The 230,686-nt window shown below is 68.3% G+C and carries 150 protein-coding genes and 1 pseudogene (1 of these 151 cut by a window edge); 76 read left to right on the top strand and 75 right to left on the bottom strand.

Going from position 1 to position 230,686, the window contains the following annotated elements; all coding sequences use genetic code 11:
* From D892_RS0120060 to D892_RS0120030, 7 genes and pseudogenes are all read right to left on the bottom strand, one after another.
* Positions 1 to 497: the 5' portion of an SGNH/GDSL hydrolase family protein gene (locus D892_RS0120060; RefSeq protein ID WP_024802966.1), read on the bottom strand. 202 nt of this gene lie to the left of the window's left edge; the window shows 497 of its 699 coding nt (coding positions 1-497); its start codon is at positions 495 to 497; its stop codon lies off the left edge, out of view.
* An 8-nt stretch (positions 498 to 505) separates the two neighbouring features.
* Positions 506 to 2,002, bottom strand: a complete 1,497-nt coding sequence (locus D892_RS0120055) for a cytochrome P450 (RefSeq protein WP_024802965.1) — start codon at positions 2,000 to 2,002, stop codon at positions 506 to 508.
* Between the two features lie 32 nt (positions 2,003 to 2,034).
* A complete protein-coding gene (locus D892_RS0120050; protein ID WP_232236357.1) occupies positions 2,035 to 3,393 on the bottom strand; it encodes an MFS transporter in 1,359 nt (452 codons plus the stop codon).
* A 368-nt stretch (positions 3,394 to 3,761) separates the two neighbouring features.
* A pseudogene (locus D892_RS0120045) lies at positions 3,762 to 14,843 on the bottom strand (SDR family NAD(P)-dependent oxidoreductase); the annotation flags it as partial.
* Between the two features lie 25 nt (positions 14,844 to 14,868).
* Positions 14,869 to 26,520 carry a type I polyketide synthase gene (locus tag D892_RS47790; RefSeq protein ID WP_198036943.1) on the bottom strand — a complete coding sequence of 3,884 codons (11,652 nt, stop codon included), beginning with the start codon at positions 26,518 to 26,520 and terminating at the stop codon, positions 14,869 to 14,871.
* Between the two features lie 14 nt (positions 26,521 to 26,534).
* Complete coding sequence (locus D892_RS0120035) at positions 26,535 to 37,292, bottom strand: type I polyketide synthase (RefSeq protein WP_024802961.1); 10,758 nt, start codon at positions 37,290 to 37,292, stop codon at positions 26,535 to 26,537.
* Positions 37,289 to 43,762: a type I polyketide synthase gene (locus tag D892_RS0120030; RefSeq protein WP_024802960.1), complete on the bottom strand. Its 6,474-nt coding sequence runs from the start codon at positions 43,760 to 43,762 to the stop codon at positions 37,289 to 37,291. The genes D892_RS0120035 and D892_RS0120030 overlap by 4 nt, the downstream gene beginning before the upstream one ends.
* A gap of 176 nt (positions 43,763 to 43,938) precedes the next feature.
* On the opposite strand from D892_RS0120030, the gene D892_RS0120025 reads away from it, so the two are divergent.
* A complete protein-coding gene (locus D892_RS0120025) occupies positions 43,939 to 44,712 on the top strand; it encodes a thioesterase II family protein (protein ID WP_024802959.1) in 774 nt (257 codons plus the stop codon).
* Positions 44,713 to 44,827: 115 nt separating this feature from the next.
* Here D892_RS0120025 and D892_RS0120020 read toward each other — a convergent pair whose 3' ends face one another.
* The 9 genes from D892_RS0120020 to D892_RS0119980 form a co-directional block, all read right to left on the bottom strand.
* A complete protein-coding gene (locus tag D892_RS0120020) occupies positions 44,828 to 45,895 on the bottom strand; it encodes a sensor histidine kinase (RefSeq protein WP_198036942.1) in 1,068 nt (355 codons plus the stop codon).
* Between the two features lie 265 nt (positions 45,896 to 46,160).
* Entirely contained in the window at positions 46,161 to 46,442 is a 282-nt protein-coding gene (locus tag D892_RS49645) for a hypothetical protein (RefSeq protein WP_024802957.1), read from the bottom strand.
* Between the two features lie 180 nt (positions 46,443 to 46,622).
* Positions 46,623 to 47,393: an SDR family oxidoreductase gene (locus D892_RS0120010; RefSeq protein ID WP_024802956.1), complete on the bottom strand. Its 771-nt coding sequence runs from the start codon at positions 47,391 to 47,393 to the stop codon at positions 46,623 to 46,625.
* Between the two features lie 73 nt (positions 47,394 to 47,466).
* Entirely contained in the window at positions 47,467 to 48,228 is a 762-nt protein-coding gene (locus D892_RS0120005) for a crotonase/enoyl-CoA hydratase family protein (protein ID WP_024802955.1), read from the bottom strand.
* A 1-nt stretch (position 48,229) separates the two neighbouring features.
* Entirely contained in the window at positions 48,230 to 49,402 is a 1,173-nt protein-coding gene (locus D892_RS0120000) for a thiolase family protein (protein WP_024802954.1), read from the bottom strand.
* Positions 49,403 to 49,514: 112 nt separating this feature from the next.
* Positions 49,515 to 50,807 (bottom strand): NAD(P)/FAD-dependent oxidoreductase, encoded by a 1,293-nt coding sequence (locus D892_RS0119995; protein WP_024802953.1) that lies wholly within the window; start codon positions 50,805 to 50,807, stop codon positions 49,515 to 49,517.
* Complete coding sequence (locus D892_RS0119990) at positions 50,804 to 50,995, bottom strand: rubredoxin (protein WP_024802952.1); 192 nt, start codon at positions 50,993 to 50,995, stop codon at positions 50,804 to 50,806. Before D892_RS0119990 ends, D892_RS0119995 begins: the two co-directional genes overlap by 4 nt.
* Before the next feature lie 7 nt (positions 50,996 to 51,002).
* Positions 51,003 to 51,851 (bottom strand): mycofactocin-coupled SDR family oxidoreductase, encoded by an 849-nt coding sequence (locus D892_RS0119985; protein WP_024802951.1) that lies wholly within the window; start codon positions 51,849 to 51,851, stop codon positions 51,003 to 51,005.
* Positions 51,852 to 51,891: 40 nt separating this feature from the next.
* A complete protein-coding gene (locus D892_RS0119980; protein WP_198037157.1) occupies positions 51,892 to 53,355 on the bottom strand; it encodes an aldehyde dehydrogenase family protein in 1,464 nt (487 codons plus the stop codon).
* A gap of 286 nt (positions 53,356 to 53,641) precedes the next feature.
* Here D892_RS0119980 and D892_RS0119975 point away from each other — a divergent pair, with 286 nt between their 5' ends.
* From D892_RS0119975 to D892_RS0119965, 3 genes are all read left to right on the top strand, one after another.
* Positions 53,642 to 54,862 (top strand): CaiB/BaiF CoA-transferase family protein, encoded by a 1,221-nt coding sequence (locus D892_RS0119975; protein ID WP_024802949.1) that lies wholly within the window; start codon positions 53,642 to 53,644, stop codon positions 54,860 to 54,862.
* A 137-nt stretch (positions 54,863 to 54,999) separates the two neighbouring features.
* Entirely contained in the window at positions 55,000 to 56,517 is a 1,518-nt protein-coding gene (locus D892_RS0119970) for a class I adenylate-forming enzyme family protein (RefSeq protein WP_024802948.1), read from the top strand.
* Positions 56,514 to 56,816 carry a hypothetical protein gene (locus D892_RS0119965; RefSeq protein WP_024802947.1) on the top strand — a complete coding sequence of 101 codons (303 nt, stop codon included), beginning with the start codon at positions 56,514 to 56,516 and terminating at the stop codon, positions 56,814 to 56,816. The genes D892_RS0119970 and D892_RS0119965 overlap by 4 nt, the downstream gene beginning before the upstream one ends.
* A 201-nt stretch (positions 56,817 to 57,017) precedes the next feature.
* On the opposite strand, the gene D892_RS49640 is transcribed toward D892_RS0119965, so the two are convergent.
* Positions 57,018 to 57,128, bottom strand: coding sequence for a DUF397 domain-containing protein (locus tag D892_RS49640; RefSeq protein ID WP_084161139.1), 111 nt, complete (start codon positions 57,126 to 57,128; stop codon positions 57,018 to 57,020).
* A gap of 222 nt (positions 57,129 to 57,350) precedes the next feature.
* On the opposite strand from D892_RS49640, the gene D892_RS0119955 reads away from it, so the two are divergent.
* From D892_RS0119955 to D892_RS0119945, 3 genes are all read left to right on the top strand, one after another.
* Positions 57,351 to 57,674: a transposase gene (locus D892_RS0119955; RefSeq protein WP_024802946.1), complete on the top strand. Its 324-nt coding sequence runs from the start codon at positions 57,351 to 57,353 to the stop codon at positions 57,672 to 57,674.
* Positions 57,674 to 58,591: an IS3 family transposase gene (locus D892_RS0119950; protein WP_024802945.1), complete on the top strand. Its 918-nt coding sequence runs from the start codon at positions 57,674 to 57,676 to the stop codon at positions 58,589 to 58,591. Before D892_RS0119955 ends, D892_RS0119950 begins: the two co-directional genes overlap by 1 nt.
* Positions 58,592 to 58,815: 224 nt before the next feature.
* On the top strand, positions 58,816 to 59,034 hold the full coding sequence (locus tag D892_RS0119945) for a hypothetical protein (protein ID WP_024802944.1): 219 nt from the start codon (positions 58,816 to 58,818) through the stop codon (positions 59,032 to 59,034).
* A 149-nt stretch (positions 59,035 to 59,183) separates the two neighbouring features.
* Here the strand turns inward: D892_RS0119945 and metG are convergent, their stop codons facing one another.
* The 4 genes from metG to D892_RS0119925 all read right to left on the bottom strand — a co-directional run bounded on the left by metG (position 59,184) and on the right by D892_RS0119925 (position 62,950).
* Entirely contained in the window at positions 59,184 to 60,713 is a 1,530-nt protein-coding gene (gene metG, locus D892_RS0119940) for a methionine--tRNA ligase (protein ID WP_024802943.1), read from the bottom strand.
* A 144-nt stretch (positions 60,714 to 60,857) separates the two neighbouring features.
* Positions 60,858 to 60,998, bottom strand: coding sequence for a hypothetical protein (locus D892_RS46825; protein ID WP_156959589.1), 141 nt, complete (start codon positions 60,996 to 60,998; stop codon positions 60,858 to 60,860).
* Positions 60,999 to 61,130: 132 nt separating this feature from the next.
* Complete coding sequence (locus D892_RS0119930) at positions 61,131 to 62,432, bottom strand: amidohydrolase family protein (RefSeq protein WP_024802942.1); 1,302 nt, start codon at positions 62,430 to 62,432, stop codon at positions 61,131 to 61,133.
* Positions 62,433 to 62,557: 125 nt separating this feature from the next.
* A complete protein-coding gene (locus D892_RS0119925; protein WP_024802941.1) occupies positions 62,558 to 62,950 on the bottom strand; it encodes a pyridoxamine 5'-phosphate oxidase family protein in 393 nt (130 codons plus the stop codon).
* A 79-nt stretch (positions 62,951 to 63,029) separates the two neighbouring features.
* On the opposite strand from D892_RS0119925, the gene D892_RS0119920 reads away from it, so the two are divergent.
* The 3 genes from D892_RS0119920 to D892_RS0119910 are packed head-to-tail and all read left to right on the top strand — an operon-like array spanning position 63,030 to position 65,475.
* Entirely contained in the window at positions 63,030 to 63,446 is a 417-nt protein-coding gene (locus D892_RS0119920) for a Zn-ribbon domain-containing OB-fold protein (RefSeq protein WP_024802940.1), read from the top strand.
* A 15-nt stretch (positions 63,447 to 63,461) separates the two neighbouring features.
* The gene (locus D892_RS0119915; RefSeq protein ID WP_024802939.1) at positions 63,462 to 64,610 is read left to right on the top strand and encodes a thiolase family protein; all 1,149 of its coding nucleotides are present in this window, start codon (positions 63,462 to 63,464) and stop codon (positions 64,608 to 64,610) included.
* 43 nt (positions 64,611 to 64,653) lie between these two features.
* A complete protein-coding gene (locus D892_RS0119910) occupies positions 64,654 to 65,475 on the top strand; it encodes an enoyl-CoA hydratase/isomerase family protein (RefSeq protein ID WP_024802938.1) in 822 nt (273 codons plus the stop codon).
* A gap of 209 nt (positions 65,476 to 65,684) precedes the next feature.
* Here the strand turns inward: D892_RS0119910 and D892_RS0119905 are convergent, their stop codons facing one another.
* The 10 genes from D892_RS0119905 to D892_RS0119860 all read right to left on the bottom strand — a co-directional run bounded on the left by D892_RS0119905 (position 65,685) and on the right by D892_RS0119860 (position 76,817).
* Positions 65,685 to 66,320, bottom strand: a complete 636-nt coding sequence (locus tag D892_RS0119905; RefSeq protein ID WP_024802937.1) for a cysteine hydrolase — start codon at positions 66,318 to 66,320, stop codon at positions 65,685 to 65,687.
* Between the two features lie 191 nt (positions 66,321 to 66,511).
* The gene (locus tag D892_RS0119900; RefSeq protein ID WP_024802936.1) at positions 66,512 to 67,525 is read right to left on the bottom strand and encodes an aromatic ring-hydroxylating dioxygenase subunit alpha; all 1,014 of its coding nucleotides are present in this window, start codon (positions 67,523 to 67,525) and stop codon (positions 66,512 to 66,514) included.
* A 95-nt stretch (positions 67,526 to 67,620) separates the two neighbouring features.
* Entirely contained in the window at positions 67,621 to 68,535 is a 915-nt protein-coding gene (locus D892_RS0119895) for a TIGR03619 family F420-dependent LLM class oxidoreductase (RefSeq protein ID WP_024802935.1), read from the bottom strand.
* Complete coding sequence (locus D892_RS0119890) at positions 68,532 to 69,449, bottom strand: alpha/beta hydrolase (RefSeq protein WP_024802934.1); 918 nt, start codon at positions 69,447 to 69,449, stop codon at positions 68,532 to 68,534. Before D892_RS0119890 ends, D892_RS0119895 begins: the two co-directional genes overlap by 4 nt.
* Before the next feature lie 82 nt (positions 69,450 to 69,531).
* Entirely contained in the window at positions 69,532 to 70,731 is a 1,200-nt protein-coding gene (locus D892_RS0119885) for an amidohydrolase family protein (protein ID WP_024802933.1), read from the bottom strand.
* 15 nt (positions 70,732 to 70,746) lie between these two features.
* Positions 70,747 to 71,940, bottom strand: a complete 1,194-nt coding sequence (locus D892_RS0119880) for an acyl-CoA dehydrogenase family protein (RefSeq protein ID WP_024802932.1) — start codon at positions 71,938 to 71,940, stop codon at positions 70,747 to 70,749.
* Between the two features lie 13 nt (positions 71,941 to 71,953).
* Complete coding sequence (locus D892_RS0119875; protein WP_024802931.1) at positions 71,954 to 73,000, bottom strand: acyl-CoA dehydrogenase family protein; 1,047 nt, start codon at positions 72,998 to 73,000, stop codon at positions 71,954 to 71,956.
* Positions 73,001 to 73,005: 5 nt separating this feature from the next.
* The gene (locus D892_RS0119870) at positions 73,006 to 73,869 is read right to left on the bottom strand and encodes an amidohydrolase family protein (protein WP_024802930.1); all 864 of its coding nucleotides are present in this window, start codon (positions 73,867 to 73,869) and stop codon (positions 73,006 to 73,008) included.
* A complete protein-coding gene (locus tag D892_RS0119865; RefSeq protein ID WP_024802929.1) occupies positions 73,866 to 75,509 on the bottom strand; it encodes an acyl-CoA synthetase in 1,644 nt (547 codons plus the stop codon). Before D892_RS0119865 ends, D892_RS0119870 begins: the two co-directional genes overlap by 4 nt.
* A 102-nt stretch (positions 75,510 to 75,611) precedes the next feature.
* Positions 75,612 to 76,817, bottom strand: a complete 1,206-nt coding sequence (locus D892_RS0119860; RefSeq protein ID WP_024802928.1) for an amidohydrolase family protein — start codon at positions 76,815 to 76,817, stop codon at positions 75,612 to 75,614.
* Positions 76,818 to 77,273: 456 nt separating this feature from the next.
* Between D892_RS0119860 and D892_RS0119855 the strand changes: the two genes are divergently transcribed.
* Positions 77,274 to 78,122 carry a type IV toxin-antitoxin system AbiEi family antitoxin domain-containing protein gene (locus D892_RS0119855; RefSeq protein ID WP_024802927.1) on the top strand — a complete coding sequence of 283 codons (849 nt, stop codon included), beginning with the start codon at positions 77,274 to 77,276 and terminating at the stop codon, positions 78,120 to 78,122.
* Between the two features lie 32 nt (positions 78,123 to 78,154).
* A complete protein-coding gene (locus D892_RS0119850; RefSeq protein ID WP_024802926.1) occupies positions 78,155 to 79,045 on the top strand; it encodes a nucleotidyl transferase AbiEii/AbiGii toxin family protein in 891 nt (296 codons plus the stop codon).
* A gap of 43 nt (positions 79,046 to 79,088) precedes the next feature.
* Here the strand turns inward: D892_RS0119850 and D892_RS0119845 are convergent, their stop codons facing one another.
* Both D892_RS0119845 and D892_RS0119840 read right to left on the bottom strand, forming a co-directional pair.
* Positions 79,089 to 80,600 (bottom strand): acyl-CoA carboxylase subunit beta, encoded by a 1,512-nt coding sequence (locus tag D892_RS0119845; RefSeq protein WP_024802925.1) that lies wholly within the window; start codon positions 80,598 to 80,600, stop codon positions 79,089 to 79,091.
* Between the two features lie 14 nt (positions 80,601 to 80,614).
* Positions 80,615 to 81,850 carry a cytochrome P450 gene (locus D892_RS0119840; RefSeq protein ID WP_024802924.1) on the bottom strand — a complete coding sequence of 412 codons (1,236 nt, stop codon included), beginning with the start codon at positions 81,848 to 81,850 and terminating at the stop codon, positions 80,615 to 80,617.
* 135 nt (positions 81,851 to 81,985) lie between these two features.
* On the opposite strand from D892_RS0119840, the gene D892_RS0119835 reads away from it, so the two are divergent.
* The 7 genes from D892_RS0119835 to D892_RS41570 all read left to right on the top strand — a co-directional run bounded on the left by D892_RS0119835 (position 81,986) and on the right by D892_RS41570 (position 87,987).
* Positions 81,986 to 82,771, top strand: a complete 786-nt coding sequence (locus tag D892_RS0119835) for an SDR family oxidoreductase (RefSeq protein ID WP_024802923.1) — start codon at positions 81,986 to 81,988, stop codon at positions 82,769 to 82,771.
* Positions 82,772 to 82,899: 128 nt separating this feature from the next.
* Positions 82,900 to 84,111: a cytochrome P450 gene (locus D892_RS0119830; protein ID WP_024802922.1), complete on the top strand. Its 1,212-nt coding sequence runs from the start codon at positions 82,900 to 82,902 to the stop codon at positions 84,109 to 84,111.
* Between the two features lie 98 nt (positions 84,112 to 84,209).
* A complete protein-coding gene (locus tag D892_RS46820; protein ID WP_156959588.1) occupies positions 84,210 to 84,368 on the top strand; it encodes a hypothetical protein in 159 nt (52 codons plus the stop codon).
* A gap of 83 nt (positions 84,369 to 84,451) precedes the next feature.
* Positions 84,452 to 85,258, top strand: coding sequence for an enoyl-CoA hydratase/isomerase family protein (locus D892_RS41585; protein WP_036569222.1), 807 nt, complete (start codon positions 84,452 to 84,454; stop codon positions 85,256 to 85,258).
* A 2-nt stretch (positions 85,259 to 85,260) separates the two neighbouring features.
* On the top strand, positions 85,261 to 86,034 hold the full coding sequence (locus tag D892_RS41580; protein ID WP_036567269.1) for a TetR/AcrR family transcriptional regulator: 774 nt from the start codon (positions 85,261 to 85,263) through the stop codon (positions 86,032 to 86,034).
* A gap of 94 nt (positions 86,035 to 86,128) precedes the next feature.
* Entirely contained in the window at positions 86,129 to 86,479 is a 351-nt protein-coding gene (locus tag D892_RS41575) for an enoyl-CoA hydratase/isomerase family protein (protein WP_036567267.1), read from the top strand.
* The gene (locus D892_RS41570) at positions 86,464 to 87,987 is read left to right on the top strand and encodes a class I adenylate-forming enzyme family protein (RefSeq protein WP_232236124.1); all 1,524 of its coding nucleotides are present in this window, start codon (positions 86,464 to 86,466) and stop codon (positions 87,985 to 87,987) included. The genes D892_RS41575 and D892_RS41570 overlap by 16 nt, the downstream gene beginning before the upstream one ends.
* Before the next feature lie 51 nt (positions 87,988 to 88,038).
* Here D892_RS41570 and D892_RS0119805 read toward each other — a convergent pair whose 3' ends face one another.
* A complete protein-coding gene (locus tag D892_RS0119805) occupies positions 88,039 to 88,527 on the bottom strand; it encodes a pyridoxamine 5'-phosphate oxidase family protein (protein WP_232236123.1) in 489 nt (162 codons plus the stop codon).
* Between the two features lie 182 nt (positions 88,528 to 88,709).
* Here D892_RS0119805 and D892_RS0119800 point away from each other — a divergent pair, with 182 nt between their 5' ends.
* The 3 genes from D892_RS0119800 to D892_RS0119790 all read left to right on the top strand — a co-directional run bounded on the left by D892_RS0119800 (position 88,710) and on the right by D892_RS0119790 (position 91,812).
* Complete coding sequence (locus D892_RS0119800; RefSeq protein WP_024802920.1) at positions 88,710 to 89,309, top strand: hypothetical protein; 600 nt, start codon at positions 88,710 to 88,712, stop codon at positions 89,307 to 89,309.
* A 58-nt stretch (positions 89,310 to 89,367) separates the two neighbouring features.
* Positions 89,368 to 90,411 (top strand): helix-turn-helix domain-containing protein, encoded by a 1,044-nt coding sequence (locus D892_RS0119795; RefSeq protein WP_198036940.1) that lies wholly within the window; start codon positions 89,368 to 89,370, stop codon positions 90,409 to 90,411.
* Positions 90,412 to 90,624: 213 nt separating this feature from the next.
* Complete coding sequence (locus tag D892_RS0119790) at positions 90,625 to 91,812, top strand: acyl-CoA dehydrogenase family protein (RefSeq protein ID WP_024802918.1); 1,188 nt, start codon at positions 90,625 to 90,627, stop codon at positions 91,810 to 91,812.
* Positions 91,813 to 91,976: 164 nt separating this feature from the next.
* Here D892_RS0119790 and D892_RS0119785 read toward each other — a convergent pair whose 3' ends face one another.
* The 4 genes from D892_RS0119785 to D892_RS0119765 all read right to left on the bottom strand — a co-directional run bounded on the left by D892_RS0119785 (position 91,977) and on the right by D892_RS0119765 (position 97,195).
* Entirely contained in the window at positions 91,977 to 93,155 is a 1,179-nt protein-coding gene (locus tag D892_RS0119785) for an acyl-CoA dehydrogenase family protein (protein ID WP_024802917.1), read from the bottom strand.
* An 85-nt stretch (positions 93,156 to 93,240) separates the two neighbouring features.
* Positions 93,241 to 94,911: an acyl-CoA synthetase gene (locus D892_RS0119780; RefSeq protein ID WP_024802916.1), complete on the bottom strand. Its 1,671-nt coding sequence runs from the start codon at positions 94,909 to 94,911 to the stop codon at positions 93,241 to 93,243.
* A gap of 228 nt (positions 94,912 to 95,139) precedes the next feature.
* Entirely contained in the window at positions 95,140 to 96,285 is a 1,146-nt protein-coding gene (locus D892_RS0119770; RefSeq protein ID WP_024802915.1) for a Fic family protein, read from the bottom strand.
* A 100-nt stretch (positions 96,286 to 96,385) separates the two neighbouring features.
* On the bottom strand, positions 96,386 to 97,195 hold the full coding sequence (locus tag D892_RS0119765) for an NAD(P)-dependent oxidoreductase (RefSeq protein ID WP_024802914.1): 810 nt from the start codon (positions 97,193 to 97,195) through the stop codon (positions 96,386 to 96,388).
* A gap of 323 nt (positions 97,196 to 97,518) precedes the next feature.
* On the opposite strand from D892_RS0119765, the gene D892_RS0119760 reads away from it, so the two are divergent.
* The 7 genes from D892_RS0119760 (at position 97,519) to D892_RS0119730 (ending at position 106,028) form a co-directional block, all read left to right on the top strand.
* Positions 97,519 to 98,340, top strand: a complete 822-nt coding sequence (locus D892_RS0119760) for a mycofactocin-coupled SDR family oxidoreductase (RefSeq protein WP_024802913.1) — start codon at positions 97,519 to 97,521, stop codon at positions 98,338 to 98,340.
* A 154-nt stretch (positions 98,341 to 98,494) separates the two neighbouring features.
* Entirely contained in the window at positions 98,495 to 99,706 is a 1,212-nt protein-coding gene (locus tag D892_RS0119755; RefSeq protein WP_024802912.1) for an acetyl-CoA C-acetyltransferase, read from the top strand.
* Between the two features lie 215 nt (positions 99,707 to 99,921).
* A complete protein-coding gene (locus D892_RS0119750; protein WP_024802911.1) occupies positions 99,922 to 100,764 on the top strand; it encodes a TetR/AcrR family transcriptional regulator in 843 nt (280 codons plus the stop codon).
* A 310-nt stretch (positions 100,765 to 101,074) separates the two neighbouring features.
* Entirely contained in the window at positions 101,075 to 101,905 is an 831-nt protein-coding gene (locus tag D892_RS0119745; RefSeq protein WP_051499115.1) for an enoyl-CoA hydratase/isomerase family protein, read from the top strand.
* 43 nt (positions 101,906 to 101,948) lie between these two features.
* Complete coding sequence (locus D892_RS0119740; protein WP_024802909.1) at positions 101,949 to 102,779, top strand: enoyl-CoA hydratase/isomerase family protein; 831 nt, start codon at positions 101,949 to 101,951, stop codon at positions 102,777 to 102,779.
* Entirely contained in the window at positions 102,779 to 104,404 is a 1,626-nt protein-coding gene (locus D892_RS0119735; protein ID WP_051499114.1) for a class I adenylate-forming enzyme family protein, read from the top strand. The genes D892_RS0119740 and D892_RS0119735 overlap by 1 nt, the downstream gene beginning before the upstream one ends.
* Before the next feature lie 4 nt (positions 104,405 to 104,408).
* On the top strand, positions 104,409 to 106,028 hold the full coding sequence (locus D892_RS0119730; RefSeq protein WP_024802907.1) for a class I adenylate-forming enzyme family protein: 1,620 nt from the start codon (positions 104,409 to 104,411) through the stop codon (positions 106,026 to 106,028).
* On the opposite strand, the gene D892_RS0119725 is transcribed toward D892_RS0119730, so the two are convergent.
* Together D892_RS0119725 and D892_RS0119720 are read right to left on the bottom strand one after the other, a co-directional pair.
* On the bottom strand, positions 105,977 to 106,327 hold the full coding sequence (locus D892_RS0119725; RefSeq protein ID WP_156959587.1) for a hypothetical protein: 351 nt from the start codon (positions 106,325 to 106,327) through the stop codon (positions 105,977 to 105,979). The genes D892_RS0119730 and D892_RS0119725 overlap by 52 nt on opposite strands.
* A gap of 19 nt (positions 106,328 to 106,346) precedes the next feature.
* A complete protein-coding gene (locus D892_RS0119720; RefSeq protein WP_156959586.1) occupies positions 106,347 to 106,565 on the bottom strand; it encodes a hypothetical protein in 219 nt (72 codons plus the stop codon).
* 229 nt (positions 106,566 to 106,794) lie between these two features.
* Between D892_RS0119720 and D892_RS0119715 the strand changes: the two genes are divergently transcribed.
* The 12 genes from D892_RS0119715 to D892_RS0119660 all read left to right on the top strand — a co-directional run bounded on the left by D892_RS0119715 (position 106,795) and on the right by D892_RS0119660 (position 119,356).
* Complete coding sequence (locus D892_RS0119715) at positions 106,795 to 108,279, top strand: helix-turn-helix transcriptional regulator (protein ID WP_024802904.1); 1,485 nt, start codon at positions 106,795 to 106,797, stop codon at positions 108,277 to 108,279.
* Complete coding sequence (locus D892_RS0119710) at positions 108,237 to 109,193, top strand: NAD-dependent epimerase/dehydratase family protein (RefSeq protein WP_084161137.1); 957 nt, start codon at positions 108,237 to 108,239, stop codon at positions 109,191 to 109,193. Before D892_RS0119715 ends, D892_RS0119710 begins: the two co-directional genes overlap by 43 nt.
* A gap of 171 nt (positions 109,194 to 109,364) precedes the next feature.
* Positions 109,365 to 110,132 (top strand): ABC transporter permease, encoded by a 768-nt coding sequence (locus D892_RS0119705; protein WP_024802902.1) that lies wholly within the window; start codon positions 109,365 to 109,367, stop codon positions 110,130 to 110,132.
* A gap of 5 nt (positions 110,133 to 110,137) precedes the next feature.
* Entirely contained in the window at positions 110,138 to 110,989 is an 852-nt protein-coding gene (locus D892_RS0119700) for an ABC transporter permease (protein WP_024802901.1), read from the top strand.
* A 10-nt stretch (positions 110,990 to 110,999) separates the two neighbouring features.
* Positions 111,000 to 112,160, top strand: coding sequence for an MCE family protein (locus D892_RS0119695; RefSeq protein ID WP_024802900.1), 1,161 nt, complete (start codon positions 111,000 to 111,002; stop codon positions 112,158 to 112,160).
* Positions 112,157 to 113,176, top strand: coding sequence for an MCE family protein (locus D892_RS0119690; protein WP_024802899.1), 1,020 nt, complete (start codon positions 112,157 to 112,159; stop codon positions 113,174 to 113,176). Before D892_RS0119695 ends, D892_RS0119690 begins: the two co-directional genes overlap by 4 nt.
* Positions 113,173 to 114,198, top strand: a complete 1,026-nt coding sequence (locus tag D892_RS0119685; RefSeq protein ID WP_024802898.1) for an MCE family protein — start codon at positions 113,173 to 113,175, stop codon at positions 114,196 to 114,198. The genes D892_RS0119690 and D892_RS0119685 overlap by 4 nt, the downstream gene beginning before the upstream one ends.
* Positions 114,195 to 115,418: an MCE family protein gene (locus D892_RS0119680; protein WP_024802897.1), complete on the top strand. Its 1,224-nt coding sequence runs from the start codon at positions 114,195 to 114,197 to the stop codon at positions 115,416 to 115,418. The genes D892_RS0119685 and D892_RS0119680 overlap by 4 nt, the downstream gene beginning before the upstream one ends.
* A gap of 5 nt (positions 115,419 to 115,423) precedes the next feature.
* Positions 115,424 to 116,470 (top strand): MCE family protein, encoded by a 1,047-nt coding sequence (locus D892_RS0119675; protein ID WP_198036939.1) that lies wholly within the window; start codon positions 115,424 to 115,426, stop codon positions 116,468 to 116,470.
* Positions 116,467 to 118,122 carry an MCE family protein gene (locus tag D892_RS41565; protein ID WP_024802895.1) on the top strand — a complete coding sequence of 552 codons (1,656 nt, stop codon included), beginning with the start codon at positions 116,467 to 116,469 and terminating at the stop codon, positions 118,120 to 118,122. Before D892_RS0119675 ends, D892_RS41565 begins: the two co-directional genes overlap by 4 nt.
* Entirely contained in the window at positions 118,089 to 118,844 is a 756-nt protein-coding gene (locus tag D892_RS0119665) for a hypothetical protein (protein ID WP_024802894.1), read from the top strand. Before D892_RS41565 ends, D892_RS0119665 begins: the two co-directional genes overlap by 34 nt.
* A gap of 77 nt (positions 118,845 to 118,921) precedes the next feature.
* On the top strand, positions 118,922 to 119,356 hold the full coding sequence (locus tag D892_RS0119660) for a hypothetical protein (RefSeq protein ID WP_156959585.1): 435 nt from the start codon (positions 118,922 to 118,924) through the stop codon (positions 119,354 to 119,356).
* Between the two features lie 107 nt (positions 119,357 to 119,463).
* Here the strand turns inward: D892_RS0119660 and D892_RS0119655 are convergent, their stop codons facing one another.
* The 3 genes from D892_RS0119655 to D892_RS0119645 form a co-directional block, all read right to left on the bottom strand.
* Complete coding sequence (locus D892_RS0119655; RefSeq protein ID WP_156959584.1) at positions 119,464 to 120,054, bottom strand: hypothetical protein; 591 nt, start codon at positions 120,052 to 120,054, stop codon at positions 119,464 to 119,466.
* A gap of 193 nt (positions 120,055 to 120,247) precedes the next feature.
* A complete protein-coding gene (locus tag D892_RS0119650; RefSeq protein ID WP_024802891.1) occupies positions 120,248 to 120,502 on the bottom strand; it encodes a hypothetical protein in 255 nt (84 codons plus the stop codon).
* A gap of 2 nt (positions 120,503 to 120,504) precedes the next feature.
* Entirely contained in the window at positions 120,505 to 121,167 is a 663-nt protein-coding gene (locus tag D892_RS0119645) for a hypothetical protein (protein ID WP_024802890.1), read from the bottom strand.
* Positions 121,168 to 121,457: 290 nt separating this feature from the next.
* Between D892_RS0119645 and D892_RS0119640 the strand changes: the two genes are divergently transcribed.
* A complete protein-coding gene (locus D892_RS0119640) occupies positions 121,458 to 122,156 on the top strand; it encodes a hypothetical protein (RefSeq protein ID WP_036567259.1) in 699 nt (232 codons plus the stop codon).
* A gap of 219 nt (positions 122,157 to 122,375) precedes the next feature.
* Here the strand turns inward: D892_RS0119640 and D892_RS0119635 are convergent, their stop codons facing one another.
* Both D892_RS0119635 and D892_RS0119630 read right to left on the bottom strand, forming a co-directional pair.
* A complete protein-coding gene (locus D892_RS0119635; protein ID WP_024802888.1) occupies positions 122,376 to 123,212 on the bottom strand; it encodes an alpha/beta hydrolase in 837 nt (278 codons plus the stop codon).
* Between the two features lie 99 nt (positions 123,213 to 123,311).
* Positions 123,312 to 123,590 carry a hypothetical protein gene (locus tag D892_RS0119630; protein ID WP_024802887.1) on the bottom strand — a complete coding sequence of 93 codons (279 nt, stop codon included), beginning with the start codon at positions 123,588 to 123,590 and terminating at the stop codon, positions 123,312 to 123,314.
* Between the two features lie 368 nt (positions 123,591 to 123,958).
* On the opposite strand from D892_RS0119630, the gene D892_RS48635 reads away from it, so the two are divergent.
* The 3 genes from D892_RS48635 to D892_RS0119615 are packed head-to-tail and all read left to right on the top strand — an operon-like array spanning position 123,959 to position 125,543.
* Positions 123,959 to 124,159, top strand: coding sequence for a hypothetical protein (locus D892_RS48635; RefSeq protein ID WP_232236122.1), 201 nt, complete (start codon positions 123,959 to 123,961; stop codon positions 124,157 to 124,159).
* On the top strand, positions 124,156 to 124,695 hold the full coding sequence (locus tag D892_RS0119620) for a DUF6879 family protein (RefSeq protein WP_024802885.1): 540 nt from the start codon (positions 124,156 to 124,158) through the stop codon (positions 124,693 to 124,695). The genes D892_RS48635 and D892_RS0119620 overlap by 4 nt, the downstream gene beginning before the upstream one ends.
* On the top strand, positions 124,692 to 125,543 hold the full coding sequence (locus D892_RS0119615; RefSeq protein WP_024802884.1) for a helix-turn-helix transcriptional regulator: 852 nt from the start codon (positions 124,692 to 124,694) through the stop codon (positions 125,541 to 125,543). The genes D892_RS0119620 and D892_RS0119615 overlap by 4 nt, the downstream gene beginning before the upstream one ends.
* Before the next feature lie 27 nt (positions 125,544 to 125,570).
* Here D892_RS0119615 and D892_RS0119610 read toward each other — a convergent pair whose 3' ends face one another.
* Positions 125,571 to 126,788, bottom strand: a complete 1,218-nt coding sequence (locus D892_RS0119610; protein WP_198036938.1) for a helix-turn-helix domain-containing protein — start codon at positions 126,786 to 126,788, stop codon at positions 125,571 to 125,573.
* Between the two features lie 519 nt (positions 126,789 to 127,307).
* Between D892_RS0119610 and D892_RS0119605 the strand changes: the two genes are divergently transcribed.
* The 3 genes from D892_RS0119605 to D892_RS45380 all read left to right on the top strand — a co-directional run bounded on the left by D892_RS0119605 (position 127,308) and on the right by D892_RS45380 (position 128,314).
* A complete protein-coding gene (locus tag D892_RS0119605; protein WP_024802882.1) occupies positions 127,308 to 127,520 on the top strand; it encodes a hypothetical protein in 213 nt (70 codons plus the stop codon).
* Between the two features lie 53 nt (positions 127,521 to 127,573).
* Positions 127,574 to 127,918, top strand: coding sequence for a hypothetical protein (locus D892_RS46815; RefSeq protein WP_156959582.1), 345 nt, complete (start codon positions 127,574 to 127,576; stop codon positions 127,916 to 127,918).
* Between the two features lie 213 nt (positions 127,919 to 128,131).
* Positions 128,132 to 128,314 (top strand): hypothetical protein, encoded by a 183-nt coding sequence (locus D892_RS45380; protein WP_232236121.1) that lies wholly within the window; start codon positions 128,132 to 128,134, stop codon positions 128,312 to 128,314.
* Positions 128,315 to 128,361: 47 nt separating this feature from the next.
* On the opposite strand, the gene D892_RS0119595 is transcribed toward D892_RS45380, so the two are convergent.
* On the bottom strand, positions 128,362 to 129,159 hold the full coding sequence (locus tag D892_RS0119595; RefSeq protein ID WP_024802881.1) for an alpha/beta hydrolase: 798 nt from the start codon (positions 129,157 to 129,159) through the stop codon (positions 128,362 to 128,364).
* A 448-nt stretch (positions 129,160 to 129,607) separates the two neighbouring features.
* Positions 129,608 to 130,318, bottom strand: coding sequence for a TetR/AcrR family transcriptional regulator (locus tag D892_RS0119585; RefSeq protein WP_024802880.1), 711 nt, complete (start codon positions 130,316 to 130,318; stop codon positions 129,608 to 129,610).
* 111 nt (positions 130,319 to 130,429) lie between these two features.
* Between D892_RS0119585 and D892_RS0119580 the strand changes: the two genes are divergently transcribed.
* Both D892_RS0119580 and D892_RS0119575 read left to right on the top strand, forming a co-directional pair.
* A complete protein-coding gene (locus D892_RS0119580) occupies positions 130,430 to 131,896 on the top strand; it encodes an APC family permease (protein ID WP_198036937.1) in 1,467 nt (488 codons plus the stop codon).
* On the top strand, positions 131,889 to 132,509 hold the full coding sequence (locus D892_RS0119575; RefSeq protein WP_024802878.1) for a cysteine hydrolase family protein: 621 nt from the start codon (positions 131,889 to 131,891) through the stop codon (positions 132,507 to 132,509). Before D892_RS0119580 ends, D892_RS0119575 begins: the two co-directional genes overlap by 8 nt.
* 62 nt (positions 132,510 to 132,571) lie before the next feature.
* Here the strand turns inward: D892_RS0119575 and D892_RS0119570 are convergent, their stop codons facing one another.
* Genes D892_RS0119570 through D892_RS0119560 form a run of 3 tightly spaced genes read right to left on the bottom strand, consistent with a single transcriptional unit; the run spans position 132,572 to position 134,496 of the window.
* Positions 132,572 to 133,309: a tyrosine-type recombinase/integrase gene (locus D892_RS0119570; RefSeq protein WP_084161132.1), complete on the bottom strand. Its 738-nt coding sequence runs from the start codon at positions 133,307 to 133,309 to the stop codon at positions 132,572 to 132,574.
* Positions 133,310 to 133,321: 12 nt separating this feature from the next.
* The gene (locus tag D892_RS45370) at positions 133,322 to 133,747 is read right to left on the bottom strand and encodes a hypothetical protein (RefSeq protein ID WP_084161131.1); all 426 of its coding nucleotides are present in this window, start codon (positions 133,745 to 133,747) and stop codon (positions 133,322 to 133,324) included.
* A gap of 8 nt (positions 133,748 to 133,755) precedes the next feature.
* Positions 133,756 to 134,496: a class I SAM-dependent methyltransferase gene (locus tag D892_RS0119560; RefSeq protein WP_024802875.1), complete on the bottom strand. Its 741-nt coding sequence runs from the start codon at positions 134,494 to 134,496 to the stop codon at positions 133,756 to 133,758.
* 871 nt (positions 134,497 to 135,367) lie between these two features.
* On the opposite strand from D892_RS0119560, the gene D892_RS0119555 reads away from it, so the two are divergent.
* Positions 135,368 to 136,792 (top strand): MFS transporter, encoded by a 1,425-nt coding sequence (locus D892_RS0119555; protein WP_024802874.1) that lies wholly within the window; start codon positions 135,368 to 135,370, stop codon positions 136,790 to 136,792.
* Positions 136,793 to 136,829: 37 nt separating this feature from the next.
* The gene (locus D892_RS43810) at positions 136,830 to 137,744 is read left to right on the top strand and encodes a LysR family transcriptional regulator (protein WP_024802873.1); all 915 of its coding nucleotides are present in this window, start codon (positions 136,830 to 136,832) and stop codon (positions 137,742 to 137,744) included.
* Here the strand turns inward: D892_RS43810 and D892_RS47785 are convergent.
* From D892_RS47785 to D892_RS0119515, 6 genes are all read right to left on the bottom strand, one after another.
* Complete coding sequence (locus tag D892_RS47785) at positions 137,708 to 138,967, bottom strand: alpha/beta fold hydrolase (protein ID WP_024802872.1); 1,260 nt, start codon at positions 138,965 to 138,967, stop codon at positions 137,708 to 137,710. The two genes, D892_RS43810 and D892_RS47785, sit on opposite strands and share 37 nt — an antisense overlap.
* Before the next feature lie 354 nt (positions 138,968 to 139,321).
* Positions 139,322 to 140,011, bottom strand: a complete 690-nt coding sequence (locus D892_RS41550) for a histidine phosphatase family protein (protein WP_024802871.1) — start codon at positions 140,009 to 140,011, stop codon at positions 139,322 to 139,324.
* A gap of 359 nt (positions 140,012 to 140,370) precedes the next feature.
* Complete coding sequence (gene fahA / locus D892_RS0119530) at positions 140,371 to 141,582, bottom strand: fumarylacetoacetase (protein ID WP_024802870.1); 1,212 nt, start codon at positions 141,580 to 141,582, stop codon at positions 140,371 to 140,373.
* On the bottom strand, positions 141,579 to 142,238 hold the full coding sequence (locus D892_RS0119525) for a 3-oxoacid CoA-transferase subunit B (protein WP_024802869.1): 660 nt from the start codon (positions 142,236 to 142,238) through the stop codon (positions 141,579 to 141,581). Before D892_RS0119525 ends, fahA begins: the two co-directional genes overlap by 4 nt.
* A complete protein-coding gene (locus tag D892_RS0119520; protein WP_024802868.1) occupies positions 142,238 to 143,011 on the bottom strand; it encodes a CoA transferase subunit A in 774 nt (257 codons plus the stop codon). Before D892_RS0119520 ends, D892_RS0119525 begins: the two co-directional genes overlap by 1 nt.
* Positions 143,012 to 143,013: 2 nt before the next feature.
* The gene (locus tag D892_RS0119515; protein ID WP_024802867.1) at positions 143,014 to 144,213 is read right to left on the bottom strand and encodes a homogentisate 1,2-dioxygenase; all 1,200 of its coding nucleotides are present in this window, start codon (positions 144,211 to 144,213) and stop codon (positions 143,014 to 143,016) included.
* A gap of 107 nt (positions 144,214 to 144,320) precedes the next feature.
* On the opposite strand from D892_RS0119515, the gene D892_RS0119510 reads away from it, so the two are divergent.
* Both D892_RS0119510 and D892_RS0119505 read left to right on the top strand, forming a co-directional pair.
* Entirely contained in the window at positions 144,321 to 145,148 is an 828-nt protein-coding gene (locus D892_RS0119510) for a hypothetical protein (protein WP_024802866.1), read from the top strand.
* Positions 145,149 to 145,264: 116 nt separating this feature from the next.
* The gene (locus D892_RS0119505; RefSeq protein WP_198036936.1) at positions 145,265 to 145,972 is read left to right on the top strand and encodes an IclR family transcriptional regulator; all 708 of its coding nucleotides are present in this window, start codon (positions 145,265 to 145,267) and stop codon (positions 145,970 to 145,972) included.
* Between the two features lie 319 nt (positions 145,973 to 146,291).
* Here the strand turns inward: D892_RS0119505 and D892_RS0119500 are convergent, their stop codons facing one another.
* The 5 genes from D892_RS0119500 to D892_RS0119480 are packed head-to-tail and all read right to left on the bottom strand — an operon-like array spanning position 146,292 to position 151,231.
* Complete coding sequence (locus D892_RS0119500; RefSeq protein WP_024802864.1) at positions 146,292 to 147,635, bottom strand: MFS transporter; 1,344 nt, start codon at positions 147,633 to 147,635, stop codon at positions 146,292 to 146,294.
* Positions 147,636 to 147,678: 43 nt separating this feature from the next.
* Positions 147,679 to 149,133, bottom strand: a complete 1,455-nt coding sequence (locus tag D892_RS0119495; protein ID WP_024802863.1) for an FAD-dependent oxidoreductase — start codon at positions 149,131 to 149,133, stop codon at positions 147,679 to 147,681.
* Entirely contained in the window at positions 149,130 to 149,924 is a 795-nt protein-coding gene (locus tag D892_RS0119490; RefSeq protein WP_024802862.1) for an SDR family NAD(P)-dependent oxidoreductase, read from the bottom strand. The genes D892_RS0119495 and D892_RS0119490 overlap by 4 nt, the downstream gene beginning before the upstream one ends.
* The gene (locus tag D892_RS0119485; protein ID WP_024802861.1) at positions 149,917 to 150,750 is read right to left on the bottom strand and encodes an SDR family NAD(P)-dependent oxidoreductase; all 834 of its coding nucleotides are present in this window, start codon (positions 150,748 to 150,750) and stop codon (positions 149,917 to 149,919) included. Before D892_RS0119485 ends, D892_RS0119490 begins: the two co-directional genes overlap by 8 nt.
* Before the next feature lie 40 nt (positions 150,751 to 150,790).
* Positions 150,791 to 151,231: a nuclear transport factor 2 family protein gene (locus D892_RS0119480; RefSeq protein ID WP_024802860.1), complete on the bottom strand. Its 441-nt coding sequence runs from the start codon at positions 151,229 to 151,231 to the stop codon at positions 150,791 to 150,793.
* Positions 151,232 to 151,330: 99 nt separating this feature from the next.
* On the opposite strand from D892_RS0119480, the gene D892_RS0119475 reads away from it, so the two are divergent.
* Both D892_RS0119475 and D892_RS0119470 read left to right on the top strand, forming a co-directional pair.
* Complete coding sequence (locus tag D892_RS0119475; RefSeq protein ID WP_036567250.1) at positions 151,331 to 152,062, top strand: IclR family transcriptional regulator; 732 nt, start codon at positions 151,331 to 151,333, stop codon at positions 152,060 to 152,062.
* A gap of 139 nt (positions 152,063 to 152,201) precedes the next feature.
* A complete protein-coding gene (locus tag D892_RS0119470; RefSeq protein ID WP_024802858.1) occupies positions 152,202 to 153,731 on the top strand; it encodes an acyl-CoA synthetase in 1,530 nt (509 codons plus the stop codon).
* A 236-nt stretch (positions 153,732 to 153,967) separates the two neighbouring features.
* On the opposite strand, the gene D892_RS0119465 is transcribed toward D892_RS0119470, so the two are convergent.
* Together D892_RS0119465 and D892_RS0119460 are read right to left on the bottom strand one after the other, a co-directional pair.
* Entirely contained in the window at positions 153,968 to 174,760 is a 20,793-nt protein-coding gene (locus D892_RS0119465) for a non-ribosomal peptide synthase/polyketide synthase (RefSeq protein WP_024802857.1), read from the bottom strand.
* A complete protein-coding gene (locus D892_RS0119460; protein WP_024802856.1) occupies positions 174,757 to 189,945 on the bottom strand; it encodes a non-ribosomal peptide synthetase in 15,189 nt (5,062 codons plus the stop codon). The genes D892_RS0119465 and D892_RS0119460 overlap by 4 nt, the downstream gene beginning before the upstream one ends.
* Positions 189,946 to 190,405: 460 nt before the next feature.
* On the opposite strand from D892_RS0119460, the gene D892_RS0119450 reads away from it, so the two are divergent.
* The 11 genes from D892_RS0119450 to D892_RS0119390 all read left to right on the top strand — a co-directional run bounded on the left by D892_RS0119450 (position 190,406) and on the right by D892_RS0119390 (position 208,191).
* A complete protein-coding gene (locus tag D892_RS0119450) occupies positions 190,406 to 192,364 on the top strand; it encodes an AfsR/SARP family transcriptional regulator (RefSeq protein ID WP_024802855.1) in 1,959 nt (652 codons plus the stop codon).
* A gap of 340 nt (positions 192,365 to 192,704) precedes the next feature.
* Positions 192,705 to 194,504 (top strand): hypothetical protein, encoded by a 1,800-nt coding sequence (locus tag D892_RS0119445; protein WP_156959581.1) that lies wholly within the window; start codon positions 192,705 to 192,707, stop codon positions 194,502 to 194,504.
* Entirely contained in the window at positions 194,498 to 197,323 is a 2,826-nt protein-coding gene (locus D892_RS0119440) for an ATP-binding protein (RefSeq protein ID WP_024802853.1), read from the top strand. The genes D892_RS0119445 and D892_RS0119440 overlap by 7 nt, the downstream gene beginning before the upstream one ends.
* A gap of 740 nt (positions 197,324 to 198,063) precedes the next feature.
* On the top strand, positions 198,064 to 199,512 hold the full coding sequence (locus tag D892_RS0119430; protein ID WP_024802851.1) for a hypothetical protein: 1,449 nt from the start codon (positions 198,064 to 198,066) through the stop codon (positions 199,510 to 199,512).
* The gene (locus tag D892_RS0119425) at positions 199,505 to 200,503 is read left to right on the top strand and encodes a nucleoside hydrolase (RefSeq protein WP_024802850.1); all 999 of its coding nucleotides are present in this window, start codon (positions 199,505 to 199,507) and stop codon (positions 200,501 to 200,503) included. The genes D892_RS0119430 and D892_RS0119425 overlap by 8 nt, the downstream gene beginning before the upstream one ends.
* A gap of 347 nt (positions 200,504 to 200,850) precedes the next feature.
* Complete coding sequence (locus tag D892_RS0119415) at positions 200,851 to 201,822, top strand: hypothetical protein (protein ID WP_156959580.1); 972 nt, start codon at positions 200,851 to 200,853, stop codon at positions 201,820 to 201,822.
* A 542-nt stretch (positions 201,823 to 202,364) separates the two neighbouring features.
* The gene (locus D892_RS0119410) at positions 202,365 to 203,486 is read left to right on the top strand and encodes a DUF475 domain-containing protein (RefSeq protein ID WP_024802848.1); all 1,122 of its coding nucleotides are present in this window, start codon (positions 202,365 to 202,367) and stop codon (positions 203,484 to 203,486) included.
* A gap of 117 nt (positions 203,487 to 203,603) precedes the next feature.
* Positions 203,604 to 203,963: a PepSY domain-containing protein gene (locus D892_RS0119405; protein WP_084161130.1), complete on the top strand. Its 360-nt coding sequence runs from the start codon at positions 203,604 to 203,606 to the stop codon at positions 203,961 to 203,963.
* 189 nt (positions 203,964 to 204,152) lie between these two features.
* Complete coding sequence (locus D892_RS41545; RefSeq protein ID WP_024802846.1) at positions 204,153 to 205,190, top strand: hypothetical protein; 1,038 nt, start codon at positions 204,153 to 204,155, stop codon at positions 205,188 to 205,190.
* Between the two features lie 90 nt (positions 205,191 to 205,280).
* A complete protein-coding gene (locus tag D892_RS0119395) occupies positions 205,281 to 206,495 on the top strand; it encodes a helix-turn-helix domain-containing protein (RefSeq protein ID WP_156959579.1) in 1,215 nt (404 codons plus the stop codon).
* A gap of 214 nt (positions 206,496 to 206,709) precedes the next feature.
* Positions 206,710 to 208,191 carry an HNH endonuclease signature motif containing protein gene (locus D892_RS0119390; protein WP_024802844.1) on the top strand — a complete coding sequence of 494 codons (1,482 nt, stop codon included), beginning with the start codon at positions 206,710 to 206,712 and terminating at the stop codon, positions 208,189 to 208,191.
* 344 nt (positions 208,192 to 208,535) lie between these two features.
* On the opposite strand, the gene D892_RS0119385 is transcribed toward D892_RS0119390, so the two are convergent.
* Positions 208,536 to 209,264, bottom strand: coding sequence for a class I SAM-dependent methyltransferase (locus D892_RS0119385; protein ID WP_024802843.1), 729 nt, complete (start codon positions 209,262 to 209,264; stop codon positions 208,536 to 208,538).
* A 407-nt stretch (positions 209,265 to 209,671) separates the two neighbouring features.
* Between D892_RS0119385 and D892_RS0119380 the strand changes: the two genes are divergently transcribed.
* The 3 genes from D892_RS0119380 (at position 209,672) to D892_RS41540 (ending at position 211,647) form a co-directional block, all read left to right on the top strand.
* Positions 209,672 to 210,571, top strand: a complete 900-nt coding sequence (locus D892_RS0119380; RefSeq protein WP_198036934.1) for an erythromycin esterase family protein — start codon at positions 209,672 to 209,674, stop codon at positions 210,569 to 210,571.
* A 175-nt stretch (positions 210,572 to 210,746) separates the two neighbouring features.
* Positions 210,747 to 211,100 carry an FAD-dependent monooxygenase gene (locus D892_RS49405; RefSeq protein WP_198037154.1) on the top strand — a complete coding sequence of 118 codons (354 nt, stop codon included), beginning with the start codon at positions 210,747 to 210,749 and terminating at the stop codon, positions 211,098 to 211,100.
* Complete coding sequence (locus tag D892_RS41540; protein WP_232236120.1) at positions 211,003 to 211,647, top strand: trans-aconitate 2-methyltransferase; 645 nt, start codon at positions 211,003 to 211,005, stop codon at positions 211,645 to 211,647. Before D892_RS49405 ends, D892_RS41540 begins: the two co-directional genes overlap by 98 nt.
* On the opposite strand, the gene D892_RS0119370 is transcribed toward D892_RS41540, so the two are convergent.
* From D892_RS0119370 to D892_RS48620, 4 genes are all read right to left on the bottom strand, one after another.
* The gene (locus D892_RS0119370) at positions 211,638 to 212,186 is read right to left on the bottom strand and encodes a gluconokinase (RefSeq protein WP_024802841.1); all 549 of its coding nucleotides are present in this window, start codon (positions 212,184 to 212,186) and stop codon (positions 211,638 to 211,640) included. The two genes, D892_RS41540 and D892_RS0119370, sit on opposite strands and share 10 nt — an antisense overlap.
* A gap of 174 nt (positions 212,187 to 212,360) precedes the next feature.
* The gene (locus tag D892_RS0119365; protein WP_024802840.1) at positions 212,361 to 213,122 is read right to left on the bottom strand and encodes a GntR family transcriptional regulator; all 762 of its coding nucleotides are present in this window, start codon (positions 213,120 to 213,122) and stop codon (positions 212,361 to 212,363) included.
* Between the two features lie 372 nt (positions 213,123 to 213,494).
* Complete coding sequence (locus D892_RS48625) at positions 213,495 to 214,163, bottom strand: DAK2 domain-containing protein (RefSeq protein ID WP_024802839.1); 669 nt, start codon at positions 214,161 to 214,163, stop codon at positions 213,495 to 213,497.
* A gap of 11 nt (positions 214,164 to 214,174) precedes the next feature.
* Positions 214,175 to 215,170: a dihydroxyacetone kinase subunit DhaK gene (locus tag D892_RS48620; RefSeq protein ID WP_024802838.1), complete on the bottom strand. Its 996-nt coding sequence runs from the start codon at positions 215,168 to 215,170 to the stop codon at positions 214,175 to 214,177.
* 144 nt (positions 215,171 to 215,314) lie between these two features.
* On the opposite strand from D892_RS48620, the gene D892_RS0119345 reads away from it, so the two are divergent.
* The 3 genes from D892_RS0119345 to D892_RS0119335 are packed head-to-tail and all read left to right on the top strand — an operon-like array spanning position 215,315 to position 218,768.
* A complete protein-coding gene (locus tag D892_RS0119345; RefSeq protein WP_198036933.1) occupies positions 215,315 to 216,079 on the top strand; it encodes a class I fructose-bisphosphate aldolase in 765 nt (254 codons plus the stop codon).
* Between the two features lie 24 nt (positions 216,080 to 216,103).
* The gene (locus D892_RS0119340) at positions 216,104 to 217,432 is read left to right on the top strand and encodes an FGGY family carbohydrate kinase (RefSeq protein WP_198036932.1); all 1,329 of its coding nucleotides are present in this window, start codon (positions 216,104 to 216,106) and stop codon (positions 217,430 to 217,432) included.
* A gap of 49 nt (positions 217,433 to 217,481) precedes the next feature.
* Positions 217,482 to 218,768: an MFS transporter gene (locus tag D892_RS0119335; RefSeq protein ID WP_024802835.1), complete on the top strand. Its 1,287-nt coding sequence runs from the start codon at positions 217,482 to 217,484 to the stop codon at positions 218,766 to 218,768.
* A 3-nt stretch (positions 218,769 to 218,771) separates the two neighbouring features.
* Here the strand turns inward: D892_RS0119335 and D892_RS46805 are convergent, their stop codons facing one another.
* Together D892_RS46805 and D892_RS0119325 are read right to left on the bottom strand one after the other, a co-directional pair.
* Positions 218,772 to 218,930, bottom strand: a complete 159-nt coding sequence (locus D892_RS46805) for a hypothetical protein (protein WP_156959578.1) — start codon at positions 218,928 to 218,930, stop codon at positions 218,772 to 218,774.
* Positions 218,931 to 219,102: 172 nt separating this feature from the next.
* On the bottom strand, positions 219,103 to 222,882 hold the full coding sequence (locus D892_RS0119325) for a hypothetical protein (RefSeq protein WP_024802834.1): 3,780 nt from the start codon (positions 222,880 to 222,882) through the stop codon (positions 219,103 to 219,105).
* 161 nt (positions 222,883 to 223,043) lie between these two features.
* On the opposite strand from D892_RS0119325, the gene D892_RS0119320 reads away from it, so the two are divergent.
* Both D892_RS0119320 and D892_RS0119315 read left to right on the top strand, forming a co-directional pair.
* Positions 223,044 to 224,480: a phenylacetate--CoA ligase family protein gene (locus tag D892_RS0119320; RefSeq protein WP_024802833.1), complete on the top strand. Its 1,437-nt coding sequence runs from the start codon at positions 223,044 to 223,046 to the stop codon at positions 224,478 to 224,480.
* The gene (locus D892_RS0119315) at positions 224,477 to 225,550 is read left to right on the top strand and encodes a ThiF family adenylyltransferase (protein ID WP_024802832.1); all 1,074 of its coding nucleotides are present in this window, start codon (positions 224,477 to 224,479) and stop codon (positions 225,548 to 225,550) included. Before D892_RS0119320 ends, D892_RS0119315 begins: the two co-directional genes overlap by 4 nt.
* A gap of 37 nt (positions 225,551 to 225,587) precedes the next feature.
* On the opposite strand, the gene D892_RS0119310 is transcribed toward D892_RS0119315, so the two are convergent.
* The 4 genes from D892_RS0119310 to D892_RS0119290 all read right to left on the bottom strand — a co-directional run bounded on the left by D892_RS0119310 (position 225,588) and on the right by D892_RS0119290 (position 230,174).
* Positions 225,588 to 226,319: a hypothetical protein gene (locus tag D892_RS0119310; protein WP_024802831.1), complete on the bottom strand. Its 732-nt coding sequence runs from the start codon at positions 226,317 to 226,319 to the stop codon at positions 225,588 to 225,590.
* A 460-nt stretch (positions 226,320 to 226,779) separates the two neighbouring features.
* Entirely contained in the window at positions 226,780 to 228,342 is a 1,563-nt protein-coding gene (locus D892_RS0119305; RefSeq protein ID WP_232236119.1) for a cell wall metabolism sensor histidine kinase WalK, read from the bottom strand.
* 28 nt (positions 228,343 to 228,370) lie between these two features.
* The gene (locus D892_RS0119300) at positions 228,371 to 229,048 is read right to left on the bottom strand and encodes a response regulator transcription factor (RefSeq protein WP_024802829.1); all 678 of its coding nucleotides are present in this window, start codon (positions 229,046 to 229,048) and stop codon (positions 228,371 to 228,373) included.
* A 514-nt stretch (positions 229,049 to 229,562) separates the two neighbouring features.
* Positions 229,563 to 230,174, bottom strand: a complete 612-nt coding sequence (locus D892_RS0119290; RefSeq protein ID WP_024802827.1) for a class I SAM-dependent methyltransferase — start codon at positions 230,172 to 230,174, stop codon at positions 229,563 to 229,565.
* Positions 230,175 to 230,250: 76 nt separating this feature from the next.
* On the opposite strand from D892_RS0119290, the gene D892_RS0119285 reads away from it, so the two are divergent.
* Positions 230,251 to 230,673: a MerR family transcriptional regulator gene (locus D892_RS0119285; protein WP_024802826.1), complete on the top strand. Its 423-nt coding sequence runs from the start codon at positions 230,251 to 230,253 to the stop codon at positions 230,671 to 230,673.
* Positions 230,674 to 230,686 lie beyond the last annotated feature (13 nt).

Here is a 230,686-nt window from a genome sequence, read left to right as displayed (position 1 = left end):
CGTGCCAATGTCTTCGGGAGCACCGGGAATTCGGCGAACGGCGGTAGTCCGCTGACCGCCACGTGCGCGGCGCGCTCGGTCAGGTCGTCGACGATGGCCGCGAGATCCTCGCCCCACTGTTTCGGGCTGCGGCCCCCCAGGACGTCGTTCACGCCCGCGAGGAGGACGGCGAGGTCCAGGCGGGCGTCGAGTCGTGGCAGCAACCGGTAGCGGATTCGGCGGGATGTCGCTCCCAGGCGGCCGACCGCCGTCCAATGAACTGACCGACCGGTTTGTTCGACGAGTGTGCGCGCCAGGCATCCTGCGAACCCGTCGGCATGCGTATCCACACCGTGCCCGGCCGCCGTCGAGTCGCCCACGACGCAGAGCCGCAGCGGCTCGACAGCCTCGTCCCCCACCACTCCGGTGGTCGGGCCTGCGGCCGGCGGCGCCGGGTCGAGTGTGGCGCGCACCCGGCGCCCTTGCACGGCGACGAGCGGCATGCGCAGGAAGTTCACGGGATCGCTCAGCTACTCGAACCGACCGGCATCTTCCGCTTCGGCCGCAACATCAACCGCGCGGCCTGATCCGGGATGATGACGACCGTGCGGCTGCGCGGCCGCGCCGACTTCGTATCGGCCGCCGACAGCTCATAGGTCGACAGGACCGCCCGCAGCACCGCCTTCATCTCGGTGATCGCGATGCGGTCACCGAGGCAGCGGGTATGCCCGCCGCCGAACGGAATCCAGGTGTGCGCACCGGGTTTGACGTTCACGAAGCGCTCGGGACGGAACTCGTCCGGCTCGGGGTAGCGGACCGGATCACGATTGAGCAGATAACCACTGGCCCACAACAGCGTTCCCGGCTCGTAGCGCACCCCGCCGATCTCGATCGGTTTCACCACCTCGCGCGGGACGATCTGCGGCGTCGGCGGGCGCAGCCGCAGCACCTCGTGCACGACGGCGGTCAGGAACGTGTCGTCGGAACCCTCTTCGATCTCGGCGACGAGCCGTGCCAAGTCGGCAGGTGAGCGGCTGAGGTGCTCGAGCGCCCAGCACACCGCCGCCGCGGTCGTCTCGGTGCCCGCGAGGAAGACGGTCATCATCTCGTCCCGGAATTCCTTCGCGCTCAGCGGCGAGCCGTCGTCGTGGGTGATACCGAGCAGCACGGAAAGCATGTCGTCGCCCAGGTCGCCCCGGTTCATGCGTTCCTCGACCGCTTCGGCGATCAGTGCCTCGGCGCGCTCGCGATCCTTCAGGAACTTGTCGAGGCCGAGCGGGCGGATCGCCCGCAGGATCCGCAGTGTGCGGGGCGACAACCTGTGAATCATGATCACCGATGCGGTGCGCTGATTGTAGTTCAGGCATTCCAGCAGCACCTTCGACATTTCGTTCCACCGCGACGGGACGACCCGACCGAAGATCACCTCACGGATCACCTCCATCGTGAACCGATGCACGTACGGATGCAGCGCGGCGGGTTTGTTCCGCGGCCAGGTCGCTACGTGGTCCTCGGCCATGGTGCGCACCGACTCTCCGATGCGCTCGAGCGCGTCGCCCTTGAAACTCCGCATGAGCAGCTTGCGGCGGGCCTTGTGCTCGTCCTCATCGAGCCAGGCCAGTCCACTCTGGCCGGTGAACTTCTCGATCGGCTGATTGCTGCGGCCGGTGTGCAGCACGTCGCGCGGGGCGAGGAATATCGCCTTGATGTCCTCGGGATCGGAAAGCAGGAAGACCGGCGGTCCCGGGCGGAACTTCACCCTGACCCGGCTGCCGTACAGCCTGCGACACCGTGTCACGAACAGTCCCGGGCGCTGGAAGAGCAGAAGCAACTGCAGTGTCATGGGCATCCGCGATACCGGCAGCGACGTTGCGGGTACCGCCGTGCTCGGCGCCGGCTGTTCGGTTGCGGCGCTGGAGTTTCGCGGCGAGCCACCATGATCGACCGGGCATCCGTTGTCCGGTGCGGCGGCGTCGACCGGGCACTTGTCGGTCTTGCCGGTGGTTGTCTCGGAAGAATCCATCTTCGATGTCCTTTTCTGAAGGGTCCGCAATCTCATGCGGCTTGTTGTGTTGCTGCCGGCGATCGCACCGCGGCCGTGTTCCCACGGGGCACGCGCACGATCGCGCACAACGCGAATCCGCTGGCCAGCCCGAAAGCCGCCATGATCAGAAACGCGGAGCGATAGGCGTCGACGCCCGGATCACCGTCGAGCACCGCCGTCACCATCGCGACCCCGAGCGCGATCCCGACCTGACGGCACATCGACGTCATGGCCGCGCCGGTGGCGAAACGCTCGGGTGGCAGGGACAGGGTCGCCGCCGCCGACAGGCACGGCAGAATCAGGCCGAATCCTGTTCCGCCGATGAAAGATCCGGGTAGGAATGCGGCGTAGTCCGGGGTTGCGCCCGGCACGACGGCCCACCAGACGCCGCCCGCCGCGAACAGCACACCGCCCACCAACCCGACCATCCGCACGCCGTGCCGGGCCGCGAGCACACCGCTCGGCACGGCGACCGCCATGGCCATCACCGGCCCCGGGAGGACCTCCAGCGCGGACCGCAGGACCGAGTGATGCCACACCTTGGTCAGGAACAGGGTCGAGCCGATCAGGAGCGCACCGACACCGCCGAAGAACAGCAGTGTCGCGAGATTGCCGAACGCGACGGCCGGAATGCGCAGAATGGCCGGCTCGATGACCGGCGCGGGATGGCGCACCGCACGTCGCGCGGTGAAGGCGACGCCCAGAACACCGAGGAGGATCAATCCGAGAATCCGCGGGCTGCCCCAGCCCCAGACATGGCCCTGCACGATCGCGGCGACCACTGCGGCGACAGTCGCGGCGAACACGACGATACCGAGCACATCCGTGGCGGCACGGGCCTTTTCGCGGAATTCGGGCAGGAGTCGCCACCCGGCCGCCACCGCCACGATGCCGGTGGGGATGTTGACGAAGAAGACCCATCGCCAATCGGCCTGAACGAGTAATCCGCCGAGTGGCAGCGCCACCCCGGCGCCCGCGCCGCCGATCGCCGTCCACAGTCCGATCGCCGCGCCCCGCCGACTTGGTGGAAACAGGCCGAGCAACAGGCCGAGCGAGCTGGGCGTCAGCAAGGCCCCGCCGACGCCCTGCAATGCCCTGGCCCCGATGAGCATGCCGAGCGAGGACGCCACGGCACAGCCCGCCGAGGCGACGGTGAATACGGCGACACCCGACAGGAACGCGCGCTTGCGTCCGAACCGATCGGCCCATCGGCCGGCGGGCATCAGCAGCGCGGCGAAGGTGATCGCGTAGGCGCTCAGCACCCAGGACAGCTCACTCAGTCGCGCGGACGAGAAGGACCGCTCGAAGCCGGGAAAGGCGATGTTCACGATGAGGACGTCCAGCGCCGCGACGAATACGCCGACGAGCACGATCGTCAAGGCGGCAATGCGACGAATTCCGGTGGGGTTCACGGCCGTATCCACCTCTCGACCGCCTCGGCCGTCGCCGTGACCGCCGTATCGATCAGGGCGAAATGATCGGCGGCGATCTCGACCTGATCGTCGTGGACGCCCCACACCGGCCAGTCCGGTGGCGATTCACCGCCGTCGAGCGCGACGGTCGCCCGGATCAGGAGCGCGGGCGCCCCGATTCGGGTCGACGGCCGCTCGGCGATCAGGCCCAGATACGCACCCATGGTCAGCCAGCTGGAGTCGTCGACGGCCGTGCCGAGGCCACCGCGCCCCAGGATTTCCGCCATCACCGTGGCGAAGACCTGGTTGGTCGTTTCCACTCCGCCCTCGGGCGTGGGGGTGTCGATCATGACGAGACCCACCGGTGCGTCACCCGCCTGCTCGAAGCGCGCGGCCAGCGAATGCGCGATGACACCACCGATCGAATGGCCGATCAGTACGAACGGCGCGGCACCGACGGCGCGGCGGACCGATTGCTCGAGCACCTCGATCGCGGTGTTCCACGACCCCGGCGTCGGCTCGGTTCCGCGATATCCCGGTAGGGAGCAGACCAGCACATCGTGTTCGCCGTCGAAATGGTCGGCGAAACGCATGAACTGGTGTGCGCCCGAGCCGACCACGAAGGACGGCACGCAGACCAGCTTCGGTCGCCGCGTCCCCGACGCGAGTTGTACGACGAATCCGTCTGTTTCGCCCAATTCGGCGGCCGACGCGAACGTGGGACGGAATTTCGATGCGGAGACCAGCCACGGCAAGGTCTCGCCGATCGATCCCGAGGTATAGGCGTGCTGTAGCAGCGTGCCCACTGTCCCCTGGCCATTCGGCTGGACGGGCACGTCGCCGGCCGGTGCCGGTACCGCACCGTCGAGATCCTCGAGCAAGGACCGCGCCATGTCCGCTGCCGTCGGGTGATCGAAGACCAGCGTTGCGGGCAACCGCATCCCGGTCGCCTGGCCGAGCCGGTTGCGCAACTCGACCGCACCGAGCGAATCGATCCCGACATCCTTGAACGGTCGTTCCGGATCGATGGCCTCGGTGGAGGTATATCCCAGCACGGCCGCGACCTGTGTTCGCACCGCCTCCAGGACGATCTGCTCGCGCTCGGCCGGATCAACCCCCGCCAACCGCTGCGCCAGCGATCCGGCGCCGGACTCGCGGCGCACCGGTGTCCGCACCAGCCCACGGAACAACGCGGGCAACAGCCCCCCGCGCGCCTGGGCACGCAACGCGGCCAGGTCCAGGTGGACCGGAACTCGCAGTGCGGCAGACGATTCCAGTGCACGGTCGAACAGTCCGAGTCCCAGTTCGGCGGACACCGGCGTGACGCCCGTGCGCGACAACCGCTCCACGTCGGCCGCCGCGAGCCCGCCCGACATACCGTCCGCCACATCCCACAGGCCCCAGGCGAGCGAGGTCGCGGGCAACCCGGCGGCCCGGCGGTACTGCGCGAGCGCGTCGAGGAAGGAGTTCGCCGCCGCGTAGTTCGCCTGACCGGGGCTACCGATCAAGGCGGCCACCGACGAGAACACGACGAATGCCGAAAGATTCATGCCCGCGGTCGATTCGTGCAGTTGCCAGGCGGCGTCGACCTTCGGCCGCAGCACCCGCTCCATGCGTTCCGGAGTCAGCGATTCGACGAGACCGTCGTCGAGCACACCGGCCGCGTGGATGACCGCGGTCAGCGGACGATCCAGCGAAGCCACCAGCGCGGCCAACTGCTCGCGGTCGGCGACATCACACGCCTCGATCCGCACCGACGCGCCCAGCCCGGCGAGATCGGCCGCCAACGCCGCGGCCCCGTCTGCGTCCGGGCCGCGCCGACTGACCAGGATCAGATGTTCGACGCCGTGCTCGCGCACCAGATGCCGCGCGAACAGTGCGCCCAAACCGCCGGTGCCGCCGGTGATCAGAACCGCTTCCTCCGGCCGCAGCGCCGTGCTGTCCGAGAGCCCCGGCTCGGCGCGGGCCAGCCGCGGCGCGAGCACCCGGCTTCCGCGCACCGCCAGCTGCGGTTCGTCCAGCTCGGCCAGGGTGCCCAAGTCCGGCTCGACGCCATCTGGATCGTCGTCGCCGATATCGACCAGGGCGAATCGGCCCGGATGCTCGGACTGTGCACTGCGCAGCACCCCCCACACCGCGGACCGGGCGAGATCCGGGGCCTCGTCACCCACCGCAACGGCGTTGCGGGTCACCACGATCAGCCGTGTGTCGGCGAGTCGCTCGCTCGCCAGCCACCGCTGGACCAGTTGCAGCGCGTCCGTCCCCGCGGCTCGCGTCGCCGCGGCGACATCATCGCCGACGGCACCCGCTACCGCCACGATTACCGTGTCCGGCGGCTCGACGCCCTCGGTCAGCGTCTGCTCCAGCGCGTCTATTTCCTCGAAATATCTTGTAAAACAGTCGAATTCACCCAGAACCGCGACACTTGCCCGCGCACCGGCACCAGTCGCCACCGGCACCCAGTCGATCTGGAACAGGGATTGCGACGCCCTCTGCCGCCCCCGTTCCAGTTGGGCCTGCTCCACCGGACGGAACCCGAGCCGCTCCATGGTGAGTACGGGAGAGCCGTCCGCGCCGGCGATATCGACCCGGAAGGCGGATTCGCCGAGTGGAACGACGCGCGAACGCACCCCGGAGAACCCCGGCGCGTGCAGCTGGACACCCGACCACGAGAACGGCAGGGTCACCGGCGCACCCGGCACTCGTTCCAGCAGGCCACGGTGTAGCGCGGCGTCGAATACCGCCGGGTGCAGTCCGAAGGCTTCGCCGCCGGTGCCACCGGGCAGCGCCACCTCGGCGTAGAGCTCGCTGCCGACCCGCCACGCCCCGCGCACCGCCTGGAACGCCGGGCCGTAGTCATAGCCGAGATCGGCGGCGTCGGCGTAGAAGTCGTCCAGGGCGACTGGTTCCGCGCCCGCCGGCGGCCATTCGGTCGGCAGCCATGGTGACTCGGCCGAATTCGCCTTCTGCACAAGCCATCCGCGCGCGTGACAGATCGACTCCGGGAGTCGATCCGCGGCGGTCTCCTGCCGCGTGTAGATCGCGATCTCGCGGCGGTCGTCACTCGGCTGACCGATCGTGACCTGAATCTGCCTGGCCACACCCTCTTCCAGGATGAGCGGCGCCGCCAGCACCAGCTCCTCCAGCACCGGGCAGTCGACTCGCTCACCGGCGGACAGCGCCAGTTCGACCAGCGCGGTGCCCGGCACGATGGTCACACCCAGCACCACGTGATCCTGTGTCCACGAATGGGTTTCGGTGGACACACTGCCCGTGAACAGCCACTCGTCACGATCACCCACCGGAACAATGCCTGTCAGCATCGGGTGTTCGATCCGGCCGAGCCCGGCCGCGCCGACGTCACCTGAGGTGCCAGGGGTCAGCCAGTACCGCTGTCGTTGGAACGCGTAGGTGGGCAAGGAAATCCGCTGCGCACCCGAACCCGCATAAAACGCCGGCCAATCCACCCCCACACCAGCCACATGCAACCGGCCCAGAACGCTTGCGAACGCTTCCTGCTCGGACTGGCGTGACCGCAACACCGGCACCACCACAACGTCGTCACGATCCTCCAGCGACTGACCCGCCATCGCCGTCAACACCGCATCCGGACCCACCTCCACAAACCGCCGCACACCCAGCTCATACAGTGCCTCGATACCGTCACCGAACCGGACCGCCCGCCGCGCGTGCTGCACCCAATACCCGGGATCGGTCAGCTGTTGTCCCGCCGGCCGGCCGGACACGTTCGACACCACGGGTATCTGCGGCGCGTTCAGCCGCAAACGCTGTACCACCCGCTCGAACTCGGCGAGCATCGGCTCCATCAAATACGAATGAAACGCATGACTGACCCGCAACCGCGACGTCTTCCGGCCCTGCCACAACGGCAGCCACTCCTCCATCGCTTCCCCGTCGCCCGAGACGACCACCGCCCGAGGGCCATTCACCGCCGCCACATCCAACCGGCCGCCGAACCGTGCCAGCGATTCCACCACCTCACTCTCACCGGCCTCCACAGCCACCATCGCGCCCGTCGCCGGCAACGCCCCCATCAACCGGCCCCGCGCCACCACCAACTCACACGCATCCGACAGCGACAGAACACCGGCGACATGTGCCGCCACGATCTCGCCCACCGAATGCCCCATGACATAGTCCGGCCGGATACCCACCGATTCCAATAACCGGGACAACGCCACCTCGACCGCGAACACCACCACCTGCGTGAACTCGGTCTTGTCCAGCAACGCAGCCGCTGCCGAATTCGGCTCCGCCGACAGCAACTCCCGCACCGAACGACCCATCCGGATGTCCAGGTGTTGACACACCTCATCCAGCGAGGATGAAAAGACCGGGAACGCTTGCGCCAGTTCGGCACCCATCCCGGCACGTTGGGCGCCCTGACCGGTGAACAACAACGCCGTCTTCCCTGCCACCGGGGCGCCCTCGAACACGCTCGGCGCCGGTTCGCCGCCCGCCACCGCGGCCAGCCCCGCCAGCAGTTCCGCACGTCCGGACGCCACCACCGCGGCGCGGTATTCCAGCTGTGCTCGTGTGGACACTTCCGACCAGCCCACATCCAGCGGCGAAACCTCCGGCCGTGCCACCAGATAGGACCGCAACCGCGCCGCCTGCCCCCGCAAACCCGCCACCGACCGACCCGACACCACCACCGGCATCACCTGCTCGTCCTGTTGGTCGCGCAGGACGGACATTTCCACCGGCGCAGAGCCCGCCGCCGACACCGCCGCCTCGGCCGAAGCCTCCTCCAGGACGACATGCGCATTCGTCCCACTCACGCCGAACGACGACACCGCCGCCCGCCGCGGCCGACCATTACGCACCCACTCCCGCGGCTCGGTCAACAACTCGACCTCCCCCGAACCCCAATCCACATGCGGCGACGGCGAATCCACATGCAATGTCGCCGGCAACACCCCATGCCGCAACGCCTGCACCATCTTGATCACACCGGCGATCCCCGACGCTGCCTGTGAATGTCCGATGTTCGACTTGATCGACCCCAACCACAACGGACCATCGACCCGGTCCCGGCCATACGTCGCCAGCAACGCCTGCGCCTCGATCGGATCACCGAGCTTCGTCCCGGTCCCGTGCCCCTCGACCGCATCCACATCGGCGGCGCTCAGTCCCGCATTCGCCAGCGCCCCCCGGATCACCCGCTCCTGCGACGGACCATTCGGCGCCGTCAAACCATTACTCGCACCATCCTGATTCACCGCACTCCCACGCACCACCGCAAGCACCCGATGACCATGACGCCGAGCATCCGAAAGACGCTCCAACACAACAAGACCCACACCATCCGAAAACCCGGTGCCGTCCGCGGCCTCCGCGTACGCCTTACACCGGCCGTCCGGTGACAGACCACGCTGCCTACTGAACTCCGTCAGCACGAACGGTCCGGTCATCAGGGTCGCGCCGCCCGCCAGTGCCATCGAGCACTCGCCGGACCGCAGCGCCTGCACGGCCAGGTGCAACGCCACCGCCGACGACGAGCACGCGGTATCCACCGAGACCGCCGGACCTTCCAACCCGAAACTGTAGGCAAGGCGGCCGGAGGCGACGCTGGTGCTGACGCCGGTGAGGCGGAAACCCTCCACCTGGGCCAGATCACTGGTGGCCGTGGTTCCGTAGTCCGACGCGCCGACACCGCAGAAAACTCCTGTGTCGGTGCCGCGCAACGAGGTCGGATCGATCCCGGCGTCTTCGAACGCCTCCCACGCCGTCTCCAGCAGTAACCGTTGCTGCGGATCCATGCCCAATGCCTCACGCGGGCTGATCCCGAAGAACTCGGCATCGAAATCGGCGACGCCCTCGACGAACCCGGCACCGCGCGTGTAGAAGGTACCGGTCCTAGCCGGGTCCGGGTCGTAGAGTCGCTCGATATCCCAGCCGCGATCGGTAGGCAACCCCGACACCGCATCACGCCCGCCGGCGACCAGATCCCACAACTCGTCCGGCGACGTGATCCCACCCGGATATCGGCACCCCATCCCGACGATCGCCAACGGCTCGGTGGCCGCGGCCCGCCGCTGCCGCGGTTCCGGGCGCGACACGTCCACGGCGCCGGTGATTTCGGTGAGTAGCAGACGAGCGAGCGCCGTCGGCGTCGGATGGTCGAAGACCAAGGTCGCGGGCAGTCTGAGCCCGGCGAGGTTGGTGAGCCGGTTTCGCAATTCGACCGCGCTCAACGAGTCCAGTCCCAGGTCCTGGAAGGCGCGTTCCGGGTCGACCGACGCCGCCGACGCATGCCCGAGCACGGCCGCGACCTGCTCCCGCACCAGTTCGACAACCACCTGCTCACGATCGGACTCCGGCACGTCGGCCAACCGCCGTGCCAGCGAACCGCCGGTCCGCCCGCGCCGGGTGGGCGTCCGGACCAGGCCGCGAAGCAAGGGCGGCAGCATGCCCGTTCGGGAATGGGTCCGCAGGACGGCGAGGTCGAGATCCACCGGGGCCAGCAGCGCCGGCTCGGCACCGACGGCCCGGTCGAACAGTTCGCGCCCGGACTCGGTCGAGAGCGCCCGGACGCCCATCCGCTCGAGCCGTGCCAGCTCCGTCTCGCCGAGGCGGCCCGCGATGCCGCGGGTGTGGTCCCACAGGCCCCAGGCCAGCGAACCGGCCACCCGGCCCTCGGCACGCCGCTTCGCCGCCAACGCGTCCAATCCGGCATTGGCGGCCGCATAAGCCCCTTGTCCCGCACTGCCGATCAACGCCGCCACCGAGGAAAACAACACGAATGCCGACAGCTCGAGATCGGCGGTGAGTTCGTGCAGGTGCAGTGCCGCATCAAGTTTCGGGCCGGCCACCCGCTGCAGTTGCCGCGCGGTCAGTGATTCGATCACACCGTCCTCGAGTACGCCCGCCGCGTGCACCACGGCCGTCAGCGGCCGGTCCATCGAGTTCAGCAGCGTCGCAAGCTGTTCCCGGTCCGACACGTCACAGGCCACGACTTGCGCCGTCGCGCCCGACGATTCGAGCGCCGCGACCAGCTCGTCCACCCCTTCCGCTTCCGGACCGCGACGACTCACGAGGAGCAGATGTCGTGCGCCGTGGTGTTCGGCCAGGTGTTCGGCGAACAGCGCGCCCAAACCACCTGTCCCGCCGGTGATCAGGACGGTTCCTTCCGGGTCCAACGGTGTCGCGGCAGGCTGGGCCGGTGCGCGGACGAGCCGTGGTGCGAGCACCCGGCCCTCTCGCACCGCCAGCTGCGGCTCGTCGAGCTCGAGCAGTGCGCCCCAGTCCGGCGTGCTGTCACTGTCGACATCGGCGAGCAGGACTCGGCCGGGATGTTCGGATTGCGCGCTGCGCACCAATCCCCAGATCGGTGCCTGGACGAGATCCGGCCGTTCGTCGTGCACGGCCACCGCGGCACGAGTCGCGACGACAAGCCTCGTCTCGGCGGGCCATTCACCGGTCAACCAGCTCTGGAGCAGTTCGAGCGTCTGCTCGGTCACGGTGTGGGACATCGCGACGGTGTCGGCGTCCTCGGGTGAAACAACCTCGGCAACAACGATATCCGGAGTTTCCCCGTCGTCGGCGAGCCCCTGTCGCAGCGCGTCGAGGCCGGCCGCCGTGGCCGCGTCCAGGTGCGTGACGCGCATCTGCCGCTGCTCGGCGGCGGTCACCTCGGTCCACTCGACCCGGAACAGCGCATGCTGCCCGCCGGCTCGTTGCGCGGCCCCGAGTTGCGCCGAATCGATCGGGCGCATATCGAGCCTGGTCACCGCGGCAACCGGCTCGCCGAGTTCGGTCACGATATCGGCGCGCACGGCCGAGTCCCCGGCGGCGACGATCCGCACGCGTACCCGGGATCGGCCCGGATTCACGAGTCGCACACCGGACCACGAGAACGGCAGCAGTGCGGACGTTTCGGTGTCCTGTCCGAGCAGACCGCCGTGGATGGCGGCGTCGAAGAGGGCCGGGTGCAGACCGAAGGGTTCACCGCCGGTGTCATCGGGCAGCGCGACCTCGGCGTAGAGCTCATCGCCTGCTCGCCACGCCGCTCGAATACCCTGGAATGTCGGACCGTAGTCGTAGCCGAGATCGGCAGTGCGCGAATAGAAATCGTCCACGGCGACCGATTCCGCATCGGCGGGCGGCCATTCGGTGGGCTCCCACCAGGTCACGGTCGAATCCACCTCGGGAGCAAGCCAACCGCGCCCGTGGCAAATGGATTCCGAGGGGGAATCGGCATCGCGCGCCTCCGGGCGGGTGTACACGGCAATCTCCCGACGGCCGTCGGCCTCGGCCTGGCCGACCGTGATCTGCACGTGGCGGGTCGCGCCCGCATCGAGGATGAGCGGCGCCTCGAGCACCAACTCGTCCAGCACCGGGGTGTCCACCTCGCGTCCGGCGGCCAACGCCAGCTCGACCAGCGCGGTACCCGGCACGATGGTCACACCCAGCACCACATGATCCTGTGTCCACGACTGGGTTTCGGTAGACAGACTGCCGGTGTACAACCACTCGTCACGATCACCGACCGGTGCCGAGGCGGCCAGAATCGGGTGTTCCACATGACCGAGCCCGACACCGGCGGCGGTACCCATCGGTGCGACGGCATCCAGCCAATACCGTTGTCGTTGGAATGCATACGTAGGCAAAGAGATCCGCCGCGCACCCGTATCCGCGTAGAACGCCGGCCACTCCACCCCCACACCCGCAACATGTAACCGGCCCAGAACGCTTGCGAACGCTTCCTGCTCGGACTGGCGTGACCGCAACACCGGCACCACCACAACGTCGTCACGATCCTCCAGCGACTGACCCGCCATCGCCGTCAACACCGCATCCGGACCCACCTCCACAAACCGCCGCACACCCAGCTCATACAGTGCCTCGATACCGTCACCGAACCGGACCGCCCGCCGCGCGTGCTGCACCCAGTACCCCGGATCACACATCTCTTCGCCGGCCGGTCGGCCCGACCCGTTCGACACCACCGGCATCCGCGGCGTACCGAACTCCACACCCCGCACCACCGCCTCGAACTCCTCGAGCATCGGCTCCATCAGATGGGAGTGGAACGCATGACTCACCCGCAACCGCGACGTCTTCCGGCCCTCCCACCGCGGCAGCCACTCCTCGATCGCGTCCGCATCACCCGACACGACCACCGCCCGAGGACCATTCACCGCCGCGATATCCAACCGGCCACCGAACCGGGTAAGAGACTCCACAACCTCACCCTCACCGGCTTCCACCGCCACCATCGCACCCGTCGCGGGCAACGCCCCCATCAACCGGCCCCGCGCCACCACCAACTCACACGCATCCGAGAGTGACAACACCCCCGCCACATACGCCGCCACAATCTCCCCCACCGAATGACCCACCACACAATCCGGCCGCACACCCACCCACTCCAGCAACCGCACCAACGCCACCTCAACAGCGAACAACACCACCTGCGTGAACTCCGTCGCGTCCAACAGGGCAGCCTCCGCCGAACCTTCCTCCGCCGACATCAACTCCCGCACCGAACGACCCACCCGTGGGTCCAGGTGCCCGCACACCTCATCCAACGCGGACGCGAACACCGGGAACGCCCCCGCCAACTCCACACCCATCCCGGCCCGCTGCGCACCCTGACCGGTAAACAGAAACGCCGTCTTCCCCGGAACAGGAGCCCCCTCGAACACACCCGCCCCAGGCTCACCCTCCGCAAGCGCGGCCAACCCCGCCAGCAACTCCGCACGCCCAGGCGCCACCACCCCAGCGCGATACTCCAACTGCGCCCGCGTCGACACCCCCGACCAGCCCACATCCAACACCGAAACCTCAGGCCGCCCAACCAGAAACGACCGCAACCGCGCCGCCTGCCCCCGCAAACCCGCCGCCGACCGACCCGACACCACCACCGGCACAGGCCCCTCAACCACCGGAGCCGCCTGCACCGGCACCACCGACCGCGACACCGGCGCACCGCCCCCCACCACTGAACTACCTTCGACGGGCACAACCGCCTCGGCCGCGCCGATCCCCTCCGTCAGAGCAGCCGCCTCCTCCACAATCACGTGCGCATTCGTGCCACTCACCCCGAACGACGAAATACCGGCGCGGCGCGGATGGCCGTTCGACGACCACTCCCGCGCCTCGGTCAACAACTCGACCTCCCCCGAACCCCAATCCACATGCGGCGACGGCGAATCCACATGCAACGTCGCCGGCAACACCCCATGCCGCAACGCCTGCACCATCTTGATCACACCCGCCACACCGGCCGCCGTCGACGTATGCCCGATATTCGACTTGATCGACCCCAACCACAGCGGCCCCGCAGTACGCTCACGCCCATACGTCGCCAGCAACGCCTTCGCCTCGATCGGGTCACCCAGCCTCGTCCCCGTCCCGTGACCCTCCACCGCATCCACATCACCCGGACCCAGCCCCGCATTCGCCAGCGCGGCACGGATCACCCGCTCCTGCGACGGACCATTCGGCGCCGTCAACCCATTACTCGCACCATCCTGATTCACCGCACTCCCACGCACCACCGCAAGCACCTGATGACCATTACGCCGAGCATCCGAAAGACGCTCCAACACAACAAGACCCACACCATCGGAGAACCCGGTCCCATCCGCGGCCGCCGCATACGACTTACACCGGCCGTCGGGCGACAGACCACGCTGCCTACTGAACTCGGTCAGCAGGAACGGACTCGACATCACTGTCACACCGCCGGCCAACGCCATCGAGCATTCGCCCGAACGCAGCGCCTGCGCCGCCATGTGCAACGCCACCAGCGATGACGAGCACGCGGTGTCCACCGAGACCGTCGGCCCCTCGAATCCGAAGGTGTAGCTCAGCCGTCCCGACACCACCGCCGTCGCGGCTCCCGTCAGGCGGAAGCCCTCCACGTGAGGCCGGCTACCGCCGGTCACCGTCGCGTAGTCGGTGGCTCCGACACCACAGAAGACTCCGGTATCGCTGCCGCGCAACGAGATCGGATCAATGCCCGCGACCTCCAGCGCCTCCCACGCCACCTCGAGCAGCAGCCGCTGCTGCGGATCCATCGCCAGCGCCTCACGCGGACTGATCCCGAAGAACTCGGCATCGAAATCACCCGGCCGCTCCAGGAAACCACCACCACGCGTGTACACCGTCCCCGCATGATCCGGATCCGGATCGTAGAGCCGCTCCACATCCCAGCCACGATCGGTCGGCAACCCCGACACCGCATCACGCCCGCCCGCAACCAGATTCCACAACTCGTCCGGCGAGGAAACCCCGCCCGGGTACCGGCACCCCATACCTACAATCGCCAACGGCTCGGTGGCCGCTGCGAGCAACCGCCGGTTCTGCTGCCGGAGCCGATCGGTCTCCTTGAGCGAGCTGCGCAGCGCCTCGACGAGGTCGTTCTTCTCGGTGGCCATGCCTATTCCTCGTTGTCGCAGGTACTCATGCCATGTCTTCCTGTGCCATTCGGATCAGGGCGTCGGCGTCCATGTCATCGATCGACTCGGCGTCCCCGTTCTCCGACGAGTCCTCGTCGGGATCCGCGTTCGCGAGGTCACGCAGCGTCTCCAGCAGCCCGGCCCGGCGCAGGCGGTCGATCGGCACGGCGGCGAGCAGGGCGCGAATCTCGTCGTCCGCCGACCGCGTCCGGATCTCGGGAACGGCGTTCGGCTCCACCTCGGTGAGCAGCAACCGCACGATCGCCGCCGGCGTCGGATGGTCGAAGACCAGCGTCGCGGGCAATCGGACCCCGGTGTTCTTGCCGAGCCGGTTGCGCAGTTCGACCGCGGCGAGCGAGTCGAAGCCGATCTCCTGGAAGGCTCGCTGCGGGTCGATCGCGGCTGCCGACGCATGCCCCAACACGGCAGCCACCTCTCCACGCACCAGGTCCAGCACGACCTGCTCGCGGTCGGCCTCGGCGACGCCCGCCAGCCGATGTGCCAATGATCCCGTGGAATCGGCGCGCCGGGCCCGGCCCAATCCGCGCAGCAGGGCGGGCAGCATGCCCGCGCGTGCCTGCGCCTGGAGCGCCGCCTGGTCGAGCCGCACCGGCGCCAGCAACGGAACGTCCAGCCCGAGGGCCAGGTCGAACAATTCGAGCCCGAGTTCGGCGTCCATCGCGCCGATACCGGTGCGCTTCAGCCGGGCGAGTTCGGCCGCACCGAATTCGCCTGCCATGCCGCCCGTTTCAGCCCAGACACCCCAGGCCAGCGCGGTCGCAGCCGACCCTTCGGCGCGGCGCACGGCCGCAAGGGCGTCGAGGGTCGCGTTGGCGGCGGCGTAGTTCGCCTGACCCGGGTTGCCCAGGAGCGCGGCCGTGGAGGAGAACAACACGAAGGCCGACAACTCCAGCCCGGCGGTCAATTCGTGTAGATGCAGTGCCGCATCGACTTTCGGGCGCAGCACGCGGTCCAGCCGTTCGGGTGTCAGCGATTCGACAAGGCCGTCGTCGAGGACGCCAGCCGCGTGGACGACCGCCGTCAGTGGTTGCTCCAGTGTGCCGAGCAGTCGCTCGAGCTGGTCGCGGTCCGCGACATCGCACGCCGCGACCCGCGCCTCGGCGCCCAGCAGCGCCAGGTCGGCGACCAGCGCGTCGGCGCCGTCTGCCGCCGGGCCCCGCCGGCTCACCAACAACAGATTCTTGGCGCCGTATCGCTGCGCCAGATGCCTGGCGAACAGCGCACCGAGACCGCCGGTACCACCGGTGATCAACACCGTGCCACTCGGATCCATCGGGGCCGCAACAGGTTCGGCCGTTACTCGGGCCAGCCGCGGTGCCAGCACCCGTCCCGCTCGCACCGCCAGCTGCGGTTCGTCGGCGCCGAGGATCGCGGCCCAGTCGACGGCCGTGTCGACATCGGCGTCGACCAGCAGGAACCGGCCCGGATGTTCCGATTGGACGCTGCGCAGCAATCCGGGAACCGGCGCCATCGCCACGCTCGGCGCCTCGCCACCCACGGCCATCGCACGCCGCGTGACCACGACAAGCCTTGTGTCGGTGAGCCATTCGCTGGTCAGCCAGCGCTGTACCAGCTCGAGTGCCCGGCCGGTGGTCAACCGCACGGCCGCGGCGAGATCGGTGCCCTGAAGCACGTCGTCGAACGCGAGGAGCACCGCGTCCGGTGCCTGCCCGCCCTCGGCCAGCGCCCGCTCCAGCGCATCCAGATCGGCGAACCGCTCGCCTTCGGCTGCGAGTTCGCCGAGGACCACGATCCGTACCGGCGCGGCGGCGCCCGTCACAGGACTCCAATCGAGCCCGAACAGCGAATTCCGGGTCGCGCGACGACCGTTCGTGAGCTGCGACGGTTCCACCGGACGCATGTCGAGTCGATCCATCCGCAATACCGGCTCGCCCTGCTCGCTCGTGATGTCGACGCGCAGCGCGGTGCCGTCCGCCGGGCTGATCCGCGCGCGGACCCGGGAAAGCCCGGGTGTGCCCAGGCGTACGCCCGACCACGAGAACGGCAGCACCGCCGCGACTTCGGAGCCCTGCTGCAACAGTCCGCCGTGCATGGCGGCATCGAACAGTGCCGGATGGATACCCCATCCGGCTCCGCCGGCGTCGTCGGGCAGCGCTACTTCGGCATAGACGTCGTCGCCGGCGCGCCACACCGCGTGCACGCCCTGGAACATCGGGCCGTAGTCGTATCCGAGATCGGCCATCCCCGCGTAGAGCACATCCGGCGACGCGGGCTCGGCTCCGGCGGGCGGCCATTCGGTGTCTCGGGCACGTAGCGGTTCGTGATCCGGTGCCAGTACGCCGCGCGCATGGCAGGTCATCTCCGCAGGTTCGGTATCCGCCCCGGCCTCGGGTCGGGTATAGATCGCGACCTCACGGCGATCGTCGCCATCGGCCTGGCCGACGGTGACCTGCACCTGGCGGGTGGCTCCGGCATCGAGCAGCAGCGGTGCCTCGAGCACCAGTTCCTCGACGACCGGACTTGCGACCTCGCGTCCGGCGGCCAACGCCAGCTCGACCAGCGCGGTACCCGGCACGATGGTCACACCCAGCACCACGTGATCCTGTGTCCACGACTGGGTTTCGGTAGACAGGCTGCCGGTGAACAACCACTCGTCACGATCACCCACCGGAACAATGCCTGTCAGCATCGGGTGTTCGATCCGGCCGAGCCCGGCCGCGCCGACGTCACTCGTGCCTACGCCCGGAGCCAGCCAGAAACGTTCGCGCTGGAATGCGTAGGTGGGCAACGAGATCCGCTGAGCACCCGAACCCGCATAAAACGCCGGCCAATCCACCCCCACACCAGCCACATGCAACCGGCCCAGAACGCTTGCGAACGCTTCCTGCTCCGACTGGCGTGACCGCAGTACAGGCACCACCACAACATCCGTCCGCTCCTCCAGCGACTGCCCCGCCATCGCCGTCAACACCGCATCCGGACCCACCTCCACAAACCGGCGCACACCGAGCTCATACAGGGTGGCCACACCGTCGCCGAACCGCACCGCCCGGCGCACATGCTCCACCCAATACCCCGGGTCGCTCATCTCCTCACCCACCGGCTCACCCGACACGTTCGACACCACCGGAATACGCGGCACACCCAACCGCAAACGCTGTACCACCCGCTCGAACTCGGCGAGCATCGGCTCCATCAAATACGAATGAAACGCATGACTCACCCGCAACCGCGACGTCCTGCGGCCCTCCCACACCGGCAGCCACTCCTCGATGGCTTCCGCATCACCCGAGACGACCACCGCCCGAGGACCATTCACCGCCGCCACATCCAACCGGCCCACAAACCCAGCAAGAGACTCCACAACCTCACCCTCACCGGCCTCCACCGCCACCATCGCACCCGTCGCGGGCAACGCCCCCATCAACCGGCCCCGCGCCACCACCAACTCACACGCATCCGAGAGTGACAACACCCCCGCCACATACGCCGCCACAATCTCCCCCACCGAATGACCCACCACACAATCCGGCCGCACACCCACCGACTCCAGCAACCGGAACAACGCCACCTCGACCGCGAACAACACCACCTGCGTGTATTCCGTCTCGTCCAGCAGACCCGCTTCCGCGGAGTCCGGTGCCGCCGACATCAATTCCCGCACCGAACGACCCACACGGGCATCCAAGTGCTCGCACACCTCATCCAACGCCGAAGCAAACACCGGGAACGCCCCAGCCAGCTCCACACCCATCCCGGCCCGCTGCGCACCCTGACCGGTAAACAGAAACGCCGTCTTCCCCGGAACAGGAGCCCCCTCGAACACACCCGCCCCAGGCTCACCCTCCGCAAGCGCGGCCAACCCCGCCAGCAACTCCGCACGCCCGGACGCCACCACCGCAGCGCGATACTCCAACTGCGCCCGCGTCGACACCTCCGACCAGCCCACATCCAACAGCGAAACCTCCGGCCTCGCAACAAGATACGACCGCAACCGCGCCGCCTGACCCCGCAACCCCGCCACCGACCGACCCGACACCACCACCGGCACCATCAGCTCGTCCCGCCCATCCGACGCCACCTGCACCGGCCCCTCGGCCAGGGCTCCCGCTACCACGGGTCCCGCTACCGGCGCCTCCTCCACAATCACGTGCGCATTCGTGCCACTCACCCCGAACGACGAAATACCGGCGCGGCGCGGATGGCCGTTCGACGACCACTCCCGCGCCTCGGTCAACAACTCGACCTCCCCCGAACCCCAATCCACATGCGGCGACGGCGAATCCACATGCAACGTCGCCGGCAACACCCCATGCCGCAACGCCTGCACCATCTTGATCACACCCGCCACACCGGCCGCCGTCGACGTATGCCCGATATTCGACTTGATCGACCCCAACCACAGCGGCCCCGCAGTACGCTCACGCCCATACGTCGCCAGCAACGCCTTCGCCTCGATCGGGTCACCCAGCCTCGTCCCCGTCCCGTGACCCTCCACCGCATCCACATCACCCGGACCCAGCCCCGCATTCGCCAGCGCGGCACGGATCACCCGCTCCTGCGACGGACCATTCGGCGCCGTCAACCCATTACTCGCACCATCCTGATTCACCGCACTCCCACGCACCACCGCAAGCACCTGATGACCATTACGCCGAGCATCCGAAAGACGCTCCAACACAACAAGACCCACACCATCGGAGAACCCGGTCCCATCCGCGGCCGCCGCATACGACTTACACCGGCCGTCCGGCGACAGACCACGCTGCCTACTGAAGTCGATCAGCAGCGAGGGCTCGGTCAGCAGCGACACACCACCGACCAACGCCAGCGAGCACTCACCGGCGCGTAACGACTGCGCGGCCAGGTGCAACGCCACCAGCGACGACGAGCAGGCGGTGTCGATCGACAGTGCCGGGCCCTCCAGTCCGAGGCTGTAGGCGATCCGGCCGGCGACGACGCTGGTGGTCGCGCCGGTCAGGTAATAGCCCTCCAGCTCCGGCGGCATCGACCCGCCGTAGCCCGCGGGGGCCACACCGGCAAAGATTCCGGTGTCGGTGCCGCGCAACGAGATCGGATCGATCCCGGCGTTCTCGAGCGCCTCCCACGCCGACTCGAGCAGCAGCCGTTGCTGCGGATCCATGCCCAGCGCCTCGCGCGGGCTGATGCCGAAGAACGCCGCGTCGAAGTCGGCGACGCCGTCGACGAACCCGCCGCCCTCGGTGTAGTAGGTGCCCTGGTGATCCGGGTCCGGGTCGTAGAGACGTTCGAGATCCCAGCCGCGATCTGTCGGCAGCGGCGATACCGCGTCACGTCCCTCGGCGACCAGGTCCCACAGCTCGTCCGGGGAGCCGACTCCACCGGGATAGCGGCAGCCCATACCGACGATCACCACCGGGTCACCGGTCTCCGTGCGCCGTGGCGCGGCCGGCCGCGGGGCCTCGGCGACACCGCCGATCTCGCTGAGCAGCAACCGCGCCACCGCATTCGGGGTGGGGTGGTCGAAGACCAGCGTCGCGGGCAGTCGCAGACCGGTGAGCTGGGTCAGCCTGTTGCGCAACTCGACCGCGCTCAGCGAGTCGAAGCCGATCTCCTTGAAGGCCCGGTCCGCGGCGATCGCGTCGGCCGATGCGTATCCGAGTACCGAGGCCACCTGCGTCCGGACGAGTTCCAGCGCGACCCGCACCCGGTCGGCCTCGCTCACTCCGGCCAGGCGCGCCGTCAGCGAGCCGCCCGCGGCTTCGCCGCGTCGCGCGGGGGCACGGACCAGACCGCGCAGCAGCGCCGGGAGCATGCCTGCCCGCGCCTGGGTGCGCAGCGAGAGGAGATCGAGGTGCACCGGGGCCAGCAGCGCGTCCGCCGAATCCAGTGTCCGGTCGAAGAGTTCGAGCCCTGATTCGGCGGACAGCGGCCGCACGCCCGTTCGCTCCAGCCGGGTCATCTCCGCGGCGTCGAGCGCACCGGTCATGCCGGTCGCGTCGGCCCACAGGCCCCAGGCCAGTGAGAGGCCCGCCCGCCCTTGGGCCCGTCGCTGGGCCGCCAGCGCATCCAGGCCCGCGTTCGCCGCCGCGTAGCCACCCTGGCCGGCACTGCCGATCAACGCGGCGACCGAGGAGAACAGCACGAACGCCGACAGATCCAGATCCGCGGTCAACTCGTCGAGGTGCAGTGCCGCCCGGAGCTTCGGCTCCAGCACGCGGTGCAATCGTTCGGGGGTCAGCGACTCGATCACCCCGTCGTCGAGCACACCGGCGGCGTGCACGACAGCCGTCAACGGGCGATCGATCGAATCCAACAGCGCGGCAAGCTGTTTCCGGTCCGACACGTCACATGCCACGACCCGCGCCGCGGTCCCCGCCGACTCCAGTTCGGCGATCAACTCGGTCGCACCCGCCGCCGCGGGACCGCGACGGCTCGCCAGCACGAGCTCCCCCACCTCATGGCGCTCGGCCAGGTGCCTGGCGACCAGCGCGCCCAAGCCGCCGGTCCCGCCCGTGATCAGCACGGCGCCGTGCGGATCGAGCGGTGCGGGCACGGTCAGAACGAGTTTGCCGACATTGGCGCCCTCCCGCAGGAACCGCAGTGCCGCGGCACCGTCGCGCACGTCCCAGGCCCGAATCGCCGGATGCCTGAGCACACCGCGCTCGAACAACTCGACAATCTCGCCGAGCAACCGCTGCACACGCTCTACACCGGCCGCGTCGAAGGTGTCGAACGCCCGGTACCGCACGCCCGGATGTGTCTCGGCGACAACCCCGGGATCGCGGACGTCGGCCTTACCCATGTCGATGAACCGCCCACCGCGCGAGAGCAGATCCAGCGTCGCGTCGATGAACGGACCGGCGAGCGCGTTGAGTACCACGTCGACTCCCGCGCCACCGGTCTGCTCCAGGAAGGCGTCACGGAAGCCGTGGTCCCGCGACGAGCCGAGATGGTCATCGGGAATACCGAAGGCGCGCAACGTATCCCATTTCTCCGGGCTCGCCGTCGCGAATACGTCCGCACCCAGGTGGCGAGCGATCTGCACCGCCGCCGATCCGACGCCGCCCGCGCCGGCGTGCACCAGCACCCGTTCCCCGGCCCGTACTTCCGCCAGTTCGACGAGCCCGATGTATGCGGTCAGATATGCCACGGGCACCGCGGCGGCCTGGGCGAAGGTCCAGCCCGCCGGGATCGGCCGGAGCAGGCGCCGATCGGTGACCGCCAGCGGACCGAACGATTCCAGCGCCAGGCCGAATACCCGGTCTCCCGGCGCGAGATCGCTTACCTCGGAACCGACTTCGAGCACGACCCCCGCGGCCTCACTGCCCAGCGGCGCGTCATCCGGATAGGTGCCGAGCGCGATCAGCACGTCACGGAAGTTCACGCCCGCGGCCCGCACCCCGATCCGGACCTCCCCCGGAGTCAGCGCCCTGTCACCGTCCGACGGCACGATCGCCAGATTCTCCAGCGACCCGTGCTGCCCGATCGACAACCGCCATGCCAGGCCCTGTGGCCCGGTGGGCACCCGGCCGAGCCGGGGTGCGAGCACGGCGCCGCCGCGCATCGCGAGCTGGGGTTCGTCGAGAGAGAGAAGCGCGCCCCACTCCGGCTCGTCGCCGTCGTCGAGATCGACCAGCACGAACCGCCCCGGATGCTCGGACTGGGCGCTGTGCACCAGACCCCACGCCGCGGCCTGCGCGGTGTCCGGAACATCGCCGCCGACCGGGACCGCGCCGTGCGTGACGACGAGAAGCTGTGCGTCGGTGAGCCATTCGCTGGACAACCACCGCTGCACCAGGGCGAGGGTCGCGGTGGCGACCGCCTGCGCGTCCGCGGAGCCCACCGGATTCTGCACCGCGGCGAGAACCGCGTCGGGCACCGCGGCACCGTCCGCGAGTGCCTGCTCGAGCGCATCGAGATCCGCGAATCGCGCACCCGCGCCGGTGAAGTCACCGAGGGCCGACACCCGCGCCGTCGAGGTTCCGGCGGTCACCGTGGTCCAGTCGACCCGCCAGAGCGAATTTCCCCGATCGCCGTCGGCACGGTCGAGCTGTCCCGGTTCCACCTCACGGAAGACGAGCTTGGCGATGCTGCCCACCGGCTCACCGTGCTCCCCGACGATGTCCACGTGCAGCGCGGCGTCGCCCGCCGGGGTGATCCGCACGCGCGCCCCGGTCGGCCCGGTCGCGCCGAGCCGAACGCCCGACCACGAGAACGGCAGCACCACCGCATTGCCCGGTACCTTCTCGAGCAGTCCCCCGTGCAGCGCGGCATCGAACAGACCCGGGTGGAGGGCGAAGCCGGCGTCGTCGGTGCCGTCCGGCAGCGCGATATCGGCGTAGACCTCGCTGCCGCGCCGCCACACCGCACGCACGCCCCGGAACGTCGGGCCGTAGTCGTACCCCAGGTCGGACATGCCCGTGTACAGCGCGTCCACCGATTGCGGCTCGGCGCCCTCCGGCGGCCATGCCTGCGGCCACGGGGCGACCGGCTCGGATTCGATGCCGAGCCAGCCACTACCGTGCCTGGTCGGCTCGGCGTCCTCGACGCCACCGCCTTCCTCGACGCCACCGCCTTCGGGCCACGAGTAGACCGCGAATTCCCGTCGGCCGTCGGCCCCGGGCCTCCCCACGGTGATCTGCAGTTGCCGGACGGCGTCATCGTCCAATACCAGCGGCGCCTCCAGCACCAGTTCGTCGAGCACCGCACAGCCCGTCGCGCGACCGGCCGCCAGGATCGCCTCGACGAAGGCCACCCCGGGCACGACGACAGTGCCGAGCACCACGTGATCCCGGGTCCAGGGCTGTGCGTCCTGCGAAATCCGACCGGTGTACACCCACTCGTCCCGGTCACCGACCCGCATCACGGCCGTGAGCATCGGATGCTCGACCGGGCTCAGCCCCGGGGCGCTCACCTCCCCGAAGCCCGCACTCGGCGCGAGCCAGAACCGTTGCCGCTGAAACGCATACGTCGGCAGGGCGACCCGCTCGGCCCCGCGGTTCGCGAAGTACGCAGACCAGTCCACCGCGACTCCACCGGCGTGCGCCTCGGCCACCGACAGCACGAAGCGCCGGAGACCGCCTTCGTCGCGGCGGAGCGAACCGACCACCGCCGCCCGGCCCGGTCCGGCGTGCGCCTCAATCGTCGCGTCGACGGCCATCGCCAGCACCGGGTGTGGGGAGATCTCCACGAAACAGCTCGCGCCGTGGTCCACCAACGCTCGAACCGCCGGTTCGAAACCCACGCGGCCGCGCAGGTTGCGGTACCAGTACCCGGCATCCAGCGTCGCGGTGTCGACGAAGTCGCCGACCACGGTGGAGTAGAACGGGATTCGACCGGATACCGGAGCAACCGTGTCCAGTAGTCCGCGCAACTCGTCCTCGATGGTCGCGACCTGGGCCGAATGCGAGGCGTAGTCCACCGCGATCCGCCGCGCCCGGATGTCCGCGCCCTCGCACGCGGCCACCAGTTCGTCCAGCGCCGCCGGTTCCCCGGAAACCACCACGGCCGCCGGACCGTTCACCGCTGCCACAGCCGCCCGGCCGGCATACGGTTCGAGCAGTTTCTCGACCCGCTCTACCGGCAGCGCGATCGACACCATGCCACCGCCACCGGCCAGCCGCGACCCGATCAACCGCGACCGCAAGGCGACGATCCTGGCGGCGTCCCGCAGCGAAAGCCCACCGGCAATGTAGGCCGCGGCGATCTCTCCCTGCGAATGCCCTACCACCGCAATCGGTTCCACACCGTAGGAGCTCCAGAGCCGAGCCAGCCCGGCCATCACCGCGAACAGCACCGGCTGTACGACGTCGACCCGCTCCAGCGACGGAGCATCCGGTTCGCCTCGCAACACGTCCCGCAGCGGCCAATCCACGAACTCCGACAACGCCTCTGCACAGGCGGCGATCTCGTCGGCGAACACGGGTGCGGATGCCAACAGCTCCACCGCCATTCCCGCCCACTGCGCGCCCTGGCCGGGGAACACGAAGACCGCCTTGCCGCCGACCACCTGCCCCGCAACGACATTCGCCGCCGGCTCGGATGAACTCAATGCCTCGAGTCCCGCGAGCAACTCGGCACGGTCCGAGGCCACCACCACGCCGCGGCACTCCAGCTGTGCCCGCGTCGAAACCTCCGAGAACCCGACATCGAGCAGCGAAACCTCGGGCCGCTCGAGCAGAGACGCCCGCAAACGTGCCGCCTGCGCACGCAGCGCGGCCTCGGTCCGTGCCGACACCGGCACGGGCACCACCGACAACGGTTCGCCGGCGCTCTCGGTCGTCCGCTCCGTGGCGGGTGCCTCCTCCACGATCAAGTGCGCGTTCGTGCCGCCCACCCCGAACGACGAAATACCTGCCCGTCGCGGGCGCTCGTTCCTCGGCCAATCCCGCGCCTCGGTCAGCAGTTCGACCCGCCCGGAACCCCAATCCACATGTGGTGACGGCGAATCCACGTGCAGGGTCGGCGGCAGCACCTCGTGACGCAGCGCCTGGACCATCTTGATCACGCCGGCCACCCCGGCCGCGGTGGAGCTGTGCCCGATATTCGATTTGATCGAGCCGAGCCACAGCGGGCCGTTCGGCCGGTCCTTGCCGTACGTCGCGAGCAACGCCTGCGCCTCGATCGGATCGCCGAGCTTGGTCCCGGTGCCGTGCCCCTCCACGACGTCGACATCCGCGGCGTTCAGGGCGGCATTCGTCAGCGCCTGGCGGATCACCCGCTCCTGCGAGGGACCGTTCGGCGCGGTCAGCCCGTTGCTCGCGCCGTCCTGATTCACCGCGCTGCCGCGCACCACCGCCAACACCTGATGACCCTTGCGCTGGGCATCCGAGAGCCGTTCCAGCACAACCAGGCCCAGGCCGTCGGAGAATCCGGTCCCATCCGCGGCGGCCGCGTACGGCTTGCACCGGCCATCCGGTGCGAGTGCCCGCTGCCTGCTGAACTCCAGGAACAAGAACGGCCCCGACAGCACGGTCACGCCGCCGACCAACGCCAGTGCACACTCCCGTGCCCGCAGTGCTTGCGAGGCCAGGTGCAGCGCCACCAGCGAGGAGGAGCAGGCGGTGTCCACCGATACCGAGGGGCCTTCCAGCCCGAGGGTGTAGGAGATGCGCCCCGACACGACGCTGGTCGTCGACCCGGTCAGCCGGAAGCCCTCCAGATGTGGCAGCGCGCCCGCGGGTACCGACGCGTAGTCGGAGGCGCCCACACCGCAGAACACTCCGGTATCGGTGCCGCGCAATGACATCGGGTCGATACCCGCGTCCTCGAACGCCTCCCACGCCGACTCCAGCAGCAATCGTTGCTGCGGGTCCATCGCCAGCGCTTCGCGGGGGCTGATGCCGAAGAACTCGGCGTCGAAATCGCTGACGCCGTCGACGAATCCGCCCACTCGCGTGTAGGCGGTTCCCGCCCGGTCGGGATCCGGATCGTAGAGCCGCTCCAGGTCCCAGCCCCGGTCGGTCGGCAGTGCCGACATGCCGTCCCGGCCGTCCGCAACCAGCTCCCACAGCTCCTGCGGCGAGTCGACCCCGCCCGGGTACCGGCAGCTCATGCCGACGATCGCCAGCGGTTCGCTCGCACGATCCTCGTACTCGCGCAGTCTCGCTCTGGCGTCGCTGAGATCGACGGCGACCTTCTTCAGGTACCGAACGAGCTTCTCGTGCTGGGGATCCGTGCTGTCTTCGCTCATGCTCTCGTTCCTCGTCATGCCTCGCCGAACTCAGCATCGATCAGCTGGAAAACCTCATCCGCCGTGCCGGCCGCCTCGATCCGGGCGCTGGTGTGCTCGCCGCCCGCGGTCGTCGTGGCGAGCAGCGCGCGCAGGCGGGCGGCCACGCGTTCCTTCTCGACGTCGGTGCTCGCGGCCAGCAGGTCCTCGAGCTTGGTCAATTCCCGGTCGATCGGTGGTTCCGCGGCGCCGCCGCCGATCTCGGCAAGAAGTAGCCGGGCGACGGCCTCCGGTGTCGGGTGGTCGAAAATGAGTGTCGCGGGCAACCGCACCCCACACAGGCGGCCGAGCCGGTTGCGCAGTTCGACCGCGCCGAGTGAGTCGAATCCGATCGCCTGGAAGGCCCGATCCGGATCGATGTCCGCGGCGGAGCCGTGCCCGAGCACACCCGCCACCTGCGTCCGCACGAGGTCGAGCACGACCTTCGGCCGATCCGCCTCGGCGACGCCGGCCAGGTGCCGCGCCAGAGATCCGCCGCCGGACTCGGTGTCCTGCACCGAGACTCGCACCAGACCGCGCAACAAGGCGGGCAGCATGCCGGCCCGTGCCTGAGCTCGCAATGCGGCCGTGTCCAGCCGCACCGGGGCTTGTATCGCCGTGTCGAGCCGGAGGGCTTGGTCGAACAGCTCGAGTCCGAGCTCGGTCGGCAGCGCGCTCGCTCCCCTCCGTTCGAGCCGGGCGAGCTCCGGCGTGTCCAGCTCACCGGTCATCCCCGTGGCGTCGGCCCACAGTCCCCAGGCCAGCGACGTCGCGGGGAGCCCGGTGGCGCGGCGCCGGGCCGCGAGGGCGTCCAGCGCGGCGTTGGCGGCCGCGTAGTTGCCCTGGCCGGGGCTGCCGAGCAGCGCCGCGACCGACGAGAACAGCACGAATGCCGACAGCTCCAGCTCCGCGGTGAGCTCGTGCAGGTGCAGCGCCGCATCGAGTTTCGGTCGCAGCACCCCCGCCAGCCGATCGGGGGTCAATGATTCGATCAGACCGTCGTCGAGCACACCCGCCGCGTGGATCACCGCGGTGAGTGGGTGTTCGAGCGTTTCCAGCAGCCGCGCGAGCTGATCGCGGTCAGCGACATCGCAGGCGGCGACCCTGGTTCGGGCGCCGAGCGCGGCCAGCTCGGCGACCAGCTCGCCGGCACCCGCCGCGTCCGGACCACGACGGCTCACCAGCACCAGATCCCGCACGCCGTACCGCGCGACGAGGTGCTTGGCGAACAACGCGCCCAAACCGCCCGTTCCGCCGGTGATCAACACCGTCCCGTCGGGATTCAGCGCGGCCGCACCGGGTTCCGCCGACGCGCGGGCGAGCCGCGGAGCCAGCACCCGCCCCTCCCGCACCGCCAGCCGGGGTTCGTCCAGATCGACCAGCGCGCCCCAGTCCGGGGCGGTGTCGGCACCGTCGACGTCGACGAGCCGGAAGCGGCCCGGATGTTCCGACTGGGCACTGTGCACCAGACCCCACACCGTGGCCTGCGCGACGTCGGGGGCTTCCGCGCCGACCGCCGCCGCGCGCTCGGTGACGATGAACACCTTTGTGTCGGTGAGCCATTCGCTGGACATACAGCGCTGCATCAGTGCCAGCGCCCGCGTGGCGACCGCCCGTGCGGCCGCGGCTCCGTCATCGGCACCGACCGGCGTCTCGATGCCGACGACGACCGCTTCCGGGGCGGCCCTTCTGTCACCGAGCGACCGCTCCAGCTCTTCGATATCCGCGAAATGCGGTCCCACACCGGTGAGTTCGCCCAGGATCGCCACCGGAGCCTGCCGCTGCGACGGCGCGACCGCGACCCAGTCCACCTGGAACAGCGCACGCTGTCCGCTGCGTCGCGCGGCCTCGAGCTGTGCCTGATCCACGGGACGAACATCGAGGCGCTGCACGCTCGCGACCGGCAGACCGTCCTCGGTGGCGATGTCGAGGCGCAGCGAGGTGTCGCCGGCCAGCCCGATTCGTACCCGGATCCGGGTGTGGCCGATGCGCTCCAAGTGCACCCCGGACCACGCGAACGGCAGTCCGCCCGGCCCAGATTCGCCCTGGTAGAGCTTGCCGAGACCACCATGCAGCGCCGCATCGAACAGTGCCGGATGCAGGCCGAACCCTGATGCGGCACCGGCCGATTCCGGCAGCTCGAGTTCGGTGAAGACGGTATCGCCGAGCGACCAGGCCGCGCGCACGCCTCGGAACGCGGGCCCGTAATCGAAATCCGGATCGGTCAGGTGCGCGTAGGCACCCAGCCTGGCGTAGACCGAGTCGACGGTGATCTCTTCGGCCCCGGCCGGTGGCCATTGCGCGGGGAACGGCTCCGCCGGTGCCGTCGTCGCGGCCAGCCGGCCGCGCCCGTGACACGTCGCCTCCCCCGGCTCCTCGCCGGCGGACTCGGGACGCGAGAAGAGCGCGACCTCACGACGTCCGTCGGCGTCGGCCGCGCCCAGCGTGACCTGGATCTGCCGGACCGCGTCCTCCTCGAGGACCAGCGGTGCTTCGATCACCAACTCGTCCACGACCGGGCAGCCCGCCTCCCGACCGGCCGCCGATGCCAGCTCGACCAGCGCGACACCCGGTACGAGCACGAGCCCGAACACCATGTGATCGCGGGTCCACGGCTGCGCGGCGATCGATATCCGTCCGGTGAACAGCCACTCGTCGCGATCGCCGACCTGCACCGCGGCCGCGAGGATCGGGTGTTCGACCCGGCCGAGTCCGGCCGCGGTGGCATCGCCGGGCCCGGCGACCGGGGAGAGCCAGAACCGTTGCCGCTGAAACGCATACGTCGGCAGCGGGATCTTCCGTGCGCCGCTGCCCGCGTACAACGCCGGCCACTCCACGGGTATGCCGACGGTGTGCGCCTCGGCCAGTGAGAGCGCGAAGCGTGCGAGGCCGCCCTCGCCGCGGCGCAGCGAGGCGAGCACGGCAGTCCGTTCGGCGGCGCCACAGGCGTCGGCCGTCTCTTCGACGGCCATGGTCAGCACCGGATGCGGGGAGATTTCCACGAAGCAGGTCGCGCCCTGGTCGAGCAGCGCTCGCACGGCCGGCTCGAATCCGACTCGGCCACGGAGGTTGCGGTACCAGTACCCGGCATCCAGCGTCGCGGTGTCGACGAATCCGCCGACGACGGTCGAGTAGAACGGAATTCGACTCGACATCGGTGCGACCGGGCCCAGGTCGTCGAGCAGTTCGTGCTCGATGGTCTCTACCTGGGCCGAATGCGAGGCGTAATCCACCGCGACCCGCCGAGCCCGGATCTCCGCCTGCTCGCAGCCGCGCAGCAGATCGTCCATCGCGTCCGGGTCACCCGAGACCACCACGGCCGCGGGGCCGTTCACCGCGGCGACCGACACCCGGCCGGCATAGGCTCCGAGCAATTCCTCGACGCGCTCGACCGGCAGCGCGAGGGAGGCCATCCCACCCGAGCCCGCGAGCCGCCGGGCGATCGCGCGCGATCGCAGCGCCACCACCCGCGCGGCGTCTGCCCGGGACAGCGCGCCCGAGACACAGGCCGCCGCGATCTCACCCTGCGAATGGCCGACCACCGCAACCGGTTCCACACCGAGGGAGCGCCACAACCGGGCCAGGGCGACCATTACCGCGAACAGAGCGGGCTGCACCACGTCCACGCGCTCCAGCGAGGGAGCGTCGGGGGCGCCGCGCAACACGTCTCGCAGCCGCCACTCCACGAACTCCGACAACGCCTCCTCGCACGCCGCGATCTCGTCGGCGAAGACCGGGGCGGAATCGAGCAACTCCACCGCCATACCGGTCCACTGCGCGCCCTGACCGGGGAACACGAAAATCGCACGGCTGCCGAGGGTTCGGGCCTCGACCGCGTTCGCCGCGGGCTCTCCGGCCGCGACGGCCGCCAATCCGGCCAGCAGGTCGTCCCGATCGGCCGCGACCACCGCCGCGCGATGCTCCAGCTGGGCCCGCGTCGCCACGCTGGAGAGACCGAGATCCGGCAACGAAATATCGGGCCGGGCAAGCACATACGACCGCAGTCGCGCCGCCTGCGCCCGCAACGCCTGTTCGCCGCGCGCCGATACCAACACCGGTACGACCGAAGGGACCTCACCCGCGACCCGCGTGGTCGGCTCCTGTTCCGGCGCCTCCTCCAGGATCAGATGCGCGTTGGTGCCGCTGACCCCGAACGACGAGATCCCCGCACGACGCGGCCGCTCGTTCCGCGACCACTTCTGCGGCTCGGTAAGCAGCGCCACCGCTCCGGAATCCCAATCGACGTGCGGCGACGGCGAATCCACATGCAGGGTCTGCGGCAGCATGCCGTGCCGCAGTGCGAGCACCATCTTGATGACACCGGCCACGCCGGCCGCCGCCGAGGTGTGCCCGATATTCGACTTGATCGAGCCGAGCCGCAACGGGCCGCTGTCGCGTTCCTGACCGTAGGTGGCCAGCAGCGCCTGCGCCTCGATCGGATCGCCGAGCTTGGTTCCCGTCCCGTGTCCCTCGACGGCATCGACGTCCGCGGCGCCCAGGCCCGCGTTGGCGAGGGCCTGGCGGATCACCCGCTCCTGCGACGGGCCGCTCGGCGCGGTCAAACCGTTGCTCGCACCGTCCTGGTTCACCGCGCTCCCGCGCACGACCGCCAGCACGTCATGCCCGTTGCGCCGCGCATCCGAAAGACGCTCCAGCACAACCATACCCACACCGTCGGAGAATCCGGTCCCGTCCGCGCCGGCCGCGTATGACCTGCATCGGCCGTCGGGCGACACCGCCCGCTGCCGGCTGAACTCCGTCAGCAGATACGGCCCCGCCATCAACGTCACGCCGCCGGCCAGGGCCAGCGAGCACTCACCCGACCGCAGCGACCCCGCCGCCAGATGCAGCGCGACCAGTGACGAGGAGCAGGCCGTGTCCACCGACAACGTGGGCCCCTCCAGCCCGAAGGTGTAGGCGATCCGGCCCGACGCGACGCTCGTCGTGGTGCCGGTCAGCCGGTACCCTTCCAGCTCCGCCGAGCCCGGCCCACCGTAGTCCGTGGTCACGACGCCGGTGAAGACGCCGGTCTCGGTGGAGCGCAACGAGTTCGGGTCGATGCCGGCATCCTCGAGCGCCTCCCAGGACGCCTCGAGCAGCAGCCGCTGCTGCGGATCCATCGCCAGCGCCTCACGCGGACTGATCCCGAAGAACTCGGCATCGAAATCACCCGGCCGCTCCAGGAAACCACCACCACGCGTGTACACCGTCCCCGCATGATCCGGATCCGGATCGTAGAGCCGCTCCACATCCCAGCCACGGTCCTCGGGAAGTCCGCTCACCGCGTCGCGGCCCGCGGCGACCAGTTCCCACAGCTGTTCGGGCGAGTCCGCGCCACCCGGGTAGCGGCAGCTCATGCCGACGATCGCCAACGGCTCGTCCGCCGCTGTTCGTCCGTGCCGAGTGATCTTCGGCGACCGGGTCACCGCGCCGCCGACTTCGGCGAGGATCAGCCGTGCGACCGCCGCCGGCGTCGGGTGGTCGAAGACCAGCGTGGCGGGCAGCCGCACACCGGTGGACTGGGCCAGCCGATTGCGCAGCTCGACGGCACCGAGGGAATCGAAGCCGAGATCCTTGAACGCGCGAGCGGTATCGACGGTACTCGCGACGGCATATCCGAGCACGACGGCAACCTGTGCCCGCACCAGATCGAGGACGACACGTTCCCGATCGGCCTCCGGAACCTCCGAAAGCCGCTGCGCCAGTGACCCGCTCGCATCGGCGCGGCGGGCGGGTACCCGGACGAGCCCACGCAGCGGGGCCGGCAGCAGACCGCTCCGCGCCTGGGTACGCAGTGCGGCCGCCTCCAGGTGCACCGGCACCAGCGCTGCCGACCCCGAGCGCAGTGCCTGGTCGAACAGCGCGAGCCCCAGCTCGGTCGACAGGGCACCGACGCCGGCGCGTTCGAGCCGTGCCAGATCGGCCTCGTCGAGGGCGCCCGTCATGCCGCCCGTCTCGGCCCACCGCCCCCACGCCAGCGAGGTTGCCGGCAGCCCGGCGCTATGGCGTTGTGCGGCAAGGGCATCCAGGGCGGCATTGGCAGCGGCGTAGTTGCCCTGCCCGGGGCCGCCGAGCAGCGCCGCGACGGAGGAGAACAGCACGAATGCCGACAGCTCCAGGTCGGCGGTGAGCTCGTGTAGGTGCAGCGCCGCATCGAGTTTCGGGCGCAGTACCCGGTCGAGCTGGGCGGGGGTCAGCGATTCGACGAGGCCGTCGTCGAGCAGCCCCGCCGCGTGCACGATCGCGGTGAGCGGCCGGTCCAGCGAGCCGAGCAGCGCCGCCAGCTGGTCTCGATCGGCGACATCGCAGGCGGCGACACGGATCCGGGCACCCAGCGTCGTCAACTCGGCGATCAACTGGTCGACACCCTCGGCTTCGGTACCGCGACGGCTGACCAGCAGGAGCCGCCGCGCCCCGTGGGCCTGCACGAGATGCCGGGCGAACACCGCAGCCAAACCTCCGGCGCCACCGGTGATCAGCACGGTGCCGTCGGGGTCGAGCGGGAACGGCGCGGTCACCGTCGAGTCGGCCCGCTCGAGGCGGGGTGCCAGCACCCGTCCCGCCCGCACCGCAAGTTGTGGCTCGTCAGCACCGATCAGCGCGGCCCAGCCGGGTTCCTGCTCGTCCACGTCGACGAGCAGGAACCTGCCCGGGTGTTCGGACTGGGCACTACGCACCAGTCCCGACACCGCGGCCTGGGCGATATCCGGGATCTCACCGTCGAGGGCGACCGCTCGCCGAGTTGCCACCACGAGCGGAGTATCGGCGGGCCACGAACCGGCCAGCCAGCGCTGTAGCAGCTCCAGGACACCGGCCGTGACCGTCCGAGTCCGGTCGGCGGTACCGGCGGCCGCCGGCGTCTCGACGACGGCGACGACGGCCTCGGGCGCCGCGGCCCCGTCCGCCATCGCACGTTCGAGCGCATCGAGATCGGCGTAGCGGTCACCGGTAGCGATCTGCGCCCCGAGCACCGCGATCCGTTTCGGATCGCCCCCGGCAACGACCTCGGACCACCCGACGACATACAGGGGGCGCAGATTACGCTGCGCCCCTTCAATTTTTGCCTGTTCGACGGGCCGGACCGCGATCGACCGCAGCGAGACCACCGGTTGCCCGGCCTCATCGACAGCATCGAGTCGGAGCGCGGAATCGCCGGTCGCCACGGCGCGCACGCGTAGCCGGGACACACCCCGGCGGTCGAGCTGTACACCGGTCCAGCTGAAGGGCATTCGGTGTTCGTCGCCGCGATCGGTGAGGAGGATGACGCCGCTCTGCAGCGCGGCATCGAAAAGCGCGGGGTGGATACCGAATCCACCGCCGGTGTCGTCGGGAAGGGCCACCTCGGCATAGGTCTGGTCACCGTCACGCCACGCGGCCCGCACCCCTTGGAAGAGGGGGCCGTAGTCGTAGCCGATCTCGCCGAGGCGCTCGTAGAGCGCGTCGACGGCGAGCGGTTCCGCCTCGGCGGGTGGCCATTCCGTCGGCCAGGCCAGGGCCGGGTCCGGGTCGACGCCGAGGATGCCACGCGCATGACAGGTCACGTCGTGCTCGTCACCTTCCCCCGGGCGTGAGTAGACGGCTACCTCGCGGCGGCCGTCCTCGCCGGCCGCGCCGACGGTGACCTGTACCTGCCGTACCGAACTGTCGTCCAGCAGGAGTGGTGCCTCGAGGATCAATTCGTCCAGTACCGGGCATCCGACCTGCCGGCCCGCAGCCAATGCCAGCTCCACCAGACCCGTGCCAGGCATAACGATCGTGCCCAGGAGCAGATGTTCGGCGATCCACGGTTGCGTTTCGGTGGACAGGCGGCCGGTGAACACCCATTCGTCACGATCCCCGATGGTGATCGCGGCGGCCAGCAGCGGATGCTCGAATCGGCCGATACCCGCGGCCGTGGCGTCGCCGGAGCCACTGTTCGGCGCGAGCCAGTACCGTTGTCGTTGGAATGCGTAGGTGGGCAACGAGATCCGCTGCGCACCCGAACCCGCATAAAACCCGGGCCAATCCACACCCACACCAGCCACATGCAACCGACCCAGAACACCCGCGAACGCCTCCTGCTCGGACTGCCGCGCCCGCAACACCGGCACCACCAACACATCCTCACGACCCTCCAGCGACTGCCCCGCCATCGCCGTCAACACCGCATCCGGACCCACCTCCACAAACCGGCGCACACCCAACCCATACAGCGTGTCCACACCGTCACCGAACCGCACCGCCCGCCGCACATGCCCCACCCAATACCCCGGATCAGCCATCTCCTCACCCGCCAACCCACCAGACACGTTCGACACCACCGCAACCCGCGCCACACCGAACTCCACACCCCGCACCACCCGCTCGAACTCCTCGAGCATCGGCTCCATCAAATACGAATGAAACGCATGACTCACCCGCAACCGCGACGTCCTCCGGCCCTCCCACAAGGGCAGCCACTCCTCGATCGCGTTCGCATCACCCGACACCACCACCGCGCGGGGACCGTTCACCGCCGCCACATCCAACCGGCCCGCAAACCTCGCCAGCGACTCCACAACCTCACCCTCGGTCGCCTCCACCGCCACCATCGCACCCCCCACCGGCAACGCACCCATCAACCGGCCACGCGCCACCACCAACTCACACGCATCAGACAACGACAAAACACCCGCCACATGCGCGGCGGCGATCTCTCCCACCGAATGACCCATCATGTAATCCGGCCGCACACCCACCGACTCCAGCAACCGGAACAACGCCACCTCGACCGCGAACAACACCACCTGCGTGTATCCCGTCTTGTCCAGCAGACCCGCTTCGACCGAATCCGGTTCCGCCGACATCAATTCCCGCACCGAACGACCCACCCGCGGATCCAGGTGCTCACACACCTCATCCAACGCGGACGCAAACACCGGAAATGCCTGCGCCAGTTCGACACCCATCCCGGCCCGCTGGGCTCCTTGACCGGTGAACAGAAACGCTGTCTTCCCCGGCACCGGGCCGCCCTCGGACACACCCGAAACCGGCTCACCCTCCGCGAGCGCGGCCAGCCCCGCCAGCAACTCCGCACGACCGGACGCCACCACCACGGCGCGATACTCCAACTGAGCCCGCGTGGATACCGCCGACCACCCCACATCCAGCACCGAAACCTCCGGCCGCCCAACCAGAAACGACCGCAACCGCGCCGCCTGTCCCCGCAACCCCGCCACCGACCGACCCGACACCACCACCGGCACAGACCCCTCAACCACCGGAGCCGCCTGCACCGGCACAGTCCCCTCCACCGGCACCACCGACCGCGACACCGGCAGGCCGACCTCCTCGACCGGAGCATTCACCAACGCAGCCGCTTCGGTCGGCCCAGATCCCTCCAGAGACCCCGTCACCGGAGCCTCCTCCAAGATCACATGCGCATTCGTGCCACTGATCCCGAACGACGACACCGCCGCCCGCCGCGGCCGCCCGTTCGACGGCCACACCTGCGGCTCGGTCAACAACTCGACCTGCCCGGAATCCCAATCCACGTGCGGCGACGGCACATTCGCGTGCAGCGTCGCGGGCAACACCTCGTGCCGCAACGCCTGCACCATCTTGATCACCCCGGCTATACCCGCAGCCGCGGAGGTGTGGCCGATATTGGACTTGATCGACCCCAACCGCAACGGCCCGGCGGTACGCTCACGCCCGTACGTCGCCAGCAACGCACGCGCCTCGATCGGATCACCGAGCTGGGTGCCCGTGCCATGCCCCTCCACCGCGTCGACCTCGGCGGCACTCAGTCCCGCGTTGGCCAGCGCGGCACGGATCACCCGCTCCTGCGACGGACCATTCGGCGCGGTAAGACCATTACTCGCACCATCCTGATTCACCGCACTCCCACGCACCACCGCAAGCACCTGATGACCATTACGCCGAGCATCCGAAAGACGCTCCAACACAACAAGACCCACACCATCGGAGAACCCGGTCCCATCCGCGGCCGCCGCGTACGCCTTGCACCGGCCGTCGGGCGCGAGACCACGCTGCCTACTGAACTCGACGAACAGAAACGGCCCGGCGAGCACGGTGACGCCGCCGACCAGTGCCAGCGAGCACTCCCCCGAGCGCAGCGCCTGCGATGCCAGGTGCAGCGCCGTCAGCGACGAGGAGCACGCGGTGTCCACGGTGACGGCCGGCCCCTCCAGTCCGAGGCTGTAGGCGATCCGGCCCGACACCACGCTGCCCTGGGTGCCGGTCAAGCGGTATCCCTCCAACTCCGGCGGCATCGCCCCGCCGTAGTCGGAGGTCACCGCCCCGATGAAGGCACCGGTATCGCTGCCGCGCAACGTGATCGGATCGATCCCCGCGTCCTCCAGCGCTTCCCACGCGGTCTCCAGCAGCAACCGCTGGGCGGGGTCGACGGCCAGCGCCTCACGCGGGCTGATCCCGAAGAACTCCGCGTCGAAATCGCCTACCCCGTCGATGAATCCACCGCGTTGCGCGGTCAGCGTGCCCAGTTGCTCGGGATCGGGATCGTAGAGCCGTTCGAGATCCCAGCCGCGATCGGTCGGCAGCGGCGACATCGCGTCGCGTCCCGCCGCTACCAGCTCCCACAGTTGCTCCGGCGAATCGGCGCCGCCCGGGTACCGGCAGCTCATCCCGACGATCGCCAACGGCTCGGCGGCGTTGTCCTCCAGTTCGCGCACCCTGCGGTTGGCCGTGCGCAGCTCGGCGGTCACCCGCCGCAGGTAAGTGCGGAGTTTCTGCTCGTCCGTGTGTTCGGTCATGCCGATCCGAGCTCCCTGTCGATCAATGCGTACATCTCGTTGTCCGACGCCACGTCGAGATCGTCGGCATCGTCGTCGGTGTCGATGCCATAACCGTTGGTCCCGTTCAGCAGCGAGCGCAGCCGATTACCCAGCACGCGCAGCCGGGGCTCGAGCTCGACCAACTGCTGTTCGTCGCTCGCCACCGCGCCCAGCGCGGTCTCCAGGTGCCGCAGTGCGTCGTCGAGCGGCGAAGAAACGGGTTCCGCGACACCACCGCCGTGCTCGGCGAGCAAGAGCCGCGCCACCGCCGTCGGAGTCGGGTAGTCGAAGATCAAGGTCGCAGGCAACCGGGTACCCGTGGCCTGGGTGAGACGGTTGCGCAGTTCGACCGCGGCCAGTGAGTCGAACCCGAGGTTCTTGAACGCGCGCTCGGCATCGATCGCCGATCCGGATGCGTGCCCGAGCACGGCCGCGACCTGCGTCTGCACGATCTCGAGCACGACCTGCTCGCGATCGTCCGCCGCAACTCCAGCCAGCCGCTGCGCCAGCGACCCGCCACCGGACTGCGTGCGCCGAGGCCGGTCACGCACCAACCCGCGCAGCAGCGCGGGTAACAACCCGGACCGTGCCTGCGACCGCAGCGCGGCCGGATCCAGCCGGACCGGGGCCAGCAGGGCCGCCTCGGTGCCGACCGATCGGTCGAACAGCTCGAGTCCGAGTTCGGCCGGCAGCGCACCGACACCGGTGCGCTCCATGCGCGCCAGATCCGCCTCGGTGAGCTCGCCCGTCATCCCGGTGGCGTCGGCCCACAGGCCCCAGGCCAGCGAGAGGGCGGGCAGGCCCGCGGCCTGCCTGCGTTCCGCGAGCGCGTCGACGGCGGAGTTGGCCGCGGCATAGTTGGCCTGACCCGGGTTGCCGAGCAGCGCGGCGGCCGAGGAGAACAGCACGAACGCCGAGAGGTCCAGCTCCGCGGTGAGCTCGTGCAAGTGCAGTGCCGCATCGAGTTTCGGGCGCAGCACTCGTTCGAGCTGGGCGGGGGTCATCGACTCGACCAGGCTGTCGTCGAGCACGCCCGCGGTGTGGATCACCGCGGTCAGCGGCCGCGTCACCGATCGCAGCAGTGCGGCGAGCTGATCTCGATCGGAGACGTCGCAGGCTTCCACCCGCACCCTCGCGCCGAGTTCCGCGAGTTCGGTGACCAACTCGTCGACCCCCTCGGCCGCCGCACCGCGACGACTGACCAGCAGCAACTCCCGAGCACCGTGACGGGCGACCAGATGCTTGGCGAACAGTGCGCCCAAACCTCCGGTGCCGCCGGTGATCAGGACGGTTCCGGCCGGATCCGGTGGCGCGGGAACGGTCAGCACCACCTTGCCGACGTTGCGGCCCTCACGCAGGTAGCGGAACGCCTCGTGGCCGCGTCGCACGTCCCAGGCCTGGATCGGCGACGGCGTGAGCACGCCCTGTTCGAACAACCCGACTATCTCGGTCAGCATCCGCTGGATCCGCTCCGGACCCGCCTCGATCAGGTCGTAGGACCGGTACCGCACGTCGGCATGGTCGCGGGCGACCACCTCCGGATCGCGGATATCGGTCTTGCCCATCTCGATGAACCGGCCGCCCCGGGGCAGCAGTTCCAGGGTGGCATCGACGAATCGGCCTGCCAGCGAGTTGAGTATCACGTCGACACCGGCGCCGTCGGTCGCCCGCAGCACGGCATCACGAAAGTCCAGGTCTCGCGACGAGAAGATCCGCTCATCGGCAATCCCCAAGGCGCGCACCGCATCCCGCTTGGGCGTGCTCGCCGTGGCGAACACCTCGGCGCCGAAGTGCTGGGCCAGTTGCACCGCCGCCATGCCGACGCCACCGGCGGCGGCGTGCACCAGCAGTCGCTCGCCCGCCCGCAGACCGGCGAGATCGACGAGACCGTAGTAAGCGGTCAGATACACCACGGGAACCGCCGCCGCCTCGGTGAAGGAAAAGCACCGCGGCACCGGCACGATCGTGCGCCGGTCGGCCACCGCGATCGGGGCGAATGCGTCGGGGATCAAGCCGAATACGCGGTCACCCGGGGCGAGATCGCCGACACCGGAACCGACTTCGAGCACCACACCCGCGGCCTCGCTGCCGAGCGGCGCATCACCGGGGTACATGCCGAGTGCGATGAGAACGTCACGAAAGTTCAGTCCCGCCGCACGGATACCGATCCGAACCTCGTCGGCGCCCAGGGGCCGTCCGCCGTCGGCGGGCACGATCGCCAGATTCTCCAGCGACCCCTTGCCCGTGGTCGACAACCGCCACGGCGCCTCGGTTTCCGCCAGGCCGGCTCTGGCGAGCCGGGGCGCGAGTAACGCGCCGTCACGGACAGCGAGCTGCGGTTCGTCCAGTTCGAGAAGGGCACTCCAGTCCGGTTCGTCGCCGTCGTCGAGGTCCACGAGCAACAACCGGTCCGGGTGCTCGGATTGCGCACTGTGTACCAGTCCCCAGATCGCGGACTGGGTGATGTCCGGCATCCGTGCGCCGGCCGCGACCGCGTTGCGTGTCACCACGACGAGTCTGATGCCGGCGAGCCGTTCGCTCGCCAGCAGACGCTGCGTCAGCTCGAGCATATGCGTGGTGCCGGTGTGCGCGCGGACCACCGCGGAACCGTCGTCGTTCGCCGGTACCGACACGAGGACCGCGTCCGGCGTTGCCGCCCCCTCCGCGATGCTCCGCTCCAGACTGTCCGGATCGGTGAACCGCGCACCCGCGCACGCACATTCGCCCAATACCACGATCTCCGCCGGCGGCGATGCCGGTGCGGTCACCGTGACCCAGTCGAGCTGGAACAAGGAGTCCTGCTCACCGTTCGCCGCGCGGCCGAGCTGATCGGCGTGCGTCGCGCGAAGGGTGAGGGCATCGACCGCCAGCACCGGAGCCCCGGTGGCATCGACGATATCGACGCGTACCGCGGATTCGCCTGCGGCACTGATCCTTACCCACACTCGGTCGGCGCCGGACTGCCCGAGTCGCACTCCCGACCACGAGAACGGCAACTCCGGCGCCGAGTTCGCGTCCTTGTCCACCATCGCGCAATGCAATGCCGCGTCGAACAGCGCAGGATGGATGCCGAAGCCACCGCCTCCGGCGTCTTCGGGCAACGACACCTCGGCGTAGACCTCGTTACCGCTGCGCCAGGCCGCTCCGACGCCTTGGAACAGGGGTCCGTAGTCCAGCCCGATATCGGCGAGCCGCGCGTAGAAAGCCGCCACGGCAACAGGTTCCGCGCCGAGCGGCGGCCACTGCCGCGGGAAGGGCTCGGGCGGCGGCGCATCCGTGGCCAACCAGCCGCGCGCGTGCCTGGTCACCTCCGGCGCCTCCGCTTCCGCAAGCTCGGGGTGAGAATAGATCGCGACCTCACGACGTCCGTCCGCGTCTGCCGGGCCGATGGTGATCTGGATGCGCTGGGCAGTCTCGTCGCCGAGGACCAGGGGCGCCTCGAGCACCAGTTCGTCCAACACCGGGCAGCCCACCTCCGCGGCGGCCGTCAGGGTCGACTCGACCAGCGCGGCGCCGGGCACGAGCACCGTCCCGAACACCGCGTGATCGCGCGTCCACGGATGGGTCTGCTGCGAGATACGGCCGGTGAACACCCATTCGTCCCGATCGCCGACCCGTACCGCGGCGACGAGAATCGGATGCTCGACCCGGCCGAGCCCCGCCGCGCCGACGTCGCCCGCCGCCGCACCGGGCAGCAGCCAGAATCGGCTCCGCTGAAACGCGTACGTCGGCAGAGCGACCCGTGCCGCGCCGGTCTCGGCGAAGTACCCCGGCCAGTCCACCGCGATACCGGCGGTATGCACCTCGGACAACGAGAGCGCGAAGCGCTCGGGACCGCCCTCGTCGCGACGCAACGACCCGACCACCGCGATCCGGCCCGCACTGCCCGTGGTCTGCACCGTTTCGTCGACGGCCATCGTCAGCACCGGATGCGGGGAGATCTCGACGAAGCAATTCGTCCGGTTGTCCGCCAAGGCACGGATCGCCGGTTCGAAACCGACGCGACCGCGCAGATTCCGGTACCAGTACCCGGCATCCAGCGTCGCGGTGTCGATGAACTCACCGACCACGGTGGAGTAGAACGGGATTCGACCCGTTGCCGGTTCCACCGTGGCCAGCAGTTCGATCAGCTCCTGTTCGATGGACTCGACCTGAGCCGAATGCGAGGCATAGTCCACAGCCACCCGGCGAGCCCGGACCTCGGTGCGGTCACAGGTGGCAAGCAGCTCATCCAATGCCTGGGTCTCCCCCGAAACAACCACGGCGGCAGGGCCGTTCACCGCAGCGACGGACACTCGACCGCCGTAGGGCTCGATCAATTCCTCGACCCGTTCGACCGCGAGCGCGATCGACGCCATCCCACCCGCGCCCGCCAGCTGCTCCCCGATCAACCGCGAGCGCAGCGCCACCACCCGGGCGGCATCGTCCAGCGACAACGCGCCCGCAACATAGGCCGCCGCGATCTCACCCTGCGAATGCCCCACCACCGCAACCGGTTCCACGCCCTGCGAGCGCCACAGCCGGGCAAGCGCGACCATCACCGAGAACAGGGCGGGCTGAACGACATCGACCCGGTCCAGCGACGGTGCGCCGGGCATACCGCGCAGCACGTCGCCGAGCCGCCAATCGACATGGCGCGACAGCGCCGCTTCGCATGCGGCGATCTCCTCGGCGAACACCGGAGCCGACGCCAGTAGTTCCACCGCCATACCCACCCACTGCGCACCCTGCCCCGGAAATACGAAAACAGCTTTGCCACCGGCCGCCTGTCCCATGACCACGTTCGACGCAGGGTCACCGCTGGACAGCGCGCGCAGTCCGCTCAGCAACGATCCGCGATCGGTGGCCACCACCGCGGCCCGACGGTCGAGCTGAGCACGTGTCGTGACCTGCGAGAATCCGACGTCCAGCAACGACACCTCCGGTCGGGCGATCAGGTACGCCCGCAGCCGATCCGCCTGCGCCCGCAGCGCCGCCTCCCCGCGCGCCGAGATCAGCACCGGAACCACGCTCAACGGTCGTTCGCCCGGCGTCGCGGCCGGCGCACCGAGTTCCGGCGGCGCCTCCTCCAAAATCAGGTGCGCGTTCGTGCCGCCGATCCCGAACGACGAAACACCCGCCCGTCGCACCCGGCCGTTCCGCGACCACTTGCGCGCTTCGGTCAGCAACTCGATCTCGCCCGCGTCCCACTCCACATGCGGCGACGGCGAATCCACGTGCAGGGTCGGCGGCAACGTCTCGTGCCGCATGGCCATGACCATCTTGATCATGCTCGCGACGCCTGCCGCGGCCTGCGTATGCCCGATATTCGACTTGACCGAACCGAGCCGCAGCGGACCGTTCGACCGCTCCCGGCCGTAGGTCGCCAGCAGTGCCTCCACCTCGATCGGATCGCCCAGCGTGGTGCCGGTGCCGTGTCCGTCCACCGCATCGATGTCGGCGGCACGCAGCCCGGAATTGGCCAGTGCCCGGCGGATCACCCGCTCCTGCGAGGGGCCGTTCGGCGCGGTCAGCCCGTTGCTCGCACCGTCCTGGTTCACCGCGCTGCCGCGGACCACCGCAAGCACCCGGTGCCCATGTCGTCGGGCATCCGAAAGACGCTCCAGCACGAGCAGGCCCGCCCCTTCGCCCCACCCGACACCATCGGCGGCGGCGGCGTAGGACTTACACCGGCCGTCCGGTGAGATCCCGCGCTGCCGACTGAACTCCACGAAAATGTTCGGCCGGGCCAGAACGGTCACGCCACCGGCGACGGCCAGCGAGCAATCCCCGGCCCGCAACGCTGTACACGCCTGATCGATCGCCACCAGCGAGGCCGAGCACGCCGTGTCCACGCTGACGGCAGGTCCCTCGAAGCCGAAGGTGTAACTGATCCGACCCGCGGCCACGCTGGCCGCGGAGGCGATCATCAGGTAGCCCTCGATCTCCGGCCGCCGGTCGCTGAGCCCCGCACCGAACTGGTAGTCCGCGTACATGAGACCGCAGAAAACGCCGGTATCGGTACCGGACAACGACATCGGGTCGATGCCCGCATCCTCGAGCGCCTCCCAGGTGCCCTCCAGCAGCAGCCGCTGCTGCGGGTCCATGACCAGCGCCTCGCGGGGGCTCACCCCGAAGAAGTCCGCATCGAAATCCCCTGCCCCGTCGACGAATCCGCCCTCGCGGGTGTACGCGGTTCCGGGGTGGTCCGGATCCGGGTGGTACAGCCGCTCCAGATCCCAGCCGCGATCGCCGGGAAACGGGGACAGTGCGTCGCGGCCACCGGCGACGAGCTCCCACAGCTCCTCCGGTGAGCCGACCCCGCCCGGGAATCGGCAGCTCATGCCGACGATCGCCAACGGCTCACTCGCCCGGTCCAGCAACTGCTGGTTCTGCCGCCGCAGCCGCTCGGTCTCCCTGATCGACCTCCGGAGGGCTCCGACGATGTCGTTGTTCTGATCGGCGGCCATGGCCCCACTCCTCCAACGTTCCGGCCCGACGCATGTACAGACCCGTCACGGGCACCGCCGGATACACCCGTCCCGCGTGGCGCACCACATAGTTCGTCGACGAGGCACGGTGTATCCGGACGCGCCCCGAGCGGATCTGCACAGCAAGGGTCGAACAACGAGCAAGAGGTAGCGACATGGATCCGACCGACACCATCGACTCCGCGCTGTGGTTGCGGAGCTTCCACTCGGCGCCCGGCGCGCCCGTGCGGCTGGTCTGCTTCCCGCACGCCGGCGGGTCGGCCAGCTACTTCTGGCCGTTCTCCGCCGTGCTGGCCTCCGCCGTAGAGGTACAGGCGGTGCAGTATCCGGGTAGACAGGATCGGCACAACGAACCGCTGGTCGACAATCTCGACGAACTCGCCGACGTGGTGACCCGAGCGCTGGATGAATACGACGACATGCCGACCGCCTTCTTCGGACACAGCATGGGCGCGACCCTCGCTTACGAGGTGGCGCGCCGGTGGTCGCTACGCGGCCGGGCCCCGGTGTGCCTGTTCGCCTCCGGCCGGCGTGCCCCTTCGCTGCGCCCGCCCGTCCCGGTGCCGATGATGTCCGACAACGATGCGCTGGCGGAGCTGAAACGGCTCAACGGCACCGACTCCCGGCTGATGGACGACCAGGAAATGCTGCGGCTGGTTCTCCCCGTGATCCGCAACGACTTTCGCGCCGCCGAGTCGTATCGGTTCGTGCCGGGCACCGATCTGAGCTGCCCGATCATCACGCTGCGCGGGGCCGACGATCCACGCGTCTTCGCCGCGGACGCCGACCACTGGCGCTACCACACCACGGGCCCCTTCTCGTCGTATACGTTCGACGGCGGGCACTTCTACACCGATACGCGGTACAAGGAGGTCGCACAACTCGTCGAGGGCGAACTCGCCCGCCTCTTGCAGGTGGCGGGCGAATGACCCCGGTCGTTCTCGTCGTGTACCTCCGCGGCCTCGCGTACCCCCGAAGTCACAGCCGTTCCGGGAACACCCAGCCGTTCCGGGAACCGCCCGGCCGGGGCCGGGCGGTACCGGATCACGACGAGCGGGCCGGAACATTCCCGATCGGGACCCACAGTTTCACGTGCGTACCACGATCCGGTACCGACTCCACCGCCACCGATCCCGACAGCAACTCCGCACGCTCGGCCATCGACTGTAAACCGTTGCCGCGCTCCACTGTCGCCTCGTCGAACCCGACACCGTCGTCGGCGACCACGGCGACGATCTCGTGCGGAGCGATGTCGACGGTGACCAACGCCCGCCGCGCGCCGGCGTGGGCGAAGACGTTGCGCAGGGCTTCCCGCAGGATCAGGAAGACCTCGTCCAACGTCTCGCGATCCACCCAATGCTCCACGCCGCTGATATCGATCTCGACGTCCGGCTCGGCCGAACGCATAGCCATGACGAAGGCGTGGAGGGCTCTGTTCAGGCTTTCCCCGTCGTCCTTCAACCGCAGATCGGTGATCACGTCGGACACCTGACGAATGGCCTCGGCCAGAGTTTCGATCGCCGCGTGTATTTCCGGTGTGCCCATGTAACCGTCGGCGGCAGATATTTCCAGTTGCCGCATGGACGTGCTGAGGATGCTGCCGAGCCGATCATGGAGGTCACGCGCTAACCTGCGGCGTCCCGAATCATTGAGCGTGCCGATTCGATTCGACAGGTAGGCGTCGTATCCGTTGGCGCCTGCTTCGAGCCTGGCGAACAGTCCGCGCCCGAGGGTGATCATGGCGACGTCCATGTTCTCGGCGCAGTCCGGCCACAAACGCGCCGCATCGTGGAGTTCGTCGACCATCAACTCGAACAGGAACATCGCGGAGCGGACCGAGCTGTCCGGGTGGATCCCCCGCTTCGCGCGCTGCTCGGCCATGGAGGTGACCACGTCCAGATTGTCACGCCCCAGCACCGGGCGACCGGTCACCAGCGACTCCGCGCAATCCGCCACCACCTCCCTGGCCCGTGCCGCACACTCGGCCCACAGCTCCTCATCGGCGACCAATGGGCTACTGGCAGCTTCCAGTCCCTCGCGGTACCGAAGGATGATCGCCTCTCGCCGGCTTGCGAAACCTTCGGCGACCGCCGGGTGGGCTGCCTCTACCACGGCATGGACTCCCGTCCGTGACATCGACGGCAGCTGGCAGCAACACTGCGGCACATTGCGCCGCATACCGTAACGAAACTACGCATGACCACTGTGGCCTCCCCGGTCCCCGTGAACCTCCCTACCCGCATAGTACTGAAGCGCCACACCTCTCGCGACTGGGATTTATTCGGGTTCCCAATTCCTCATATCGTATACAAGAAATGGCGACTGCCCAGTTTCCAAATATGCTGCCTGAACTGTAAATACAAGGGCTGCCGGTTCACTACCGTGTCGCCAACCCCTCGACGACGAGGCGCAAAAGGCGATCGAGATCGGCGGTGGCGTACCGGCTTGCGGTGCCCGCCCCGCAGGCCAGAGCAAACACCTCGGCGGGAGAGATATCAGGCCGGATGACTCCGGCCTTTTGCGCTTCGACCAGGAGCACGCCGGCGGCGGCGCGCATGCTCTCAACGCTGGCATTCAGGTCTGACCCCTCGACCGCGGCGGCCAGGATCGATTCCGCGAGGCCCCGGTAGGCCGACGGCCGACCGTGTGGTCGACGCATTGGTAGCGGGAGGCGGGCACAAGGCACTCGACGCCATCGCCGAGCGAGTGCAAGCCCATTTCGACGCAGGCGCCGATCACGTCTGCCTGCAGGTTCTCACCACCCGGCCGGCCACCGCGCCGATAGCCGAATGGCGCGAACTGGCCGGGCCCAACACCTCGTCACCCGGTCGGACCTGGCTCAGCGCGGCTGGAAGCGTTGCCCGCCGTCGATGCGCACGACTTCGCCGTTGATATAAGGGTTTTCCAGCAGGTGCTGGGCCAGCGAGGCGTACTCGTCCGGTGCGCCCAGCCGCTTCGGGAAGGGCACCGAGGAGGCGAAGTTCGCGAGCTTCTCCTCGCCGAGGAAATCCATGATCGGCGTGTGCATGGTGCCCGGGGCGATGCTGTTGAGCCGGATGCCGACCGAGCTGAGGTCGCGGGCGCCGGCCAGGGTCAGGCCGATCACGCCGCCCTTGGCCGCGGCGTAGGCGGACTGGCCGATCTGGCCCTCGTAGCCGGCGATGGAACTGGTCATCACGATGGCGCCGCGTTCACCGTTCTCCTTGGGGTCGAGCTTCGCGATCGTCGCGGCGGTGAGACGCAGAACGTTGTAGGTGCCACTGAGATACAGCCCGATGGTGTCGGTGAAACCCTTGAACGTGTGCGGACTGCCGTCCTTGTTCACGACCTTCTCCAGCACGCCGAAACCACCGTGCGCGATGACGGCGTAGCGCAGCACGCCCAGCTCCCCCGCCTTCGCGATCGCGGCCTCGACCGTCTCGTCGTCGAGCACGTCGGTGCGCACGTAGGCCACCTTGTTGCCGAGCTCGTCGGCCAGCGCGGTGGCCTTCTCGTCGTTGACGTCGGCGATCACGACGGCGGCTCCGGCACCGTGCAGCCGGCGCACGCTCGCCGCACCCAGACCGCCGGCACCGCCGGTCACCAGCACTACTTCACCTTCGAAAGACACTGTGTCTCCTTAACTCTGCTTCACGACAACGGTTGCCGAGCGCCCGAAACCGGCACTGACGAGACGAAAGCCCTTACGCGCCCGTCCATTTCGGCGGGCGCTTCTCGGCGAATGCGAGCGCGCCCTCCTGGGCGTCCTTCGACTGGAATACCGGAATGACGAGCTCCAGTTGCTTCTGCCACATCTCGTCGGAGGTCCAGTCCCCCGACTTGGCAATGATCTCCTTGGTCTTCGCGACGGCCAGCGGCCCGTTCACGGTGATCCGGCCGGCGAGGGCCAACGCCTCGTCGAGCGCCTTCCCCGGCTCGGTGAGCGCGTTCACGAACCCGTACTCCGCGGCCTCCTCGGCGGTGAAGTTGTCACCGGTCAGCACCAATTCGAGGGCCTTCTGATACGGGATGCGGTGCTGCAGCCGCAGCAGCGCGCCGGCCCCGGCGACCAGGCCCCGCTTGACCTCCGGCACACCGAATTGCGCGGTCTTCGAGGCAACGATCAGATCGGTCGCCAGCACCACCTCCGTGCCACCCGCCAGCGCGTACCCCTCGACCGCGGCGATGATCGGCTTGGCCGGAGGCTTCTCGGTGAAGCCGAGCCCCCGCCCGGGCACGATCACGATCTCGCCCGCCGAGAACGCCTTGAGATCCATTCCCGCGGAGAAGTTTCCGCCGGCGCCGGTCACCACGCCGACCGACAGCTCCGGGCTGTCGTCGAGTTCGTCGATCGCGTCGGCCAGCCCCTGGCTGACCGCGGTGTTGATGGCGTTGCGCACCTGCGGCCGGTTGATCGTGATCACCAGCGTGCGCCCGCGGCGCTCGCGCAGAACGACGTCGGACATGTCAGACCTCCACCACGAGAGCGCCACCCTGGCCGCCGCCGGCGCACATCGCCGCGACGCCGATCCCCCCGCCGCGCCGCCGCAGCTCGTACAGCAGGGTGGTCACCATGCGGGCGCCCGACGCCGAAATCGGATGTCCCAGACTGCATCCGCTGCCGGAGAAGTTCACCAGCTCCTCGTCCAGCCCGTGCTCGCGGCAGGCGGCGATCGGCACCGACGCGAACGCCTCGTTGATCTCCCACAACGCCACATCCGACGGCTTCAAACCGGTGCGATCCAGGATCTTGCCGATCACCTTCCCCGCCGCGAGACCGTTGTCGGCCGGAGTCACCGCGGTATTGGCCCACGCCCGCACCGTCCCCAGCACCTCCAGGCCCTCGGCCGCGGCGTAGTCGTCGCCGACCAGCGCCACGGCCGCGGCGGCATCGTTGATCCCGCTGCTGTTGCCCGCCGTGATCGAGAACCCCTCGATCTCGGGATGCAGCACCGGAAGCGACGCCAGCCGCTCCAAAGTCGTGTCCCGGCGCGGGAATTCGTCGACGGCGAAATCGGTCACCGAACCGTCGGGCTGCTGCACCTTCAGGGGCACGATCTCGTCGGCGAATTTCCCCGCGTCGATCGCGGCGATCGCCCGCTGATGCGACCGCAACGCCCAGGCGTCCATATCCTCCCGGCTGATGCCCGCCTTCTTCGCGGTGTTCCAGCCGACCGTGATCGCCATGTCGAGGGTCGGCGCGTCCGGGGTCTCGGGATGCGACGGCGGCATCCACGGCTCCACGAACTCGGCCGTGCCCGGCACCCGCCACTTCATCACCGGCGCGGACGACAGCGACTGCACGCCGCCGGCCACGATCACCCGCTCCATCCCCGAGACGATGTGCGCGGCGCCGTTGCCGATCGCCGTGAGGCTGCCCGTGCAGTGCCGGTTCACCGCCTGCCCCGGAACGCTTTCCATCCCTACGGCGACCGCCGCATGCCGCGCCAGATCACCGCCGCCGTAATTGAGTTCGGCGAGGATGACGTCGTCCACCGCCGACGGATCGATGCCCGCGCGGCGCACCACCTCGGGCAGGATCGTGATCGCGAGCTGTTCCGAGGGCACATTCGCGAGCGCCCCCTTGAAGGATCGCCCGATCGCGGTGCGCGCCGCGCTGACGATGACGGGTTTGGCCATGATTCTCAACCTCTGACCTGTCGAGCCGCACCCTCGGGCGCAGCGAACTCGAATGTTTTTACAACATACAGTGTGTCATACAGTACAGTCTCCGAAATGCTCACCTCGGCTACTACGTGACGGCGTTCCGGTGTGACTCCGCTATCGGTCGTGCACCGAATCGCTCTGGTGTGGCGGCCATCTCGACAAGGTCGACGTCGTCGCGGCGAAGCAGTTCGCGCGGTACGAACGGCCCGTCCCCGATCAGCGACCGCGCCGCCCGCACCTCGCGCGGACGACCGGCACCGAGGGCTCCGACCAGGCGATCGTCCGTCAGGCACAGCGCCAGGAAGTCGCCGTCGCCGGGATCGCCGTGCACGATCACCTCGGCCCCCGCCCCCGGCCAGCCGGATATCTGCAAGGTCCGGCCGAACTGGGTGGTCCAGCACCACGGCACCTCCTCGTACGGCGTCGCCGCCCCGAGCACACTGCGCGCCGCCGCCGCACCGTGCGCCTGGGCGTGGTTCCAGTGCTCGACGCGTTCGGTGCCGCCGAGGATCCGGTTCGGGAAACGCGCGACGTCACCCGCGGCGTAGACGCCGGATGCCGACGTGGCGCAGAACTCGTCGACGACGATGCCGTCGGCGACCGCCAGACCGGCCCGTTCGGCCGATTCGTCGTTGGGCGTCATCCCCACCGCGACGACGACGGCGTCGGCGATCCACTCGCGACCGTCGGTGACCCGCACCCGGGTCCGGCCGGCCGCATCGTCCGCGCCGGCCAACCGCACCCCGGTGTGCACCGCGACGCCGCGGTCACGGTGCAGTCGCTCGTAGGCGGCGGAGACCGGTTCCGGCAGTACGCGTTCGAGAATGCGCTCGCCCGCCTCGAGGACCGTGACGTCCGCACCCAGCGCGCGGGCCGACGCCGCCACCTCCATACCCACCAGTCCCCCGCCGACGATCACCAGCGACGCCGCGCCGCCGGCCGCGCCCCGCTCGAGCGCGGTGCGCAGCGGGGCGACATCGTGCATGTGGCGCAGGCAGTGCCCGTCGGCGAACAGCGCGTCCAGCCGGCGCGGCCGGCCGCCGGTCGCCAGGATCAGCGCGTCGTACGGCAGCTCGGTGCCGTCGCCGCACTCCACCCGGGCCGCGGCCACATCGATCGCGCGCACGGACGTCCCGGCGCGGAGATCGATGTCGCGCCCGGACCAGAAATCCGCGGGACGCAGCAACGCCTTGTCCGCGGCCGCCGCGCCGGACAGCAGTTCCTTCGACACCATCGGTCGCCGATACGGCAGCGAGGGGTCGTCGCCGACCACGACGACCGATCCCGTGAACCCCTCCTTGCGCAGGGTTTCCGCCGCCGTGGCCCCGGCGATCCCGGTGCCGGCGATGACGACGCGGCCGTCGGGCAGGACCGTCACCGGTTCACCTCCACCATCTCGAAGTCGGACTTCTCGGCGCCGCAGTCCGGGCACGTCCAGTCGTCCGGGATGTCGTCCCAGCGGGTGCCGGGCGCGATGCCGTCGTCGGGCCAGCCCAGCTCCTCGTCGTATTCGAATCCACAGATCACGCAGCGATACAACTTGTAGGTGGTCGTGGTCTCGTTCATCGTTCTCCTATTTGCCCCAGGGCACGGCCTTGACGAAACCGCCCGCGTCCACGCGGACCTGGCTGCCGGTGATGTAGCGCGCCGCGTCACTGGCCAGGAAGACCACGAGTTCGGAGACGTCCTGCGGCTCGATGTACGGGACCGGCATCGCCTGCATCGCCGGGAACGCCACCTCGGCCTCCTCGCGCGTCGGCGACTCCTTGTCCGGGCGGAACACCTTGTACATGCCCTCGTTGTGCAGCATGGCGGTGTTCACGTTGGTCGGATGGACGGCGTTGACCCGGATCGACTGCTTCGCCAGTTGGATCGACAGATCGTTGACGTAGTGTGCGACAACCTGTTTCGCGAAGCTGTACGCCGAGCCACCGGGACCCTGCTTGGTCGAACTACCCAATTGGGCCGCCAGCGACCCGGTCGCGATGATGGACGCCCCGGCGTCGAGATACGGCAGACTGGCCTGCACGACGTTGAACACGCCCACCAGATCGGTATCGATGGTGTCCGACCACGACCGCAGCGTCTGCCCCTTCCCCATCGCGGAGATTCCGGCGTTCGCCACCACGACGTCGAGCCGGCCCAGCGCCTCGACCCCCTCGGCCACGGCGCTCCGGACCGCGCTGCGTTCCCCCACGTCGACGATCACGGGATGCGCGCGGACGCCTTCCTTCTCGACCAGCCGCGCGGTCTCCTCCAGGTCCTCCGGGCGGGCCAGCGGATAGGTGTTGCCCTCGAGGTCGGCGCAGATGTCCAGGGCGATGATGCTCGCGCCCTCGGCAGCGAGATTGATCGCGTGCGACCGCCCCTGCCCGCGCGCGGCGCCCGATACCACCGCGACCTTGTTGTCCAATTTACCCACTGGAGGCATCCTCTCGTTCTAGCGGTCGGCCGCGAATCGGTCAGCGCTGCCGGGGAATTCGGCAGCCGATGGTCTTGGTCTCCAGGTACTGCCGGAAACCCTCGAGGCCGCACTGGCGGCCCACGCCACTGTTCTTGTAGCCGCCGAACGGAGCGTCCGCGCCGTAGAACATGCCGCCGTTGACGCCGATCGCACCGGTCCGGATGCGGCGCGCGACGGCCATGCCCCGGTCGGTCGACGCCGACAGCACCGCACCGGCCAGGCCGTAGGCGCTGTCGTTGGCGATCCGCACGGCGTCGTCGTCCTCGTCGAACGGGATCATCACCAGCACCGGCCCGAAGATCTCCTCCTGGGCGATCGGCAGGCCGGGATCGTCACATACGAACACCGTCGGCTCGACGTAGTGCCCGCCCGCCAGCTCGGGCGGCAATGTCCGCACCGCGCCGCCACCGGTGACCAGACGGGCGCCGTCCGCGGTGGCGCGGGTGCACGCGTCGAGGACACGCTTGCGCTGCGCGGCGCTGATCACCGGGCCCACCAGGGTCTCCGGCAGCGCCGGATCACCCACCGGCACGGCCTCGAACGCCGACGCGACGCCGGCGACCATGTCGTCGAACGTCGACCGGTGCACCAGCATCCGGGTGGTGGCGGCGCACGCCTGGCCCGCGTGCGCGCAAACACCGGCCGCGCTGCGTATCGCGGCCGCCGGGTCGGCGTCGTCCAGGACGATCAGCGCCGACTTCCCGCCCAGTTCGAGGAAGGTCCGCTTCATGGTGTCGGCACCCAGCCGCATGAGCGTGCGGCCGACCGCCGTCGACCCCGTGAAGGAGACCATATCGACCCGGGGATCGGTGCCCAGCAACCCGGCGACCTCGTTCGACGGTGTGGGAACGACATTGACGACGCCCGGCGGAATGTCGGTGAACTCGGCGATGATCCGGCCGAGCCGGGTGGCGTTCCACGGCGTGTTCGGATCCGGCTTGAGCACCACGGTATTTCCCGCCGCCAGCGCCGGGCCCAGCTTGTTGAGCACCACCTCGATCGGATAGTTCGACGGGCAGATCGCCGCCACCACCCCGACCGGCTCCTGCACCACCGTGCGCACGTTGCGGTCGCCGAACAGGCCGCCACCGTCGAGCGTCCGTTCCCAGTCGAACTCGTCGATCAGCCGCGACGGGTAGCGCAGCGCGTCCGCCAGCGGCCAGTCCAGCTGGGCGTTGCCCAGCGTCATGACCGGGCAGCCGACCTCGGCGACGAGTTCCTCGCCGAGTTCCTGTTTCTCCGACTCCAGGGCCTGCTGCAGCTGATCCAGGCACCGCCGCCGCAGCGCACGGTTCGTCGGCCAGTCGGTCTCGTCGAACGCGCGGCGTGCCGCGGCGATCGCCCGCAGCATGTCCTCCGTGACCGCCGCGGCCGTGCTGCCGAGCACCGCGCCGGTCGCGGGGCTGGCGTTGTCGAAGGTGGCACCGGCGACCGATCCGGTCAACTCTCCGTCCACGAGCATGCGGGACTCGGCTCGCTCGGCGACCCGGCGCCCCAAAACCGTACTGGGAGCCGGGCTTTGCCCGACGATGTCGTTCACATCTCCTCCTGATCACCCGGCCGCGGTTGTCGGGCCGGGCCACCGGCCGCGCGGCGGGTGGGTCGCCTCCGGGCCGCGGGGAGCGGCATCGATCCCCGTCGGACGACGCTGTCCAAGGCCCACCCGGGACTCCATCCTGGATGACTAACTGTAATCATTACCGTATAGTTCTTCAAGGTAGGTGGCAATCGCAGGAAAGGGAGCACCTATGTCGGGTCTGCTCAACGGCATCCGGATCGTCGAACTCGCGTCGTGGACATACGTCCCCAGCGGCGGCGCCGCGCTGGCGGATTGGGGCGCGGACGTTGTCAAGATCGAGGACACCCAGGGCGGCGATCCGTGCCGCGCCCTGGTCGTCGGCGGGCTCGATCCCGCGCAGTCGCCGGTGCGGGCCAATTTCATGATGGAGCTCGGCAACCACGGCAAGCGCAGCATCGGCGTGGATCTCAAGTCCGAGCGGGGGCGCGAGATCGTCGGCAAGCTGATCGCGAATGCCGATGTCTTCCTGACCAACTGGCTGCCGGGCCCGCTCGAGCGCGCCGGGCTGACGGTCGAGCGGATCCGGGAGTTCAACCCGAACGTGATCATCGCGCGCGGCAGCGGTCACGGCAGCCGGGGGCCCGAGCGGGACCGGGGCGGGTTCGATGCCGCCAGCTACCTCGCCCGCGCCGGCGTGGCGTACGCCCTGACTCCGCCGGACGTCGAGTTCCCGGTCACCCAGGGACCGGCGTTCGGCGATCTCCAGGGCGGCATCACCCTCGCCGGCGGCATCGCGGCCGCGCTGTTCCATCGCGAGCGCACCGGACACGCGCCCCTCGTGGACAGTTCGCTACTGGCCCAAGGGATGTGGGCCGTGGCGCCCGATATCGCGGCCGCCGACTACTACGACATCGACCGCATTCCGGCCGGTCCCGCCGGAACCTCCCTGAATCCGGCGGTCAACCGCTACAAGACCCGCGACGGGCGCTGGGTGCAGCTGATGCTGCTCCAGGCCGACCGCTTCTGGAAGGGCTTCTGCGAGCGCATCGGCAAGCCCGACCTGGCCACCGACGAACGGTTCACCCCGCTGGCCAATCTGGTCGTCAACCAGGAGGCAGCCACCGCAGAACTGCGCAGGACCTTCGCCGAACGGGATCTCGCCGAGTGGCAGAAGGTGCTGGCCGACGAGCCCGCGGTCTGGGCCACCCTGGCCAGCCCGCAGGAGGTCCTCGACGACCCGCAGGTGGCCGCCAACGGCTACCTCATGACGGTCACCGACGACACCGGCAAGACCTTCCGAACCGTCAGCGCGCCGGTGCAATTCGACGAGCAGCCGGCGCCGCCGAGCCGCGCACCCCAGTACGGCGAGCACACCGAGACCATCCTGCTCGAACTGGGCATGGACTGGGACGAGATCACCGCCGCCAAGGACGCAGGCGCCATCCTCTAGCGCGGGCCCCTGAGCCGTCACGCGTTCCCTGTTGCGGCACGCGGCCGTTCCACCGCACCCGGGCGAGACGGCCGCACTTCCCCTTTCGTGAACATCACCATTGCGGGTGCGGTGAACAGCCCTGGCGAGGTGAGGATTTGAGCATTACGTTGTTGCTCGACATGGTCGAGACGAGCGACCCCGACCGGGTCGCGGTGGTCTCCGACGGCGTGCGGGTCACCGCGGCGGAACTGGGCGATATGACCCGAGGCGCGGCGAGCCTGATCGGTTCGCCGGACGTCGGCCACGTCGCGTATGTCGGCACCGGCGGCATCATGGTGCCCCTGCTGGCGTTCGGGGCCGCCCGGGCGGGGCGGGCGTTCACCCCGCTGAACTACCGCCTCAGCGCCCCGGCCCTGCGCGAGCTGATCGACCGGCTGCCCGCTCCCCTGGTGGTGGTCGATGCCGAATACGCCGGCGCGGTCGAGGGCGCGGACACACGGATCATCGACTCCGACCGGTTTCTCGCCGCTACCCGGGCCGGAGCGACGGCGACGGAAACCGCCGAGCCCGCCCCCGAGGACATCGCGGTCGTGCTGTTCACCTCGGGCACGACGGCACGCCCCAAGGCGGTGCAACTGACGCACGCCAACCTGACCGGCTACGTCATGGGCACCGTCGACTTCGGCTCGGCCGATCCCAGTGACGCCGCACTGATCTGCGTGCCGCCCTATCACATCGCGGGCGTCGGGGCGGCGCTGTCCACTCTGTACGCCGGCCGGAAGATGGTGTACCTCAGGCACTTCGACCCGCACCGCTGGATCGGCCTGGTGAACGACGAGAAGATCACCAACGCCACCGTGGTGCCCACCATGCTCGACCGGATCGTCACCGCGCTGGACAGCACACCGACGGCGCTGCCGACCCTGCGCACCCTCGCCTACGGCGGTTCGAAGGCCCCGCTGCCGCTCGTGCGCAGAACGCTCGAGCTGCTCCCCGGCGTCGGGCTGGTGAATGCCTACGGCCTCACCGAGACCAGTTCGACCATCACCGTGCTCACCCCCGACGACCACCGCATCGCCTATGACGCCGACGACCCGGCCGTCGCGAGACGGCTGGCATCGGTCGGCCGGGCGGTTCCCGGCATCGAGCTGGACATCCGTGGCGCGGACGGCGCGGCGGCCGCCCCCGGCGAGACCGGTGAACTGTTCGTCCGGGGCCCTCAGGTGTCGGGTTTCTACGCCGGAATCGGCTCCGTGCTCGATGCCGACGGCTGGTTCCCCACCAAGGATCTCGCCGCCCTCGACGAGGACGGCTACCTGTTCCTCGCCGGCCGTAGCGACGACACCATCATCCGCGGTGGCGAGAACATCGCACCGGCCGAACTCGAGGACGTCCTCGTCGAGCACCCGCAGGTCCGTGAGGCGGCGGTGGTCGGTATCGCGGACCCGCAGTGGGGCCAGAGCATCGTCGCCGTCGTCGTCCCGGCACCCGACGCCACCCCCGAACCGGACACCCTGCGCGACTACGTGCGCGCCAGCCTCCGCGGCTCCCGTACACCCGATCGCGTCGTCTTCCGCACGCAACTACCCACCACACCGACGGGAAAAGTGTTGCGGCGCAGCCTCGTCGACGAACTCACCCCGACCGAACCGACCATCGAGGAAACCTCATGATCAACAGCGGCGCCCGCCTGGAGAGCCAGGTCTGCGAAACCCAGGTCATCGTCATCCGAACCACCACCGCCCTCGACGACCTGCGCTGCGGCGGGACGCCGATGGTGCCGATCGGCGAGAAGAACGGCGCCACTGCCGACCTCGACCCCCGCTTCGCCGGCGGCACCGCCCTCGGGAAACGGTACGTCCACGATTCCGGGGCGGAACTGCTCGTCACCCGACCGGGTACCGGCACCCTCACCGTCGGCGACACCCCCTTGGAGATCAAGCAGGCCAAAGCCCTGCCCTCCAGCGACTGATTCCGAGCCACCCGGGCCGGTCGGATACCCTGTCCCGCAACGGTATCGGAGCATCCTGCGGACCTCCGTCGCGCACCGGCCGTGGTCGCCGGGTGCGACGGGGATCGCGGGTGGTCCGGTACCGGCCGTCGTGGGGAACGGCCGATTTCGGAGGTATCAATCCCCGTCGCCGGATAACTCACCGGTCGTACCACGTCCGCATCAGCGAATCGCGCTCCAAGCGCTCGAGGACGTCCCGGCACCCTTGATGCCCGTAGTGAAGGCGTCCCACTCGGCGGGGGTGAAGACGAGCGCTGGCCCGGTCGGGTTCATGGGAGTCTCGAGCCGATTGCGTCACCTGCCGATTTCTTGGGCGATCAGCCTTGAAAGCGGCTCGTGTGAGTCGCGGCTCAGGTGTACTCCGTCGTCTCCCGGGTGTGCAACGGTAGCCGCGTCTACGAACAACGCATTGCGTTTGTCAGCGACGCTGAGGTTCACCCCGGGTTATGGACACCGAGTTGACAGGATCACCGATCCTGTTGAAAGGATGTCTGCATGCCTCCTCGTAAGCGTCGGTCGTTCACGGCCGAGTACAAGGTCGAGGCTGCGCATCGTGTGATCGATTCGGGTCGCACGGTCGCTGAAGTCGCCCGGGAACTGGGTATTCACGAGAGTTTGCTGGGGACGTGGGTCAAAGACGAGCGGCGCAGGATCGCCGCCGCCGAGGTCCACGGGGAAAAGCCTTTGGATGCCGCCGAGCGGGCCGAGCTGGCGCGACTGCGAAGGCAGGTCGCCGAGCAGGACAAAGACATCGCGTTCCTGAAAAAAGCGTCGGCGTACTTTGCCGCGATGCAGACGAACCGGCCCGGTTCGGCCTGATGGTGAAGTACGCCGGCCCCGACGATGTCACCGGTGTTGCCGGTACCGGTCAGCCTGCGGGGCAACGGTTTTCGGTTCGCCGCATGGCACGACTGTTGCAGGTATCGGCCTCGGGCTACTACGCGTATGTGAAACGCAGGGCGGCAACGGTTCTCACCGACCGCCAGCAGCGGCGCGCGGATCTGGAAACGAAAATCGCCACGGTTCATCGCGAATCGCACGGCACCTACGGATCACCGCGGATCACCGGCGAGTTACGTGATCAGGGTGAGCGGGTCTCGGCCGAGACCGTCGCCGAGATCATGACCCGTATCGGGCTGGAAGGCATCAGCCCTCGCACGTTCAAAGTGAAGACCACCGTGGCCGATCCGGCGGCGTCGTTCCCACCGGACCTGGTGGAACGCCGCTTCGATCAGGGTCGTCCCGACGCCGTCTGGACGACCGATATCACCTATCTGACCTGCGGTCAGGGCGATATGTTCCTCTGCGCGGTCCGTGACGGCCACACCCGCAAGGTGCTCGGCTACAGCCTGGCCGATCACATCGGCGCCGGCATGGTCACCACAGCGATCGATGCCGCGGTCGCGGTGCGCGGCGGCCGGGTCCAGGGCACGATCTTGCACTCGGACCGCGGTGGCGAGTTCACCGCGCATCTCACCGCCCAGGCCTGCTGGCGCCACAAACTGCGGCGGTCGATGGGCGCGACCGGAATATGCTGGGACAACAGCCCTTCCGAATCACTGTGGTCGAGTTTCAAGCACGAACACTACTACCGCCACACCTACGCCACGAAAACCGAACTCGTTGCCTCGGTTGACAAGTGGATGAACTTCTACAACACTACCCGGCGGCATTTCGCGATCGGGAACCAAAGCCCCGACAACTACGAGCGTTCACTTCGAACCGCCGCCGCCTGAAATCTGTAAACCCCCTGTCCATCATTCGGGGTGAACCTCAATGCCCCGGGACTCGACCGACAGCTTCGGCGTGCACTACATACCCACGGCTGGCCATCGCAGGACGGTGCTGTCGGCCGATCTCACAGTCATGACACTGGAGGCCAGCGCGCGGGCTCTACCGGAACTGTGGCGACGGCACGGCCCCGGTGCCGCACACACGGAACGGAATTGAAGGGTCGTTGATGCCGATCACCGATTACATGTGGCCGGATGATCCGGATCGTGACCGTGCCTTGCTGATCGAGAAGCGCGCGGCGAGAGCGGGATTCGGGATGGATCGCAAGATCGCGGAACCGGGCGCGACGGGACCCGACGGATTCCGGCTGTACGACCCCGCAACGGGATACGAGTTCGTTCGCTCCCGGTATCTCGAAGATCTCGAGAAGTATCTGACCGGCTAGCAGCGGACATCCCGCGGGACATCCGTCGGCAAGTTCTCGTCAGCGCGGCTGGGGTTGGCAGGACGGCTGCTACTACCACCTGCCGGAACAGCACATCGAACCGCTCCGTCCCGGCTGAGCAGCAGACGTCGAGTGAAGCCGCGCTCGGCTTATGCCGACGCGGCTTCCTCCTCTTCGACCTCGATCCGGGGGAACAACGGTCGCGGTTCGCTGAGCTGATTGCCGCCGGAACCCAGCTGGACGGCGACTCGTTCGGCTGCGTCCGGCAAGAACGGCGTCAGTTCGTCGGCCGCGACCCGGGCAGCGTGAATCAGCACAGCGAGCACGTCATCGAGTTCGCGGCCGGCCGCGCTGTCGCCACCCTTCTCGGCCTTCGCCAAACCCCACGGTTTCGCTTCGGCGACAAAACGATTAGCTTCATCGACAACCGTCCAGACCGCTGCCGTTGCCTGCCGGAAATCGAACCGATCCAATGCAGCATCCACCCGCGCCGTGACTGTAGCGATTGCTGAAGTCAGCGCCAGCTCAGGCAAAGGATCCGGCAATGCCGGAACAATGCCACTCCGGTATTTGTGGACCATGCTCACGGTCCGATTGACCAGGTTCCCGAGCCCGTTCGCCAAGTCTTCGTGATACCGGTCGAGAAGCCGACTGGTCGTAAAGTCGGCATCACCGACGCGCGGAACATCGCGCACCAGCCACCACCGCAAGGCATCGACCCCGAACTTGCCGAGCAGCACATCAGGATCAATAGCGTTGCCGAGGCTCTTGCCGAGCTTCCGGCCGTCCACTGTCAGGTAGTCGTGAACGAAGATCGTCTTTGGTATCGGCCGTCCGGCGCTCATGAGCATCGCGGGCCAATAGACGGCATGGAAACGAACGATGCCTTTGCCGATGACATGGGTTCGTTCGTCTGCGTCAACCCACCACCGTTGGTAGTTCTCCCCGTCGGTGCCGTAGTCCAGAGCCGTGATGTAGTTGGCGAGCGCGTCATACCAGACGTAAACTACCTGGCCGTCGTCGCCGGGAACTTTCAGGCCCCAGCCGCGGGCCCGCTCGGTCGATCGGGAAACCGAGAAATCCTGTAGACCGGTGTTGATGAAGCCGAGCACTTCATTGCGTCGCGACTCCGGCTCGATCTTCAATTCGCCCGACTCGATCAGACGTCGCAGCCGGTCCTCATAGCGGGACAGCTTGAAGAACCAGTTTTCTTCGCTCACCACCTGCGGCCGGGTCACATGCTCCGGGCACAATCCATCGATCAGTTCGCTCTCGGCATAGAACTGCTCGCACCCGACGCAGTACAGGCCCTCGTAATGCTTGCGGTAGAGATCACCCACCTCGTCGGCCGCACGCCACAGACGATCCACGCCGGGCTCGTGCCGCGGATCGCTGGATGTGCGAATGAAATCATCGAAACTGATCTGAAGGGGACCCCGCAATTCGTAGAACGCGGAGGCGTAGCGGTCGACCAATTCACTTGTCGGCACCCCTTCGGATTCGGCGGCGATGGCGTTCTTCAGGCTGTTGTCATCCGTGCCTGACAAGAACCGCACGTCATGCCCGCGATGACGCCAGTGCCGGGCAATCACGTCGGTCTGCACCAGCTCCATCATGTGACCAAGATGCGGACGACCGTTCACGTATGGAATCGCCGTCGTGATGTACCGACGCGACATCAGGAAGCCTCCCCAACTCGAACAATGATCGAGTCATAAGACTACGCCGCGGTGTGCATATACCTGCGCCGTCTTGTCTATACACCCTGCACCTGCCTGGACGCTGGCGGTCGCTGTCAAGCTCGGCGCTGATACCCGGGGTTATCAGCGGAAGATCCTGCGGCCGTCGGCTCGCGCACGTTCGGCCTGCCACTCCGCCAGCAGTGCCAGGGCGCCGCCGTCCGGACCGAGGAACTCCCGTGCCCAGTCGCTGAGGTTCGGCGGGTACTCACCGGCTGGCGCCATTGCGGTCCCACACGTCCAGAATCCGGCGCTCAGGAGAAAACGGGGCGGGCCCCCGGGCCGCCCCGTCTCGGGTGCCGGTGGTTCAGTCCGGCGTGAGCTTGCGGTGGATCGCTCGGCCTACGGCCGGCGCTCTCACTTGCCGGCGATATGGGCGGTGGCCGCGTCGATCTGGGTCCGGAACGCTGCCAGCTTCTCGTCGGACGTGCTCTGGTGATGGCTCAGGGCCTTGATGCTGACGTCGTGACCGGCCGCCGCCGCCCGCAGCGCGCCGACGGTGGCCTTCTCGCGCGGAACATGTGCGAAGGGGTCGAACGAGTACCACTTCAGCGCGTTGCGGTGAGTCATCTTGTCGATCTCGGCATCGGTCACGTCGTTCGAGGTGAACACAGACTCGAGTTCTTCGGGCGCGCCCGGCCACATCGAGTCGCTGTGCGGATAGTCCATTTCCCAGGCGATATTGTCGATGCCGATATCGTGGCGCAGCCGGACGCCGACGGGGTCGCTGATGAAGCAGGTCAGGAAGTGCTCGCGGAACACCTCACTGGGCAGCTTGCCCCCGAAATCCTGCATCGTCCACGTCGAATGCATCTCGAAGGTTCGGTCGACGCGCTCGAGGAAGTACGGGATCCAGCCGGTGCCGCCCTCCGACAGCCCGATCCTGAGATCCTTGTACTCCTTCACCGGGCGCGACCAGAGCAGGTCGGCGGCCGCCGAGACGATGTTCATCGGCTGCAGCGTGATCATCACGTCCGGCGGGGAATCCTGCGCGGGGATGGACAGCGTGCCCGAGGAACCGATGTGGACGTTCAGCACGGTGTCGGTGTCCACCAGGGCCTTCCACATCGGGTTCCAGTACTCGTCGTGGAAGCTCGGATAGCCCAGGGCCGCAGGATTTTCGGTGAAGGTCAGTGAGTGCACCCCCTTCTTCGATACCCGGCGGATCTCCTGCGCGCACAGTTCGGCGTCCCAGATCACCGGGAGCGCCATGGGGATGAAGCGCCCCGGGTAGGCACCGCACCACTCGTCGATGTGCCAGTCGTTGTATGCCCGCACCAGGGCCAGGGAGAAGTCGGGGTCCTCGGTGGCGAACAGGCGTGCGGCGAATCCGGGGAACGAGGGGAAGTTCATCTGGGCCAGTACGCCGCCCGCGTTCATGTCCTTCACCCGCTCGTCGACGTCGTAACAGCCGGGGCGGATCTCGTCGAGCCCTTCGGGCTCGAGCCCGTACTCCTCCTTCGGGCGTCCGGCCACGGCGTTGAGCGCCACGTTCGGGATGACACGGTCGCGGAATTTCCACATGTCCGCGCCGTTGTCCATGTGCACCAACCGCGGCGCGTCGGCGGCGTACTCGGCCGGTAGATGGTGGGCGAACATATCGGGCGGTTCGATGATGTGGTCGTCGACGCTGACGAGGATCATATCGTTCTTGTCCACGGAGGCACTCCCTTCCGAGCACTCTACTGTAAGGCCAACTATAGCTCGGCCGAACCACGACTCCGCACGGATCGGGTGAACCCCTGCGGTGCTTTCCCGGCGGGCCCGAATACCGGCCCGACGGGCTATCGGGCGACGAACGCGGTCGCGTCGAGGATCAGGACGACCCGGTCCTCCACATCGGCGGGCAGTTCGATGCCGATGTCTCCGTAGCGCTCGCTCAGCTCCGAGTAGAACTTCCCGTCCTGGTCACCCCCCACAGTGACCAGCCAGCCCCGCACCTCGAGGCATCTCGACGGAGCGTCCGGGTCGGTGACGAGGAAGGAGTAGTTCGGATTCGCCTGCAGGCTGGTGAATTTCCGCCGGGGAATGGTATGACTCATCCGCAGATGCGCACCGTCCCAGGTGAACCGCATCGGCCACTGGTCGGGGGATCCGTTCGGCGTCACCGTGGCGAGGACTCCGACGAGCGGCCGGCGCAGGAGATCCTCGAGTCCGGTGGGAATTTTCGAGTTCATGGCTCCACCTAGAAGCTTTTACCGTTGACCTTACCGTAAGTTATCATCCTAATGCGGCGACGGAGTGGAGGAGCACACGATGCAGAGAATGATCGCACCAGAGATCTCCAACTGGCCGGAGCGGGATCTCCGGCTGGTCGGCGGGGCCTGCGGCGACTGTGGCGCAACCGTTTTCCCGATTCAGGATCTCTGCCCGCGGTGCAGCCTGCCCGCGGTCGAGAGGATCGAGCTGCCACCGGCCGGCACCCTGGTGGCCTGGACGACCCAGGGGTTCCTGCCCGGACCGCCCTACCTGGGGGACGAGACGGCGAAGACCTTCGTGCCGTTCGGGGTCGGGCTGGTCCAGCTCGGCGAGGTGATCCGGGTCGAAGGCCGGCTCACCGAGAACGATCCGGACAAACTGGCGTTCGGCATGGAGGTCGCCCTGACGACGGTGCCGCTGGGCACCGACGGCGACGGCAACGACGTGCTCACCTTCGCCTTCCGGCCGCTGTGACCAACAGGAGTTCATATGACCAACGATGTGGCGATCATCGGCATCGGGATGCACCCGTTCGGCCGGTTCGAGGGCAAGACGGCCATGCAGATGGGGGCCGACGCGATTCGCGCCGCGCTCGCCGATGCCCGGCTCGAATGGCGGGATATCCAGTTCGCGGTGGGCGGCAGCTGGGAGGTGGCGAACCCGGACGCCATCGTGGGCCTGATGGGACTCACCGGTATCCCGTTCACCAATGTCTTCAATGCCTGTGCCACCTCCGCGAGCGCCACCGAGGCCTGCGCCGATGCCATCCGGCTCGGCAAGTACGACATCGGGATCGCGATCGGTATGGACAAACATCCCCGGGGCGCGTTCACCGTCGACCCGACCCTGGTGGGGATGCCGAAGTGGTACGGCGAGAACGGTCAATACCTGACCACGCAGTTCTTCGGGATGAAGGCCAATCGCTATCTGCACGAGCACGGAATCTCGCAGCAGACCCTGGCCAAGGTGGCCGCGAAGAACTACCGCAACGGCGGATTGAATCCGAACGCCTTCCGCCGCAAGCCGATTCCCGAGGCGGAGATCCTGGCCGCACCCGTGCTCAATTATCCGCTGACGCACTACATGTTCTGCGCACCCGATGAGGGCGCCGCCGCGGTGATCATGTGCCGCGCCGATATCGCGCATCGCTTCGCGGCCAAGCCCGTGTACGTGCGCGCGGTCGAGATTCGCACCCGCAGGTACGGCGCCTACGAGGTGAACACGACCTACGCGCCGGTGCAGGAGGACGACGCCCCCTCGGTCTATGCCGCGCGCGCGGCATTCGAGTCCGCGGGGATATCGCCGACGGACATCGATGTCGCCCAGCTCCAGGACACCGACGCGGGAGCCGAGGTCATCCACATGGCCGAGGCCGGCCTGTGCGGCCACGGCGACCAGGAGAAGCTGATCGCGGAGGGGGCCACCGAGATCACGGGATCGATGCCGGTGAACACCGACGGCGGGCTCATCGCGAACGGCGAGCCGATCGGCGCGTCGGGGATGCGCCAGCTGCACGAGCTCGTGCTGCAACTGCGCGGCACCGCCGGCGACCGCCAGGTCGCGGGTGATCCCCGGACGGGTTTCGCCCTGCTCTACGGCGCTCCCGGCACGGCCGGGGCGACGATCGTCACGACCTGACCCGACACCGCGCGAGCAACCGGCACCGACGGAGGAGGATGGAATGGGTAGCGAGGCAACGCTATCCGAACCACCGCTGCGGCAGTCCCAGAGCGGCGGGGTGCGCACGCTCACCCTGAACCGGCCGCATCGCCGCAACGCCCTCACCCTCGAACTGTGGGGCGCGCTGCACGACGCGCTGCGCGCGGCGGCGCACGACCCGGCGGTGCGGGCGCTGGTTCTCACCGGCGCCGGTGGGGCGTTCTGTTCCGGCGCCGACGTCGTCGACAGCGATCCGTACGCGGCGCCGTTTCCCAAGCTCCGGGCAGTCACCGAGGTCGCCCAGCAGCTGCACGAACTGTCCGTGCCGACGGTCGCCAAGGTCCGCGGCGTCGCCGTGGGCGCCGGCTGGAACCTCGCGTTGGGGTGCGATCTCGTCGTCGCGACGCCCGACGCGACGTTCTCCGAGATCTTCTCCCGCCGTGGCCTGTCGCTCGACTGCGGCGGTTCCTGGCTGCTGCCGAAACTCGTCGGCGTCCAGCAGGCCAAGCGACTCGCTCTGCTGGGCGAGACGATCGATGCCGCGCAAGCCCACGCGCTCGGCCTGGTCACCTGGATCGAATCGGCGGAGGAGATCGACGGGTTCGTCGACGAGATCGCCGCGCGGCTGGCCGCCGGACCTCCGATCGCCCTGGCTCAGATCAAGGCGCTGATCAACGAGGGCGCCGACCGGACGATGCGCGAGGCGCTGGCCGGAGAGTCGCGGGCGCAAGCCGTCGCCTTCGCCACCGCCGACGTTCCGGAGGCCTACGCGGCCTTCGGGCAGAAACGGCCGCCGTCGTTCACCGGGGAGTGGAACGTGCGGCGTCCCGACTCCCGGACCTGAGGAGGCAGGGTCCGTCGCCGCGGCGCGAACCCGAACCGCCGCAACGGAGTTCGCCGCCGATTGATGCCAGACTCACTCCGCACTGCAACGGCACCTCCGTCATTCCGGCGCGCTTTTGGCCGGAATCCACTGGTGCCAGCGAGGCATCCCGGCCAAAAGCATGCCGGGATGACGGGTACTGGTAACGAGTGCCGTTGCAGTACTCGGGATCAGCGAGCGTCGCCGCTCCCCCAGGCCGCCAGCAGGTCTTCGGTCGTGGTGACCGTCGCCAACAGCGACAAGGTGTTGTCGATGACCGCCGACCCGTACTCGCGCGGTACGCCCGCGACGGCGTCACGGGGCAGGACCACCTGGTAGGCGGCGTTGACCGCATCCATGACGAGATTCGGGACGGCGACGTTGAGCGAGACACCGACCGCGACGATGGTCGAGACACCGAGGTTGCGGAGTACCGGGTCCAGGTCGGTGCCGCCCATCGGGCCGAGGCCGTGGCGGCGGGAGAGCACCAGATCGCTCGGCTCGGGCCCGAACTCCGGCAGTACCGCGGCGCCGGCGGTACCGGGAGTCGCCGCGACGCCGCGGCGGCCGAGGGCGAACAGCTTGGCGTTGTGATTGGAGCCCTGGCCGTCGTCCCGCCGCCACACGACGCAGTGCACCACCCGGACTCCGGCCGCCCGCGCCACCGGCAGGAGCTTGCCGATATTGGGCAGCGCCTCCCGCCGAGCCTCCTCCGCGAGCGCGGGCAGGCCTGCGCTCGCCCCGACCACCGCACCCTGACACTCCTGCGTGACGATCGCCGTGTGCTCGGGCGCCACCAGGTCCGCCAGTGCCTTCCGGCCGCTCATGCTGTTCCTTCCGGTATGAGCGGAGCCCTGCGCGGTTGGCTCCGCTCCTTGCAGATGTAGCACGGGCGGGGCCCCGTGTCAGCGCTGGAGCCGTCACCGCCACTGCGCCCGACGACGGCCCGTACAGGGCCCTGCGTGATTACGCGCGCTGCAAACTCCGGGCCCGTCGCTCACGCCGTATGCCCGACTGCTCACACCGGAGCGCCCGCGGTGTCCACCGGCGGCACCTCGTAGAACTGCTTGGCCCACTTGCGTAGCGACAGATAGGGTTTCGCGTCCCTCGGGGACAACGGCGGATGCTCGACGTACTCCTGGTGGCGCCAGATGCTGAGGTCCTCCCAGACCGTGACCAGGAACTGCTTCTCGACGCGCTCGCGCACCTCCGGGGGCGGGACGTCGGAGTCGTCGCCCGGGTTCCGCGGCCACCAGATCGAGTAGAACAGGTCCGAGCATTCGTCGTCGACGGGCGTCGTGGCGAAGATGAGCCGGTGTTTCGACGAGCCCTCGAAGGCGCTGATGGAACCGCCGAGACCGAACATCTGCGCGTGGATCCGCAACGCCATCTTGTCCGGGTCGTCGCTGCGCGCGTCGGGCCAGCCGGTGAGGAAGTTCCAGGTGTGGTCGATCTCGCTCCAGTCCAGCATCCGCGGGGTCACGGTGGCGCCGTGCACATACTCGAAATGCAAACTGTCCGGGCCGTTTTCGAGCACGACCTGGGGATGCACGGGCTCGCGCTCGGTCTTGCGGGAGAACTCCGGGTACGGGCGATAGTAGCCCGTCGGCGAGGTTCCGACCTCCGGGAACAGCCCGAGAATGTCGGGCATGGCCCACTGCGGCTCCTTGCCCTCCGGCTGGTGCCACATGAATACGCAGCCGTTCCGCTCGACTACCGGATAGACCCGCAACCGCAGGCCGCGGTTCGTCCGGTCCTCGCCCGGAATCCTGCGATTGCGGCCGTCGGGCCCCCATCGCCACCCGTGGAACGGGCATTCGACACAGTCGCCCACCACCTTTCCGCCGTAGCCGATGTGTGCACCGAGATGCCGGCAGTGGCCGGTCAGGATGTGCAGTTCATCGGATTCGTCGCGGTAGGCGACCAGATCCTCACCGAAGTAGCGCAGCGGGCGGACCTCGCCGTGCGGGAACTCGGCCGACCACCCCACCATGAACCACCCGGTGACCTTCCAGGTGAAGGGAACCTTCACGTGACACCTCCAGCCCTCCGAGGACGAGACAGCCTTACTGATACATTTACAGTAATACATATGGCGGCGGCCTGGCCAGCCGCCGGACAGTCACCTCACCGCGCGGTGATGACGACCTCGCCGAACCGCCGCACGAAACGCACCGCGGCCTCGGGGCTCGAACCGTCGACATGCACCACGGCCCAAGTGGCACCGCGTTTTTCGAGATCGTCCAGGTACGCCTCCGCCGCACGGACGGTATCCGCGTCGCCGAAGTCGAGATGCGGGCACACGACCTGCACGTCGACCGAGTCGGGATCCCGGTCGGCCGCGGCCAGCTTCCGCCGCAGCGTGGTGACCCCGGCACCGAACTGCTCAGGGGTTTCGATGGCACTGGTGCGCATCGCGGCGGCCATGGCCGCATCGGCGATGATCGGCATCCAGCCGTCGCCGTGCCGCACCACGCGCCGCAACGCGGGCGGGCCGTTGCCGCCGAGCCAGATCGGCGGGTGCGGCCGCTGCGCGGGCCGCTGCAACCACAGCGGCCCGGGTGCCGCGAAATCACCTCCCCGGACGGGAGTTTCGGGATCGGTCCAGATCTGCCGGAGCGCGGCCAGGGACTCGTCGAGCAGCGCCGCGCGGCGCTCGTGCTCGACTCCCAGCGCCGCGAACTCGGCGCGCAGATAGCCCGCCCCCACCCCCGCGATCAGCCGTCCCCCCGAGACCAGGTCCAGGCTGCCCAGCGCCTTCGCCGACAGGTACGGATTGCGGAACGGAAGGACATACAGGTTGGTGAGCAACCGAATTCGTGCGGTGACCCCCGCCATGAAACTCAGCGCCGCGATCGGGTCGAGAGTGTTGTGCCCGCCGTTGCGCCGCCATTTCACCGACGGCGCCGGATGCTCGCTCAACGCCACCGCGGAGAATCCGGCCGCCTCGGCCGCCGCGACGACCTCGCGCATCACGTCCGGCCGCAGGAACGCCTCGGACGCCGCCGGCAGTTCGCTCGGGTACTCGAGCACGTATTTCATTGCGGCAGACTCCTTGTCGAATCGAGCACGGCCGAGCGCAGCACGCACTCCTCGACGAACGACAGCACGCCGAGGTGATAGGCCGCCGCCGCGACCCCCACGCTGAGGTTGTGCCCGCTGCCGCGCTGGGCGTGGGGCACGAATCGGGGTGCGGCACGGAACAATCCCCGGATCTCCGCGAGCGCCTCCGGATCCGAGCGCCAGAATCGTTCGTACTCGGCGTGACTGAACCGCACGGGCACCGTGACGCGGCCCGCGAGGTTCCGGAAGTCGGCGGGCCAGTCGCGAACCACCGCGGCCTCGTACCGGGGGCTCGGGAAGCTGATCGACCGGCCCCCGACGATCTCCGGCGGATACAGGTGATCGGGATGCCAGAGCAGTGCGCCGACGGCCGCGGCGCTGCGAGTGTGGCGCATCTGCTGGATGAGACGTTCCGCGTCCGCGTGCTTCCGCAGGCCGGTGCCGGCCAGTTCCACGCCGAGCAGGCCGGCGCCCCGAGCGTCGGCGGCCATCCGCACACCCAGATCGCACCCGGCGGAATGGGACAGCAGGAATATCCCGGCTCCCCGCGGGCGCGACTCCAGCAGCGCATCGATCGCGCGATAGCAGGCATCCACGCGCCGGGCCGGTGGGTCGAAGACCTGGCCGTGCGGTGCGGACGCGCCGTAGCCGGGCCGGTCCACGGCCAGCACGGTGAAGCCGAGCCGGGCACCGAGGCGCAACAGCGACAACCACGGCCGGCCCGGAAAGTCGAAATATCGCGAGGTCGTCGCGCCCCCGTGCACGGCCACCAGCACGGCGCGAGGCTCGCCCACCGCGGCGCACAGTGCCGACATCGGAATGCCGTCGACGTCGACGACCCGTGTCGTCACCGTCTCGAAGCCGGCATCGTCGGCGAGTAGTTCCGCGGTCACCGGCGCACGATCCTTTCGGCAGGGACGGGGTGGCAGCGAGTGCCCGGGGTCATCGGTCCGCTCGCAGCAGCAGGACACCCGGTCAGTCGGCAGCGATCTTGGATTCCAGGCCCAGCAGTCGCACCATGTTGCCGCCCATGATCTTCCGGACGTCCTCGTCGGAGATCCCGCCGAAGTAGTCGAGCAGGCTCAGCGGATCCTGGAGGCCCTCGGGGTGCGGCCAGTCGGAGCCGAAAATGACGTGATCGGCACCCAGCAACTCGACGACCTCGGCATAGTTGTCCTCCCAGAAGGGATTCACGTAGACGCACCGCTTGAACGCCTCGATCGGGTCCTCCGGGAACAGGTGCGGCAGCTTGGCGTAGGCGTGCTCCAGATTGCGGAACAGCGTCGGCAGCCAGTCGGCGCCGTTCTCGATCAGCACCACCTTCAGGTCCGGCACCCGCGACAGCGCGCCGTGGCAGGTGAGCGCCGCCATGGCGTCCTCGATCGCGCGGCTGCCCAGGGCGGCGGTGCGGAATGCGGTGGGAATGAACGGCTTGTACTCCGCGGCCGGCTCCCAGACGTTCAGCACGTCCGAGTAGCCGCTGTCCGAGGCGTGCATCGAGACCGGAATCCCCGCCCGCACACAGGCTTTCCAGAACGGATCGAACTCCTCCAGGCCGAACGACCGGCTGCCCTCGAATCCGGGCACCGGCGCGGGACGTACCAGCACGGTGCGGGCGCCGCGCTCGAGACACCACTCCAACTCCTCCAGCGCCCGGTCCACGATCGGCAGCGTGACCACCGGCACCGCGAAGATGCGGCCCTCGTAGTCGAAGGTCCACTGCTCGTACATCCACTGGTTGAGCGCGTGGATGACATCGTGGGTCAGCCGCGGATCGTCCTTGAGCCGCTCCTCCACCAGGCTGGCCAGGGTGGGGAACATCAGGGCGTAGTCGATGCCGAGTTCGTCCATCTTCGCCAGCCGGGCCGCCGGCTCGCGGAACGCCGGGATCGACTTCATCGGCTCGCCCATGATCTCCCGGGCGGACTTCCCCTCCGGGTTCCCGTGCCGGAAATAGTCTTCCTGCGCACCGGGTTTCGCCACCACGGAGAAGGTGGGGTTCGGGATGAACTCGCTGATCATATTGCGCACCACGATCTTCGTGCGCCCGTCCATATCGACGTAGCGGATCGTGTTCCTGGCCCGGTCGGGCAGGAACTTGGTCAGCGCATCCCGCGTCTCGTACATGTGATTGTCGGCGTCGAACACCGGAAATCCGACCTGTCGTGACGGCATGGCCGCACGCTCCTCTCAGCTCGTTTTCGCCTTGGGCGGTGAGTAGTTGGGACGTCCGAGGCCGAGCACGTGCTGCGCGATCATGTTGCGGAACACCTCGAGGGTGCCGCCGTAGATGCCGCACAGCGGCGCCCAGCGGTACAGGTATTCGGCACCGCCGTCGTCGGCGGCGCCGTCGGTCTCGATCGGCAGCGCCGCCGCGGCCCCCAGAATGTCCATCAGGTCCGGCGAGACGTCGCGCATCGCCTGCGCGATCGCGACCCGCCCGAACATGTTCGGCGTCGCCAGCGCCGCCTCCACCCGGGCGAGACTGCGGCCCAGCCGATATCCGACCGATCCGTCGTCGAGCAGCCGGCGGCCGTCCGGTCCCCGACGGCCCGCTGCCGCCGCGACCCGGTCGGCCGAGACGGCCATGACCGTGCCCTGGTGCACCAGGACCGAGACGTCCTGCAGGCCGTCCGCGTCCGCGTCGACCACGCCGTGCTCGACGCTCAGCGGTTCCATGAGCACCCGCCAGCCGTCGTTCACCTCGCCCAGCCGGTACTTGTCGGCAACGCGCACATCGCCGTAGTAGACGATGTTGGTGCGATCCCCGTCCACCGTCCGGATGCCCTGGATCTCGATGCCCGGGGTGTCCAGCGGCACCAGGAACATGGTGAGGCTCTTGTGCTTTCGCGCCTGCGGGTCGGTGTTCGTGATCAGGAAGACGTATTGGCAGTTGTGCGCGCCGGTGGTGAACATCTTGGCGCCGTTGACGATCCAGCCGTCCCCGTCGCGCACCGCGCGGGTCTTGCACGTCGCGACATCGGACCCGCCGTCGGGCTCGGTGTAGCCCAGGCACAACCGGACCTCGCCGGTGGGCACCCGCGGCAGCACCTCCGCCCGCAACTCGGGTGATCCGAACTGCCGCACGGATTGCGCCACGATGATCGTGGTGCCCCAGGTGACCCACGGGACGTGCACGCGCCGCTTCTCCAGATCCCAGATCCGTCGCTGCACCCGGGTCATCCCGCCGTCGGCGCCGGTGTTCATCTCGGCCGACAGCCACCCGTCGGCGCCCATCGCCAGGTGCACACCTTCGTCGAAGTTGTCACCGGTTTCGCGATCGCGCCGCCGGACGTCGTCGGTGACGTGGGTGTCGAGAAACTGCCGTACGCGATCGTGGAATGCCGCGTCGTCCGCGGAGAGTTCGACTCGGGAAAAGTCCATCGGTAACTCCTTGCTACGTGCGCGCGGCGAGTTCGGCGACACGGACCGCGCTGGCGCCCGGGTCGCCCGCCGCCAGCGGCCATCCCCTGGCGCGCAACAGATATGCCGACGCGGCCGACTCCGTCGCGACGCCCAGTCCGCCCTGCACGTGCACCGCCATGGTCGCCGCCCGGGCCGCCTCCTCGGCCAGATACACGAAGGCGGCCGACGCGAGTTCGGGCTGCACATCCGGTTCGTATTCGAGGAACCAGGCCGCCCGCCGGACCAGGTTGCGGCCGCCCTGGACGACGATCGCGATATTGGCCAGCGGATGGGAGATGCCCTGCAACGTCGAGATCGGCACACCCATGGTGTAGCGGTTCTTCGCGAATTCGACTGCCACGCGCAGGGTTTCGTCGACGAGACCGACCAGCGCGGCCGCGGTGAGCACCCGCCATTCGTCGAGGGCCCGCTCGTAGTCCGCCGGCGCCGCGGACCCGGTCGCCAGCACGGTCCGCTGATCGACCGCGGCCGGGTCGACCCACGCCATCGGCATGCGGCCGATGTTGTCGACCTGCGCCGGCCGGGTGGCAGGGCTCAGCCGGACGATGTCGTCGCCGTCGCGCAGCACGATGTGATCGGCGACCGATCCCGACGCGATGAGCCGGCGCCCCGCGGTGGAATCCAGGCGCGGATCCAGCGCGACCACCTGCCTGCCCTCGGCCACCTCGGCCGCACCGTCGGTGCCGGGCGGCAGTGCCCCCAGCCGCGCGAGCAGCCGGACCGCGCAGACATGGTCGATCCACGGCACCGGCGCGAGGACGCGGCCGAGTTCCTCCGCGACCAGGGCGAGGTCGACCAGTGTCGCGCCGTCACCGCCCGCCGTTTCCGGCAGTGCCATCGTGGTCGCTCCGGTCGCGCACAGCTGCTCCCACAGATTCTTGTCGAAGCCCGTCGGCTCCGCCGCGCGCACCACCTCCAGCGGGCACCGCGACTTGAAGAATTTCGCGTACACCGCCTGAAGTTCCGTCTGGTCCTCGGACAGGCTGTAATCCTGCCTGCGCAATTCGTAGCGATCCATCGTCCTCACTCCTCGTTCCGGCGCGCGCCCTGGTCGCCGACGGATCGGCCGGCGAAGAAGAATTCCTCGGCGTTGTTGTAGAGATAGTTGTCCAGCACGTCCTCGGGAAGGTCGAGCGCCAGCGCCTCGGGCACCACGCGGCGCATGGCCAGCACCGGCCAATCCGATCCGAAGATCACCTTCTGCTTGCCCCTGGTCCGCATGAAGTGCAACAGACTCTCCGGCAGCCGCTTGGGCGACCACGCCGACGTCATCATGCGCAGGTTCTCGTATTTCAACAGCAGCCGGATCGCGGTGTCCCACCACGGATCGGCGCCGTGGATCATGCACAACCGGAGTTCCGGGAACCGGTAGCACACCCGGTCCAGGTAGATCGGATTCTGTACCTCACCCGGAATCGGCGGTCCCGGAATTCCGGTGTTCATGCACAGCGGCAGGCCCAGCTCCGCGCATTTGTAGTACAGCGGATAGTAGACGGCGTCGGTCGGCGGATATTGTCCGTCGCCCCAGAAACTCGGCCCCGCCGCCGTATAGGTCACCGGAAGGTCACGCACCAGGGCGTCGAGTTCGCGCAGGGAGGCGACCGGATGCAGCAGGTCGACCCCGTTGATCGCCAGCGAGAAGCGGTCCGGCCGCGCCTCGGCGAATTTCAGCGCGGTATTCGACGGTTTCGCCATCGAATACATCAGAACGGCCTTCTCGACACCCTGCTCGTCCATCTCCTCCAGCAACTCGGCGAGATCCACCTGGGCGTACAGCGAGGCGGGGCCCTTGAAATAGTCGTCGCGCACCTTCTGCATCCAGGACGGCTGCTCGCGCTCGCCGAAATGAACGTTCACCAGGCCGTCGATCACTTTGCGCACAGTCATGCCCCTACTTCCTCCGAACCGACACTCTCCGAACCGATCTCCTGCGAGGCGCGCCGCGCGGCCCATCGATAGTCGGGCTTGCCGTTGCCGAGGCGCCGGATCTCCGCCACGAACACGAACTCCTTCGGCACCTTGAATCCGGCGAGCTCGCGCTTGCACGCCTCCCGCAGCGCCCGGTCGGTGACGTCCTCGCCCGGCAGGCGGCACACCAGCGCCACGACCTCCTGGCCCCAGCGCGGGCTCGGCCGGCCCACCACCAGGGCGTCGGAGATTCCCGGGTGTGCCCGCAGTACCTGCTCGACCTCTTCGACGAACACCTTCTCGCCGCCGGTGTTGATCACCAGCGAATCTCGGCCCAGCAGCCGCAGCGTGCCGTCGGCGTCGATCCTCGCCCGATCGCCGGGGACGGCCGTCCGGCGCCCGTCGATCTCCGGGAACGTCCGCTCGGTGGCCTCGCGATCGTCGAAGTAGCCCAGGGGAACTCGGCCGATCCTGGCGGCCCAGCCGGTCTCCGGGTCGCCCGGTTCGAGAAAGCGCGTGCGGTCGTGCGATACGGCCGTGCCGCCGGGCATGGGCTCGAAGGTCTCGACCTCGGCGCCGTGCTTACTTCGCCCGTAGGCCATGCCACCGGTCTCCGACGCGCCGTACCCCTCCACGATCATCACGTGCGGAAGCAGTTCCAGCAGCTGCCGTCTGTGCTGCGGGTTGGTCGCCGCTCCGCCCGTCCCGATGGCGAACAAGGACGGCAGATCGGCTCCGCCCGAACGCAGTTCGCGCACCAGCGGTCCGGCGTAGGCATCGCCCACGATCGTCATCAGGGCCGCGTTCTCGCGCCGTGCGGTGTCGATGGCGACCCGCGGGTCGAAGGAGTTCCGGTCGTCGTACAGGACGATGGTCTGTCCGGCCAGCAGTCCGGCGAACGCGGTCATGATGCCGGCGGCGTGCGACAGCGGCGAGACCGCGTACCAGACCTGACCGGTCGAACGGGCGAGATCGTGCAGGGCCGAGGCGGATTCGTGATCGGCGCCGTTCATCGCCGACACGTACAGATCGCTCTGCCGCCACAGCACGCCTTTGGGCCGCCCGGTGGTACCGCCGGTGCACAGCATGATCAGGTCGTCGGGCGTCGTCGCGATGACCCGCTCGGCGTCACCGAGAGTCACCACGTCCTCGAACGGCACCGCGCCCGCCGGCTCGGCGGTCTCGGCACCGTCGTCGACCGACACCAGCAGCTCCACGCCGTCCGGCACGGCCTCGGCCAGGAGCGGGCCGAACGACCGGTGGTAGACGATGCCGCGCGGCCGGATATAGGCCAGCAGCTCGCGGATCTCCCGGCGCGTGTAGTGGTAGTTGACGTTGACCGGGACGGCCCGGGCCTTCATACAGCCGATCAGCGCGTCGAGATACCGGTCGTTGCGCATGATCAGCGCGATCCGGTCCTGGACGCATTCCCACCGGTCGAGCCGGTCTCGCGGGGTCTGCTCGCCGAAACCGCGGGCCGCCAGATAGTTGGCGAACCGGCGGGTGCGCAGCGCGGACTCGGCGAATGTGCTTCTGCGGCCGCCGCAGACGGTCATCGTCCGGTCCGGCACCGCGGTCGCGACGGCGTCGAACGCCGCGGCGATACTCCATTCCGTCACCGCGGCCCCCCGGTACCGGACCCCGGTCGGCGGCGCGGCCGGTTCTCGCGGCGACGGGCCGCGGGTGGTGGCATACCCATCAGAGCAGTCCCCGTCCCGCCCTCACGCGGCCGCCGCGACCGGTACGCCCAGGAATTCGAGGGCGTTGTCGCGCATGATCTTTCGCACATCGCCCGCGTCGAAGGCGGTCAGCTCGCCGGTGAACGCCACCGGCTCCTCCAGCCCCTCGCCGTGCGGCCAGTCCGACCCGAACAGGATGCGGTCGACGCCCAGCGTCTCCGCCAGCCGCGGCAGATCGTCCTCGTAATACGGTGCCACCCAGACGTGTTCGCGCAGGGTGTCCACCGGATCGTTCGGGAACGACCTCGGCGACTGGTTGGCCAGCTTCTTCATCCGCTTGCACAGCCGCGCAACGAAATCCGACCCGTTCTCGATGCTGGCCACCCGCAACGCCGGATGACGGTCGAACACACCGTGAATGACCATCGAGGCGATCGTGTCGTGAATGGCCCGGTCGTCGACCAGGACCTTGTCCAGCGCGTCGCCCGGACCGCCGAACGGCTCGAAGGTGTCCTTCCCGCCCCACATGGCGGCGATCTTCAGATATCCGCTGTCGCCCAGATGAAACGCGACCGGCACGTTCGCCTCGGCCAGCCGCGCCCACACCGGATCGTGCGCGCGATGCCCCAGCGAACGCGGCTTGCCCGCGCCGGGCACCGGGGCCGGCCGCACATGGACGACGCGCGCACCGCGCGCCAGCACGAAATCGACCTCCGCCACGGCCTCCTCCGGATCGGCCAGCGAAATCATCGGCGCCGCGATGATCCGGTGGTCCGGCCGGTCGAAACCCCAGTCCTCGTCCAGCCACAGATTGAACGCGTGCAGCGACGCCATCGTGGCCTCGATATCGTCGCGCAGCGCCTCCTCCACGCCGCAGCCGAAGGTCGGGAACAGGAAGACGGTCTCGATCCCCTGCTTGTCGACCACCGCGGCGCGGGCGTCGCGATCGCGGTATTCCGGCCGCAGTTCCAGGCTTTCGACCCGCATCAGCGTCGCCGGATCGACGCCCTCGGGCACCTGACCGCGGAAGATCAGATCCAGACAGCCCGGGACGATGATCGGATCGAAGGTCGGGTTGGGAATGAACCGATTCACCCGGTCGCCGATGATCGCGGTGTGGTACTTGCCGTCCTGCACGATCTGCACGCCGCGCCGCCGGAACTTCCGGTCCAGGTGCCGGGTGAATGCGTCGAGCGGCTCGTAGTAGTGATTGTCGACATCGATCGCCTTGTAGTCGAGCGCGGTCATCAGCGTCCTTCCAGTTCGCCGGATGGTCATTCAGCAGTGCCCGGCACCCGAGCCGGTCATCAACGTCGTTCCGTCGGCACGGTCATACAGTCCAACCTGGTCCAATAGCCCGGCGTACCAGTCCATCTCAGGGCCACCTCCCGCCGCCGAACAACTTGCCGCAGGTCGAATAGATATGTCTACTGTATACCTATCGGTAGCCTCTTGCACAAGAGTCCCCCACAGCCACACTCGAACACCCCAGCGGCACGCGCTGTCCAGCGCGCGCAGGGGGTGGGGCACATGTGAGACGGAGCAAGGAAGGCAGATCGGGCGCGGCTGACGTCTCCGTCAAGCGGGGCCAGTTCGAAGTCGTGCACCGCCAGGGGCGACGGTGCGCACCTCAACAGAGCTTGTGCGCACCAATAATTTCACTCTGGCGGCAATTATTGATGCACATGGTGATATTATTGGTGCATGACTGATGAGCATCTCCTGGCCCTAGCCGACCTGGCAGAGGGACAGTGGGGCCTGCTCACCACCGGCCAGACCGCTGGAATCGGTGTCAGCCCGCTACAGCTCAAGCGCTACACGGACCGCGGACTGCTCGTCCGGTTACGCCACGGCGTGTACCGACTCTCCGGCGCCCCCGAGTCCTCCCTCGAAACGCTGCGCGCGGAATGGCTGGCCTTGGAACCCAAACGCCGCGCCGCCGACCGACTGCGTGACCAGGTGCCCGTCGGCGTGGTGTCGCATCGCTCCGCGGCGGTGCTGCAAGACCTCGGTGACCTCGACGCCGATGTCAACGTCTTCACCGTCCCGAAGCGCCGCCACACTCGCAGCCCCGACGTCGCCTTCCGCGGCGGAACACTCGAGCGAAAGGACTGGCGCCGTATCGACGGTCTTCCCGTAACCCGCCCCCTGCGCACCGTCGTCGACCTTGCCGCCGACCGCACCGACGGCGGCCACCTCGCCACGGTTGTGCGCGACGCCATCCTCACCGGAGACACCACCTCCGCCCAGGTCGCCGAGGCGCTCCGTTCCTACGCTCACTACTACGGACTCCGCCCCGGCGACGGCACCGGCCTCGTTGCCGAATTCGTTCAGCAAGCCGGGATTCCCACCTCCACCCTGGACCTCGCCGCGCTCAGGGCAGCCGCACTCGACACCAGCGCACCGGTCCCCGCCGCGGTGCGCGACGCAGCCCTCGACGCACTGGTCTCATCGCCCGCGTGGGCCGACTTGATCGGCCAGATCCGTAACCTGATCACCCACAACCTCACCGCGCCACACGGGCACGGTGCCGCCAACGAGGAGTCGTCCTGAACCGACCCGGCCGATCAGGATCCGCAGTGCGGATGTCGATCAACGCCAAAGTCCGGCAACTTGCCAAGGCAACCGGCCGCCCAGCCGCCGAACTCCACCGCGAGTTCTATCTCTTCCGGTTCCTGGGCAGAGTCTTCCTCGATCCCGACAGCCCCTGGGTTCTCAAGGGTGGATCGGGGCTGCTGGTGCGTATCACTGACGGTGCGCGCCACAGCCGCGACGCCGACCTGCTGCGCCTCGACGTCGACGCGACCCAAGCCGTCGTGGAACTACAGCAACTCTGCGACCGAGCCAGCGACCTCGACCCGTTCATCTTCGAAATCCAGCGCGGCAAGAATGACCCTGGAACCAGCGACGCCGCCCAGCTCATCGCGACGGTCTACCTCGGCGCGACCCGAGTCCACACCTTCCCGGTCGACCTGTCCATCCGAACCACGCTGGCCTCCGATATCGACCGAGTCGCCCCGAGAACGATTCTCCAGATCCCCGACATCGCCGACCTACCCAGGTTCCGCTGCCTGTCGCTGGCCGATCAGGTCGCCGACAAAGTTGCCGCCATGTATGAGATCCACGGCACCGATGCGACTCCCTCCACCCGCTGGCATGACCTGGTCGATCTGCTGCTCATCATCCGCCGGTTCCCACTCGATGCAGCCAAAACCACATCGGCACTACATATTCAGCAACAACGGCGCGCCCGACTCGACCTGCCGGCCGCCATCACCAGCCCCGGCCCCCAATGGGAAGCCGGTTACCACGAGGAGGCCCGCTCCAGCTCGCTGCCGCCCGAGCTGCATCGCCTCGACGCCGCCCTGTCCGCCCTCGCCCAATGCCTGAACCCGCTGCTCGACCAGTCCGTAGCCGTCGGCACCTGGGACGCCACCACCAGTCAGTGGAACACCCACCCCGAAGGCGAATCGTGATGGCCGGCCGGTAGACCCCGGACCGCCTCCCTCTGCGGCGTGGTCAGGGCATGACGGCCGTGCGAGTCACCGGCTCGGCGGCGGACTGGCGCGCATAGATCCCCCGTTGCACGGAGCGGAGCAACATGTTTCGTGTCTCCTCCGGGCTGATGAGTTCGTCGAAACCCATGTGCTCCGCCGAGTGGTATGACGCCTGCAATTCCATATCGCGTAGTGCGGCGGCGAGTTCGTCCTCGGCCTGGGAGGCGTTGCTCAGGGCCGCGGCTCCCATGGCACCCATAGTTGCGCCCGGGTAGGCGAAGGTCGACTCCTGGCCGTCGAATCCGATCAGGGACATCACCATGGAGCCGAATCCGTACGCCTTGCGCAGGGTGAGGTGGACCTTCAGGGTGGTTGCCGTGGTCTGGGCTACGAACATCCTTGCGCCACTGCGTAATACGCCCTCTCGCTCGGACTCGCCGCCCGGGAGCATGCCCGGGTTGTCGGCCAGGAAGACGATCGGGAGGTGGAAGGCGTCGGCGACCGAGATGAAGTGGGCGGCCTTGTCGGCGGCGGCGGAGTCGATCGAACCCGCCAGCACCTGTGGCTGATTGGCCACCACGGCGACCGGGTGGCCGCCGAGATGGGCGAGGGCGCAGATGATCGCCTCGCCGAAACCGGGCTGTACCTCGAACCAGTCGGTACCGTCGAAGACGACGTCCAGTACGGCGCGCATATCGTAGGTGTGCTGGTTGTCGCGGGAGATGATGTCCAGCAGTTCGGGTGTGGCGCGCGGACGGGTGGAATCGTCGGGCAGATACACCGGCGGATAGGACCACGCGCTCGGCGGGAAGTAGGACAGGTAACGGCGGATCTCGTCGAGCACGTCCTCGTCGGTCTCGGCCAGGTTGTGGATCACCCCGCTCGGCAGCGCGACCTCCGGCCCGCCGAGATCCTCCTTCGAAATATCCTCTCCCGTAGATACTTTCACCACCGGCGGCCCGGCGGTGAAGATCGCGCCCCGGCGGCTCATGATCGAGAAATCCGACACCGGCGCGACCAGGGCGCCGTGCCCGGCCGAGGGGCCGAGCACGCCGGTGACCGTCGGCACCCGGCCGGAGCATCGCGCCTGCGCCAGCAGGTCGGTCGGAGTGCGGCCGTAATGGCTGCCGGTGGCCCGGAAACCCGCGCCCTCCAGCAACATCACCAGCGGCACCTTGTTGCGCACCGCGAGTTCGGCCAGCCGATACCGTTTGGCATTGCTGCCCGGCGCGATGGTTCCGGCCTGGGTCGTGAAGTCCTCCGCCCCCACCATCACCGGCGTTCCGTTGACGAGGCCCGCTCCGGTCACGATCGCATCAGCCGCGACCTCACCCCCGACGAGGGTTCCGAACTCCTGGAAAGTGCCCGGGTCGAGCAGCCTTTCGATGCGCGCCCGCGCGTCCAGCTCACCCTTGCCGTGATGCTTGGCGACCCGCTCGGGCCCGCCCATCGCCCGCACGCGGTCCCGGCGGCGCTCGAGATCCTCGAGCGTCTCTTTCCAGGTCTCAGCTTTCCAGGTCTGAGCATTCGTCATGACACGTCCTCCGTTCACCTCAGCGAGTAGCGGATCGGGAGATGTTTGAGCCCGCCGACGAAGGTCGTCGCGCTGAGTTCCGGCTCGCCGTTCAACTCGATCGACCGCAGTCGCGGCAGCAGCTCGGTGAGGAACTTGGTGATCTCCATCCGGGCCAGTCCGGCGCCGAGACAGAAATGCACACCGAAGCCGAACGCGGCATGCTTGTTCGGCTCGCGCTCGATATCGAAGCGGAACGGGTCGGCGAAGACGTCCTCGTCACGATTGCCGGACACATAGGACAGCAGCACCGACTCCCCCGCGGCGATCGGAACGCCGTGCACGGTCGTATCCTCGGCGGCGGTGCGCATGAATGCCTTGACCGGCGTGACCCAGCGGACGATCTCCTCCGTCGCCCGCGGCATCGAATCCATGTTGGCGCGCAACAGTTCCCGCTGCTCGGGATGTTCTATGAGCGCGCGCAACCCGCCGGAGATACTGCTGCTGGTGGTGTCGTGCCCGGCCGTGGCGATGATGGCGTAGTACGACATGGTGTCGACGTCCGAGAGCGGCTCGCCGTCGATGCGGGCGTTCGCGATCGTGGATCCGAGATCGCCGGTGGGGTGCTCCCGCCAGGCCGCCGTCAGATGCTGGAAGTAGGCGAACATCTCGAGCAGCGAGTTCATCGTCTCGTCCGGCGGTGCGCTGCGCCGCAGTTCGTCGTCGTCGCTGCCGACCAGTTCCTGGGTGAGCTTCAGCATCCGCGGGAAGTCCGCCTCGGGAACGCCGAGCAGCGACATGATCACGTACAGCGGGAAGTTCACCGAGACCTCCCGCACGAAGTCGCATTCGCCCCCGGCGTCGCGCATCTTGTCGACGTACTGCTTCGCGAGCTGCTCGATCCGTTCGCCCATGGCCTTCATGGATTTCGGGCTGAACCAGTCCGCGGCGATCGCCCGGACGACGCGATGCTGCGGCTCGTCCATGTGGATCAGCGTGCGAATCCCGGCCGAGGCCTGCATCTCGTCCGACGCGGCGGTCATCAGCACCGGCCGGGGCCAGTTGGTGAACAGCCGGTTGGCGCGCTCGATCGCCATGATGTCGGCGTGCCTGGTGATCGCCCAGAACGGGTGGTACCCGGGCACATCGACCAGCGACACCGGAGCCTTCGCCCGCAGTTCGGTCAGTGCACCGTGCAGCCTGGCCTCGTCGGCGTAGGCAGTCGGATCGGCCAGTACCTTCGCGGCGTCGTCGACGATCGGCATGCTCATGAGGGGCTCTTTCGTTGCGTGCTGTGCTGCTCGGCCGGGGTGGACCGGCCCGTTGTCGCGACCACTAGAGTGATTTATAGTGACCCTTACTGTCAATCATTCTATAACGCCCGTCCGGCCGGAACGGTGGTATTCATGACATCCGAGAAACGCAAGGTCGTCGTGGTGGGCGCCGGGTCCGGAATCGGCGCGGCGACCGCCGCGCACTTCCACGAACAGGGCGACTTCGTCCTCGCAGTCGACCTGCACCCCAACGACACCCCGGCGGCCCGGCACGAGCAGTGCGACCTGCGCGACGCCGCGGCGATCGCGGCGCTGCTGGACCGGATCGGCCCGGGCTGGGACCTGCTGTCCTATGTCGCCGGCGTGCCGGGCACGGCGCCCGCGGCGGACGTGCTGAAGGTGAACTACCTCGGCATGCGGCTGATGGCCGCGGGCATGCTCCCGCTGCTGCGCCGCGACGGCGCGATCGTCACCGTCGCGTCGGTGGCGGCACTGGGCTGGCAGCAGCGCGTGGACGACCTCGCGGGCCTGCTCGACGCCACCGACGGCGCGGCCGTCGAACACTGGCAGGCACAACAGGATCCGGACTATCCGGTGTACAGCACCTCGAAGCAGGCCGCGATCGTCTTCGCCAAGCGGCTGGCGCCCGCGGCCTGGCAGAAGTACGGCATCCGGGTGAACACGGTCAGCCCCGGTCCGGTCGAGACGCCGATCCTCCCCGATTTCGAGGAGTCGATGGGCAAGGACGTGCTCGACACGGTGAAGGCCGCGGTCGGCAGGCACGCCACCGTGGACGACATCGTGCCCGTGATCGCGTTTCTCGGTTCGCCGCAGGCGCGCTGGATCAACGGTCAGGACATTCACGTCGACGGCGGGTTCGTCGCACCGCTGGTGGCGGGGACGCCGATTCAGCTGTGACCCCTCCGCCGCGCGCCCGGCCGGGCACGGCCCGAACACGACGCGGAAACGGGCAATCGCTTATACTGTATTAATTACAGTAACTTATACCGCCCACGAGCCGCTCGGTAACGACGCAGAGGTGAACTGTGGATATCCCCGTTCAAGACGAATCGGTGACGGCCGGGAGCACTCTCGACCTTCGTGACCCGTACCCGTTCTTCGCCGCGCGGCGGCGGGAGGGAGGTGTCTTTCACGGGACGGTCATGGACTACTCCAAGACACCGGAGTCACTGCGCCCGTCGGACACCTACGCCGCGGTCTCCTACGCCGCCGCCAATACGGCGCTGCGCAACAGTCAGGTGTTCAGCTCCAAGCTCTACGACTCCACCATCGGAGTCTTCATGGGCCCGACCATTCTCGCGATGGACGGCAAAGCCCATCGGGCACACCGGAATTTGGTGGCCACCGCATTCAAGCCGCAGTCGCTCCAGCGCTGGGAACCGGAGATCGTCCGGCCGATCTGCGCCGCGCTCATCGACGAGTTCGCCGACCGGGGCAGCGCCGACCTGATCAAGGAGTTCACCTTCGAGTTCCCGACCCGTGTGATCGCGCGGCTGCTCGGGCTGCCCGAGGAGGATCTGCCGTTCTTCCGCAAGGCGGCGGTGGCGATCATCAGCTACGCCGACAAGGTGCCGCGGGCGCTGCAAGCCTCCAACGACCTGAAGGAGTACTTCCTCGGCCACATCGAGCAGCGCCGGTCGAAGCCGACCGACGACATCATCGGCGACCTGGTGGCCGCCGAGGTCGACGGGGAGAAGCTGACCGACGAGGCCATCTACTCGTTCCTGCGGCTGCTGCTGCCGGCCGGGCTGGAGACCACCTACCGGTCCTCCGGAAATCTGCTGTACCTGCTGCTGCGGCATCCGGACCAGTTCGAGGCGATACAGCGCAAGCACGATCTGATTCCCCAGGCCGTCGAGGAGGGGCTGCGCTACGAGACGCCGCTGACCCTGGTGCAGCGGTACGTGACCGAGGACGCCGAACTGGAAGGGGTCGCCCTCCCCCGGGGCGCGGTGCTGGACGTGTGCCTGGGCTCGGCCAACCGCGACGAGAACCGCTGGGAGCGGCCGGAGGAATTCGACATCTTCCGGAATCACGTCCCGCACATCAGCTTCACCGCCGGGGCGCACACCTGCCTGGGTCTGCATCTGGCCCGGATGGAGACGCGGGTCGCCGTGGAATCGCTGCTGAGCCGGTTGACCGGGTTCACCCTGCTGACGCAGGAGGATCCGCACATCTTCGGCCAGCCGTTCCGCTCGCCCAACGCATTACCGGTGACGTTCGATGTCATTGCCTGAGTCACAGGAGAATTCAGCGATAGGGAGGCTGCGATGAGCATCAGGACGACCGCCTCCTACGTCGCCGGCCGGGTGCTGCCGACGGATACGAGCCTCCCATGGGCGCCATCCCCGGCCTCGGCGAGCACACCGACAGTGCCCTGGCCGCAGTGGGATTCGATACGGACGACATCGCCCGATTGCGCGCGACCGGCGCCCTCGGAATCGAGGCCGACCACCCGATCCGCCGACCCGGACCCGAAAGGACGACACAGTGAGCGAACAGAACGCCACCACGACCGCGACCGACGAGGCGACCGGGCACACGGCACCGGACACGGCGAAACCACTTGCCGGCGAACTGAGTTCCGCCGACGAGCCGGTCCTGCTCACCGAACGGTCCGGTAGCGTGCTGACCCTGACGCTGAACCGCCCGCATCGCAAGAACGCCGTCACCCGCGAACTCTGGGCGGCACTGCGCGACGTGTTCCGCCAGGTGACCTATGGCAACGACGTGCGCGCGGTGATCCTGACCGGCGCCGGCGGCTCGTTCTGCTCGGGCGCCGACATCTCCGATGCCGCCGGAGTCGACGAGTTCCCCGATCCCAGCAAGGAGATGCTGGCCATCAACGAGGCCGTACAGCAACTGCACGACCTCCCGGTGCCCACCCTGGCGAAGGTCCGCGGCGTGGCGGCCGGAGCCGGGTTGAATCTCGCGCTGGGCTGCGATCTGGTGGTAGCGACGCCCGACGCGCGGTTCTGCGAGATCTTCACCCGCCGGGCCCTGTCGCTGGACTGCGGCGGGTCCTGGCTGCTGCCCAAGCTCGTCGGCCTGCAACAGGCCAAGCGCCTGGCGATGCTGGCCGAGATGATCGGCGCCGAGGAGGCGCGGTCGCTCGGGCTGGTGACCTGGGTGAAACCCGACGAGGCCATCGACGGCTTCGCCGACGAGCTGGCGGCCGGGCTGGCGGCGGGGCCGCCGAAAGCGCTCGCGCAGACCAAGTCCCTGCTGAACGACGGCACCGACCGGACGATGCGCGAGGCCCTCGCCGGCGAGGCACGCGCCCAGGCCATCAACCTGTCGGGCGCCGATGTCATCGAGGCGTTCGCGGCGTTCGCCGAGAAACGCGCACCGGTGTTCACCGGCGCCTGGGGCACGGGAGGGTAGCCATGGCGGCCCGGAACTCCCGAGGGACGGCCCAGAAGCGGCGGCGCCGCGAGCGCGGCTCGCTGAACCCGGACGACATCATCGACGGCGCCTTCGAACTCGCGGAACAGGTTTCGATCGACGGGCTGAGCATGCCGCTGCTCGGACGGCATCTCGACGTCGGGGTCACCAGCATCTACTGGTACTTCCGCAAGAAGGACGACCTGCTCAACGCGATGACCGATCGGGCGCTGCGGCTGTACGTCTACGCGCTGCCCGCACCGTTCGTCGAGGCCGGCAACTGGCGTGAGACGCTCCGCGACCACGCCCGCACCATGCGGCACATCTTCCTGACGAACCCGATTCTGTGCGATCTGATCCTGATCAGATCGGCGCTCAGTCAGCATGCCGGCCGGATCGGGGCCGAGCAGGTGGAGCGGACGGTGGCCAGCCTCGTGGAGGCGGGTCTGTCGGCCGACGAGGCCATCGACACCTACTCCACGATCAATCTCCATATTCGCGGATCCGTTGTGCTGCAACGACTCTACGACAAGAACACGGAACTGGACGCGGAGGGCCGGGCGTACTACGACAGCATCCTGATCGAGCCGGAGACGACACCGCTGCTCGCCGACGCGATGGCCAGGGGCCTGCGGTCGGGCGCACCGGACGACCGGAACTTCGAGTACGGCCTGCGCTGCATCCTCGACCACGCGAGCCGGCTCATCGAATCCCACGCGTCCAGGGGCGTGAATTCCGCTGTGGCGCAGCGGCCGGACGGCACCGCGGCCTCATGAGGCGGCCGTGCTCGCCCTGCCGTCGGCGGCGCCGCCCCGGCCGTACCGGACTCGGCCCCGCTCATTCCGACGATCGCCCCCCGAAGGAAACCCCATGCCGTTCGATTCCATCTCCTACCGTGTCGACGGGCACACGGCCACGATCACGCTGAACCGCCCCGACGCGCTGAATGCGCTGAGCCCGCACATGATCACCGAACTGCGGGCCGCCTACACCGAGGCCGAGAACGACGACAAGGTCTGGACCCTCGTCGTCACCGGCACCGGCCGCGCCTTCTGCACCGGCGCCGACGTCAAGGCCATCCTCGAGGGCCTCGACCTGCCACTCCACGAGGCCGACATGCTCGCCGAATCCTTCCGCGAGCGCGTCACCCGCACCGAGGACGCACTGGAAGGACCGCGCGCCTTCGTCGAGAAGAGGACACCACAATGGCAGTGCCGATGAGCCACTCCGCCCACGTGCTGAGCCGCCGGATCGCCGAGATGCTTGCGCTGCAACCGGATTCACCGGCGATCGAGTTCGACGAGCACTGGCACACGTGGCGCGAGCTGAGCGAACTCACCCAGCGCATCCGCTCGCTCACCACCGTCCATCCCGTCGGCCGGCGTCAGGTCGGCATCCTGCTGCGCAACCGGCCCGAACACGTCGCCGCGTTCCTCGGTGTCCTGCTGGCCGGGGGCACCGTCGTCGTGATCAACCCCTCCCGCGGTGACGACCGCACCAGGGCCGACATCACCGAGCTGCGACTACCCCTGATCATCGGCGCCCCCGACGATCTCGCGACGCTCGTGACACCGGCGCCCGGATCGGCCGTCGTCTCGCTCACGGGCCTGGCGGCGGAACCACGGCTGACCGCCTCCGCGGGCCGGCGCCCCTTCACCGGCACGGACCGGTCGGGCGTGGCGGTGCGCATGCTCACCAGCGGAACAACCGGCCCGCCCAAGCGCCTCGACATCACCTACGACATGCTGGCCCGCAGCGTGATCGGGCCGGATCCGGACCGGGCACCGGCGCCGGCGCAGCCACGCACGGGTGTCGCGATCGTCAACGCGCCGCTGGTCCATATCGGCGGCGTGTTCCGGGTGCTGCAATGCGTCGCCGAGGCCCGCCCGTTCGTGCTCCTCCCGCGATTCGATCTGGACCGCTGGGCGCGGGCCGTGCGCACGCATCGCCCGAAGGCCGTCTCACTCGTCCCGGCCGCGGTGCGCATGGTGTTGCATTCGGATCTGGGCAGGGACGATCTGGCCGGCATCCGGGTCGTCACGTCGGGCACCGCGCCGCTGTCGGCCGCCGACGCCGACGCGTTCTACCAGAGGTTCGGCATCCCGGTCCTCACGTCCTACGCCGCAACGGAATTCGGTGGTGGTGTCGCGGGCTGGACGCTGTCCGACCATCAGAAGTACTGGAAAGCCAAGCGCGGCAGCGTCGGCCGCGCCAGCGGTGGGGCGCGGCTGCGGGTGGTCGACGAGGGCGGCACCGACCTCGGCACCGATCACCCCGGCCTGCTCGAGGTGATCCCCGGCCAGCTCGGCCCCTCCGCGGACTGGATCCGGACCACCGACATGGCACGCATCGACGCCGACGGCTTCCTGTGGATCCTGGGACGGGCCGATCAGGCGATCATCCGCGGCGGCTTCAAGGTCATGCCCGACGACGTGCGCACCGCCCTCGAGAGCCACCCGGACGTAGGTGGCGCGGCGGTCGTATCGCGGCCCGACGACCGGCTGGGCGAGACGCCCGTCGCCATGGTGGAACCGCGGGACTCGCGGTCGGCCGATCCCGGCGAGCTGATGGAATTCCTGCGGAACCGGCTGGCGGCCTACGAGATCCCCACCGACATCGCGGTCGTGGCGGCTCTTCCCAGGACACCGTCGGGCAAGGCGGACCTCGGCGAGGTACGCCGTCACTTCACCGAGCCCGCCCGCTCCGTTCGAGGCGATAATGATCGTTGACGACACGAATGATCATCGACCGTCCACCACCGGTCCCGGCGGCCACTGCCGTCACCGCGGCGGCGGTTCCTCGCATCCCGCAGTGGCGTCGTCGGGATCGGCGAGCCGCACACCGGTGACGATGTCGGGCCGGATCGCGACCACCTGGTCGCGGGGCCCGGGTAACAGCGACGGGAGCACGGCGAGGTAGCGGTCGCGCAACTCCCGGTCGACGATCTCCTCGGCGAAGCCGGTGACGATGACCCACCATCCGGAGTGGGTCTCCTGATCGATGGCATCGGCCACGAAGGCGACAACCTGCCGCTCGGAGGAGGTGAGGGCACTGCCGAGGTTCGCACGAATGATCACGAAGCCGTCCGCGACGGCATGGTTGACCGGCCGGATGGTGGGTAATGCGTTGCGGGAGAATGCGACTCGCCCGAGCCGGACACCGGCCAGCAGGCGAAGCGATTCCTCGGGCGAGATGTCGTACTCTCTCAGCGCGTGCCGCGCGGTCCCGTCGTCCATCGTCGCCCGTGGCCTCTGTTCGTTCCTCACCATGCATCCACCCTGGGACCTGGTGCGCTACGGCACACCGGCGACTCGTCCCGGGCCGGTGACCGATCCCCTCCAAACGCGACACACCCGGTCAGTGCGACGGGACGGTATGTCGGTGCCCCGCACCGGCCGAGCCCCGCAGAATGGGATGTATCCGTCGACCCGCATCGCAGCACGGGAGCGTCGTGGCATATTCGTCGGCCTTCGAGCAGTGGAAATCGACGCTGAGCCGGATCTTCGTGCCGATATCCATCGGGCCGCTCGGGCCGGGCGAATTCCGCGGCAGCGTCACCGACGTCGAATTCGACCGGTTCGGCATGTCCGTGGTCATGAGCAGCCCACAGCGGGTGTGGCGGACTCCGCGGCAGATCGCGCGGCCGGGAAAGGAATATCTGGTCGCGCTCGTTCCGACCGCCGGGGGCTGCCTGTTCGAGCAGCGGGGCCGCGTCGCAATCGCCGTCCCCGGTTCGATCACCTTCTGCGACACCAGCCGTCCGTTCACCTGCCGTTCCGAGCGCTGGAGCGAGTCCGTGATCGTGCGGGCACCGTTGGCCCAGATACTCGACGGGACCGGTCTGTCCGGTACCGAACTGCCGACGGCCATCGCGGTTCCGGGCGACGGAGCGGTGGGCGTCGTGACCCGGTTCTTCGCCGATCTGGCCGAACTGCACACCGCCGACATCGATCTCGCCATCGGGATGGCCGAACACGGTGCGGGACTGCTGAACTCGGCGGTGCTCCTGGCGGCGGACCAGTACGGGACGAGGCACACCGTCGACATCTGAGCCGGATGATAACGCGGTTCTGCTCCGCCGACGCACGGCAGCCGCAACAATGGCGAAGGTGAACACCCCGGCTGGGCAGATTGTCCTCGATGTTCGCTCCTCGGCGCACGTGCCGGCGGGCCAGGCATTCGAGGAGTGGGAGGCGGGCATGAGCTCCGCCTACGTGCCGCTGTCCGTCACACCGGTCGGTGGGGACAGCTTCCACGGGACCGTCGATCTGGCCTCCTTCGAGGATCTCGAGCTGTCCAGGATTCGTTCGAGTGCGCAATGTGTCCGCCGCACCGCCCGGCTCATCGCCCGCTCCGAGGAGCCGTTCCTGGGCGTCACGATCAACGTCGCCGGGCAGGGCTGGCTGGAACAGGGCGAACGAGTGGCGGGACCGCTTCCGGGAGAGATGTACCTCCTGGACACGGCACGCCCATTCACCGTGCAGCTGGACGGCCCCTGGGAACGCATTGCCGCGCGGGTGCCCATGCGCCGCATCCAGGAGTTGACCGGACTGGGGCCGGATCGGATCCGCACCGGCGTCCCACTATCGACCGGCGGCGCAATGGGACTCGTCAGCCGGTTCATCCGGGACCTGTCCGAACTGAATCGGACGGATTCGACCGCAGCGAGCGTGCTGGCCGGGCACGGCATCGATCTGCTGGCCTCGGCGGTCCAGCTGGCGACGGGGATACCGCCGCGCGGGCCGTCGGCGCAGGTCCTGATCCGGCAGCAGGTGCTGTCGTTCATACGGCGCCGATGCACCGACCCCGCTCTCACCGTGGAGCAGATCGCACTCGGCTGCGCGGTGTCCCGCAGCACGCTGTACCGGCTGTTCGACAGCGCCGACGGCGTCGCCGCCACCCTGCGCCGCACGCGAATCGACCGCGCCCGCACCCTGCTTCGCACCACCGGCCGGCCGCTCGCAGCGGTCGCGGCCGCCTCGGGCTTCGCCTCGGACCGGCAGTTCTACCGCGCGTTCAAACACGACACCGGCACGACGCCCGGCGAATTCCGCGCCCGGCGCGCGATCCCGACCGTGACCGATCAGTCACCGTTGTACAGGGCTGCCACGGCGGTCACCTCGACCCCCGGTGCGGAGTTGTGCGGCAGCTGATCGACGGTCGCGCGGCCGGACACTCCAGAAGTGCATACCGCATGACTTACAGTAATACTGTACAATACAAACTCACGGTCAGGCGAACGACGACGCGCCCGAATAGCGCCGGGCGGAACCGGTACGGCCGGCTCGCCCCGAACTACGATCGGCGAGGACCACGCGGTAGGTAACCGGCCGGCGCCGAGTAGCCGGTCACGAGGAGGCATGCCAATGACCAGCACGTCCACCGGAACCGACGCCGTCACCGCCGAGGACTTCCGCGATATCCTTTCCCAAACAAGGGAATTCGTCCGTTCCGTGGTCATACCGCAGGAGCAGCGGATCGTCGACGAGAACCGCATGCCGGGCGAGATCGTCGGACAGGCCAAGTCCATGGGTCTGTTCGGCTACGCCGTCCCCCAGGAATGGGGCGGTCTCGGGCTGGATCTGACGCAGGACGTCGAGCTGGCCATGGAACTCGGCTACACCACCCTCGCCCTGCGGTCGATGTTCGGCACCAACAACGGCATCGCCGGGCAGGTACTGGTGGGCTTCGGTACCACCGAACAGAAGTCGCGCTGGCTGGAGCGCATCGCCTCCGGCGAGGTGGTGGCGTCGTTCGCGCTCACCGAATCCGGAGCGGGATCGAATCCGGCCTCTCTGCGGACCACGGCGGCCGGGTCGGGCGAGGGTTGGATCCTCAACGGGGAGAAGCGATTCATTACCAACGCCCCCGTCGCGGACCTGTTCGTCACCTTCGCCCGAACGCGACCCGCCGACGCGGACGGGCCCGGGATCTCGGTCTTCCTCGTCCCGGCGAATGCGCCCGGCGTCGAGGTCGGCCCCAAGGACCGCAAGATGGGCCAGGAGGGCGCCTGGACGGCGGAGGTGCGCTTCCAGGACGTGTACGTCGGCCCCGACGCGCTGGTCGGCGGCAGCGAGGACATCGGCTACCGGGCCGCGATGACGTCGCTGGCGCGCGGCCGGATCCACATCGCCGCGCTGGCCGTCGGCACCGCGCAGCGCGCCCTCGACGAATCGGTGGCCTATGCCGCGACGGCCACTCAGGGCGGCACGCCGATCGGGCAGTTCCAGCTGGTGCAAGCTCTGCTGGCCGATATGCAGACGGGCGTCATGGCGGGCCGCGCCCTCGTCCGCGACGCGGCCCGCGCCTGGGTCGCCGGGGAGGACCGGCGCATCGCCCCTTCCGTGGCAAAGCTCTACTGCACCGAAATGGCCGGCAAGGTCGCCGATTCCGCGGTCCAGGTGCACGGCGGCACCGGCTACATGCGCGGTGTCACCGTCGAGCGCATCTACCGCGACGTCCGGCTGCTGCGACTCTACGAGGGCACCAGCGAGATCCAGCGCCTGATCATCGGCGGCGGCCTGGTGAAGAACGCCCAGCGCCCGGGGCAATAGCCGACTCACCCATCTCGGTGCCGATGGGCGCCGTGGCGCGCCGAGCGCGCTGTCCCGCGATCGACGAAGGCGTGCGGAGGCCGAATCGACGGCCCGCCGGCTGCCGGATCGTGGCTCGGGCCGGGGTGGCGGTCGGCAGAACCGAGGTCGTTTCGGTTGCCCTGTTACTTCGCGGGCGAATAGTTCGGCCGGCCCAGGCCGAGGATGTATTGCGCGATCATATTGCGGAACACGTCCAGGGTGCCGCCGTAGATGCCGACCAGCGGTGCCCAGCGGTAGAGGTAGTCGGCCGCGGCGGTGGCCGCCGCTCCCCCGTCGTTCCCCGACCGCGGCGACGTGCCGAGGACGTCCATGAGGTCCGGGGCGATCTCGCGCATGGTCTGCCCGATCGCCACACGACCGAACAGGCTCGGGGCACTCAACGCCGCCTCGATGCGAGCATGCGCGCGCCCGAGCCGGTAGGCGATCGCACCGTCGTCGAGGCGCCGGCGGCCGTCCGGCTCCGGCGCGGCGACCGCCGCCGTCGCCAGATCGGCGGCCACCGCCATCGTGGACCCGAAGCCGCTCATGATCGCGATGTCGGTGAGTCCGTCCGGATCCGGGCCGCCGGCGCCGTGTTCGGCCGACAGCGGGCCGTTCAGCACCCGCCAGCCGTCGTTCACCTCGCCGAGCCGATACCTGTCGGGGATCCGAACGTCTTGGTAGTACGTGATATTCGTGCGTTCCCCGTCGACGGTCCGCAGACCCTGGATGTCGATGCCGGGCGAATCCAGCGGTACCAGGAACATGGTCAGGTTGCGGTGCCGGCGACCGTCCGGGTCCGTATTCGTCAGCAGGAACACGTACCGGCAGTTGTGCGCGCCGGAGGTGAACATCTTCTGCCCGTTGATGATCCACTCCTCACCCGCGCGCACCGCCCGCGTCCGGCAGGTGGCGATGTCGGAGCCGCCCTCGGGCTCGGTGTAGCCCATCGCGAACCGGATCTCGCCTCGGTACACCCCGCCCAGCACCTCCTCGAGCAGTTCCGGAGAACCGTACTGCCGCACCGCTTGCAGGATCATCATGGTGGCTCCCCAGGTCACCAGCGGAGCCTTGCGGCGGCGCCGCTCCAGATCCCAGATGCGGCGCTGCACCGCCGTGAATCCGCCGTCCTCCGCGCTGGTCACCTCGCGCTCGAGCCACCCGTGCGCACCCATCGCCAGGTGCAGATCCTCGACGAATCCGTCGCCGGTCTCGTGCGCCCGGCGCAACACGTCCTCGGTCACGTGGGTCGCGAGGAAATCCCGTGCCTCGTCGAGGAATTGGCGGTCCTCGGCGGACAGGTCCACCCTGGCGAAATCCATCTAGGTCCCTTCTGCGTAGTGAAATCGACTGTGTCCGAACGGGACCTGCGTGGCCACGCCAGCCGCCTCCTCCCGCGTTGCCCGCTCAGTCGGCGGCAACGGCCTGTTCGCGAGCCCAGCGATAGTCGGCCTTGCCCACCGGGCTGCGGACGATCTCCGGACGGAACACCACGTCCTTCGGAACCTTGTAGTGTGCAATGGATTTCGCGGCATGGTCGATCAGTTCCCCGGCCCCGGCCGACTCGGCCAGCGCGACGACCGCGACGACCTCCTGACCCCAGCGCTCGCTCGGGCGGCCCACCACGACGACATCGGCGACGGCCGGATGGGACGAGATCGCCAGCTCGACTTCTTCGGCGAAGATCTTCTCACCGCCCGAATTGATCGTGACCGCGTCCCGGCCCAGCAGCTCGATGGATCCGTTCGCCAGATGCCGCGCGCGGTCTCCCGGCAGCACGAAGCGCACACCGTCGATGGTGGGGAAGGTGGCCGCGGTCTTGGCGGCGTCGCCCTTGTAACCGAGCGGCGTGAAACGACGCTGCGCGAGCCACCCGATGCCGTCGTGGCCCGCATCCAGCACCGCCCCGAAATCCTCTGCCACCACACAGGTGTCCACCCCCGCCGCGAACGTACCGGTGGACACGGCTCCGGCCGCCGACACGTGGTGCAGCTGCGCGCCCGTCTCCGACGCCCCCACGGCGTCGAGCACGACCAGTCCGGGGACCGCGTCGATCCATCGCTGCTTCATCGCCGGGCCGAGTACGGCGCCCCCGCTGGCCAGCGCCACCATCGACGACACGTCGGCCGTCTTCGCCTCGACCGCCGCGAGCAGCGGCCGGGCCATCGCATCACCGACCACGATCACGATGGTGACCCGCTCCCGCTCGATGGTGCGGACGATCTCCCCGGCGTCGGTGTGGCCGACCACCGAGGAGAGCACGATCGTCTGCCCCGTCGTCATCGCGGTGAGCACCGCCCACTGCGCCGCACCGTGCATCAGCGGCGGCAGAATCATCAGCCGGACACCGGGATTCGACGCCGCCCGAGCGGCGATCTCCGCGTAGGAACCCACTACCGCGCCGGTGTTGTTGTCCCGGCCGCCGCAGGCCGCCATGAAGATGTCGTGCTGGCGCCACAGCACCCCCTTCGGCATTCCGGTGGTGCCGCCGGTGTACAGTACGTAGAGATCGTCGGGACAAGCCTGCGGCAGCACGGGATCCGAATCCGCCGACGCGATGACGGTCTCGTAGTCGACTGCGCCGTCGAGCAGTTCGTTGCCGGAATCGTCGGCGATCTGAACGAGCACACGCACCTGCGGGAGACCGGGCAGCACCTCGGCGAGCCGCGGCGCGAAGGCGGCGTGGTAGATCAGCGCCGTCGCACCGGAATCCGCCAGCAGCTGCCGGAGCTCGTTCTCGACGTACCGGTAGTTGACGTTGAACGGCGCCACCCGCGCCCGGAAGGAACCGAGCATCCCCTCCACGTACTCGGGGCCGTTGTAGGCGTAGATGCCCAGCAGGTCCTGCCCGACCTCATGGCCCGCCAGCGCCGTCCGCTCGGTGTGGCATCCCAGCCCGCACGAGCACAGATAGGCGGCCAGTCGCTTCGACCGATCGGCGATCTGGGCGTACGTGTAACTCCGGCCGCCCTGCACGACCAGCTCCCGATCCGGGAGCGCGGCCGCCGCGGCATCGGCGGCCGCTACCAGCGTGAATTGCGCGGTCGACGGTTCTGATTCGGTCGCGGAACGAGACAACGCTGCCTCCTCGGTCGTATGCTCCCCAACCCCAGTGAGGTTACATCAACTGTAAGACATACGGGAAATATTACGAGAATCACCGGAGCAGGTAGCGCAAGCCGTTCAGCCGCGGTGACGGAAGGCAGGCCGAGGAACCTGGATCCGGCAGTTCGAAGCCCCGGCTCCCGGCAACCACACGACCGCCGAACACCGCCACCCGATCTGCGCCGACGGCGGCGCGGCGACTCAACGATCCGTTCGGTACGGGTCGTCGAGGACGGCCGGAGTGCTCGCGATCTCCAGCACATCCGACGGATAGGACGGCCCAGCGGTGTAGAAACGGGCCCGGGTACGACCGACGGGCTCGAGCACTCCGAGGCCGACGAGATCGCGCAGATCGCGTTGCGCCTGCTGCACGCTCAGCCCCTCGGCTTGCTCGTACCGGGTACGGCGGACCCGTCCCGCCATCGCCGCGTCGTGCAACGCGGCCACGATCCGCTCGTCCAGCCCGCGGCCGGCGACGAACTCCTCCAGCATCGCCCAGACGGTCCGCGCCCGTACCCACCGGGCGTGAACGGTCTGAGCCTGCTGGTGGTAGGCAGTCAGGTTGAAGGTAATCCATTCGGAGACATCTTGATCCGGCCGATAGGTGCTGCCCCGGCGGCCGAGAACCTGGTAGTACTCCCAGGTGTTCCCCGGACGCCCCAGCCACGCCTCGATCGACGAGAACTCCGGGGACAAGACGCCCTCGCGGGCGATCATCAGAGTTTGCAGCGACCGCGACATCCGGCCGTTCCCGTCCGCCCACGGGTGAATGGACACCAGATGCAGGTGCGCCATCGCCGCGCGGACGAGCGGATGCGTTGCGCCGTCATCGGTATCGAGCCAGTCGACGAGTTCGCTCATCAACGCGGGCACCCGATCGGCGTCGGGCGCGGTGTAAGCCGCGATGCTGGGGTCGCGAGCATCGGTCACGTAGACCGGGCCCCGCCGCCACCGCCCGGCCGGGCGACGTTCGGCATGCCTGTGGCCCTGCAACATCCAATGCAGCGCGTTCAACAGGCCCTTGCTGTAGGAGAAATCGTCCACGTCATGGAGCGTCTGGATGTAGGTCATCATCTGTTCGTAAGCGAGGGTCTCGGCCTTGTTCTCTTCCGAGACTTCGACGTCCCGTTCACCCGCGATCAGATCTTCCACGTCCACGGTGGAGACCTTGAACCCCTCGATGGAGTTCGATGCGGCGACAGCGTCCGCGGTGAGGAACTTCCGAAGGCCACCCGCCCACTTCCCGGGCTTCCCCTGGAGTTCATGGCGCAGTTCGTCGCGCATCCTGTCCACATCGGCGAGAACATGGATATCGGCAGGTGTCAGCATGGGCGTCGGGAACAGCACACCATCACGATATTATGACGTAATCATTACGTCAATCGCGCGTCGCCGATCGGCTGCTGCGTGGTGTCCGTGCCCATCCGTGCCGGCTTTCGGTCGGAACTCAGCCGAGCTCGAGCGGGCCGTCGTGGATCACGGCCGCGAGCTGTCCCAGCTCGAATCCGCTGTCCGCCGTGGCGGCCAGGCACGCCGCCACGTCCTTGCGAAGAAAGGGTGCGGCCATGCGCTCGAAACCCCGCAACCCCCCGGTGCGGTGCACCGATTCGGCGGCGTAGCTGCGGCCACTGCACGCCAGCAGGGCACGCACCAGCTCGTCGTCGGCGATACCCATGCGGCGCCCCACCTCCGCCGCGGACGCGACCAGTTGCGCGTTCGCGGCGAACAGCGCGTTGTTCACCAGCTTGACGGCCAGGGCACTGCCCAGATCTCCCGTGGCGACGATCGTTTCGGCGTAGGACTCCAGCACCGGCCGCGCCACCTCCACCGCGGCGGCCGGGCCGCCCAGCAGGACGGTCAGCCGCCCCGCCGCGATATCTTCGGCCGAGCCGCTCACCGGCCCGTCGAGCAGCACCGGCCCCTGCGAATACGGGCCGGCCAATCCGCGCACCGTCGACATCGTGCCGGTCGTATGCGACACGACGACGCACTCCTTGCTCGCCGTCGCCAGCACTCCCCCGGGGCCGCCCAGCACCTCCACCAACTGCTCGTCGGAGAACACGCACGCGATCACGACATCGCTCGCCGCGGCCGCCTCGGCGACCGAGTCGACCACCTCCGCCCCGGCCGCCCGCACCCGCTCCCGCACCGAGGGCCGACGCGCGTAGACCACCACCCGGTGCCCCGCCCCCAGCAATCGGAACACCATCGGCTCACCCATCTGTCCAGCCCCTACGAAGCCGATCACCTGCGACATCCGCGCACTCCTCACTCACACTCGGCCCGGGTCGGCCTACCACACGCTGGGACAGCACGAATAGTGAATATTCCAGTAAGCAAAACTGTAACAGCGCCACCGACCCCTGGGCGCGGAACCGCCCGTCGCCCGCGGTCGACGACACCCTTGCGCAGGGGCCGCGGCGTCCATAGAGTGGTTTCCGACATATACCGTTGGTCTTACGATATTGCTCACGATATCGGTCTCCGACGGTCCGGCCACGGCAACGGCCGCACGGTGGCCTCGTCCCCCGTCCCGACTGGGCCGAGGCACCTCGACGCTGGAGAACTACAGGAGGGCACGTGACCGGACGACTCACCGGCAAGGTCGCATTCATCACCGGAGCCGCACGAGGTCAGGGGCGCGAGCACGCCGTGCGGATGGCCACCGAGGGCGCCGACATCATCGCCGTCGATCTGGCGGGCCCGCTGCCCCCGGCGGTGCCCTACGATTCGGCGACCCCGGACGATCTCGCCGAGACCGTGCGCCTGGTCGAGCGGACCGGCCGCCGCATCGTGGCCACCGCCGCCGACACCCGTGACCTGGACGGTCTGCGCAAGGCGGTGGACAGCGGGGTGGCCACCCTGGGCCGGCTGGACACCATCGTCGCCAACGCCGGGATCTGCGTACCGGAGCCCTGGGACGCGATCACGCCCGACTCCTTCCGCGACGTCATCGACATCAACGTCACCGGCACCTGGAACACGGTGACGGCCGCCGCCCGGCACATCATCGAGGGCGGCCGCGGCGGGTCGATCATCCTGATCAGCTCCGCCGCGGGCATCAAGATGCAGCCGTTCATGGTGCACTACACGGCGAGTAAACACGCCGTCACCGGCATGGCCCGGGCCCTGGCGGCCGAACTCGGACAGCACAACATCCGCGTCAACAGCGTGCACCCCGGCGCGGTCAACACGCCGATGGGCAGCGGGGACATGGTTACGGCCCTACAGCGCGCCTTCGAATCGAATCCGCAACTGGCCCATATGACCACGCCGTTCCTGCCCGCGGGGATCGCCGAAACGGCGGATGTCGCCGCCACGGTGTGCTGGCTGGCCGGCGACGACGCGCGGTCGATCACGGCCGCCCAGATCGCCGTCGACCTGGGCTCGACACAGTACTGAGGTCCGGAGTGATCGCCGATCCCGGAAGAGGTTTCGCCGTGCCGCTGCCGACCGATCGCGTCGCATATCGCTGTGACCAGCACGGACACCACGGGGAAAGCCGCGGCCCACACCGAACTGACCGCCGAATTCCCTTCTCCCGGAGAGCGATTCCATGCGTGAGGCAGTGATCTGTGAACCCGTTCGCACACCCATCGGCCGCTACGGTGGCGTCTTCCGCTCGCTCACCGCGGTCGATCTCGGCGTCACCGCGCTGCGCGGACTGCTCGAACGCACCGGGCTGGACCCGGAACTCGTCGAGGATGTCGTGCTCGGGCACTGCTATCCGAACAGCGAGGCGCCCGCCCTCGGGCGAGTGATCGCGCTGGACGCCGGGCTGCCGGTCACCGTCGGCGGCATGCAGATCGACCGGCGCTGCGGCTCCGGGCTGCAGGCGGTGATCCAGGCCGTGCTGCAGGTCCGCAGCGGCGCCAACGACATCGTGGTCGCGGGCGGCGCCGAGAGCATGAGCAATGCCGCCTTCTATTCGCTCGACATGCGCTGGGGCGGAGCCCGCAACGGCGTCCGGGTGCACGACGGCCTCGCCCGCGGACGCGAAACCGCCGGTGGGCGACACCATCCCGTCCCCGGCGGCATGCTCGAGACCGCGGAGAACCTGCGCCGGACCTACGACATCCCGCGCGCGGAACAGGACCGGCTCGCCGTCCGCTCCCATCGGCACGCGATCGAGGCGCAACGCAGCGGCGCGAGCGCCGAACAGATCGTTCCGGCCACCATCGCCTCGCGCGGCGGCGAGACGGTGGTCGACACCGACGAGCACCCGCGCGCCGACACCACGTTCGAGGCGCTGGCGGCGCTGAAACCCGTTCGCGCGCAGATCGACCCGGATTCCACCGTCACGGCGGGCAATTCCAGCGGCCAGAACGACGCCGCCGCGATGTGCCTGGTCACCACCCGCGACAAGGCCGAGCAGCTGGGCCTCACGCCACTGGTCACGCTGAAGTCCTGGGCGGTGGCGGGTGTCCCGCCGGAGATCATGGGCATCGGACCGGTGCCCGCCACCGAGGCCGCGCTGGCCCGGGCCGGACTCACCCTCGCCGAGGTCGACCTGATCGAACTCAACGAGGCGTTCGCCGCGCAGGCCCTGGCGGTCATGCGCGAGTGGAAATTCGGCGACGACGATCTCGAACGCACCAACGTGCACGGCTCCGGCATCTCGCTGGGCCATCCGGTCGGCGCCACCGGCGGCCGCATGCTCGCCACCCTGGCCCGCGAAATGCATCGTCGCGACCTGCGTTACGGCCTGGAGACCATGTGCATCGGCGGCGGCCAGGGCCTCGCCGCCCTCTTCGAGCGGGTGCCGTGACGACAGCATCCGGGCCGGTGCCCGCCGCGGGCGTGGCACGCGCCAGGCGTTCCGCGGGGCGGCCGCCGCTTCCCGAGTGTTTCCGACCACACACGGCGCACCGATGAAGACCTGACGGTATCATTTACGGTTATAGGTACTATTGTTGATTCCGGCCGGACCCCCGGGGCCGGAAACAGCTGCATCGGACAGGACTTCACGGAGGTGGCCGAAACATGGCGAAGCGGGCAACCGCGGAGAAGCGACCGCGGCGCGAGCGCGGTTCCCTCAACCCCGAGGATATTCTCGGCGGCGCGTTCGAACTGGCCGATCAGGTATCGCTGGACAACCTGAGCATGCCGATGCTGGGCAAACATCTCGACGTCGGCGTCACGAGCATCTACTGGTACTTCCGCAAGAAGGACGACCTGCTCAACGCCATGACCGATCGGGCCCTGCACCGGTACGCCGAGTTCGTGACGCCGTTCGTCGAGGCGCGCGACTGGCAGGAATCGCTGCGCAGACACGCCCGCACCATGCGGGACACCTTCCGGGGCAACCCCATCCTCTGCGATCTGATACTGATCAGGTCCGCGTTGAGCCCGGCGGCCGCGCAGCTCGGCGCCCGCCAGACCGAGCAGGTGATCGCCACCCTGGTCGAGGCCGGTCTGTCGCCCGACCAGGCCGTCGACACCTATTCGGCGGTTCAACTGCACGTCCACGGAACCGTTGTGCTGCAACGCCTCTACGACAAGAACAAGGAATCGGAGTCCGGGCCGAGCGCCTACTACGAGAACCTCACCATCTCTCCCGACACCACGCCGCTGCTCGCCGCGGCCGGCTCGAAGGGCCTGCACAGCGGCGCCCCCGACGACCACAATTTCGAATACGGCCTCGACCGCATCCTGGAATACGCGACCCGGCTGATCGAATCGGAATCGGGCACCGAGACGAGGAAGACGCCCACCGCGAGAACCGCCGAGAAGACGGCGACGGCCACCACATCCCCCGCCGAGAAGGCACCGGCAGCCGGGACGTCGGCAGCACGCCGCCCCACCAAGGCCACCGCAGCGAAATAGCCGGACATTCCCGGCCACCAGACACGCCGCAAAGGCGAGGGAGTGCTTCTCGGGCGCTCCCGCTCCGGAATCGCGCGAGCATATCGTCGACCGCCGGATGCGGCTGCTCCGACGACAGCAGCAACCCCGTGGGCGCCGGAGGACGGCCGCGGCCTTCCCGCGACCGAGCGGGGGTCGCGTACCGATTCCGCACCCCTCGCCCGGAGCCGGCCGCCCGGCAAACATCCTCTTTCTTCGGCGAAGGTTGCCTGCTACCTTGTACAAGGCACAACGGTATCACATACCGTATGTAAAACAGTATGCTCGTGAGATGCGAGAGACAGTGAGTCGAGACTCCCAATCCACCGGTGCAGGTTCCGTGACGGTGCAGCGCGACGGCGCGGTCCTGCACCTCGTCCTCGATCGCCCGGACCGGCGTAATTCGCTGAGCCGCACGATGGTCGACACGCTCGTGAACACCCTCACCGAGGCGGCATCCGACGACTCGCTGCGCGCGATCGGGCTGCGCGGCGCCGGAGCCGACTTCTGCTCCGGTGTCGACTGGGTGGCGGGCAACGGCGCGGACGGGCAGCGGCCGCGCACGGGAGACCTGGTCCGTCGCATCCCGCACACCGCCCACCGCGTGATCGAGCTCCTGCAGACCATCCAGCTGCCCGTCGTGTGCACCGTGCGCGGCTGGGCCGCCGGGCTCGGCTGCAATCTCGCACTGGCCGCGGACTTCACCGTGGCCGCCGACGATGCCCTGTTCTGGGAGCCGTTCCTGGCCCGCGGTTTCAGCCCCGACTCGGGATCGACGTGGTTGTTGCCCCGACTCGTCGGGTTGGCACGCGCGCGGCGGATGCTGCTGCTCGGCGACAAGGTGAGCGGCGCCGAGGCCGCCGACTGGGGGCTGATCGACCGCTGCGTACCCGCCGGCGATCTGGAGGCCGCCGCCGGCGACCTGCTGGCGCGGCTGGCGGCCGGCCCCACGGTCGCGATCGGGCTCACCAAGCAGGCGTTGGCGTACGGCCAGCACGCCACGCTCGCGCAATCGCTGCACCAGGAGCTCTTCGATCTCGAATTATCGTGCAGAACGAGCGATTTCAAGGAGGGACTGGCCGCGTTCCGGGAACGGCGCGCGCCGGAATTCCACGGCCGATGACCCACGAGGAGAGCACCATGCCGCCCGATGTCAGGCAGCGCCGATGACCGAGACACCCGCGGACAACCACCGCGCCGAACCGGTGGGCACCGCATTCGACACGATCCGGCTCGAGGTGGACCGCGCCGACCGCGTCGCCACCCTGACGCTGAACCGCCCCGAGCGCCTCAACGCCTTCGACCGGACCATGTGCGAGGAGCTGATCGAGGCGTGGCGGCTGGTCAAGCTCGACGATGCGGTGCACGCGGTCGTGCTGCGCGCAGCCGGGACCCGGGCGTTCAGCGCGGGCCTGGACATCAAGAAGCCCTACGGCCAGCCGTCGAGCGTGTGGCATCACGAGGATCCGGGCGAGGCGCTGAGCCCCAAGTGGCAGAAGATGTGGAAGCCCGTGGTGTGCGCCGTGCAGGGGATGTGCACGGCCGGCGGGTTCTACTTCGTCAACGAGGCCGACGTGGTCCTCTGCTCGTCGGATGCCACCTTCTTCGACTCGCACGTGTCGACCGGCCTGGTGTCGGCCCTGGAGCCGATCGGGCTGCGGCGGCGCATCGGCCTGGGCGAGACGCTGCGAATCGCGTTGATGGGCAACGACGAACGCGTCTGCGCGGAGACCGCGCTGCGCATCGGCCTAGTCTCCGAGGTGGTCTCCTCCGATCGGCTGTGGCCGCGGGCGCACGAGATCGCCGCCACCATCGCCGCGAAGCCCCCCGCCGCCACCCAGGGCACCGTCCGGGCGATCTGGGAGTCGCTGGACAAGCCGTATCGTGCGGCGCTGGATCAGGGCCTGCTCTACACGCGGCTCGGAAACCCGCTCGGCAAGGCGGAATTGGCGGCCACCCGTGATCACGGCGACCGGCCCGAACCGAGGATCCGCTGATGATCGGCCACGACGTCGCCGAGGACATCGTGACCACCGAATCGCCCACGGTCGCCGACTTTCTCCGTCTGCACGCACGGACCCGGCCCGACCATCCGTTGCTGATCTGCGACGCGGACCGAATGAGCTACGCCGAGGCCGAGCGCCGTTCGGCGCGCCTCGTGCGGGGGCTGATCGCGCTCGGCGCCGGCAAGGGCACGCATGTGGGCCTGCTGTACCCCAACGGCACGGCATTCGTCACCGGCGCGCTGGCCGCCGCGCGCATCGGCGCCGTGGTGGTCCCCTTCTCCACCTTCGCGACCGCGCGGGAGCTTCGAGAGCAGTTGGTGCACAGCGATGTTCACATCCTGCTCGCCACCGCCGCGTACCGTTCACACGATTACGTGCAGCGGCTGTCCGAGGTGCTCATCGACGCCGATTTCGATGCGGCCGAACGCCTGTTCTGTGCCGCCGTGCCGCAGCTGCGGCACATCGCGATCACCGACGGCGCCGCGCCCGGCGTCCGCGACATCATCGAGACTCGGCGGCTGGCCGACACCGTCGACGAGGCGCTGCTCACGGCGATGGAACGCGATGTCGACGGCACCGACCCGCTGGCCGTCGTCTACACCTCCGGATCGGCCGCCGCACCCAAGGGCGTGGTGCACACGCACACGGCGCTGCTCGAACACCAGCGCAATCTCAACGCCGTTCGCGGCCTCACCGAATCCGATGTGCTGTTCTGCAATTCGCCGTTCTTCTGGATCGGCGGATTCGCGTTCGGCCTGCTCGCCACCCTCGTCGCCGGTTCCACGCTGGTGTGCTCCGACGCCACCGACGCCGCCGCGACCCTCGATCTGCTCGAAGCCGAGAAGCCTACCGTGACAAACGGTTTCGCCGCGGGAATCGCGCATCTGGCCCGGCACCCGAGTTTCGCCCGCCGCGACCTGTCCTCGATGCAGCGGGGCAATCTCTACCCGATCATGCCCGGCGACGTGCGCCCGCGCGACCCTGAACTCCGGCACAACATGCTGGGCATGACCGAAGCCGGCGGGGTCGTCCTGATCAGCGGGGACGAATCCGATCAGCCCGAGCACCGCCGCGGCTCCTACGGCAGGCCCGCACCCGGTTTCGACACCAGGATCATCGATCCCGGCACCGGGGCGACCGTCGCTCCGGGGCAGGTCGGCGAGCTGTGTCTGCGAGGCCCCTTTCTCATGCAGGGCTACTACAAACGCAGCCGCGAAGAGTGCTTCGACACCGACGGCTGGTTCCACACCGGCGATCTGGTGCGCGCCGACGCCGACGGCTTCGTGTACTTCGTCGGCCGCAGCGGCGCCATGATCAAGACAGCGGGCGCGAACGTGGCGCCGGCCGAGGTGGAGAAGGCCATCGTGAAGATCACCGGCGGCACCGCACACGTGATCGGCCTCCCACACCCCGAGCGGGGGCAGGTGGTGGCCGCCGTCGTCACCGTTGCCGATCCGGCGGCGTTCGACGAAGCGGACCTGCGGGCCAGGCTGCGGGCCGAATTGTCGGCGTACAAGGTCCCCGCGCGCTTCGCGGCCGTCACCATCGCCGACATCCCGTTGCTGTCCAGCGGCAAGGTGGATGCGCGGCGACTGAGGCAGGTGTTCGATGATTGACGACATGGCGACCGCGCAAACCGTCGACCGGGTGCTGCGCCTGCGCGCGGCCCGCGACCCGGACACCGCGATGGTGATCGATCCGCGCCACCGCTTGAGCTACGGGGAACTCGACACCGCCACCGGGCATACGGCCGCGGCGCTGATCGATGCCGGGGTCGGCAAGGGCACCCGCGTGGGCCTGCTCATGCCCAATGGCACCGACTGGGTACGAATCGCGTTGGCGCTCACCCGGATCGGGGGCGTCCTCGTTCCGCTCAGCACCCTGCTGCGCCCGCCCGAGCTGCGCGCGCAGTTGCGTGTCGCCTCGGTGCGGGTGCTGATCACGGTCGAGGAGTTCCGCGGCCGGCGTTACCTCGAGGAACTGGGGCTCCCGGTGCATCGCGGTCCCCTCCGGGACCCGGAACTGCCGGCGCTGCGCGACATCCGGACCGCCGGCGAGCTGTTGTCCGCCGCGGCCGACCCGCGGGCCACGGCGATCGTGGGCCCGTCGACCACCACCGTCACCGCCGCCGATCCCCTGGCCATCATGTTCACCTCCGGCAGCCGCGGCCTGCCCAAGGCCGTCGTGCACACGCACGGCAGCGCCTTCGGCGCGGTGCGATCGGGCCTGCGGAGCCGGTGCATCGACGCGGGCTCTCGGCTCTATCTGCCGATGCCGTTCTTCTGGGTGGGCGGCTTCGGCGGTGGCGTGCTCACCGCGCTGCTGGCCGACGCCACGCTGGTCACCGAGGCCGTGCCCCATCCGGAAACGACGCTGGAACTGTTGCGCCGGGAGCGGGTCACGCTGTTTCGCGGCTGGCCCGATCAGGCGGAATCCCTTGCCCGGCAGGCAGAACGGCTCGGTGTCACGGTACCGACCCTGCGGCCGGGCAGCCTGGCGGCGATGCTGCCCGAACACCTGCGTGCGCGGCCCGGCGCCCGCGCCAACCTGTTCGGCATGACGGAGTCGTTCGGACCGTACTGCGGGTACCCGGCCGACACGGATATGCCGCCCTCGGCCTGGAACAGTTGCGGCAGGCCGTTTCCCGGCACGGAGGTCCGCATCGCCGATCCCGAGAACGGGCGGCCCGTCCCCTCGGGCACCGTGGGTGTCATCCAGATTCGGGGGCCGCACACGCTGCGGGGAATGTGCCGGCGCCGGCGCGAAGACGTCTTCACCGCCGACGGCTTCTACGACACCGGCGATCTCGGCCGCCTCGACGACGACGGATTCCTGTTCTACCACGGCCGATCCGACGACATGTTCAAGGTCAGCGGCGCCACCGTCTATCCCAGCGAAGTCGAGCGCGCGCTGCGGGGCATCGACGGGGTTACCAATGCCTTCGTCACCGATGTGCCCGGCCCACAGGGCGATCGGGTCGCCGCGGCAGTCGTATGCGACACCTCCACGATGACCGCCGACCGGCTCCGCGCAGTCGCCCGCGAGATGCTCAGTTCCTTCAAAGTGCCCACGGTATGGCTACTGACGGCCTCCGACGAGATGATCCCGCGCGGCTCGACGGGCAAGGTCGATATCGCCGGTCTCCGTCACCTGCTGTCCGTCCAGGAGCCGATCGACCGTCACCCACATCAACTGTCACCTCCGGCCGGATCGGCCGATTCCGGCCTCCGCGGCAAGTAGAGATCGGCCTGGCCGCCCAGGGTGACCGGGGGATCGTTACGCGGATCGGACAGGATCGATTCCACGATCCACAGCGCGTACGTGAGACAATCCACCGTGTCGGAACCGTAGACCCAGCCGTCGAACGGTTCCGGGCCGCGCTGAAGCCCGGTGATGCGCCAAGGGCATTTCCAACCGTGCGACTCGTGCGGTACGGGACGGCCGATCTCGATCGACAGGGGCACGCCGCCACGGTCGTCATAGGATCTCGACGCGATCACGTCGCCGAGTTCCACAGCAGGAACGTCAGAGGTGGTCATGATTCGAACCCTCTCACAATCAGCAGTCGCAGGCGGTACGCAGGCAGTTCTGATACCACTCGCCAGCTTCCTTCAGGCACAAGCGCACGGAGGTGGAGTCGGAGAACCGCCCGTAACAGGAGTTGGACAGTTCCTGATATCGGTTGTCGCACCACCCTTTCGAATGGGGCGGCATAGCCGCGGCGATACCGGCTCCGACGAACAATATCGCCAGCAACAACACCAGAACACGAATCATTCTGCGTAGCATGGGTTTTCCCTTCATCAGACCAAAAATGAGGTACCGCCCGCAATCGGAGCACGAAGAGTACAGGCGGCGCGCTCACCACTCGATTCAGATCCGCGGTTCGCGTTGCCCACACCTAGTAGAACGCCGCAGCAGTGAGGCAAGAAAGGTGGCAAGTCTGCCGAAAGCCGACTTGCCACACCCCTCGGATACGCAAGAATGAATCCATGAGCAGGGGCCGATGAACCACCCGACCACCGAACCCGAACGGCAACCGACGATGATTGCCGACCGGCTGGCGCACGAAATCAAGCGCCTCCGGAATGCGGCCGGCCTGAGCCAGCGCGTACTGGCCTCCAAGATCGGCTACTCGCGCCAGTACGTCACCATGACCGAATGGGAGGATTCCACCCTTCCCTCGCACGAGCTTGTTGCTGCGATAGACGCCGCGCTGGGCGCAGATGGACAACTGGTTGCCTTACGGCAGCGAGCCGATGTAGAACGCCGGTCACTCCGTGATCAAGAGGTAGACAACAAGCAGCACATTTCTCTACGCGCCGGAACCCGAACAACCATCGCCGACGCGGACATGGTCTGGCGGTCGGTCCGCGGGACGCTCAACGCACACCGACACACACTGAACAGCCTGGTCGAGCCGTTGTATCGGGACGCTGTCCGCATCGAGGGGACCACGTGTCTCAGCTGCCCGTCATGGCTGGCGCCGGAGCCGGTCGAGTTGCACACGATCCAGCTCGGATTCGAGTCGGACACGACGCCACCGCTCCTCGACGGCAGCGAGCCCGAGACTGCTGCCTGCCGTGCACCGCGCTCGGCAGACAACCGGTATCGCCGTTACAGCCAGGCCGTACGCGAAATCGCGAAACCGTCCCTGTTCGAGAACCGCATCTCTTACCGCCTGCTCGACGCATCGCTCGCGGCTGAAAACCGGTACATGCGGTTCGGATTGACGACGTACTTCGACATGGTCGACACCAGTGAAGTCCTCGCCCACGAAACCGCCGCCGCGTGGATGTCGCTGCGAACCCCCGACCAACGAATCTCCATGGACCATCTGCCGTTCCGGCGACTGGTCGGGGATCTGTTCGACCTCACGCGTCGTCCGGTCCTTCCTAGCATCAACACGCTGACGATCCGGCGTGCGCCCGACGGAGACACGTTCTTCCTGCATCGACGTGATGCGACAAAGGTCGCGACAGCCGCCGGACTGACCCACGTCATTCCTGCCGGCGTTTTCCAGCCTGCGGCCATCGGCCGTGCGAACGTGATGCACGATTTCAGCCTGTGGCGCAACATGCTTCGCGAATTCTCCGAGGAGTTCCTCGACACCCCCGAACACGACGGCAGCAGCGGCGCACCCGTCGACTACAACGAGGAACCATTCCAGACCCTGAACGAGGGCGTGCGGACCAGCGACGTGAAAGCCTGGTGCTTCGGAATCGGGCTGGACCCGATGACACCGGCGGGCGAGATCCTGACCACCGCCGTTATCGACTCCGCAGTGTTCGACACCGCGTTCGCCCAGATCGTCGCGCATAACGCCGAAGGCGATGTCTACCCGTCGGACTACGGAACAGTCGGAATTCGTTGGACGCCGACGAACGTGCGGTACGCGCTCGACCACGAACCGCTCGCCCCGGCCGCCGCAGCCTGTCTGGCATTGACATGGAGACACCGCGACCTGCTGCTACCCGCGCGGGAAAGCTGAACCCGTTGCGAGTCCTGGTCACCGGTGCAGGCGGCTACCTCGGGCGGTCCGTGGTCGCCGCATTACACAACGCTGGGCACGAACCTGTCGCCATGGTCCACAAGCCGAGCGAGCCGATTCCGGGCGCGACAGCAACCAGAGTCGCCGAGTTGCTCGACGTAGACGCCCTTCGCGAGGCGGTCGATGGAGCCGATGCGGTCTGCCACCTCGCCGGGCTCACCCGTGCCCGTGAGTCACTGCTCGAGCCATTGCGATACTTCCGCGTCAACACCGGCGGAACGATCGAGTTGCTCGATGCCATGTCCGACGCCGGCGTGCCGCGGCTGGTGTTCGGTTCCACCGGCGCGATCTACGGCAGCCCGGACCAGCAGCCCATGGACGAGACGCTGCCCGACCGCGCCCCGCACCCGTACGCCGCGAGCAAACTCGCCGCCGAACTCGCCATCGATGCCCAAGCCCGAGCCCTCCAGCTCGATGCGATCATCGTGCGGCTGTTCAATGTCGCCGGAGGCAGCGACCCCGACCCCACCAGACTGATCCCGCGCGTCATCTCGGCGGCCGCCCACCGGACCACGCTCGAGATCAACGGCGACGGGTCGTCCCTCCGTGACTACCTCCATGTCGGCGACGCGGCCGACGCCTTCGTCGCCTGCATCGACCACACCGGCGCAGCCGGCCCGGCCGTGAGATACAACATCGGAAGCGGGCGGGAAACAAGCGTGGTCGATGTCGTGGCCGCCGTGCAACGCGTGTCCGGGCTGACCGTGCCGACGATTCGACGACCGGCCGCGGCCGAACCCCACGCGCTGATCAGCAACCCGAGCAAGGCCATGGCCGAACTCGGCTGGTCCCCTGCACGATCCGATATCGGCACCATCGTGTCCGACGCCTGGACTGCCGTGACGCACAGGTAGAGATCCGCCATCGAGCGGACTGCCGACCGGGGCGCTGGAATTCCTCGCAAACGCCCGTGCGTCTTGCGGCGCTCATGTATCGTCGATCACACTGTAACGGCAATAGTTAGGCATTCGACCGACTCGGCATCGGCATCGTCCGCAGCATCCGAGCAGTCCGCTGGAGGATCGATGGAACTCGAACGACTGAATGCACCGGTACGCGAGGTCGGTCAGTTCTTCGCCATGCTCGCCGATGTCGGGCGCGGGCTGGTCAGCACGCGGTTCCGGGTGGGCGAGTTCGTCGAGCAGAGCTGGATGCTGGCGCGGGTGTCGCTGGTGCCGACCGTGCTGGTGGCGGTGCCGTTCACGGTGCTGGTGAGCTTCACGCTCAATATCCTGCTGCGGGAGATCGGCGCGGCCACCATGAGCGGGGCCGGGGCGGCGTTCGGCGCGGTCACCCAGGTCGGGCCGATGGTGACGGTGCTGATCGTCGCGGGCGCGGGGGCGACGGCGATGTGCGCGGATCTGGGGTCGCGGGTGATCCGCGAGGAGATCGCCGCGATGGAAGTTCTGGGTATCGACCCGATCCAGCGGCTGGTGATCCCGCGGGTGGCGGCGTCGACGCTGATCGCGGTGCTGCTGAACGGGCTGGTGTGCGCCATCGGAATCACGGGCGGCTTCGTGTTCTCGGTGCTGCTGCAAGGCGTGAATCCCGGCGCGTTCGCCTCCGGCGTCACCCTGCTGACCGGGTCGGCCGAGCTGGGCATCTCCGCGGTCAAGGCGCTGCTGTTCGGGATGATCGCCGGGCTGGTGGCCTGCTATCGCGGGCTGTCGGTGAACGGGGGCCCGAAGAGCGTCGGGCAGGCGGTGAACGAGACCGTCGTCTACGCGTTCATCGCCCTGTTCGTGGTGAACACGGTGGTGACCGCGGCCGGCATCCGGATATCGGGGAGGTGAGCCGGATGCACATCGCCGAGACCGGGAAGTTCGTCCGCACCAGGCAGCGGCTGGGCCGCTGGGACCGCGCCGTCGACGACGTCGGTACCCGAATCATCTTCTACGGCAAGACAATTGTGCAGATACCCGGCGCGGTGGCCAGGCATCCGGGCGAGACGCTGCGGCTGGTGGCGGAGATCAGCATGGGCAGCGGCGCGCTGGCGATGATCGGCGGCACGGCGGCGATCATCGGGTTCATGACGCTGGCGACCGGCAGCACGATCGCCATCCAGGGCTTCAGCTCGCTGGGCGATATCGGCATCGAGGCCCTGTCGGGATTCCTGTCGGCGTTCATCAATGTGCGGATCGCGGCACCGGTGATCGCCGGGATCGGGCTGTCGGCGACGCTCGGGGCCGGCTCCACCGCGCAGATCGGCGCCATGCGGATCGCCGAGGAGATCGACGCGCTGGAGTCCATGGCCATCCGGCCGGTGCCCTATGTGGTGAGCACCCGGGTCGCGGCCGGGATGATCACCATCGTCCCGCTGTACTCGCTGGCGCTGGCGGCGTCATTCCTGGCCGGCCGGTTCACCACCGTCGTGATCTTCGGGCAGTCCCCCGGACTCTACGACCACTACTTCTCCACCTTCCTCAATCCGGTGGACGTGGCCTGGTCGTTCTTCCAGGCGATCCTGATCGCGATGCTGGTGATGCTCGTGCACACCCAGTACGGCTTCACCGCGTCCGGCGGGCCCGCGGGCGTGGGCGCGGCCGTCGGGCGCGCGGTGCGGATGTCGCTGATCGTCGTGGTCCTCGTCGTGCTGCTGGTGTCGCTCGGGTTGTACGGCGGCACAGGCAATTTCCATCTGTCGGGATAGGGGCCGCGCAATGGTTCATCGGATACTGCCGAAGCTGGCGATCCTGGCGCTGGTCCTCGCGACCGCGGGCGTCGGATGGCTGGTGCTGGGCAGCTATCAGCAGCGGTTCGACGATTGGGCTACCGTCACGGTGGTCGCCGATCGCGCCGGCCTGGTCATGGACCGCGGCGCCAAGGTCACCATGACCGGCGCGGAGGTCGGCGAGGTGACCGGCATCGACTATCGGGCCGATCGCGCCCGGCTGACCTTGCGCCTGCACCGCTCGGCGCTGGCATCGATCCCGGCCAACGTCACCGCCGAGATCACCTCCAGCACCGTGTTCGGCGCGAAGTTCGTCAGTTTCGAGGCGCCCGGGCCGGCCGCGGCGGCACGGCTGGCGCCCGGCTCCGAGATCGACATCTCCCGCGTTACCGTCGAAATCAACACGGTCTTCGAGCAATTGACGAATCTGCTGCGGGTCGTCGACCCCGCACAGCTCGAATCCGCCCTGGGCGCACTGGCTACCGCGCTGCAAGGCCGCGGCGACCGGCTCGGCGCGGCGCTGGACCACGCGTCCGGCGTTCTGGCGCAACTGAATGCGGCCGATCCCGGACTCGGCGAACTGCTGCGCACCACCGCACCGGCCACCGGACTGTACGCCGATATCGCGCCCGATCTGATGCGCACGCTCGGCGCCCTCACCACAACGAGCGGCACCGTGGTCGACCAGCAACAGCAGTTGGCGAAGACGCTGTCGAGCGGCACGGCGGTGTCCAACACCGGCTCGGACCTGCTGGACCGCAACGGTTCCGGGATCACCGATACGCTGCGGCTGGGTGCGCCGACGAGTTCGCTGCTGGGCGAGTACTCGCCCGAGATCCCGTGTGTGTTCCAGGCGATCACGGAGGCCAACCGGGTCAACCCGGCCGCCTACTCCGCGCAGCCGGGTGTCAAGATGTTCGCCGGGCTGGTGCCGGGCGCGACGCCGTACCGCTATCCCGACGACCTGCCGAAGGTCAACGCGACCGGCGGACCGCACTGCCTCGGGCTGCCCACCATCGATCCGGTCGTCAACGTGCCGTACGTGGTCACCGACATCGGCGTGAATCCGTTCGATCCCTCGAAGCAGGGAATCGGTTTGCGCACACCGGATCTCGTGCACTACCTGTTCGGGCTGGGCGGTGGCCGATGACCCGCGCGCTACCGGTCAAGCTCGGCCTCTTCGTCCTCGTCATGCTCGTCGTGAACGGCGCGATGATCCTGGTGTTCACGCAGGTGAACGCGGGGAGTTCGCGCACCTACCACGCCGTGTTCGCCGACGCGTCCGGCATGAAGTCCGGCGCGAAGGTGCGCATCGCGGGGGTGCCGGTCGGGCAGGTCGGCGAGGTCTCCTACGGCGACGATCACCGCGCCCACGTCGAGTTTTCGATCACCACGAGCGACCGGCCGACCACCTCCACCCGCGCGGCGATCCGCTACGAGGACCTCGTGGGCAACCGCTATCTGGAGCTGCAACGCGGGCCGGATACCGCTGCGCTGCCGGCGAATTCCACCATCGAGCCGCCGAACACCGCGCCGGCGCTCGATCTCGACGCCCTGCTGGGCGGATTCCAGCCGCTGTTGCAGGCGCTGGACCCGAAGCAGGTCAACGAGTTGTCGCTGGCGCTGCTGCAGATCTTCCAGGGCCGCACCGGAACCGTCACCCAGGTGCTGCAGCGGGTCGGCGGGCTCACCGCCACGCTGGCCGACCACGACCAGATCATCGACCGCGTGATCACCAACCTGAACACCGTCCTCGGCGAGATCGCCTCGCGCGGTGACCAGTTCAGCAGCACGCTGGACCATCTGCAACAGCTCGTGTCGGGCCTGGCGCAGGACCGGGACGTGATCGGCCGCGCGGTCACGACCCTCGACGACGCCGCCGACACGTTCACCGGCCTGCTCACCGACGTGCGGCCGGATCTGGCCGCCACGGTCGGGCAGATGGACGCCGCGCTCACGCCGACCGTGAACCGGATCGACACCCTGGACGCGGTGCTCGGTCGGCTGCCCGAGGACTACCGCAAGCTGACCCGCACCGGCGCCTACGGATCGTTCTTCAACTTCTATCTGTGCGGCCTGTCGCTGAAAGTGCCGGGCCCGGACGGTGATCCGAAGGTCGTGGAGCTGACCGACCAGAAGACCGGAAGGTGCGCACCGAACCCATGAAGCGACTCACACCACACCGAGCGGCCCGGGTCGGCATCGTCGGCCTCGTGCTCACCGTCGCGATCTGTCTGGTCTCCCTGCAATTCGACCGGATCCCGCTGCTCGCCGCGCCCGAGGCGCGGTACGCGGCGCTGTTCGACGATGCCAGCGGCCTCGCCGCCGGCGACGACGTCTCGGCCGCGGGCGTGCGCGTCGGCGAGGTCACCGCGATCGCCGTGGACGGCGGCCACGCGCGGGTCACCTTCACCGCCGATCCGCACATCGCCCTCGGCGACGCGACCACCGCGGCCATCAAGACCACCTCGCTGCTCGGCCGCCGCGCCGTCGAACTCGCACCGGCCGGAGCGGGCCGGCTGCGACCGCAGAGCACGATCCCGGTGGAACGGACCCGATCCGGGTACACGCTGCCGAACATCCTCAACCAGGCCACCACCACGCTGCGCGACATCGACCTCGGACAGCTGACCCGGGCGCTGGACAGCACCTCGGAGGTGCTCGCCGCGGCCGCGCCGCAGGTGCGTCCCGCGCTGGACGGGATGCGGCGCCTCGCCGAATCGGTCAATCAGCGCGACGAAGCGCTGCGCGGCCTGCTGTCCGGTGCTCAGAAGGTGACCGCCGCCCTGGCCGAACGCGGGCCACAGGTGAATTCCCTGCTGCTGGACGGTAATTCGCTGCTGGGCGAACTCCAGTCCCGCAGCCAGGCGCTCGGCGGGCTCATCACCGGCATCAATCAGCTGTCACAGCAGCTTTCCGGGCTGGTGCACGACAACGACGCCGAACTTGCCCCCGCGCTGGACAAGCTCGGACAGGTGCTGACCGTGCTGAACAAGAACCACGACAACGTCTCCCAGAGCATCCAGGGACTGTCGAAATATATCGGCACCCTCGGCGACGCCGTCGCCAGCGGGCCGTACTTCTACGCGTACCTCCAGAACCTCGTGCCCGCCGACTACACCCAGCCCCTGCTCAACACGGTGTTCGGGCTCCCGGCCGCCCCTCTGCCGATTCCGCAGATCCGATGATCGCCCGAATCCGAGCCGCGATCTCCGGCGGCAACCGAAACCGGCAGCGCCGGTGGATGATCCGCATCACCGCCGCGGTGGTGGTGATCGCGGTCGCGGCCACCGGATACCACTTCGTGCAGCAGGCGCGCTATTACACCGTCACCGCGCACTTCACCGCCAGCAACGGCCTGTACCCGGGCGACGAGGTCCGCGTGGTCGGGGTGAAGGTCGGGTCCGTCGAGGCCATCGAGCCCGACGGCACCTCGCTCAGGGTCCGGATGAAGGTGCCGCGCTCACTGCGGCTGCCGGCCGACGTGAAGGCCGTGGTCATGGCCCAGAGCCTGGTCGCCGCCCGGTTCGTGCAGCTCACCCCGGCCTGGACCGGCGGCCCCGACGCCGGGCACGACGTCGACATCCCGCTCGACCGGACCGCCGTGCCGGTCGAATGGGACCAGGTCGAGGCCCAACTGTCCAGGGTGACAAGCGCGTTGGCGCCGAAGCCGGACGATCCCGCGGGTCCGGGGGCCCGGTTCCTCGGGTCCGCTGCCGCGGCGCTGGACGGCAACGGCGACACCCTGCGGGCGAGCCTCGACCAGCTGTCGGCCACCATGGCGACACTGTCCGAGGGCAGCGCCGACCTGTTCGCCACCCTCCGCAATCTGCAGGCGTTCACCACCGCGCTGTCGGCCAGCGAGCAGCAGATGGTCGTCTTCCAAGGCCGGCTGGCGTCGGTCACCGAGGTGCTGGCGGGCAGCCGCACCGACCTGTCGACCGCGCTGACCAACCTCGACACCGCCATCGGCGACATCCAGTCCTTCGTCACCCGGCACCGCGACGGCATCACCACGCAACTCCAGCAGCTGTCCGATGCCACGGGAGCCATTGCCTCACAACGTGATTCGCTCGAAACGGTGCTGCACCGGGCGCCGACCGCGCTGTCGAACTACTACAACACCTACAACCCCGGCCAGGGGGCGATCACCGGCGTGCCGGGGCCGCAGAACTTCGGCAATCCGATCAATTTCATCTGCGGCGGCATCGCCGCCCTCGAGAACGCCACTTCCGAGGAAGGAGCCAAGCTGTGCGAGCAGTACCTCGGACCGCTGCTGAACACGCTGCGGATGAACTACCCGCCGATATCGATCAACCCCACCATCGGCACCGGCGCGGCACCCGGACAGGTCATCTACAGTCCGCCGAGCCTGGAGCAGCTCATGGTGCCGGGGCAACCACGATGAAAACCTTGCGCCGTCCAGCGGCAGTACTGTTCGCAATCACCTTGTGCGCCACGGTATCCGGATGCCAATGGACCGGACTGAACTCGCTGCCGCTGCCCGGGACCAAGGGCCACGGGCCGGGCAGCTACCAGGTGTCCATCGAGATGCCGGACGTCACCACCATCACCCCGAACTCACCGGTGCTGGTCGACGACGTCGAGGTCGGCTCCATCACCGCCATCGGCACCGAGAACTGGCACGCCCGGGTCACCGTGACGCTGAACCGCGAGACCGTCCTGCCCGCCAACGCCACGGCCAAGATCGGGCAGACCAGCCTGCTGGGCACCGCCCACGTCGAACTCGCCGCACCCGCCGAGCCGCGCGGCACGCTCACCGACGGCGGCGTGATCCCGCTGGACCGCGCCGGCGACTACCCCACCACCGAACAGACCCTCTCCGCGCTGTCCATGGTCTTGAACGGGGGCGGGCTGGGACACCTGCAAACCATCGTCACCGAGGCGAACAAAGCCATTGCCGGACATCAGGATTCGGCAGGCGCCGTCATCGACCGGATGAACACGCTGCTCGGCGAGCTGGATACCCAGCGCGACGAAATCACCGCCACCCTGGGCAATCTCGACCGGTTCGCCGCACACCTGGCCGGTGACAACGACGCCCTCGGCCGCGCCGTCTCGGCCGTGGATCCCGCTCTAGGCGTCCTCGACCGGCAGCGTGCCGATCTCACCACTGCCTTTGCCGCGCTGACCCGATTCGGTGACGCCGGCACGACCCTCGTCGACAACGTCCACGGCGACCTGAAGCAGACCCTCGCCGGGCTCGCGCCGACCTTGCGGAAGGTCGCCGAGACCGGCGACGACCTGATCGCCAACCTCAACCAGCTCGCCACCTTCCCCTTCCCGCCAGTGTTGATCGACAACGGCGTGCGCGGCGATTATATGAACCTGTGGGCGGAGGCGGATCTCACGCTGCCGCGGCTACAGCAGGGTCTACTGTTCGGCACCCCATTCAGTACGCCACCGCCCACCGGACCGCCGCCGGGAGAAGGACGATGAAGATCTCCCGCGTCGTTCGCCTCCAGCTGACCATCTTCACCGTCGTCGCGGTCGTGTCGACCGTCTTCACGGGGATCTCCTATCTGCGGATTCCCGCCGCGCTCGATATCGGCCGGTACCGCGTGACCGTCGAATTGCCCCGCGTCGGCGGGCTGTACCGCAATGCGAATGTCACCTACGACGGGCACACCATCGGGCGCGTCACCTCGGTCGACCTCACGCCGGGCGGCGTCACCGCCACCCTGTCGCTCATCGACTCCGTGGATGTGCCCACCGACCTCACCGCGCGGGTGCGCAGCATGTCCGCGATCGGCGAACAGTACGTCGATCTGCAACCCGCCGCCGGGCACGGGCCGTACCTGCGCGACGGCGCCCGCATCACCGCCGACCGCGTCCGGGTCGCCGACCGGATCGGGCCCATCCTCGAACAGACCCGGGCGATCCTCGCCTCCCTGCCGCCCGACACCCTGCACACGGTGCTGGACGAGACCGCGCGCGGAATAGGCGGTGCCGGAACGACTCTGGCGACCCTGCTGGACTCCACCACCACGTTCGTCGACGCACTGTCCGCCAACGGCGACGCCGTCACCACGCTCGTCCAGCAGCTCACGCCGCTGCTGCGTACACAATTGGTCAGCGACTCCGAAATACGTTCCTGGGCAGCGAATCTCGCCGACCTCACCGAGCAGCTCAATGCGGCCGATCCCGCCCTGCGCGGCATACTGCAACGCGCTCCCGGCGCCGCCGACGACGCGAATCAACTGTTCCAGAACCTCGCGCCGACACTGCCTGTGCTGCTGACCAACCTCACGACCGTCGGGCAGGTGGCGCTCACCTACAACCCGGCCATCGAGGAGGTTCTGGTGCTGCTGCCGCCGATGCTCGCCGCGCAGAACACCGCAGGCAAGCGGGGTGTGCCCGAAGGGGCCGTCAATGTCATCTTCTCCGTCGAGGTGCAGGACCCCGCCGCGTGCACCACCGGATATCTCTCGGCCGATCAGCGCCGATCCCCCACCGCCACAGATACTCCCGACACTCCCACCGACCTGTACTGCAATGTCCCGCAGGACTCGCAGTTCTCGGTCCGCGGCATGCGGAATCTGCCGTGCCTGGAGAATCCGGGGGTTCGGGCAGCGACGCCCGAACAGTGCCGGTCGGGAGTCAGGCCGCCGAGCGGGGACAACGGGCCGTTCGAGGTGGGGCCGCCGGCCGCCGCCGGTCCCCCGCCCGTGTCTGCGCCGGGAACCGAGGGTGGACCCGGGACCGGGTCTCCGCTCGGAGCCGCACCTGCGGCCGGGTCCCCACCCGGGACCGGAGTCGCACCGGGGGCCGCGACCGCACTGGGGACCGCGACCCCGCCCGGAGACGGAGCCCCGCCAGAGCCCGGGGCAACTGCGGCCGCACCTGACCCCGGAGCATCCGCCCCAGGGACGGCGTCACGGCCCACCACAGCAGCGCGGCCCGGGGCAGCACCTGAGCCGAGTGCACCTCAACCCGGGGCCGCGGGCATCGCACGGTACCTCCCCGGCAGCCCGATGTACGTCGGCCCCGACGGAACTCCCTACCGCCACATCGAGATCGAACCCCAGCCCGACCGATCACCCAGTCAGGATCCGCCATGGACGTCGTTGTTGACCGCACCGATTCCCTGACCCGCGCCTCGGCCGCCACGGTGGCACCGCCGCGACGGCGCAAGGCCACCCGGCCGACCGGGCCGCCGGGTGAGTCGCCCGAGCGCTCCGACACCGGCGCTGTCGCGACGCTCACGCGACCGGCCGCCCCGGAACGGACGCCTCGCACACGCGGCAGGCCGCCCCGGATTCCACGGCCCCGGATCCCTCGGGTGAAACTGGGACGCAGGGGTTTTCACCTTCTCGCGGTGATTCTCGCCGTGGTGGCACTGGCAACGGCTGCCACGGTAACCACCCTGGCACTGCGTCAGCACCAGCGGACCGAGGCCGCGGCGAACCACGAGTCCGCCGTCGTCGACACCGCCCGCCGCGGCGTCACCGCACTGATCAACATCCGCCGCGACAGCGCCGACGCCGACTTCACCCGCCTGGCCGACCTCACCACCGCACCGTTCGCCGACGAACTGCACAGCCAGTCCGCCAACTATCTCCAGGCCATCCGCGATGCCGACGTGCTGTCCACCGGCGAGGTCGTCGCCGCCGGCCCGGCGGCCGACGACGGCAACGACATCCCGGGCAAAGGCCCCACGGACGACGGCACGACCACCGTGATCGTCGCCGCCGACGCACAGGTCACCAACACCCAGAACCGGCAGCAGGAGAAACGCTCGTACCGGTTCAGCGTGAAGATCAAGGAAGTCGACGGCATCCTGAAGATGTCGGAAGTGGAGTTCGTGCCGTGACCGACCGATCCGCACTCACCCGGCGCACCCGAAAAATCCTGCGACTCAGTCTAATTCCGCTAATATCGGCCCTGATCGTGGCATTGACAGTGGCCGCCGTCCTCCTGGTGCGCGACAACCGTCACGACGCCGCCACGGCCGCCGCCCGCCGCGACGCACCACCGGCCGCCCGCGAAACGATCGCCGCGATGCTCAGCTACGCCGCCGACACCGTCGACAAGGACCTCGCCGCCGTCCCCGGCCTCACCGGCCCCTTCCAGGACGATTACCACAACCTGGTGAACCGGACGATCGTCCCGGTAGCGAAGGAGAAGGGCGTCAGCACCAAGGCACGAGTGGTCTCCACCGGAGTCCTGTCGGCCTCCACCGACCGCGCCACACTACTGATGTACATCGACCAAGTAACGATCAGCACCGCCGCCCCGTCCCCAACCACCAGCTCCAGCCGAGTGACAGTCACGGCCGAGAAACACGACGGCCACTGGCTGGTCAGCGGCATGACCCCGCTGTAGCCCCCAAACCGGTCTGGATTCTGTTCAGCGCCTGTCGTTCTCGGCGAGCCCCCGGAGCGGGCGGCGGGCACTACAGCCTCGTAAGCCCCCGGCTCTTCGTCACCATTTCACCGATCTCGGTCGCCGTGTTTCGGCGGTCGTGCTCGTTGTCGGCCTTCGCCGATGACTCTCTGTTGGTTCCGCGGCAGGTATGCCAGGTCGATCCGTTGCGGCGGGGGGATCGGGGGCGCACCGTGGGACCGGCGGCGAGGCTGTCGGCGACGCCCCGCGACCAAGTCCACCGCGAGCGACTCGTACCGCCGACCGAAATCGGCGAGGACCGGACCGAACGGGTTGTCTTCCGGACGGCCCGGCACCTTGTCCATCAAGACCGCGACCATCGCGATGCGGCCGAGCAGTTCCCCCACCGTCACGGTCTCCGGCAGGTCGTCGTCGATCAGTGTCACGGACTCGGCCCGGTTCCCCAACTGCCAGGTCACCTCGTCATCGATCGCCCGCGCGATACACTGGCCCAGCCCGGCCGCCTGGCCGCCGAGGACACCGCTGTGCTGATTCGAGACGTTCAGCAGATCCAGGCCGTCGAAGCGGATTGTCCACATCGTCACGAACACCTGGCTCGCGTGCTCGAGCGTGGTCGCCGATTCCTCGGCGCCGTCCCACACCGCCAGCAGCCGCCTCATGCCGGGCAACAGCTCCATACTCTTGTCCTCCCCATTCCGTTCTTCGGTCCTCACGTACAGAGCCCGCTTGCACCGGGCTCGGGCGGCCAGGAGTATTCGGTCGGCCACATCGGCAAGCACGACGACGCAACGTGCACCACCGACCTCGGTGAGCGCACGAACGACCACCAGCCGCACCGGGGGATAGTTCGGGCGCCATCAGCGATCCCTCCTATCGGGTGCGGCTGGAGTCCGGCTTGATTCGCCCGGCCTCGACCAACGTCTGCCACGCGGCTCGTTTCCGTGGGCAGTCCTTCACGTCGCAGTCCCGGTGCTGCTGCAGGATCCGATGGGAGTCATCGACCGCGAGCGGCTGGTCCGGGGCCTCGTGAGTCCAGCCGACCGCCTGCTGTTCCCGCTCGATCCGCTCCCGGATCTCCCGCACACTGTTCTCGTCCGCGCGGTTGCGCCACCAGTCGAAACCCACCGCTACCCACCGGCCCCGGACAACGGGCGCACGGCAGCCAGGCCGGAACGAGCATCGGCGGCCAGTCCATCGAGCAACGCCAGCAACGTCGACAAGTCCGGCCCGGCTAGCGGCGGCGGGTCCGACGACCGCGGCGGGAACCGGACTCCCCGCGCAGCGGCACGTTCACGCGGCGTTTCGGCCGGAGGCACGATCTTCCCGGCCCGGACCAGACACGTGTACGCACTCGCCTTCCGCGCGCAATCGAGAGCGCGACAACCGATGTGCTGCCGCATGATTCGCCGCGCTTCGTCGACTGTGAGCGGGTGGCCGGGGTGCGCATGCTCACGGCCGGCAACCTCTTGCTGTTCCGCTGTCCACGTGACCGGCGGGCACACCGTCTCCAGGTCGAACATCTCGCACACCCGCGAGGGCATGTTGTCGACAGTGGCCAGGTCGTAGACGACCACCGCAACGACGGCCAGCCCAGCCGCCAGACCGAGCGCGTACCCGACCGGATCCGGATGGTCGGCCGGCGGCCGCACCGTGTACAGGACCACGTACCCCAGTTTCGCTGTGTGCCTTTGGGTTTCTACCGCGTGCCGCGGTGCTTCGAGCCCCGACACATCCGGGCGTACGAGGCAGACCGCTGTCGGCTTGTCGTGCAGCTGCTCACCGGAATCCATGTCATCCCCTCCACTGCTCGTTTATCGGTGTGGGAGCACTCGCCGCCGGGGAGTGTGATGCCTTCGACCGGAAGGTGCCTGTTGGGTCGGTCGGCGACATCGTTCGGGGCCGATCTTCGACCCGGCGGCGAGGCCACCCCCAGCGTCCACCGAATGGCCTGGTCGCGGCGACGACAACGGAGGCGTCAATCCGTCCACATTGGGGGCGACATTTCGGCGTCCAAAAGCTACGGTGTGAAGGTATGGGGACACCGAACACGGCTCTTCGCGCAGCACGGAGTGCACGCCTCATGTCGCAGGACGACTTGGCGCGCGCACTCCGCGACGTCGGATGCGCCAGCGCCACGAAACGCCTCGTACAGCGCTGGGAGTCCGGCTACACGACCAACCCGCGGCCATCGCACGCGAGGGCACTGGAGAAGGTCATGGGCTTGCCGATCGAATCGCTCGGTTTCGGAACCGTGATGGCCGGGCGGAGCCTGTCCGGCGGCAACGACGCGGGCCACGAAGTCAGCTCGGACATCGGCGCCGTACCGCACGAGCGCCACCCCGGCTCGGGCCTGCCTCCACAGCATTCGGGCACATACTCGGGGATCTGGTTGTCCAGGTACGAGTTCTACTCGTCAGGCCGCAAGCAGACGTTCACCGCGAGCCACTACGTCGTGGTCTTGCAGCACGACGACCGCCTGACGGTGCGGAGCCTGCCGGGCTCCGCGAAGTCGTCACTCGAACTGGACCTCACGGTGGACGGGCATGTGGCAACCGGAGTGTGGAACGAGCGGACCGCGCCACAGGGCTACTACCGGGGTGCTCGCTACCACGGCGCGATCCAACTGCTGATCGAACTCACCGGTACCCGAATGGCGGGCAAATGGGTGGGCTTCGGTAAGAACTTCGAAGTCAACGTCGGCCCGTGGGAGCTGATCCTCCAGGACCGCTCTACTTCGAAGGCCACGATCGAAGGATTCGACCGCCCCGTCGACAAGTAAACGCGAGACACGCTCAGTCGCAATACGTCTCGGCGCGACCTTCCAGATCGCCCTCCCGGTACGCGATCGGTACCCAGAGGGACTGCCGACCGTGGGGCACACCCACGCGCGTGCGGCAGACCGGGCACCGTACTGGACACGTGCAGCTCGCCGGGAGTAGCTGTGGTTCAGCAACAGCGGCGTGGCATCCGGCCGACAGTGCGGCAACTGCGCGAGCTTCTACTGCCGTAGCGTCGATCCCGTTGTCAGCCAACGGGAAACGATTCCGATCACCTCGGCCTGATATTCCTGGCTCTTCGGGTTCAGATACTGCGGATCGTCATGCACCGCGAAACCGTGCTGCGAGCCCTCGATCTCGACCAACTCCACCGGCGCGATGAATTTTGTGATGGCGTCGCGCGTGCCCTCGATCGGCACCAGGGTGTCGGCGTCGCCGTGAACGATCAGGGTGGGGACCGTGATCTCGCCGAGCACGTCGTTCGGCTCGAGCCAGAACACTTCGTTCAGAAACGGCCGTCCGTGCTTCAGTCTCGGCGTAAACTGCACGGCGCCAGTCTCATTCAGCTCTTTGGCCCGTTCGTCGCTGAGGGCGTCGTCTGTCCAGTAGCCCCGGCTGTCGATGGTGCGCCGCTTGTAGTCGAACTGCGGATTGAGCAACACCAACCGGCTCAGGTGTTCCGGCCGCTTGGCCGCGTAGTAGGCGCAGATCCCGCCGCCGAAACTGGCACCGAGCAGGCTGACCTCCGTCGCGTCGGCCACCTCGCGCACATGGGCCAGGTTCACGCGAATGTCGTTGAGGATGGTCGCAAGGGTCAAGTCTTCTTGTCGCCCTTCGCTATCCCCATGGCCGCGGAGGTCGAACCGCAGCGACGTCACCCCTGCCTCGGCAAGGCCGGCGGCGAGGCGAGTGAAGAAGCCACCCTCTTCCCGGGTGACACCGCCGCCGTGCACCAGCACGACAGCGCGCGGCGTGGGTTGGTCCGGGGTGACGAGAGTGGCCTCCAGTTGCAGACCGTCGAGACTACGGACGTGGGTGATGGTGCTGTTCGAGGGCACCCGGCCAGTCAACCAAAAGCCCAGTAGCCCGCGGCCTGCGGGTGATCACGCTCAGAATCGCCAGGCGCCCGAGGGGAAATACCGTGAACGGTTAGCGGTTCACTCGCACAGGGCATCGGCCGGGGTTACGGCGCCCCAACGCCGGAGTCCGGTTGCCCCGGCAGCGAACTCGTCGATGCTGCCCAGCACCCGGCCTTCGACCAGGTCGACGCCGAACGCGTCAGCGGATGCATCGGTGACGGCAGCGATCATCGCTCTGGCGGTCTGGGTGATGGACTTCTTGTCATCGACCGGCGTCCATCGTTCTACCGCCGGCACTTCGATCAGCCACCGGCTGCCGCAGCAGTGGACCCGGACGAGATACTGGCTCAGCGACATTCGCTCCCCTCGCTCTCGTTATGAGGGCAGCCCGGCACCGGGGAAGAAGCAAGCCGATAATGCTGTCCCGAGCGGGCTTTCACCTGGTGCCGAGCGCCTGTGCATCGACGCTAGGACGGCAGCCGAGCGAACGGCCATGCTTCTGCTCGGATTTGCTTCGGGCACGCCCGATCCGTTGACCAGCGGCAACGAGACCAGCCACGATGTTGATGTTCGAGCGAAACCGTGCATCACGAGATCAAGGGACGGTCGCCATGCGCATACGATGCCTCGGTGTTGGTAGTCAGAATGGAACGTGCCCAACGCTTTTCGCGTCCGATCGGGAAACGTACGTCATCCAGGGGTGGCGCACGGAGCCGGACGACGCGATGATCGAGATCCCGCACATGCTGCTGGGCTTCCTGGAGACCGGCACGTGCCTGGGCACGCCGCTCACGGATACCGGGCGTGGCACGTTCACGCTGAGCGGCACCCCCGTGACGGACCCGGAAGCCTTGCAGCAGATGGAGTTGCCCGCTCACGAGACAGCCATCGAAGTCGTGAAGGGAAAGGAAATCCGGCCCGTATGAAACTGATCCAGGGCGAAGAATTTGTCGGCCTCTTCCGCACCGGTGAGTGGGAGCGGGCCTTCCATTTGGAAACCCAGGACGAGTATCTCGTTGCCGACGAGCACGAGCCCTTCCGCAAGTTCCTGGCCGGAGAGCCCGACGACTACGAATGGTGCCGTTCCTGGGATGACCTGATCCGGGACGTCACTGCTCGGGGCAAACAGGTGCACCGGGTGCGGCTGGTCAGCATCCCGCACGTGGACTACACCCGGTTCGGCCTCACCATCGCCCCGCTGAACATCGAGGCGGGCGAACAGATCAAGTGGCTCCCGCGGCCCCTCATCGACCCGAGCCGGCTGACCAGTGATGACTACTGGTTGTTCGATGACCACCTGGTCGTCTTCGTCACCTTCGAAGACGATGGTGACTTCGGCGGGTTCGCCGTCACCGAAGACCCAGTGATCGCGGCTCACCTGGTGGCCGTTCGTGACACGGTGTGGGGCCTCGGCATCCCGCACGCTGACTATGTGGGAAGCGACTACGCTGCTGCCAAGTGACCAGCTCCAGCGTTCGTGATGCCCGAGAGGCGTTAGGCGGTCGTCTGCGCGACATCCGCAAAGACGCGGGCCTCTCTGGCGTCCAGCTGGCCGAGCTGGCGGGGTGGCACTCCTCGAAGGTCTCGAAGATCGAAAGCGGCAAACAGACGCCGGCCGAAACCGACATTCGCATCTGGTGCCGCCACTGCAAGGCCGGACAGCAGCTACCTGACCTGATCGCCACCCTCCGCAACGTCGAAGCCGCCTACGTCGAGTGGAAACGCATCGCCGGTATCCGGCGCAAACAGCAACAACTGCACACTCTGGAAGAGGGCACGCGGCTGACGCGCTGGTTCGAACCGGTCATCATGCCGGGCCTGCTCCAAACCCCGGACTACATGCGCGCCATGCTCACCAAGGTCGCCGCCTTCTACGGTCACGACGAACCGGTCGACCAGGGCATCATCGCGCGGCTGGAACGGCAACAAGTGCTTCGGCACGGCAACCATCGCTTCAATTTCGTTCTGGCCGAACAAGTCCTGTACACCACGGTCGGTTCCGACGAGGTGATGATCGGCCAACTCGACCATCTGCTCAGCATGATGAGGCTGCCGAATGTCGTCGTGAGCGTCATCCCGCAGATGTCGGATTACCATGTTCCCACCACCAATTTCGTCATCTTCGACCGCAAGGTTGCCAGCGTCGAAACGATCTCGGCCGAGCTGACCATCACGCAACCGCGAGAACTGGTGCTGTACGAACAGGTGTTCCAGACGCTCTTGGATCAAGCGGTGGTCGGCGAGACAGCGCGGGTATTGATCGGCAAGGCGATGCGACAGCGACAGCCACGGCCTACGGGCGGACCGTGACCGTCGCTCTTGACGGCTCCGAGCGCGTCAGCGGCTGGCCACCAGCCCCAAGAATTCCCGCACTTCGGGGACGCGTGCATGGGGTCGAACCGTATCCGCGAGGACACCCAGCCGTTGCTGCAACCGGGCCGAGTCCCGGTCGGAAATCGCGGCAAAGTTCTCGGTCAGGAGTGCACATGCTTGGCCGACCTCACCGCTGTGCACGAGATTGTGCGCTTGGTGCAATTGCCACGAGGCTCGTTCCCGGGGCCAGACTGCCGAATGCTCGGCGGCTCGGCCCAAATGGGTTACGGCAGCTGGATAATCACCGAACCACATGTGCGCTTTACCGATGATGCCGCTTATTTCAGCCTCCGGCAGGTATACCCAGTCGGGGTCATGCCCCCGCGCCGATTCGTACGCGCGATACGCCCGGCTGATCGCCTTGGCCATCTCTGTTTTGTCGCCCCGAGCACCCTGGGCTTCCGCTTCGCGGAGTGCCATCAATGCGCGGAGCTTCGGCCCGCCTTTAGGAAGTGCCGCCCGTGACGCCGCTTGGGCATACTGCACCCCCATCTGATCGCTTGCGGAACTGTCTCGGCCCCACACCCGGTTGACCATGTATCCACTGGCGTTACCGAGTGCGTGGGCTGCTGCGAAGCCATCATCGGCGGCGCTGGCCGCTTGAGCCGCATCAGCGTAGTAGCGGCGCGCCTTCTCCTGTCGGCCCGCGTCATAATGCACCCAGCCGGCCGCGGTCATCATCTCGGCTGCGGCGCTGGTGAGCTGGCGTCCGGTGTCTTCGCTGTAGCTAGCGGTGTCGAGCAGCTGTTGAACGTAGTGGACATATCCGGCCGCCAATCTGCACAGCCGGTCGCCCCCGACGACCAGGTCCAGCTCATGCACCTGATTCACCGTGGCATTGATCTCGGCGACATCGCCGGCTCCGACCCGGATCGTGCCGGTGGCCCCTTCGGCCTGCTGGATTGCGGCGGCTGTCATGGCGGTTCCGGCGCCGAGGGTGCTGGCTCGTAGGAAATTGCGACGATTCACGTCCGCCTCCTCGTCTGACTCCACTACCAGTATGGCAAGGGGTACACGGAGTGCTTTGGCCACACGGCGCAATACCCGCACATCGTGCACGGCGGCGCTGTCGTGTTCCAGCTGTGAGATCACCGGCTGGGTGTAGCCGAGGATGGCCCCGAGTTCGGCCTGCGTCATACCGAGCGACTTACGAACCCGGCGAATGACCTCGCCGGTTGTCATATGCATGCTGCTGCCCCGTTTCCTGACGAACGTACATCTGCAAGATCGACCTAAACGCTCGGGACGCGTTGCCGGGCAAGGATTTACCCTCAAACGGCACTGTATACGGTTTTCCGGATGTTTCAGGGGTTTCGTTTATTTGCGCCGTTCAACGGCCTGAAACCCGGCCTACGGTCGGGACCGCACCCGGCACCGGGACGACACCTTCCATCCCCCGACAGGCGCGCCGGTTGCCGGAGAGGCAGGTGAGCCGGTTGGGGAAAGCCCTTGGTGCCGGGTGCGTCTTCGACATTCCGCCACGAAAACGAGGTCCCGATCATGCACACCCTGGCCATGCACCAGACGGTCGCCCTGATCGAACAGCAAGCGGGAGTACCGCCGGGCGGCGAAGCAGCTCAGCGATGCCGCGCCGGCGGAAAGCGAGCTGCGGCGGGCAACCGCCGACCTGGGGGTAACCCAGGAACACCGGCCGCTGAAATTGCAGCGGGCCAAAGGGTTCCGCCAGGGATGTGATGCACTATGCGGCCTCTCCATCCCCCGCTACCTACCGGGCGCAGGCGGCACATCCACATCGAGTCCGGGGCGCTCGAGCTGGACTTCCAGGCCAGCGCCGAACAGGCCGAGAACGTGGCCGATGAACTGGCGCAAGGTTTTCCGGAGTTCGTTGTCACGGTCGATGACGAGGTGCACCCGGATCTGCCGCCGTTGCCGTGCGCGAAGTTATGGGACTGAGCAGCAAGTCTTTCACATTCACCTTTTCCTCCTACCGAAAGGTCACCTCCTCCATGCCCGATGACCGCCTGGCCACGTCATCCGACCGACCCACCTACACCATCTATTACGGCTCCAGCCCGGACCATCCGCTCGCCTTCACGGTGCCGCCGGTGGAAGCCACGCCCGATCAGCCGCTACCGGAGTGCGGACCGTTCCTTCGGGTCTGCGGCGGAGCGGAAGAACCGACCACGGTGATGCTGCGTGCGGCACGGGAGTTGGCGGGGATATGGCGGCATGTCTTCGAGCAGCGGCCAATGGGTGTCGTGGCTTATCTGGAAATACGTCCTGTACGCGCTCCGGCAGCACGACTCGAAGCACGGCGAGCGGGACGTAGCCGAACTGAGCTGGTGCATTGAGTCGTTCGATGAACTGGTGACGGCGGTACGGGCGGGACGGCTGCGGCTGCCACCGGAACAGGGCCCGGACGGGGATGGGACGGAGTTTCCACCACGGCGAGTGTGGCCTGAGGGCGGGAGTTCGGCATCGGGCAACTCCGGCAAGCACGGCCAACGCTAAGCCCTGACGCGGCGCCGCAGCCGCGCCACCCTACAACCAGGAAACCAATTCCATTGACTATCAATAGCTTTGTTCAAGCAGACGGCCCGCTGGCCGAATTCATGTGCCAGGTACGGCTACTCGAACTGACCGAGGCGCGAGCCCGCGAACTGCGGTTCGCTCACCGAGACCACCCCCCAGACGAGTGCCTCGTCCACCTGGCGGTGGCGGTGTTCCTGCTCGAACGGCAACCGTAGGGGCCAGCTCCACCCCTTTCGGCAGACAGCAACAGGCATACGGTCGGTCAGGTTCCTGACACGACAGGCGATTGCTCGACCAGCCAATCGACTGTCACCGTGATTGCCTCGTCTTCCCGCTCGCGAGAGTCGAAACCGTGATCGGAACCGACAACAGTGTGCAAACGCGTGCCCGGCCGTTTCCGTGCTGCCTCGGCAGCGATGGGATACGAGACCGCAGCGTCCTGGTCACCGTGCACGATCAACGTCGGTACGTGGCTGGCGAGAAACGCACCCAAGGGGTTGTACACACCAAACTCGTCGAACAACACCTGCCCCAAATCGAATTCGCCATCTACCGAAAGAAAACCCTTGCTCTGCAACAGGTTCTTCCGTGAATGGCCGAAATTATCGACACCCCAAGGCAACTCGGGCTCCAGAAATGTGTGCCTCAAGTCGAACACCGGGTTCCACAGCACCAGACTGTGCAGCCCTTCCTCCAACCACGGCAACGACAGCGCCGTGGATACGGCGCCGAAACTGGCCGCAACGATCGACAACGGACCCACGCACCGCTCGTGCATCAACTCGACAGCAGCATGCAGATCCAGACGCTCTCCAGCGATCGTCACCCCGCGCTCGGTGCCGCCGCTGTTGCCATGTCCACGGAAAGAGAACCGCACTACATCGAAACTCAGTCCGGCAAGTCGGTCGGCCAGCCGAACGAACATCCCGCCACCCTCATCTAGGTCGACGGTAATGCCGTGCACCAACAACACCGACCCCCGCACCGTCGGCGCAGCCGCCCGGTGAACGACGGCATCCAGCGCGACACCATCCACGGACACCAACTCGACTGGCTCCACCCGTCCGGCTCCGTTCATTCGGTCTCAAACAGTCGACGACAGCGCAACCCAACTCCAGTCTGGTACGCACCGCGGACCTGGATGCGGGTAATCCGTTCGACTCCCCGGAGTTCAAGGCCGCGATGGCCGAGCATCGGAGCGCTGCGAAACCTGCGGTGGCGCAATCGAAGTTCAGTCGGTGCAGCGTTGCTTCGGCGGTCGGGTGATGACCGCGCGTTCGTGCCCCACGGCGTCGGTGCGGTCGAGTCCGCTCCAGTGCGATCCGACGGATGCCACTGCCCCAGCGCTTGGATCCTGCTCGAACGAGAAACGACAAGTCCTCGAGCAGCCGATCCCCGTGTCGGCGGCTCAGAATGCGTTGTTTCACAACCGATCTGCACCGAGAACTGAGATTCTGTCGATCAAACTTGACATGGCGCGGCTGGAAAGGCCACCCCCTGCGGGGTGGCTACTCGAGACCTTGACTCCCTGCCTGGGGGGCGGTGGCAGTGATGCGTGCGTCAATGTTTTCCAGTAGGTGGTTCGCCCGGTCGATGACGCGGTCCAAGTCGGTAGTCCATCCGGCTAGGCGCAGGCATGCCACGGCTAGGTGGCGCGGACTATCCGGTGTGAGTGTGCCGTCGGCCCGGATGGTGGCGACGGATTCGACTAGTCGAAATGTGTGATCGTCGACGGGTCCGCTTTTTGTGTCGTCTGCGACCTCGGCAGCGAAGTCGACATGGAATTGCCTCAGCGCGCGGCGCATGTTCAGTGCCGAGTCGAAGACCGCCGAATGGGCTTCGGGTAAGAAGAACAGCACGCCGAGGTTCCACTTCCAGGTGGCCAGCACCTGGGAGTCGTAGAGCGACAGAGCGTACAGACGCGCTGCGCGGTCGACCGCGTCGGCCGCGGGGTACGTAGACAGCGCGCGGGCGGCGTCGAGCGCAGGCCGGACGAGTGCCTCCAGCAGTGTGCCGAGAAGGTCGTCTTTCGATGCGAAATGATGGTAGAGCACATTCTGGCGCACCCCGACGGCGTCGGCGATCTGTCGGGTGCTGGTCGCCCCGAAACCCTGGGTCGTAATCAACTCTGCTGCCGCGTCGAGGATCTCACTACGCGTGTTACCGCCTGCGCGTGTCGGGATGCTCGCGCGGGGGCGCCCTCGACCTCGTGTCTCCACAGGTTCATGGTGTCATAAGGCAGTTCAGGGTCATCTGATGGTTACCTCGCCTCATGCGTTCGTAACGCAGACGACATGGCCGCGTCGCGACAAGCCTTGAATATAGGTCGGGTGATCAATAAAAGTCATAGTGCGATCGCTGGAACGTCAGTGCCTCATACTGGTCGCGATGGGCCCGGCGCCGTCAGCGACGACCTCCGCGACTTCAGTTTGAGTTCTGTTTTCGGAATCGCTTTCGCGTTCATCTCGCCGATCATTGCGCTGTACACGATCTTCGATATCGCGTTGGGTATCGCAGGGCCTTCGTTCTGGTGGGCGTTTGTGGTTGTCCTCGGTGGTCAACTGCTCGTGGCTGTGGTCTTCGGTGAGTTGTCGAGCCGGTGGCCAGAAGAGGGTGGCGTTTACGCCTGGTCGAAAAGATTGGTGGGCGAGAGCTACGGGTGGCTGACCGGGTGGGTCTATATCTGGACGCTCATCACACTCAATGCCGCCGCTGCATTCGCCGCCAGTACTTTTGCCGCCGCGGTGTTCGGGTTGGACAACCCCGGAACCGGGATGCGGCTGGCTTTCGCGGTGGGATTCATGATCATCGCTACTCTGGTGAACAGTCTCGACCGGCGCCTGCTCAGGGTGTTCGTCGCGCTGTCGATTGCGTGCGAGGTGATAGGCAGCCTCTTTGTCGGGACGGTTCTGCTCGCCTTCCACCGACACAACAGCCTCTCGGTCCTGTGGTCCGGATTCGACGATGGCGGAATGGCTTTCACCGTCGGACCGTTTCTCGCCGCGGTTGCGGTAGTCGGATGGGCGTTCATCGGTTTCGAAAGCGCGGGCGACCTTGCCGCCGAGGTGAAGAACCCCGGGCGCAACGTACCGCTGGCACAGATCGCTTCGCTGGTCTTGGTCGCAGCAACCGTGATGTACGCCGGGTTGGCTTTGATCCTGGCGGTCCCCGATCTCGAGGCCGTGGCGGCCGGATCGATCGATGATTCGGTCGTGGAGACGTTGTCGTCCAATCTGGGTGGCGCGGTCGTCGTGCCGATGTCGGTGGTCGTATCGATCGGGTTCGCTGCCGGGATCGCCGCGGTGAGCACTGCTCTGTCGCGCATCGTGCACGCGATGGCCGTCCAGCGATCGCTGCCGGGTTCAGCGGCACTGACGCGTTTGTCCGGCCGAGATCGATTGCCGCGCAACGCTTTGACCTCGACTTCGGTGGCAACGTGCAGCCTGCTGATTCTCGCTGTCGGATTCGGCTTCTACGATGTGATGATCGCTATGTCCACAGGCGGCTTCTACATCGCCTTCTTCCTTCCTGTGGCCGCAATGCTGTTCACCCGCGTCCGTGGAATGTGGACCCCTGGAGTATTCACACTGGGCAAACTCGGCGGCCTGATTGTCAACGCGGCCGCCACGCTATGGCTGCTTCTGCAGATCATCAACATCTCATGGCCGCGCGACGTCGGCGCCAACTGGTACGTCGAGTGGGGATGCCTGCTGATGTACCTGCTCACCGGCGTTCTCGGCGCCACTGTGTTCCTTCGCTACCGTCGAACAAGTCAAAGGATCAGTACCGATGCGTGAACTACCTGCCCCTGCGACGTCCGACGTCGTCCTCATCTGCATCGATGTGCAGCGCGACTTCGCCCCGACCACCGATAACGGACTCGACGCACCAGAGATCTCTGCGATCCGCAGCCTTGTACACAGCGCTCGTCGTGCCTCGATCCCGGTCATCTTCATCCGCGAAGTTCATCACCCCACGCTCACCGACCTCGGTCGGGAGGTCGACAGTGTAGAGGATCTGCATTGCATCGAGGGCACTCCCGGGGCGGGGTTCATCGACGACTTCGGGCCCCGGCCGGACGAGTACGAAGTACGCAAGCGGCGCTACTCGGCCTTCTTCAACACCGATCTCGACACGATCCTGCGTGGATACAAAGCCAGCACCGTCATCCTCTCGGGAGGCCTGACCGATGTGTGTGTGCACTACACCGCCGTTGACGCCCACCAGAACGACTACCACTTCCGAGTTGTGGCCGACGCGGTCTACGGATCGTCGGAGCCAGCGCATCACTCCGCGCTGAACGCCATGAGCTATTTGCAACGTGACTCGGTCATCACTCTCGCCGCCGCAACGGAACTGCTCGATGGCAGGGTACGAGGCGGCCGCCGGTCAACGGCCGCGGCTCAGTGACGGCAAACAGATGGTTCGGGCGGCGTGCATGTCGGTTCTCGCGTTCGTGCCGAGGTTCGCGATCAAACCACGCAGGGTTTCCGACAGTTCCAACTCGGCGGAACCACGTTCGGTGACGCCGCCTGCGCCGACGCGGATGTCTTCGTTTCCGGCATGCCCAATGCGGTCAGGGTGGAGCCGTCAGAGCGCTGGTTTATCCGATCGATGCTGGCCAGCTTCGCTGCCGCGGCGTTGAGGCCGGCACGCAGGCCCTCGACCTCACCGGTCCAACCGTTGGCGCGGGCCTCAGCGATCCGGTCACGCAGGTTGGCCGCGATCTCGGCAAGCCGATCTCGGGCACGGGTCTCCACCCGCAGGCTCGGGCACCTGATACATGCGTGCTCATGGCGACACGGACTGCCGTAAGGGCGCCCACAGGTGCCGAGTTCGAGCTTACGCAGCTCAAAGTGCTGCTGGAAGTGATCCCATTCCTCGCCGGTTGGCTCACGGTATTCGGCCTCGGGACGCAGCGCTCGGCGGGCATCGAGGAACGCTCGGTAAGAGCGGACGAGCTGTTCGTCGAACACGGCTACATAGATCTGGGTGGTGCTGATGGACCTGTGCCCCAACAGCTTCGAGGCGATATGGACGGGTAGGCCGTTGCTGACCGCGTCGGTGGCCCACATGTGGCTTGTGTCCGCAGTCGCCGTGTGCGGTCGGGTTCGTGTTGCATTGGAGCTGAGCCGATTTCGGGCGAGCGTTCGCGATGTCGATCGCCTGCTGTGTAGCGATAAGGTCCGCGTGCTTATGATGTATGTCACTGCCCATGTTGGTCAGCATGGGCCGATGATCTTCTGTCGCGCGGGCGGCAGCCGAGTGACTGTCGAAGCTGAGGACGTAGCTGTGCGGAGCCGCTCGATTTCGTCGTGTTGGGCAGCGATTCTGGCGAGGGCCTGGGTCCGGAAGTCGGATAGTTGCTCGTTTGTTGACTCTGCCTGTGCCAGACGGTTTTTGAGCTTGTTGATCTCGGCTTTCAGACGTTCGATCCGGCCGAGTTTCGGGTCCGGGGTTTCGCCGTCTTGTTGGAGTTGCTGGAGTCGGTGTTCGAATTCGGCGCGCAGGTGCGCGTAGGGCCGGCTGCCGTAGAAGGCGGTGCGGTCGACCTCGGCTTGGGCGGCGAGGGTCTTGATGTCGCAGCCGCCGCCTCTACACCGGACAACACTCCCTCCCCCGCTTCTACGATCTGCCGGCCAGACCACGACTCGTCCTAGCGCTTGCCGAGGACCGCCATGTAGTTGCCGACGTCGTCGTGGCGCCGTTCCCGCAGTTCCCACCCGGTTCCGGACAGGGTCTGTCGTAGTTCGTCTTCCGATAGGAACCAGTACTCGAACCACGGACTCGCCAGGCGCTGGTACCGGACGCGCAGCCGTAATTGGCCTGCGCAACGCCCCAATGACCGGTTGTGGTCGTGGTAGCGCAGGTGGTCGGGATCGTCGGTGACGTAGGGGTCGACACCACGCCCGACGATGATCGCGTCGCGAGTTGTCAACCGGCTCAGGGCGTCGAGGAACCGGGGTGCCTTGGCCGGAGACTCCAGCAACGCGAGATTGTTCCCGAGCAGCAAGACCGAATCGAAGCGCCGACCGGGTTGTTCACCGGCCAGGTCGTAGACCGTGCCCAGGAACGTGTCCTCGACTCCTCGGCGCCGGCACACTTGCACGGCGCCCTCTGAAGTATCCAAGGCCAGCACCGAGAGGCCACGCCGCTGCAACTCCAGACATGCCCGCCCCGCTCCGGCGCCTACGTCGAGTACCCGGCCCGTGCATCGCTCGACAGCGAGCACATCGAGCGGGTTCCATTGATCGGGCAGGGAGAAGTACTTTGCCACGGATTGCCCGGCGACGAGGTATCCGTCGTCGCGCTCGATCAACTCGGTGACGTCGCTGGAATCCCATTGCGCCAGCAGCGTTGCCCCGAAGGCATCTCCTTCAACCGGTTGTTCGGCCATGGCTCCATGGTCGGCGCGAAGCCGCGAGCGGGCCAGCGATTTTCGGGCGCGGAACCTGACGCTCAAAATACCTTGCAGCCGTTGATATAAGAGCACGGTGCCAAAGACCACGGGTTTGGCCGGCCCCGGGGACACCGGCTCGAGTAGTCCGGCAGCCGACTCGGCGGGGCTCGCCAAAGTATCGACCAGATGCGCACAAAGATAGCGGCCAGATGCGCACAGAAGGAGCGGCCAGATGCGCACGGAGGGAGCGGCCAGATGCGCACGGAGGGAGCGGCCAGATGCGCACGTAGATGCGGCCGATCAGGCCATGGCGGCGAATTCCATCCTCGAGCAGCAGGCGGCGGACCTGGCCAGGAGCCCTCGCCCGCCGTCGGAAGCGTGGACTCTTGTGGTGGCCGCGCGGCGACGCTGATACCGGAGGCTTCCGAGGAGATCGACGGCCGAAGGGGCCGAGGCGCGTGCCGCGTAATCGTTTGGCGTGGGCGAGCATTCGCATCCCGATCCGGCCGGCCCCACCGAGCACGAGTTTCGAGTTCACGCCACGCGAACGTAAGGCCCGCAGGCCGGCCGACCACACGTCCGGGCGGATAGCAGCGATATCGTCATTCACACCGGACAGTTGTGAATTGCCTGCACAATGCGTGTTTCCGCGAGCAGGTTCCGTTTTCTAGCGTCGGAGTATGCCTGACATCGCAGTGAAATCGACAGCGCCGGTGCGGAACCGGGCCGCCGCCGCATCAGCCTTCGGCCCGGACCGGTGCGTTGCCGACGGCGGGCCGCCTGCCGACGCACGTCGGCGGACACCTGTACGACACAGCGGCACAACGGGATCGGCAGACGGTCGCTTGCCGATGCGGGCGGGGCTGCGATGATCGGGATTCGGCGCGGCCTCACCGGTAAGACCACCGCGCGGGCGGCCGGATTGCTCGCGGTGGTATCGGCGGCGATCTTCTTCGATGCGCTCGATCTGTCCATCACCCAGGTGGCGTTGCCCGCGATCCAGTCGGCATTGCAGGTCGGGCCCGGCGCACTGCCGTGGATCGCGGCGGCGTATGTGGTCACCTACGGCGGATTTCTGCTCCTCGGGGGAAGGCTGACCGATATGTTCGGCGGCCGGACGGTGTTTCTGGCGGGCCTGGCCGTCTTCGGCGCCGCGTCTCTGGCCTGCGGACTGTCCGGGGCCACGCTGATGTTGGTGGTTGCACGAGCCGTACAGGGCGTCGGCGCGGCACTCACCGTGCCCGCGGCGGTGGCGATCCTGGCCGGCGCGTTCGACGACGAACGGGAGCGAACCAGGGCCTTCGGCGTTTTCGCCGCCGCGGCGTCGAGCGGCTTCAGCGCCGGACTCGTTTTCGGTGGTCTGATCACCAGCGGGCTGTCGTGGAACTGGATATTCCTGGCCAAGGTGCCCGCCGTCGTCCTGGTTCTCCTCGTCGCCGTCCGTGTCGTCCCCGGCGCCGGCCGCGTGGATCGACAAGGCGGCTACGACGTCCTCGGCGCCCTCACCGCAACCGCGGCCGCAGTGCTGCTGACCTACGGCGTCACGCGCGCCGGCGGCCCCGGCCCGTCGGTCGGGACAGTCGGTCTGCCGATAGCGCTCGCGGCGGTGTTGTTCGCGGCCTTCCTGTTCGTCGAACGGCGCATCCGGGCACCGTTGCTGCCGCTGCGGGTGTTGCGATCGCCCACGCTCGCGATCGCCGACCTCGCGGCATTGACCGTACTGGCCGCACCATTCGGCGTCTCCTACATCGTGACCGTGTACCTGCAGGACGCCCTACATCGCTCACCGTGGTACGTGGCCCTGACATTGCTGCCCGGCGCGGCCTCCTCCGCGGTCGTGGCCCGGTACGTGGCGCCGGTGTTGATCAACCGGTGGGGCCTGCGGACGGTCTTCGCCGCCGGACTCGCGGCGGTCGCGGTCGGCGACGCCGGATTGCTGGCGCTGCCCGAGCCCCTGCCGATCTGGGTCACGGTCGTCGCGGTCGTCATCAGTTTCGGGCTGGGGATGGGGCTGGCCTACCCCGCCGCCACGCTCGGCGGCGTGCACGGCGCGCAATCCGAGGACCAGGGTTCCGCCGCCGGCCTCAACAACACCGCCCTGCAGATCGGCGGCGCCCTCGGGCTGGCGATTGTCGCCACCGCGATGAACCTCGGACTGAACGGCGGGTCCATAGCCGAATCCTCTTCCGGCACAGTCGAGTCCGCCGTGCGATACGGAGCGGCGGCGGCCACCGCGCTCCCCTTGCTCGGTGCCGTCGTCGTATTGCTGGGATTGCCGCGTCGACAGCGGTAGGAATACGCGGCCCGGTGCGCAGGTTGCATCGGCAATCATGGGCGTGGAGTTGAAACATCTGCGGTATTTCGTCGCCGTCGCCGAGCAGTTGAACTTCTCGGCGACGGCCCGCAACCTGTTCATCAGCCAGCAAGCGCTCAGCCGGATCATCCAGCAACTCGAACGCGACGTCGGTGTCCGGCTGCTGGAGCGCACCACGCGCTCGGTAACCCTGACGCCGGCCGGTGAGGCACTGCTCGAATCGGCGCGGGCGTCGATCGCGATGGTCGACGACGCGGTCGCCCACACCCGTCGGCTGGGCGGACAGCCGCGACCCTTGCGCATCGACGTCTCTTCCGCCGGCCTCGAAACCGGCGCTCGAATCTTCAGCACGCTGCGCCGCGAGCACCCGCGGCAGCCGATCCATCAGGTCGAGGACGGTGCGCCGCGCGGCATGGCAGCACTGCTCGCCGGGAAGCTCGATGTGCTGATCGCGCTGGACACGCATCGGCCCGCCAGTGTGCCGTCCGAACCGATCCGGCGTGAGCCGGTGCTGCTCGGTATGGCAGCCGATCATCCGCTGGCGCAGGCGGATGCGGTGGCGGTGGCTCAGCTCGCCGGTGTCGAACTGTTGCTGCCGTCGGAGGAGGCCGCGGTCGAATGGCTGGAGTTCGTCGACCGGTTCTGCCGCGCGGCGGGCGTCACCCCGAAGCGCTGGCCGGGCGTCACCCACGGTTCCGTGGCCGCGGCCACCGTGCTGCGTGAGTACGGCTGTGTCACACCGACAGTGGCGTGGGCCGAGCCGCCACCCGATCTGGTGTTCCGGCCGCTCGTCGACCCCACCCCGGTCATGCGGTGGTCGATGATGACAGCACCCTCGCTCCCCGGCGAGTTCGGAACCGTGCTCGACAGCCTGCGGACAGTGGCACGCCGCAATCAGTGGCTGGCTGTGTGCGCCGCCGAAGCCGGCTGACCGGGAGGAGCCGGCTCGCCGCCGGTTCGCGCGGCAGCGACCGCATAGGTGTTCTCGAAGAACTGGCCGCCGCGAATCGCGCCATCGATCACTTCGAAATCCGCCAGCCAGTCACCGGCGGCCCGTTTTCGGGTGCTCTTGTGGCGGAAATCGAAGTACCCACGCACGAAAACGTGTCCACCGACCGGGTAGAAATCGCGGGCCTGGAATTCCGCCGATTCGTACTCCCCGAACAGCATCTCGACCAGGTCCCGCAGGCCGTCGCGGCCGTGCCACACCTGTCCTGCCCACGGTATCGCCGCGGTCAGTTCCGCACTCTCGGTCCCCACCAGCCAGGTGAAGTCCGGGTGCAGCATGGCCGCCGCGGCATCGATTTCTCCCGCGTAGATGTGCCCGAAGTACCGTCGCACCACATCGGCCGGCTGTGCATCGGCTGCCGTCGACTCGTGGAGGACGAATCGGCGCAGTATTTCGGCAAGTTCGGCCGGTTTCTCGGCGAAGACCATATGGCCGCTGTCGAGCTCCACGTACCGGCTGCCCGGAATCGCCGCATGCAGCGCGCGGGAGTGCGCCACCGGCACCAGATAATCGAGCGTACAACCGACCACCAGGGTCGGCGCCTGCACGAGCGGAAGCTCGTCGCTGATGTCGATGCGCAGGTCCAGGTCGATCTGACGGCGTGTGCCCGGCGCCACATCGCCGGTGCGCAACTGGGCGAGCCCGGCGTCGCCGAGCCCGCTGAGGAAGCCGGGGCTGAACGCCATCAAAGGCCCTTGGGCAGTGGCCAGTTCCGGATCGGTGTCGATGGCGCGGGCCCAGGTTTGCAGACCGAGCCGCAGCCGGGCGTCGCCGGAATGAGCCCAGCCGGCCACCAGGACCAGTCGCCGGACCAGCTCGGGGTGCCGGGCGGCGACCGCTGCCGCGATCACCGCGCCGAGCGAGAAGCCGACCAGATCCACCCGGCCGTCAACTGCCGCACGCGCGGCGGCCACCACCTGGCCGACCAGGAGATCGAGGGTCCACGCACCGTCCGGTACGACGGTATCGCCGCTGCCCGCATAGTCCGGAACAACCACCGTGCGCGTATCTGTGAACTGCCCCGTCATGTGCCCGAAATTCGTCGCGCCGTCCATGCTGGTGCCGTGCACGAATACCAAACCCGGCCCCTCGCCCGAGATCGAATAATGAACGTCGGCACCGCCGAAGGAAACAATTGATTTCATACAGGCAACGCTAGCTACGGCGAATGCGGGTCGAGAAACACCGATATTTTCCGAACCGACAACCATATATTGTCAATCCGGAACACAGGTGGCATCTGTGTCGTCGACACGACAGCTCACGCTCGGGCGTGCACGACATCGTCACCGCCGCCGAACTCGTCGACCGCGTCGAACGCGACGGCTTCCGGGACATGCTGGCGGGACGAAATATTCGGGGCGTGATCCGGTTCACCGAGGCCGACCGGTAGGCCGGTCGATCGTGGCTGGTGTGAACGGTTTCCGCCCGCGGCCATGACCCTGTCGGACCGGCTGGAGCAATCTCACGAGGCACCGTAGGCGAGTGGGAACCGCCGTTCAGAACACCTGTGTCGGCGACGGTCCGCCCCGGTCGGCCAGGTGCCGCGTGTCGTTGGCTCGCACCAGCCGCCAGCGCCAGCGGTTCTCGCGCTGGTCACTCCAGCTGAGCTGTTCTCGCTGCCACACCGTCCGACTGGTGAAATCCACTCGGAACGTGACCGCCGCCCGGCTCGACGGCGGCAGTTGCAGAAGCGTTTGGGCCGCGGCGATCACCGTTGCCTCGTGCGCCACCACCAGCACGGTTTCGCTCGGATGCCGGCGCAGCACCACCGCCAGTTCCCGGCTGGTGCGCTGCACCAGCGATACCCAGGATTCGGCACCCTCCGCCAACGGCAGATCCGGCGCCAGGGCCGGCGTCAGCCCGGACGTCGCGATCGCATCGGGCCACCGGAGACCTTCGGCCGCTCCGTAATCCGGGGCCAGCAGCTCCGGCCGCACCGTCCGCCCGATCGCCGTCCCCACCAGCTCCGCCGTCTGGATCGTCCGCGCCGCCCGGGTGCTGTAGACCGCCGAGATGCCGTGGCGCCCATCGCGAGCCAGGAACTCACCCAGCGACTCGGCCTGCCGGCGGCCGCGTTCCGTCAGCCCGGTACAGGTTCGTTCGCCGCAGATCATGTTGTCCACATTGCAGTGGGCTTCGCCGTGCCGGACCAGGATGAGGCGGCAGGGATGCGCGTCAGAGGCCACTCGGAATCTCGTTTCTCGCAGGAATCGTCGTGAGCGAAGCAGGCGCTCATCCGGCGGATGGAAGCGACACGAACTCCCCTTCAGTAGTGGGAAGAACCGGAGCCGAGATCGAAAAGCGGCGGGAACAAATAGATTTGGATGTCACTCGGCAGTGGGAGGCGTTCGGTTACCCTCCGGATAGCGGAGGAGCCGGCACGCGCCCTGTGCCGCACAGCGAGAGGGAAACTCGGGAGCGAGGTATGACCCCACGTGGAGATCGTTGTTCGGGGAGAGGGTGCCGCGCCGGAGGATCCGCTGGCGTCGGAGGCCGAACGGGAGCTGGTCGGTCAGCTCGGGCGGGCAAGCCGGTGCGAAGAGTCTCAGCGTGCGGGCAGCACCCGGCCGGTGCATTCGCCGAGGGCGAGGGTACTCCCGTCCGGAGCGACGGCCCTGGCCCGCAGGGTCACCTCGTCGCCGTCGCGGAGGAACGAGATCTCGGTGCCGTCGGCGAGCGACAGCGGTTCCGTCCCACCCCAGGACATTTCGAGGAAGGAGCCGCGCTGGTTGCGCTCGGGCCCGGAGATCGTGCCGCTGGCGAAGAAGTCTCCCGCCCGCAGTCCCGCACCGTTGACCGTCATATGGGCGAGCATCTGCGCCGCCGTCCAGTACGTCGTGTCGTACGGCGCGGTCGATACCACCTCACCGTTGAGTACGACGTCGATACGGATGTCGAAAGCCCATGCGGGAGTGGTGGAGTCGTCGAGGTAGGCGGCCGGAGCCGGTTCCCGGGCCGGGGGCGCGGTCCGGGCCCGTTCCAGGGCAGCCAGCGGCGTCACCCAGACCGCCGTCGAGGTGGCGAACGATTTACCGAGGAACGGTCCCAGCGGGACGTATTCGAAGGCCTGGATGTCGCGCGCCGACCAGTCGTTGGTCAGCACCAGCCCGAAGATGTGGCCGTCGGCGTCCGCCAGGGCGACCTCGCCTCGCGGCACCGGGGATCCGAGGACGAACCCCATCTCGGCCTCGATATCGAGCCGGCGGCTCGGGCCGAAGGTGGGTGGACCCTCGGGTTCGGGACGCAGGCCCTTGGGCCGCGGGATCTCGGTGCCACTGGGGACGATGGTGCCCGCCCGCCCGTGGTAGCCGATCGGCAGATGCTTCCAGTTCGGAGTCAGCGCCGGCTGTCCGGGGCGAAAGATCTTGCCCACGTTGGAGGCATGGAACTCGTTGCCGTAGAAGTCCACGTAGTCGGCGACGGTGAACGGCAGATGCAGGGTGGCTTCGGAGATCGGAACGGCCTCGGCGACAACGCTTTCGGCGAAGGATGGTTCGGTGAGCGCGCGGACGATCCCGGCGCGGACCCGATCCCAGACGGCGCGATCACACGTGAGCAGCCGGTCGAGGTTCGGGCCGTCCGTGGCCTCGATATCGCCGGGTGCGGCACCGGCGTGGCGTAGCAGTGCGGCGACACCGATTACGTGACCGCCCAGGCGGACACCGAGTTTCGGTCCGGCCGCGGATGCCGAGAACGATCCGTACGGCAGATGGGTGATGCCGAAGCCCTCGGTGGCGAGGCGGTCGGCCGCGGTCATCGGATCACCTCCGCGAGCATCGACTCGTCGACGACTATCGGTGGTTCGGTGTGCGTGCGTACCTCCTCGACGCGCACCCCCGGGGCGAGTTCCACCAGGCGAAGCCCGGCGGCGGTGACGTCGAGAACCGCGAGATCGGTGATGATCCGGTGCACGACGGCACGTCCGGTGTAGGGCAGCGTGCACTCCCGGACCAGTTTCGGCGTGCCGTCCTTCGCCACATGCTCCATCAGCACGACGACCCGACGGGCCCCGTGCACGAGGTCCATCGCGCCGCCCATCCCCTTGACCATCTTTCCGGGAATCATCCAGTTCGCGATGTCGCCGCGGGCGGAGACCTGCATGGCGCCGAGTATCGCGGTGTCGATCTTCCCGGCACGGATCATGCCGAAACTCGTTGCGCTGTCGAAGAATACCGCGCCCCGCCGCACCGTGACGGTCTCCTTGCCGGCATTGACGAGGTCGGCGTCGACCCCGTCGCCCGTCGGATACGGCCCGACGCCGAGGATTCCGTTCTCGGACTGCAGCACCAGTTCGACGTCGTCGGGGACGAAGTTCGGCACCAGCGTGGGCAGGCCGATGCCGAGGTTGACGTAGTCACCGTCCTGTAGTTCGGCGGCCGCGCGGGCGGCCATCTCCTCTCGGGTCCACGGCATCAGACCGACTCCTTCGTTGCTGTGCTGGTCGTGCGCTTCTCGATCCGCTTGTCCGCCGCCTGCGCGGGAGTGAGCGGAACGACGTGATGGACGTAGGCGCCCGGGGTGTGGATCTCGTCGGGGTCGAGCTCCCCCGGCGGCACCAGTTCCTCCACTTCGGCGATCGTCACCCGGCCGGACATCGCCACCAGGGGATTGAAATTGCGGGCCGACTTGCGGAAGACGAGATTGCCGTGGCGATCGCCCTTCCATGCGCGCACCAGGCCGAAGTCGGCCGCGATGGCGTGCTCCAGCACATGGCCGAGACCGTCGAACGTCTCGACCGGTTTCGGCGGGGACGCGACGGCGACCGAACCGTCGGCGGCGTACTTCCAGGGCAGGCCGCCGTCGGCCACCTGGGTGCCGACGCCGGTGCGGGTGTAGAAGGCCGCGATACCGGAACCACCTGCGCGCAGCCGTTCGGCGAGCGTGCCCTGCGGCGTCAGCTCGACCTCGAGTTCGCCGGCCAGGTACTGCCGCGCGAACTCCTTGTTCTCGCCGACGTAGGACGCGACGATCCGGCGCAGCCGCCGGGCGCCGAGCAGGATGCCGAGACCCCAGTCGTCGACCCCGGCGTTGTTCGATACCGCCTCGAGGTCGTCGACCCCGGCCGCCAGCAGTGCGTCGATCAATACCGCGGGGATTCCGCTCAGTCCGAAGCCGCCGACGGCAACCGTTGCGCCGGAAGGGATTCCGGCGACGGCCTCGGCGGCGGATGTGCATACCTTGTCCATGGTCAGCGCACCGCCCGGCCGGCCCACACCCAGGCGTAGGCGCCGTCGTCGCTCGCGGTGCCGCCCTCGCCCAGTTCGAGCGGACGGAAGGTGTCGACCATCACCGCCAGTTCGTCGAAGCTCTCCACGCCGATCGACGCCTCGACCGCGCCGGGCTGCGGACCGTGCGCGTGCCCGCCCGGATGCAGCGACACCGACCCGATACCGATACCGGATCCCTTACGGGCCGCGTAGTCGCCCTCGGCGTAGAACATGACCTCGTCGGAGTCGACATTCGAGTGGTAGTAGGGAACCGGGACCGACAGCGGGTGGTAGTCGACCTTGCGCGGGACGAAGGCGCAGATCACGAAGTTGTCGCCCGCGAAGACCTGATGCACCGGCGGGGGCTGGTGGACCTTGCCGGTGATCGGCATGAAGTCCTCGACATTGAACGTGTACGGATACAGGCAGCCGTCCCAGCCCACGACATCGAACGGGTGCTCGGCGTAGGTGAACCGGGTACCGACCACCCCGCCGGAACCGCGATGCTTCACGAGCACGTCCACATCGGCGCCCTCGCCGAGCAGGATCTCCCCCGGCCCGTACAGATCGCGCTCACAGTACGGCGCATGCTCCAGCAGCTGGCCGAAGCGGGACAGATAGCGTCCGGGAGGCGCGATGTGACTGTTCCCCTCGATCGCGTACAGCCGGCTCGGGCCGTCGGCCGGATCGGGTACCCAGCGATGCGTGGTCGCCCGCGGGATGACGACGAAATCTCCCGTGCGGTAGGGCAATTCGCCGAATACCGTCTCGACGGCCCCGCGCCCGGACTCGACGTACACGCACTCGTCGCCGACCGCGTTGCGGTAGTAGGGCGACACCGCGCCGGCCACCACGTAGCCGATGCGCACGTCGTTGTTGCCGAGCACGAGCCGGCGACCGGTGACGGCATCGGCCCCGGCCGCCGCATCGGCGTCGAACAGATCGTGCAGCCGCAGGTGGCGCGGTTTCAGCGGGTGGTTCAGGACGGTCGACTGCGCCGGAAGGTCCCAGATCTCGCTGGCCACGATCGCCGAGGGGATCGTGCGGTGGTACAGCAGCGAGGAGTCCGCGGAGAACCCCTCCTCACCCATGAGTTCCTCGTAGCGGAAGTTCCCCGCGCTGTCGCGGAATTGGGTGTGCCGCTTGCCCGGAACCTCCCCCACGCGTCGGTAGTACGCCATATCCCACCTCGATGTTCGGCTCGGCAATGTTCAGCAGCGTGCTAAATCGTTCGATAATCGGTCATAGACAAACCTATTATCGACCATCGTGCGCTAGAGTGTGAGCCATGTCAATCCCGACCGTGTTTGCTGCCCTCGTCGACGACGCCGCGATCTTTCCGCCGGGATCCCTGCCGCTGCCCGCGGCCGTCGAGGCGCACGCCGCCCACCGGAATTCGCACCTGCGGGCCCTCGTCGGGCCGTTCGTCGTCGGGACCGGCGCTCTCGCGACCGCCGCCGAGCTGGCGACACCCGAGTTGTTTCCCGCAGCCCTTCCGGTGAGCGTCGTCGTGCCGTCGCCGGACGCGCTCGGCGAGACGATCGCCGTGGCCGGCCGCTGTCGCGTGGCGATGGAGGCGCTGGAGATCAAGCTGGACCACTCGCGGCCGCTCGCTCCCCAGATCACCGAGATCGCGGACCGCGACCGCGGGGACGCCACCACCTATGTGGAGGCGCCCCGGCCGAGCCACCCGGAGTGGCCGGACGTGCTCGCCGCCATCGCCGATCGCGGTCTGCGGCTGAAATTCCGCACCGGCGGAACCCAGGCCGAGGCGTTCCCGGCCGAGGCCGAGCTGACCACCTGGATCGGCGCTGCCGCGCGCCGGTCCACACCGTTCAAATGCACTGCGGGGCTGCACAATGCGGTCCGGCACACCAGCGCGGCGACGGGATTCGAGCACCACGGATTTCTGAACATCCTGTGCGCCGCGGCCGCCGCGGCCGACGGCGCCGACGGCGACTCGGTGGCGTCGCTCCTCGCCGAGCGGGACGGCGGCGTCCTCGCGGACGCTCTCGGCGACACCGCGGCGGCCCGGCCCTTGTTCGCCTCCTACGGTTCGTGCAGCATCGACGAGCCGTACGAGGACCTGGCCGCGCTCGGCCTCCTCGGACATTGAGCTCGCCTCCTCGGACACCGAACTCGCCTCCTCGGACACCGAGACCGCCCGGCCACCGCGGCAGCTGCCCATGGCCGAAAATCGCACGCAACGGCGGAGGTAGAACAATGACAGCCGTGACACGCGCTGAACCCACCGACGGTGCGCAGACGCTGGAGCGCGGCCTGGCGGTACTGGTCGAGCTGAGCCGCCACCCCGACGGCCTGACCACCGCGCAGGCCGCCGCGGCGTGCGGGCTGCATCGCTCCATCACGACCCGATTGCTGGTCTCGTTGCAGCGCACCGGATTCGCCACCCGAGACGACGCCGGCGCCTACCGCGTCGGCCCGGCGGTGCCCGAGCTGCTCGGCCTGTCCCACCCGCACCTGCGCGACGTGGCCGGGCCGGTTCTCGAACGCCTCGCGCGCACCGTCGACGCGACCGCCTCGCTGGTCGAGGTGGTGGACGGCCACGCGGTGACCACGCTGGTCGCCGAGCCCCCGAGCAACGGCCCGCGGTTCTCCTATCGACTCGGCAACCGCGATCCCCTCGATCGCGGTGCGGGCGGGGTCGCCGCCCTGGCCGCCGGCCCGCCCCGCCCCGGCGAACCCGACCGCGTCGCCACGGCACGCGCCCAGGGCTTCATCATCACCCACGAGGAACTCAACCCCGGCGCCCACGCCATCGCCGCACCGCTGCCGGGATGGGACGGACCGGCGGCGATCAACATCGTCACCAACCGCAGGACCACCGTCGACAACGCGCAGCGCCCCCTGCTCGACGCGGTCCGCGAACTCGGCACATTCGCCACGGGCACAAGAACTTTCACCGATACCACGGACTGACACTGCAACGTCACTCGTCACAGCTCCCGTCTTTTCGGCGTGCCCACCTCCGCCTTCCCAGCGTCACCGCTTCCGTCATCCCGGCACGACCACCCCATCATCCCGGCATGCTTTCGGCCGATATCCATCGCCGGAACCCGCGGATTCCGGCCAAAGACACGCCGGAACGGCGGACGTACGTTGCGTCCGACAGCGTGGCCGTCGCCGCACACCCGCGCGAGTGCGGCCGCCCCTCATTCGGCGGCCGCCGTCGCGGGGCCCGAAAACACGCGGCCGTCTCGCCGGCGCACGAACACCTCGACGCCTGCTGCCGCACAGCTCACGGCAGCTCGATCCCCTTGGTCTCCCGGACGAACAGGGCCGCGCCGAGGGTGAGCAGCGCGCAGAACACGAAGTAGCCCGCCGGGGCCAGGGAGTTGCCGGTGAGGTCGATGAGCCAGGTCGCGATGAACGGCGCGGTACCGCCGAGCAGCATGTTCGTGGTGTTGTTGCCCAGCGCCAGACCGCTGTAGCGGACCGAGGCCTCGAGCATCTCGACGTAGCTGACGTAACTGGCGGCGTTCACCACCGAGACCGCGATGAACAGGACCGATTGGCCGACGACGGCCTGCCAGACGCTGCCGCCCGCCATCAGCATGAACATCGGCACGCCGAGCACGACCGAGGCCACGCTGCCGCCGATGAGGATGGGCCGGCGACCCCAGCGGTCGGCCGCGTATCCGGCGACGGGCAGGGTGGCGACGCCGAGCACCAGCGCCAGCGAGGTGGACAGGAAGGCGACGGTGGACGACTGGCCACCGCTCTTCTGCAGGTAGGTCGCGGCGTAGACGGAGGCGATGTAGTAGCCGCCGGTGATGAGCGCACCGAGCAGGATGATCTTCACCAGCGGCCCGCCGGAACTGCGCAGCAGCTCCACGACCGGCACCTTCTTCGTCTCGCCCTTGCTGCTCAGCTCGTGGAACTGCGGCGTCTCCTCCATGTGGTTGCGGATCCAGATGCCCACGACGCCGATCACCAGGCTGAGCAGGAACGGCACCCGCCACGCCCACGCCAGGATCTGGTCCTCGGTGAACAGTCCGGTCAGCGCCAGCGCGATCAGCGACGCCACCAGCGATCCGAGGTAGGTCCCCGAGTTGACCATGGAGGTGTAGGTCGCCCGCCGGTGCGCCGGTGCCGACTCGGAGACGAAGGCGTTCGCGCCGCCGAGCTCGCCGCCGGCCGCGAAACCCTGCAGGCAGCGCGCGAGGACGAGCACGACGGTGGCCCAGATCCCCAGCGTCACATAGGTGGGCAGCATTCCCATGACCGCGGTGGCGGCCACCATCAACAGGATCGTCCAGGACAGCGCCCGCTTGCGCCCGTACCTGTCGCCGATGTGCCCGAAGACGATCCCGCCCGGCACCCGCAGGAAGAACGCCACGGCGAAGGTGGCGAAGGTGCCCAGCAGTGCCGCGGTGTCGTCGTGCGAGGCGAAGAACAGGGTGGCGATGGTGGTCGCCATGTAGCCGTAGATTCCGAAGTCGTAGTACTCGACGACGGTTCCGACCACGGCCGCGCGGACGATCTTGGCGATCGACCTGCCGGACGGCTGCCCGGCGGCCGCTTCGCTGCCGGACGTCGTGATGGCATCCGATGTCGTTGCGGGAGTATCGATTCCGTACATGAAAGTTCCTTGTCGCGAGCGGGCTCGGCCCGGCGGATCGAGATCAGACTCCGGCCGGTGCCCGGTCCGGGGAGGTCCCGCGGCGCGCGAGCCGCGCGGCGTTGCGGCCGGCGACCCGGCCCATGGTGAGCGCGTTGGCCACGGCATTGCCGCCGCCGACATAGCGCTGGCCGAGCACCCCGGCGCCGGCCTCACCGGCCGCGAACAGGCCCGGAATCGGTGTTCCGGTGCGGTCCAGAACCGCTGCGCCACCGTCGATTTCCATGCCCGCGTGGGTGCAGACGAGTTCGGCGGGCAGCATGCGGACCGCGTAGTAGGGCGCCCGCGCGATCGGGTCCGGGTCGGCGGCCGAGCCCTTGTTCGCCAGGGTGCGGTGCCGGAGGAAGTCGTCGTCGCGGCCGCCGGGCAGCTGCTCGTTCCAGCGCGCCACCGTCGCCGTCAGGGCCGCGGCGGGCACACCCATGCGGTCGGCGAGCTCGGGCAGCGTCGCCGCCCGCAGCGTCCGTCCGGCCTCGGCCTCGGCGGCGACGCGCTCCGGGATCCAGTCGGTGTATCCGGGCGGCAGGCCCAGGCGCGCGGTCTCGTCGAAGACGGCCCAGACCTCGCCGGGCTGCGCAGCCATGATCCCGGTGGAGACGGCATACGAGGCGTCCTCGTCCATGAACCGGCGCCCGAGCCCGTTGACGTAGACCCGGGACTTCGGCGGGAAACCCGAGGTCCAGTGGTGGTGCCGCTGGAAGTACGCGGTCGGCAGCAGCAGGCCCCAGCCGTCCCCGGCCACCGCCGAGTCGACGTCGCCGGCGAAGCGCAGGTGGTCGCCGCGGCTGCCGGGGGCCGCCACCACGAACAGCGACTCTCCCGCCGCACGCGCGGCCGGGAAGTACCGGTCGACCAGCGCCGCATCGCGTGCGAAGCCGCCGCTGGCGACGACCACCGCGCCCGCCCGCACCTCGATGTCGTCGGCGACGACCCCGGCCACTCGCCCGTGCTCCACGACCAGCGACTGCGCCCGCGTGGCCGGCACGGTCTCGATACCGTGCGCCCGGCGGGCCTTGTCGAGGACCTGAATCAGCCCGTAGCCCTGGTCTTTCGGGACGTGCCCGCGCCAGACGTCCTCCACGCCGGCCTGACTGAGGCCGGGCATGTGGGCGTTGGTCGAGATCCGGGCCGGGATCTCGACGCCGAGGCCGATCAGCCACTCCAGCGTCGGCCCGGACTGCTCGCAGAAGGTGCGGATCAGGCCGGGCTTGAGCATCCAGTGATTGAGGTCCATGTAGTGCTGGAAGAACCGCTCGGCGTCGTCGTCGATGCCCAGTGCGCGCTGCACGCTGGTCGCGGCGGCGGTGAACAGGCCCGCCGACAGCCGCGTCGACCCGCCCAGTTCGGTCTCGGATTCCAGCAGCAGCACCGTCGCACCCTGCTCGGCCGCCGTCACCGCGGCCGCCAGTCCGGCGCCGCCAGCACCGATCACGATGACGTCCCAGGTGTCCTCGCTCATGCCGGTTGTCCTTCCGCGTCCGCGAGCACGCGGTGATACAGGCCGTTGGAGGTCAGCCCGCCGTCCACGGTCACCTCGCTGCCGGTGATGTAGCCGGAGCGGTCGGACAGCAGGAACAGGACGGCATCGGTGATCTCGTCCACGGTCCCCATGCGCCCGGCCGGGATGCTGCGCAGCGACGACGCGACGAATCCGTCCGCGCCGCGCACCAGGTCGGTGCCCACCAGGCCCGGATGCACCGAGTTCACCCGGATGCCCCACTCCGCGAGGTTCCCGGCCGCCGATTTCGACAGGCCGGTGAGTCCCCACTTGCTCGACGAATAGGCCGGCGAGAAGTAGCCGATCCGGCCCGCGATGGAGGAGATGTTGACGATCGAACCGCCACCGCCGTCGCGCATCAGCGGCGCAGCGGCCTTGATGCCGTAGAACGGGCCGAACAGGTTGATCCGCATGGTCTGCTCCCAGATGTCGTCCGGGGTATCCATGAACTCCAGCCGCCGCGAGATACCGGCGTTGTTGATCAGTCCGCCGAGAGCCCCTGGGCCAGAACGGATCCCGTCGATCGTGCGCGACCACGCCGCCGGATCCGCCACATCGAGGCGGTATTCCGAGGCACTGCCCCCGGCACTCCGGATCTCGGCGACGATCTCGGCGGTATCGATGATGTCGGCGACGCAGACGTGCACGCCGCGAGCGGCCAGCGCCCGGGAGTGGTTGGCCCCCATGCCCCGTGCCGCGCCGGTGACCAGCACGACGTCCGGATAGGTCACGGTTATCGGCGACTCAGACATGCCGGGAACCGCCGTCCACCGCGATGGAATGCCCGGTGACGTAGCGGGCGCTGTCGGACAGCAGGAACAGCAGCGGGCCGAAGACCTCCTCCGGCGAACCGAGCCGATGCAGCGGGACGACCTCCAGCGCGTGCTCGAGCGCGGCCGGATCCTCGCGCACCCACCGGGTCATCTCGGTATCGATGTAGCCGGGCGCGATCGAGTTCACCCGGATTCCCTTGTCGCCGAACTCGACCGCGAGCGATTCGGTCAGGTGCGCGACGGCCGCCTTGGACGTGCAGTAGGCGCCCCGGCCCCGGCGGACGCGCACCGCCGACACCGACGACATGTTGACGATGGCCCCGCCGGGGCGCATGTGCCGCGCGGCGGCCTGCGCACCGAACAGCACGCCCTCCACGTTGACGTCCAGTACCGCGGAGATCTGCTCGGGCGAGATCTCCTCGGCGGTGGCGAACGGGAAGATGCCGGCGTTGTTGATCCAGAAGTCCACCCGCCCGAACTCCGCGAGCGCGCGCTCAGCCAGCGCCTCGTGCTCCTCGGCGACGGTCACGTCCACGCGCGCGGAGACGACGCGGCCGGGCTTCTCGACCCCCGATCCGGCCAGGTCGGCGGTGATCTCCGCGGCGGTGGCCGTCATCTGCTCGGCGTTGATGTCGGCGCCCAGCACGTCCACGCCGCGGGCGGCGAGCCCGGCCGCGAAGACCGCGCCCATCCCCCGCGCGGCGCCGGTGACGACCGCCGCCTTGCCCACCATGTCCGGATAGGTGACCTCGAGGCGGCCGTAGTCGACCCGACCGGGATTCGATGCTCCGGCTGTTGTCGTCATGGGCGAGTTTCTCCTTCGAATATTCAGGGGCGGAAGCGCTTCAGCGGGGCGCGTCGTCTCGTTCGACGACCCGGCGGGTGATCAGCCACCCGCCGTCGCGGCGCGTGAGCCTGTCGGTGATCGTGGTGAACCGCAGCAGCCTGCTCTCGCCCCCGATGCGCGTGGCGACCACCTGGAGGTAGGCGGCCACCGCGAGGGTGTCGGCGTCGATCCGGTCGACGAGAAGGTTGCTCAGAACGTGCCGGTGGCGCTCACCGGCCGCCCGGGCCGCGCGATCGAATCCGGCCGCGAACTCGGTCAGAGCCGCCGCACCGGCGACCGGATCCGGGTAGGTCGGCGAGTGGAACTCGCCGTCGGGGGTGAAGGTCGCCGCCCATTCCGAGGCGGCGCCCGCATCGATCGACCAGCTTTGCCGAGCGTACAGCTGGTGGATTGCCGCGACGGTGTCGGTGTCGACGTCGACGGCGGGGAGTGGTGCCATGACTTTCCAAACGATCCGATGCGTGCGATAATCGCACGCGGTGTGTTATATATGAACACTGTAGGTGCCGCAGGTCACAACGGTCAAGGAGTTTGAGCTATGCCTCAGTTACAGCCGTCCGAAAAATCGGCGGCTACCGGCAGCGACGTCGGGGCGGACATGTCCAAGACGCTGCACAACGGCCTGCAGATCCTGGAGTTGCTCGCGCGCCGGACCGAGGGCGTGACGGTCACCGAGATCGCCGACACGATCGGGGTGCACCGCACGGTCGCACACCGGCTCGTCCGCACGCTGGAGCACCACCACCTGTGCCGGCGCGACGATTTCAAGCGGGTCTTCCTCGGGCTGGGCCTGGTCTGGCTGGCCGAGCCGGTGGAGCAGGATCTGCGCACGCTCGCCCGGCCCGTGCTGGAGGAACTCGCCGACAGCACGCAGGCCACCGTCCACCTGGTGGTCCGGGAGAACGATGCCGAGGTGCGGGCCCTGATGGTCGTCGAGCCGCGGCGCTCCCGGATGCACATCGCGTTCCAGGCCGGTCAGATCGATCCGATCGACCGCGGCTCCGCCGGCCTGGCGATCCTCGCCGCGTGCCCCGCCGTGCCCGGCGAGCGCGAGGAGGTCACCCGGGCCCGCCGGCGCGGCTACGCCGTGTCCCACGGTGAGCTGGTCCCCTCCGTGATCGGCGTGTCGGCCGCCGTACCCGGCCGCGCGTCGGAGGTCATCGCCAGCGTCGGGGTCTCCCTGCTCGACGCCGCCCCCGAGGACGAGGAGCGGTTCGGCGCCTCCGTCCGGGCCGCCGCCCAGCGCCTGAGTGCCATCCTGGTGCGCTGAGCCGGGCAAGTGAGGGCGGTATTCCGCAGTTTGTGGTTGCAGGGCGGTCGCCGGGGTCACAATGGGTCTCGACCAGGTCAGTGGTGATCTCGGCGGGCGCTCTGGCTGCCGGCCGTGGTCCCTCGTTCCAGGAGTGTGTATGTATCCGGGTGCTCACGCCGCGCAGTTCCCCGACAAGCCCGCCGTCGTCGTCGCCGACGGCACCGAGGTGGTGACGTACGGCGACCTGGAGGAGCGGTCGGCCCGGCTGGCACGACATCTGTACGCGGCGGGGCTGCGGCGCGGCGACCACCTCGCGCTGCTGACCGACAACGACCCGAAGACGTTCGAGGTCTATTGGGCGGCAATGCGATCCGGGCTGTACTTCACCGCCGTCAATCGGCATCTGTCGCCGTCCGAGATCGCCTATATCGTGAACGACTGCGGCGCACGGGCGCTGGTGGTCTCGGCCCGGCTGGCGGAGACGGCCGCGGCGATCGTCCCGGAGACGTCCGCGGTGAAGGTGCGGCTGGCGTATCGCGGCCTCGTCGACGGGTACGGCTCGTACGAGGACGCGCTCGCGGAATCCTCGCCCGAGCCGCTGGCCTGGCAGCCCGCGGGGATGGACATGCTGTACTCGTCCGGGACCACGGGGCGGCCCAAGGGCATCGAACCACCGCTTCAGGACCGGCAGGTGCACGAACCGGGTGAGATGGTCGCGTCCGTCTTCGGCCCCATGTACGGATTCGACACCGACACCGTCTATCTCTCGCCCGCTCCCCTCTACCATGCTGCGCCACTGCGCTTCTGCGGTGCGGTGCAGGCATTCGGCGGCACCGTGGTGGTGATGGAGAAGTTCGACGCCGAGGCCGCGCTGGCGGCGATCGAGCGCTATCGCGTGACCCACAGCCAGTGGGTTCCGACGATGTTCGTGCGGATGCTCAAACTCGATGAGGCGGTACGAAACCGGTACGACGTGTCCACCCTGCGGGTGGCCGTGCACGCGGCCGCGCCCTGTCCCATCGACGTGAAGCGGGCCATGATCGACTGGTGGGGACCCGTTCTCTACGAATACTATTCGTCGACCGAGGGCATCGGCGTCACCTTCATCGACAGCGAGCAGTGGCTGCGCAAGCCGGGTTCGGTCGGGCGGGCCGCGCTCGGCATCATTCATATCTGCGACGACGACGGGCGCGAAGTGCCGGTCGGTGACATCGGGACGATCTACTTCGAACGCGACGAGGTCCCCTTCGCCTACCACAACGACCCCGCCAAGACCATCGAGGCGGTGCATCCCCGGCAACCGACCTGGTCGACGACCGGCGATATCGGCCGCGTCGACGACGAGGGATTCCTGTTCCTCACCGACCGCAAGGCGTTCATGATCATCTCCGGTGGGGTGAACATCTATCCGCAGGAGATCGAGGACGCTCTGGCGTTGCACCCCAAGGTATTCGACTCCGCCGTAATCGGGGTTCCGGATCCGGAGATGGGGGAATCGGTGCGGGCGGTGATCCAGCCGGCACCCGGAATCGCCCCGTCTCCCGAGCTCGCCGGCGAGCTGTGCGCCTTCCTGCGTGATCGAATCGCGCACTACAAGGTTCCGCGCGCGATCGACTTCCTCGACGAGCTGCCGCGTACTCCCACAGGGAAACTGGTCAAGCGCGAGCTACAGAAGCGGTACCGGTAGGCCCTACCGGAAGCTCTCGCCCCACCTTCGGCCGGTCGTTCGCGATCACCCTGCTCGGTCTGATCGCAGCCGCGTTCTACGGCGGCCGGCCGGCATTCGGGGTCGCCATCCTCGCCTGCTCGTTCCTGTCCTCGGTGCGGCGCAACAAGCGGCTCGCCCGCCTCCAGCACACGGTCGCCGCCGCCGCGGCGTCTCCCCTCGACTACGGCTCCCAGGAGCACACGCCGGGCGCGAAATCATAAGAGGTTGTTCAGTATTCGGCCCACCAGGTTCATGTTCTCGGGGCGGTCGAAGTCGCCGTGCGCGCAGTCCACTTCGAAGAAGTCGATGCGTCCGCCGATATGCGGGCGCCAGGCCTGCTCCAGGTCGTTCTCGGGATCGGCGATCCGGTGCCCCTCCGTATCGAGGGTGGCGCCGAATACCGTTGCGTCGCCGTCGTAGAACGGTGAGGTGTACCCGTCGAGCAGTGTGCTGTTGTTGATGAGAATCCTCGTCGCCTGCCGCACCAGATTCTGGACGACGGGAGATTCGAGCTGCTCACCGAACCTGTCGGCCGCCCACTCCCGCAGGCCCGCCATGGCCTGCTCCTCCGAGACATCGGGTGGAGCGTCCGACCGCACCGGGGGCTTGCTGTCGACGACGCCGAGAAATCCGACCCGCACACCCCGCCGGGACAGGTGGTGCGCCATCGCATGCGCGACTATTCCGCCGTACGACCACCCCAGCAGGAAGACGGGGCCCTCGTCCTGGAATGCGAGGATCCGGCCGACATAGTCCTCCACCATCTCCTCGAACGAGGCGGCCGGTGAGCCCCCGTCCAATCCGCGGGATTGAATGGCGAAGACCGGCCGGTCCGGGAGGTGCGGCCCGAGTTGCTGATAGAACCAGCCGAGACCGCCGCCGGGGTGAATACACCACAGCGGCTGCCGCGATCCGGAACTCTTCAGCATCAGCACGGGATCGAAATCCGTGCCCGAGTCGGCGCCGTCGTCGAGCCGGGTCACCAGCCGGGCGACGGTGGGCGCGTCGAATATCACCCGGACCGGGACCTCCACACCCAGTTTCGCCCGGATCCGGCTGGCCAGTCGCGTGGCCAGCAGGGAATGTCCGCCCCGCGCGAAGAAGTCGTCGTCGATGCCGACCCGGTCGAGTCCGAGGATCTCGGCGAACAGCTCGGCCAGTATCCATTCCCGTTCGGTGCTCGGCGCGCGATAGTCCACCGACGACACCGATTCCGGATCCGGCAGCGCCCGGCGATCCGGCTTTCCGCTCGCCGTCAACGGCAGCGACTCGACCACCATCACGACCGCGGGCACCATGAATTCCGGCAACCGATCACCGGCGAACCGGCGCACATCGGCCGCCAGCAGACCCGCCTGAGGATTGTTGGCGTATGCGATGGGATCGTCCACGACGACCGGCGGCACATACACGTCGGCCAGTGGCCGGCCGTCGCAGGTCTCGGCGTCGAGGAAGACCGCCTCCATGTACCCGGATTCCGCCGACCACGTGACCGCCGTGGTGTGGCCGAATCGCTCTCCCCACGCGTACAGATCCTCGGGCAACAGATGCTCGGGCCGTGTGCGGCTTTCCAGTACACCTTCGAAACCGAGGCCGAGTTCGCCGGCGGTGCCGCAGGGAATTCCTGTGCGGATTCGATGCGTCGCTTCGACCTCGCCGGTGAGTCCGGCGTGCGGGATACCGGTGACGCGAAGGCCGCCCGGATACCGATCCCGAAGTAGCCCGCGCAACCAATCCCGGTCGCGGAACTCCGCTTTCGGCACGTCGGCCACCGAGACCGGCGTCACCGGGACCTTGTGCAGTACCACGTCGTAGCGGTATCGGCTCAGCTCGTTCACCGAACGCCCGCGCTTCAGTTGGATATCCACCGCACCGAAACCGAGCGCGCGGCACGAACCCGCGAAGTACTCGGGCGCCAGCAGCAGTTCTTGTTCGGCCGAGATGTCGCGACGGACACGGTCACGAACCGCCGCGGGATCGTCACCGCCGTGCCGCGTTATCTGTACCGCGGTGGTGAACTCCTCCAGCAGAGCCAGATTCCGCACGTCACCGACGAACACCGCACCACCGGGGGCCAGTAGTTCCAGCACGTGCCCGAGGACCTCGCGAAGATAGGTCCGGCTCGGGAAGTACTGAACCACCGAATTCAACACCACGGTGTCGAAATGGCCCTCCGGCAACCCCTCCACATCATCGGCGGTCCGCACATCCAACACCACACGTTCCGCCCACTCCGCACCCGACTCGTCCAACTGCCGCCGTAGCGTAGTGACGGTCGCGGCGGAGAAATCCGTCGCCCAATACTCGTCACAGTGAGGGGCCAACTGCGACAACAACAACCCCGACCCCACACCGATCTCCAGCACACGCCGCGGCCGCAACCCCCGGATACGCTCCACCGCGGCCGCCCGCCACTCCCGCATCTGCTCCACCGGAATCGGCGCCCCGGTATAGCTGCTGTTCCAGCCACCGAAATCCGCACCGAGCCCGGCCACGGCACCATCCCCGCCATTGTCGGCACCGGAATACAGGGTGTCGTACACCCGGCGCCACTGCCCCACCAACTCGTCCTCCCCCACGGCCGGGCCGGACCTGTCGGGGACCACATAACCGACCAACTGCTGACCGCCGGCGTCGGTATCACGCACGTTCACGACCGCCTGCGACACCGAAGGATGCTGTGCCAGAACAGTTTCCACCTCGCCCGGCTCGACCCGGAAACCACGGATCTTCACCTGATCATCGGCCCGGCCCACGAACTCCAACAGGCCGCGGGAATTCCACCGCACCACGTCACCCGTGCGATACAACCGGCCACCGGCCGAATCGAACGGATCAGCAACAAACCGCGCAGCGGTCAGATCGGCACGGCCGTGATACCCCCGCGCCAGCTGCACGCCGGACACATACAGCTCCCCGGGAACGCCGACCGGGACCGGCACCAGCCACGAATCCAAGACGAACACCCGCACATTCCCCAACGGGCGCCCGATCGGAACGACACTCTCGACGTCGCCTGTCACCTCGTGGCCGGTCACGCACACTGTCGTCTCGGTGGGGCCGTAACCGTTCACGACCTGCACGGCGCCGCATGTCGCCGCCAGCCTCCGAACGACCGCCGCCGTCACCTCGGCACCACCGGACAGGACCCGCGTCAAGGATCGCAAAGGCTCGCCGGGCACGGACTCGACGTGATCGAGTACCGCCGACAACAACGCCGGCGTCGCAAACATCTTCGTCACCGACCGGCTCTCGACCAACCGCACGATCTCCGCCGGATCCGAACGCTGCTCACCCGCGACAACCAGTACCGCGCCACCACACAGGGCGGGCCAGATCTCATACGTGGACGCATCGAACGCCACCGACGAATGCACCAGCACGCGGTCCCCGGAGCCCGCCGACCACGCCTGTGACACCAGATTCACGACGTTGCGATGCGTGACCCCAACACCTTTCGGCACACCCGTCGAGCCCGACGTGTAGATCACGTACGCCACATTCTCCGGCCGCGTCGTGGGGGTTCGGCGCACACGTGTCCGATCCGCTGTGGTGTCCATGGCGTCGAGATGGACATGCGGTATAGCGTTGTCCGGCAACACCATTGCGGTAGCGGAGTCGGTCACGACCGCCGCCGGGGCCGCATCGGACAGAATGAACGCCAGCCGGTCCGGCGGATACGACGGATCGATCGGCAGATACCCACCACCGGCCTTCGACACCGCAAGTAGCGCCACGATCAGTTCCGCGGTCCGGGGCAGGGCGACCGCGACGATCGCGTCCGGACCGACGCCGTGCCCGATCAACACGTGCGCCAACCGCTCGGCTCGACTGTCGAGCTCCCGGTACGACATTGTCACGTCACCGCAGACCACGGCGACAGCATCCGGAGTCGACGCGACCCGCGCCTCGAACAACCCGACCACGGTGAGATCCGGGTCCACCGGCACAGCGGTGTCGTTCCACCGATTCAGCACCGACTCGCGCTCGTCGACATCGAGAACGTCGATCGCCCCCACCGGGACATCGGGTCCCGCGACCATCAGTCGCAGTATCCGCACCAGCCTCTCCGCCATCGCCTCGACGGTGGACCGGTCGAACAAATCCGTTGCGTACTCGACGAATCCGCTCCACTCGCGGCCGGCCGGGGTGTCGGCGATATTGAAGAACAGGTCGAACCGCGCGGTGGCAACGGATCCCGGATAGGGCTCGATCCGCACCCCGGCCAGATCCACCGTCGGCAGAGCATTGTTCTGGAATGCCAGCGACACCTGGAACAGCGGATGATGCGCCGCCGAGCGAACCGGATTCAGCAGCTCCACCAGCAACTCGAACGGGGCGTCCTGATTCTCGTACGCCGCCAACGCTTTCGCCTTCACCTGCCCCAGAACGTCGGTGAACGACGCCTCCGGGGCGACTTCGGCTCGCAGCACCCACGTGTTGACGAAGAACCCCACCAGATCGGCCAGGGCCTCGTCGGTACGACCGGCGATCGGCGCCCCGATCGGAATATCCTCTCCCGCACCGAGTTTGAACAACAACACCGCCAACGCCGACTGGAATACCATCGACATCGTCACACCGGTATCGGCAGCCAACCGCTCCAGCCCGGCCCGGGTATCGGCATCGACGGCGAAAGACACCAGATCCCCGCGATAACCCGCCACCCGCGGGCGTGGGCGATCCGTCGGCAACCGCAACTGCTCCGGCAACCCGGCCAGCTCGCCCCGCCAGTACTCGAACTGCCGCGACAACACACTGTCCGGATCGTCGGACGTCCCCAGCAGCTCCTGCTGCCACAGCGTGTAATCCACATACTGCACCGGCAACGGCGCCCACTCCGGCGCCCGATGCTCGAGGCGGGCCGAATATGCCACGGCCAGATCCCGCAACAGCGGCGCCATCGACCACCCGTCGCCCGCGATGTGGTGGATCAACACGACCAGCACGCATTCGTCTGTGCCGCAACGCACCACGGTGACCCGGATCGGAATCTCGGTGGACAGGTCGAACCGATACCGCACCGCCGCGGTCACCGCCTCGTCCACGGCGGCGGCGTCCACGTCGGTCACCGTCACCGGCACCTCGACGGTCTCGGCGTCGAGTACCCGCTGCGACGGCACGCCGTCGGGGTCGACGAAGACCGTCCGCAGGCTCTCGTGCCGCACCACGACGTCGGCGACCGCGGCGGCGAACGCCGACTCGTCGAACACGCCGCTCAACCGCGCGGCCAACGGGATGTTGTAGGTGGCGGAGGGGCCCTCCAGCCGGTGGATGAACCACAGGCGCCGCTGCGCGAACGACAACGGGACCACATCGGGCCGGGGCCGGGCCCGCAGCATCGGGCGCACCTCTACGCCGGTGTCCAGCCGGGTCGCCAACTGCGCCACCGCCGGGGCATCGAAGACGGTCCGGATCGGGACCTCGACCTCCAATGTCGCCCGAATCCGGCTCACCAGACGGGTAGCCGACAACGAATGGCCACCCAGCTCGAAGAAGCTGTCGTCCACGCCTACTCGATCGAGCCCGAGAACTTCGGCGAACAACTCCGTCAGCACCCGCTCGCGTTCGCTGCCCGGCGCCCGGTAGCGCATCGACGACGCGAATTCCGGGACCGGCAACGCCGCGCGATCGAGTTTCCCGTTCGCGGTCAACGGCACCGACTCGATCACCGTGACGACCGCCGGCACCATGTAGTCCGGCAACCGCTCGGCGGCGAACCGCCGCACCTCCGCACCGTCGAGCCCGCGTCGATCCTCGACCTCGTTCGCGGCCGCACCGGACCTGTCGGCGACCACATAGCCGATCAGCTGCTTACCGCCCGGACCGTTGTCACGCGCGATCACGACCGCCTGTGACACCGAAGGATGCTGCCCCAGAACGGATTCCACCTCACCGGGCTCCACGCGGAAACCACGAATCTTCACCTGATCATCGGCCCGGCCCACGAACTCCAACGAACCACCGGCATTCCACCGCACCACATCACCCGTGCGATACAACCGGCCACCGGCCGAACCGAACGGATCAGCAACAAACCGCGCAGCGGTCAACGCCGCACGGCCTCGATATCCCCGGCCCAACTGCGCACCAGCCACATACAGCTCCCCGGGAACACCGACCGGCACCGGCGCCAGCCACGAGTCCAAGACGAACGCCCGGACATTCCCCAGCGGAGAGCCGATCGGCACCGACGCGCCCTCGAATGGCTCTGCGGCGTCGAACGAGCGACGGGTGGCGAAGGTTGTCGCCTCGGTCGGCCCGTACACGTGCACGATCCGCGTCTCGGGGCACGTCCGCAGGGCACGCCGGAATACGTCCGGTGGCATCTCCTCGCCGCCGGTCCACACCTCGCGAAGCTCGCCGAGTGCGGTCGGGCACTGCTCGAGGAACGACTCGAACAACCGGGTGGTGAGAAATGCCGCTGTCACGCTGTTCGCGGCCAGCAACCGGCCGAGGGCCTCGATGTCGACGCGGTCCGGCGGCGCGACGACGACCCTGCCGCCACCCAGTAGCGGCACCCATATCTCGTACGTCGAGGCGTCGAAGGCGACCGAGGAATGCATCAGCACGCTGGCGTGCGCGCCGTCCCGCCACACCGGCTCGGTCGCGAAGGCCACGACATTGCGATGGGTGATGGCAACGCCTTTGGGCACGCCGGTGGAGCCGGAGGTGTAGGTCAGGTACGCCACATTCTGCGGCCGCACCGTGGCGACCCGGCCTGGACCGGCCTGATTCCGCATATCGACGGTGTCGAGGTGGATATGCGGTATTCCGTTGGGGGGCAGGAGCTTTTCGGTGTCCCGATCGGTGACGACCGCGACCGGGGCGGCGTCGGTGAGTACGAATGCCAGCCGCTCCGAGGGATACGCCGGGTCGATCGGCAGGTACGCGCCACCGGCCTTCAATACCGCGAGCAATGCCACGATCAGATCCGCGCTCCGGGGCAGGGCGACCGCGACAATCGCGTCCGGACCCACGCCGCGAGAGATCAGTAGTCGCGCCAGCCGCTCTGCTCGGGTATCCAGGTCGCGGTAGGTCGATTCCGTTCCCGCACAGACGATTGCCACGGCGTCCGGGTCCGCGGCGACCCGCGCTTCGAACAAGTCGACCACCGTGGCGTCCGGCACCTCCGGAGCGGTTCCGTTCCACCGGCGCAATACCAATTCACGCTCGTCCGCACCGAGAACATCGATCGACGCGACCGCAGCGTCCGGATTCGATGCCACCTGCCGCAGGATCCGCACCAGCCGCCCCGCGAGGGCCTCGATGACGGTCCGATCGAAGACATCGGTGCGGTATTCGAGGTGCAGTGTCAGGGCGGGAGCGGAATTCGCGACGAGCGTGACGGGATAGTGCGACGGCGTCCTGGGTCGTGGATCGGTGAGGGCGATGCCGCTGGCTGTCAGGGCGTCATCGATTCCGGCCTGGTCGACGGGATACGACTCGAATCCGATGAGTGTGTCGAACAGGACGCCGAGACCGACCGCCTGATGGATATCGCTCAAGCCGACATGATGATGATCCAGCAACGCGACCTGACGAGCCTGCAAACCCGTCAGCACCTCGGCGAGGGTCTCCCGGGAACCGAACCGCAGGCGCACGGGCACCGTGTTGATGAACAGCCCCACCATCGAATCCACCCCTGCGATCGCGGGCGGTCGACCCGACACGGTCGCGCCGGCAACCACATCACGACGACCGGTGGTCGCGGCCAGCACCATGCCCCATCCGCCTTGCACAATGGTGTTCACCGTGATCCCGAGCGCCGTGGCCCGGTGGCTCAATGCCGAGGCCGTCTCCGCCGTCAGCGGCACCTCGACCCGCTCGACCCCGGCCGGCCCGGAGCCGCCCTGGGGCGTGCCGACACTGTCGGCGAGGAGCGTCGGTTCGTGCACGCCCTCGAGTTCCCGGGTCCACGCCTCCACACCCGCCCGGAAATCCTGGCGGCCCAACCACTTCAGGAATTCCCGGTAATCCGCCACCGGCGGCAGAGCAGCGGCCGCACCACCCGAGCCGTAGAGCAGCAGCAAATCCCTGACCAGCAACGGCAACGACCAGCCGTCCAGCAGCACATGATGCGCGGTGAACACCAACTCCGACCGTTCCTCGGTCATCTCCACCAGCATCAACCGCAACAGCGGCGGAACCGCCACATCGAAATGCGCATCCCGGTCCTCGACCAGCAACCGCTCCAACGCCGCACCGCGATCGGCCTCACTCAGATCACGCAAATCCCCTACGCGCCACGGCAATTCGACGCCGTTGACAACAACCTGAACCGGAGCACCCCGAGCATCGGCCGTGAAACCCACCCGCAGATTGGCATACCGATCCAACAACCGCTGACCGGCCGCCCGCATCCGGGCCGCGTCCACCCGCCCGGCCAGCCCGAACACCACCTGCATGTGATAGGCGTCGAAACCCTCGCCCGCCAACGCTCGGTGGAACAACAATCCCGACTGCATCGAGGTCGACGGCCACACATCCACCAACCCCGGATAGCGCCCCTCCAACACCTCAATATCCCCCTGCCCCAGCTCTACCAGCGCAAAATCCGACGGCGTCCGGCCGCCCGCGCCCGAAGTCGCCGCGTGCCGGGCCAAGCCCGCCACCGCGTCCCGCCACAGCCCGGCCAGATCCTCCACCTCGGCCCGCCCCAGCACGCCCGCAGGTGCGGCGAACACCGCCTGCAATACCGGCCCCTCGCCGGTGTCGATCACCATCGCGTTCACAGTCAGCGCCGACATCGCGGGCATCGCCGACAACGCCGGATCCGAGGGCGTGATCAGCTGTTCCGCATCGACCGCGGGTGTCCAGCCGGCTCCTTGCAGTCGTTGCGGCAGAAGATCCGCCGAGGTGAACCTGCCGAGATAGTTGAAGCCTATCTGTCCGGTCGAAAAACCTTGCAGCACAACAGCGGTCTCCGGATTCAGATACCGCAACAACCCGAACCCGATCCCCTTACCCGGAACCGCACGCAACTGCTCCTTCACCGACTTGACCAGAACCCCCGCCGCCGGACCACCCGCGCACAGCTGATCCCACTCCGTCGCCGCTGCGCGCAACCGTACGGGGAACATGCTGGTGAACCAGCCCACGGTGTTCGACAGATCGGCGCCGGGCACGGTGTCTTCCTCGCGACCGTGGCCCTCCAATCGGATCAGCACCGATTCCTCATCCACACCGCGCGCGTGACGCCGGCGAGTCACCGCGGCGGTCAAGGCCGCCAGCAACCCGTCCTCGACCCCGCCGTGGAACACCGCGGGCAGGGTCGTCAGCAACGCCTCGGTCACGTCGGCAGGCACCTCGACGACCACGGAGTCCACGGTCCCCATGACATCGGTGACCGGATCCAATGCCCTGCTACCCAAGACGGGATCGGGCCCGTCGAGAACCGAACGCCACCACGACAACTCCGCCACCCGGTCCGGCCGGTTCGCTTCTTCGGCCAGCCCGTGCGCCCACCGGCGCATCGACGTCCCTGTCGCCGCCAAGGCCGACGCCGACCCCGCCTGCCACGCGGAGGCCAAGTCGGGCAACAGAATCCGCCACGACACACCGTCGACCACCAGATGATGCGCGACGATCCCCAGCCGGCCGGCTCGTTCGGGCCCCGGATCGAACCAGACGAACTGCACCATCACCCCGGACGCCGGGGCCAACCGAGCGACCGCCGCCTCCAGCTCCGAGCCGATCACGCCGACTTCTTGCCGGGGACCGGCAATCTCGATGCGCCGCACCAACTGCCCGACATCCACCGCCTCCGCCGGTGCGACATCGAGGCCCGCACCCCGGTCGTCGTCGACCAACCGCGCCCGCAACGCATCGTGACGATGCATCACCGCCGTCAACGTCGCCACCAGATCCGCCCGATGCACACCCACCGGCAGATCCAGCACCATCGACTGACCGAAACGCTCGAAACCGGCACCCAACTCACGCACGAACCGCGCCACCGGCAGCAACGGCATCCACCCCACGCCGGCACCGGCCAACTCTTCCAGCGCCGAACCCACGCCGCGCCCGTCGGCCACCGCCGCCAGCGCCGCGACCGTCCGGCACTCGAACACCTCACGCGGGCTGACCACGACACCCAGCGCCCGTGCCCGCGACACCACCTGGATCGACCGAATGCTGTCCCCGCCCAGCTCGAAGAAACCGTCGTCCACACCCACCCGGTCCACACCCAGGACCTCGGCGAACGCTCCCGCCAATGCTCGCTCGACGTCCGACCGCGGCGCCCGGTACCCCGCCGGTGAGCCGAACTCCGGCTCCGGCAGCGCTTTTCGGTCCACCTTCCCGTTCGCGGTCAACGGCACCGATTCGATCACCATCACCGCCGCGGGCACCATGAAGTCGGGCAACCGCTCCGAGACGAACTCACGGACCTGTACCCCGTCGAGTTCTGCCGCGCCCGCGAGGCCGTCGCAGGCGGGGCCGGGAACTACGTAGCCGATCAGCTGCTTGCCGCCGCTGCCGCCGTCACGGGCTGTCACGACGGCTTGTGACACCGAAGGATGCTGCCCCAGAACAGATTCCACCTCACCCGGCTCGACCCGGAAACCACGCACCTTCACCTGATCATCGGCACGACCCACGAACTCCAACTGTCCACCGGCATTCCACCGCACCACATCACCCGTGCGATACAACCGGCCACCGGCCGGATCGAACGGGTCGGCAACAAACCTCGCCGCGGTCAATCCCGCCCGTCCGCGATACCCTCGCGCCAACTGTGCGCCCGCTACATACAGCTCTCCCCGGACCCCCACCGGGACCGGTGCCAGCCACGGATCCAACACGTACACCCGGGTATTGGCCACGGGGGCACCGATCGGAACCACGGCACCCGCTACCGCCTCGGGCACGACCAGCGCCGTGACGTCGACCGTCGCCTCGGTCGGGCCGTAGAGATTGTCGACCCGAGTACCCGGGCACGCGGTTCGGATGGCGTCCACGAGTTCTGCGGGGAGCGAGTCGGCTCCGGTGTTCACCTGGGTGACGCTCTCGAAGGCATTGCCCGGCAGCGACTTCAGGTGATCGGCCAATGCCGACAACAACGGCGGCGTCGCGAACAGTTTCGTGACCGACCACGACTCGGCCAGTCGCGCGATCTCCGCCGGATCCGAACGCAGCTCGCCCGCCACCACCACGGTCGCGCCGCCGCACAATGCGGGCCACATCTCGTACGTCGACGCGTCGAACGCCACCGACGAATGCACCAGCACCCGGTCCTCGGTGCCCACCGACCACGCCTGGGTGATCAGGTTCACCACGTTGCGGTGAGTGATACCAACACCTTTCGGTACACCCGTCGACCCCGAGGTATAGATCACGTACGCCAGATTCTCGGGCCGGACCCTGGCGAGCGGATCGAGGCCGGTCCGGTTCTCTGCGCCGGTCACCTCGAGGGCATCGAGGCAGACCTGCGATATAGCATTGTGCGGCAACAGTTTTACGGTAGTAGAGTCGGTCACGAGAGCCACCGGGGCCGCGTCGGCCAGAATGAACGCGAGCCGATCCGAGGGATACGCCGGATCGATCGGCAGATACCCGCCACCGGCCTTCAACACGGCGAGCAACGCCACAATCAGCTCCACCGACCGCGGCAACGCCACCGCGACAACCGAGTCCGGCTCGACGCCACGCGAGATCAGCACCCGCGCAAGCAGATCCGCCCGGGCCTCGAGCTCTCGGTACGACGCCTCCGCATCGCCACAAACCACAGCGATCGCCTCCGGGTTCGCGGCGGCCCGCGCCTCGAACAAGTCGACCACCGTGGCGTCGGGCACCTCCAGAGCCGTCTCGTTCCACCGGCGCAACACCAACTCGCGCTCGTCCGCACCGAGAACATCGATGGAACCGACCGCGACACCCGGATCCGACACCACCTGCCGCAGAATCCGCACCAGCCGATCCGCCATCGCCTCGACCGCGGACCGATCGAAGACGTCGGTGCGATATTCGAGTCGCAGTTCCAGATCGGGCGCGGCGCCCGCAACGACCGTCAGGGGATAGTGCGTGGGTGCTTCAGGGCGCAGGTCGGTGAGGGCGATGCCGCCGGCCGTGAGGGCGTCGGCGATCCCGGTCCGGTCGACGGGGTACGACTCGAAACCGATGAGCGTGTCGAACAGGACGCCGAGACCGACCGCCTGATGAATATCGCTCAAGCCGACATGATGATGATCCAGCAAGGCAGCCTGCCGGGCTTGCAGGCTTGTCAGCAGGCCGCCGAGGGTGTCGTGAGGCCCGAACCGCACGCGCACGGGCACGGTATTGATGAACAGCCCCACCATCGAATCCACACCCGCGATCGCGGGCGGACGACCCGAAACAGTCGCACCGGCAACCACATCACGACGACCGGTCGACGCGCCCAGCAGAATGCCCCATGCTGCCTGCACGATGGTGTTCAGCGTGACCCCGAGTGCGCCGGTCCTCCTGCTCAGTGCCGAGGCCGTCTCCGCTGTCAACGGCACCTCGACCCGCTCGACTCCGGGCCGGGCGGCGCCATCGGCGTTGCCGGCCGCGCCGGCGAGCAGGGTGGGTTCCCCCACCCCTTCGAGTTCCTCGATCCACGCCTCCACACCGGCGTGAAAATCCTGGCGGCCCAACCACTTCAGGAACTCCCGGTAATCGGGCACCGGCGGCAAGGCGGCACCGCCGGAGCCGTACAGGAGCAACAAGTCCTTCATCAGCAGTGGCAACGACCAGCCGTCCAGCAGTGCGTGATGCGCGGTGAACACCAATTCCGACCGCTGCTCCGTCAGCACCACGAGCATGAACCGCAACAACGGCGGAACGGCCACATCGAAATGCGCATCGCGATCCTCGACCAGCAACCGCTCCAACGCCACACCGCGATCCACCTCGTCCAGATCACGCAAATCCACCACACGCCAGGGCAATTCGACATTCTCGACAACTACCTGAACCGGGACACCGCGAGCATCGTCGGTGAATCCGACCCGGAGATTCGCATACCGGTTCAGTAACCCTTGACCGGCCGCTCGCATCCGGGCCGGATCCACCCGCCCGGCAAATCCGAACACCACCTGCATGTGATAGGCGTCGAAACCGTTGCCCGCCATCGCCCGATGGAACAACAACCCGGACTGCATCGAGGTCAACGGCCACACATCCAGCAACCCCGGATAGCGGCCCTCGAATACCTCGATCTCCCCCTGCTCCAGCCGCACCAACCCGAAATCCGACGGCGTCCGGCCACCCGCACCCTGCATCGAGGCGTGCTCGGCCAAGCCTCCGACCGCGTCCCGCCACGACCGGGCGAGACTCTCCGCCTCGGTCGTCTCCAGCACTCCGGTGGGTGCCGCGAATAGCGCTCGCAATACCGGACCTTTGTCGGTGTCGACCACCATCATGGTGATGTCCAGTACCGACATGGCCGGCATTGCCGGGTCCGGTGCCGCGGCGGATCCCGCACCGTCGCGGGACGGGGTCCAGCCGGCTCCTTGCAGCCGCTGCGGCAGAAGATCCGCCGACGTGAACCGGCCCAGGTAGTTGAAACCGATCTGACCGGTCGAAAACCCTTGTAGCACAGCAGCGGTTTCCGGATTCAGGTACCGCAACAACCCGAACCCGAGCCCCTTACCCGGAACCGCACGCAACTGCTCCTTCACCGACTTGACCAGAACCCCCGCCGCCGGACCACCCGCGCAGATCTCGTCCCACGACTCCGCGGCAGCACGCAACCGCACCGGGAACACGCTCGTGAACCAGCCGACGGTGTGCGACAGGTCGGCGCCGGGAACGATCTCCTCCTCGCGCCCGTGGCCCTCCGCTCGGATCAGCACCGATTCCTCGGGCGCACCTCTGATTCGACGCCGGTGCGCCACCGCCACCGCGAGCGCCGCCAGCAACCCGTCCTCGACCCCGCCGTGGAAGACCGCGGGCAGCGTCGTCAACAACGCCTCGGTCACCGTCGGGGGAACCTCGACGACCACCGAGTCCACGGTCCCCATCACATCGACCGCCGGATCCAGCGGCCGAGAGCCCAGCATCGGATCGGGCCCGTCGAGAACCGAACGCCACCAGGGCAACTGCTCCACCAGTTCCGGTGCGGACGCCTGCTCGACCAGCCTCCGCGCCCACTGTCCCATCGACGTGCCGGTCCTCGGCGGCGTCTCCGCCGCCGCTTCGGAAGTGCCACCGGACGATACCCGTTGCCACGCGGATGCCAAGTCGGGCAACAGGATTCGCCAGGACACGCCGTCGACCACCAGATGATGCGCCACGATCGCCAATCGGCCCGCCCGCGCCGGCCCGGCATCGAACCACACGAACTGCGCCATCACGCCCGCCGCCGGGGCCAACCGGGCGACCGCTGCCTCGAGCTCCGGGCCGATCGCACCCGCCTCGGCCGACTCGACGCGATGCAGCAATCGATCCACATCGACCGCCCCCACCGGCGCGATATCGAGCCCGGCACCCCGCGCGTCGTCAACCAGCCGCGCCCGCAACACATCATGGCGATCGATCACCGCCGTCAACGTCGCCACCAGATCGGCCCGATCCACACCCACGGGCAGATCCAGCACCATCGACTGGTTGAAACGCTCGAAACCGCCACCGAACTCGCGCACGAACCGAGCGGCCGGTAACAACGGCATCCAGCCCGCCCCGTCGTCGGCCAACGCGGCCACCGGCTCACGCTCGACGGCCACCGCGGCCAACGCCGCCACCGTCCGGCATTCGAACACCTGCCGCGGACTCAGCACGACACCCGATGCCCGCGCCCGCGACACCACCTGGATCGAACGAATGCTGTCCCCGCCCAACTCGAAGAAGCCATCGTCCACACCCACCCGTTCCACGCCCAGGACCTCGGCGAACAACTCCGCCAGCACCCGTTCGCACTCGGTACCCGGCGCCCGGTACCCCACCGGCGACGCGAACTCCGGAACCGGCAACTTCCCACGGTCCACTTTCCCGTTCGCCGTCAACGGCACCGACTCGATCACCGTCACCGCTGCGGGCACCATGAAGTCCGGCAACCGCTCGGCCAGCCACCGACGCATCTCCGAGCCGTCGAGTTCCGCGCCGTTCTGGGCCGGCTCGGGCCTGCCGGCGGCCACGTACCCGATCAACTGCTTGTCACCGGAATCGGTCTCGCGGGCCACCACCACGGCCTGCCGCACCGAAGGATGCTGTGCCAGAGTCGATTCCACCTCGCCCGGCTCGACCCGGAAACCACGCACCTTCACCTGATCATCGGCACGACCCACGAACTCCAGCAACCCACCCGAACTCCACCGCACCACATCACCCGTGCGATACAGCCGACCACCACCGGCCGGATCGAACGGGTCGGCAACAAACCTCGCCGCGGTCAACGCCGCCCGACCCCGATACCCCCGAGCCAACTGCACACCGGCCACATACAACTCACCGGCCACGCCCAGCGGAACCGGCGTCAACCACGAATCCAACACGAACACCCGCACATTCCCCAACGGGCATCCGATCGGAACGACACCCTCCGCATCCCCCGCAACCTCATAATCGGTCACACACACCGTCGTCTCGGTGGGACCGTAGCCGTTCACGACCCGAACACCGGCGCACTGCGCAGACAGCCTTCGAACAACCGCCGCCGTCACCTCGGCGCCACCGGCAAGAACCCGCGTCAGGGATCGCAAAGGCTCACCGGGCACGGACTCCACGTGATCGAGCAGCGCCGACAACAGCGGTGGCGTCGCGAACAACCTCGTCACCGACCGAGACTCCACCAATCGCACGATCTCGGCCGGGTCCCACCGCTGCTCACCCGCGACAACCAGCACCGCACCACCACACAGGGCAGGCCACATCTCGTACGCCGACGCATCGAACGTTACCGACGAATGCACCAGCACCCGATCCCCAGGACAGACCGACCACGCCTGGGACACCAGGTTCACCACGTTGCGATGCGTAACCCCAACAGCTTTCGGCACACCCGTCGAACCCGACGTATAAATCACGTACGCCAAGTTCTCCGGCCGCACCGCGAGGGTCCGGTTCGAACCGCTCCGGTCCCGCACGTCGTTGATGTCGCGCGTGCCGTCGATGCCGGACGAGTCGATATCGAGGTGCGGTATCGCGGTGTCGGGCAAGAGTTTCGCGGTCGCCGAGTCGGTCACGACCGCGGCGGGGGCCGCGTCGGCGAGCATGAATGCCAGCCGATCCGAGGGATACGCCGGATCGATCGGCAGATACGCACCACCGGCCTTCAACACACCCGCGAACGCCACGAGCAGCCCGACCGACCTCGGCAGAACCACCGCGACCACCGTATCGGGGCCGACGCCCCGCGAGATCAGTTCGCGTGCAAGCCGATCCGCCCGAGCATCCAGAACTCGGTAGGTCAGCTCCGTGTCGCCGCAGACGACCGCGAGCGCATCCGGGGTTGCCGCGACCCGCGCCTCGAACAACTCGGTCAACGTAGTGTCGAGGACTTCCGCGGTGGTGTCGTTCCACCGGCGCAACACCTGTTCCCGTTCGTCGCGGACGAGCACATCGATCGATCCGACCGGAGCGTCCGGGGCCGAGACGACCGACCGGAGCAAGCACACCCACCGCGCGGCCATCGCCTCGACCGTGGACCGATCGAACAACTCGGTCGCGTACTCGACGAGCGCGCTCCACTCCCGACCGGCGGGGGCGTCGGCGATATTGAAGAACAGGTCGAACCGCGACGTCGCGGTAGCGGCTGGACAAGGCTCGATCCCCACCCCCGGAAGCTCGAGGGTGGGCAGGGTGTTGTTCTGGAACGCCAGCGACACCTGGAACAGCGGATGATATGCCGCCGAACGAACCGGGTTCAGCAACTCCACCAGCAACTCGAACGGAACGTCCTGATTCTCGTAGGCCGCCAGCGCTTTTGCCCTGACCTGGCCGACAACATCGGCGAACGACTCCCCCGGAGTCAGGTTCGCGCGCAACACCCACGTATTGACGAAGAACCCGACCAAGTCGTTCAGGGCTTCATCGGTACGCCCGGCGATCGGAGACCCGATCGGAATATCCTCCCCCGCACCGAGTTTGAACAGCAGTACCGCCAGCGCGGACTGCAACACCATCGAGACCGTCGCACCCTCGGCGGCAGCCAAACGTTCCACCGCGACACGAACATCCGGGTCGATGGCGAACACCACGACATCCCCGTCATGGCTCGCCACCCGCGGGCGGGGCCGATCCATCGGCAACCGCAGCTGCTCCGGCAACCCGGCCAGCTCACGACGCCAGTACTCGAACTGCCGAGACAGCACGCTGCCCGGATCGTCGGACGACCCGAGCAGTTCCCGCTGCCACAGTGTGTAATCCACGTACTGCACCGACAACGGCTCCCACTCCGGCGCCCGGCCTTCGACACGAGCTGTGTACGCCACCGACAGATCCCGCAACAACGCCGCCGCCGACCAACCGTCTCCGGCAATGTGGTGTATCAGCAGTACCAGTACGCATTCATTCTCGCCGTGGCGAAATACAGTGGTGCGCACGGGAATTTCCGACGACAGATCGAACCCGTACCGCACCGCTTCCGCCACCGCCGCATCGACGTGATCGGGATCCACATCGGCCACGGTCACCGGCGCCTCGACGCTCCCTGCGTCGAGCACACGCTGGGCGGGCGTTCCCTCGGTGTCGACGAAGATCGTGCGCAGGCTCTCGTGCCGCGCCACCAGGTCACCGACCGCGGCCGCGAACGCCGGGACATCGAGCGTGCCGTGCAGCCGAGCGGTCACCGGCATGTTGTAGGTGGCGGCGGGCCCCTCCAACCAGTGGATGAACCACAGCCTCCGTTGCGCGAACGACAGCGGAACCACATCCGGGCGTGGCCGGGCGCGCAGCATCGGACGCACCCGGACACCGGCATCCAGCCGAGTCACCAACTGCGCCACCGTCGGAGCGTCGAAAACCGTCCGGATCGGCACCTCGACACCCAGCACCGCCCGAATACGACTGACCAACCGTGTAGCCAACAGCGAATGGCCACCCAACGCAAAGAAATTGTCGTCCACACCGACCCGGTCACGCCCCAAGATCTCGGCGAACACCTCGGCCAGGGCCCGTTCCTGCTCGCTACCCGGCGCCCGGTACTCCACCGATGACGAGAACTCCGGAACCGGCAACCCCCGACGGTCCACCTTCCCGTTCGCCGTCAACGGCACCGAATCGACCACCATCACCACCGCCGGGACCATGAAGTCCGGCAACCGCTCACCCACCCAACGCCGCACCTCCGAGCCGTCGAGATCGCCACCATCCGCGGACCCGTTGCGCCCCGCCGAGCCGGTCCGGTCGGGAACCACGTACCCGATCAGCTGTTTGTCACCGGCTGCGTCATGCGCTGTCACCACCGCTCGGGACACCGAAGGATGCTGCGCCAGTAGGTTTTCCACCTCACCGGGCTCGACCCGGAAACCACGGATCTTCACCTGATCATCGGCCCGGCCCACGAACTCCAACAGACCCGACGCATTCCACCGCACCACATCACCCGTGCGATACAACCGGCCACCGACCGAATCGAACGGATCAGCCACAAACCTCGCCGCAGTCGACGCCGCGCGGCCGTGATAGCCCCGCGCCAACTGCGCACTTGCCACATACAGTTCCCCCGGAACGCCGACCGGAACCGGCGTCAACCACGAATCCAGCACGTACGCCTGCGTATTGGCCACCGGGGCACCGATCGGCACCACACCGGACACCGTCTCCGGCACGACCAGCGCCGTCACATCGACCGTCGCCTCGGTAGGGCCATAGAGGTTGTCGATCCGCAAGTCCCCGCACCTGGACCGCACCGCGTCCACCAGACCGGCACCGAGCGCGTCGGCACCGGTGTTCACCTGCCCGACACTCTCGAAGGCATTGCCCGGCAACGACTCCAGGTGATCGACCAACGCCGACAACAAGGCCGGTGTCGCGAACAGCTTCGTCACCGACCGAGACTCCACCAACCGCACGATCTCGGCCGGGTCCGAGCGCTGCTCGCCCGCCACCACCAACGTCGCACCACCGCACAGGGCAGGCCAGATCTCGTACGTCGACGCGTCGAACGCCACCGACGAATGCACCAGCACCCGATCCCCGACTCCCGCCGACCACGCCTGAGACACCAGACTCACCACGTTGCGGTGAGTGATACCAACGCCTTTCGGCACACCCGTCGAACCGGAGGTATAAATCAGGTACGCCAGATTCCCCGGCCGCACGACCGCCGAGCCGACACCGTTCACCTCGCCGACATCGAGCGTGTCGAGATGACAGTGAGGAATCGTGGTGCAGGGCAGCAACTTCGCGATATCCGCGTCGGTCACGACCACCACCGGCTCAGCATCCGCGAGAATGAACGCCAACCGATCGGAGGGATACGCCGGATCGATCGGCAGATACCCACCCCCGGCCTTCAACACACCCACCAACGCCACCAACAAATCCGCAGATCTCGGCAACGCCACCGCCACAACCGCATCCGGCCCCACCCCACGCGACACCAGAACCCGCGCCAAGCAGGCCGCCCGGGCATCGAGCTCCCGATACGTCACCTCCGTGTCACCGCTGACCACCGCGACCGCATCCGGCACAGCCGCAACCCGCGCCTCGAACAGCCCCACCACCGTGCGGTCCGGAACCTCGAGGGCCGTCTCGTTCCACCGGCGCAGTACCAGGTCACGTTCGTCGGTGTCGAGAACGTCGATCGACCCCACCGCCGCATCCGGATCCGACACCACCAGCCGCAGGATCCGCGCCCATCGCGCCGCCATCGTCTCGACGGTGGACCTGTCGAACAGATCCGTCGCGTACTCGATGTGCACGTCCCATCCGCCCGGCGTATCGCCGATATTGAACGACAGATCGAATCGTGACGTCCTCATATCCAGGGCATAGGGTTCGAGCGCCACCCCCGGCAGTTCCAGGGTGGGCACGGCGTTGTTCTGGAAGCTCAGCAGTACCTGGAACAGCGGATGGTGCGCGGCGGAGCGGGCCGGGTTCAGCAACTCGACCAGCAGCTCGAACGGAATATCCTGATTCTCGTACGCGGCCAGCGCTTTCGCCCTGACCCGACCCACGATCTCGCGGAAGGCCGCCGCCGGAACGACTTCGGTCCGCAACACCCACGTATTGACGAAGAATCCGACCAGATCGTTCAAGTCCTCATCGGTACGGCCCGCGATCGGCGCTCCGATCGGGATATCCTCTCCCGCACCGAGTTTGAACAGCAGCACCGCCAACGCCGACTGCAACACCATCGAGACCGTGGCACCCGAACCGGAAGCCAGCCGCTCCACCGCGGCACGAACATCCCGCTCGATGGCGAACACCACGACATCCCCGTCGTGACTCGCCACCCGCGGACGAGGCCGGTCGGTCGGCAACCGCAGCTGCTCCGGCAATCCGGCCAGCTCACGACGCCAGTACTCGAACTGCTGGGACACCACGCTGTCCCGATCGTCGGACGACCCCAGCAATTCCCGCTGCCAGAGCGTGTAATCCACATACTGCACCGGCAACGGTTCCCACTCCGGCACACGGCCTTCGACACCAGCCGTATAGGCCACCGACAGGTCCCGCAACAGCGGCGCCATGGACCAGCCGTCGCCGGCGATGTGGTGGATCAGCAGCAGCACGACATAGTCGTCTGTGCCGCAACGCATTACCGTGACGCGGATAGGTATCCGAGTCGAGAGATCGAATCGGTACCGCGCCGCCTCGGCGACCGTCGCGTCCAGCTCCGCGGGCGGCACGTCGACGATCGTCACCGGCGGCTCGACGCTGCCGGCGTCGAGCACCTGCTGGGCGGGCACGCCGTCGACCTCGACGAAGATCGTGCGCAGGCTCTCGTGCCGCGCCACGACGTCACCGACCGCGGCCGCGAACGCCGAGGCGTCGAACGCGCCCGTCAACCGGATCGCCACCGGCATGTTGTACGTGGCGGAGGGGCCCTCGACCCGGTGGATGAACCACAACCGGCGCTGGGCAAACGACAACGGAATCACGGCAGCCCCACCTCTCGATTCATCTTGCGCAGGGCCGGCCGGCGGGACGGAGCCAGCCGGTCCCAGCTGTGTGCGAGTTGAGCGACGGTGGGCGCCTCGAACATCACCCGGATCGGGACCTCGACCCCCAGCACCGCCCGGATACGACTGGCCAGACGGGTAGCCAGCAACGAATGACCGCCCAGCGCAAAGAAATTGTCGTCCACCCCGACCCGGTCACGCCCCAGGATCTCGGCGAAAACCTGGGCCAGGACCCGCTCACGCTCGCTGCTCGGAGCCCGATACTCGGCCGCCGACGCGAACTCCGGGACCGGCAACTTCCCACGGTCCACTTTCCCGTTCGCCGTCAACGGCACCGACTCGATGACCATGACCACCGCCGGCACCATGAAATCCGGCAACCGCTCGGCCACGAACCCGCGCACTGCCGCGGGCAGCAGGGCGTCCTGAGGACTGTTGACGTACGCCGCCGGATCACCGACCGCGGCCGACGTCGCGTATACGTCGGTCAGCGGCCGGTCCTGCACCGTCGCCGCAGGAACGAAGACCGCGTCCATCCGATCCGGCGCCGCGGACCAGGTGACCGCGGTGACGTATCCGAGTTGTCGCCCCAGCACATGCAGGTCTTCGGGCAGCACGCCGCCGGCCCGTGCCGGGTCGGCGTCGAGCACTCCTTCGAAACCCGCTGCGAGCGAGTCGGTTCGCCGCTCGGAAAGGGACTGCCCCCGCCGTATTCGGTGAGCGGCGTCGATCTCGCCGACCAGGCCGGCGTGCGGGATACCGGTGACACGAATGCCGCCGGGCCGGCCGGCTCGCAAGAGCGTCCGCAGCCGATCACCGTCGCGGAATTCGGCTTTCGGCACATCGGCGACCGACAGCGGATCCGTCGGAGCCTTGCGCAGCACGACGTCGTAGCGGTATCGGCTCAGCTCGTTCACCGAATACCCGCGCTTCAGCCGGACATCGACCGCATCGAACCCCAGCCCCGCGCGACACGAAGCCGGGAAGTACTCGGGTGCCACCAGCAGCTCCTGTTCGGCGAAGACGTTGCGGCGCACACCTTCCCGGACGACGCCGGGATCATCGGCACCGTAGCGGGTGATCTGCACCGCGGTGGTGAACTCCTCCAGCAGAGCCAGGTTCCGCACGTCGCCGACGAACACCGCACCACCGGGAGCCAGCAGCCGCTGCACCTGTTCGAGGACCCTGCGGAGGTATTTCTCACCGGGGAAGTACTGGACGACGGAATTCAACACCACGGTGTCGAAATATCCCGCGGGCAGCCCGTCGGAATCGTCCGCCGCCCGGACACTCGTGAATACGTGGTCGGCCCACCCGGCATCGACCCCGTCCAACCGTTGCCGGAGTGTGTCGATGGTGGCGGCGGAAAAGTCTGTCGCCCAATACTCTTCGCAGTCGGGGGCCAACTGCGACAGCAACAGTCCCGAACCCGCACCGATCTCCAGCACACGCGACGGGCTCAGTTCCCGGATGCGCTCGACCGTGGTCTCCCGCCACTCCCGCATCTGCTCCAGGGGGATCGCCGCTCCGGTGTAACTGCTGTTCCAGCCGCCGAAATCGGCACCCAGCGCGGCCTCGTCCCGCACGGCTCGGGCACCGTTCCCGGCAGACAAATCGTCATATACTCGACGCCACTGCCCCACGAGTTCGTCTTCGTCCACGACCGCCCCGGACCGGTCGGCCACCACGTACCCGATCAACTGTGTTCCGCCGGTGGCAATTTCGCGCACCACCACGACCGCCTGCGACACCGAGGGATGTCGAGCCAGGGCGGTTTCGACCTCGCCCGGTTCGACCCGGAACCCCCGGATCTTCACCTGATCGTCGGCCCGGCCCACGAACTCCAGCCGGCCCGCCGCATTCCACCGCACCACATCACCGGTGCGATACAACCGGCCGCCGTCCGGATCGAACGGGTCGGCCACGAACCTGGCCGCGGTCGATCCGGCCCGTCCCCGATAGCCTCGCGCCACCTGCGCACCGGCGACATACAATTCGCCGGCCACGCCCGCCGGGACCGGCATCAACCACGAATCCAGCACGAACACCCGCACATTCCCCAGCGGGCGTCCGATCGGAACGGCACCGTCGACGTCACCCACCACGTCGTGGTCGGTCACACACGCCGTCGTCTCGGTGGGGCCGTATCCGTTCATGACCTGAGCGCCTGCGTATTTCGCCGTCAGTTTGCGCACGACGTCCGCCGTCAGTTCGGCGCCGCCGACGATGATTCGTCTCAGCGTCCGCAGAGGTTCGCCGGGCAGGGATTCGACGTGATCGGCCAACGCCGACAGCAGGGGTGGCGTCGCGAACATCTTCGTGACCGACCGATCCTCGATCAGCCGGGTGATCTCCGCGGGATCCGACCGCTGCCCGTCCGCGACAATCAATGCGGCGCCCCCGCACAGGGCGGGCCAGATCTCATAGGTCGACGCGTCGAACGCCACCGACGTATGCACCAGCACGCGATCTCCGGGACCGGTCGACCAGGCCTGAGCGATCAGATTCACCACATTGCCGTGGGTGACCGCAACGCCTTTCGGGAGGCCGGTGGAACCCGAGGTATAGATCACGTACGCCACATTCTGCGGACGTACCGAGGGAGTTCGTCCCGGACCGTCCGCAGCGCCGGGATCGGCCGTATCCAGACAGATATGTGGTATTTGGCTGGGAGGCAACAGCTTTGTGGTGGCGGAGTCGGTGACGACCACGGCCGGGGCCGCGTCGGCGAGAATGAATGCCAGCCGATCCGCGGGATATGCCGGATCGATGGGCAGATACCCGCCGCCGGCTTTCAACACCGCTACCACCGCCACGATCAGCTCCGCCGACCGCGGCAGCGCCACGGCGACCACCGTGTCGGGGCCGACTCCCTGCGAGACCAGGATCTGCGCGAGCCGATTCGCTCGATCGTCCAGGGCCCGGTACGTCAATTCGACGTCGGCGCAGACGACGGCTACCGCATCCGGGGTCCGAGCGACCTGTTCCCGGAACAGTCCGACGACGCCGGTGCCGGAGATATCGGCAGTGGTCTCGTTCCATCGGCGCAACACCAGATCGCGTTCGCCGTCCTCGAGGATATCCAGCGAGCCCACCGGTGCGCCCGGGTCCGACACGATCGACCGGAGTATCCGCAGGAACCTGGCCGTCATCGTCTCGACGGTGGGCCGATCGAACAATTCGGTCGCGTACTCGACGAGCCCGCTCCACTCGCGGCCCGCCGGGGTGTCGGTGATATTGAAGAACAAGTCGAGCCGTGACGTCGCGGTGGACGCGGGATAGGGCTCGACGCGGACCCCCGGCAATTCGAGGGTGGGCAGGGTGTTGTTCTGAAACGCCAGCGACACCTGGAACAGCGGATGATGCGCCGCCGAACGAACCGGATTCAGCAACTCCACCAGCAACTCGAACGGGACATCCTGATTCTCGTACGCCGCCAGCGCCTTCGCCCTGACCTGTTCCACGACCTCCAGGAAAGACGCCGCCGGAACGATCTCGGTCCGCAGCACCCACGTATTGACGAAGAACCCCACCAGATCGGCCAAGGCTTCATCGGTGCGGCCGGCGATCGGCGCCCCGATCGGAATATCCTCTCCCGCACCGAGTTTGAACAACAACACCGCCAACGCCGACTGCAACACCATCGACACCGTCGCACCCGCACCGGCAGCCAACCGCTCCACCGCCAGCCGAGTCTCGACATCGATGTCGAACAGCACCATGTCCCCGCCGTAACTCGCCACGCGCGGGCGCGGCCGATCCGTCGGCAACCGCAACTGCTCCGGCAATCCGGCCAACTCGCCCCGCCAGTACTCGAACTGCCGCGACAACACACTGTCCGGATCGTCGGACGACCCCAGCAGCTCCCGCTGCCACAGCGTGTAATCCACATACTGCACCGGCAACGGCGCCCACCCCGGTGCGCGTCCTTCGAGGCGGGCGGTATACGCCATGGCCAGATCTCGCAGCAACGGCGCCATCGACCACCCGTCGCCGGCACTGTGGTGAATCAACAGCACCAGCACGCACTCGTCTTCGCCACAGCGAAATACGCCGGCGCGTAAGGGAATCTCCGAGGAGAGATCGAACCGGTACCGCACCGACTCGGTCACCGCCGAGTCCACCTCGCCGGGATTCACCTCGCCGACGGTGACCGGAACCTCGACGCCGCCGGCATCGAGCACCCGCTGCGACGGCACCCCGTCCGCGGCCGCGAAGAGCGTGCGCAGGCTCTCGTGGCGCGCCACGAGGTCACCGATCGCGGCCGCGAATGCCGCTTCGTCGAATACGCCCGTCAATCGCACGGCCACCGCAATGTTGTAGGTGGCGGAGGGTCCCTCCAGCCGATGCATGAACCACAATCGCCGCTGCGCAAATGACAACGGAACCATGTCCGGACGCCGACGGGCCGACAACATCGGACGCACCCGAACACCGGCATCCAATCGAGTCGCCAACTGCGCCACCGTCGGAGCATCGAAAACCGTCCGAATCGGCACCTCGACACCCAATACCGCCCGAATACGACTGACCAACCGAGTAGCCAGCAACGAATGACCACCCAACGCGAAGAAACCGTCGTCCACACCGACCCGGTCGAGCCCCAGTACCTCCGCGAACAACTCGGCCAACTGTTGTTCCTGCACGGTGCCCGGCGCGCGGTATTCCGTCGAGGAGACGAACTCCGGGTCCGGCAGCGCCTGCCGATCCAGCTTTCCGCTCGCCGTCAACGGCAGCGACTCGACCACCATCACGACCGCGGGCACCATGAATTCCGGCAGCCGATCACCGGCGAACCGGCGCACATCGGCCGCCAGCAGACCGGCCCGCGGATTGTTGGCGTAGGCGGCGGGATCGTCCACAGGGGCGGAGGCCGCGTACACGGCTGCCAATGGTCGACCGTCGGTGGCGGCGGCGTCGAGGAAGACCGCGTCCATACGATCCGGCTCCGCCGACCAGGTGACCGCGGTGGAATACCCGAATCGCTCTCCCAGCACGTGCAGGTCTTCGGGCAACAGTGCCGCGCCGGCCCGGTCGGCGGGGTCGTCGAGTATTCCTTCGAAAGCGATCCCGAGGGGGTCCGACGTGTCACCGGGGCGGCCGGTCCGTATCCGGTGGGCGGCTTCGACTTCACCGATGAGCCCGGCGTGCGGGATCCCGGTGACACGGAGACAGCCGGAATTCCGATCCCGAAGGAGCCCGCGCAACCGATCCCTGTCGCGGAACTCCACTTTCGGCACGTCGGCGACAGCGACCGGCGTCACCGCGGACGTGTACAACACCACGTCGTAGCGGTACCTGGTCAGCTCGTTGACCGAATGCCCGCGCTTGAGCCGGATATCCACCGCACCGAACCCGGTTGCCGCGCGGCACAATCCCACGAAGTACTCCGGCGCCAGCAACAGTTCTTGTTCGGCCGCGATATCTCTGCGGACCCGATCGCCCACCGCCGCCGGATCATCACCGCCGTTGCGCGCGATCTGCACCGCCGTGGTGAACTCCTCCAGCAGAGCCAGATTCCGCACATCACCGACGAACACCACGCCACCGGGAACCAGCACCCGCAGCACCCGCTCGAGAACCCTGCGCAGATACTCCTGCCCCGGGAAGTACTGGACGACCGAATTCAACACCACGGTGTCGAAATAGCCCTCCGGCAAACCATCGATATCATCAGCGGTCCGCACACTCAGCACCACACGATCCGCCCACTCCACGTCCAGCTCACCCAGCTGCCGCCGCAGCGTCGTGACGGTCGCGGCGGAGAAATCCGTCGCCCAATACTCGTCGCAGTGAGAGGCCAACTGCGACAACAGCAACCCCGAGCCCACGCCGATCTCCAGCACACGCCGTGGCCGCAACTCCCGGATACGGTCGACGGTCACGGCCCGCCATTCCCGCATCTGCTCCACCGGAATCCGGGCCCCGGTGTAACTGCTGTTCCACCCACCGAAATCCGCGCCGAACCCGGCCGCGATCCCATTCCTTCCCGGGCTGTCACCGCCGTCCTCGGCACCCGAATACAGGGTGTCGTACACCCGGCGCCACTGCCCCACCAACTCGTCCTCCCCCACGGCCGGGCCGGACCTGTCGGGGACCACATAACCGACGAGCTGCTTGTCTCCGGGTCCGGCGTCACGCGCTGTCACGACCGCCTGCGACACCGAAGGATGCTGCCCCAGAACGGATTCCACCTCACCGGGTTCGACCCGGAAACCACGGATCTTCACCTGATCATCGGCCCGACCCACGAACTCCAACTGCCCGTCGGAATTCCACCGCACCACATCACCCGTGCGATACAACCGGCCACCGGCCGGACCGAACGGATCGGCAACGAACCGCGCCGCGGTCGAACCGGTGCGGCCGTGATACCCCCGCGCCAACTGGGCACCGGCCGCATACAACTCCCCCGCAACACCGACCGGAACCGGCGTCAACCACGAATCCAGCACGTACACCCGCGTATTGGCCACCGGAGCGCCGATCGGCACCACACCGGACACCGTCTCCGGCACAACCGACGCCGTCACATCGACCGTCGCCTCGGTGGGGCCATAGAGGTTATCGATGCGAACACCTGTCCATGTAGACCGCACCGCCTCCACCAGACCGGCGCTGAGCGCGTCAGCACCGGTGTTCACCTGCTCGATGCTCCGGAAAGGATTGTCCGGCAACGATTCCACATGGTCGACCAGGGCCGACAACAATGCCGGCGTCGCGAACAGCTTCGTCACCGACCGAGACTCGACCAACCGCACGATTTCCACCGGATCCGAACGCTGCTCACCCGCGACGACCAATACCGCACCACCACACAGGGCAGGCCAGATCTCGTACGTCGACGCATCGAACGCCACCGACGAATGCACCAGCACGCGATCCCCGGCGCCTGCCGACCACGCCTGTGACACCAGATTCACGACGTTGCGGTGCGTGATACCAACACCTTTCGGCACCCCCGTCGATCCCGAGGTGTAGATCAGGTACGCCAAATTCTCCGGCCGCACGGCCGCGGACCGGCCATGCGCGCTCGTATCGCCGCTGTCGAGTGTGTCGAGATAGAGGTGGGGAATCGCAGTGCAAGGCAACAGCTTCGCGGTATCCGTGCCGGTCACGACCACCACCGGCTCAGCGTCCGCGAGAATGAACGCCAACCGATCGGAGGGATACGCCGGATCGATCGGCAGATACCCACCCCCGGCCTTCAACACACCCAACAACGCCACCAAGAGTTCCGCAGACCTCGGCAGTGCGACCGCGACAATCACGTCCGGCCCGACCCCATGCGAGATCAGCACCCGCGCAAGCCGATCCGCCCGCGCATCGAGCTCTCGATACGACAGCTCCGCATCACCGCAGACCACCGCGACCGCATCCGGCGCCGCCGCAACCCGCGCCTCGAACAAGCCGACCACGGTGAGATCCGAATCCACCGGTACGGCAGTCGCGTTCCACCGACGCAACACCAGCTCGCGCTCGTCCCCGCCGAGAACATCGATCGCACCCACGGGCAGTTCGGGATCCGACACCACCCGCCGCAAGATCCGCACCAACCGGTCCACCATCTCCTCGACCGTGGACCGATCGAACAACTCGGTCGCGTACTCGACGAACCCGCTCCACTCCCGACCGGAGGGGGCATCCGCGATATTGAAGAACAGGTCGAACCGCGACGTCGCGGTCCACGCCGGGTAGGGCTCGATTCCCACCCCCGGCAACTCCAGGACCGGCAAGGCATTGTTCTGGAATGCCAGCGACACCTGGAACAGCGGATGATGCGCCGCCGAACGAACCGGATTCAGCAACTCCACCAACAACTCGAACGGAACGTCCTGATTCTCGTACGCCGCCAGAGCCTTCGCCCGCACCTGACCCACGACATCGGCGAACGACGCCCCGGCCGTCACGCCCGCACGCAATACCCACGTATTGACGAAGAACCCCACCAGATCGTTCAGGGCCTCATCGGTACGCCCGGCAATCGGCGCACCGATCGGAATATCCTCCCCCGCACCAATTTTGAACAGCAGAACCGCCAATGCCGATTGCAACACCATCGAGACCGTCGCACCCGCATCAGCAGCCAAACGTTCCACCGCGACACGAACATCCCGGTCGATAGCGAACACCACCGCGTCCCCGCCATAGCTCGCCGCCCGCGGACGCGGCCGATCCGTCGGCAACCGCAATTGTTCCGGCAACCCCTCCAGCTCGCCCCGCCAGTACTCGAACTGACGCGACAACACACTCCCCGGATCGGCAGACGACCCCAGCAACTCCCGCTGCCACAGCGTGTAATCCACATACTGCACCGGCAACGGTGCCCACCCCGGTGCGCGGCCCTCGAGACGAGCCGTGTACGCCACCGACAAATCCCGCAACAACGGAGTCAACGACCACCCGTCACCGGCGATGTGGTGTATCAGCAACACCAGTACGCACTCGTCGGTGCTGTAGCGAAATACAGTGGTGCGCAGGGGAATTTCCGACGACAGATCGAACTTGTATCGCGCCGCTGCCGTCACGGCCGCGTCCAGCTCGGCGATATCGATGTCGCTCACCGTCACCGGCACTTCGACGGTCGTGGCATCGAGCACCCGCTGCGACGGCACACCCTCCGCGGCCGCGAAGAGCGTGCGCAGACTTTCGTGCCGGGCAGCGACGTCGCGGACCGCGGCGGTCAACGCCGGCATATCCGCCGCGCGCAATCGCACCGCCAACGCCATGTTGTACGTCGCGGAGGGCCCCTCCAGCCGGTGAATGAACCACAACCTCCGCTGCGCGAAAGACAACGGAACCACATCCGGACGCCGACGGGCCGACAACATCGGACGCACCCGGACACCGGCATCCAGCCGAGTCACCAACTGCGCCACCGTAGGAGCGTCGAAGATCGTCCGAATCGGGACCTCGACTCCCAGCACCGCGCGGATTCGACTGACCAGTCGAGTAGCCAGCAACGAATGACCACCCAACGCAAAGAAGCCGTCGTCGACCCCCACCCGGTCACGCCCGAGAACTTCGGCGAACAACTCCGCCAGGACCCGCTCCTGTTCACTACCCGGCGCCCGGTATTCCACCGGCGACGCGAACTCCGGAATCGGTAGGCCCTGACGATCCACCTTCCCGTTCGCTGTCAACGGCACCGACTCGACCACCATCACCACCGCCGGCACCATGAAGTCCGGCAGCCGCTCGGCCACCCAGCGCCGCACGTCCGAGCCATCGAGATCGGTCCCGGCCGCATCCTCGGCGCCCTCGGCCGAGGCAGTGCGGTCCGGGACGACATACCCGATCAGCTGTTCGTCTCCCGTATCGAGATCACGCGCTGTCACCACCGCCTGCGACACCGAAGGATGCTGCCCCAGAACAGATTCCACCTCGCCCGGCTCGACCCGGAAACCACGGACCTTCACCTGATCATCGGCACGACCCACAAACTCCAACTGCCCACCGGCGTCCCACCGCACCACATCACCCGTGCGATACAACCGGCCGCCAGCCGAATCGAACGGATCAGCCACAAACCTCGCAGCAGTCGAACCCGCCCGACCGCGATAACCCCGCGCCAACTGCGCGCCGGCCACATACAGCTCCCCCGGAACGCCGGCCGGAACCGGCATCAACCACGAATCCAGCACGTACACCCGCATATTCCCCAGCGGAGACCCGATCGGCACCGACGCATCCCCCTCCGAGGAGGCGTCGGCCGCGAACACCGTCGCGAACACCGTGGTTTCCGTCGGGCCGTAACCGTTGACCACCTCCGCACCGGCGCACACGGACCTCAGTCGGCGCACCACCGCCGAGGACAGTTCCGCACCGCCCGCAACCACCTGGGCCAGACTCCGGAAGGGGTTGCCGGGCAATGCTTCCACCCGGTCGAGCAGTACCGACAGCAACGCGGGTGTCGAAAACATCCTGGTCACCGATCGTGACTCCACCAGCCGGACGATCTCGGCGGGATCCGATCGCTGTTCACCGGCCAGCACCAAGGCGCCACCACCGGTGAGCGCGGGCCAGATCTCGTAGGTCGAGGCATCGAAGCCGATCGAGGAATGCACCAGCACCCGTTCGCCGGGACCGATCGACCATTCCCGGGAGACCAGGTTAAGCGCGTTACGATGCGTTATCGCAACGCCTTTCGGCACACCGGTCGAACCCGACGTGTACATCACGTACGCCAGGTTCTGCGGCCGCACGGCGACGGCCGGGCCGGGACCGGCATCGCCGATATCGGATGCGTCGAGGCAGAGTAGTCGTGTCGTGGTGTGGGACAACAGCTTTGCGGTCCCGGTATCGGTCACGACGACGACCGGTGCCGCGTCGGCGAGGACGAGCGCCAGCCGATCCGAGGGGTAGGCCGGGTCGATCGGCAGATACCCACCGCCCGCCTTCCACACCCCCAGCAGCGCCACGATCAACTCCACCGACCGCGGCAAGGCCACCGCGACAACGGTGTCCGGACCAACCCCATGAGAACACAGTGCGCGCGCCAGTCGCTCGGCCCGGATATCCAGCTCCCGATACGACATCTCGGTGTCGTCGCGGATCACCGCGACGGCGTCCGGCGTCCGGGCCGCCTGTGCCCGGAAGAGTCCGAGGACGGTGCCGTCGTCGACTCCGGCCGCGGTGTCGTTCCAGCGATACAGCATCCGCTCGCGTTCGTCGGTATCGAGCACATCGATCGACCCCACGGGCAGCCGGGGATCCGCCGCCACCACCCGCAGGATCCGTGCCAACCGCGCCGCCATCGCCTCGACGGTGGACCGATCGAACAGATCCGTTGCGTACTCGATGAATCCGTTCCACCCGGCCGAGGCGGGGCCCTCGCCGAGGCTGAAGGTCAGATCGAATCGTGAGGTCGTGGTGACCGGCGGACGTGCCTCGACCCGGACGTCCGGCAGTTCCAGTGCGGACAGGGCGTCGGGCTGAAAATCCAGCAAGACCTGGAACAACGGGTGGTGTGCCGCGGACCGGGCCGGGTTGAGCAACTCGACCAGCAGCTCGAACGGCGCGTCCTGATTCTCGTACGCCGCCAACGCCTTCGACCGCACCTGACCCACGACATCGGCGAACGACGCCCCCGGAGTTACGCTCGCGCGCAACACCCACGTATTGACGAAGAACCCCACCAGATCGGCCAGGGCCTCATCGGTACGGCCCGCGATCGGCGCACCGATCGGAATATCTTCTCCCGCACCGAGTTTGAACAGCAGCACCGCCAACGCCGACTGCAACACCATCGACACCGTCGCACCCTCGTCGACAGCCAGCCGCTCCACCGCGGCACGCGTTCCAGGATCGATGCCGAACAACACCATGTCCCCGCCGTAACCGGCCACCCGCGGACGAGGCCGATCCGTCGGCAACCGCAGCTGCTCCGGCAACCCGGCCAGCTCACGACGCCAATACTCGAACTGCCGAGACAGCACACTGCCCGGATCGGCAGACGATCCCAGCAACTCCCGCTGCCACAACGTGTAATCCACATACTGCACCGGCAACGGCTCCCACTCCGGCGCCCGGCCTTCGACACGAGCCGCGTACGCCACCGACACATCCCGCAACAACGCCGCCGCCGACCACCCGTCACCGGCAATGTGATGCATCAGCAGCACCAGCGCGCACTCGTCGGCACCACACCGAAACACGCTGGCCCGGAGCGGAATCCGAGTGGCGAGGTCGAACCGGTACCGCGCGGCCCCGGCGACCGCCGCCTCGCCGTCCACGGGATCCACGTCGGTGACGGTCACCGGCGCCTCGACGCTGTCGACGTCGAGTACGCGCTGCTCCGGCTCACCGCCGGCCTCGGCGAAGACCGTGCGCAGACTTTCGTGCCGGGCGACGACATCTCCGACCGCTGCCACGAAAGCCGACTCGTCGAACGCGCCCGTCAACCGCACGACCAGCGGAATGTTGTACGTGGCGGAGGGACCCTCCAACCGGTGGATGAACCACAGTCGCCGCTGCGCGAACGACAACGGAACCACAGCCGGCCGCGGCCGGGCCCGCAGCATCGGACGCACCCGCACACCGGCATCCAGCCGAGTCGCCAGCCGTGCCGGCGTCGGAGCATCGAAAACCGTCCGGATCGGGACCTCGACCCCCAGCGCCGACCGGATTCTGCTGATCAGACGAGTGGCGGACAGAGAATGGCCGCCCAGTTCGAAGAAACTGTCCTCCGCGCCGACCCGCTCCAGGCCCAGAACCTCGCCGAACAACTCGGCCAATACCCGTTCCCGAGTCGTCCCGGGCACCCGGTACCGCGCCGAGGACACCCACTCCGGATTCGGCAGCGCCCCACGATCCACCTTCCCGTTCGCGGTCAACGGCACCGACTCGATCACCGTCACCACCGCCGGCACCAGGAAATCCGGCAACCGCTCGGCGGCGAACCGCCGCACCTCCGCACCATCGGGCCCATTCCCGCTCGCGCGATCGGTGACCACGTAACCGATCAACCGGTCATCGCCGTCATCGCCGTCGGCTCGTACCACCACGACCGCCTGCGACACCGAAGGATGCTGAGCCAGGGCACTTTCCACCTCACCGGGCTCGACCCGGAAACCACGAATCTTCACCTGATCATCGGCCCGGCCCACGAACTCCAACTGCCCGCCGGCATTCCACCGCGCCACATCACCCGTGCGATACAACCGGCCACCGGCCGAATCGAACGGATCAGCAACGAACCGCACAGCGGTCAGCCCCGCCCGGCCGTGATATCCCCGCGCCAGCTGCGCACCGGCGACGTACAACTCCCCGGCCACCCCCACCGGAACCGGCATCAACCACGAATCCAGCACGTACGCCCGCATATTCCCCAGCGGGGACCCGATCGGGCTACCACCCCGAGCGCCATGCTCCGGATGCACGTCCAGCTTTGTCACATGCACCGTGGTTTCGGTGATCCCATACATATTGACCAGAGCCGGACTCGCACCACCGGGCGAATACCAGGGCCGCAGATGCGTATGCCGCAGCGCCTCCCCGCCGAATATCACCGTACGCAGAGCGGAATCGGTAGTACCGGCGACCGACCGAGCTTCCGCCAGTGCGCGGAAGGCCGAAGGGGTCTGATTGAGAATCGTCACTCCGGCGTCGACCACCAGGTCCCACAGCTGCGCGGGGGTGCGCACCACGTCCCACGGCACGACGACGAGCCTGCCGCCGTGCAGGAGCGCACCCCAGATCTCCCAGACGGAAAAGTCGAATGCCGGCGAATGACACCAGGCCCAGACGTCATCGGGACGGAATTCGCACCACCGGGCGACGCCCTGGAAAAGCGAGGCCACATTGCGGTGGGTGACGGCGACGCCCTTCGGCCTGCCGGTGGACCCGGAGGTGTACATCAGGTACGCGAGATTGCCGGGCCGCGGCGGAGTCGGCGACGCGACAACGGACGGTTCCGCACCGCCCTCGTCGACGAGCAGAAGGGGTACGCCGATGTCCGGCAGCGTTTTCGACGTCGCAGCGTCGGTGAGGACGGCAACGGGGGCGGCATCGTCGAGGACGAACGCCAGCCGGTCCGCGGGATGGGCGGGATCGATCGGCAGATACGCGCCACCGGCCTTCAGCACCGCCAGCATCCCGACGACCAGCTCCGCCGACTTGGGCAGTGCCACCGCGACGACATCGTCCGAGCGCACCCCGTACGCCGTCAGGGCCCGGGCGATACGATCCGCGCACTCGTTCAGCCGGCGATACGAGAGCTCCAGCGCACCGGACACCACCGCCACCGCGTCCGGTTCCCGGTTCACCCGGTCCTCGAACAACCCCACCACCGTCGCCTCCGGGTCGACCGGCACCGCCGTGTCGTTCCACGCCTCCACCACCAGCCGGCGATCGGCGCCGAGAACATCCACCGACCCGATCGGGACGCCCGGGTCGGATATCGCCTGTCGCAAGCAGCGAGCAGTCGATTCGAGATAGCGGTGGAGATCATCGTCGGTATACAGCCGAGAATCCCCCTCCACGCGCAGGAAAATACCGCGGTCCGACCGCTTCTCATACGAGAACACGATCGACAGATCTCCATTGTTACCGGCCGAGAAGACCTGGAGATCGGCCGTGCCGCCGGTCATCCTCAAGGCGCCGAAGAACGACATGACATTGACGACCGGACCGAGTGGTTGATCATCGGTGGATGACATTCTCGAGTCTCGCCGGATATTCGCCATCCCGTACCGCAGGTGCCCCTTGGCGTCGGATATGCTTTCGCCGATTCCTGCGGCCAGGCCCGCCAGCGACAGGTCACGGCTCGCATCTATCAGGAGGGGAATGTTGTCCGAAAGTTGACACGGCGTACCCCGGGCGATACCGGCACGGTTGGAAACCGGTATCTGCACGCAGAATTCGTCCCGTTGCGCGTAACGCCGGACAACGGCGGCCGCTACCGACATCAGCAGATACGGAAGTCTGACGCCGATCGATTGCGCGGCGTTCGCCACATCGTCCAGATCCGTACCGGAGAATTCGCGTGTACAACCGATGCGCCCCGGCTCCGCGCCGGCATCGGCGTGTCCGGGAAGCCTCAGCCGATCGATCCCGGCGGGGATCCGACCCCGCCAGTAATCACGATCCACGTCCTGCTGATGCAGCCGATAGAAATCATCGCTGTCGGCGATATCCTCGATGCGCGCGAATCCGGACGACTCGAGGGGAATTCCCGCCCTCGACGTATGGTACACGTCGAGAACTCGCTGGGCCCACGCGACGACGCCGACGCCGTCCATGATGATGTGATGGAAACACGTCGACACGAGGTGGTGTCCGTCGCCCAGCTCGAGTAGTGCGACTCGCAACAGTGAATCGCGCTCCAGATCGAAACTCCGCTCCCGTTCACCGGACATATAGTCGAAGGCGGCCGCCACCGGGTCCGGCTTCTCGGTGAGATCCACGTGTATCGGCATCCAGTCCCCGATGTCACGCTCGACCATCACCGGGCCGTCGGCACCCCGGACGAAGTTCACCCTGAGCGGCTCCGACTCGCCGAACACGTGCCGCACAGCCGCGATGAAACACTCCGTGTCCAGATCTGCGCGGATATCGATGTATACGACGCAGTTGTTGGGAACATCCGACAGTTCGTGCGCTATCCACAACTCTTTCTGAATCGCCGTCGGACCGCGCAACGGGGATGTGTTACCGAATGGCATGGCGAAGCTTCCTCAGGTGTCATCTCGGCGGTGGTACCTACGGACAGACCTCGGCGTCGACCTGCGTCGCACCCGCCGGCCACTCCGACCCCGCATGGGTGACATCCCCGACCGCAGCGCGCGGCAGTACGGCGACGCGGCGGGTCAGCCGATACGCCGCGTGATCGACATGATCGAGCTCGGGCTTGAACAGGCGACCGTAATCAGATGAGCTATTGTGAAGCGGAGGCTTTTTCGATTGTCCCGGAAATCGGGGTCCCCCGGTCGTGTAGTCATACACCCGACCAGGGTGTCCCAGCCTGCGTGACCAACGCTGTACTCATGCGCAAATAGCTGGTCAGACCAGGGTGAGGCTACACCAATCTTTCTTGGCTCGAGGAAGGGGTGTGTGCTTGGGCCGAACGGGGGGTCGCGCGGCCTATGCTGGATCGGCAGCACATGGTTCAGGAGGGCTTTGTCCATGGCGCAACCCCAGATCAGATACGGCGTGCTCGGTTCGTTCACGGCGTGGCGGGACGACCGTGAAATCGAGCTGGGACCGGCGAAACAACAAGCGGTGCTCGTGGCACTGCTGCTGGCGATGAACCATCTGGTAACGGTGAATACCATCGTCGACGCGGTGTGGGGCCAACACCCACCGGGCGACGCACGCAACGGCGTGCAGACCTATGTCAGCCGCCTCCGGCGGGCCTTGGCACAACGCAAGGTATGTAATGTGTCGGAATCCGCTCTGGTATGGGCCGAGACGGGTTATGTACTGCGCGGCGACCCGTCCTTATCGGATTTCGTCGCCTTCGACCAACGTATTGCGACAGCCGAACGATGCCTGCGCGACGACGACCTCACGGCAGCGGCCGCCCATACCGATGCCGCGCTGGCACTGTGGCGTGGTGAGCCGTTCAGCGGCCTGGCGGGCCCGCTCGTCGAGAACGAACGCCGCCGATTGCAGGAGAAGTACCTCACCGCTCTCGAACACCGTGCCGAGATCAAGCTCGCCCGCGGACGGCATGCCGACGCGGTCGCGGACCTCGTTCCGCTGGTCGCCTCGTACCCGCTGCAGGAGCGGCTCCGGACGCTGCTCATGCTCGGCCTCTACCACTGCGGCCGCCAGGCGGAGGCCCTGATGGTCTTCCAGGACGCGCAGCGCCGGCTGGTCGACGAAGTGGGCATCGAGCCGGGCCGCGAACTGCGCGAACTACATCAGCGGATCCTGCGCGACGAGATCGATCCGCCGGCCGACGCGACCTCGCGAACAGCCACCCGCCGAGACGAATCGGACTGCGGTGGAGCGGTTTCGACCGCAGTCGAGGCCGGACAGCCCGGCGAGGGGATCCTCTCGGGCAGGAGCCGCAATCAGCTTCCCGGCGACATCGCGGACTTCACCGGCCGGAGCGCGGAGTTGCGCAGTCTGCTCGCCGACGTACCCCCGCGGGAGGCCCGCCGGACCGTGCTGGTCCAGGCGATCGATGGCATGGCCGGCGTCGGTAAGACGACGCTGGCGATCCGCGCGGCCCATCGGCTCAGCAGCCGCTACCCCGACGCCCAGCTCTACCTCGACCTGCACGGGCATGCCGCGGAGAGCGCACCCGTCGAACCGATGGTGGCGCTGGACAGGCTGTTACGTGCCACCGGAGTGCCGAGCGAGTCGATACCGCCGGACGTGGACGCCCGAGCGGCATTGTGGCGCACCAGGATCGCTTCTCGTTCGGTGCTCCTCGTCCTCGACAACGTGGCCGACGCCGACCAGGTTCGGCCGCTGCTGCCCGGCACGCCCGACTGCCTGGTCCTGATCACCAGCCGGCGCCGGCTGGTCGACCTGGAAGTCTCCAAAACCCTGTCGCTGGACGTTCTTTCGCGCGAGGACGCCGCGGCGCTGTTCGCCACCATCGTCGATGACCACCGAGTCCTGACAGAGCCCGATGCGATGGAGGAAACCGTTCGGCTGTGCGGCTGTCTCCCGCTCGCGATCCGGATCGCCGCCGGCCGGCTCCGCGCGCGTCCGGTCTGGCCCATCGAACGATTGGCCGAGCGGCTTCGGCGACCCGGCCGTCGGCTCGCGCACCTGTCGGCGGGGTCCCGCAGCGTATCGGCCGCGCTCACCGCCGGCTTCCAGAACCTGCCGGGCGATCAGCGACGCGTGTTCCGGCTGCTGGGCCTGCACCCGACCCGCGACTTCGACGTCCACACCGCAGCCGCGCTGGCCGATATCGAGGTCGACGCCGCCGAACAGATCCTGGAGGCCCTCGTCGACATCCATCTACTGGAACAGGTTGTGCCCGAACACTACCGCTTCCACAACCTGGTGAAAGATTACGCCGCGACCCTGAACCACCTCGCCGACCTCGACCGCACCGAAGCATCGCCCCGAGCGTCCGACCGCGCCCAGCGGGTGGCCCGGTGCAACGGGATACGGCCATAGCCATCGTCCGGCCGCACGCACGCCCGGCGTACAAACGAGCGAACAGGCGTTACCACCGAACGAGAACACAGCGGTAACTCCAGCGACAAGAATTGCAATATCAGCTAACCGATGGATCGACCCCGTTTATCCATGTGGGGTCGAACTCTGCGGACAGCGCTGCGCCACAAGACAACTCGTAGCTAGTCGCAATATTCTCCGGACCGTCCTGATGCACGCACATCGCCCGCCCGGTAAGGCTGCTATTCGGTAACGATTCGACGGTGAAATAGCAGTCGGCTCTTATTCTGTCGGTGCCGGTTTCAGTGTCGCCACGCCTGAAATTTCTCCGGGGGATGTCGTGGATCAGTTGTCGATGGTGGGCAATCACCAGCTTGCGGCCCGTCTACTGGGTGCGCGGGAACGGTGGGGCTGGGAATATGTCGTTCCCGCACCGCCGGCGCCGAGTCCTGTGCACGATTGCGCCCCGCAATGGCTGGGGTTCGCGGAGCCGCGGAGTCTCGAACGGTTTCGCGGGCGGGTGCGCGGGATCCCGCTGATGCTGGGCGCCGGGGTGCTCACGGCGGCGTTCGCGACGGTGCTGGCCGCCTCGTGGGGGCTGGCGTGGTGGCCGGTGGCGGCCGGCGTGGTACTGGCGCCGGTCGCCGCGTGGTCCGCCCTCGCGGGAATGCAATACGCCACCGCTCGCCGGTTGCACGAGACACGGGCGGCCGAGGAATGGAGCCGGTTCGAGACGGCGATGAATCGGTGGAAATCCCAAGTCGCCGAGCATGACCGGCGCGAGCAGGAGCGGCTCGCGGCGGCGGTGCGGTGGTATCCGGTGCAACCCGAGCGGGACTGGAACCAGGTGACGGTATTCGGCGGCACGGCCGACGGCTGGTCGAGCCTGCTTGCCACACTGGGCCTTTCGCTGTTGTCGACCGGTTCGACGGTGCTGATCCTGGATTTCACCGAGCGCGGCGTGGCGGCGGAACTGGCGACGCTGGCCGGTACGGTCGGCTACGGCGTGCGAGTGGACCGCGTGCCGCGCGACGGCGTGGTCGGTGTCGCGGATCTGCCCTCCGCACAGGCCGGCGAGATGGTGGCCGAGGTCCTGGCCGCGATGCGGGGCTCGCCACCGGATGCGGCACGAGTCCATGCGGTGGACGCCGAGCTGGTCGAGGCCGTGCACGACTGCCTCGAACCACCGCGGACCTTCCGGCGGATCGCGGCCGGTCTGTCGGTGCTGCGCCGCACCTTCGACACCGAGCGGCACAACAGCTTGTCCGGCAACGAGATCCGCCGGCTGAACCGGATCACCGAAACCCTCGGCTCGCTCGCCGAGGAGGAGCTGCGATTCCTGACCGCGGCGCTGCGCCTGCTCGGCGACCTGCCCGCCGCCGCCACGCTCGAACCGGTCCGGCCCCGGGCAGGTCTGCGCGTCGTCGCGACCGCCGACCCGAACGCGCGCCGCAAACACCTGCTCGACGGGCTCGTCTTCGCCCGGACGATGCACGAGGTCCGGGCCGGCGCCGCGGCCACGCCGGGCGCCGTGGTCGTCGCGGGCGCCGATCGCCTCGACACCGAGCAGTTGGAGGCGCTGGCCCGGCACACCGGCCGCGCCGGGCTGCGGCTGATTACCATGTCCGAGCATCTGCGCGGCGAGCACACGCAGCTGCTCGGCGCCGCCGGCAGCGCGGCGCTGTTGATGCGGCTGGGAAACGCCGCCGAGGCCGCGGCCGCCGCCGACTTCGTCGGCCGCGGGCACAGATTCGTGCTGTCGCAGCTGACCGAGCAGATCGGCCGCAGCTTCACCGACGGAATCTCCGACACCACCGGTGATTCGGTGACCTCCACTGTCACCGACAACTATGCACCGACGTCGGCCGGCAGCTCGGACTCCCACTCCCGGGCGGCCACCTGGTCACAGACCACCAGCTGGTCGCGCGCGGAGAACACGTCGACCGGACGTACCTGGGCGCGCGCCTACGAGTACCTGGTGGAGCCGACGACGTTCCAGTCGCTGCCGGCGACGGCGTTCGTCTGGGTGGAAAACGAAGGGCACGGGCGGCGGGTCGTCGCCGGCGACTGCAATCCCGGGATCGCGCTGCTCGATCGGGTCGCCGCCGCACCACGCACCGCGACGGCGGCATCATGTTGAGCGGCTTGGGTTTTCACCAGATCCGGACCATTCCGTCGCCACCCCCCGACGGCGACCGGCCGGCGGACCGGCAGGCACGGCACCAGCGCGTCGCCGTATTCGCCGCACTCACCGCGGCCCACGCAACGCTGTGTCTCACCGGCACCGAGTGCTCCTTGGCGGTGGCCTGGGACCGGATCGGCGCCGACGGCCGGATCCGAGTGCTGGTCGGCGGCGACCCCCGGTTTCCGTCGATAGCCGGCCGCGACGCGGACCGGATGCTGTTTCCGCCGGGGGCCACGGCCCGGGCCGTGCCCACGGAATCGGTGGTGACGCAGTGGGAACGGATGCCCGTCTGGATACGGTGCACCGGTCGCGCCGATTCCCTGTGGCTGCCGACACCCGGCTCCGCGGCGGGCCGCCCCCGGCGCGGCGGCTTCGAGGACTACATCACTCACCTGCCGGGCAGATTCGTATGGCTCGTCGTGGCCTCCCCCGTTCCGCCCGCCCGAGTCGACGAGGAACTGGCCGAACTGGAAGTGCAGCTGCCGCTGTGGCGTGCCCGCGAGGACTCCGAGCCTGCCCGAATCGCCGTGCAGCGCGGCGAATTCCGGTACCGCGAGCTGACCCGGGCACGTGCCTGCGGTGTGTGGAACGCGCACGTGCTCGTCGGCGGCGACGACCTCGCCGGCACCCATCGAGCGGCCGGACTGCTGTGCAGCGCGGCCGATCTCGACGATCTCCCCTACCTGCTCACCCCGCATCCGGCGGCGGCCGGTCTCGCCGAGACGCTGGCGGCACCGGTCACCGGCGCCGACACCCGCTCCCCCTTCCTGGCCGATACCGAACTCCTCGCCGAACTGGCCCGACCGCCGCGCCGGGAACTACCCGGCATCCGCATGGTCGAGGCGGCCGAGTTCGACCTGACGCCCGAACACGACGGCGATATCGACCTCGGCACCGTCCTCGACTCCGCCGATGCGCCCGTCCATCGGTTCACCGTCACCCGCGACACCCTCAACCGGCACGGATTCGTCGCCGGCGCAACCGGATCCGGCAAATCCCAAACCGTGCGGCACCTGCTCGAGCACCTGCACACCGCCGGAATTCCATGGCTGGTCATCGAGCCGGCCAAGGCCGAATACGCCGCCATGGCCGGCCGCACCGGGGCACCCGTCACGGTGATCCGGCCCGGCGACCCCGACAGCGTCCCCGCCGGAATCAACCCCCTCGAACCCGAACCCGGGTTCCCGCTGCAAACCCACATCGACCTCATCCGCGCCCTGTTCCTCGCCTCCTTCGACGCCGTCGAACCGTTCCCGCAGGTGCTGTCGCACGCGTTGACCCGCTGCTACACCGACCTCGGCTGGGACACCGTCGTCGGCGCACCCCGCCGCCCCGGCCGGACACCCCGCTATCCGACCCTGGGCGACCTTCGGAGCACGGCCCTCGCGGTGGTCGACACCATCGGCTACGGCCGCGAAATCACCGACAACGTCCGGGGTTTCATCGACGTGCGGCTCGGATCGCTGCGCCTGGGCACGCCCGGCCGCTTCTTCGACGGGCGCTACCGCCTCGACACCGCCGCCCTGCTGGCCACCGACACCGTCATCGAGATCGAGGACATCGGCACCGACGCCGACAAGGCCTTCCTCATCGGCGCGGTCCTCATCCGCATCGCCGAGCACCTGCGCACCCACCGCACCGACCGCTCGGCCGGACTGGCGCACGTCACCGTCCTCGAGGAGGCCCACCGGCTGCTGCGCCGGGCGGAACCCGGCAGCCAGTCCGCGCACGCGGTGGAGCTGTTCACCGCCCTGCTGGCCGAAATCCGCGCCTACGGCGAAGGAATCGTCGTCGCCGAGCAGATCCCCAGCAAGATCACGCCCGATGTCGTCAAGAACACCGCGCTCAAGATCGTGCACCGCCTCCCCGCCGCCGAGGACCGCGATCTCGTCGGCGCCACCATGAATCTCGGCCCGGCCCAATCCCGGCACATCGTGTCGCTGCCGCCCGGCCGCGCGGTCGTCTTCACCGACGGCATGGACCGCCCGGTCCGCATCGACATCCCGCTCGGCGAGACACGCGAGGCACGCCACCCCGGCCCGACGCCGGCGCTGTTCCCCGCACCGCGCGAAACGCCCTTGGCGCTGCGGGATCTGCACCGTGCCCACTCGCTCGCCGACGACCCCCGCCTGACCCTGTGGACCGAGCTCACGGTGATCGCGCACCTCGTCGGACGCCCCGGCCCGCGCCCGGACCCCGACTGGCTCACGACGTGGATCGCCCGGATCGAACCGGCGATCCTCACCGAGGCCGTCGGCCACCGCCTCCGCACCGCGGTCGGCCACCGCTACACCGGGCTGGTCGCCTATTTTCCGCCCGAAGAACTCATCGACCACTTGGACGAGGTTGCCGCCGCCGCATTGCACTGCCTGCCCGCATCCTGCGCCGACGACGAAACTCGTTGGCAGGCCGGGCGTTACCGGTGGGTCGACGTCGAACAGGCACTGCGCGACGAGACGCTGCCCGCGGATCGGCCGCATCCGGACACCACCGCGTGGGCGAAGCGCGGGCTCCACCTGCCCGGCGACACCCTCGCCGAACAGCGCGACATGCTGCACGCCCATCCGGACAACTGGGCCGACCCGCGCATCGTGACCGGCCCCGAACCCGGCCTGCTCGCGACCACGATCGACCGGCTCAGCCGCGCCCCCTCGATCGAACAACGATTGCGCCACGCCACCGCCCACCTGCACGGACTGATGCGGTGGCCGCTGGCTCTACTGCCCGCACCGGAGCTGCCCGCACCGGACGACACCACGCGAGGTGGTCCATGAGCATCGACGGCCAACCTCCCCCGGACCCGCGCGAGGCCGCCGCGACGCCGCCGGAGACCTCGCAGGATCGACCCGGCAGCGACGCCGAGGTCGCTCGGCGAAACACCGCGAGCCCAGCCGGTCGCAGGCCTGACGCAGCCCTCAACGACAGCGAACGCCTACTCGGGCTCGATCTCCCCGGACCGGCGGAGCAAGCGAGCGACCGTACCGCCCACTCCCATGCGGATGAGGGGGAGCGAACCCGCGGACCGACCGATGCCGAACCCGCGGGGCACATCCGAACCGGCTCTCCTGCTGACGATCCCGGAGCTGTCAGCCAACTCCACCACGATGGCCGCCCCGGCGGTATCGAGCTCGAGCCAGGCGGGAACGCCGATGAATCCACCGCCCGGCACGAGAGCGGTGAAATTGGCTCGGTAACGGGCGACGAACCCGAGGATCAGCGCAGATCCACCGGAAGTCGTTCGGCGGCAATCGAAGAATCCGAAGTCCAGCACAACGCTGCCGGCATCGCCTCGGCCACTACGGCCGACAACACCTCCACGTCGCAACACCGAACGGTCGAATCCCGCTCGACGCCAACGGCTGACGGGGAACACGCGCCCCGAGACGAAACAGAAAGCTCCGCGGCAGCAGCCGACACGCCCTGGGGTCAGCAGGAGCCCGCTGCAACCCGGTCGGCCACAACGGCAGACGGAATCCCCGAGCCGGAACGCGAAGCGGCTGCCTCCGATTCGACAATGAGGGCCGACGAGGATCCGGCCCACCCTGGCGAGACCGCGGAAACCCCTCCGAAAACGGCGGGCGAATTCCAGCCGCACGCCGACACGGCGGAAATCCGTTCGGCAACGGCCGACGAACCCGGCCCCCGGACCGAGGCATTCGAAACCTCTTCGGCACCAGGCATACCCGATCTCCCGGCCGCCCCGGAAACGCTCGATGCACGGCTACAGGCCGAGGCCGCAGAGCGCCGGCGGCAGGGTATCGACGCCATCTGCGCCGGGCACGGTATCGACGCCCCGGACGCGATCGCCGCGGTCGAGAGGGCCTACGACGTGGTCGCCGACAATCACGCACCGTTCATCACCGCTTACACCGAACGCATACTCGACGCCTGCCGGGAACACCTCGCCAAGGCGCCCGGCACCGTCATCGCCTTCGTGAGCCGCGACGGCGACAGCCTCGCGCTGGCCGCCTACGAGCTCGACCGAAACCTCTTCGACTCCCACTGCACCCTCATCGCCGTCCCGCGGGCACGAGCCGACGCTGCGGTCCAGGATGTGGAAACCCACACCGGGCGCACCTTCGACGAGCTCGCGCCCTTCCGCGCCACCCGGACCGATGTCGACCCGGAAGAGATCCCCGGAGCCAGGGCCCGCCTGACCAACCACGTGGAATCTCGTGGCGTCCCCGTCGCCACGCCCGGCGCCGACGTGATCATCGTCGACTCCAGTTTCAAAGGCACGGTCCAAGAATTGCTGACGGCCCTCTACCCCGACCTCAACGTCCACGGCCACTACCTGTTCCTGGGACAGGCCCGCGGCGACCCGCATCCCGACAGCAAGACCGGGCACGCCCTCCATCTCCCCGCCGACGCCTCCGCCGGCGACGCGACCGCACCGGACAGTCCTTTCGCGATCTTCACGGAGAAGGATGCCGTCCTGACGATCGAGCACATCCTGCGCGGCTCGATGGGGAAGACCCGGGGCTACGACGAGGACGGCCGACCGATCCGGCAGCCGGAATCCCCGCGGTTGGACCGGCTGGACCCCGCCGTGGTCTCCCAGGACTACACCGACGCCGCGGTGCGGCTCGCGGTCATGGACGCCGGCCAACTCGCCGTCGCCAACTACGCCCGCTACGTCGCCGACCTGCGCGACGCCGGCGGCGACTCGCGCGGTGAACTGTCCGGGAAGGCAGAAAACTTCGCACGACAGGTGCGATCATGGGTAACAGGCACCGGAAGTACCGACCCCGCGTTCGCCGAACTCATGGATTCGTTCGTGCCACGCTCCGGCGGAGAACTCGCCGACCTGCGTACCGCGGTCGACCGTGCGGGGCTCGACGACACGGCGGCGGCCTCCGCGTGGCGCGATTATCCGTGGCTCGGCTCGCCGGACGACAAGAAGACGTATGTCGCAGATTTCCACCGACAGTACCCGCAGTCGAGAGGAGCCGATGATGGGTGACATCGATAACGAGGACGCCGACGAAACGTTCGAATCGGCGTCGGGATCCCTGCCCGGATTCGCCGAGCGCTACGCCGATCTCGGCTTCGGCCCGCTGGCGGAACGCCTCCGCGGCGACGGGCCGCCGCCCCCGCCGGTCCGGGGCACCCCGCTCATCATCGACACCGATATCGGCGGCGACCCCGACGACGCCCTGGCCATCGCCTGTGCCGCCCGCGGCGCACCCGAACTCGCCCTCGTGCTCACCACCGACGAAAACCACGGCGGGCGGGCACGATTCGCTCGCCACCTGCTCGACCTGCTCGACCGGCAGGACATCCCCGTCGTCGCCGGCGCGGATCTCGGCAACAACCGCTACTACGTCGTCGACGATCTCGTCCCCGACGACGTGCCGCGCCAGCCGACCGATGTGCTCGACGCGGTGCGCACCGTCTGCGCCGCCACCGACGGGCCGGTCCGCTGGGTCGGCATGGGACCGCTGACCAACCTCGCCGAAATCCTGCGCCGCGCACCGGAACTGGCCCGGCGCCTGGTGGTCACTCAGATGGGCGGGGCCATCAACTATCGCGATCCCCGGCGCGCCGAGCACAATTTCCGGCTCGACCCCGCCGCCGCCCGCCACGTCGTCGACACCGTGCCGGCCCTGCAACTCGTGCTGTCCGACATCACCTTCACCGACGAGACCGCCGTGGACGCCGACACGGCCGTCTACAAGTCGCTGGCCGAACCGGGCTCGCCCGCCTGGGCGGCGCTGCTGACCGCCCACCTGGACCGGTGGTTCCGGCGATTCCACCCCAGGAGCATGCAGCACGATCCGCTCGCCCTCACCGCGGCCCTGCAATTGCCCTTCGTCGACTTCGGCCGCCGCCGTCTCACTCTCGCCGAGGACGCCCGCATGTCCGCCGACGCCGGCGGAAGCCCGCTCTGGGTCTCCGGCCGCGCCGACTACCCCGCCTTCCGCACCTGGCTGGCCGACCTGCTCACGCCCTGATGCCATACGCCCACTCACCCCGGTAACCGGTCGCGTCACGCAGCCGCCGGATCACGATCACCGCAACCGCCGCGGCGACCGGGACCCACAGCAGCGAAGTCATTCGTTCCACGAGTCCGACGGGTCGACGGTGTCTGCCCACAGTACTGCCACTTCCCTTCTCTCCGAAAGGGATTCCGACGACCAACCGGCGGCGGAGTCCCCGCACACGTGACGCCTCCGGCACCTGTCGATCCCGACATTACAAACCCGCGCGCCGAAGCACAGGTGGCAAAGTTCGGGGGATTGTGGATGATTTGCTCCCGACAAGCGGACAGTGTGCTGAAACCCGCGTAATCATGGTGGCCATGACGTCATCGCGGATCCGCACACCGTTGCATCAGGCGCTGGAGAGTTACGGCCGCAGAGCACGAGAACTGTCGGTCGAAGCCATGCTGGCCATGGACGACGTCCTGGTCGCCCTCGTCGGGAAGCCGCAGCTCGAGCTACCGGGCTACCGCGATCTGATCGCCGAATGGGTTGTCGGCCAGTTACATTCGCAGATTGCCGGGATACCCGATTCGGCCGGCCGGCGGCTCGCTCAGGTGCTGCTGGCCTCCGAGCCGGGGTTGGTCGGCAAGAACGTCACGGAGCGTCTCAAGTACGTCCGCGAGCACGATCGCGGCTGCTCCGACCACCAGTTCAAGACCTACCGCTACCGGATCCTGGCGCAGCTCGCCTCCGGCCTCGCCCGCGCCTACCGCGCCAGGGCCGACACCCCGATCTTCCTGGGCGGCAACTACACCGATCCGCGGTGGAACCCGGTCGCCGGCCTGCTCGGCCGCACGCTCGCCCAACTGCCGGTCAGCCTCCTCGTCATGGCCTCCAGGCCCGCGCTCGAAACCGGTTACGCCATGGCGGAAACCCTGCAGGCCCACACCCATTACACCCCCGACCGGCTGACCCTGTTCCGCCGCACCACCTCCCGCCGCCCGGCGCCCGTCCAGAGGAACTTCGGCACACTCGAATTCCTCGACAAGACCCTCGACGAGGCCCGCCACGAGATGATCCGCCGGAGCCGGCTGGTCATCCTGTTCGGTGGCGGGGCCGGCACCGCCACCGAGGCGCGCATCGCCGACGAGGCCGAAATCCCGGTCGTCCCACTGGCTTTCACAGGCGGAACCGCTCAGGAGTACTGGCTGACCCGCGAACCCGGCCCCACCTTCGACCCCGGCGCCCACCACGCACTCGCCGACACCGACCACGAAACCGCCATCCGGGCGGCCCTGGACCTGATCACCCACCACCTCGGCCTCCACACCACCCCGGACCCGATCTGAACGACGCCGCCGGCGTGTTCCATACTGAGCACGCCCCGGCCCGGTCGAGCAGCCCGCACGGCGGCACTCGGTTACCGGATGCCGTTCCGAAAAGCGCGGTCTCGGTCGGCGGGACGGCGATTGCCGCACCCCGGTGCGAGGCTGTGCCCCGGAGCGACACCGAGAACCGTTAGCAGCGGGCATAATCGATACGGACGAACTGCCCCGAACGGACGTACGGGGCAAGCACATCGACGGCCGTGCCCACCGAGGAGGCATTCTGCACCCCGCATGCTGCCGGGCCCGGCCCGCCGCCGACGCCGACGAGTACCCGCAGTCCACTCACACGGCGGCGGTCTCGTGCCTCGGCGACACGAACCACGACGGCGACACGAACCACGACAACGCCCTGCCTCACCTGACCGCGTATTACACGATGCGTATCGGCGCCCACCTGCCGCTGCCGTTTTGCGTACCCGGCGATCCGGATCCGGATCCGCCGACACCGGATGCCGCACTCACACCCCGAGGTTGCCGCACTCACCCCGACGAAGGATGAGCCCATGATTCTGAGAACGTTCGGCTGGTCCTTCGCGATCACCGTGCTCGGCCTGATCGCAGCGGCATTCTACGGCGGCTGGACCGCATTCGGGGTCGTCGCGATCCTCGCCGTCCTGGAGATCTCGCTGTCGTTCGACAACGCGGCGGTCAACGCCGGAGTCCTGAAGAAGATGAACGCCTTCTGGCAGAAGATCTTCCTCACCATCGGCGTGCTGATCGCCGTATTCGGCATGCGCCTGATCTTCCCCGTCGTGGTCGTCGCCGTCAGCGCCGGGACGGGACCGGTCGAGGCGGTCCGCCTCGCCGTCGACCAGCCCGACCGCTACCAGCAGCTGGTGACCGACGCGCACCCGACCATCGCGGCCTTCGGCGGCATGTTCCTGCTGATGATCTTCATCGACTTCCTGTTTCAGGAGCGGGAGATCCAGTGGCTCCGCTGGATCGAGCGGCCGATCGCCAAACTGGGCAAGATCAACGCCCTGTCGCTCTGCCTCGCACTGATCGTATTGCTCATCGCCGCAACAGCCTTCGCGCCGCACGCCCACCAGCACATCGGCCACGCCGACAAGCAGACGACCGTGCTGATCGCGGGTGCCGCGGGCCTGATCACCTATCTCATCGTCGGCGGCCTGTCCGGCTTCTTCGAAAGCCGCCTCGAAGACGAAGAGACACGCGAACTCGAGGCCCAGCGCACCGGCAAGCCGCGCCCGGCCGTGGCCCTCGCGGGCAAGGCAGCGTTCGTCATGTTCCTCTACCTCGAGGTCCTCGACGCCTCCTTCTCCTTCGACGGCGTCATCGGCGCCTTCGCCGTCACCAACGACATCGTCCTGATGGCGCTCGGCCTCGGCATCGGCGCCATGTACGTTCGGTCGCTCACCGTCTACCTGGTCCGCCAGGGCACCCTGGACGACTACGTGTACCTCGAGCACGGCGCCCACTACGCGATCGGCGCGCTCGCGATACTCCTGCTGGTCACCATCCGGTACGAGATCAACGAGGTGATCACCGGCCTCGCCGGCGTCGTCCTGATCGGCTGGTCGTTCATATCCTCGGTGCGGCGCAACCGACGAATCGCCCGGAGCACCACCGAAACCCCTGTCCCTCTCGCCTCGGACAGCATGTGACGCTCCCGGTTCGAAGGTGTTTCTGAAGTAAATTTCAGGCGTCTTCAGCGCACCTTCAGGTACCTCTCGCGACCATGGTCGGCATATTCCGTCGATACCTGTTCGGGAGAGGTCACCGTGACAGTTCTCATCCGTCGAAAAGGCGTGCGCTGGCTGCTCGCCGGCGCCGCCACCGCGGCCGTCATCACCGGTTCCACCGCACTCGCCACCGCTATCACCTCGGGGTCTCCGCTCGACTACCGCTCCCAGGCGCACGTTGCCGAGATCGTTCCATCGACGATCGGCAGGCAGCAGGCCATCGACGCGGCACTGGCGGCAGTACCCGGCGGCACCGTCACCGGCGCCGACCTCGACCACGACCGGGGCCGTCCGGAATGGGAGGTCGATCTGACGACACCGGACGGGATCGAACACGAGGTACGAATCGACGCCGACACCGGCGCGGTACTGAATGTCGGGGTGGACGACGACAACTGAGACGTCCATCCATCGGCGGGCCGATCCGGCAGTCGTCCGGCCGGTAGCGTCCCCGATCAACCCGTCACCGAATACCCAGTCCCCCTACAGCATTCGCCGGACGCATAGCGTTCATGCGCCCAGTGGGCTCGGCCGGTCGTGCGTCTCGCTCGAAGCTGGATACCCGAGGGGTTCGAAAGGGGCGAGGTCGTGGGCGGTTCGCCGACCGGGGGCACAGCCGGAGACGTCCTGTGTCCCTTCGCGTTCGCCTCGGCCGCTGAACTCGCGGAACGGGTCGACGAGCACGTGCTGGGCTGGACCGGGCGAATCGGCCTGTTCCCGGGGCAGGCGGACGAGGTGAGCGCATTTCACCTCGGAACCTTTGCGGCCATGGTGCATCCGGACGCGCGGAACGAGGACCGTTTGCGGCTCGCGGCCGAGAATATCGCGGCCGCTTTCGGAATCGATGACCACTACTGCGACGAGGAGATCGAGGGAGCCACTCCCGAACGAGCCGGGGCCAGGCTCGCAGGTGTCCTGAACGCGCTCGAAACGCAACCCGGATCGGGCACGGACCGGCACGTGGAGCGGAGCGTTCGAGGCGATCCCGTGACGGCGGCGGTCAGGGAAGTCGTCCGGCACGCGAGCACGGTCGCCTCCCCGGCCCAACTCGGTCGCCTGCGCCGCGAAACCACGGCGATGTGCTTGGCGATGGCGGGCGAGAAGTCCTGGCAGACCACGGGATATACACCCACGCCGTCGGAGTACCTGGCACAGCGCCGATTCAACGGTGCCATTTCCTGCTTCGCGCTGATCGATGTCGTGGCCGGCTACGAGCTCCCGGCCCCGACCTACGACGACCCCGACGTACGGGCGCTGACCCTGGCCGCCTCGTCGCTGATCATCCACGTGAACGACCTGTATTCGGCCGCCAAGGAGAGCGCGACCGGCTCCGACGCCTACAACCTCCCGGCACTGCTCGCCATCCACCACGGGTGGCCCGTGGAACGCGGCATACGCGAGACCATCGCCATCCACAACCGCGGCATGCGACGCTATCTTCGGCAGGAACGCACGGTGGCCCGCACCGCCTCCCCGGAACTGTCCCGCTACCTCGGCGGATTGCGGAACTGGATGCGAGGCAGCCTGGAGTGGCACCGAATCAGCGGACGCCACCACAACCGGGACAGCCGACCGGCCACCGAAGAGAACGCACCGTCGAGTGTCGACTCCAGCCCATTGGCCTGATATCCGAGTTCGGCCGAAGTGCCGTCTGCTCGAACGAACAATCCGCGGCCCACAGAATGTGTGTTCATTCCGAGCACGGGGGCCGACACGATGCACATGACGACCGGGGAGGTTATCCGCCGCATCCGGAAATCCATCGGTATGACCCAGTCCGAGCTGGCCGCGCTCCTCTACCTCACGCAACCGGCCGTCTCCCAGCTCGAACACGACGGTCCGGCTGTCCACGACATCCGCACGCTGCGTCGCGTAGCCCGCGCCCTCGGCGTTCCGCTTGACATACTGGTGGTGGCGGATGAAGAGGAGGCGGACGTGAGACGACGCGAATTCTTCAGAGCCGGCGCGGTCGGCGCCGGGGGCTTGGCCGCGGGTGCGTCGGCGGCCGGTACCGTCTCGGCGTCGCCGATAAGAGTGGGTGCCGCCGACGTCGCGGCAATCACCGACAGCGTCAACCAGATCCACGATCTCGATCTGGTCATAGGCGGCGACCGCCTGCGCGGGGTGGCGGCTGGACAGGTCCGCTATACCCAGCATCTCCTCAACGTGGGCAGCTACAGCGATGCCGTCGGGAGGGAACTCGCCGCTGTCACTGCCGAGACGATGATCGCGGCGGGCTGGATACACTACGACTCCGGGCATCCGGACAGTGCCGCCCGCTACTACACCGAAGCAGCCCAAACCGCCACTGCCGCAAACGACGGCATCGCAGCCGCGCACGCCTTCGGTAACGCCAGCCACCTGATGGTCAACAGGTTCGGGTCGAATACGAACGGAGACCGGCTGGCCGTGCAGTACGCCCGAGCGGCCTCCCGCGCCGCACTGCACCGAGGGGGGCCGAAGTTGCGGGCGCTCATGGCACTCCGCGAGGCCGAAGCCCACGGAGCCCGGGGCGACCGCACCGAGACGGTGGACGCCCTCTCGAGAGCGTTCCGCGCGTACGAATCCACCCGCGGATTCGATCCGGACTGGGTCTACCTGCCGCAGGCCCAGATGAGCGGCGTCTCGGGCAAAGCCCACATGCGGCTCGGCGACCACACGGCGGCAACGGCCCACCTGCAACAGGCGATCGGCTGCTCCTCCGCGTGGCCGCGCGAGCGCGCGTCATGGCAACTCCATCTGGCTCACAACCTCGTCCGGAGTGGCGACCTCGCGCAAGCCTGCACACTGCTGACCGAAACGTTCACAACCATCACAGACCTGGCATCCGCTCGGTTGCAGGGGCGGCTGAACGAGATCGCCACGACCGTGCGTCCACATGCGAAGGTGGCCGAAGCGCGGGAGTTCCTCGGAATGCGGGCGGCGCGCTGAAACTCTCGGGCCCGGCCACGGCCGAACGTCAGCCATGCGCCCTCCGGGCACGAGCAAGGAATACTTGACCGGGCCGGTCGCATCGAACGCCCAGGGGCGTATCCGGGTTATGTTGCGGACGTGCCGTTTTCGCCTATCCGTCCAGTGTGAAGACGTTGGTATCAGATGGATGCGAGGCTGTTGCCGGGATGGATTTCGCGGTAATGTTTCGAACATGTCTTCGAGCGGGGGAATCGAGGAGCGGGACTCGGGCCCGCTGCATGCCGCAGTCACCGGCGTGCTCGAGATGCCGTTGACGCCCCTGTCCGACGACGACGTGGTCGAGATGATGCGCGATATCGAGAAGTGCGCGCGGATACTGACCGCGGTGCAGCACAGGCTCTTGGTGGAGGCGAACGAGCGGTCGTTGCCGGCCCGGTTCGGGTCGAAGTCGATCAAGAAGTTCTTGATCGAAACCTTGCGGCTGAACAGTGCCGACGCCGGCTCCCGGGTACATCGAGCGTTGTGGGTGGGCACCCCGCACGACATGGCGGGCGAACCGATCGATCCGCCGCTGCCGCACACCGCGCACGCCCTGGAATCCGGAGAGATCTCGACCGATCACGTGCGCGGAATAGTGGCCGTGATGAACCGCATCCCACGCGGAGTCGGCCCCGAGGAGCGAGAGGCCGCCGAGCAGATCCTCGCAGAGTTCGCCCGCACCGGATCACCGGACGATATCGGGAAGGTCGGCGATCGTATCCTCGCCCATCTGGATCCCGACGGCCGCATGAGCACCGATCTGGACCGGGCCCGCAGGCGGGCGATCACCATCGGCCGGCAGCGGCCGGACGGGATGAGCCCGATCCACGGGGAGATCGATCCGGTACTGCGAGCATTGCTGGACCCGCTACTGGCCAAATACGCCCGGCCCGGCGCCTGCAACCCGGATGATCCCGACAGTCCGGCCATCGACATCGACCACGCCGACCCGCGGGTCCTGGCCGACGCCGCGTCTCGTGACCGCCGTTCGGCCGCGCAGCGAAATCATGATGCGCTCCACGCCTTGCTGTCGTCGGGTGTGTTCGCCGACCGGCTGGGCGCCCACCGCGGCGTGCCGGTCACGGCGATCCTGACGATGTCCGTCGACGAGGTCGAACAGGCTGCCGGGGTGGCGACCACCGCGACCGGCGGCACCGTCCCGATGAGCAAGGCCCTCGCACTCGCGGAGCGGTCCCAGCCGTTCCTGGCGGTGTTCGACCACGCCGGACTGCCACTACACCTCGGCCGCACCAAACGCCTCGCGTCCCCGGCTCAGCGGCTGGCGTTGATCGCCACCCTGCACGGCTGCTCACGACCCGGCTGCGATGCCCCGGCGAGCCTGTCCGCAGTGCACCATGTGCACGAGCACCGCAGGGGTGGCGCGACGGATATCGAGAATCTGACCCTGGCGTGCGATGCTTGCCACGCACTGATCCACGACGGGCCCGGCGGCTGGAAAACCGTTGTGCAGGGCCCGGATTCACGGTACCCGGGGCGTACGGCGTGGATCGCGCCGGTCCATGTCGACCCGCAGCAGATCCCGCGGCTCAACCACCGCCACCACGCCAACGAACTACTCGCGGAGGTCCTGGCCCGCATTCACCGGCGCAACGAAGACGAACGCGCACAACACCGACGGTGGCTACCCACCCGCACCGCCGGCGATGCAGCCTGAGCCGAGCGGCCGATGCGCCCTGCCGCTCGCGATAACCGACACCGGTCAGCGCCGGCAACGGCACACCCGGATCACCTGAACGTCGCCGCTGCCGATCGCCACGACCTCTCCCGCTATGGTCGGCAGTATGTCGGTGCATCTCAGCGCGGGGGCTGCCGGGGCTACTGCACCGGTCGTTATCCACCGGGCGAACCCCCGCTGGAGGCCTGGGAGCTGGCCCTCCACTGACACCGAGATCCGGTCGTCCAAACGCCCGATAATTCGCCTGTCGCGCGGTCGCCAGGGCGAGACTCGCTGCTGTCCAGGATGTTTCGGGGATGACGTAAGCGAAGTCGCGGCCTGTTTCACGGCGTTGCCTGGGCAACGAATACATACTCGCGTCCGGGACGATCGGGAGCGTCCCGGACGTCCCGGACCATGTAACCGTGTCTTATCAGGTCCGATTCGATGTCCGTGCGCTCACGGAACCGCAGCGTCGAGTCCGATATGACGACGGCGCCGTCCGCGGCGAAGGTGTACGTGTGCCGAAACGAGACGAACGGAAGGTTCACCGCGGTGACTTCCAGGCGTTGTTCCACCCGTCCTGTGCCCGGAATGTCCCGAACCGCCGACGCTGCGCCGACGGCCCAGTCCTCCCAGGCACGGCGCTCCGGACGCCTGGTCTCGAACACGAGACGACCGCCGCGCCGGAGGGCGCGGTGGATGCTGTCGAGCGCATCGGCCCAGTCGTCGTCGGTGAGGAAAACCTGTGCCACGTTGCCGGTCATGACCGCAAGGTCGGCACACGCCTCTGGGAGATCCGCGGCTTGTCCGTGCAACCAGGTGATCCCGGGCGGCGCCTGCTTTGTCTTCGCGGCCTCCAGCGACGCTGCGGCCGGGTCGATGGCCACTACCGTTCTGCCGGTGCGCGCCAATAGCACGGCGAGAATTCCTGTCCCGCAACCTACATCGAGCACAACCTCGGCACCCAATTCGTCGGCGATGCTCACGTAGAGGTCCAGATCCTCACGGCCACCCTCGAACTCGTCGTAGATCGCCGCGAGACGGGAATGGGCGAAGATCGCATCCGGCACCGACCGACTGTAACCATACTGGCGCCGTTCATACCACCGGTTTCACCGTCGCGGAACGCTCGCCCATGCCGGTGCGCGACCAATCCCCACCGTTCACCGGTCGATCCGAGGCATGGGATCTGAAACGACGCCGCCCAGGAACTGAGGGATTTCGCCTCTCGTACAACTCCGCCCAAACTTCCTGGTAGCCGGCCGTCCAACCGGGTACCGGTGTGTTGGGGCGCCCTGTGCATGTTCGGGACTTCCGTCGAATGGTCGCCCTTGCCGACGGGTGCGTGTTGGCAGGACGCCGGCACGCTGGTCGCGGTTCCCGCCGTTGACCTGAACTTTGGTTCAGGTAGCAAGGTGGGCGCATGACAACTTCGATCAAGGCCGTGACAAGGTGGGTTGAGCGGAACGCTAGGCCGTTGGATACGTTGGATCCGGATGCGCCGCTGGCCGACCTGGAGCCTCTGCGGGACATGGTGGGTGAGGCAAGCGTCGTGGCGCTCGGTGTGGCGGCACGCGATACGCACGAGCTTTCTGTGGTCGCTCACCGGATACTGCGATTTCTCGTGGAGCACATGAGGTTTCGTAGCTTCGTGCTGGAAGGTGATGACGCGGCCAGTGCCGCGATCGATGCGTACGTACGCAAGGGGGTCGGCGATCCGCGAGCGTTGATGGGTAATGCTCGATCCTTCTGGCGCACCGAGGAACTGGTCGATGTCGTCACCTGGTTACGCGGTTACAACCGGCGACATCCCGCCGATCCCGTCCGGATCGCCCACCCCGAGCCCGCTCGGTATGTCACCGCGCAGACCGGGGCTCTCGATGTGATCGAACGGATGTTGGCGGAGAACGTCATTCAGTGGCACGAGCACACCGGGGACAAGCTGGTCTACTGGGGTGGGACGGCCCATACCGCCAACGCCGCGGCACGCGGCATCGCCTCCGGCGGGGAGGAGATCACTCATCGCAATGCCGGCAGTTTCCTGCGGCAGCATTTCGGTTCCGGCTACCTCTCGGTGGGGCTCACCTACGATCACGGGTCGACGGCATCCTACAGGTCTCCCTCGCCGCCAACGGAATTCGCCGAGTCCGCACTCGGTGATGCCGGCGTGGACACCTACCTGCTGGATCTGCGCGCGCCCGCCGACGATCCGGTGCGGACCTGGCTGCGGCAACTCACCAGAACGCGGGTGATCGGACCCGTGTACGACCCCGACAACGATGCCGCGTACCACCTTTCCGGTGGAGCGTTCGCCGAATGGTTCGACCTCATCGTCCACCACCACGAGGTGACGCCCGCTCACCTCCTCGATCGCTGAGAGCGGCAACCCGCACGGAGCGAACCGCTTCCGCGCCGCCTGCTCGGATACACCGAGCCGGGCACCGATCTCGACCCGCGCGTCCGGGGATCTCGGCGGAGGGGTCGCCGACGCTCTCCACCAACTCGCGGAGAACCCTGCCGACGCCTATTTCGACTCGGTCGGCCAGATCGTGATGGACCGCTGGAGCCGCGGCCGCGTGGTCCTGCTCGGCGACGCGGCATGGTGCGTCACCGTTTTCGCCGGCTACGGCGCGGCGCTCGCCCTCGACGGCGCGGACCGGCTCGGCGCCACCATCGCAGCACACGAGGGCGGCCTCCGCACAGCTCTCGGCGCCTGGGAGGAGGCGATGCGCCCCGAAATACGTAAACGACAAGCGCGGGCCCCGGTGCGAGGTCGCGGCGGCGTGCTCGCCGGGGCAGGATGTCGGTGTGAGCGAGTTCCTGGACGACCTTCGTTTGGAACGCAGTGCGGTGGTGGCCAACTCCGAGATGAACCGCGGGCGCGGGCTGCCGGCGTACCGTCGTGAACTCGGGTTCGACCCGGCGGCCTGGCTGGCGGCACGGCCGGCGCCGCAGCGGTGGGTGGACGTGGGATGCGGTAGCGGGCGAGCCCTGGCCGACGCGGCCCGGTCACTGCCCGGACATGTCGAGACCATCGGCCTGGATCTCGTCGGCTACTTCGGACCAGCTTGCGCCGGAGTCGATCTGGTCGTCGGGTCGGTGTCGGCCTGGGAACCGGACAAGCCGGTGGATCTCGTCACCGCCGTCCACATGCTGCATTACGTCGGCGACAAACTCGCCGCGCTGACCCGGATGACGTCCTGGCTCGGCGCCGACGGGTTGTTCGCCGCCAACTTCGATGCCTCCTCAATCCGGCGGGCAGATGGCGCACCGCTCGGGCGGAAGCTGGCAGCTGCGTTGCGTCGCAACGGATTCCACCACAATGCCCGGCAGCATCGACTTACCCGGACCGGAAACGCCCCACTGCACTGGGACTGGCGGTATCTCGGTGCGGACGATCATGCCGGCCCGAACTACACCGGGCAGGACAGCGTCACCTCGCACTACAGCTGATCGTCACCGGTGTGGCCACGCCGCTCTCCGGTCCGGCACGTCCGGGCGAATTCGACTGCTGCCCGGGCAATTTCGTCCGGTGCATGAGATATGTCCAGCACGATTCCGGGTTCGTCCGGTTCGAGGGGCTCCAGCAGGTCCAGCTGCGAGTCGAGCAGGGCGGGCTGCATGAAATGGCCGCTGCGGGAGGATATCCGCGACCGGATCGTGGCGGGATCGCCGTCGAGGTGGACGAACGCGACCGGTTCCGGCACATCCCGCAGCACGTCTCGATACCAGCGGCGCAGTGCGGAGCAGGCGACCACGCATCCGCTCCCCCGTGACCGCATCGCGGCGCGCACCGCCTCGAGCCACGGCGCCCGGTCGGCATCGGTGAGCGGGGTACCCGCGGTCATCTTGTCGATGTTCGACTGCGGATGCAGGCTGTCGGCGTCCAGGAACTCCAGCGACAACAGATCGGCAACCCTGCGCGCGATCGTCGTCTTCCCGCACCCCGTCACGCCCATCACCACTAGATAGGGCCGCCGGCCACTACTCATGAAAGACCCTGTTCGCCGGGAGGGAACCACGCCCCACCCGAGAGCACGGATCGACCCTCGTGCGGCAACACGGCAAGATTCCCGGGAACGACCGTCGACCACAGGTGGAAACCCCTGCACCGCAGGGGTATTCGTCGCTGCTGATGCCCCTGGCGGCCTCCTCCCCGGGCACGTTCACCGGCCGGTGGTGTCGACGTTCACCTCGAGCGGCACGACGTCGCTGCGGACCCAGGTGTCGTAGACGTCGTAGCGGTCGCCGCCGGACGTCCACGAGGTGGAGCGGACGTGCAGAACCGGCGTGGTCGGCGAGATCTCCAGGGCGGCCGCGATGTTCGGCTCCGGGGTGACGGCGTGAATGGCGCGGTGGGCGCCGCCGAGGGTGTAGCCGGCGCCGGCGAGGAGTTCGCTGAGCGAGGCCCGTCCCGCGAGCACCTCGTGGGCCGAGGCGACGACCGGGACGAGGGCGGGCGGGCTGTAGTTGATGCTGTAGAGCGCCGGGACGCCGTCCAACGACCGCAGCCGGATCAGCTCGAAGCCCGCGGTGTTCTCCGGCACCGTCAGCGCGCGGCACGCGTAATCGGGCAGGATCGCCGGGCCGTGGCTCAGCACCGTGGTCCGGACCGCGCGGTTCTGGTGACCGATCGCGTTCTCCAGGAACCCTTCCGGGCCCTGGATCACCCAGCCGCGTTCCGCGCTGGGTTCGCTGGCGAACACGCCGCGGCCGGGCACCCGCGTCGCCAGCCCACGCGACTCGAGCAGCTGGAGCGCCTGCCGAACCGTGGCGCGGGACAGCCCGAATTCGTTGCACAGCTCGTTCTCGCTCGGGAGCCGCTCCCCCCGGCCGATCGCCCCGGTGGCCAGCCGCCGTTCCAACGCCGCGAACAGCTGCTGGTAGTACGGGGTCGACGACTGCCGATCGATCGTCTCGGTGGCCACCACTGTGCGTGCTCCCTCCTGGTCTTGCGCCGGCAGCCGGCCTCCCGCTCGTCGTCCGGGCGTGCCCCGCCGGTCGTCCCGGCGTGTTCCGCGGGATCCATGCTGCTGCCAACTACGCCGCACCAGCAGTTCCGTCCGAAACACGCTGGAACGACCAGATCCGAACGACGGACGCCCGTTGCCGTACCGGCTCACCGGGATGGCCGGGACAAGCGCCCCGAGTCTAGCCGTCCGTACGGTACGGACCGCCGGCCAGCGTATCGACCAGGACCTCCCACCCGGGTCGCTCGGAGAAATCGGCCTCGATCACCGAACGCGCCGTCTCCCGCTCCACCGCGGCGTGGTCCGAGCACGCGGCCAGATGGGCCCGGATCAGCCCAGCCAGGCGGTATCCAGCGCCGCGGGCGCTGCGTCGACCGCCGCGGCCGCCGACTGGAGCACCAGCGCCGCCGCGGCCGCACCCGGGTCCAGCACGCCGCGCGCCACGTCGCCGACATAACTCGCGCGGCCGCGCTTGGCGCGCATCTCGGCGGTGCTCAGCGCGCCGTCGACCGCCGCGCGGGCCGTCGCCGCCAATGCCTCGGCGGGGGCGGTCTCCGTCGCGACCAGCGATTCCAGTGTGCGGGCGGCGGGGCCGAGCGCATCCACCATGGTCTTGTGCCCCACCTCGGCCTTGCCGTAGCGCTGCACCGTCGCGAGACCCGCGCTCAGTCCGGCGGACAGCTCCGCCAGCGTGGGTTCCGAGCCCTCCGCGCAGCGCGCCAGGTCCCGGAAGAACATGCCGAACAGCGGGCCGCTGGTGCCCCCGGTGCCGAGAAATCCGCGCGACACCGCGGTCAGCCAACCGGTGTAGTCCTGCGGCGCCTCGCCCTCGATATTCGCCTGCGCGCGGCGCATGGCCGTGGCGATATTGGTGCCGAAATCCCCGTCCCCGGAACGGCGGTCGAGGTCGGCGAGCACGTCGGTGCGGTCGCGGAACGTCGCGGACAGGGATTCGACCCAGCGACGGCCGAATCCGGAGGTCAGTCGTGTATCGGTCATGGCGGGTCCCCTCACCAGGTCAGGGCGGGCGTGCGCACGGGCGCGTCCCACAGCGGCAGCAGATCGGCGTCGGCGGGCAGCAGCGTCACCGACAGCCCGACCATATCGAGCGAGGTCACGTAGCTGCCGACGAGCGAACGGGCAACGGAGACACCGCGATCGGACAATCGCCGGTGCACCGCGCGGGCGGCGATCCCGAGTTCGATCGGGTAGGTGCCGCCGAGGCCGTTGACGATCGCGACGACCGATGAGCCACGCGCCAGGCTCAATTCGCCGATCAGCGGGTCGATCACCTGCGCGACGAGCGAGTCGGCGTCGGCGAACGGAATCCGCCCGGTGCCGCGCTCGCCGTGGATGCCGACGCCCAGCTCGACCTCGTCGTCGGCGAGGGTGAACGCCGGATCGGTGGCGCCGGGGTGGGTCCCGGCACTCAGCGCGAAGCCGAGCGTGCGGGCGTTGCGGGCGACGCGGCGGCCCAGCTCGGCGACCTCGCGCAGTCCGGCGCCGGCCTCGGCGCTCGCGCCGCAGATCTTCTCCACCGCCAGCACCGCCGCGGTGCCGCGCCGGCCGGGCGTGTCCTCGTCGGTCTGGGTGGCCAGATCGTCGTCGACGAGGACGGACTCGGTCACGACGGCGTCGTCACCGGCGAGTTCCTCGGCGATCTGGAAGTTGAGCACATCGCCGGTGTAGTTCTTGACGATCTGCACGACTCCGCGGCCGGAGTCGGCGGCGACGGTGCCCTCGTGCACCTGCAGCGCGGTGGGGCTGGCGAAGATCGCGCCGGGCACCGCGACATCGAGCATGCCCGCCCCGACGAAGCCCGCGTGCAGGGGTTCGTGGCCGGAGCCGCCGCCGGAGACCAGGCCGACCTTGTCCCGGGCCGGCGTGGCCCGGGTGACTATGCCGGCCTGCCGGTCGTAGGCGATCAGTGCCGGATGGGTGAGCGCGAGACCCTCCAACGCCTCGTCGGTGGCGTCTTCGGGCCGGTTGCGGATCTGACGGCGCACGGTGCTGTTCTCCTTCGATCAGCTGTTGACCGGACCCACCCTAGGTTCTAATGTACGGACAGTACAGTCTGTACGTACAACTCTTCTCTGTACGTACAATTCCGACAGCAGAGAGTGGGGCCGTGGATGTCCATGGAGTACCGGATGCGGCGGACGCTACCCAGCGACCGCGCAGCAATCATCATGCCCGTCGACCACGGCCTGATCTTCGACCGCATCGAGGGCCTGGAGACCCCGTCGGCCCCGTTCGAATCCTGGGGCAGCCACGACGTCACGGGCTTCATGATGACACCCGGCCAGGTGAAGCAGACCGAGCGATTCTTCGCCCGGCACCCGCACCTGACCCGCGTGCTGACCATCGACACCTATTACGACGTCACCCAGCTCGACGGCGGCGGCGCGCACCGCCTGATCACCACCGTCGAGGAGGCGGTCCGGATGGGCGTCGACGCGGTCAAGATGCTGTTCCCGTGGAACATCTCCCGGGCCGAGCGGGCCGAGCTGTGCGAGCGGGTGGGCAGGGTCGTGACGGCCTGCGACGCCTGGGACATCCCGCTCGTGCTCGAGCCGGTGCTGATCGGCGCGCCGCGCACCCCGGAGGTGATCGAGGAGGAGGAGAAGATCGCCCGGATCGCCTACGACCTCGGCGCGCACATCATCAAGATCGCATTCCCCGGCGAGGAGCGCACCCGCCGCCTGGTCGAGGAGCTGAAGGTGCCGCTGGTCATCGCGGGCGGCCCGCTGTCCGGGGACCCGGCCGATACGGTGGACGCGGTGGCACAGACCATCCGGTCTGGTGCCCGCGGCGTGATCGTCGGACGCAACATCTGGCAGCGCCCGCGAAACGAGGCCGAGAAGGTGCTCGACGAGATCGCGACCCGCACGCGGAATGTCACGTTCACCGACTGAGGTCCAGCGAGGGAGGTGACGAGCGTGGGTAGGCGGGACGTGGTGCTGGGAGCGGATGTGGGCAGCACCAATGTCAAGGTCGTGGCCCTGGATGCCGCGGGGCACATCGTGGCGCGGGTGCGGCGGCCGACGCCGCGCCGCACCGGCGAGGTGTCCATCGATGCCATGGTCCTGTTCGAGCTGTTCGAGGAGCTGGTGATCGAGGCGTGCGGGGGCGAGCTCGCCGCCGTGGCGGTCTGCGCGGCCGGGGTCGGCGAGGACGGCGTCCTGGTCGACGAGGACGGGCACCCGCTCGACGCGGCGCTCGCCTGGTTCGATCCGCGCCGTACAGCACTGTTCCACGAACTGGAGCCCGAACTGTCGCCCGCCGCCGGCCTCGGCGTCGTCACCGACGCCGCGCGCACGCTGGTCGGCTGGGCCTGGGCGGCGCGGCGGCCGGGTGCCGAACGCGCGAAAACCTGGCTGGCGCTGACGGATTTCGCGTCGTGCCGCTGGTCCGGGGTGGACTTCATGAGCGACACGCTGGCCGCCCGCACGGCGGCCTGGCAGGTGCGCGGCCGCACCTGGGCCGAGGACCGGGTGCGCGCGACGCTCGGCTCCCCCGGCCTGCTGCCGGCCGTGCTGCGCGCCGGTGACATCGTGGGCCCGCTCCGCTCGGAGCGCCTGCGCGACGCCGGGGTGCTCGCCGCCCAGGCCGTCGTCGTGGCCGGTGGCCACGACCATCCGATCGGCGGCTGGGGCGTCGACCGGCTCAGCCCCGGCGCGGTTCTCGACTCGATGGGCACCGCGGAAGTCGTTGTGGCGCAGTCTATGTCGATTATCTCGGCGGGTGAGGGGATCGACACCGCACCCGGTATCGGCAGCACCGGCAGCACGCTGCTGCGCGTGGAGGAACTGGCGCGCAACGTCGAATGGGCATCGCAGGATCCCGCCGTGGCCGCCGCGCTCCAGCAGATGATCAGCGGTGCGCTCCCACCCGACGGGTATCTGTCGTCCGGAACGTTCCGGCCGGGGGCCGCCGGCGGGGCCCGGCCGCGGTATACGGCCGACGCCCCCGCCGCGCCCACCTCGCGCGCCTCCGCCGTCCTCGGCGCGCTGGCGGCGCTCGGCAACCAAGCGGTACAGGACATTTCGGCTCTCGTGCCGGACCGATCCCGGGTCTTCACCGCCGGCGGCTGGGCCCGTTCGCACGGCTGGATCGAGATCAAACAGGCCGTCACCGGCCGGCCCGTCACCGTGATCACCGAGCCCGAAACCACCGCCGCGGGTGCGGCCCTGCTGGCCGCGCGCGCACTCGGCTGGTCTCCCGACCCCGCCACCACGCTCGCGTACGCCCCGGCACCCGTGCCCTAGCAACCGATCCCGACCCGAACATCCCACCTTCACCGTCGAAGGGAAGCTCATGCTGTCCGAAAAAACCGCCGCGCTCGTCGATCGACTCGGGCTGCCGGCACCGCTGCTCTGGGGTTACGCGGGCGTCCTGCTGTTCATGATCGGGGACGGCGTCGAGAGCAACTACCTGTCGCCCTACCTCGTCGACGAGGGGTTCGCCGAGAACCGCGTCGCGATGGCCGTGAGCGTCTACGGGATCTTCGTCGCCGTCGGCTCGTGGCTGGCCGGAACGCTGTCGGCGGTGTTCGGACCGCGGCGGGTGATGCTGGCCGGCGCGATCGCGTGGGCGGTGCTCGAAGCGGTCTTGCTGGCCCTGGCGATTCCGAGCGGCTCCGAACTGTTCGTCACCGTGATCTACGGGCTGCGCGGCATCGGATATCCGTTCTTCGCCTACGCATTCCTGGTCTGGATCAACTCCGCGGCACCGGCACATCAGCGCGGAACCTCCGTCGGCTGGTTCTGGTTCGCTTTCGGCGCCGGGCTGCCGACCCTCGGATCGCTGGTGGCCGGCGCGAGCATCCCGGTCGTGGGCGAGTACGGCACCTTCTGGGTCGGGCTCGGTCTCGTGGCTCTCGGCGCGGCCTGTGCCCTGATCGGCGTGCGGGACCTGCGGCATGCCGGTCCGACCGCGCCCGAGGGCGGTTCGCCGGTGCGCGAACTGGCGCGCGGCATCACCATCCTCTGGCGCGAACCCCGCGTCACCGCAGGCGCTTTCGTCCGGCTGGTGAATACGGCGCCCAACTTCGCCCTGTTCGTGGTCGCGCCGATCTTCTTCACCGACACGATCGGATTCGAGCAGAGCGAATACCTGCTGCTGGTCACGTGCGTCTACACCGCCAACGTCTTCGCCAACCTGGTGTTCGGGATCGTCGGCGACCGGTTCGGCTGGCGGCGGACGGTGACCTGGTTCGGCTGCGTGATGTGCGCGGTGGGCGCGCTGCTGCTGTACTACGTGCCGCTCGCGGTCGGTCCCAATTTCGTTGTGACGCTGCTGTGCTGGGCCGTATTCGGTATCGGGCTGGCCGGATTCGTCCCGCTGACCGCCCTGGTGCCGGCCGTCGTGGGCAAGGCCGACTCCGGCAGCGCCCTGGCGGTCTACACCCTCGCCGCCGGTCTCTCGGCATTCGTGGGTCCCGCCATCGCCGGCCTGGTCGGCGGCAGCGCCCACATGGGCATCGCGATCTGGACCTTCGTCGGCCTCTACCTCGCCGCCGCCCTGGTCAGCCTCACCCTGCACGCGGAGGAGGATCCGGGCGTCTCGGCACGCCGCCCGGATCACGCTGTGGCACAGCGATAATGCTCACGATATCTGCCGGAGGTCCGGCGGCCACACGAACGGTTTGGTGCTCTTCCACTCGTATTCGCAAGCCAGGCAACGGTATTTCTGCCAGCCCAAGAGATCGCGCTCGCCGATCTCCAGATCGGTTCGCTTGCCGCACTGCGGACACATTTCTGCCATTGCCGTCTCCCTCTCGAAGATCGAGGTGCAGACAGTAGAACCCGCGGAACGGGTGGACGGTGCCGAAATCGCTGTCGCATACCGGTATTCACGGCACCGGCCGCACCGCCGGCAGAGGACTGTCCCGGGCGGTGGCGGGTCGGCAAGATCCTGCCGAGGGTGGGATTGCTCGTCAGTCGCCGCAGAGGGCGTGCGGCGTGATGCCGGGGAGGTAGCGGGACCATTCCGCGTCGGTGAGCAGAGCCGTTCCGCTGTGGCAGATGTCGGTGGCGATCGCGTCGGGGTCGGTCGTCCAGATCCGGACGGTGCCATCCGGTCCGCCGCCGATCAGGTTGTGGCCGTCCAGGCCGTAGACGGCGTCGTTCACGCGGCCCGGCGAGGCCGTCAGCGTCGCGACCCGGTGCGGGCGCCGGGGGTCGGCGATGTCCCAGACCCAGGCTCCGCTGTCGCTGGCACCGCCGACGAGCCGGTCGCCGTCGGGGCTGAAGCTCAGGGAGATGATGCCGTCGGCCGGGCCGTCGAGAACGGAGAACGTCCGGGGCGTGTGGATGTCGGCCAGGTCGTAGAGGCGCACGGTGTGGTCCTTACTCCCGGCGGCGACCATCCGCCCGTCGGGGCTGAAGGCCACGGAGGCGACGTCGTTGGTGAAGCCCGTGAGGTTCGGCAGCTCGCTGGGGTGCGCGCGGTCGCGCACATCCCAGAGGCGCACCCTCTCGTCGGAGGTCGAGACGGCGAGGTAGCCGCCGGTAGCGTCGAAGGCGGCCAGGCTGGGCAGTCCGGGGCCGACCGGTAGCGCGGCGAGCGGCCGCGGGGCGGACAGGTCGCCGGTATCCCACAGCGTGACAACCGAATCGTCCTGCCCGGCCACCGCGAGCAGGGTGGCGTCCGGCGTGAAGGCCATGCTGCCGACGACGCCGTTGACGGCAGCGATCGTGGAGCGCACGTGTGGATGTGCTGGATCGCGGATGTCGTAGACGACGGCGCGCCCGGCCCGTGTCCCCACCGCCGCCGCGGTGCCGCCGAAGGACAAGGCGACTGCGCCGCAGGTCTTTTCGTCCGGTCCGACTGGTAACTCGGCATATTCGGCCGGCGCCGCCGGATCTCCGACGTTCCACAGGTGTGCGCGCCCGTCTCCCGCGCCGGTCCCGACCAGCACGGTGCGGCCGGTGCGGTCGATCGGCGTCTGGAACACCACGCTCGCCGCGCCGCGCAACAGCGGGCCGGGCAGCGGCCAGATCCGTACGGCCCCGTCGATACTGCCGGTGACCAGCGCCCGCCCGCTGTCGGCGAACTGGACCGAGACGACGACGGCCGGGTTGGGCAGTTGCATCTCCAGTCGTCCCGTGTCGAGTCGCCATACCCGCGTCGTGTTGTCGGAGCTGCCGGCGGCCACGCGGGCACCGTCGGCGCTGAAGGCGAGGTCGTTCACGTAGCTGGTGAAACCGGTCAGCGGTGGCCGCGGTAGCGGGTTCGACAGATCGCGAACATCCCAGCGGCGCACATCGTTCGGGCGGCCGGGTGCGGCCAGAGTCGTGCCGTCGGGACCGAATCGGAGCGCGAGCGCCTGCGACGGCGAGCCGTCGGGCGGCAGATCGGCCAGCAGGACCGGGTCGATGCCATCGTGCCGCCACATGCGCAGGGCCCCAGCATTTCCGGCGGCCGCCAGCACACGGCCGTCCGGGCTGAAGGTGACGGTCGGTGCGCCGGCGGGCAGATCGAGCGGGGCGGCCGGCGCGGGGTGAACCGGATCGGTGAGCGCCCAGCGGGCTATCCGCGAGGTCGTCGTTGCCGCCGCGAGAAAGCCGCCGTCCGGAGTCAGGGCGACGCCGCGGTACCCGGAGTCCGCGGCGCCCACGGCGCCGATGGTCGCCACGGTGGCCAGGTGGCGCGGTGCGTCCGCGATGCCGATGTCCCACAGGTCGATTCGTTCCCGGAAGGCCGTGGCGAGCACCGGCGCCGCCGCGGCGATCGTCACGGCGGTGAGCGAGCCGCCCGAGGGCGGCGCGGGCAGTCGCGTGCGGCGTTCGGCATGCCCGGGCGCGGACAACCGGTGGAGGTCGACGACGCCGTCGGATCTGCCTACGGCCAGCAACGTTCCGCTCGCATCGGTCGCGGTCAGCGTGCCGCCCTCCGGGCCGGGCAATCGGATCGGCGTGTGCACGGCCGACGAATCCAGCAGGGCCGACCGGGCTTCCAGCGTCGGCTTCTTCCGGAAGGCCGCCAGCGCCAGCTGCGCCGAGACCGCCGGATCGGTCTCCCGAAGTCGTTGCGCCTGACCGGCGATCTGCCGGGACATCGCCTCGTCGCGGGCCTGGACCGAGGCCGACCGGGCCGCCAGCGCCACCGCCGCCAGCGCACTGGCCGCGACCAGTGCCGCCGCCAGCCCGGCGACCATGCGCTGCAAAATCCGGGTACGTCGGCGTTCCCGGGCGGCCGTTTCGGCGACGGATGCGGCGCTGGCCGACATGTATTCGCGTTCGCGCCGGTTGAGGTCGTGTTCGTGGCCGCCGGCCCGGGCCCACTCCTGGACGATCTCCAGCCGGACCGGGCCGAGCAGCGCGCTGGGGTCGTGGTCGTTGTCCAGCCACACCTGGGTGGCCTGGGTCAGCCGGCGATGCACCGACAGCCCCTCCCGGTCGCGGCTCACCCACCGGCCCAGCCGCGACCACGCCCCGATCAGGGCCTCGTGCGAGATCTCGACGGATTCCTCCGCCACCGTCAGCAGGCGCTGGGTGGCGAACCGATCGATCACGGTGTTGACGTCGGCGACCGAGTCGCGATCGAAGAACAGCTCGGCCCGATGCACCCGCCGGCGGGTCGTCGCGCCCTCCTCGACGGTGAGCAATCGGAGGAAGGTCCGGCGGGCGATCTGCCGCTGGGCATCGGTGAGCCCGGCATACGCCCGCTCGGCGGTCTGCTCGATCGCGCCGGTGATTCCGCCCGCCGCGTTGTAGTCGGCGATGGTCATCCGGCGTCGTCCGGCCAGCTGCCAGGTCTGCAGGAGGGCGTGGGACAGCAGCGGCAGTGCGCCGCTGTCGTGCGCGTCGGCCGAACCTCGGGGCGCCAGTTCGAGCAGCAACAGGTGGACGAGGTCGTCATCGACCGACCAGTTCGCCTTCCGGGCCGGTTCGACGATCGCCCGGCGCAACGCCTCCCGGCTCAGCGGCCCCACCAGGATCGTGTGGTGGGCGAGCGCGTCGTGCAGGACGGGCTCCTCGGCGGCGTGGCGGTAGAAGTCCGCGCGCACCCCCAGCACGTGGACCGTACCGGTGGGCGCCGCGATCGTGTTCAGGAACTCGGCCCGGTGTGCCGCGTCCTGGCACAACGTCCAGATCTCTTCGAACTGGTCGATCACGATGACGTCCGGGTTCGGATCGATCGCCGACGCCCGCAACGGATAGGCACCCGGCTCGTGCACCGCCACCGTGCTTCCCGTCCGCCGCAGCTCCGGGACCAGGCCGGCGCGCAGCAGCGACGACTTGCCGGCGCCGGACGCTCCCGTCACGACGAGGATCCGGGGCGAGCGCGGCCCCTGCCGGAGCCTGTCGACGTGCCGTCGCACCTGGTCGGTCAGTTCCGTTCGCCCGAAGAACCATTCGGCATCCGCACTGTCGAACGACTCCAGTCCCCGATACGGAACGGGCCCCTGGTCGCGGCGCCGCCCCGTGGTGGGGCGGACACGCCGCACCGCGCCGAGCCACTCGTCCTGGGCGCCGGCCTCGTGAATACCGCACGCCGCGAGCACATCCCGGAACATCTTCTCGTTCGGCTCGGTGGGCACGTGGTAGCCGGCGAACCAGCCGCTGACCGTGCCATGCAGACATCCCGACCGCTCGACCACCTGGCGGACGGTGAGCCGGCGATCGGTGCGCAGGCGGGTGAGCGCGGCCGCGAACTCCGTGCGGTTGGAGATCGCGGCGGGGTCCGGAAGTGCTCCGGGCCTGCTCGTCATCTTCGAATGCTATCGAGGACGACCAGGGCTCGGCGTGTGCCGTATGGACTCTGTATTGACTACTTGGTTCCCCATACACGCTGGTCGGACGCTTCTTTCGAGGCACCCGGACGAGGCCGCGCACCGAGCCGGCCACCGGGTGCGGTAAGGAGATCCGGCCGATGTCAGCACCGTCCCTGTCACCGACCACGCCCGGGCCCGGGTTCACCGGAGCGCTGAAAACGTTTCGCGCGGCCGCCGATTCGGTGCCCGCGTACGCCGAGTTCCTGCGCGGCCACGACGTCGACCCCGCGGCCGTCCGCACGCTCGACGACTACGAGACCCTGCCGCCGATGACGAAACCCGGCTACCTGCACCGATATCCGCTGCACATGCTGCTGTGGCACGGGGACGCCGGCCGGGCCGGCACCTGGTCGTGCAGTTCGGGATCCACCGGCCGGCCCAGCTACTGGCCCCGGGACGAGACCTCGCAGTCCGACGCGATCACCCTGTACGACAGGGTTTTCCGCCCCGCCTTCCGGACGCACGAGCGGTCGACACTGCTGGTCGTCGGGTTCGCGATGGGCAACTGGATCGGTGGCACCTACACCTATGCCGCGGCACAGGCGCTGCGCTGCCACGGCCACCGGATCTCGACCGTCACGCCCGGGATCGAGCCGGAGACGATTCTGCACGACATCGCCACGCTGGGACCGTATTACGACCAGGTCGTGCTGGCGGGTTATCCGCCGCTGGTCAAGGATGTGCTGGACCAGGCGCCCGATGAGGTGCTGCGGCAGGAGCTACGCATCCTGCTCGCCGGCGAGGCCGTCACCGAGCAGTGGCGCGATCACATCCTCGAACGCATCGGGAAGCCGGGGCGCGCCGCCGAGGTCTGCGTCGTCTACGGCACCGCCGACGCCGGTGTCATGGGATGCGAGACCGAGACCACGATCGCGGTGCGCCGCGCGGCCGGCGCGGACCGCGCGCTCGCCGAGGCGCTGTTCGGCGGCGACCGCGTGCTGCCCACCTTCGTCGAGTACGACCCGCACCGTCGTTTCACCGAGATCGATACGGAGGGAAGGTTCTTGTTCACCGTCGACACGACGCTTCCGCTGATCCGGTACCGGAACAACGACGTCGGCGCGATCCTGTCCGCCGCCGAACTCACCGATGTGCTGCGCGCACACGGGCATCGGTTGCCGGTCGCCACCTCGACGGGCTCGTGCGGATTCCTGGCGTTGCATCGGCGCACCAACGTCGCGGCCAGCTTCTACGCGGTCAAGATCTACCCCGACAACATCCGGCCCGCGCTGGAGGACCCCGCGCTGTCGCGTTGCCTGAGTGGGAAGTTCGTCCTGTCGACCGAGACCGGCGAGCACCTCGACCCGATCCTGCATCTGCGGGTCGAGCTGCGGGCGGGGGCGTGCCCGTCGTCCGGATTCCCGGCCGTGCTGCGGCGCGCGGTGGTCGGCTCGCTGCTCGGCACCAATATCGAGTACCGGCGCCTGCACCGGACGCTCGGGGCGGCCGCGGAGCCGGTGGTCACCGTGCACCGCTTCGGCAGCAACGAATTTCCCCTCGGGGTCAAGCATCGGTGGACGGGAGCACGCGCATGATCGAGATCCTGCACCCGGACACCGATGCGAACCGGATCGCGGCGCTGCTGCGGCCGGAATCGGGATACCGGCTGGTCGATGCGTGGCCGATCGCGTTGCCGGAGTTGGCCGTCATGGATCGGCCGGCGCTGGCCGCGGGCACCCCGGAGGCCGATCGGCGGCTCGCCGCCTACGTCGCGGATGCCCACGCCGACGGCCGGGCGCTCGACCGAGTGACCCGTTACGTCGTCTATCCCTGGCGTCGCACGGTCGTGCGGCTGCCGGATCCCGAACATTTCCGGCGGCTGCGGACCGCACGCAACCGGGTCCTGGTGACCTCGGAGGAACAGCAGCGGTGGTCGACGGCGCTGATCGGCGTGGCCGGGCTCAGCGTCGGCGCCGCGGCGTTGACGACCTGTGCGCTGACCGGTGCGAGCCGGTTCCGGATCGCCGACGCGGACGTCCTCGGGTGCACCAACCTGAACCGGCTCGTCGCCTCCGTGTGCGATCTCGGCGAGCCGAAGCTGACCCTGGCACATCGGCGGGTGCTGGAGCTGGACCCGTACAGCGAGATCGCCGGTTTCCCAGGCGGTTACACGCCGCGCTCGGCCGACGAGTTCTTCGGCCGGACCGACCGGCTGACCGTGCTGATCGAGGAAATGGACGATTTCGCGATGAAGGTGGACATCCGCCTGCGCGCCCGCTCCCGCGGCATCCCCGTCGTCATGGCCACCGACCACGGCGACAACGCCTTTCTCGACGTGGAACGGTTCGATCTGGATCCGGAATACCCGCTGTGGCACGGGAAGGCCGCGCATCTGGCGCACGTGCCGTCGGCGGACCTGCGGGATCGGCGGCGTCGGCAGGAGTTCGCGGCCGCGATCGTCGGTGGCGATATCACCACGCGCACAAGGGATTCGCTCGCGCAGATCGGGCGGACCCTGCCGTCCTGGCCGCAGCTGGGGACCGCGGCGAGCCTCGCGGGTGTCCTCGCCGCCCTCGCCGCTCGCTACATCGCCTGTGGCGGAACGCTTCCGTCCGGCCGATACCGCGTCGACGTCGACGACATCCTGCGCGGCGCTGACGGGTAGTCGTGTGGTTCACGGCTTTCGGCCGCGCTCGGCGCCCTCAGTCAACCGGCCGGAGGACGTCGGCGTGGCCGTTGCGGCGGCACCAGCTGGTCAGGTAGCGGGCATGCAGCCCGCACCAGCGGTAGACGGCGCCGAGGGTCATCGGCAGCCTCGGGTCGTGCTCGTGCCGCTGCACGATGATCGGGCCCAGGTAGTGGCTGGTCACCTTGTTGGCGGTGTTCAGGCCTACGCTCGCTGCGCGCGCCAGGGTCGGGGCGTCCGAGGCCCGGCCCGCCGCGATGGCACCCGCGAGCCGACCGGAGGTGGATCCCTTCTGCCCGTCGAACAGCACATACAGCGGCGGCACGCGGTATCGCACATCGCCCTGCTGACGCTCCCCGACCGCCGCCGTCTGCAACGCGTTCAACAGCGGATTCACGCCCGACGCCTTCACGAATACGCCGACGACCTCCGGCCGCAGCCGCGCCTCGTCCAGCAGATCGTTCTCCATGCTGTGCCCCTGCGTCGCCAGCAGCACCGGCGCCATCCGATCGGCGTCGGCCAGCATGTCCACCACATCGAGACCGTCGAAGGAGAATTCGAGCTCCGGATCGTTCCACACCAGATCGGCGATGACCACGTCGAACCGATACCCACCGGTGACCGCCTCCCGCACCTGCCGCTTGTCCGCGGCCACAGTGATGACCGGATCGATCAACTCCCGCTCCAGCGACGGGGCAACCACCCTGCCCAGCGGCGAGGCCACCAGCACCCGCATCCCCGGTTTCATGCGCCATATCCTGCGCCGCCCGCACAACTCCGGCAAGCAAACGGGGAGACAATATTCCGGCCAACCGACCACGCACCCCAGTGGTCGCGGCGCATAGGCATCAACGGCAATGGTTGAACCGGCACCGAACACCGAGCCGACGCCTTCGCAATTCCGGGTGCACCGGCCCCGTTCCGAGGTCGACAGCGAAATCTCTTGGTGCCGGGCACCTCCCATTGTCGGTATTACTTCCGGAAGGTTTCCTGACCGATGCCTGACAGAACGCCGGCGGTTCACCGAGCGGCTGCCATCACGCCACGACCGGTTCGACAGGGATTGATGGACGAAGCGCTCCGCGACTGGGCGGTCGTGGCCTGCGCAACCTCGGCACCCGGGAGGCCCGCGCTCTGCTCTGGCGAGCGCGGGCCATCGGGAACATCACGTAAGCCCTTGTGCGCGACTAGGTTCGAGAGCGCCGTACCTACACGGGCGCCGGCGCGGCCAGGGGCAGCGTGATGGTGAAGCGGGCGCCGGCTTGCGGGCCGTCGCCGACCTCGATCCGGCCCTGATGGCGCTCGACGACGTCGCGGACGATGGCCAGGCCCAGGCCCGCGCCGCCCTCGTCGCGGCTGCGGGCGTCGTCCAGGCGGACGAAGCGCTGGAAGATGCGGTCGCGATCCGCCTGCGGCACACCGGAACCGTCGTCGGTCACGTCGACGACGGCGGTGTCGATGGTCTGTGACAATTCGACTCGCACCGTCGTGACGGCGTGCCGCTGCGCATTGTCGATCAGGTTGGCCAGGACGCGGCCCAATTGCATGCGGCTACCGAGGACGACGACGGGGTCGGCGGGTGCCCGGACCTCGACCCGATGACGATCGCCCGCGCGGGAGGCGACCTGGTCGCGGATCAGCGCCGCGAGATCGACCGGATCGCGCCGCGGTTGCTCGCCCGCGTCGATGCGGGCCAGCAACAACAGGTCCGCCGCGAGATGTTCCAGGCGCACGGTGTCGTCGATCAGGCTGTCCAGTTCCAGCAGCTGCGGGTGCGCGCGGGCGACCTCCAGCTGGGTGCGCAGGCTGGCGATGGGGCTGCGCAGTTCGTGGGCGGCGTCGGCGACGAAACGGCGCTGCCGCTCGGACGATTCCTCCAGGGCGGTCAGCGTGTCGTTGGTTGTGCTTGCGAGACGGGCGATTTCGTCCCGTGAGGACGGCACCGGGACGCGGCGGGACAGGTCGCCGTGCATGATCTCGACGAGTTCGGAGCGGATCCCCTCGACCGGGCGCAGGGCGCGGCGGGTCACCAGCCAGGTCATGGCGGCGATCAGGGCGAGCAGCAGCGGCAGGCCGATCAGCATGGCGCCGCGCACCCCGGACACGGCGTTGTCCGCCGTCTCCAGCGATGTTCCGGCGTAGATCGCGACCGGGCGGCCGTCCGGGGTGTGGGATACGAGCGCGGCCACCTGGAACGGTTGCGGGCCGTCGTCGTCCACGGGGAGTTGCATGTCGCGGAACGTCACGTCTGCCGTGGACGGGCTGACGGTACTGCCGGCTACCGGTTCGCCGCCGTTCTTGTCGTTACCGTCCTGCTTGTGATCGGCGTCGTGCTCGTCGGCGTCGTGCTCGTCCTCATCGTCTTCTTCGTCTTCTTCGTCGTTATCGGAGTCTTGGTGGGCGCCGGATCCGTTGGGGGTACCGGAGCCGCTCCGAGCGCCGGAACCGTTGCCGCCGAACGCGGTCGGGGTAGCAGCAAGCGGCGCGAAGTCGGCCATGGGGCCGTGGAGCGGCAGGTCGTGGTCGGCCGCCAGAACCCGCCCATCGGCCGAAACCACCTGCACCGGTTGAGTATCCGGATCGGGCAAGTTCAACGTCGGCAGATCCGCCCCGCTCTCGACCCGGGTCGCCACCTCCCGCGCGGTCATCTCGGCCTGCATGCTCGCGCTGTCGACGAGGTTGTCCCGCAACACCCCGAGCAGCGCGAGACCGGCCGCCACCAGCGCCACCGCAACCACCGCGGTAGAGGCCACCGTGGTGCGCGCCCGCACCGAACCCCAGCACCTCCGGTGCGCCCGCTCAGCCACCGTCGGCTACCAATCGATAGCCGGCCCCGCGCACGGTGCGGATCGACCGCCGCCCGAACGGCGCGTCGACCTTCCGGCGCAGCACGCTGATGTACACCTCCACGATGTTCGGATCGCCCTCGTAGGCGAAATCCCAGACATGTTCCAGCACATCGGCTTTCGACACGACTTCACCGCCCCGGGTCGCGAGGTACTCGAGCACCGAGAACTCCTTGGCGGTGAGCGCCACGTCCTGCCCGGCCCGCCGGCACGCACGGGTGTTCGGGTCGATGGTCAGGTCGCCGACGCACAGCGTCGGCGCGCCGCCCCGCGTGCGGCGGCGCAGCAACGCACGAATGCGGGCCAGCAACACCACGTAGGAGAACGGTTTGCTGAGGTAGTCGTCCGCCCCGGTGTCGAGGCCCTCCGCCTCGTCGTATTCGCCGTCCTTGGCGGTCAGCATCAGCACCGGCGTGTCGTCACCGGCCGCGCGCAGCGCACCGCACACCCGGTAGCCGTTCATGCCCGGCAACATGATGTCCAGGATGATCAGGTCGTAGTCGTCGGTGGTGGCCCGGTGCAGGCCGTCGGTGCCGTTGTGGACGACATCCACCGCGAACCCCTCGGCCGCCAGCCCCTTGGCCAGCGCGTCGGCCAGGTGCTTTTCGTCCTCCACGATCAGCAGGCGCATCCACACAGACTGTCAGATCGACCCTGAAGAGGATTTCAGGTCACTTCAGGTCGTCCTCAGCTACCGCCTGCCACGGTGTCGGCAGTGTTCGAGATCAAAGCTGGACGACGAAAGGGGCGATCAGGTCATGAACCAGATGGTGCACATCGGTGGACACCCCTACCGGGTTGTCGGAAAGGCTCGGCTCGCGGCGGTATCCCGCGCCTGCTACGGCCGGTATCGCTTTACCCTGCAACGACTTTCGGACGGTTCGCTGTGGACGGCATTCGGCACCCACGTCGACCCCGCATCCGAGCTGCTGAAGTGTGCCTGCCGGTGACCCCGCACCGCGGCACGCGCCACCGCACCATGCGCGTGCCGCGAGTCCGGGCCCGACCGAGAGCGAAGCCGCTCGGCGAAGAAGCCGCCGAACCGCGCCGCCTCGTCGAACATGGTTGCACTCCCCGAGGAGGCGGCGCGAAGACCTTCCTTCCCAGCCGGATTCAGGCTCCCTCGTGGCGAGCGCGGTAGCGACTCAGGGCCGGACAGCCCGGACCGCCCAGAACGAGCGCCTACCGGCCGCGTGGCGGTCGACCCGCACGTCGGTGAAGTTCGCGGCGCGGCACAGATCGGCGAACGTCCGGGCCTGGGCCTCGGTCCAGCCGTGGCTGGCCAGGCCGGTTGCGTCCACGGCCACGTCTCGCTCCATCGTCACGAAACGGCCCCCGGGGGTCAGTACGCGATGGATCTCCGTCAACGCGGTGGTGACATCGGGCCAGTGATGGACCGTCGCCGTGGCCCACGCCACCGTGGCCGTGCCGTCGGGCAGCGGCAACTCCTCCGAGGCGCCCTCGACCCACCGGATTGCCCTCTCGCGCACGAAGATACGGGCCAGTCGCAACATCGCCGGCGCCGGATCCACGCCGGTGACCCGAGCGCCGCGACGCGCCGCCGCCCCGGCCGCTCCGCCCGGCCCGCAACCGATGTCGACCACATGGTCGGACGGCGTCACCGCGGCGAGATCGGCCACCATGCGATCGCGCCGGCGGCCGGCGACCAGCATGACCAGCCCCACCGCCGATCCGATCGGTCCGGCGAAACCGGCCTGCCCGGCGTGGTGGTTGACTACGGGAGCGGACTGCGTCATGTCGAATGCCCTCCTCGGCAAATGATTTCCTCGACACACCTTGCTGGTTCAAGCCGACTTGAAGTCAAATAGCAGCATGGACCTCATCCCGATCGGCCGGGCCGCCGCCACGCTGGGCATGTCCGCGTCGGCACTGCGGTACTACGACGAGCGCGGCCTGGTGCGCCCCAGCACCCGCAGCGGCGGCAAGCGAATGTACGACTCCGAACAGCTCCGCCGGCTGGCCTTCATCAAACTCGCGCAGAGCCTGGGACTTCCCCTCGACACCGCCGCGGCCGTCCTGGACGCACCCGGACCGGAGTGGCGCGCCCGCATCGACCAGCAGATCATCGCGCTCGACGAGGTCATTTCCCGGGCGAAGACGGCCCAGCACTTCCTGTCCCACGCCCGCGGCTGCCCCACCGAACATCCGGCCCAGGAATGCCCGACGATGATGGCCGGCCTCGACCAGCTCCTCGCGGGAACGCCCGTCGAGCAACTGACCATATCGCACGGTTGATCCGAAATGGACA

Origin of the sequence: Nocardia sp. BMG51109, assembly GCF_000526215.1 — a bacterium.
Taxonomy (GTDB): domain Bacteria; phylum Actinomycetota; class Actinomycetes; order Mycobacteriales; family Mycobacteriaceae; genus Nocardia.
This window is presented reverse-complemented; position numbering and strand designations above follow the sequence as displayed.

Coding starts and splice junctions, on each gene's coding strand:
- D892_RS0119525 (WP_024802869.1), bottom strand. CDS start 142,238: ATGCCGTGGACCCGAGAGGAGATGGCCGCCCGCGCGGCCGCCGAACTA.
- D892_RS0119410 (WP_024802848.1), top strand. CDS start 202,365: ATGATTCTGAGAACGTTCGGCTGGTCCTTCGCGATCACCGTGCTCGGC.
- D892_RS0119575 (WP_024802878.1), top strand. CDS start 131,889: ATGCGTGAACTACCTGCCCCTGCGACGTCCGACGTCGTCCTCATCTGC.
- D892_RS0119560 (WP_024802875.1), bottom strand. CDS start 134,496: ATGGCCGAACAACCGGTTGAAGGAGATGCCTTCGGGGCAACGCTGCTG.
- D892_RS48625 (WP_024802839.1), bottom strand. CDS start 214,163: ATGACCGATACACGACTGACCTCCGGATTCGGCCGTCGCTGGGTCGAA.
- D892_RS0119490 (WP_024802862.1), bottom strand. CDS start 149,924: ATGTCTGAGTCGCCGATAACCGTGACCTATCCGGACGTCGTGCTGGTC.
- D892_RS0119735 (WP_051499114.1), top strand. CDS start 102,779: ATGATCGGCCACGACGTCGCCGAGGACATCGTGACCACCGAATCGCCC.
- D892_RS0119785 (WP_024802917.1), bottom strand. CDS start 93,155: ATGGATTTCGCCAGGGTGGACCTGTCCGCCGAGGACCGCCAATTCCTC.
- D892_RS0119495 (WP_024802863.1), bottom strand. CDS start 149,133: ATGAGCGAGGACACCTGGGACGTCATCGTGATCGGTGCTGGCGGCGCC.
- D892_RS0119500 (WP_024802864.1), bottom strand. CDS start 147,635: ATGTACGGAATCGATACTCCCGCAACGACATCGGATGCCATCACGACG.
- D892_RS0119875 (WP_024802931.1), bottom strand. CDS start 73,000: ATGGATCGCTACGAATTGCGCAGGCAGGATTACAGCCTGTCCGAGGAC.
- D892_RS0119850 (WP_024802926.1), top strand. CDS start 78,155: ATGTCGATCAACGCCAAAGTCCGGCAACTTGCCAAGGCAACCGGCCGC.
- D892_RS0119905 (WP_024802937.1), bottom strand. CDS start 66,320: ATGAGCGGCCGGAAGGCACTGGCGGACCTGGTGGCGCCCGAGCACACG.
- D892_RS0119395 (WP_156959579.1), top strand. CDS start 205,281: ATGCACATGACGACCGGGGAGGTTATCCGCCGCATCCGGAAATCCATC.
- D892_RS47790 (WP_198036943.1), bottom strand. CDS start 26,520: ATGAGCGAAGACAGCACGGATCCCCAGCACGAGAAGCTCGTTCGGTAC.
- D892_RS41575 (WP_036567267.1), top strand. CDS start 86,129: ATGCCGTTCGATTCCATCTCCTACCGTGTCGACGGGCACACGGCCACG.
- D892_RS0119915 (WP_024802939.1), top strand. CDS start 63,462: ATGACCAACGATGTGGCGATCATCGGCATCGGGATGCACCCGTTCGGC.
- D892_RS0119315 (WP_024802832.1), top strand. CDS start 224,477: ATGATCGAGATCCTGCACCCGGACACCGATGCGAACCGGATCGCGGCG.
- D892_RS0119740 (WP_024802909.1), top strand. CDS start 101,949: ATGACCGAGACACCCGCGGACAACCACCGCGCCGAACCGGTGGGCACC.
- D892_RS0119910 (WP_024802938.1), top strand. CDS start 64,654: ATGGGTAGCGAGGCAACGCTATCCGAACCACCGCTGCGGCAGTCCCAG.
- D892_RS0119320 (WP_024802833.1), top strand. CDS start 223,044: ATGTCAGCACCGTCCCTGTCACCGACCACGCCCGGGCCCGGGTTCACC.
- D892_RS0119895 (WP_024802935.1), bottom strand. CDS start 68,535: ATGAAATACGTGCTCGAGTACCCGAGCGAACTGCCGGCGGCGTCCGAG.
- D892_RS0119310 (WP_024802831.1), bottom strand. CDS start 226,319: ATGAAACCGGGGATGCGGGTGCTGGTGGCCTCGCCGCTGGGCAGGGTG.
- D892_RS0119485 (WP_024802861.1), bottom strand. CDS start 150,750: ATGACGACAACAGCCGGAGCATCGAATCCCGGTCGGGTCGACTACGGC.
- D892_RS0119725 (WP_156959587.1), bottom strand. CDS start 106,327: ATGACCACCTCTGACGTTCCTGCTGTGGAACTCGGCGACGTGATCGCG.
- D892_RS0119980 (WP_198037157.1), bottom strand. CDS start 53,355: ATGCTCGTGGACGGAGAGTTGACCGGATCGGTCGCCGGTGCCACCTTC.
- D892_RS0119880 (WP_024802932.1), bottom strand. CDS start 71,940: ATGGACTTTTCCCGAGTCGAACTCTCCGCGGACGACGCGGCATTCCAC.
- D892_RS47785 (WP_024802872.1), bottom strand. CDS start 138,967: ATGAAATCAATTGTTTCCTTCGGCGGTGCCGACGTTCATTATTCGATC.
- D892_RS0119450 (WP_024802855.1), top strand. CDS start 190,406: ATGGCGCAACCCCAGATCAGATACGGCGTGCTCGGTTCGTTCACGGCG.
- D892_RS48635 (WP_232236122.1), top strand. CDS start 123,959: ATGATCGAGATCCCGCACATGCTGCTGGGCTTCCTGGAGACCGGCACG.
- D892_RS41580 (WP_036567269.1), top strand. CDS start 85,261: ATGGCGGCCCGGAACTCCCGAGGGACGGCCCAGAAGCGGCGGCGCCGC.
- D892_RS0119460 (WP_024802856.1), bottom strand. CDS start 189,945: ATGCCATTCGGTAACACATCCCCGTTGCGCGGTCCGACGGCGATTCAG.
- D892_RS0120055 (WP_024802965.1), bottom strand. CDS start 2,002: ATGGATTCTTCCGAGACAACCACCGGCAAGACCGACAAGTGCCCGGTC.
- D892_RS0119955 (WP_024802946.1), top strand. CDS start 57,351: ATGCCTCCTCGTAAGCGTCGGTCGTTCACGGCCGAGTACAAGGTCGAG.
- fahA (WP_024802870.1), bottom strand. CDS start 141,582: ATGACCGCGGCCGACCGCCTCGCCACCGAGGGCTTCGGCATCACCCAT.
- D892_RS0120035 (WP_024802961.1), bottom strand. CDS start 37,292: ATGACCGAACACACGGACGAGCAGAAACTCCGCACTTACCTGCGGCGG.
- D892_RS0119695 (WP_024802900.1), top strand. CDS start 111,000: ATGGTTCATCGGATACTGCCGAAGCTGGCGATCCTGGCGCTGGTCCTC.
- D892_RS0119790 (WP_024802918.1), top strand. CDS start 90,625: ATGACCAGCACGTCCACCGGAACCGACGCCGTCACCGCCGAGGACTTC.
- D892_RS0119555 (WP_024802874.1), top strand. CDS start 135,368: ATGATCGGGATTCGGCGCGGCCTCACCGGTAAGACCACCGCGCGGGCG.
- D892_RS0119640 (WP_036567259.1), top strand. CDS start 121,458: ATGTCGCAGGACGACTTGGCGCGCGCACTCCGCGACGTCGGATGCGCC.
- D892_RS0119325 (WP_024802834.1), bottom strand. CDS start 222,882: ATGACGAGCAGGCCCGGAGCACTTCCGGACCCCGCCGCGATCTCCAAC.
- D892_RS49640 (WP_084161139.1), bottom strand. CDS start 57,128: ATGAACCCGACCGGGCCAGCGCTCGTCTTCACCCCCGCCGAGTGGGAC.
- D892_RS0119700 (WP_024802901.1), top strand. CDS start 110,138: ATGCACATCGCCGAGACCGGGAAGTTCGTCCGCACCAGGCAGCGGCTG.
- D892_RS0119965 (WP_024802947.1), top strand. CDS start 56,514: ATGATCAACAGCGGCGCCCGCCTGGAGAGCCAGGTCTGCGAAACCCAG.
- D892_RS0119680 (WP_024802897.1), top strand. CDS start 114,195: ATGATCGCCCGAATCCGAGCCGCGATCTCCGGCGGCAACCGAAACCGG.
- D892_RS0119860 (WP_024802928.1), bottom strand. CDS start 76,817: ATGACCGCGCTCGACTACAAGGCGATCGATGTCGACAATCACTACTAC.
- D892_RS0119855 (WP_024802927.1), top strand. CDS start 77,274: ATGACTGATGAGCATCTCCTGGCCCTAGCCGACCTGGCAGAGGGACAG.
- D892_RS0119290 (WP_024802827.1), bottom strand. CDS start 230,174: ATGACGCAGTCCGCTCCCGTAGTCAACCACCACGCCGGGCAGGCCGGT.
- D892_RS0119730 (WP_024802907.1), top strand. CDS start 104,409: ATGGCGACCGCGCAAACCGTCGACCGGGTGCTGCGCCTGCGCGCGGCC.
- D892_RS49405 (WP_198037154.1), top strand. CDS start 210,747: ATGGACCGCTGGAGCCGCGGCCGCGTGGTCCTGCTCGGCGACGCGGCA.
- D892_RS41565 (WP_024802895.1), top strand. CDS start 116,467: ATGAAGATCTCCCGCGTCGTTCGCCTCCAGCTGACCATCTTCACCGTC.
- D892_RS49645 (WP_024802957.1), bottom strand. CDS start 46,442: ATGCGTCGACCACACGGTCGGCCGTCGGCCTACCGGGGCCTCGCGGAA.
- D892_RS0119440 (WP_024802853.1), top strand. CDS start 194,498: ATGTTGAGCGGCTTGGGTTTTCACCAGATCCGGACCATTCCGTCGCCA.
- D892_RS0120030 (WP_024802960.1), bottom strand. CDS start 43,762: ATGGCCGCCGATCAGAACAACGACATCGTCGGAGCCCTCCGGAGGTCG.
- D892_RS0119665 (WP_024802894.1), top strand. CDS start 118,089: ATGGACGTCGTTGTTGACCGCACCGATTCCCTGACCCGCGCCTCGGCC.
- D892_RS0119990 (WP_024802952.1), bottom strand. CDS start 50,995: ATGAACGAGACCACGACCACCTACAAGTTGTATCGCTGCGTGATCTGT.
- metG (WP_024802943.1), bottom strand. CDS start 60,713: ATGTCGCGTCGGTACATCACGACGGCGATTCCATACGTGAACGGTCGT.
- D892_RS43810 (WP_024802873.1), top strand. CDS start 136,830: ATGGGCGTGGAGTTGAAACATCTGCGGTATTTCGTCGCCGTCGCCGAG.
- D892_RS0120025 (WP_024802959.1), top strand. CDS start 43,939: ATGGATCCGACCGACACCATCGACTCCGCGCTGTGGTTGCGGAGCTTC.
- D892_RS0119720 (WP_156959586.1), bottom strand. CDS start 106,565: ATGATTCGTGTTCTGGTGTTGTTGCTGGCGATATTGTTCGTCGGAGCC.
- D892_RS0119705 (WP_024802902.1), top strand. CDS start 109,365: ATGGAACTCGAACGACTGAATGCACCGGTACGCGAGGTCGGTCAGTTC.
- D892_RS0119920 (WP_024802940.1), top strand. CDS start 63,030: ATGCAGAGAATGATCGCACCAGAGATCTCCAACTGGCCGGAGCGGGAT.
- D892_RS0119475 (WP_036567250.1), top strand. CDS start 151,331: ATGCCTCAGTTACAGCCGTCCGAAAAATCGGCGGCTACCGGCAGCGAC.
- D892_RS0119425 (WP_024802850.1), top strand. CDS start 199,505: ATGGGTGACATCGATAACGAGGACGCCGACGAAACGTTCGAATCGGCG.
- D892_RS46820 (WP_156959588.1), top strand. CDS start 84,210: ATGGGCGCCATCCCCGGCCTCGGCGAGCACACCGACAGTGCCCTGGCC.
- D892_RS0119605 (WP_024802882.1), top strand. CDS start 127,308: ATGCGGCCTCTCCATCCCCCGCTACCTACCGGGCGCAGGCGGCACATC.
- D892_RS46825 (WP_156959589.1), bottom strand. CDS start 60,998: ATGGCGCCAGCCGGTGAGTACCCGCCGAACCTCAGCGACTGGGCACGG.
- D892_RS0119610 (WP_198036938.1), bottom strand. CDS start 126,788: ATGACAACCGGCGAGGTCATTCGCCGGGTTCGTAAGTCGCTCGGTATG.
- D892_RS0119430 (WP_024802851.1), top strand. CDS start 198,064: ATGAGGGCCGACGAGGATCCGGCCCACCCTGGCGAGACCGCGGAAACC.
- D892_RS0119925 (WP_024802941.1), bottom strand. CDS start 62,950: ATGAACTCGAAAATTCCCACCGGACTCGAGGATCTCCTGCGCCGGCCG.
- D892_RS0119300 (WP_024802829.1), bottom strand. CDS start 229,048: ATGCGCCTGCTGATCGTGGAGGACGAAAAGCACCTGGCCGACGCGCTG.
- D892_RS0119845 (WP_024802925.1), bottom strand. CDS start 80,600: ATGACGAATGCTCAGACCTGGAAAGCTGAGACCTGGAAAGAGACGCTC.
- D892_RS0119950 (WP_024802945.1), top strand. CDS start 57,674: ATGGTGAAGTACGCCGGCCCCGACGATGTCACCGGTGTTGCCGGTACC.
- D892_RS0119690 (WP_024802899.1), top strand. CDS start 112,157: ATGACCCGCGCGCTACCGGTCAAGCTCGGCCTCTTCGTCCTCGTCATG.
- D892_RS0119750 (WP_024802911.1), top strand. CDS start 99,922: ATGGCGAAGCGGGCAACCGCGGAGAAGCGACCGCGGCGCGAGCGCGGT.
- D892_RS0119285 (WP_024802826.1), top strand. CDS start 230,251: ATGGACCTCATCCCGATCGGCCGGGCCGCCGCCACGCTGGGCATGTCC.
- D892_RS0119835 (WP_024802923.1), top strand. CDS start 81,986: ATGACATCCGAGAAACGCAAGGTCGTCGTGGTGGGCGCCGGGTCCGGA.
- D892_RS0119515 (WP_024802867.1), bottom strand. CDS start 144,213: ATGGCGTACTACCGACGCGTGGGGGAGGTTCCGGGCAAGCGGCACACC.
- D892_RS0119510 (WP_024802866.1), top strand. CDS start 144,321: ATGTCAATCCCGACCGTGTTTGCTGCCCTCGTCGACGACGCCGCGATC.
- D892_RS0119945 (WP_024802944.1), top strand. CDS start 58,816: ATGCCGATCACCGATTACATGTGGCCGGATGATCCGGATCGTGACCGT.
- D892_RS0119645 (WP_024802890.1), bottom strand. CDS start 121,167: ATGGATTCCGGTGAGCAGCTGCACGACAAGCCGACAGCGGTCTGCCTC.
- D892_RS0119345 (WP_198036933.1), top strand. CDS start 215,315: ATGCGGCGGACGCTACCCAGCGACCGCGCAGCAATCATCATGCCCGTC.
- D892_RS0119470 (WP_024802858.1), top strand. CDS start 152,202: ATGTATCCGGGTGCTCACGCCGCGCAGTTCCCCGACAAGCCCGCCGTC.
- D892_RS0119520 (WP_024802868.1), bottom strand. CDS start 143,011: ATGGACAAGGTATGCACATCCGCCGCCGAGGCCGTCGCCGGAATCCCT.
- D892_RS46805 (WP_156959578.1), bottom strand. CDS start 218,930: ATGGCAGAAATGTGTCCGCAGTGCGGCAAGCGAACCGATCTGGAGATC.
- D892_RS0119805 (WP_232236123.1), bottom strand. CDS start 88,527: ATGGTGAGGAACGAACAGAGGCCACGGGCGACGATGGACGACGGGACC.
- D892_RS0119975 (WP_024802949.1), top strand. CDS start 53,642: ATGTCGGGTCTGCTCAACGGCATCCGGATCGTCGAACTCGCGTCGTGG.
- D892_RS0119715 (WP_024802904.1), top strand. CDS start 106,795: ATGAACCACCCGACCACCGAACCCGAACGGCAACCGACGATGATTGCC.
- D892_RS0119685 (WP_024802898.1), top strand. CDS start 113,173: ATGAAGCGACTCACACCACACCGAGCGGCCCGGGTCGGCATCGTCGGC.
- D892_RS0119390 (WP_024802844.1), top strand. CDS start 206,710: ATGTCTTCGAGCGGGGGAATCGAGGAGCGGGACTCGGGCCCGCTGCAT.
- D892_RS0119710 (WP_084161137.1), top strand. CDS start 108,237: ATGGAGACACCGCGACCTGCTGCTACCCGCGCGGGAAAGCTGAACCCG.
- D892_RS41570 (WP_232236124.1), top strand. CDS start 86,464: ATGGCAGTGCCGATGAGCCACTCCGCCCACGTGCTGAGCCGCCGGATC.
- D892_RS0120000 (WP_024802954.1), bottom strand. CDS start 49,402: ATGGCCAAACCCGTCATCGTCAGCGCGGCGCGCACCGCGATCGGGCGA.
- D892_RS46815 (WP_156959582.1), top strand. CDS start 127,574: ATGCCCGATGACCGCCTGGCCACGTCATCCGACCGACCCACCTACACC.
- D892_RS0119870 (WP_024802930.1), bottom strand. CDS start 73,869: ATGACTGTGCGCAAAGTGATCGACGGCCTGGTGAACGTTCATTTCGGC.
- D892_RS0119335 (WP_024802835.1), top strand. CDS start 217,482: ATGCTGTCCGAAAAAACCGCCGCGCTCGTCGATCGACTCGGGCTGCCG.
- D892_RS0119885 (WP_024802933.1), bottom strand. CDS start 70,731: ATGCCGTCACGACAGGTCGGATTTCCGGTGTTCGACGCCGACAATCAC.
- D892_RS0119620 (WP_024802885.1), top strand. CDS start 124,156: ATGAAACTGATCCAGGGCGAAGAATTTGTCGGCCTCTTCCGCACCGGT.
- D892_RS0119765 (WP_024802914.1), bottom strand. CDS start 97,195: ATGTCGCAGGTGATCGGCTTCGTAGGGGCTGGACAGATGGGTGAGCCG.
- D892_RS0120005 (WP_024802955.1), bottom strand. CDS start 48,228: ATGTCCGACGTCGTTCTGCGCGAGCGCCGCGGGCGCACGCTGGTGATC.
- D892_RS0119415 (WP_156959580.1), top strand. CDS start 200,851: ATGACGTCATCGCGGATCCGCACACCGTTGCATCAGGCGCTGGAGAGT.
- D892_RS0119630 (WP_024802887.1), bottom strand. CDS start 123,590: ATGTCGCTGAGCCAGTATCTCGTCCGGGTCCACTGCTGCGGCAGCCGG.
- D892_RS0119480 (WP_024802860.1), bottom strand. CDS start 151,231: ATGGCACCACTCCCCGCCGTCGACGTCGACACCGACACCGTCGCGGCA.
- D892_RS0119840 (WP_024802924.1), bottom strand. CDS start 81,850: ATGAGCATGCCGATCGTCGACGACGCCGCGAAGGTACTGGCCGATCCG.
- D892_RS0119755 (WP_024802912.1), top strand. CDS start 98,495: ATGCGTGAGGCAGTGATCTGTGAACCCGTTCGCACACCCATCGGCCGC.
- D892_RS0119745 (WP_051499115.1), top strand. CDS start 101,075: ATGCGAGAGACAGTGAGTCGAGACTCCCAATCCACCGGTGCAGGTTCC.
- D892_RS0119370 (WP_024802841.1), bottom strand. CDS start 212,186: ATGAGTAGTGGCCGGCGGCCCTATCTAGTGGTGATGGGCGTGACGGGG.
- D892_RS0119655 (WP_156959584.1), bottom strand. CDS start 120,054: ATGGAGCTGTTGCCCGGCATGAGGCGGCTGCTGGCGGTGTGGGACGGC.